The 199,441-nt window shown below is 71.0% G+C and carries 164 protein-coding genes, 5 tRNA genes, 5 pseudogenes and 1 riboswitch (1 of these 175 running past the window's edge); of the genes and pseudogenes, 72 read left to right on the forward strand and 102 right to left on the reverse strand.

Annotated elements, in window-relative coordinates; translation table 11 throughout:
• The 3 genes in view from NP777_RS14370 to NP777_RS14380 are tightly spaced (at most 34 nt apart) and all read right to left on the reverse strand, a layout consistent with a single transcriptional unit that may run on beyond the window.
• Positions 1 to 734: the 5' portion of a D-alanine--D-alanine ligase family protein gene (locus tag NP777_RS14370; protein ID WP_256650534.1), read on the reverse strand. Its footprint begins 439 nt before the window's first position; 734 of the gene's 1,173 nt are visible here — the first part of the coding sequence; the start codon lies at positions 732 to 734; the stop codon falls past the left edge of the window.
• 34 nt (positions 735 to 768) lie between these two features.
• On the reverse strand, positions 769 to 1,770 hold the full coding sequence (locus NP777_RS14375) for an NAD(P)H-dependent glycerol-3-phosphate dehydrogenase (protein ID WP_256650535.1): 1,002 nt from the start codon (positions 1,768 to 1,770) through the stop codon (positions 769 to 771).
• Entirely contained in the window at positions 1,767 to 2,525 is a 759-nt protein-coding gene (locus tag NP777_RS14380; RefSeq protein WP_256650536.1) for a lysophospholipid acyltransferase family protein, read from the reverse strand. Before NP777_RS14380 ends, NP777_RS14375 begins: the two co-directional genes overlap by 4 nt.
• Before the next feature lie 171 nt (positions 2,526 to 2,696).
• Between NP777_RS14380 and cofC the strand changes: the two are divergent.
• Positions 2,697 to 3,311 (forward strand): annotated as a pseudogene (gene cofC, locus NP777_RS14385) (2-phospho-L-lactate guanylyltransferase); the annotation flags it as partial.
• 408 nt (positions 3,312 to 3,719) lie between these two features.
• Here the strand turns inward: cofC and NP777_RS14390 are convergent.
• The 4 genes from NP777_RS14390 to leuC all read right to left on the reverse strand — a co-directional run bounded on the left by NP777_RS14390 (position 3,720) and on the right by leuC (position 6,817).
• Positions 3,720 to 4,292, reverse strand: coding sequence for an HU family DNA-binding protein (locus NP777_RS14390; RefSeq protein WP_256650537.1), 573 nt, complete (start codon positions 4,290 to 4,292; stop codon positions 3,720 to 3,722).
• Between the two features lie 125 nt (positions 4,293 to 4,417).
• The gene (locus tag NP777_RS14395; RefSeq protein ID WP_256650538.1) at positions 4,418 to 4,663 is read right to left on the reverse strand and encodes an SCO5555 family protein; all 246 of its coding nucleotides are present in this window, start codon (positions 4,661 to 4,663) and stop codon (positions 4,418 to 4,420) included.
• A gap of 123 nt (positions 4,664 to 4,786) precedes the next feature.
• The gene (leuD, locus tag NP777_RS14400; protein WP_256650539.1) at positions 4,787 to 5,380 is read right to left on the reverse strand and encodes a 3-isopropylmalate dehydratase small subunit; all 594 of its coding nucleotides are present in this window, start codon (positions 5,378 to 5,380) and stop codon (positions 4,787 to 4,789) included.
• A 6-nt stretch (positions 5,381 to 5,386) separates the two neighbouring features.
• Positions 5,387 to 6,817, reverse strand: coding sequence for a 3-isopropylmalate dehydratase large subunit (leuC, locus tag NP777_RS14405; protein ID WP_037948540.1), 1,431 nt, complete (start codon positions 6,815 to 6,817; stop codon positions 5,387 to 5,389).
• A 143-nt stretch (positions 6,818 to 6,960) separates the two neighbouring features.
• On the opposite strand from leuC, the gene ndgR reads away from it, so the two are divergent.
• On the forward strand, positions 6,961 to 7,677 hold the full coding sequence (ndgR, locus tag NP777_RS14410; RefSeq protein WP_030834082.1) for an IclR family transcriptional regulator NdgR: 717 nt from the start codon (positions 6,961 to 6,963) through the stop codon (positions 7,675 to 7,677).
• A 30-nt stretch (positions 7,678 to 7,707) separates the two neighbouring features.
• Here the strand turns inward: ndgR and NP777_RS14415 are convergent, their stop codons facing one another.
• Positions 7,708 to 8,199 carry a DUF4188 domain-containing protein gene (locus NP777_RS14415; RefSeq protein ID WP_256650540.1) on the reverse strand — a complete coding sequence of 164 codons (492 nt, stop codon included), beginning with the start codon at positions 8,197 to 8,199 and terminating at the stop codon, positions 7,708 to 7,710.
• Between the two features lie 96 nt (positions 8,200 to 8,295).
• Here NP777_RS14415 and NP777_RS14420 point away from each other — a divergent pair, with 96 nt between their 5' ends.
• Positions 8,296 to 8,937 (forward strand): MerR family transcriptional regulator, encoded by a 642-nt coding sequence (locus tag NP777_RS14420; protein ID WP_256650541.1) that lies wholly within the window; start codon positions 8,296 to 8,298, stop codon positions 8,935 to 8,937.
• Between the two features lie 53 nt (positions 8,938 to 8,990).
• Here NP777_RS14420 and NP777_RS14425 read toward each other — a convergent pair.
• The 8 genes from NP777_RS14425 to NP777_RS14460 all read right to left on the reverse strand — a co-directional run bounded on the left by NP777_RS14425 (position 8,991) and on the right by NP777_RS14460 (position 12,249).
• Positions 8,991 to 9,066, reverse strand: a tRNA-Glu gene (locus NP777_RS14425).
• 22 nt (positions 9,067 to 9,088) lie between these two features.
• Positions 9,089 to 9,160 (reverse strand) — tRNA-Gln (locus tag NP777_RS14430).
• A gap of 13 nt (positions 9,161 to 9,173) precedes the next feature.
• Positions 9,174 to 9,246, reverse strand: a tRNA-Glu gene (locus NP777_RS14435).
• A 31-nt stretch (positions 9,247 to 9,277) separates the two neighbouring features.
• Positions 9,278 to 9,350, reverse strand: a tRNA-Glu gene (locus NP777_RS14440).
• Between the two features lie 50 nt (positions 9,351 to 9,400).
• A tRNA-Gln gene (locus NP777_RS14445) sits at positions 9,401 to 9,472 on the reverse strand.
• Positions 9,473 to 9,639: 167 nt separating this feature from the next.
• Complete coding sequence (gene gltX / locus NP777_RS14450) at positions 9,640 to 11,130, reverse strand: glutamate--tRNA ligase (protein WP_256650542.1); 1,491 nt, start codon at positions 11,128 to 11,130, stop codon at positions 9,640 to 9,642.
• Positions 11,123 to 11,914 (reverse strand): fumarylacetoacetate hydrolase family protein, encoded by a 792-nt coding sequence (locus NP777_RS14455; RefSeq protein ID WP_256650543.1) that lies wholly within the window; start codon positions 11,912 to 11,914, stop codon positions 11,123 to 11,125. The genes gltX and NP777_RS14455 overlap by 8 nt, the downstream gene beginning before the upstream one ends.
• A 119-nt stretch (positions 11,915 to 12,033) precedes the next feature.
• Positions 12,034 to 12,249 (reverse strand): hypothetical protein, encoded by a 216-nt coding sequence (locus NP777_RS14460; protein WP_256650544.1) that lies wholly within the window; start codon positions 12,247 to 12,249, stop codon positions 12,034 to 12,036.
• A 592-nt stretch (positions 12,250 to 12,841) separates the two neighbouring features.
• Here NP777_RS14460 and NP777_RS14465 point away from each other — a divergent pair.
• From NP777_RS14465 to NP777_RS14500, 8 genes are all read left to right on the forward strand, one after another.
• Entirely contained in the window at positions 12,842 to 16,663 is a 3,822-nt protein-coding gene (locus NP777_RS14465) for a nitrate- and nitrite sensing domain-containing protein (protein WP_256650545.1), read from the forward strand.
• Between the two features lie 9 nt (positions 16,664 to 16,672).
• Positions 16,673 to 17,086: a roadblock/LC7 domain-containing protein gene (locus NP777_RS14470; protein ID WP_020868201.1), complete on the forward strand. Its 414-nt coding sequence runs from the start codon at positions 16,673 to 16,675 to the stop codon at positions 17,084 to 17,086.
• A gap of 106 nt (positions 17,087 to 17,192) precedes the next feature.
• A complete protein-coding gene (locus NP777_RS14475; protein ID WP_256650546.1) occupies positions 17,193 to 17,603 on the forward strand; it encodes a DUF742 domain-containing protein in 411 nt (136 codons plus the stop codon).
• The gene (locus tag NP777_RS14480; RefSeq protein WP_256650547.1) at positions 17,584 to 18,168 is read left to right on the forward strand and encodes a GTP-binding protein; all 585 of its coding nucleotides are present in this window, start codon (positions 17,584 to 17,586) and stop codon (positions 18,166 to 18,168) included. Before NP777_RS14475 ends, NP777_RS14480 begins: the two co-directional genes overlap by 20 nt.
• A 335-nt stretch (positions 18,169 to 18,503) precedes the next feature.
• Complete coding sequence (locus NP777_RS14485) at positions 18,504 to 21,542, forward strand: nitrate- and nitrite sensing domain-containing protein (RefSeq protein ID WP_256650548.1); 3,039 nt, start codon at positions 18,504 to 18,506, stop codon at positions 21,540 to 21,542.
• A gap of 10 nt (positions 21,543 to 21,552) precedes the next feature.
• Positions 21,553 to 21,966 carry a roadblock/LC7 domain-containing protein gene (locus NP777_RS14490; protein ID WP_020868201.1) on the forward strand — a complete coding sequence of 138 codons (414 nt, stop codon included), beginning with the start codon at positions 21,553 to 21,555 and terminating at the stop codon, positions 21,964 to 21,966.
• A gap of 82 nt (positions 21,967 to 22,048) precedes the next feature.
• A complete protein-coding gene (locus NP777_RS14495) occupies positions 22,049 to 22,711 on the forward strand; it encodes a DUF742 domain-containing protein (protein ID WP_121824878.1) in 663 nt (220 codons plus the stop codon).
• Entirely contained in the window at positions 22,692 to 23,270 is a 579-nt protein-coding gene (locus NP777_RS14500) for a GTP-binding protein (protein ID WP_075200410.1), read from the forward strand. Before NP777_RS14495 ends, NP777_RS14500 begins: the two co-directional genes overlap by 20 nt.
• Before the next feature lie 127 nt (positions 23,271 to 23,397).
• Here NP777_RS14500 and NP777_RS14505 read toward each other — a convergent pair whose 3' ends face one another.
• The 5 genes from NP777_RS14505 to NP777_RS14525 all read right to left on the reverse strand — a co-directional run bounded on the left by NP777_RS14505 (position 23,398) and on the right by NP777_RS14525 (position 29,892).
• Entirely contained in the window at positions 23,398 to 23,637 is a 240-nt protein-coding gene (locus NP777_RS14505) for an acyl-CoA carboxylase subunit epsilon (protein ID WP_078559055.1), read from the reverse strand.
• Positions 23,638 to 23,692: 55 nt separating this feature from the next.
• On the reverse strand, positions 23,693 to 25,276 hold the full coding sequence (locus NP777_RS14510) for an acyl-CoA carboxylase subunit beta (protein ID WP_037948515.1): 1,584 nt from the start codon (positions 25,274 to 25,276) through the stop codon (positions 23,693 to 23,695).
• 331 nt (positions 25,277 to 25,607) lie between these two features.
• A complete protein-coding gene (gene cimA, locus NP777_RS14515) occupies positions 25,608 to 27,206 on the reverse strand; it encodes a citramalate synthase (RefSeq protein WP_256650549.1) in 1,599 nt (532 codons plus the stop codon).
• A 353-nt stretch (positions 27,207 to 27,559) separates the two neighbouring features.
• Positions 27,560 to 28,645, reverse strand: a complete 1,086-nt coding sequence (locus NP777_RS14520; protein ID WP_256650550.1) for a branched-chain amino acid aminotransferase — start codon at positions 28,643 to 28,645, stop codon at positions 27,560 to 27,562.
• A 203-nt stretch (positions 28,646 to 28,848) separates the two neighbouring features.
• The gene (locus NP777_RS14525; protein ID WP_256650551.1) at positions 28,849 to 29,892 is read right to left on the reverse strand and encodes a 3-isopropylmalate dehydrogenase; all 1,044 of its coding nucleotides are present in this window, start codon (positions 29,890 to 29,892) and stop codon (positions 28,849 to 28,851) included.
• A gap of 128 nt (positions 29,893 to 30,020) precedes the next feature.
• Between NP777_RS14525 and NP777_RS14530 the strand changes: the two genes are divergently transcribed.
• Positions 30,021 to 31,604 carry a purple acid phosphatase family protein gene (locus tag NP777_RS14530; protein ID WP_256650552.1) on the forward strand — a complete coding sequence of 528 codons (1,584 nt, stop codon included), beginning with the start codon at positions 30,021 to 30,023 and terminating at the stop codon, positions 31,602 to 31,604.
• On the opposite strand, the gene NP777_RS14535 is transcribed toward NP777_RS14530, so the two are convergent.
• From NP777_RS14535 to NP777_RS14545, 3 genes are all read right to left on the reverse strand, one after another.
• Entirely contained in the window at positions 31,598 to 31,720 is a 123-nt protein-coding gene (locus NP777_RS14535; RefSeq protein WP_020868213.1) for a hypothetical protein, read from the reverse strand. The two genes, NP777_RS14530 and NP777_RS14535, sit on opposite strands and share 7 nt — an antisense overlap.
• Positions 31,721 to 32,244: 524 nt before the next feature.
• Positions 32,245 to 33,876 (reverse strand): L-glutamate gamma-semialdehyde dehydrogenase, encoded by a 1,632-nt coding sequence (gene pruA, locus NP777_RS14540; RefSeq protein WP_256650553.1) that lies wholly within the window; start codon positions 33,874 to 33,876, stop codon positions 32,245 to 32,247.
• Positions 33,877 to 33,944: 68 nt separating this feature from the next.
• Entirely contained in the window at positions 33,945 to 34,871 is a 927-nt protein-coding gene (locus tag NP777_RS14545) for a proline dehydrogenase family protein (protein WP_256650554.1), read from the reverse strand.
• Positions 34,872 to 35,035: 164 nt separating this feature from the next.
• On the opposite strand from NP777_RS14545, the gene NP777_RS14550 reads away from it, so the two are divergent.
• Positions 35,036 to 36,331: a helix-turn-helix domain-containing protein gene (locus NP777_RS14550; RefSeq protein ID WP_256650555.1), complete on the forward strand. Its 1,296-nt coding sequence runs from the start codon at positions 35,036 to 35,038 to the stop codon at positions 36,329 to 36,331.
• A gap of 8 nt (positions 36,332 to 36,339) precedes the next feature.
• On the opposite strand, the gene NP777_RS14555 is transcribed toward NP777_RS14550, so the two are convergent.
• Positions 36,340 to 36,981: a TetR/AcrR family transcriptional regulator gene (locus NP777_RS14555; RefSeq protein WP_256650556.1), complete on the reverse strand. Its 642-nt coding sequence runs from the start codon at positions 36,979 to 36,981 to the stop codon at positions 36,340 to 36,342.
• Between the two features lie 148 nt (positions 36,982 to 37,129).
• Between NP777_RS14555 and NP777_RS14560 the strand changes: the two genes are divergently transcribed.
• Positions 37,130 to 38,719, forward strand: coding sequence for an MFS transporter (locus NP777_RS14560; RefSeq protein WP_256650557.1), 1,590 nt, complete (start codon positions 37,130 to 37,132; stop codon positions 38,717 to 38,719).
• A 201-nt stretch (positions 38,720 to 38,920) separates the two neighbouring features.
• Positions 38,921 to 39,877, forward strand: a complete 957-nt coding sequence (locus NP777_RS14565) for a glycoside hydrolase family 6 protein (RefSeq protein WP_256650558.1) — start codon at positions 38,921 to 38,923, stop codon at positions 39,875 to 39,877.
• A gap of 83 nt (positions 39,878 to 39,960) precedes the next feature.
• On the opposite strand, the gene NP777_RS14570 is transcribed toward NP777_RS14565, so the two are convergent.
• The 8 genes from NP777_RS14570 to NP777_RS14605 all read right to left on the reverse strand — a co-directional run bounded on the left by NP777_RS14570 (position 39,961) and on the right by NP777_RS14605 (position 52,409).
• Positions 39,961 to 41,454 (reverse strand): MFS transporter, encoded by a 1,494-nt coding sequence (locus NP777_RS14570; RefSeq protein ID WP_256650559.1) that lies wholly within the window; start codon positions 41,452 to 41,454, stop codon positions 39,961 to 39,963.
• 44 nt (positions 41,455 to 41,498) lie between these two features.
• Positions 41,499 to 42,284 (reverse strand): TetR/AcrR family transcriptional regulator, encoded by a 786-nt coding sequence (locus NP777_RS14575; RefSeq protein WP_256650560.1) that lies wholly within the window; start codon positions 42,282 to 42,284, stop codon positions 41,499 to 41,501.
• 218 nt (positions 42,285 to 42,502) lie between these two features.
• Positions 42,503 to 44,104 carry a phosphoglycerate dehydrogenase gene (gene serA, locus NP777_RS14580; protein ID WP_256650561.1) on the reverse strand — a complete coding sequence of 534 codons (1,602 nt, stop codon included), beginning with the start codon at positions 44,102 to 44,104 and terminating at the stop codon, positions 42,503 to 42,505.
• Positions 44,105 to 44,376: 272 nt separating this feature from the next.
• Positions 44,377 to 45,375 (reverse strand): ketol-acid reductoisomerase, encoded by a 999-nt coding sequence (gene ilvC, locus NP777_RS14585; protein WP_256650562.1) that lies wholly within the window; start codon positions 45,373 to 45,375, stop codon positions 44,377 to 44,379.
• A 137-nt stretch (positions 45,376 to 45,512) separates the two neighbouring features.
• Positions 45,513 to 46,037, reverse strand: a complete 525-nt coding sequence (gene ilvN / locus NP777_RS14590; protein WP_191065556.1) for an acetolactate synthase small subunit — start codon at positions 46,035 to 46,037, stop codon at positions 45,513 to 45,515.
• A 33-nt stretch (positions 46,038 to 46,070) separates the two neighbouring features.
• Positions 46,071 to 47,921 carry an acetolactate synthase large subunit gene (locus NP777_RS14595; protein WP_256650563.1) on the reverse strand — a complete coding sequence of 617 codons (1,851 nt, stop codon included), beginning with the start codon at positions 47,919 to 47,921 and terminating at the stop codon, positions 46,071 to 46,073.
• 227 nt (positions 47,922 to 48,148) lie between these two features.
• Positions 48,149 to 51,064 carry a putative bifunctional diguanylate cyclase/phosphodiesterase gene (locus tag NP777_RS14600; protein WP_256650564.1) on the reverse strand — a complete coding sequence of 972 codons (2,916 nt, stop codon included), beginning with the start codon at positions 51,062 to 51,064 and terminating at the stop codon, positions 48,149 to 48,151.
• Positions 51,065 to 51,410: 346 nt separating this feature from the next.
• A complete protein-coding gene (locus tag NP777_RS14605) occupies positions 51,411 to 52,409 on the reverse strand; it encodes a 2-hydroxyacid dehydrogenase (RefSeq protein WP_256650565.1) in 999 nt (332 codons plus the stop codon).
• A gap of 75 nt (positions 52,410 to 52,484) precedes the next feature.
• Between NP777_RS14605 and NP777_RS14610 the strand changes: the two genes are divergently transcribed.
• From NP777_RS14610 to NP777_RS14620, 3 genes are all read left to right on the forward strand, one after another.
• Positions 52,485 to 53,483: an aldo/keto reductase gene (locus tag NP777_RS14610; protein WP_256650566.1), complete on the forward strand. Its 999-nt coding sequence runs from the start codon at positions 52,485 to 52,487 to the stop codon at positions 53,481 to 53,483.
• A 232-nt stretch (positions 53,484 to 53,715) separates the two neighbouring features.
• Positions 53,716 to 54,891, forward strand: a complete 1,176-nt coding sequence (locus NP777_RS14615) for a PQQ-dependent sugar dehydrogenase (protein WP_256650567.1) — start codon at positions 53,716 to 53,718, stop codon at positions 54,889 to 54,891.
• Between the two features lie 141 nt (positions 54,892 to 55,032).
• Complete coding sequence (locus tag NP777_RS14620; protein WP_165556279.1) at positions 55,033 to 55,200, forward strand: DUF6191 domain-containing protein; 168 nt, start codon at positions 55,033 to 55,035, stop codon at positions 55,198 to 55,200.
• A 139-nt stretch (positions 55,201 to 55,339) separates the two neighbouring features.
• On the opposite strand, the gene NP777_RS14625 is transcribed toward NP777_RS14620, so the two are convergent.
• From NP777_RS14625 to NP777_RS14635, 3 genes are all read right to left on the reverse strand, one after another.
• Complete coding sequence (locus tag NP777_RS14625; protein WP_256650676.1) at positions 55,340 to 58,624, reverse strand: helix-turn-helix transcriptional regulator; 3,285 nt, start codon at positions 58,622 to 58,624, stop codon at positions 55,340 to 55,342.
• 216 nt (positions 58,625 to 58,840) lie between these two features.
• Entirely contained in the window at positions 58,841 to 59,032 is a 192-nt protein-coding gene (locus tag NP777_RS14630) for a hypothetical protein (protein WP_256650568.1), read from the reverse strand.
• Between the two features lie 150 nt (positions 59,033 to 59,182).
• A complete protein-coding gene (locus NP777_RS14635) occupies positions 59,183 to 61,654 on the reverse strand; it encodes an MMPL family transporter (protein WP_256650569.1) in 2,472 nt (823 codons plus the stop codon).
• Between the two features lie 128 nt (positions 61,655 to 61,782).
• Here NP777_RS14635 and NP777_RS14640 point away from each other — a divergent pair, with 128 nt between their 5' ends.
• Positions 61,783 to 63,273: a M81 family metallopeptidase gene (locus NP777_RS14640; RefSeq protein WP_256650570.1), complete on the forward strand. Its 1,491-nt coding sequence runs from the start codon at positions 61,783 to 61,785 to the stop codon at positions 63,271 to 63,273.
• A 392-nt stretch (positions 63,274 to 63,665) separates the two neighbouring features.
• Here the strand turns inward: NP777_RS14640 and gatB are convergent, their stop codons facing one another.
• The 9 genes from gatB to NP777_RS14685 form a co-directional block, all read right to left on the reverse strand.
• Entirely contained in the window at positions 63,666 to 65,171 is a 1,506-nt protein-coding gene (gene gatB / locus NP777_RS14645; protein ID WP_256650571.1) for an Asp-tRNA(Asn)/Glu-tRNA(Gln) amidotransferase subunit GatB, read from the reverse strand.
• Between the two features lie 15 nt (positions 65,172 to 65,186).
• A complete protein-coding gene (locus NP777_RS14650) occupies positions 65,187 to 65,426 on the reverse strand; it encodes a hypothetical protein (protein WP_020868240.1) in 240 nt (79 codons plus the stop codon).
• On the reverse strand, positions 65,423 to 66,916 hold the full coding sequence (gene gatA / locus NP777_RS14655) for an Asp-tRNA(Asn)/Glu-tRNA(Gln) amidotransferase subunit GatA (protein ID WP_256650572.1): 1,494 nt from the start codon (positions 66,914 to 66,916) through the stop codon (positions 65,423 to 65,425). Before gatA ends, NP777_RS14650 begins: the two co-directional genes overlap by 4 nt.
• A 5-nt stretch (positions 66,917 to 66,921) precedes the next feature.
• Positions 66,922 to 67,218, reverse strand: a complete 297-nt coding sequence (gatC, locus tag NP777_RS14660; RefSeq protein ID WP_020868242.1) for an Asp-tRNA(Asn)/Glu-tRNA(Gln) amidotransferase subunit GatC — start codon at positions 67,216 to 67,218, stop codon at positions 66,922 to 66,924.
• Between the two features lie 184 nt (positions 67,219 to 67,402).
• Positions 67,403 to 69,514, reverse strand: a complete 2,112-nt coding sequence (locus NP777_RS14665) for a putative bifunctional diguanylate cyclase/phosphodiesterase (RefSeq protein WP_256650573.1) — start codon at positions 69,512 to 69,514, stop codon at positions 67,403 to 67,405.
• A 303-nt stretch (positions 69,515 to 69,817) separates the two neighbouring features.
• A complete protein-coding gene (gene ligA, locus NP777_RS14670; RefSeq protein ID WP_256650574.1) occupies positions 69,818 to 72,028 on the reverse strand; it encodes an NAD-dependent DNA ligase LigA in 2,211 nt (736 codons plus the stop codon).
• Positions 72,029 to 72,043: 15 nt separating this feature from the next.
• Entirely contained in the window at positions 72,044 to 72,997 is a 954-nt protein-coding gene (locus tag NP777_RS14675) for a methionine synthase (protein WP_256650677.1), read from the reverse strand.
• Between the two features lie 203 nt (positions 72,998 to 73,200).
• A complete protein-coding gene (locus tag NP777_RS14680; RefSeq protein WP_198278311.1) occupies positions 73,201 to 73,890 on the reverse strand; it encodes an SDR family oxidoreductase in 690 nt (229 codons plus the stop codon).
• A gap of 120 nt (positions 73,891 to 74,010) precedes the next feature.
• A complete protein-coding gene (locus NP777_RS14685; protein WP_256650575.1) occupies positions 74,011 to 74,487 on the reverse strand; it encodes an ATP-binding protein in 477 nt (158 codons plus the stop codon).
• A 292-nt stretch (positions 74,488 to 74,779) separates the two neighbouring features.
• Between NP777_RS14685 and NP777_RS14690 the strand changes: the two genes are divergently transcribed.
• Entirely contained in the window at positions 74,780 to 75,634 is an 855-nt protein-coding gene (locus NP777_RS14690) for a helix-turn-helix domain-containing protein (RefSeq protein ID WP_256650576.1), read from the forward strand.
• Between the two features lie 12 nt (positions 75,635 to 75,646).
• Entirely contained in the window at positions 75,647 to 75,844 is a 198-nt protein-coding gene (locus NP777_RS14695) for a DUF397 domain-containing protein (protein WP_256650577.1), read from the forward strand.
• A 177-nt stretch (positions 75,845 to 76,021) separates the two neighbouring features.
• Here NP777_RS14695 and NP777_RS14700 read toward each other — a convergent pair whose 3' ends face one another.
• Entirely contained in the window at positions 76,022 to 76,549 is a 528-nt protein-coding gene (locus tag NP777_RS14700) for an LOG family protein (protein WP_198270836.1), read from the reverse strand.
• Positions 76,550 to 76,956: 407 nt separating this feature from the next.
• Entirely contained in the window at positions 76,957 to 78,195 is a 1,239-nt protein-coding gene (locus NP777_RS14705; RefSeq protein ID WP_256650578.1) for a glycosyltransferase, read from the reverse strand.
• A 99-nt stretch (positions 78,196 to 78,294) separates the two neighbouring features.
• Here NP777_RS14705 and NP777_RS14710 point away from each other — a divergent pair, with 99 nt between their 5' ends.
• Complete coding sequence (locus tag NP777_RS14710) at positions 78,295 to 79,248, forward strand: helix-turn-helix domain-containing protein (RefSeq protein ID WP_256650579.1); 954 nt, start codon at positions 78,295 to 78,297, stop codon at positions 79,246 to 79,248.
• A 91-nt stretch (positions 79,249 to 79,339) separates the two neighbouring features.
• Here the strand turns inward: NP777_RS14710 and NP777_RS14715 are convergent, their stop codons facing one another.
• The 3 genes from NP777_RS14715 to NP777_RS14725 all read right to left on the reverse strand — a co-directional run bounded on the left by NP777_RS14715 (position 79,340) and on the right by NP777_RS14725 (position 83,439).
• Positions 79,340 to 81,094 carry a glycine/sarcosine N-methyltransferase gene (locus NP777_RS14715; protein WP_256650580.1) on the reverse strand — a complete coding sequence of 585 codons (1,755 nt, stop codon included), beginning with the start codon at positions 81,092 to 81,094 and terminating at the stop codon, positions 79,340 to 79,342.
• 219 nt (positions 81,095 to 81,313) lie between these two features.
• Positions 81,314 to 82,465, reverse strand: coding sequence for a tRNA 2-thiouridine(34) synthase MnmA (gene mnmA / locus NP777_RS14720; RefSeq protein ID WP_256650581.1), 1,152 nt, complete (start codon positions 82,463 to 82,465; stop codon positions 81,314 to 81,316).
• Positions 82,466 to 82,527: 62 nt separating this feature from the next.
• Complete coding sequence (locus NP777_RS14725) at positions 82,528 to 83,439, reverse strand: TIGR03619 family F420-dependent LLM class oxidoreductase (RefSeq protein WP_256650582.1); 912 nt, start codon at positions 83,437 to 83,439, stop codon at positions 82,528 to 82,530.
• 287 nt (positions 83,440 to 83,726) lie between these two features.
• On the opposite strand from NP777_RS14725, the gene NP777_RS14730 reads away from it, so the two are divergent.
• Positions 83,727 to 84,401: an N-acetylmuramoyl-L-alanine amidase gene (locus NP777_RS14730; protein ID WP_256650583.1), complete on the forward strand. Its 675-nt coding sequence runs from the start codon at positions 83,727 to 83,729 to the stop codon at positions 84,399 to 84,401.
• A gap of 10 nt (positions 84,402 to 84,411) precedes the next feature.
• Here NP777_RS14730 and NP777_RS14735 read toward each other — a convergent pair whose 3' ends face one another.
• Entirely contained in the window at positions 84,412 to 85,851 is a 1,440-nt protein-coding gene (locus tag NP777_RS14735; RefSeq protein WP_256650584.1) for a PQQ-binding-like beta-propeller repeat protein, read from the reverse strand.
• A 206-nt stretch (positions 85,852 to 86,057) separates the two neighbouring features.
• Positions 86,058 to 87,227, reverse strand: coding sequence for a cysteine desulfurase family protein (locus NP777_RS14740; RefSeq protein WP_256650585.1), 1,170 nt, complete (start codon positions 87,225 to 87,227; stop codon positions 86,058 to 86,060).
• Between the two features lie 204 nt (positions 87,228 to 87,431).
• Between NP777_RS14740 and NP777_RS14745 the strand changes: the two genes are divergently transcribed.
• A complete protein-coding gene (locus tag NP777_RS14745; protein ID WP_256650586.1) occupies positions 87,432 to 88,274 on the forward strand; it encodes an alpha/beta fold hydrolase in 843 nt (280 codons plus the stop codon).
• Between the two features lie 145 nt (positions 88,275 to 88,419).
• Here NP777_RS14745 and NP777_RS14750 read toward each other — a convergent pair whose 3' ends face one another.
• The 11 genes from NP777_RS14750 to NP777_RS14800 form a co-directional block, all read right to left on the reverse strand.
• Positions 88,420 to 89,301 (reverse strand): SRPBCC family protein, encoded by an 882-nt coding sequence (locus tag NP777_RS14750; protein ID WP_256650587.1) that lies wholly within the window; start codon positions 89,299 to 89,301, stop codon positions 88,420 to 88,422.
• A complete protein-coding gene (locus NP777_RS14755; RefSeq protein ID WP_256650588.1) occupies positions 89,298 to 89,684 on the reverse strand; it encodes an ArsR/SmtB family transcription factor in 387 nt (128 codons plus the stop codon). The genes NP777_RS14750 and NP777_RS14755 overlap by 4 nt, the downstream gene beginning before the upstream one ends.
• 65 nt (positions 89,685 to 89,749) lie before the next feature.
• Entirely contained in the window at positions 89,750 to 90,409 is a 660-nt protein-coding gene (locus NP777_RS14760; RefSeq protein WP_256650589.1) for a trimeric intracellular cation channel family protein, read from the reverse strand.
• Positions 90,410 to 90,462: 53 nt separating this feature from the next.
• Positions 90,463 to 91,539 (reverse strand): ABC transporter ATP-binding protein, encoded by a 1,077-nt coding sequence (locus tag NP777_RS14765; protein ID WP_256650590.1) that lies wholly within the window; start codon positions 91,537 to 91,539, stop codon positions 90,463 to 90,465.
• Positions 91,540 to 91,559: 20 nt separating this feature from the next.
• Positions 91,560 to 92,702 carry an ABC transporter ATP-binding protein gene (locus NP777_RS14770; RefSeq protein WP_256650591.1) on the reverse strand — a complete coding sequence of 381 codons (1,143 nt, stop codon included), beginning with the start codon at positions 92,700 to 92,702 and terminating at the stop codon, positions 91,560 to 91,562.
• Complete coding sequence (locus NP777_RS14775; RefSeq protein WP_391858509.1) at positions 92,699 to 93,673, reverse strand: ABC transporter permease; 975 nt, start codon at positions 93,671 to 93,673, stop codon at positions 92,699 to 92,701. Before NP777_RS14775 ends, NP777_RS14770 begins: the two co-directional genes overlap by 4 nt.
• A 160-nt stretch (positions 93,674 to 93,833) precedes the next feature.
• Positions 93,834 to 95,594: an ABC transporter substrate-binding protein gene (locus NP777_RS14780; RefSeq protein ID WP_256650593.1), complete on the reverse strand. Its 1,761-nt coding sequence runs from the start codon at positions 95,592 to 95,594 to the stop codon at positions 93,834 to 93,836.
• Between the two features lie 130 nt (positions 95,595 to 95,724).
• The gene (locus tag NP777_RS14785; RefSeq protein ID WP_256650594.1) at positions 95,725 to 96,729 is read right to left on the reverse strand and encodes an ABC transporter permease; all 1,005 of its coding nucleotides are present in this window, start codon (positions 96,727 to 96,729) and stop codon (positions 95,725 to 95,727) included.
• 509 nt (positions 96,730 to 97,238) lie between these two features.
• Positions 97,239 to 98,036, reverse strand: a complete 798-nt coding sequence (locus NP777_RS14790) for an enhanced serine sensitivity protein SseB C-terminal domain-containing protein (RefSeq protein WP_256650595.1) — start codon at positions 98,034 to 98,036, stop codon at positions 97,239 to 97,241.
• A 111-nt stretch (positions 98,037 to 98,147) separates the two neighbouring features.
• Positions 98,148 to 98,954 carry an enhanced serine sensitivity protein SseB gene (locus NP777_RS14795; RefSeq protein ID WP_391858510.1) on the reverse strand — a complete coding sequence of 269 codons (807 nt, stop codon included), beginning with the start codon at positions 98,952 to 98,954 and terminating at the stop codon, positions 98,148 to 98,150.
• A gap of 253 nt (positions 98,955 to 99,207) precedes the next feature.
• The gene (locus tag NP777_RS14800) at positions 99,208 to 99,906 is read right to left on the reverse strand and encodes an AAA family ATPase (RefSeq protein WP_256650596.1); all 699 of its coding nucleotides are present in this window, start codon (positions 99,904 to 99,906) and stop codon (positions 99,208 to 99,210) included.
• A gap of 170 nt (positions 99,907 to 100,076) precedes the next feature.
• Positions 100,077 to 100,187, forward strand: a riboswitch (glycine riboswitch).
• A 170-nt stretch (positions 100,188 to 100,357) separates the two neighbouring features.
• Between NP777_RS14800 and gcvT the strand changes: the two genes are divergently transcribed.
• The 5 genes from gcvT to NP777_RS14825 all read left to right on the forward strand — a co-directional run bounded on the left by gcvT (position 100,358) and on the right by NP777_RS14825 (position 106,773).
• A complete protein-coding gene (gene gcvT, locus NP777_RS14805) occupies positions 100,358 to 101,485 on the forward strand; it encodes a glycine cleavage system aminomethyltransferase GcvT (protein WP_256650597.1) in 1,128 nt (375 codons plus the stop codon).
• A gap of 181 nt (positions 101,486 to 101,666) precedes the next feature.
• Entirely contained in the window at positions 101,667 to 102,047 is a 381-nt protein-coding gene (gene gcvH / locus NP777_RS14810) for a glycine cleavage system protein GcvH (RefSeq protein ID WP_256650598.1), read from the forward strand.
• Positions 102,048 to 102,073: 26 nt separating this feature from the next.
• Positions 102,074 to 103,339 (forward strand): serine hydroxymethyltransferase, encoded by a 1,266-nt coding sequence (glyA, locus tag NP777_RS14815; protein ID WP_256650599.1) that lies wholly within the window; start codon positions 102,074 to 102,076, stop codon positions 103,337 to 103,339.
• A gap of 197 nt (positions 103,340 to 103,536) precedes the next feature.
• Positions 103,537 to 104,919 carry an L-serine ammonia-lyase gene (locus NP777_RS14820; protein WP_256650600.1) on the forward strand — a complete coding sequence of 461 codons (1,383 nt, stop codon included), beginning with the start codon at positions 103,537 to 103,539 and terminating at the stop codon, positions 104,917 to 104,919.
• Between the two features lie 531 nt (positions 104,920 to 105,450).
• The gene (locus tag NP777_RS14825) at positions 105,451 to 106,773 is read left to right on the forward strand and encodes a hypothetical protein (protein WP_256650601.1); all 1,323 of its coding nucleotides are present in this window, start codon (positions 105,451 to 105,453) and stop codon (positions 106,771 to 106,773) included.
• Here NP777_RS14825 and NP777_RS14830 read toward each other — a convergent pair.
• From NP777_RS14830 to NP777_RS14840, 3 genes are all read right to left on the reverse strand, one after another.
• On the reverse strand, positions 106,691 to 108,823 hold the full coding sequence (locus NP777_RS14830) for an ATP-binding protein (protein WP_256650602.1): 2,133 nt from the start codon (positions 108,821 to 108,823) through the stop codon (positions 106,691 to 106,693). The two genes, NP777_RS14825 and NP777_RS14830, sit on opposite strands and share 83 nt — an antisense overlap.
• Positions 108,824 to 109,111: 288 nt before the next feature.
• Positions 109,112 to 109,342, reverse strand: a complete 231-nt coding sequence (locus NP777_RS14835; protein ID WP_256650603.1) for a DUF397 domain-containing protein — start codon at positions 109,340 to 109,342, stop codon at positions 109,112 to 109,114.
• Positions 109,339 to 109,632 (reverse strand): Scr1 family TA system antitoxin-like transcriptional regulator, encoded by a 294-nt coding sequence (locus NP777_RS14840; RefSeq protein ID WP_256650604.1) that lies wholly within the window; start codon positions 109,630 to 109,632, stop codon positions 109,339 to 109,341. The genes NP777_RS14835 and NP777_RS14840 overlap by 4 nt, the downstream gene beginning before the upstream one ends.
• A gap of 74 nt (positions 109,633 to 109,706) precedes the next feature.
• On the opposite strand from NP777_RS14840, the pseudogene NP777_RS48505 reads away from it, so the two are divergent.
• The 3 genes and pseudogenes from NP777_RS48505 to NP777_RS14850 form a co-directional block, all read left to right on the forward strand.
• Positions 109,707 to 109,781, forward strand: a pseudogene (locus NP777_RS48505) (YgjP-like metallopeptidase domain-containing protein); the annotation flags it as partial.
• Positions 109,782 to 109,914: 133 nt separating this feature from the next.
• Entirely contained in the window at positions 109,915 to 110,472 is a 558-nt protein-coding gene (locus tag NP777_RS14845) for a carboxymuconolactone decarboxylase family protein (protein ID WP_256650605.1), read from the forward strand.
• Complete coding sequence (locus tag NP777_RS14850) at positions 110,469 to 111,326, forward strand: RNA polymerase sigma-70 factor (protein ID WP_256650606.1); 858 nt, start codon at positions 110,469 to 110,471, stop codon at positions 111,324 to 111,326. The genes NP777_RS14845 and NP777_RS14850 overlap by 4 nt, the downstream gene beginning before the upstream one ends.
• Here NP777_RS14850 and NP777_RS14855 read toward each other — a convergent pair.
• Entirely contained in the window at positions 111,283 to 111,672 is a 390-nt protein-coding gene (locus NP777_RS14855) for a hypothetical protein (RefSeq protein WP_256650607.1), read from the reverse strand. The genes NP777_RS14850 and NP777_RS14855 overlap by 44 nt on opposite strands.
• A gap of 6 nt (positions 111,673 to 111,678) precedes the next feature.
• Here NP777_RS14855 and NP777_RS14860 point away from each other — a divergent pair, with 6 nt between their 5' ends.
• Positions 111,679 to 112,146, forward strand: coding sequence for a hypothetical protein (locus NP777_RS14860; protein WP_256650608.1), 468 nt, complete (start codon positions 111,679 to 111,681; stop codon positions 112,144 to 112,146).
• 4 nt (positions 112,147 to 112,150) lie between these two features.
• Here the strand turns inward: NP777_RS14860 and NP777_RS14865 are convergent, their stop codons facing one another.
• On the reverse strand, positions 112,151 to 112,717 hold the full coding sequence (locus NP777_RS14865) for a Uma2 family endonuclease (RefSeq protein WP_256650609.1): 567 nt from the start codon (positions 112,715 to 112,717) through the stop codon (positions 112,151 to 112,153).
• 121 nt (positions 112,718 to 112,838) lie between these two features.
• The gene (locus NP777_RS14870; protein WP_256650610.1) at positions 112,839 to 113,417 is read right to left on the reverse strand and encodes a MarR family winged helix-turn-helix transcriptional regulator; all 579 of its coding nucleotides are present in this window, start codon (positions 113,415 to 113,417) and stop codon (positions 112,839 to 112,841) included.
• Between the two features lie 88 nt (positions 113,418 to 113,505).
• On the opposite strand from NP777_RS14870, the gene NP777_RS14875 reads away from it, so the two are divergent.
• The 3 genes from NP777_RS14875 (at position 113,506) to NP777_RS14885 (ending at position 119,811) form a co-directional block, all read left to right on the forward strand.
• Positions 113,506 to 114,240, forward strand: coding sequence for a DUF4386 domain-containing protein (locus tag NP777_RS14875; protein ID WP_256650611.1), 735 nt, complete (start codon positions 113,506 to 113,508; stop codon positions 114,238 to 114,240).
• 173 nt (positions 114,241 to 114,413) lie between these two features.
• Positions 114,414 to 119,561: a DUF6531 domain-containing protein gene (locus NP777_RS14880; protein WP_256650612.1), complete on the forward strand. Its 5,148-nt coding sequence runs from the start codon at positions 114,414 to 114,416 to the stop codon at positions 119,559 to 119,561.
• A gap of 7 nt (positions 119,562 to 119,568) precedes the next feature.
• The gene (locus NP777_RS14885) at positions 119,569 to 119,811 is read left to right on the forward strand and encodes a DNA-binding protein (RefSeq protein ID WP_256650613.1); all 243 of its coding nucleotides are present in this window, start codon (positions 119,569 to 119,571) and stop codon (positions 119,809 to 119,811) included.
• Here the strand turns inward: NP777_RS14885 and NP777_RS14890 are convergent.
• The 3 genes and pseudogenes from NP777_RS14890 to NP777_RS14900 all read right to left on the reverse strand — a co-directional run.
• Positions 119,798 to 119,962: a DUF397 domain-containing protein gene (locus NP777_RS14890; RefSeq protein WP_391858511.1), complete on the reverse strand. Its 165-nt coding sequence runs from the start codon at positions 119,960 to 119,962 to the stop codon at positions 119,798 to 119,800. The two genes, NP777_RS14885 and NP777_RS14890, sit on opposite strands and share 14 nt — an antisense overlap.
• Positions 119,941 to 120,261: a Scr1 family TA system antitoxin-like transcriptional regulator gene (locus tag NP777_RS14895; protein ID WP_256650679.1), complete on the reverse strand. Its 321-nt coding sequence runs from the start codon at positions 120,259 to 120,261 to the stop codon at positions 119,941 to 119,943. Before NP777_RS14895 ends, NP777_RS14890 begins: the two co-directional genes overlap by 22 nt.
• Positions 120,262 to 120,279: 18 nt before the next feature.
• A pseudogene (locus tag NP777_RS14900) lies at positions 120,280 to 121,596 on the reverse strand (diacylglycerol/lipid kinase family protein); the annotation flags it as partial.
• A gap of 187 nt (positions 121,597 to 121,783) precedes the next feature.
• On the opposite strand from NP777_RS14900, the gene NP777_RS14905 reads away from it, so the two are divergent.
• The 5 genes from NP777_RS14905 (at position 121,784) to NP777_RS14925 (ending at position 126,338) form a co-directional block, all read left to right on the forward strand.
• The gene (locus tag NP777_RS14905) at positions 121,784 to 123,109 is read left to right on the forward strand and encodes a hypothetical protein (RefSeq protein ID WP_256650614.1); all 1,326 of its coding nucleotides are present in this window, start codon (positions 121,784 to 121,786) and stop codon (positions 123,107 to 123,109) included.
• Positions 123,110 to 123,126: 17 nt separating this feature from the next.
• On the forward strand, positions 123,127 to 123,963 hold the full coding sequence (locus NP777_RS14910) for a YhjD/YihY/BrkB family envelope integrity protein (RefSeq protein ID WP_256650615.1): 837 nt from the start codon (positions 123,127 to 123,129) through the stop codon (positions 123,961 to 123,963).
• 56 nt (positions 123,964 to 124,019) lie between these two features.
• On the forward strand, positions 124,020 to 124,751 hold the full coding sequence (locus NP777_RS14915) for a DUF7873 family protein (RefSeq protein ID WP_256650616.1): 732 nt from the start codon (positions 124,020 to 124,022) through the stop codon (positions 124,749 to 124,751).
• A 574-nt stretch (positions 124,752 to 125,325) separates the two neighbouring features.
• Positions 125,326 to 125,976, forward strand: coding sequence for a glycoside hydrolase family 25 protein (locus tag NP777_RS14920; RefSeq protein ID WP_256650617.1), 651 nt, complete (start codon positions 125,326 to 125,328; stop codon positions 125,974 to 125,976).
• A gap of 53 nt (positions 125,977 to 126,029) precedes the next feature.
• Complete coding sequence (locus tag NP777_RS14925; RefSeq protein WP_020868286.1) at positions 126,030 to 126,338, forward strand: hypothetical protein; 309 nt, start codon at positions 126,030 to 126,032, stop codon at positions 126,336 to 126,338.
• A 58-nt stretch (positions 126,339 to 126,396) separates the two neighbouring features.
• Here the strand turns inward: NP777_RS14925 and NP777_RS14930 are convergent, their stop codons facing one another.
• The 5 genes from NP777_RS14930 to NP777_RS14950 all read right to left on the reverse strand — a co-directional run bounded on the left by NP777_RS14930 (position 126,397) and on the right by NP777_RS14950 (position 130,770).
• A complete protein-coding gene (locus tag NP777_RS14930) occupies positions 126,397 to 126,627 on the reverse strand; it encodes an EF-hand domain-containing protein (RefSeq protein WP_256650618.1) in 231 nt (76 codons plus the stop codon).
• 171 nt (positions 126,628 to 126,798) lie between these two features.
• Positions 126,799 to 127,449, reverse strand: coding sequence for an N-acetylmuramoyl-L-alanine amidase (locus NP777_RS14935; RefSeq protein ID WP_256650619.1), 651 nt, complete (start codon positions 127,447 to 127,449; stop codon positions 126,799 to 126,801).
• 468 nt (positions 127,450 to 127,917) lie between these two features.
• Positions 127,918 to 128,421 (reverse strand): ATP-binding protein, encoded by a 504-nt coding sequence (locus NP777_RS14940; RefSeq protein ID WP_256650620.1) that lies wholly within the window; start codon positions 128,419 to 128,421, stop codon positions 127,918 to 127,920.
• A 302-nt stretch (positions 128,422 to 128,723) separates the two neighbouring features.
• Entirely contained in the window at positions 128,724 to 129,491 is a 768-nt protein-coding gene (locus NP777_RS14945; RefSeq protein ID WP_256650621.1) for an enoyl-CoA hydratase/isomerase family protein, read from the reverse strand.
• 61 nt (positions 129,492 to 129,552) lie between these two features.
• A complete protein-coding gene (locus tag NP777_RS14950; protein WP_391858512.1) occupies positions 129,553 to 130,770 on the reverse strand; it encodes a L,D-transpeptidase in 1,218 nt (405 codons plus the stop codon).
• Between the two features lie 709 nt (positions 130,771 to 131,479).
• Here NP777_RS14950 and glgX point away from each other — a divergent pair.
• From glgX to NP777_RS14965, 3 genes are read left to right on the forward strand one after another with little or no spacing between them, the layout of a single operon-like run.
• Positions 131,480 to 133,744 carry a glycogen debranching protein GlgX gene (glgX, locus tag NP777_RS14955; protein ID WP_391858516.1) on the forward strand — a complete coding sequence of 755 codons (2,265 nt, stop codon included), beginning with the start codon at positions 131,480 to 131,482 and terminating at the stop codon, positions 133,742 to 133,744.
• A gap of 34 nt (positions 133,745 to 133,778) precedes the next feature.
• Entirely contained in the window at positions 133,779 to 135,638 is a 1,860-nt protein-coding gene (locus NP777_RS14960) for an ABC transporter ATP-binding protein (protein ID WP_256650623.1), read from the forward strand.
• The gene (locus tag NP777_RS14965; protein ID WP_256650624.1) at positions 135,635 to 137,506 is read left to right on the forward strand and encodes an ABC transporter ATP-binding protein; all 1,872 of its coding nucleotides are present in this window, start codon (positions 135,635 to 135,637) and stop codon (positions 137,504 to 137,506) included. The genes NP777_RS14960 and NP777_RS14965 overlap by 4 nt, the downstream gene beginning before the upstream one ends.
• 151 nt (positions 137,507 to 137,657) lie before the next feature.
• Here the strand turns inward: NP777_RS14965 and NP777_RS14970 are convergent, their stop codons facing one another.
• The 4 genes from NP777_RS14970 to NP777_RS14985 all read right to left on the reverse strand — a co-directional run bounded on the left by NP777_RS14970 (position 137,658) and on the right by NP777_RS14985 (position 142,134).
• Positions 137,658 to 138,326, reverse strand: a complete 669-nt coding sequence (locus NP777_RS14970) for an aspartate/glutamate racemase family protein (protein ID WP_256650625.1) — start codon at positions 138,324 to 138,326, stop codon at positions 137,658 to 137,660.
• A gap of 244 nt (positions 138,327 to 138,570) precedes the next feature.
• The gene (locus NP777_RS14975; RefSeq protein ID WP_308405126.1) at positions 138,571 to 139,383 is read right to left on the reverse strand and encodes an AroM family protein; all 813 of its coding nucleotides are present in this window, start codon (positions 139,381 to 139,383) and stop codon (positions 138,571 to 138,573) included.
• 44 nt (positions 139,384 to 139,427) lie between these two features.
• The gene (locus NP777_RS14980; RefSeq protein ID WP_256650626.1) at positions 139,428 to 141,116 is read right to left on the reverse strand and encodes an OPT family oligopeptide transporter; all 1,689 of its coding nucleotides are present in this window, start codon (positions 141,114 to 141,116) and stop codon (positions 139,428 to 139,430) included.
• A gap of 55 nt (positions 141,117 to 141,171) precedes the next feature.
• Positions 141,172 to 142,134: a DUF1177 domain-containing protein gene (locus NP777_RS14985; RefSeq protein WP_256650627.1), complete on the reverse strand. Its 963-nt coding sequence runs from the start codon at positions 142,132 to 142,134 to the stop codon at positions 141,172 to 141,174.
• A 211-nt stretch (positions 142,135 to 142,345) separates the two neighbouring features.
• Here NP777_RS14985 and NP777_RS14990 point away from each other — a divergent pair, with 211 nt between their 5' ends.
• The 5 genes from NP777_RS14990 (at position 142,346) to NP777_RS15010 (ending at position 150,592) form a co-directional block, all read left to right on the forward strand.
• Positions 142,346 to 143,158 (forward strand): IclR family transcriptional regulator, encoded by an 813-nt coding sequence (locus tag NP777_RS14990; RefSeq protein ID WP_256650628.1) that lies wholly within the window; start codon positions 142,346 to 142,348, stop codon positions 143,156 to 143,158.
• Between the two features lie 51 nt (positions 143,159 to 143,209).
• Positions 143,210 to 143,941: a dipeptidase PepE gene (gene pepE, locus NP777_RS14995; RefSeq protein WP_256650629.1), complete on the forward strand. Its 732-nt coding sequence runs from the start codon at positions 143,210 to 143,212 to the stop codon at positions 143,939 to 143,941.
• A gap of 614 nt (positions 143,942 to 144,555) precedes the next feature.
• Complete coding sequence (locus tag NP777_RS15000) at positions 144,556 to 146,802, forward strand: M4 family metallopeptidase (RefSeq protein WP_256650682.1); 2,247 nt, start codon at positions 144,556 to 144,558, stop codon at positions 146,800 to 146,802.
• A 333-nt stretch (positions 146,803 to 147,135) separates the two neighbouring features.
• Positions 147,136 to 148,767 carry a M4 family metallopeptidase gene (locus NP777_RS15005; RefSeq protein WP_256650683.1) on the forward strand — a complete coding sequence of 544 codons (1,632 nt, stop codon included), beginning with the start codon at positions 147,136 to 147,138 and terminating at the stop codon, positions 148,765 to 148,767.
• Positions 148,768 to 148,912: 145 nt separating this feature from the next.
• Positions 148,913 to 150,592, forward strand: a complete 1,680-nt coding sequence (locus tag NP777_RS15010; protein ID WP_256650630.1) for a M4 family metallopeptidase — start codon at positions 148,913 to 148,915, stop codon at positions 150,590 to 150,592.
• Between the two features lie 90 nt (positions 150,593 to 150,682).
• Here the strand turns inward: NP777_RS15010 and NP777_RS15015 are convergent, their stop codons facing one another.
• Entirely contained in the window at positions 150,683 to 152,236 is a 1,554-nt protein-coding gene (locus tag NP777_RS15015) for a phosphate ABC transporter substrate-binding protein (protein WP_256650631.1), read from the reverse strand.
• Between the two features lie 188 nt (positions 152,237 to 152,424).
• A complete protein-coding gene (locus tag NP777_RS15020; RefSeq protein ID WP_256650632.1) occupies positions 152,425 to 152,637 on the reverse strand; it encodes a hypothetical protein in 213 nt (70 codons plus the stop codon).
• A 188-nt stretch (positions 152,638 to 152,825) separates the two neighbouring features.
• Between NP777_RS15020 and NP777_RS15025 the strand changes: the two genes are divergently transcribed.
• Together NP777_RS15025 and NP777_RS15030 are read left to right on the forward strand one after the other, a co-directional pair.
• A complete protein-coding gene (locus NP777_RS15025) occupies positions 152,826 to 153,365 on the forward strand; it encodes a DUF6879 family protein (RefSeq protein ID WP_256650633.1) in 540 nt (179 codons plus the stop codon).
• 111 nt (positions 153,366 to 153,476) lie between these two features.
• Positions 153,477 to 154,007, forward strand: a complete 531-nt coding sequence (locus NP777_RS15030; protein WP_256650634.1) for a hypothetical protein — start codon at positions 153,477 to 153,479, stop codon at positions 154,005 to 154,007.
• A 725-nt stretch (positions 154,008 to 154,732) separates the two neighbouring features.
• Here the strand turns inward: NP777_RS15030 and NP777_RS15035 are convergent.
• The 7 genes and pseudogenes from NP777_RS15035 to NP777_RS15060 all read right to left on the reverse strand — a co-directional run bounded on the left by NP777_RS15035 (position 154,733) and on the right by NP777_RS15060 (position 157,931).
• Entirely contained in the window at positions 154,733 to 155,044 is a 312-nt protein-coding gene (locus NP777_RS15035; RefSeq protein ID WP_256650635.1) for a hypothetical protein, read from the reverse strand.
• An 88-nt stretch (positions 155,045 to 155,132) separates the two neighbouring features.
• Positions 155,133 to 155,660, reverse strand: coding sequence for a DUF5753 domain-containing protein (locus NP777_RS48075; protein ID WP_308405130.1), 528 nt, complete (start codon positions 155,658 to 155,660; stop codon positions 155,133 to 155,135).
• A gap of 108 nt (positions 155,661 to 155,768) precedes the next feature.
• Positions 155,769 to 156,026: pseudogene (locus NP777_RS48080) on the reverse strand (helix-turn-helix domain-containing protein); the annotation flags it as partial.
• Positions 156,007 to 156,522 (reverse strand): DUF6879 family protein, encoded by a 516-nt coding sequence (locus NP777_RS15045; protein WP_256650637.1) that lies wholly within the window; start codon positions 156,520 to 156,522, stop codon positions 156,007 to 156,009. The gene NP777_RS15045 and the pseudogene NP777_RS48080, both read right to left, overlap by 20 nt.
• Entirely contained in the window at positions 156,494 to 156,736 is a 243-nt protein-coding gene (locus NP777_RS15050; protein ID WP_256650638.1) for a hypothetical protein, read from the reverse strand. The genes NP777_RS15045 and NP777_RS15050 overlap by 29 nt, the downstream gene beginning before the upstream one ends.
• Positions 156,737 to 156,865: 129 nt before the next feature.
• Positions 156,866 to 157,102, reverse strand: coding sequence for a DUF397 domain-containing protein (locus tag NP777_RS15055; protein ID WP_308405131.1), 237 nt, complete (start codon positions 157,100 to 157,102; stop codon positions 156,866 to 156,868).
• Positions 157,080 to 157,931 (reverse strand): helix-turn-helix domain-containing protein, encoded by an 852-nt coding sequence (locus tag NP777_RS15060; RefSeq protein WP_256650640.1) that lies wholly within the window; start codon positions 157,929 to 157,931, stop codon positions 157,080 to 157,082. The genes NP777_RS15055 and NP777_RS15060 overlap by 23 nt, the downstream gene beginning before the upstream one ends.
• A 197-nt stretch (positions 157,932 to 158,128) precedes the next feature.
• On the opposite strand from NP777_RS15060, the gene NP777_RS15065 reads away from it, so the two are divergent.
• Complete coding sequence (locus NP777_RS15065; RefSeq protein ID WP_256650641.1) at positions 158,129 to 158,458, forward strand: hypothetical protein; 330 nt, start codon at positions 158,129 to 158,131, stop codon at positions 158,456 to 158,458.
• A gap of 39 nt (positions 158,459 to 158,497) precedes the next feature.
• On the opposite strand, the gene NP777_RS15070 is transcribed toward NP777_RS15065, so the two are convergent.
• Positions 158,498 to 159,595: a hypothetical protein gene (locus NP777_RS15070; RefSeq protein ID WP_256650642.1), complete on the reverse strand. Its 1,098-nt coding sequence runs from the start codon at positions 159,593 to 159,595 to the stop codon at positions 158,498 to 158,500.
• A 143-nt stretch (positions 159,596 to 159,738) separates the two neighbouring features.
• A complete protein-coding gene (locus NP777_RS15075; protein ID WP_256650643.1) occupies positions 159,739 to 160,041 on the reverse strand; it encodes a helix-turn-helix domain-containing protein in 303 nt (100 codons plus the stop codon).
• A gap of 67 nt (positions 160,042 to 160,108) precedes the next feature.
• Here NP777_RS15075 and map point away from each other — a divergent pair, with 67 nt between their 5' ends.
• A complete protein-coding gene (gene map / locus NP777_RS15080) occupies positions 160,109 to 160,891 on the forward strand; it encodes a type I methionyl aminopeptidase (RefSeq protein WP_256650644.1) in 783 nt (260 codons plus the stop codon).
• A gap of 80 nt (positions 160,892 to 160,971) precedes the next feature.
• Here the strand turns inward: map and glgP are convergent, their stop codons facing one another.
• Positions 160,972 to 163,659: an alpha-glucan family phosphorylase gene (gene glgP, locus NP777_RS15085; RefSeq protein WP_256650645.1), complete on the reverse strand. Its 2,688-nt coding sequence runs from the start codon at positions 163,657 to 163,659 to the stop codon at positions 160,972 to 160,974.
• A gap of 138 nt (positions 163,660 to 163,797) precedes the next feature.
• Between glgP and NP777_RS15090 the strand changes: the two genes are divergently transcribed.
• From NP777_RS15090 to glgB, 8 genes are all read left to right on the forward strand, one after another.
• Positions 163,798 to 165,726 carry a rhamnogalacturonan lyase gene (locus NP777_RS15090; protein ID WP_391858513.1) on the forward strand — a complete coding sequence of 643 codons (1,929 nt, stop codon included), beginning with the start codon at positions 163,798 to 163,800 and terminating at the stop codon, positions 165,724 to 165,726.
• Positions 165,727 to 165,752: 26 nt separating this feature from the next.
• Positions 165,753 to 166,547 (forward strand): pectate lyase, encoded by a 795-nt coding sequence (locus tag NP777_RS15095; RefSeq protein ID WP_256650647.1) that lies wholly within the window; start codon positions 165,753 to 165,755, stop codon positions 166,545 to 166,547.
• Between the two features lie 77 nt (positions 166,548 to 166,624).
• Entirely contained in the window at positions 166,625 to 167,488 is an 864-nt protein-coding gene (locus NP777_RS15100; RefSeq protein WP_256650648.1) for a helix-turn-helix transcriptional regulator, read from the forward strand.
• Positions 167,489 to 167,594: 106 nt separating this feature from the next.
• Positions 167,595 to 168,827 carry a S8 family peptidase gene (locus tag NP777_RS15105; RefSeq protein ID WP_256650649.1) on the forward strand — a complete coding sequence of 411 codons (1,233 nt, stop codon included), beginning with the start codon at positions 167,595 to 167,597 and terminating at the stop codon, positions 168,825 to 168,827.
• A 279-nt stretch (positions 168,828 to 169,106) separates the two neighbouring features.
• Positions 169,107 to 171,101, forward strand: a complete 1,995-nt coding sequence (locus tag NP777_RS15110; RefSeq protein ID WP_256650650.1) for an alpha-1,4-glucan--maltose-1-phosphate maltosyltransferase — start codon at positions 169,107 to 169,109, stop codon at positions 171,099 to 171,101.
• Positions 171,098 to 172,834: a maltose alpha-D-glucosyltransferase gene (gene treS, locus NP777_RS15115; protein WP_256650651.1), complete on the forward strand. Its 1,737-nt coding sequence runs from the start codon at positions 171,098 to 171,100 to the stop codon at positions 172,832 to 172,834. The genes NP777_RS15110 and treS overlap by 4 nt, the downstream gene beginning before the upstream one ends.
• Positions 172,835 to 173,212: 378 nt before the next feature.
• Entirely contained in the window at positions 173,213 to 174,745 is a 1,533-nt protein-coding gene (locus NP777_RS15120) for a maltokinase N-terminal cap-like domain-containing protein (RefSeq protein ID WP_256650652.1), read from the forward strand.
• Between the two features lie 373 nt (positions 174,746 to 175,118).
• The gene (glgB, locus tag NP777_RS15125) at positions 175,119 to 177,329 is read left to right on the forward strand and encodes a 1,4-alpha-glucan branching enzyme (RefSeq protein WP_391858517.1); all 2,211 of its coding nucleotides are present in this window, start codon (positions 175,119 to 175,121) and stop codon (positions 177,327 to 177,329) included.
• A gap of 43 nt (positions 177,330 to 177,372) precedes the next feature.
• Here the strand turns inward: glgB and NP777_RS15130 are convergent, their stop codons facing one another.
• Positions 177,373 to 180,519 carry an AfsR/SARP family transcriptional regulator gene (locus tag NP777_RS15130; RefSeq protein ID WP_256650653.1) on the reverse strand — a complete coding sequence of 1,049 codons (3,147 nt, stop codon included), beginning with the start codon at positions 180,517 to 180,519 and terminating at the stop codon, positions 177,373 to 177,375.
• Positions 180,520 to 180,773: 254 nt separating this feature from the next.
• Here NP777_RS15130 and NP777_RS15135 point away from each other — a divergent pair, with 254 nt between their 5' ends.
• A complete protein-coding gene (locus NP777_RS15135) occupies positions 180,774 to 180,968 on the forward strand; it encodes a hypothetical protein (protein WP_020868332.1) in 195 nt (64 codons plus the stop codon).
• Positions 180,969 to 181,228: 260 nt separating this feature from the next.
• Here NP777_RS15135 and NP777_RS15140 read toward each other — a convergent pair whose 3' ends face one another.
• Positions 181,229 to 182,668: a cation:dicarboxylate symporter family transporter gene (locus tag NP777_RS15140; protein ID WP_256650654.1), complete on the reverse strand. Its 1,440-nt coding sequence runs from the start codon at positions 182,666 to 182,668 to the stop codon at positions 181,229 to 181,231.
• 163 nt (positions 182,669 to 182,831) lie between these two features.
• Between NP777_RS15140 and NP777_RS15145 the strand changes: the two genes are divergently transcribed.
• Both NP777_RS15145 and NP777_RS15150 read left to right on the forward strand, forming a co-directional pair.
• On the forward strand, positions 182,832 to 184,454 hold the full coding sequence (locus NP777_RS15145; protein WP_256650655.1) for a sensor histidine kinase: 1,623 nt from the start codon (positions 182,832 to 182,834) through the stop codon (positions 184,452 to 184,454).
• A 444-nt stretch (positions 184,455 to 184,898) separates the two neighbouring features.
• Positions 184,899 to 185,609 carry a response regulator gene (locus NP777_RS15150; protein WP_256650656.1) on the forward strand — a complete coding sequence of 237 codons (711 nt, stop codon included), beginning with the start codon at positions 184,899 to 184,901 and terminating at the stop codon, positions 185,607 to 185,609.
• A 172-nt stretch (positions 185,610 to 185,781) separates the two neighbouring features.
• On the opposite strand, the gene NP777_RS15155 is transcribed toward NP777_RS15150, so the two are convergent.
• A complete protein-coding gene (locus NP777_RS15155) occupies positions 185,782 to 186,375 on the reverse strand; it encodes a TetR family transcriptional regulator (RefSeq protein WP_256650657.1) in 594 nt (197 codons plus the stop codon).
• A 90-nt stretch (positions 186,376 to 186,465) separates the two neighbouring features.
• On the opposite strand from NP777_RS15155, the gene NP777_RS15160 reads away from it, so the two are divergent.
• From NP777_RS15160 to NP777_RS15175, 4 genes are all read left to right on the forward strand, one after another.
• The gene (locus NP777_RS15160; protein ID WP_256650658.1) at positions 186,466 to 187,383 is read left to right on the forward strand and encodes an NADP-dependent oxidoreductase; all 918 of its coding nucleotides are present in this window, start codon (positions 186,466 to 186,468) and stop codon (positions 187,381 to 187,383) included.
• A 224-nt stretch (positions 187,384 to 187,607) separates the two neighbouring features.
• Positions 187,608 to 188,624: a chitinase gene (locus NP777_RS15165; protein ID WP_256650659.1), complete on the forward strand. Its 1,017-nt coding sequence runs from the start codon at positions 187,608 to 187,610 to the stop codon at positions 188,622 to 188,624.
• A 144-nt stretch (positions 188,625 to 188,768) separates the two neighbouring features.
• Complete coding sequence (locus NP777_RS15170; protein WP_256650660.1) at positions 188,769 to 190,145, forward strand: ABC transporter substrate-binding protein; 1,377 nt, start codon at positions 188,769 to 188,771, stop codon at positions 190,143 to 190,145.
• Positions 190,146 to 190,157: 12 nt separating this feature from the next.
• A complete protein-coding gene (locus NP777_RS15175; RefSeq protein WP_256650661.1) occupies positions 190,158 to 191,075 on the forward strand; it encodes a carbohydrate ABC transporter permease in 918 nt (305 codons plus the stop codon).
• 39 nt (positions 191,076 to 191,114) lie between these two features.
• Here NP777_RS15175 and NP777_RS15180 read toward each other — a convergent pair whose 3' ends face one another.
• The 3 genes from NP777_RS15180 to NP777_RS15190 all read right to left on the reverse strand — a co-directional run bounded on the left by NP777_RS15180 (position 191,115) and on the right by NP777_RS15190 (position 193,949).
• The gene (locus NP777_RS15180; protein ID WP_256650662.1) at positions 191,115 to 191,864 is read right to left on the reverse strand and encodes a sulfite exporter TauE/SafE family protein; all 750 of its coding nucleotides are present in this window, start codon (positions 191,862 to 191,864) and stop codon (positions 191,115 to 191,117) included.
• A 1-nt stretch (position 191,865) separates the two neighbouring features.
• Positions 191,866 to 193,242: an MBL fold metallo-hydrolase gene (locus NP777_RS15185; RefSeq protein ID WP_256650663.1), complete on the reverse strand. Its 1,377-nt coding sequence runs from the start codon at positions 193,240 to 193,242 to the stop codon at positions 191,866 to 191,868.
• A 62-nt stretch (positions 193,243 to 193,304) separates the two neighbouring features.
• Complete coding sequence (locus tag NP777_RS15190) at positions 193,305 to 193,949, reverse strand: rhodanese-like domain-containing protein (protein ID WP_256650664.1); 645 nt, start codon at positions 193,947 to 193,949, stop codon at positions 193,305 to 193,307.
• A 250-nt stretch (positions 193,950 to 194,199) separates the two neighbouring features.
• Here NP777_RS15190 and pip point away from each other — a divergent pair, with 250 nt between their 5' ends.
• Positions 194,200 to 195,183, forward strand: a complete 984-nt coding sequence (gene pip, locus NP777_RS15195; protein WP_256650665.1) for a prolyl aminopeptidase — start codon at positions 194,200 to 194,202, stop codon at positions 195,181 to 195,183.
• On the opposite strand, the gene NP777_RS15200 is transcribed toward pip, so the two are convergent.
• Positions 195,158 to 196,084, reverse strand: coding sequence for a LysR family transcriptional regulator (locus NP777_RS15200; protein ID WP_256650666.1), 927 nt, complete (start codon positions 196,082 to 196,084; stop codon positions 195,158 to 195,160). The genes pip and NP777_RS15200 overlap by 26 nt on opposite strands.
• Before the next feature lie 118 nt (positions 196,085 to 196,202).
• Here NP777_RS15200 and NP777_RS15205 point away from each other — a divergent pair, with 118 nt between their 5' ends.
• Both NP777_RS15205 and NP777_RS15210 read left to right on the forward strand, forming a co-directional pair.
• The gene (locus tag NP777_RS15205; RefSeq protein ID WP_256650667.1) at positions 196,203 to 197,222 is read left to right on the forward strand and encodes an alpha/beta fold hydrolase; all 1,020 of its coding nucleotides are present in this window, start codon (positions 196,203 to 196,205) and stop codon (positions 197,220 to 197,222) included.
• Positions 197,223 to 197,254: 32 nt separating this feature from the next.
• A complete protein-coding gene (locus NP777_RS15210; protein ID WP_256650668.1) occupies positions 197,255 to 197,998 on the forward strand; it encodes an SDR family oxidoreductase in 744 nt (247 codons plus the stop codon).
• Here NP777_RS15210 and NP777_RS15215 read toward each other — a convergent pair.
• Both NP777_RS15215 and NP777_RS15220 read right to left on the reverse strand, forming a co-directional pair.
• Positions 197,979 to 198,164 (reverse strand): DUF397 domain-containing protein, encoded by a 186-nt coding sequence (locus NP777_RS15215; RefSeq protein WP_256650669.1) that lies wholly within the window; start codon positions 198,162 to 198,164, stop codon positions 197,979 to 197,981. The genes NP777_RS15210 and NP777_RS15215 overlap by 20 nt on opposite strands.
• Before the next feature lie 3 nt (positions 198,165 to 198,167).
• Entirely contained in the window at positions 198,168 to 199,049 is an 882-nt protein-coding gene (locus NP777_RS15220) for a helix-turn-helix domain-containing protein (protein WP_256650670.1), read from the reverse strand.
• A gap of 193 nt (positions 199,050 to 199,242) precedes the next feature.
• On the opposite strand from NP777_RS15220, the pseudogene NP777_RS15225 reads away from it, so the two are divergent.
• Positions 199,243 to 199,441, forward strand: a pseudogene (locus tag NP777_RS15225) (ATP-binding protein); the annotation flags it as partial.

Consider the following 199,441-nt stretch of genomic DNA (forward strand, 5'->3'; position numbering starts at 1 on the left):
TGGCGCCTGGCCTCCTCGATGGCCGCGTCCAGGTCCGCCGGGCCCTCGACCTTGCTGATGCCGAAGGACGAGCCGGCACGCGCGGGCTTCACGAAGAGCGGCCAGCCGTGCTCCTCGGCGAACTCCACGATCCTCTGACGGGCGGCGGAAGGTTCCTGCTCCCAGGCCCGGGGGCGGATCACCTCGTACGGGCCGACGGGCAGCCCGAAGGAGACGAACACCCGCTTCATGTACTCCTTGTCCATGCCCACCGCGGAGGCGAGCACCCCGGCGCCCACGTACGGCACCCCGGACAGCTCCAGCAGCCCCTGGAGGGTGCCGTCCTCGCCGTACGGGCCATGCAGCATGGGGAAGACGACGTCGACGTCGCCCAGCGCCTTGGGCACCGACCCCGGCTCGCTGTAGACGACCTCGCGGTTCCCCGGGTCGACCGGGAGGACGACCGAGCCCTCGCTGGACTCGGCGAGCCGTTCGACGCTGGGCAGCTCGCGGTTGGCGATGGCCATCCGCTCGGGCTCGTCGGCGGTCAGCGCCCAACGGCCGTCCGTGGTGATGCCGATCGGCAGCACGTCGTACTTCTCGCGGTCGATGGCGCGCAGCACGGCGCCCGCGGTGACCACCGAGATGGCGTGCTCGGAGCTGCGGCCGCCGAAGACGACGGCGACGCGCGGCTTCCGCCGCTCGCCTCCGGAGGAAGCCGGGACAGGGCCTGGGGAAGGGGTCTGGCTGCTCATATCGCGTTGAGGTTACCTTGCGGTCCGCGCGGCGTCAGTGCCGCTCGGCCTTGGCGCTGCGGGACATCAGCTCTTTGAGTGCGACAAGGGGCTGTTTGCCGTCGTGCACGATCTCGACGACGGTCTCGGTGATGGGCATGTCGACGTCGTGGCGGCGGGCGAGATCCAGCACCGACTCGCACGACTTGACACCCTCCGCGGTCTGCTTGGTGACCGCGATGGTCTCCTCCAGCGTCATCCCGCGGCCCAGGTTGGTGCCGAAGGTGTGGTTGCGGGAGAGCGGGGAGGAGCAGGTGGCGACGAGGTCGCCCATGCCGGCCAGGCCCGCGAAGGTGTGCGCGTCGGCGCCCATCGCCAGGCCCAGCCGGGTCGTTTCGGCGAGGCCGCGGGTGATGAGCGACGCCTTGGTGTTGTCGCCGAGCCCCATGCCGTCGGCGATGCCCACGGCCAGCGCGATGACGTTCTTCACCGCGCCGCCCAGCTCGCAGCCGACCACGTCGGTGTTGGTGTACGGGCGGAAGTACGCGGTGTGGCAGGCGGTCTGGAGGCGGCGGGCCACGCTCTCGTCGGAGCAGGCCACCACGGAGGCGGCGGGCTGCCGGGCGGCGATCTCCTTGGCGAGGTTGGGCCCGGTGAGCACCGCGACGCGCTCCGCGGGCGCCTTGGCGACCTCCTGGACGACCTCGCTCATCCGCTTGGCGGTGCCGAGTTCGACGCCCTTCATCAGGGAGACCAGCACGGTGTCGGCGGCCAGCAGCGGCGCCCAGTCGGAGAGGTTGCCGCGCAGCGTCTGGGAGGGCACGGAGAAGACGGTGAACTCCGCGCCGGCCGCGGCCTCGGCCGGGTCGGTGGTGGCCCGCACACCGTCGGGCAGCCGCACCCCGGGGAAGTAGTCGGGATTGCCGCGGCCGGTGTTGATGGCCTCGACCACACCGGGCCGCCGCCCCCACAACGTCACCTCGCACCCCGCGTCGGCGAGCACCATCGCGAAGGCGGTGCCCCAGGAGCCGGTGCCGAAGACGGCGCAGCGCGTCACTTGCTCTCCTCATCGGCCAGCGGAAGCGGCGGGCCGTCGGTGCCGGACCGGGTGGGCCGGTCGTACCTCTGAACGGGCGCCGGCTCGCCGCGCACCTCGGAGAGGAGTTCGGTGATGGCGTCCATGATGGTGTCGGTGGCCGCCCTGAGAACCTCGGCGGTGGGCTCCTGGCCGTAGAACTCGGACAGGTCCACCGGCGGGCCGGCGTGCACCTTGAGCGTCTTGCGGGGGAAGAGGCGGACCCGCTTCTCCTTGGCGTACGGCGGCACGGCCTCGTTGGCGCCCCACTGGGCGACGGGGATGACCGGGGCCTTGGTGAGCAGCGCGACCCGCGCGGCGCCGGTCTTCCCGCGCATGGGCCACATGTCCGGGTCGCGGGTGAGGGTGCCCTCGGGGTAGAAGGCCACGCACTCCCCCTTGTTGATGGCGTCCACGGCGGACCGGAACGCGTTGGCGGCGTCGGTGGACTCGCGGTAGACCGGGATCTGGCCGGTGCCGCGGAGCATGGTGCCCACGAAGCCGCCTCTGAAGAGGGCGGCCTTGGCGAGGAAGCGCGGCACCCTTCCGGTGTTGTACTGGAAGTGCGCGTAGGAGAGCGGGTCGAGATACGAGTTGTGATTGATCGCGGTGATAAATCCACCGTCGGCGGGAATGTGCTCCATTCCGTGCCAGTCCCGCTTGAACAGAACCACCAGCGGCGGTTTGCACAAGACCGCTGCCATGCGGTACCAGAAGCCGATTCTGCGGCCGGACACTCGGAACATCCTCTCTTGGGCCCTGCTGACCTGCTGGCTTGCTGTCGTCCCCGGCAGCCGCACAAGTGTCGCTCCAGGCACCCCGTCTGTCGAGGACACCGTAACCCCGCACGTCTTCGGCGAGCCGGGCAGCAGGTCAGAATGAGGCCCGTGGGAAGAAACGGAACCCCTCTGACCTGGACCCTCGTGGTGCCGCTGAAGCCCCTGGCACGGGCCAAGACCAGGCTCTCCGACGCCGCGGGGGACGGTCCCCGGGCGTCGCTCGCCCTCGCGTTCGCCCAGGACACGGTGGGCGCGGCGCTGGCCAGCCGATGGGTGCGGGAGGTGACGGTCGTCACCGACGATCCGCTCGCCGGACGTGAGCTGTCGGCCCTCGGCGCCCGGATCCTGCCCGACTCCCCGGGGCGCGGGCTGAACGCGGCGCTGGCGCACGGCGCGCTGGCGGTCCGCGGGGAGCGCCCGGAGGCCGCCGTGGCGGCGCTGAACGCCGATCTCCCGGCGCTGCGGACCGTGGAACTCGACCTGGTGCTCGAGGCCGCCGCCGGCTTCTCACGCGCCTTCCTGGCGGACGCCGCGGGGGTGGGCACCACGCTGCTCTCGGCGGCCCCGGGCGCCGAGCTGGCGCCCGCCTTCGGGGGCCCGTCGCGGGACCGGCACCGGGCGTCGGGGGCGCGGGAGATCGAGCTGACGGGGGTGGACTCGGTGCGGCGCGACGTGGACACGGCCGGGGATCTGCGCGCGGCGGTGGCCCTGGGCGTGGGCGCCCACACCAGGGCTAGGCTGGCGGACATGCAGGGAACCGCCTATACGTACGACCCCGAGACCCGCGCCGGCAGCGTGCTGCTGGACGACGGCACCCCGCTGCCGTTCGACACCGCGGCCTTCGACGCCGGGGGGCTGCGGATGCTGCGCCCGGGGCAGCGGGTGCGGATCGAGGTGGAGGGCGAGGGCGAGCGGCGCCGGGTCGTCTTCGTCACGCTGCAGACGTTCTGAGCGCCGTAAGGCCCTTGCCCGGTGGATGAACCCGAGCCCCGTGGAGGAACCCGAGTCTCGCGGACGAACCCGCCCCCGAGCCTCGACGCGGAGGCCCTGCGCGCGAACGCCTGAGAGACGGGCGCCGACAGCACCGCGGGCCGGGCTCCCTAGGGGAGCCCGGCCCGGCGCGGATGCGGTGGGGCGCCTGAGCGCCGTCGGCTAGCGCTTCCTGGCGGTGGTCTTCTTCGCGGTGGTCTTGCGGGCACTCGTCTTGCGCGCCGGGGCCTTCTTCGCCGTGGCCTTGGCGGGCGCCTTCTTGGCGGTGACCTTCTTGGCGGGGGCCTTCTTCGCCGCGGTCTTGGCCGGGGCCTTCTTGGCCGTCGCCTTCTTGGCCGCGGCCTTCTTGGCGGGAGCCTTCTTGGCGGTCGCCTTCTTGGCCGCGGCCTTCTTCGCCGCCACCTGGAGGCTGCCCTTGGGGGCCTTCTTCACGGAGACCTCACCGCCGCGCGGGAGCTTCTTGGAGCCGCTCACCAGATCCTTGAACCCCTGGCCGGGGCGGAAGCGGGGCACCGAGGTCTTCTTGACCCGCACGCGCTCCCCGGTCTGCGGGTTACGGGCGTACCGGGCGGGCCGCTCCACCTTCTCGAACGAACCGAAACCAGTGACCGAAACTCGCTCCCCGGCGACGACCGCCCGGACGATGGCGTCCAGGACGGCGTCTACGGCATCGGCGGCCTGCTGACGGCCGCCGACCTTGTCGGCAATCGCTTCTACGAGCTGCGCCTTGTTCACGTCTTCCCCTTCGGAGACATTGCCGGAATCAATGTGTTCAAGCCTTTTCGCACGTTAGGCAGATATATACCGCAAATCAAACACGAAACGGGCTAATCACCCTTGTGCCGCAACGCACTCGATCGTCACGGACTTCCGTCGGTGTCGGGATCTTCGGGGAAACGCCCCTCGTCGAGGTCGTTCATCAACCGCTCCAGACGCTTTGCCGCATCTGCGAGATCGTGTTTCGCCGCTGAGGTGATGACCAGCAGCTTCCGGGACAGCGCCATCCGTACGCCCTCCGGGACTTGCAGTGCGCGCACCCTTGCGTGCGCTTCCTTGAGCCGGTCGGCGACGATGCCGTAGAGCTCGAGTTGGCCGTCGCGTTCCATGCGCTGATTGTGCCATCTGAGGCGAGTTGTCGCTTCACGGGGCCTCAACATGCCGATGCGCCGCCGGTCCGAGGACCGGCGGCGCATCTTGCCAAACCCGCTCTGTACAGGGAGAACCGGGGGTCAGGCCGCCACGGTGCTGGGCTTGTAGGAGGGGCGACGCGCCTCGTACGAGGCGATCGATTCCTCCTCCCTGAGAGTGAGGCTGATGTCGTCCAGCCCCTCCAGGAGTCGCCACCGGGCATTCTCGTCAAGCTCAAAATCAGCCGTGATGCCCTCGGCTCGCACCTGGCGCTCGACGAGGTCCACGGTGACCTCCGCGGCGGGGTCCGCCTCGACCAGCTTCCACAGCCGGTCCACGGTCTCCTGCGGCAGGACGACGGTCAGCAGCCCGTTCTTGAGGGAGTTGCCACGGAAGATGTCGGCGAAGCGGGCGGAGATGACGGCCTTGAAGCCGTAGTTCTGCAGCGCCCACACCGCGTGCTCACGCGAGGAGCCGGTGCCGAAGTCGGGACCGGCCACCAGAACCGTTCCGCCCTTGTGCTCGGCCTTGTTGAGCACGAACTCCGGGTCCTTGCGCCACGCCTCGAAGAGGCCGTCCTCGAAGCCGTCGCGGGTCACCTTCTTGAGCCAGTGCGCCGGGATGATCTGGTCCGTGTCCACATTGCTGCGGCGCAGCGGGACGGCCCGGCCGGTGTGCGTGGTGAATGCTTCCATGACTGCTCAGGCCCCCACGGGAGTCGATACGGCGGCGTCGGACAGGTCGGCGGGCGAGGCCAGATGGCCCAGCACCGCGGTGGCGGCGGCGACCTGCGGCGAGACCAGGTGGGTCCGGCCGCCCTTGCCCTGCCGGCCCTCGAAGTTGCGGTTGGACGTGGACGCCGACCGCTCACCGGGGGCGAGCTGGTCGGGGTTCATGCCCAGGCACATCGAGCAACCCGCGTGCCGCCATTCGGCCCCCGCGGCGGTGAACACCTTGTCCAGCCCCTCCTCGACGGCCTGGAGGGCGACCCGCACCGAGCCGGGTACCACCAACATCCGTACGCCGTCGGCCACCGCACGGCCGGACAGCACCGAGGCGGCGGAGCGCAGGTCCTCGATGCGGCCGTTGGTGCAGGAGCCGACGAAGACCGTGTCCACCTTGATGTCGCGCAGCGGCTGACCGGCCGTCAGGCCCATGTACTCCAGGGCCTTCTCGGCGGCGTAGCTCTCGCTGGCGTCCTCGAAGGAGGCCGGGTCCGGGACCGACTCCGACAGCGGCGCGCCCTGGCCGGGGTTGGTGCCCCAGGTGACGAACGGGGCGAGCGCGGAGGCGTCGATGACGACCTCACGGTCGAAGACCGCGTCGTCGTCGCCGCGCAGGGTGCGCCAGTACGCGACGGCCGCGTCCCAGTCGGCGCCCTGGGGGGCGTGCGGGCGGCCCTCCAGATAGGCGAAGGTGGTCTCGTCCGGGGCGATCATGCCCGCGCGGGCACCCGCCTCGATGGACATGTTGCACACGGTCATCCGGGCCTCCATCGAGAGCTTCTCGATGGCGGGGCCGCGGTACTCGATCACATAGCCCTGGCCGCCGCCGGTGCCGATCTTCGCGATGATCGCCAGGATCAGGTCCTTGGCGGTGACGCTCTCGGGCAGCTCGCCCTCGACGGTGATCGCCATGGTCTTGAACGGCGCGAGCGGCAGCGTCTGGGTGGCCAGCACATGCTCGACCTGGCTGGTGCCGATGCCGAACGCGAGCGCGCCGAAGGCACCGTGGGTCGAGGTGTGGCTGTCACCGCAGACCACGGTCGTCCCGGGCTGGGTCAGTCCCAGCTGCGGTCCCACCACGTGGACGACGCCCTGCTCGACATCGCCGAGCGGGTGCAGCCGGACACCGAACTCCGCGCAGTTCTTGCGCAGCGTCTCCAACTGGGCGCGCGAGACGGGGTCCGCGATCGGCTTGTCGATGTCGAGGGTGGGGGTGTTGTGGTCCTCGGTCGCGAGGGTGAGATCGGTACGACGGACCGTGCGACCGGCCTTGCGCAGGCCGTCGAACGCCTGCGGGCTGGTCACCTCGTGCAGCAGATGCAGATCGATGAAGAGCAGGTCAGGCTCGCCTTCGGCGCGCCGGACGACATGGTCGTCCCAGACCTTTTCCGCAAGTGTCCGTCCCATCGCTTTCCCTCCGGCCGGCGCCAGTGCCGGCCCAAACTCGATTCGAGTGCGTGCCCTGGTCCGCGGGCCCGCCATTTACAGGGTGGCGGCTATCCCCGGAAAATGAACTTGCGTTTCACACTGTGAGACGCGAGTATCGTTTCATGGACAACACTAGCGGTGTCGGCGTTCTCGACAAGGCTGCTCTGGTTCTGAGCGCCCTGGAGTCCGGTCCGGCCACCCTCGCCGGGCTGGTCGGGGCGACCGGCCTCGCCCGCCCCACGGCGCACCGGCTCGCGGTGGCTCTCGAGCACCACCGGATGGTGGCACGTGACATGCAGGGGCGCTTCATCCTGGGCCCCCGCCTGGCCGAGCTGGCGGCGGCCGCGGGCGAGGACCGGCTGCTCGCCACGGCCGGCCCCGTGCTCACCCACCTCCGGGACGTGACCGGCGAGAGCGCGCAGCTCTACCGGCGCCAGGGAGACATGCGCATCTGCGTCGCCGCGGCCGAGCGGCTGTCCGGACTGCGGGACACCGTGCCGGTCGGCTCGACGCTCCCCATGAAGGCCGGCTCGGCCGCCCAGGTACTGATGGCCTGGGAGGAGCCCGAGCGGCTGCACCGCGGGCTCCAGGGGGCCCGCTTCACCGCCACCGCCCTGTCGGGCGTACGGCGGCGGGGCTGGGCGCAGTCGATCGGCGAGCGGGAGCCCGGCGTGGCGTCCGTCTCCGCGCCCGTGCGCGGCCCGTCCAACCGCGTGGTCGCCGCCGTCTCGGTCTCCGGACCGATCGAGCGGCTGACCCGCCACCCGGGCCGCATGCACGCCCAGGCGGTCATCGACGCGGCGGCCCGTCTGACGGACGCCCTCCGCCGGGGCAACTGATGAGCGCCTTACGGCGCCCATGGCGCCCTGTTACGCCTTGTTCAGGTTCAGCCGGTCGGCCGCCCGGTCCCCGCGGCGGCCGACCGGGACGACTCCGGTGGCCTTGCCCAGGCCGAACGCCGGCATGTTGATGTAGACCGCCTCGTGCGCCCCGGCCGGTACGACATAGGTCTCGTGCCAGAAGCCGACCTTGCCCTTGCCCTCCCGCAGCCGGCGGTTGAACGCCGCCCAGGCGGGCCGGTGCTCCTTGTCCTGGGCCACCGAATACTCCAGCAGCCGCTCGTGCGAGGCCCAGTACTGGACCACGTAGAGCACCCGCGGCGAGCCGAACAGCACCTGATGGCCCAGCATCCCGCTCCCCTCGTCCCGCGACAGCTCGCTGAGCATCCGCGGCATCGCCCGGAAGACCGGCAGCCAGCTCCGCAGCGCGCGGAAGCGGTTGATGCGCATGCCGATCAGGAAGACGGTGACCTCCCCCTCGACCTCGGCGGTCATCCGACCGGCGAGCAGCTCGGCACCCATGGTGATCCCCTCGTTCCCCACGCCCGGGATAGACTTGGATAGCGGCGCTATCCAGCACTTAGATAGTGCCACTCTCCAACGGAAGGTGCAACAGGGATGCGACTGGCGGAGCTCAGCGAGCGCAGCGGAGTGCCCACCGCGACGATCAAGTACTACCTGCGCGAGCGGCTGCTGCCGCCGGGCGAGCGGATCACCGCCACCCAGGCCGAGTACGGCGAGGAGCATCTGCGCAGACTCCGGCTGGTGCGCTCGCTGATCCAGGTCGGCCGGATGCCGGTGGCCACGGCGCGCGAGGTGCTGGCCGCCGCCGAGGACGAGTCGCTCAGCCAGAACACCCGGATGGGCGCCGCGGTCTGGGCGCTGCCGCACGGTCCCGAACCCGACGAGGACGATCCGCACGCGGAGCGCGCCCGCGAGCAGGTGGACACCGTGCTGCGGCGGATGGGCTGGTCCTACGGCCAGGAGCTGGGCGACACCTCCCCCGCCTACCGGATGCTGGTGGCGGCCGTCGCCTCCCTGGACCGCCTGGGATACCCCCATGACACCGAGCATCTGCTGGTGCACGCCCGGCTGGCGGGCGAACTGGCGGTCGCCGACCTGGACCTGGTGGAGACCTACGACACCCCGCCCGAGCAGGTCGAGGCGGTGGTGGCACTGACGGTGCTCTACGAACCGGTGCTGCTCAGCCTGCGGCGGCTCGCACAAACCGAGGAATCCGGCCGCCGCTTCAAGGAGTGACCGGCGGGCCGAGGGCACGAAAAAGCCCCCCGCTGTCGCGGAGGGCTTTTCGCTGGTACCCCCGACCGGATTCGAACCGGCGCTACCGCCTTGAGAGGGCGGCGTGCTAGGCCGCTACACAACGGGGGCCTGAATCAGCACAAGTGCTGCGCTGGGCTACCAGGACTCGAACCTAGACTAAATGAACCAGAATCACTCGTGCTGCCAATTACACCATAGCCCATGGTATAGACCAGTACCCCCGACCGGATTCGAACCGGCGCTACCGCCTTGAGAGGGCGGCGTGCTAGGCCGCTACACAACGGGGGCTCTAGCGATCTCCGTCTTGCGAAGAGATCCGTACCCCCGACCGGATTCGAACCGGCGCTACTGCCTTGAGAGGGCAGCGTGCTAGGCCGCTACACAACGGGGGCTTGGTCCTGCTTTGATCAAGAGACTCACCGGACATCCGGGAAATCTCCTGCTGGGGTACCAGGACTCGAACCTAGACTAAGTGAACCAGAATCACTCGTGCTGCCAATTACACCATACCCCACCAAAACGCCACCCCCGTAAGGGGTTTTGTTTGGTTTACGCCTCCGGTCCGGCCTCTCGGCGGCCCGTCCGGCGCAGGAAGAACATTACCCGATGGTGGACGGCCCACCAAAACGAGTATCACCGCGAGTGGCGCCGCCTCGCGGGCGCGGGCGGCGCCCCATGTGCCTACCCCGCCAGCTTGGCCAGCGCCGCGTCGACCCGGGCCAGGGTGCGCTCGCGGCCCAGGACCTCCAGGGACTCGAACAGCGGCAGCCCGACCGTGCGCCCGGTGACCGCGACGCGCAGCGGCGCCTGGGCCTTGCCCAGCTTCAGGCCGTGCTCCTCACCTGCCGCGAGGACCGCGGCCTTCAGGGTCTCGGCGTCCCAGTCCGCCTCGGCGAGCCGGGTGCGGACCGAGGCCAGGAGCGCGTCCGCGCCAGGCTTCATCGCCTTGGTCCAGGACGCCTCGTCGGCCACCGGCTCGCCGAGGAAGAGGAAGTCCACGTTCGCGGTGATGTCGGACAGGACCGTCAGCCGGGTCTGGGCCAGCGGGGCCAGCGCCTCGAAGGCGGCCGCGTCGAAGGCCTCCGGGGCCCACGGCGCGTGCGGGGCCTTCAGCCAGGGCTCGCACGCCTCGATGAACGCCTTCACGTCCAGCAGCCGGATGTGGTCCGCGTTGATCGCCTCGGCCTTCTTGAGGTCGAAGCGCGCCGGGTTGGCGTTCACCGCCGAGATGTCGAACGCCTCGACCATCTCCTCCAGCGAGAAGACGTCCCGGTCGGCGGAGAGCGACCAGCCCAGCAGGGAGAGGTAGTTGAGCAGCCCCTCGGGGAGGAAGCCGCGCTCGCGGTAGAGGTTCAGCGAGGCCTGCGGATCACGCTTGGAGAGCTTCTTGTTGCCCTCGCCCATGACATACGGGAGGTGACCGAAGACGGGCACCGTGCCCCCGCCCACACCGATCTCGGCGAGCGCGCGGTAGAGCGCGATCTGCCGCGGGGTGGAGGAGAGCAGGTCCTCGCCGCGCAGTACGTGCGTGATCTCCATCAGCGCGTCGTCGACGGGGTTGACGAGCGTGTAGAGGGGCGCGCCGTTGGCCCGCACGATCCCGTAGTCCGTGACGTTCTCGGGGGCGAAGGTCAGCTCACCGCGCACCAGGTCGGTGAAGGTGATCGGCTCGTCCGGCATCCGGAAGCGCACGATCGAGGCGCGCCCCTCGGCCTCGTACGCCGCGATCTGCTCGGCGGTCAGGGTGCGGCACTTCCCGTCGTAGCCGGAGGGCCGGCCGGCCTTGCGGGCCGCCTCGCGGCGCTCCTCCAGTTCCTCGGCGGTGCAGTAGCAGCGGTAGGCGCGGCCCGCCTCCAGCAGCTTCTCCGCGACCTCGCGGTAGAGGTCCATCCGCTGCGACTGGCGGTAGGGCGCGTGCGGACCGCCGACCTCGGGGCCCTCGTCCCAGTCGAAGCCCAGCCAGCGCATGGCGTCCAGCAGCTGGGTGTAGGACTCCTCGGAGTCGCGCGCGGCGTCGGTGTCCTCGATGCGGAACACCAGGGTGCCGCCGTGGTGGCGGGCGAAGGCCCAGTTGAACAGGGCCGTGCGGACCAGGCCGACATGGGGGTTGCCGGTCGGCGAGGGACAGAAACGAACCCGCACGGGGGCGGAGGAGGAGGATGCGCTAGCCACGCTTGATCACCTTGTTGGTGAGAGTGCCGATGCCTTCGATGGTGACGGCGACCTCGTCGCCGACGGAGAGCGGGCCGACGCCCGCCGGGGTGCCGGTGAGCACGACGTCGCCGGGGAGCAGCGTCATCGCCTCGGTGATGTGCACGATCAGGTCCTCGATCGGGCGCACCATCTCGCTCGTACGGCCGAGCTGACGCTGTTCACCGTTGACGGTGCACATGATGCCGAGGTCGCCGGCGCGCGTCAGGTCGATATCGGTCTCCACCCAGGGGCCCAGCGGGCAGGAGGTGTCGAAGCCCTTGGCCCGCGCCCACTGCTTCTCGCGCCGCTGGGCGTCGCGGGCCGTGATGTCGTTGCCGCAGGTGTAGCCGAGGATGACGTCCTGGACGCGGTCGCGCGGCACCTCACGGCACATCCGTCCGATGACCACGGCCAGCTCGGCCTCGTAGTGCACCTCGGAGGAGAAGGAGGGGTACGCGACGGGGTCGCCGGGGCCGACCACGGAGGTGGACGGCTTGAAGAAGACGACCGGGACGTCGGGGACCTCGTTGCCCAGCTCCGCCGCGTGCTCGGCGTAGTTGCGCCCGATTCCGACGACCTTGTTCGGCAGGACGGGCGGCAGCAGCCGGACCTTGCTCAGGGGGACCTTCTGGCCCGAGCGCTCGAATTCGGCGAAGGGGTGGCCCTTGATGATGTCGAGGACGGGGCCGTCCGGATCGGACGGTTCGCCCTCCACCACGCCGAAGGCGACGTTGCCGTCGATGGAGAATCTGGCGATGCGCACGGGAAGCCTTGGCTCCTGACTGAACTCGCTGGAGACTGACGCCCCAGGCTATCGCTCCGCGTCCCGCGCGCCGCCGTCCCGCCCGCCGCCGGTGGTGGCGCCCACCACGCCCCCGGGGGTCAGTTGCCCGGGGCCTCGGTCAGCACGGTGCGCTTGGGGTTCGCGGTCCGGTTGGGCAGATCGACGCGGTGCTCCGGCCGCTCCTCGGGCGCGCCGGTGTCCTCGACCTCCTCGGCGATGCCCTGGGCGTCCTTGAGCTCTTGGACGTCCTTGACATGGGCCAGGGTGGTGCGCCGCGGGTTGGCTATGGAGCGGAACATCATCGTCGTCTTCACTGGGGTGTACGCCTCGCTCTTGTCGTTCGTTCCGGCTGTGTAAAGCGTCAGGCTAGAGGCGGCCTTGCCCATCGATTCGCAGGAAAAGTCGCCGCCAGCATGTGATATTGCTCACGAGCGATCAGGCAAATGCGACATAGAAGACAGTTACCTAATCGCGCTAAACGGACATCACGTACCTGAACCTGACGTTCCGCTCTTGATCATCGCTAGCCGGACACTCGATTGCGGGCTTCGATTCGTACGCGAAAGTCCGTTATCGCCGACATGACTTTCTACGTCCCGTAATAAAGTCCGTACTGAGCGTCACGCGCATCACAGCCTTACCCATTGCCCTTGTTGCAGCATCCGGCACTGTGCTGGAATTCCCGGGACCGCCGCGGGAATCACCGGCGCGCACGGGGGCGCAACTGAGAGGCGCCGAGCGGCGGGGGGCTCCTCTTGTCGACACGAAAGGATGCGCGCCGGTCACTCACGACCGACAGGGGGGATCGCGGTCCCCCATGACTCGACACCGCTCCGCCGCTCCGCCGGTGGGGCGCCTGGTCCAGAGGTTGCGACGCTAGTGCAGGGACGTTTCAAGAGGGATGGTATGGGGGCTCCCCAGGCCCGCCAGGGCCGAGGGGAAGCTTCGGCGGACCCGGAGCCGCGCGGCGCGACCGACCGCGGCGCCTCGCCCCAGCGCGCCCAGGGCGGCAACGGCAGGACGCTGACCGATCAGGGCCCCGAGGCCGGTACGCAGAGCGCCACCCGGGTCAGCGCGCCCAGCGGCGGTGGTGGCGGCGGAGACGCCACGGAGCCGCCGGCCAAGGCGAAGCCCTCCGGCCCCACCGGGCCCGGCAATCGCATGGCCCTGCGCAACTGGCGCATCAGTACCCGACTGGTCTCGCTGCTCGCGCTCCCGGTGGTCGCCGCGACCACGCTGGGGGCGCTGCGCATCGAGGGCTCGCTGGACAACATCAAGCAGCTGGACCAGATGAAGCTGCTCACCGAGATGACGCAGCAGGCCACCCAGCTGGCCAGCGCGCTCCAGGAGGAGCGCGACAAGTCGGCCGGTCCGCTGGCGGGCAAGGGCAACGACAAGGACGACCGGGTCGTATCCACCCGCGAGGACACCAACCGCGCGATCGCGGCGTTCCGCGAGGCCACCCACCAGGTCGACCCCGGTGACCAGTCGCTGGCCGGTGTGCAGTCCACGCTGGTCAACATCGACCGTCAGCTCGGCAAGATCAACGAGGTCCGGGACACGGCCTACGACAACAGCCAGTACTACTCGCTGACGGTCCAGAACTACAACGAGCTGATCAACTCGTTGCTGTCGCTCTCCCAGGACATGGCGCAGGCGACCAGCAACCGCGCGATGATCAACAACACCCGCGCGCTCGCGACCTTCTCCTCCGCGAAGGAGTACGCCTCCATCCAGCGTGCGCTCATCAGCGCCGCCCTCGCCGACCCCAAGGGCGCCGACTTCTCCGCCAACGACCGCCGCTTCGCCAGGACCGCGGTGGACAAGGAGAACGAGGCGCTCGGCCGCTTCAAGCAGATCCGCCAGGGCAACTCCGAGGACCTGCTCGAACCGCTGGACAGCCGCCCCGACATCAAGGCGGCGACCATGTACGCCGACCGCGCGGTGCGCGACCCCGAGGGGCTCAAGGCGGAGAAGCGGACCGATCTCGACTGGTACGACCAGGACAGTATCAAGATCGAAGAGATGGGCAAGATCGAGGAGACGCTGCTCAGCGAGATGCAGCAGAAGGCTCGTGAGCTCCGCGACTCCGCCCAGCAGGACGCGATCCTCAACGGTGCGCTGATCCTGCTGGTCCTCGGCGTCTCCCTGGTCGGTGCCTTCGTCGTCGCCCGCTCCATGGTCCGCTCGCTGCGCCGCCTGCAGGACACCGCGCAGGAGGTCTCCCAGAAGCGGCTGCCCGAACTGGTCAAGCATCTCTCCGAGTCCGACCCGCAGGATGTGGACACCTCCGTCGAGTCCGTCGGCGTGCACAGCCGGGACGAGATCGGAAAGGTGGCCGCGGCCTTCGACGACGTGCACCGCGAGGCGGTCCGGCTGGCCGCCGAACAGGCGCTGCTGCGGGGCAACGTCAACGCGATGTTCACCAACCTCTCGCGCCGCAGCCAGGGCCTCATCCAGCGCCAGCTCTCGCTCATCTCCGAGCTGGAGAGCCGCGAGGCCGACCCGGACCAGCTCTCCTCGCTGTTCAAGCTGGACCACCTCGCCACCCGCATGCGCCGTAACGGCGAGAACCTCCTGGTCCTCGCGGGCGAGGAGCCGGGCCGCCGGTGGACCCGCCCGGTGCCGCTGGTGGACGTGCTCCGCGCGGCCGCATCCGAGGTGGAGCAGTACGAGCGCATCGAGCTCAGCTCGGTCCCGGCGACCGAGGTCGCCGGCCGGGTCGTCAACGACCTCGTGCACCTGCTCGCCGAGCTGCTGGAGAACGCCACCTCCTTCTCCTCGCCGCAGACCAAGGTCAAGGTCACCGGTCACGCGCTGCCCGACGGGCGGGTGCTGGTCGAGATCCACGACACCGGTATCGGGCTCTCGCCCGAGGACCTGGCCGCGATCAACGAGCGGCTGGCCTCCCCGCCCACGGTCGATGTGTCGGTCTCCCGGCGCATGGGTCTGTTCGTGGTCGGCCGTCTCTCGCTGCGCCACGGCATCCGCATCCAGCTCAGGCCGTCCGACTCGGGCGGTACGACGGCGCTGGTCATGCTGCCGGTCGACGTCGCCCAGGGCGGCCGGAAGCCGGCGCCGCAGGCCGCCGGCGGCAAGGCGGGCCAGGGCGCACCGGGTGCCGGCGACGGCGGTGCCCAGGGCGGCGCGGGGCTGCTCGGCTCCGCGCCCTCGCGGCGCCAGGTCCCGGGGTCCGGTTCGCGCGCCGCGCTGCCGGGCAACGGCGGCGGCAGCGGACTGCCGACCCGGCCGGTCGGCGCGGGTGCGGGCCCCTCGGGCGGCGCCCCGTCCGGCTCCACCAACTTCTTCGAGGGCGGACGGCCTCCGGGCCCCCGGACCAACGCCCCCTCCGGCCCCGGCGGTCAGCAGGGCGGCCCCGGCGGTCAGGGCGGCCCCGGCGCCCCCTCCGGCCGTCCCCCGCTGCCGACGCGCGGCGAGAACCCGACCGTCGCCCCGCCGACCGGGGCCCCGCCCCGGGCCGACGGGGGCGACCAGGGCGGCCGCCCGCAGCTGCCCACCCGCGGCCCCGCGCCCGAGCTTCCGGCCCCCACGCAGCCCGGCACCAGCTGGGGTGCGCGCCGCGCGTCCGGCGAGGACGACTGGCCGGGCGCTCCGCGCGACGCCGGGGACACCCCGCGCGGTCACGACGAGTACGAGCCCACCGGCCAGTTCGCCCGTCCGGAGCTCGGCACCCCGCCGGAGCGGCGCGATCCGTTCGGCAACCGCGGCCCCGGCGACACCGGCGAACTGCCGCAGCTGACCGACGGCCCCAGCATGTTCGAGCCGCGCCGCGCGCCCGGCGGGCCGCAGGCCGGGCAGGGGCTGTCCGACACCGGCCAGTTCAACCGCCCCGACTACGGCCGCGGCCCCGGCGACACCGGCGAGTTCGCCCGTCCCGAGTACGGCCAGGGACCGGGCGACACCGGTGAGTACGCCCAGCCCCGGTTCGAGGACGCCGCCCCGCGCGGCGGCCGCGGCCCCGGCGACACCGGCGAATTCCCCCGCCCGAACATGAGCGGCCCCGGCGACACCGGCGAATTCCCCCGCCCGAACATGAGCGGCCCCGGCGAGTACGCGCTGCCCCAGGACTCCCGGGGTGAGTCCGGCCGGCGCCCGGACGACCCGCTGCCGCCCGCCGGTCCCGGCGACGGCCGTACGCCGATCTTCGACACCATCGAATCGACCTGGCAGCATCACCAGGTCCTGGACCCGGGCAACTCGCACCGGCAGGACGGGGGCCGGTCGTTCCCGTCCACGCCCTCCGCGCCCGAGCCCACCCCCGGCCGTCCCGCCTCGGCCGTACCGCCCCTCTCGCCCCGCGAGCCGCAGTCGGCCCAGGGCACGGGGGACTTCGCCGGATCGGGCGCCGCGGCGGGACCGGGCGGAGCCGGTCGGGGCGGCCGGAGCACGGGTTCCCACTGGCGTACGTCGCCCCACAACGACGAGCGCTGGCGGCGCGCCGAGCAGATCCGCGAACCCGCGGCCGGCGGTATCACGTCGTCCGGGTTGCCACGGCGGGTGCCGCGCGCAAACCTCGTGGAGGGCGCCGCACACCAGCAGCCGCAGCAGCCCGAAAGGACTGGGCCGCAGGTGTCTCGCGCGCCCGATGATGTACGCGGAAGGCTGACCAACCTCCGTCGTGGGATCCAGCAGGGTCGCCGGGCCGGCACCGGACTCGACGACAACCATGATCGCGGCATTGGCCCGACTTACCAGCAGGAGCGTTAGTTGAGCCCGATGAGCCAGGCGGCGCAGAATCTGAACTGGTTGATCACGAACTTCGTGGACAACACCCCCGGGGTGTCCCACACGGTGGTGGTCTCCGCCGACGGACTCCTTCTGGCGATGTCCGAAGGCTTCCCCCGTGACCGAGCCGATCAACTGGCGGCGGTGGCCTCCGGCCTGACCTCGCTCACCTCCGGAGCCTCCCGCATCTTCGAAGGCGGCGTGGTCAACCAGACCGTCGTCGAAATGGAACGAGGCTTCCTCTTCATCATGTCCATCTCCGACGGATCCTCCCTCGCCGTGCTCGCCCACCCCGAGTGCGACATCGGCCTCGTCGGCTACGAGATGGCCCTGCTGGTCGATCGCGCGGGCAACGTCCTCACCCCGGACCTGCGTGCCGAACTGCAGGGCAGCCTGCTGAACTGAACCAACGACCATCCGACGCCCGCCCGCCCGGCCACACGGCCGGGCGGCCCCCCACCGGCACCGACCGACGGCACCACCGTCACCTTGTTGTCCGACCGGAGGATCCATGACCCCGCCCCCCGCCTCGCCCGGCCCGTACGGCGGCCATCACCAATCGCCGTACGGGGGTGAAGGCGACCAGCCATTGGTGCGCCCCTATGCCATGACCGGTGGCCGGACCCGGCCCCGCTACCAGCTCGCCATCGAGGCGCTGGTCAGCACCACGGCCGACCCCATGCATCTGCAGGGGCTCCTTCCCGAGCACCAGCGGATCTGCCACCTGTGCCAGGAGGTCAAGTCGGTCGCCGAGGTCTCGGCGCTGCTGAACATCCCCCTGGGCGTGGCACGCATCCTGGTGGCGGACCTGGCGGAGGCCGGCATGGTGGCGATCCACCAGCCCGGGGGCGGTTCGGAAGCGGGCGGTACTCCGGACGTGACACTGCTCGAAAGGGTGCTCAGTGGACTTCGCAAGCTCTAGCGGCGCTCCCCCCGCCCGCGCGACCACCTCGGCGAAAATCGTGGTGGCGGGCGGCTTCGGCGTGGGCAAGACCACGTTCGTCGGCGCGGTCTCGGAGATCAATCCGCTGCGCACCGAAGCCGTGATGACCTCCGCCTCGGCGGGGATCGACGATCTGAGCCACGTCCAGGACAAGACCACGACGACCGTGGCGATGGACTTCGGCCGCATCACGCTCGACGACGACCTGATCCTGTACCTGTTCGGCACGCCCGGCCAGGACCGCTTCTGGTTCATGTGGGACGACCTGGTGCGCGGCGCGATCGGCGCCGTGGTCCTGGTGGACACCCGCCGGCTTTCCGACTGCTTCCCCGCCGTCGACTACTTCGAGAACTCCGGACTGCCCTTCGTCATCGCCCTCAACGGCTTCGACGGCCAGCAGCCCTACAACCCCGAAGAGGTCCGCGAGGCCCTGCAGATCGGCCCGGACACTCCCATCATCACCACCGACGCGCGCCATCGCAGCGAGGCGAAGAGCGCGCTCATCACGCTGGTCGAGCATGCGCTGATGGCCCGACTCAAGTAGCGGCCACTGTCCGGAAGTTGTCGGAAAACCGATGTAGGGCGGGCTGTGTCGAACGACACGGCCCGCTCGTCATTCATAACGTTTCGACAGAGATATGCACCGGCCGTCGATACGCAGCGCGATCGCACAGCTCCGGTGCGCACTCAAATAGTTCGGTATTCGACATGTCTTAGCCGTAACGCCCCTTTTTTCTCTGGTCCAGACAACGCACTGACCGCTTTGCGCACTGTTTGGAAAGCACCCGCGCGGCGTGCTGGAATTCGCTGAACTGGGCAGTCAGGGCCCAGCTGGGAACGGTACGAATCGGGTGCCGATGCCGAGAGGTTGTTGGTCGAGTGAGGCGAAGCAAGCCGGACCCCGCGCAAGATGCGCGAGGGAACTTCACCCCGCCGCCGCGTACAGGCACCGCGGCGTCCTCCGCCGAGGCAGCGGAGCCACCCACATCCAGTGGTGGCCGGATCTCCCCTCGGAACTGGCGGGTGCGCGGCCGGCTGTACGCGATCCTGCTCATCCCCGTGCTCGTCGCCCTGGTCTTCGGTGGCTTCCAGGTCGCCTCATCGGTCTCCACCTGGAACGAGGCGCGGGACGCCGAGCGCACCGCCCGGGTCGTCCGGGCCGCCACCACCTACGCCCACGCGCTGGTCAATGAGCGCGACTTGACCGCGGGCCCGCTGCTCAGCGGCACCAACGAGGCCACGGTGGCCAGGGCCCGCGCCGCCAGCGACGAGTCGAAGAAGGATTTCGACAAGGCCGTCGCCGACATGCCGCAGACGCCGACCCTGAAACGCCGCCTCAAAGCGTTCAGAGCCGCCGAACCGCAGCTGGCCGCCCTGCGCCGGAACGCCTACACCGACCGCCTCGGCGGGGTGAAGACCGAAGAGGGCTATGTCCTCGTCGAGCACGGGCTGACCGAGTTCGCCAATGAACTGGGCCTGGGCACCGGCAATATCACGTCATACGGACGTACCGTCTACGCGGTATCCCTGGCCAAGGGCGCGGAGTCGCTGCAGCGCTCGATCGGCACCCATCTGCTGGTGAAGCCCGGCCCGTCCGCGACCGACCGCAAGACCCAGCTCACCGCCTTCACCTCGTACGTCTACCTCGAGGGCATCGCGCTCGGGGAGTTCGAGGCCGCCGGCACCCCGCAGGACGTGACCCGGCTCGAGGACACCCTCACGTCGGCCGAGAAGCGTGCGCAGACGCAAATCGCCGAGGCGAAACGTAAGGCCGAGGCGGACGGCAAGAAGTTCGCGGCGCCGCCCGGCATGGACCAGATGATCAAGGCCGTGGGCAGCGGTGCGAGCCCCTCCGCGCTGGCCGCCCAGGGGATCACCCCGGACGCCTGGTTCAACGCCTCCACGATCAAGTTCAACGCCTACCGGGACGTCGAGCAGACCCTGGTGAACAAGGCCGTGGACGAGGCGGCGCAGATCTCCTCGGACGCCCGCCGCGATGCGATCGTGAACGGCGCGATCGTGGTGCTGGCGCTCCTCGCCGCCTTCTTCGTGGCCGCCCGGATGGCGCGCTCGATGAGCCATTCGATGCGGCAACTGCGCAACGCCGCCTTCGACGTCGCCGAGAAGCGGCTGCCGGCGGTGGTCGACCAGCTCTCCCGCACCGACCCCGGACGGGTGGACACCCGGGTCAGCCCGATACCGATCAACACCCGGGACGAGATCGGCGAGGTGGCCCGCGCCTTCGACCAGGTGCACCGCGAGGCGATCCGGCTCGCGGCCGAGCAGGCGATGCTGCGCGGCGGCGTCAACGCGATCTTCACAAACCTTTCCAGTCGCAACCAGGGACTGATCGAGCGGCAGCTGACCCTGATCTCCGAACTGGAGAACCGGGAGGCCGATCCGGACCAGCTGGAGCACCTCTTCCGGCTGGACCACCTGGCCACCCGCATGCGGCGCAACGGCGAGAACCTCCTGATCCTCGCGGGCGAGGAGCCCGGCCGCCGGTGGAACCAGCCGGTGCCGCTGATCGACGTGTTGCGGGCCGCCTCCTCCGAGGTGGAGTCCTACGAGCGGATCGAGCTGGCCGGGGTCTCCGAGAGCGAGATCCACGGCACCGCGGTGACCGACCTGGTGCACCTCCTGGCCGAGCTGCTGGAGAACGCCACGACCTTCTCCTCCCCGCACACCAAGGTGCGGGTCACCTCGACCCGGCTGCCCGACGGCCGGGTGGTGGTGGAGATCCACGACAAGGGCATCGGCCTCACCGCCGAGGACTTCGCCGACATCAACCACAAGCTGGCCAATCCGCCGACGGTGGACGCCTCGGTGTCCCAGCGCATGGGCCTGTTCGTGGTCGGCCGCCTCGCCGACCGGCACGGCATCCGGGTCCAGCTGCGCCCCTCCGGGGAACAGACGGGCACCACCTCGCTGGTGATGCTGCCCGAGGCGATCACCCACGGCGGTGGCGGCGAGGAGCTGCCCCAGGACGACTTCACGGTCTCCCGGATCGTCCCCGAGCCGCGGCCCGCGCCCGTCTACGAGGACGTCGGCGAGCTGTCCTCGCGCACCGCCGCCGAGCTGGGCTTCGACGACTCCGCCTACGACCGGGACCAGGGGCAGAACCAGTTCCAGGGTCAGTACAGCGGAATGGGGGCCACCCCGCCCGAGCAGGATCCGCGGCATGACCAGGCCGCCTCCAATCCGTTGGCGCAGTCCTCGTACCAGAATTCCGCCTTTACGCAACCGGAAGCGGATTACACAACTCAAACGGAATCCGAACAGCAGCCGTATATCGGCTACAACTCACCCTCTCAGCAGGGAGAGTGGGGCGATTCCGGATCTTTCGAGATGCCCTTCGCGTCGCAGTTCGGGACCGAAGCGGAATCAGGACCCAGCGCTCCCGAAGTTTCTCGGGACCGCGTAGAGTTCCACCGTCCGGGCCCTTCCCCGAGCGGAATCCACTCGATGACCGACGCCGGGCTTCCGCGTCGTGACAAGCAGTGGCAGCCGTCCGGGGAGACGGGGGCACAGGGGATGGTCGGGGACCCGGCGGCGCCCGCGGCGCCGGAGCGGCCCTATCAGGCTCCCCAGCAGCAGGAGGACGGTGCCCCGTGGCAGTCGGAGAACGACCAGCGCTGGCACCGTGCCGAGCGGCTGCGGGAGCCGACGGCCGGCGGAGTCACATCGTCCGGCCTGCCCCGCCGGGTGCCCAAGGCCAATCTGGTCGAGGGCGCCGCGGAGCCGACCGGACAGGGCGGCCCCCAGGTCTCCCGCGCCCCGGAGGACGTCCGCGGCAGGCTGAGCAACCTGCGCCGCGGCGTCCAGCGGGGGCGCGACGCGAGATCCGGGACCCCCGGGCGTGACCAGCATGACCAACAGGGCTTCGGCCCCGGCAGCACCTACGATCAGGAGCGTTAGTGTGAGCCCGATGAGCCAGGCGGCGCAGAACCTGAACTGGTTGATCACGAACTTCGTGGACAACACCCCCGGGGTGTCCCACACGGTGGTGGTCTCCGCCGACGGACTCCTTCTGGCGATGTCCGAAGGCTTCCCCCGTGACCGAGCCGATCAACTGGCGGCGGTGGCCTCCGGCCTGACCTCGCTCACCTCCGGAGCCTCCCGCATCTTCGAAGGCGGCGTGGTCAACCAGACCGTCGTCGAAATGGAACGAGGCTTCCTCTTCATCATGTCCATCTCCGACGGATCCTCCCTCGCCGTGCTCGCCCACCCCGAGTGCGACATCGGCCTCGTCGGCTACGAGATGGCCCTGCTGGTCGATCGCGCGGGCAACGTCCTCACCCCGGATCTCCGCGCGGAATTGCAGGGCAGTCTTCTCAACTAGCAAACATGGAGTGCGTTTCGCGCCACCGCGCCATAGGGTGCGGTGGCGCGACCGGCAAGACAGGCGAGTTGGAGGAGGACACGTGGCAACGCCCCCTAGCGGATATCCGTACGCCCACGGGCAGCCGTCCGAGCCGCGCGGAGAGGGCCCAGTGAAGCGCTACAACTTCCCCTCCGCACCCAGCCGCCAGGCCCGCTCTCCACAGCAGCCGGAGCCCCAGCGGGAGCAGCAGCCCCCGCGGCGGCAGCCGCAGCGGCCCCAGCAACAGCCGTACACGCCCTCCTACGCGCCTCCCGGACCGTCGGAGGGATCCTGGTACGACGCGCCGCCCGCGCCCCGTATCGAGCCCGTACAGCCGCCTGAGCGCCCCGCCCCGGAACCTTCCTCCCCCGCGGGCGGCACTCATAACCCTCTGGTGCGCCCGTACGCCATGACAGGGGGCCGGACCCGGCCCCGGTACCAGCTCGCCATCGAGGCGCTGGTGCACACCACGGCCGACCCCGCTCAGCTCCAGGGCCAACTGCCCGAGCACCAGCGGATCTGCCAACTGTGCCGCGAGATCAAGTCGGTCGCCGAGATCTCCGCACTGCTCACCATTCCTCTCGGCGTAGCCCGCATCCTCGTAGCCGACCTGGCCGAGGCGGGGCTCGTCGCGATCCATCAGCCCGGCGGCGACGAGTCCGCCGGCGGTCAGCCTGACGTGACACTGCTCGAAAGGGTGCTCAGTGGACTTCGCAAGCTCTAGCGGTGCAGCCCGCTCCACCACCTCCGCGAAAATCGTGGTGGCGGGCGGCTTCGGCGTGGGCAAGACCACGTTCGTCGGCGCGGTCTCGGAGATCAACCCGCTGCGCACCGAAGCCGTGATGACCTCCGCCTCGGCGGGGATCGACGATCTCACCCACGCGCCGGACAAGACCACCACCACGGTGGCCATGGACTTCGGCCGCATCACGCTGGACCAGGACCTGATCCTGTACCTGTTCGGCACGCCCGGCCAGGACCGCTTCTGGTTCATGTGGGACGACCTGGTCCGGGGTGCCATCGGCGCGGTCGTCCTGGTGGACACCCGCCGCCTCGCCGACTGCTTCCCGGCGGTCGACTACTTCGAGAACTCCGGGCTGCCGTTCGTCATCGCCCTCAACGGCTTCGACGGGCACCAGCCCTACAACCCCGAAGAGGTCCGCGAGGCCCTGCAGATCGGCCCCGACGCGCCGATCATCACCACCGATGCCCGCCACCGCAGCGAGGCCAAGAGCGCGCTGATCACCCTGGTCGAGCACGCGCTGATGGCCCGGCTGCGGTAGCCGAGGCCGCCCGCGGAAGCCAAAATCCCCTGCTCTCCGAAGGAGAACAGGGGATTTGTGCGTTTCCGCGGCTTGGGGCGTTTCCGCGGCGGCGCCGGTGGGCGCTCGGCCCCCGGCGCCGGTGGGCTCAGCCCTGCCAGCTGTGCGGCGCGCTGAACGCCGGGCGGCGCTCCAGCCGGCGCCAGCGGGCGGCGCTGCGGCTCGGGCGGGTGGAGCCGGCGGTCCGGTGGGTGCCGGCGGCCGCGCGGGCGAGCAGCACCGCGGTGACCGCGGCGAGTTCCTCGGCGTCGGCGTGACCCTTCTCGACCCGGACCAGGGTGGCCGCCGCCGCGGCGGCGGGATCGGCGATATCGCTGGGTGTGCTCACGGTGTTCTCTTCTCCCTTGTCGCGCGGGTCCCGCGCGAGGTCATGAACGTGAGGGTTACTGCGGCGGGTTGCCGTGCTTGCGGGACGGCAGGTCGGCGTGCTTGTCGCGCAGCATCGCCAGGGAGCGGATGAGGACCTCACGGGTTTCGGTCGGGTCGATCACATCGTCGACCAGCCCCCGCTCGGCCGCGTAGTACGGGTGCATCAGCTCGGACTTGTACTCCTTGACCATGCGGGCGCGCATGGCCTCGGGGTCGTCGGCGCCGGCGATCTGACGGCGGAAGATCACGTTGGCGGCGCCCTCGGCACCCATCACCGCGATCTCGTTGGTCGGCCAGGCGTAGGTCAGGTCGGCCCCGATGGACTGGGAGTCCATCACGATGTAGGCGCCGCCGTACGCCTTGCGCAGGATGACGGAGATCCGCGGCACGGTGGCGTTGCAGTACGCGTACAGCATCTTGGCGCCGTGCCGGATGATCCCGCCGTGCTCCTGGTCCACACCGGGCAGGAAGCCGGGCACGTCGAGGAAGGTGACCAGCGGGATGTTGAAGGCGTCGCACATCTGGATGAAGCGCGCGGACTTCTCCGACGCCTCGATGTCCAGCACCCCGGCCAGCGACTGCGGCTGGTTGGCGATGATGCCGACCACCTGGCCGTCGAGCCGGGTCAGCGCGCAGATGATGTTGGTCGCCCAGCGTTCGTGGACCTCGAGGTACTCACCGTCGTCGACGATCTCCTCGATGACCTTGCGCATGTCGTACGGCCGGTTGCCGTCGGCCGGGACGAGGTCCAGCAGCGAGTCGCCGCGCCGGGAGGCCGGGTCGTCGGACTCGACGGTCGGCGGGTTCTCGCGGTTGTTCTGCGGCAGCAGCGACAGGAGGTAGCGGACCTCCTCGAGGCAGGTCTCCTCGTCGTCGTAGGCGAAGTGACACACACCCGAGGTCTCGGCGTGCACATCCGCGCCGCCCAGTCCGTTCTGGCTGACCTTCTCGCCCGTCACCGCCTGGACCACATCGGGTCCGGTGATGAACATCTGCGAGGTCTCCCGGACCATGAAGACGAAGTCCGTCAGCGCCGGGGAGTACGCCGCGCCGCCCGCGCACGGGCCGAGCATCACGCTGATCTGGGGGATGACACCGGACGCCTTGGTGTTCCGCTGGAAGATGCCGCCGTAACCGGCGAGCGCCGAGACGCCCTCCTGGATACGGGCGCCGGCGCCGTCGTTGAGGGACACCAGCGGCGCCCCGGCCGAGATGGCCATGTCCATGATCTTGTGGATCTTGGTCGCGTGGGCCTCCCCCAGCGCCCCGCCGAAGATCCTGAAGTCGTGTGCGTAGACGAACACCGTCCGTCCGTGGACGGTCCCCCAGCCGGTGACGACACCGTCGGTGTAAGGCTTCTTGGCCTCGAGACCGAACCCGGTCGCACGATGCCGCCGCAGCGGCTCCACTTCGTTGAAGGACCCCTCGTCAAGCAGCAGATCGATCCGCTCGCGAGCCGTCAGCTTCCCCTTGGCCTTCTGAGCCTCGGTCGCCCGCTCGCTCGGGCCGCGCCGAGCCTGCTCGCGAATCGCGTGCAGCTCGGCGACGCGCCCGCGAACGTCACTCGCCTCAGCAGGCGCACCTTCGAGATTGGTCATGCAATGACGGTACGTTCCCGGACCCCCGGAAACGCATGTCAATTCCCTACAACGTCAGGGGCGTTTTGGTGGGCAGGCGGAACAGAACTGGACAGCGGCTTTCTCACTACCTGGTGTCCTAAAGGACTATCGCCCCTGTCGGCACCCCACAAACCTCCAGGCTGTGACGGTGCGGGGGGCGGGCGCGACCACCCGGATGGGCGCCGTCCGCCGGAGCGGCCGTGCGGCCGGATCGGGCAACGGAGCACGTCGGCCCGCGCTCCGCTCCCCGAACCCTACTCCGGCGGCCGCCGGAGCCGCATCATCCGCATATTCCGCAGTCCGGCCGGCGTCACTCCTGCGGGTCCACCCCGGCCCGCAGCAGCCCGTAGGCGTAGGCGTCGTCCAGGGCCTGCCAGGACGCGGCGATCACGTTCTCCCCGACGCCCACCGTCGACCACTCCCCCTGGCCGTCCGCGGTGGAGACCAGCACCCGGGTCGTGGACTCGGTGCCGTGCTTGCCTTCCAGGATGCGGACCTTGTAGTCCACCAGCTCCATCGTCGCCAGCTGCGGATAGATCCGCTCCAGCCCCACCCGCAGCGCCCGGTCCAGGGCGTTCACCGGGCCGTTGCCCTCCGCCGTGGCGACGATCCGCTCACCCTTGGCCCACAGCTTCACGGTGGCCTCGTTGGCGTGGGTGCCGTCCGGGCGGTCCTCGACGATCGCCCGCCAGGACTCGACGCGGAAGAAGCGGCGGGGACGGCCCTCGACCTCCTGGCGCAGCAGCAGCTCGAAGGAGGCGTCGGCGGCCTCGTAGGTGTAGCCCGCGAGCTCCCGCTCCTTGACCCGCTCCACGATCCGGCCCACCAGCGCCCGGTCGCCGCCGAGGTCGATGCCCAGCTCCTTGCCCTTGAGCTCGATCGAGGCCCGGCCGGCCATGTCGGAGACGAGCATCCGCATGGTGTTGCCGACCCGCTCGGGGTCGATGTGCTGGTACAGATCCGGGTCGACCTTGATCGCGGAGGCGTGCAGCCCGGCCTTGTGGGCGAAGGCGGAAACACCCACATAGGGCTGGTGAGTGGACGGCGTCAGATTGACGACCTCGGCGATCGCGTGCGAGATCCGGGTCATCTCCCCCAGGGCGCCCTCCGGCAGCACCCGGCGGCCGTACTTGAGCTCCAGGGCCGCGACGACCGGGAAGAGGTTGGCGTTGCCCACCCGCTCGCCGTAGCCGTTGGCCGTGCACTGGACGTGGGTGGCGCCCGCGTCCACGGCGGCGAGGGTGTTGGCGACCGCGCAGCCGGTGTCGTCCTGGGCGTGGATGCCCAGCCGCGCCCCGGTGTCGGCCAGCACGGTGCGGACCACCGCGTCGATCTGGCCGGGGAGCATGCCGCCGTTGGTGTCGCAGAGGATCACCACCTCGGCGCCCGCCTCGTGGGCGGCGGAGACGACCTGCTTGGCGTAGCCGGCGTTGGCGCGGTAGCCGTCGAAGAAGTGCTCGCAGTCGAGGAAGACCCGGCGGCCCTGGGACCGCAGATAGGCGACGGTCTCGCGGACCATCGCGAGGTTCTCCTCGAGCGTGGTGCGCAGGGCCAGCTCCACATGGCGGTCGTGGGACTTCGCCACCAGGGTGATCACCGGCGCCCCGGACTCCAGCAACGCCTTGACCTGGGCGTCGTCCTCGGCGCGCACCCCTGCCTTACGGGTGGCGCCGAACGCCACCAGCTGGGCGTGTTTGAAGTCGATCTCGGCGCGGGCCCGGGCGAAGAACTCCGTGTCGCGCGGGTTGGCGCCGGGCCAGCCGCCCTCGATGAAGCCCACGCCGAAGTCGTCCAGGTGACGGGCGATGGTCAGCTTGTCCGCGACCGTGAGGTTGATGCCCTCGCGCTGCGCTCCGTCGCGCAGGGTGGTGTCGAAGACGTGGAAGCCGTCGTCGGGCAGATCCTTCATGGTTGGTCTGGCTCCTGTCGGATGGATCTCGGTCTACCGGAATATCCGGTTCCGCGCCTTCCTATGATCCCTCACGCTTCGCGTCCGGCGGGATGGTCCGGAAAACGAAAAGACCCCTCGCGGGTGCGAGAGGTCTGCGCGCGGGTCTGGGGCACGGTGGCCGCCCCGTACCGGGTCGTACGGGCGGTCACTGCGGACCGGCGCGCCTGCTGCCAATAATCATGGCGAACGAGAGCACGGAGGCAGTCTGGCACATTCCGCCCCCGCCCTCTCATCCGTCTCAGCATGCGAACCCCCGGCGTCAACGAGGTGACGCCGGGGGGCGGCCCAGGCCCGAAGGGCAGCCCAGAAGGTCAGCCCAGGGGGTGCATCCAGCCATGCGGGTCCGGGGCGGCGCCGGTCTGGATGTCCAGCAGCGCCTTGCGCAGCCGCATGGTCACCTCGCCCGGCTCCCCGTCGGCCACCGTCCAGTTCGCTCGGGCGGACTTGACCGAGCCGACCGGGGTGATCACGGCCGCCGTACCGCAGGCGAAGACCTCGGTGAGGGTGCCGTCGGCGTTGCCCTCGCGCCAGTCGTCGACGGAGATCCGGCCCTCGGTGACCTCGTAGCCGAGGTCGGCGGCGATCTCCAGCAGCGAGGCGCGGGTGATCCCCGGCAGCAGCGAACCGGACAGCTCGGGGGTCACGATGCGGTCCCCGTACACGAAGTACAGGTTCATCCCGCCCATCTCCTCGATCCAGCGGCGCTCGATCGCGTCCAGCCAGACCACCTGGTCACAGCCCTGCTCGGCGGCCTGCGCCTGGGCGACCAGGGAGGCCGCGTAGTTGCCGCCCGTCTTGGCCGCGCCGGTGCCGCCGGGCGCCGCGCGGACGTACTCCTCCGAGAGCCAGACCGAGACCGGCCGCACACCGCCGGGGAAGTAGGCCCCGGCCGGGGAGGCGATCACCACGAAGAGGAATTCGTTCGAGGGCCGGACACCGAGCCCGACCTCGGTGGCGAACATGAAGGGCCGCAGGTACAGGGACTGCTCCCCGTGGCCCGGCACCCATGCCTTGTCCTGGGTGACCAACGCGTCACACGCCGCGATGAACGTGTCGACGGGGAGCTCCGGCATGCCCATGCGGCGCGCGGACGTCTGGAACCGCTCGGCGTTCTGGTCGGGGCGGAACGTGGCCACGGTGCCGTCGGGCCGGCGGTACGCCTTGAGCCCCTCGAAGATCGTCTGGGCGTAGTGCAGCGTCATGTTCGCCGGGTCGAGCGAGAGCGCGGCGTACGGCACGAGCTGGGCCTCGTGCCAACCACGACCCTCCGTCCACTTGACCGTCACCATGTGATCGGTGAAGTGGCGGCCGAATCCGGGGTTGGCCAGGATCTTCTCCCGCTCGGCGGCGGGCAGGGGGTGGGAGGAGGGCTTGAGCTCGATCGTGGGCGTCGTCATGGCAGGTAGTCCTTCACCTTTGGTTGTGGCGGACCGCGCTCACACCATCCTGCCCGCAAGCGGTACTAGGACGTCCAAGCTCTTCTTCACACAGCGGCCCCACCGGGGATTATCTCCTAGGTGAGGCCGAAGAAGTGAGCGTTGTGCAACGCGCGGCCCAAGGTCGATGGTCGCACCCAGCCGCGCGCTGGCACAGGCTGGGGTCAGCCGGATACTCGGGCGGCGAGCGCGTCGCCGATCTCGTCGGTGGTGCGCGGCGCGGCCGCGTCCCGCTCGGCGAGGTCGGAGGCGACGGCGGTCTCGATACGGGCCGCCTCGTCCCCGTAGCCGAGGTGCGACAGCAGCAGGGCCACCGACAGCACGGTCGCCGTCGGGTCGGCCTTGCCGGTGCCCGCGATGTCCGGCGCGGAGCCGTGGACCGGCTCGAACATCGACGGGAAGGCGCCGGAGGGGTTGATGTTGCCACTCGCGGCGAGCCCGATACCGCCGGTGACGGCGGCGGCGAGGTCGGTAAGGATGTCACCGAAGAGGTTGTCGGTGACGATCACGTCGAACCGCTCCGGCTGGGTGACGAAGAAGATCGTCGCGGCGTCGACATGCAGATAGTCGGTGGCGACCTCGGGGTACTCCTGGCCGACCCGGTCGAAGATGTTCTTCCACAGGTGGCCGGCGTGCACCAGGACGTTGTTCTTGTGCACGAGGGTCAGCTTCTTGCGCGGACGGGCGTTGGCCCGCTCGTAGGCGTCCCGGACCACCCGCTCGACCCCGTGGGCGGTGTTCAGGCTGACCTCGGTGGCGACCTCGTCCGGGGTGCCGGTACGCATCGAGCCGCCATTGCCCACGTACGGGCCCTCGGTGCCCTCGCGGACCACCACGAAGTCGATGTCGGGGCGGCCGGCCAGCGGGCTCGGAGTGTTCGGGAAGAGCTTCGACGGACGCAGGTTGACGTAGTGGTCGAAGGCGAAGCGCAGCTTGAGCAGCAGCCCGCGCTCGAGCACGCCCGACGGCACCGACGGGTCGCCGATGGCGCCGAGCAGGATCGCGTCGTGGTCCTTCAGCGACTCCAGGTCCGCGTCCGGCAGGGTGTCGCCGGTGGCGTGCCAGCGCCGGGCGCCGAGGTCGTAACTACGGGTCTCCAGCTTCACGTCCTGCGGAAGGGCGGCGGAGAGGACCTTCAGGCCCTGGGCCACGACTTCCTGGCCGATACCGTCACCGGGGATCACTGCGAGGCGAATGCTGCGAGACATACCCGGACCCTACCGCTCGTCCCATGGATTGACATAGGCATTCCACCATTCGGACGGCCACCCAGCGGCAATCATCCGTTCACCCCCGGTACGGGGCGCCGTTGACCGCTCGGGGGACATTCCGGTCCATGGACACACCACGGTTCGGCGTACCGGAGCGGCTCGCCCAGCGGATGACCATGGCGGAGCGGCACGAGTATCTGCGGGCCCGGCTCTCCCGCCGCCGGGTGCTGCGCGGGGGCGCCGCCACGGCGAGCACGGTCGCGGGCGCCGGGCTGCTGGGCGGCGCGGCGTGCGCCGCCGGCCCCAAGCCGGCGGCGGCCCCCGGCCCGGGGCCGGGGACCGCCACGGTGGACGGCGCGCTGGTCGCCCCGTTCGGCCGCCATCTGGCCTTCGGCGCCGATCCGCGGACCCAGATGCGGATCTCCTGGCAGGTGCCGTTCGCGGTGCGCAAGCCGTATGTGCGGATCGGCACCAGCCCGCTGGAGCTCACCCGCAAGGTCGAGGCCGAGGTGCGCCATCTGCACACCCCGTCGCTGAGCGACGAGCTGCCCGCGGTCGACCAGTTCTATCTGCACGCCGCGGTGGACGACCTGCGCCCGGGGGTCACCTACTACTACGGCGTCGGGCACGCGGACCGCGACCCGGCCGAGCCGCGCCACTTCGCCTCCGTGGGCACCTTCCGCACCGCGCCGGACCGGCCCGGGAAGTTCGTCTTCACCGCCTTCGGGGACCAGGGGGTGAGCTATGACGCGCTCGCCAACGACCAGTTGATCCTCGGCCAGAACCCGTCGTTCCATCTGCACGCCGGGGACCTGTGCTACGCGGACACCACCGGCCACGGAAAGAAGTCCGACCTCTACGACGCCCGGGTCTGGGACTCCTTCCTCGCCCAGACCGACTCGGTCGCGGCGAGCGTGCCATGGATGGTGACGACCGGGAACCACGACATGGAGGCGTGGTACTCCCCCGACGGCTACGGCGGCCAGCTGGCCCGCTGGTCGCTGCCGGAAAACGGCCCGGATCCGCGCAAGGCGCCCGGCGTCTACTCGTTCGTCTACGGGAACGTGGGCGTGGTCGCCCTGGACGCCAATGACGTGTCGTACGAGATGCCGGTTAACAAGGGGTACACGGACGGGGCGCAGACCCGCTGGCTGGACCGGAAGCTGGCGGAGCTGCGCAAGCGGCCCGGCATCGACTTCCTGGTGGTCTTCTTCCACCACTGCGCCTACTCCACCACCAGCGCCCACGCCTCGGACGGCGGGGTGCGCGACGCGTGGGTGCCGCTGTTCGACAAGCACCAGGTGGACCTGGTCATCAACGGCCACAACCACGTCTACGAGCGGACCGACGCCCTCCGGGGCGGCAAGGTCGCCCGCCGGGTCCCGGTGGAGGGCGGCGCCGACGCGGTACGCGACGGGATCGTCTATGTGACGGCGGGCGGGGCGGGCGCGAAGCTCTACGAGTTCCCGGTGCCCGACAGCTACGAGGGGCACGTCAAGGACCTCGACGAGGTGAAGACCTACCACTGGACGAAGGACGGCGAGAAGAACCGGGACAGTGCCGACTGGTCCCGGGTCCGCTACACCGGCTTCTCGTTCCTCGCGGTGGAGGTCGAGCCGGGCACCCGCCCCAGGCTCACGGTCACGGCCCTGGCGGAGTCGGGCGAGCGGGTCGACCGCTTCGAGGTCACCCGGCCCCGGCGTCAGTGACCGGTCGCGCCGCCGTTGTCCCGGCGGTCGAGGGCGCGCTGGAGCGCTGCGGCCGCCTTCTTGCGGTCGGTGTTGTCGGTCTTGCGGCGGATCCTGCGGACAGTCGTCTCGGCCATGATCACATCTCCTCTGCTGAACCCCCGGAGGACGCCCGGGAGGAAGGAAAGCTCCCCGAGAAGGTGGCTGCCGGAAGGGCGGGGGCCTGGGTGCGGCAGGGGTCGCCTGCGCGATGTGCACCGGCCGCGGCCGCCATCGCTGGATGCAGCGAGACGTTCGGCTTCCACAAAAGTAAGGCAGCGGAGCGTCAGTGTCTGCACAATTAGTCGGACGTCCTACTATCTGAGACGCGAACAGCATGACATCGGCCACTGACCCAGGGTGATCTTCTGTCGGCGCCGCGCCGGTGATCGAGGCCGACCCCCGTCCGGCCTCGACCAACGGCGGCCGATCGCAAGTCCGTGGGCGTTCCCGCGCCTGGTTACCCACGTAAACTGCGGTAAATAGTGCCTACTTGACTGGTTGACGCTAGCACCGCCGCGTATCGGGCGTCCACAGATTTCCCCCGACGCGCCCCCGCACACCACCGCGCCCCCGGACCACTTCAGCGTGGTCCGGGGGCGCGGTCGCCGGGGCTCGAGGGTCAGCCCATGTGCGGGTAGCGGTACTCGGTCGGCGGCACCAGGGTCTCCTTGATGGAGCGGGTGGAGGTCCAGCGCATCAGGTTCTGCTTGGCGCCCGCCTTGTCGTTGGTGCCGGACGCGCGGCCGCCGCCGAAGGGCTGCTGGCCGACGACGGCACCGGTCGGCTTGTCGTTGATGTAGAAGTTGCCGGCCGCGAAGCGCAGCGCCTCACAGGCGGCGGCCGCCGCCGCGCGGTCCTGGGCGATGACGGCGCCGGTCAGCCCGTACGGGGCGGCCGACTCCATCTGCCGCAGCATCGCGTCGTACTCCGCGTCCTCGTAGACGTGCACCCCGAGGATCGGGCCGAAGTACTCGTCCTTGAAGATCTCGTTCTCCGGGTCGGTGGAGACCAGCACGGTCGGGCGGACGAACCAGCCCTCGCTGTCGTCGTAGGAGCCGCCCGCGACGACCTCGACCGTGGGGTCGGACTTCGCCCGGTCGATCGCCGCCTTGTTCTTGGCGAAGGCGCGCTCGTCGATGACCGCGCCCATGAAGTTGCCGAGGTCGGCCACATCGCCCATGGTCAGCCCGTTGACCTCGGTGGCGAACTCCTCCTTGAGGCCGTTCTCCCACAGGGAGCGCGGCACATAGGCACGGGAGGCCGCGGAGCACTTCTGGCCCTGGAACTCGAAGGCGCCGCGGGTCATCGCCGTCTTCAGCACCGCCGGGTCGGCCGACGGGTGGGCGACGATGAAGTCCTTGCCGCCGGTCTCGCCGACCAGCCGCGGATAGGTCTTGTAGTTCTCGATGTTGTTGCCGACCGTCTTCCACAGGTACTGGAAGGTACGGGTCGAACCGGTGAAGTGGATGCCCGCGAGGTCCGGGTGGGCCAGCGCCACCTCGGAGACCTCCTTGCCGTCGCCCGTGACCAGGTTGATCACGCCCTTGGGCAGTCCGGCCTCCTCCAGCAGCTCCATCAGCAGCACGGCCGCGTGCGTCTGGGTCGGGGACGGCTTCCAGACCACCACATTGCCCATCAGGGCGGGGGCGGTCGGGAGGTTGCCCGCGATGGCCGAGAAGTTGAAGGGGGTGATCGCGTAGACGAACCCCTCCAGCGGCCGGTGGTCGGTGCGGTTCCAGACCCCGGGCGAGTTGGTCACCGGCTGCTCGGCCAGGATCTGGCGGGCGAAGTGGACGTTGAAGCGCCAGAAGTCGATCAGCTCACACGGGGTGTCGATCTCCGCCTGCTGCGCGGTCTTCGACTGGCCCAGCATGGTGGACGCGGCGAGCGTCTCCCGCCAGGGGCCGGAGAGCAGATCGGCTGCCTTGAGGATGACCGCGGCGCGGTCGTCGAAGCTGAGCGCACGCCACGCCGGGGCCGCGGCCAGGGCGGCGTCGATCGCGTCCTGCGCGTCCGCTCGAGTGGCGTTGGCGTAGGTGCCCAGGCGGGCGGCGTGCTTGTGCGGCTGGACGACGTCGAAGCGCTCCCCCGCTCCCATCCGCTTCTGGCCGCCGATGGTCATCGGCAGATCGATGGGGTTCTCGCCGAGCTCCTTGAGCTTGGTCTCGAGGCGGGCGCGCTCCGGGGTGCCGGGGGCGTAGGTGTGCACCGGCTCGTTCACCGGCACGGGGACCTGGGTGACGGCGTCCATGATGGCCGTTGTCTCCTTCGATCGTCGGGGGCGTCGGGGGTTTACGAGGTCTGCGATCCCGGGAGCGGTCAGCGGCGGCCGACCAGCGAGCGCAGGAAGAATGTGAGGTTGGCGGGACGCTCCGCGAGGCGGCGCATGAAGTACCCATACCAGTCTGTGCCATACGGGACGTAAACCCGCATACGGTGACCTTCCGCCACCAGCCGCTCCTGCTCGGCCACGCGGATCCCGTACAGCATCTGGAACTCGTACTCGTCCAGCTTGCGCCCGAGGCGGTGCGCCAGATCCTGGGCGATGGCGACCATGCGCGGATCGTGCGAGCCGATCATGGGGTAGCCCTCACCGGCCATCAGGATCTTCAGACAGCGCACATATGAGCGGTCCACCTCGCGCTTGTCCTGGTGGGCGACGCTCGCCGGCTCGTTGTACGCGCCCTTCACCAGCCGCACCCGCGAGCCTTCCCCGGCCAGCGCCCGGCAGTCGTCCTCGGTCCGGAAGAGATAGGACTGGAGGACCGCCCCGGTCTGCGGGAAGCGGGTGCGCAGCTCGCCGAGGATGGCGAGGGTGGAGTCCACCGTGGTGTGGTCCTCCATGTCGAGGGTGACCGTCGTGCCCGCCGCGGCGGCGGCCTCCACGACCGGGGTCACATTGGCCAGCGCCAGATCGTGGCCCCCGGGCAGCGCCTGGCCGAAGGCGGAGAGCTTCACGGACATCTCCGCGCGCCCGGCGAGCCCCTCGGCGGCCAGCGCCTCGGTCAGCGCCAGATAGGCGTCACGGCTGCGCAGCGCCTCGGACCGGTCGGTCACGTCCTCGCCCAGATGGTCCAGGGTGACGTCCAGGCCACGGGCGGCCAGCGACCGCACCGCCTCCAGGGACTCGGCCAGCCGTTCCCCGGCGATGAAGCGGTCCACCATCGGGCGGGTGACCGGCGCGGCCGAGACGATACGGCGGATGGCGGCACTGCGCGAAGCGGCGAGCAGCACGGGTCCCAGCACGGGGCACCTCCACGATGACGGCCGACGAACGGCATCGACAACTCACCGTGAAACTTAAGGATGGCGCGGATCCGGGACCATCGACAGCTGTCACGCATCCGTGGCCGGGATCTCAGACATCTGTATGAGAATGTGGGAGGCGAAAGCGGGAAGAGGCGGGACCCATGCGCGACGACTACCAGCAGCTGGTGGACGAGATCACGGCGGTGCTCCGGGCACCCGCGACCCTGGAGAACCGCGACTTCGCACTGATCGCCTTCGGCGCCCAGGACAGCGAGGACAGCGATGACACGGCGGAGCCCGCGCTGGACCCGGTGCGCACCCGCTCGATCCTCCAGCGCCGCTCGACGGCGGCGGTGCGGGCCTGGTTCGAGGCGTTCGGGATCGCCCGAGCGCAGGCGCCGCTGCGGATCCCGCCCGACCCGGCGGCCGGGGTGTTCATGGGCCGCATCTGTCTGCCCGTCCGGCACCGCGGGGTGGTGCACGGCTATGTCTGGCTGCTGGACGACGGCCATCTCGCCGATCTCGAGCTGGGCGGCCCGGCGGGCGCGCGGGACCCCCGGCTGGCCCGCGCGATGGAGACCGCGGATCGCATCGGGGCGCTGCTGGCGGCCGAGGCGCGGGCCGGGGAGGAGCTCGGTGGGCTGCTGCGGGATGCGCTGACCGGGCCGCCGGCCGGGCGGGACGCCGCCCGCTCCGGGCTGCGGGCCGCGCTGCGCGGAGCGGCCGACGGGCCGCTGGCGCTGGTGGCGGTGGTGCCGTGGACGCCGGGGACCGGTGAGGACGCCGACCATCCGGGCCTGCCTCATCTGCCGGGCATCGTGGCCGCGTGCGCGCTGCCGGGGGACGCGGCGGCGGGGTCGTCAGGGGCGCCCGGGGTGGCCCGGACGGCCGGAGCGGCCGGGGCGGGGCTGGCGGCGCTGGTCCGGCTGCGTGCGGCCGCGGCCCTGGACCCGGCCCGCGCGACGGCCGAGCAACTGCTGCGCTCGCCCCGGGCCACGGCGGGGGGCAGGGGCCCGGGGAGCCTGGTGCCGCCCAGGGCCGCCGCCGGGGTCAGCGCGCCCCGGCGCGGTCTCGAGGATCTGCCCGCCGCCTGGCAGGAGGCGCTGGCCGCCGCGCGGGCGGCGCACGCCGACAGCCACCTGGGCCCGGTCGCGGAGTGGTCCGCCATCGGCCCGTACCGACTGCTGGCCGCGCTGCCCGCGCTGCCGCCCGACGCCGCCGTACGGCCGCTGCTCGAGCCCGCGCACGCCGAACTCGCCCGCACCGCCGAGACCTTCCTCGACTGCGCGGGCCAGGCCGGGCGCACCGCCCAGCGGCTGGGCATCCACCGGCAGACGCTGTACTACCGGCTCTCGCGGGTGCGGCAGCTGACCGGTCTCGACCTGGACGCGGGCGAGGACCGGCTGCTGCTCCATATGACGCTGAAGGCGGCACGGCTGGGGCCGCCGGGGGGCTGAGCCCTGGATCAGCCTTCGGGGGCATCCGGGGCGTTCGGGGCATCATGGGCATCCGGGGCGTCCGGGGCGTCGCCGACGATCCGGCGCATCGCCTCGACGAGGTCATGGGCGCTGGGCATGAGGCCGGGGTCGATGGCCATCTGGACGACCATCCCGCTCACCAGCGTCATATAGAACGAGCCCATGACCCGGGAGGTCTCCTCGTCCACATCGCGCTCGTCGATGCCGTGGATCAGCCCCACCAGCCCCTGGCGCCCCTCCGGTTGGGCCCGGCCGAAGGCGGCGCGCAGCTCGGGGTCGTGTCGAACCTGGAGGATGGCCTCCAACTGCGAGCGCCACACCGCCTGGTGCTTGTCGAACAGCTCGAGCACCCGGGTCCAGCGGGCCTCGAACCGCTCCCGCAGCCCGGTGTCCGGGCCCTCGCCCGCCGGGGCGTCCGCCTCGAAGGACCGCTCGACATCATCGGCCCAGTCACCCATGGAGGCGAAGAGCGCCTCCCGCATCAGGGCGTCCTTGGAGCCGTAGTGGTAGCCGATGGAGGCCAGATTGGCACCCGAGGCGGCCACGATGTCCCGCGCCGTCGTACGGGACCAGCCCTTCTCCTCAAGACAGCGCTTGGCCCCGGCCAGCAGATCCTCTCGATGTCCCATGGCGCCAGGGTATCCCGATCCCATACGACCGTCCTAGACGGATGTACTAGACGGACGTACTAGACGGACGTACTAGACGAATGTCTCACACGCATGTTTTACACGGTCGTACTAGACGCTTGTTTAAGACGCTCGTATAGTCCTCGCCATGACCTCGACTTCCACCGGCCCGCGCGCCGGACGCAGGGAATGGACCGCCTTCGTGGTCCTGATGCTTCCGCTCCTCCTGGTCTCCATGGATGTGTCGGTGCTGTACTTCGCGGTGCCGGCCATCAGCCGGGAACTGCACCCCAGTTCCACCCAGCAGCTGTGGATCTTCGACATCTACGCCTTCGCCCTCGCCGGGCTGCTCATCACCATGGGAGCGCTGGGCGACCGCTTCGGACGGCGGAAGCTGCTGCTGTTCGGGGCCGCGGCCTTCGGCGCCGCGTCCGTCGCGGCGGCGTACGCGCAGAGCGCCGAGATGCTCATCGCCGCACGGGCGGTGCTCGGGATCGGCGGCGCCACGCTGATGCCCTCGACGATGGCGCTGGTCCGCAACCTCTTCCTGGACGAGAAGCAGCGGGCCAAGGCGATCGCGATCTGGTCGTCGGCCATGGCGGGCGGTGTCGCGCTGGGCTCGGTGCTGAGCGGAGTGATGATCGAGCACTTCTGGTGGGGCTCGGTCTTCCTGATCAACGTCCCGGCGATGGTCCTGCTGCTGGCGCTGGTGCCGCTCCTGGTGCCGGAGTTCAAGGACCCCGCGCCCGGGGCGTTCGATCTGCCGAGCGTGCCGCTGTCGATGGCCGCGGTGCTGCCGGTGATCTACGGCCTGAAGAAGATCGCCGCGGACAACGGCGTCGGCCTGATCCCGGTGCTGTCCATCGTGGCCGGTCTCGCGATCGGCGCCGTCTTCGTACGGCGCCAGCGCACCCGGCGCGACGCGATGATCAGCCCGGAGCTGTTCCACCACCGCGGCTTCGGCCCGTCGATCGCGCTCAACGCGCTGGCCACCTTCGCCATGATGGGCTCGGCCTACTTCACCACCCAGTATCTGCAGTCGGTGCTCGGCAAGGGCGCGCTGGAGGCGGCGCTGTGGAGCCTGGCCCCGTCCGTCTGCGTCGCCATCGCCGGGCCGGCGGCGGCCGCGGCGGTCCAGCGCGGCGCCAACCGGGCGTATGTGATCGGCGCGGGCTTCGCGACCGCGGCCATCGGCTACGGGGTTCTGGCCCTGGCAGGTACGGACGCGCTGTGGACCGTGCTGATCGGCGCCGCCGTCCTGGCCAGCGGGATCGTCGCGGTGATGTCGCTGGTCACCGACCTGGCGATCGGCACCGTCCCGCCGAAGCGGGCGGGTTCGGCGGCCGCGCTGCTGGAGACGGGCCAGGAGTTCGGCGGGGCGATGGGCATGGCGGTGCTCGGCAGCGTCGGCACCGCCGTCTACCGAAGCGATGTCAAGGACTCGCTGGGCGCCGGGCTGCCCGCCGACGCGTTCGACCAGGTGCGCGAGACGCTGGGCGCGGCCGCCGCGGTGGCGGGTTCGCTGAAGGGGCGGGCCGGGGAGCAGCTGCTGGAGGCGGCGCGGGAGGCGTTCACCCACGGGATGCGGATCGCGTGCGGGGCGGGGGCGGTGGTGCTGGTGGCGGGCGCGATCCTGGCCCTGGTGACGCTGCGCCGGGTCGGTGCGGAGAACGCCGGGCCGCCGACCGTCGAGGACGCGGCCTCGGCCGGCGCGGACGCGGCGGTGCCCGGTCGCTGAGCCGGGACGTAACGCCTGTTGGGGACCCCATCGCGGTGGGGTCCCCAACAGGCGTTGCGTCTCGGGCGAGTTGACCGCACCGTACGCGTTTCCTCGAACACCGCGGCAACCATTCCCCGCCCGGCGGCAACCAGAGGACGGCGGCCGGACACGGCGGCCAGAGGGCTGAGCAGCCACCCCACGCGAGAGGAGTGACGCACCGTGCGCATCACCAGAGCGTTAGCGGCGGCCGGGCTCGCCGCCGCCTTCCTGATCGGCGCGGCCTACGCACCGCAGGCCGTCGCCGGCGAACTGCCGGGCGACACCAGGTTCTTCAACCACCCGGACTCGCTCGTCAACAAGTGGGTCGCCGCCAATCCGGGCGACTCCCGGCAGCCGCGCATCGCCTCGCGGATCGCCAGTCAGCCCCAGGCCGTGTGGTTCTCCCGGTACTCCCCCGCGACCGTCACCGAGGACGTCCGCAAGGTCACCTCCGCCGCCTCCGCCAAGGGCCAGACCCCGGTTCTGGTGACGTATGAGATCCCCAATCGCGACTGCGGCGGGGCCTCCGCGGGCGGCGCGCCCGACCTCGCGAGCTATGACGCATGGGTGCGCGGCTTCGCCGCCGGGCTGGGCAGCGGGCCCGCCGTCATCATCCTCGAACCCGACTCGATCGCGCTCATCAGCTGCCTCTCGGCCACCGAGCTGAGCGGCCGCTACGCCGCACTGGCCCGCGCCGCCACCGCCATCCACGGCGCGAACCCCAACGCCCGGGTGTACTTCGACGCCGGTCACTCCGCCTGGAACAGCGCCGCCGTCCAAGCGACGCGGCTCCGCTCGGCCGGGGTGCTGACCAGCGGCGACGGCATCTACAGCAATGTCTCCAACTTCCGCCGCACCGCCGATGAGGTGGCCTTCGCCAAGAGCGTGCTCGCCCAGTTCGGCACCTCCTCCGGGCTCACCGCCGTCATCGACACCAGCCGCAACGGCAACGGCCCCGCCCCCGACAACGCCTGGTGCGACCCGCACGGCCGCAAGGTCGGCGAGAACCCCACGGCGAACACGGGCGACCCGGCCATCGACGCCTACCTCTGGGTCAAGCCCCCGGGCGAAGTCGACGGCTGCGCGGGTCCTGCGGGCACCTTCGCACCGGACTACGCCTACGAGCTGGCGGGCTGAGAGCACACGACCAGGACCGGGCCGCGCCCGGAGGCCCTCCGCTCCGGCCGTGGAGCGGGGGGCCTCCGGGGCGCGGGGCGATATCAGCCCAGGTGGGCGGGGAGCGGGGTGGCGTCTTTGGTGCCGGGGTCGCGTACCGGGCGTGGGGTGTTCATCAGCAGGGCCACGACCACCGCGGCGCCCACGAGGATCGAGGACGAGACGACGAAGGCGTGTGAGAAGCCCTCGACCAGACCGGCCTTGGCGGTCCGGGGTGTCATCCGCCGGGCGTGTGAGGCCATGTAGTCGGAGGTCGCGCTGGTGGCGATGGTGTTGAGCATCGCCGTGCCGATCGAACCGCCGATCTGCTGGGCGGTGTTGACGGTGGCGGAGGCGACGCCCGCGTCCCCCGCCCCCACGCCATGGGTCGCGTAGTTCATCGAGGGCGCCATCACCAGGCCCATGCCGAAGCCGACCAGGAGCTCGGCGGGCAGCACCCCCGCCGCGTACGAGCTGTCGACGTCCAGGGGCACCAGCAGGACGACCCCGATGGCCGCGATCAGCAGACCGGGGGCCACCAGCACCCGCGGCGGCACCTTGGGGATGAGGCGGGAGGCGACGCCGCCCGCGCCGATCAGCACCGCCCCGGTCATCGGCAGGAACGCCACCCCGGTGAGCAGCGCCGAGTACCCCTTGACGATCTGCATGTAGTACGTGAGGAAGAGGAACATCGCGAACATGCCGACCACCGAGAGGCCGACCGCCAGATAGGCGCTGCCACGGGTGCGGTCCGCCACCACGCGCGGCGGCAGCAGTGGCCGCGCCACGCTCCGCTCCACCATGACGAAGGCGAGGAGCAGCACCGCGCCCAGGATGAGCAGCCCGGTCACCAGCCGGGAGTCCCAGCCCTCGGACTCGGCCTCGCTGCATCCGTAGACCACGGCCACCAGCCCGCACACCGCCAGCACCACACCGGGGATGTCGAAGCGGGCACGGCCCTCGACGCGGGTGTCGGTGGGCAGCACGGACCAGCTGACGGCGGCGGCGGCGACGGCGATCGGCACATTGACGTACAGGCACCAGCGCCAGTCGAGGTACTCGGTCAGCAGCCCGCCGACGACCAGTCCGATCGCACCGCCGCCCGCCGCGATCGCGCCGAAGATGCCGAACGCCTTGGCGCGCTCACGGGGCTCGGTGAAGTTCACCGCGAGCAGCGACAGCGCCGAGGGGGCGAGCAGCGCGGCGAACGCTCCCTGCAGAGCGCGGGCCGCGAGCAGCACCTCGAAACCGGAGGCGGCGCCGCCGAGCGCGGAGGCCCCGGCGAACCCCAGCAGGCCGATGAGGAAGGTGCGCTTACGGCCGGTGTAGTCCGCGATCCGGCCGCCGAGCAGCAGCAGACTGCCGAACGCCAGGGTGTAGGCGGTGATGACCCACTGCCGGTCGCCGTCGGAGATGCCGAGGTCCTTCTGGGCCGACGGCAGGGCGATGTTCACGATGGTGATGTCGAGGACGATCATCAGCTGGGCCAGGCCGATGAAGACGAGGGCGAGCCAGCGCCGGGGGTTGGCTTGTGGCGGCGCGTCTGAGGGCTGGGACATGACGATGCCTTTCTGGTCTTGCGACAAGGCGAGCGGAGAGGAGGTCAGGCGGGGTCTGTGCCGGGGTCGGCGTCGGCTTCCCGGACGTCGTGGACGTCGTGGACGTCGGCTTCCCGGACGTCGTGGACGTCGTGGACGTCGTCGATCACTCGCTCCCGGATGCGCCTGAACGCCTCCGCGTCGACGGCCGGGCCGCCGAGCGGGGTGGTGGGGCGCGGGGAGCCGGTGGGGCGCAACCCGTCGACGTAGACATCCAGTTGGCGATGGGCGAGGGCGTCATCGGGGGCGAACCGGCCGCCGCCGGGCAGCGGCCGGGTCAGCCGGATGATCATCAGCGTGATGTCGCCGAAGACGACATCACTCCGGACCAGCCCCTGCGCCTGGGCGCGCAGGAGCATCGCGTCGATCGAGTCGACGGCGTCGCCGGGGACGCTGTCGAGGATCTCGTCCACGGTGAACCCGCCCAGCAGTGCGGGCATCACCGAGCCGATCTTGAGATCGAGGGCGGCGTGCATGAAGCGGCGCAGCGCGAGACAGGGGTCGCCCTCCTCGGCGGCGGCCCGGCTCGCGGCCTCGACCAGCGCGGTCAGCACCTCGATGGCGACCCCTCGGTGCAGGTCGGCACGGTGCGGAAAGCGCCGGTAGAGGGTCGCGATGCCGACCCCGGCGCGCCGGGCTATCTCATCCAGCGGCGCATCCGGCCCCTGATCGGCGAAGACCTCGCGGGCGGCGCGCAGGATCTGATCCCGGTTGCGCCGCGCGTCGGCGCGCATGGGGGGCGACGGGACGCCGGCAAGGGCGTCGGCGTCGGTCTCAGCCTCTGCGGACACGGGACTCTCCTGACAGCACGGCACATACCTACAGCTATGTGGAGAAATTTTCTCCACATAGCTGTGAGCGTAGCGAGCCCACCGCCATTATTCAACACACGATGAAAAAGATCCGGAACCCCTCCGACATGCCCCGCTGCCATGGATGCACAAAGACCTGGGCCCGGCCCCCGCCGAAGCGGGGACCGGGCCCAGGTGGGTGATTTCGCCTACGCGGCTCAGACCAGATTGACCGAGCGGGCCGAGCCGGCGCCGATCTCCTCGGCGATCTCGGTGAGCACGGGCTGCGGAATGGTGTCGTCCACCGTGAGCGCCACCAGCGCGGCACCGCCCGCCGTGGCCCGGGAGACCTGCATCCCCGCGATGTTGATCCCGGCCTCGCCCAGGATGCGGCCGAGCGTGCCGACCACACCCGGGCGGTCGGTGTAGCGGAGGAAGGCCATGTGATCGGCGAGCGCCAGATCCACGTCGTACTCCCCCACCGCGACGATCTTCTGCTGGTGCTTGGGGCCGGCCAGCGTGCCGGAGATCGAGACCTCCTCGCCGTCCGACAGGGTGCCGCGCACGGTCACCACATTGCGGTGCTCGCTCGACTCCGAGCTGGTGGTCAGCCGCACCTCGACGCCGCGCTCCTGCGCGAACAGCGGTGCGTTCACATACGAGACGGTCTCGTCGACGATGTCCTCGAAGACGCCCTTGAGCGCCGACAGCTCCAGCACCTTGACGTCGTGCTGGGTGATCTCGCCGTACACCTCGACATCGAGGCGGACCGCGACCTCGCCCGCCAGCGCGGTGAAGATCCGCCCCAGCTTCTCGGCCAGCGGCAGCCCGGGCCGTACGTCCTCGGCGATGACCCCGCCCTGCACGTTCACCGCGTCCGGGACCAGCTCGCCGGCCAGCGCCAGCCGCACCGAGCGGGCGACCGCGATGCCCGCCTTCTCCTGGGCCTCACCGGTGGAGGCGCCCAGATGCGGGGTGACCACCACATTGTCGAACTCGAACAGCGGGGACTCGGTGCACGGCTCCTGGGAGAAGACGTCAAGACCGGCCCCGGCCACCCGGCCCTCCTTGAGGGCGGCGGCCAGCGCCACCTCGTCCACGATCCCGCCGCGTGCGGCGTTCACGATCCGGACCTCGGGCTTGACCTTGTGCAGCGCCTCGTCGCCGATCAGACCGGCGGTCTCGGGGGTCTTGGGGAGGTGGACCGTGATGAAGTCGGAGACCTCGAGCAGCTCGTCCAGCGAGAGCAGCTTCACACCCATCTGCGCGGCCCGCGCGGGCTGCACATACGGGTCGTACGCGACGACCTTCATGCCGAAGGCGGACATCCGCTGGGCCACCAGGACGCCGATGCGGCCGAGACCGACCACGCCGAGGGTCTTCTCGCTCAGCTCCACACCGGTGTACTTGCTGCGCTTCCACTCGCCGTTCTTCAGCGCGGCATTGGCCTGCGGGATGTTCCGGGCCGTGGCCACCAGCAGACCGCAGGCGAGCTCGGCGGCGGTGACGATGTTGGACGTCGGCGCGTTGACGACCATGACGCCCGCCTTGGTGGCGGACGAGACATCCACATTGTCCAGGCCGACGCCCGCGCGGGCGACCACCTTCAGCTTCTTCGCGGCGGCGATGGCCTCGGCGTCGACCTTGGTGGCGCTGCGGACGAGGATCGCGTCCACATCGGCGATGGCGGGAAGGAGCTCGGCTCGGTCCGCCCCGTTGCAGTTCCGGATCTCGAAGTCCGGGCCCAGGGCGTCGACCGTCGCCGGAGAGAGCTCTTCGGCGATGAGTACGACGGGCTTACCAGTGGAAGCAGTGCTCACGTGGTCTTCAGTCCTCACTAGTCCTCAGCGGACGGCCGTCCCGACGGCCGCTGGCGGTGAAGGGGTCAGCCGCGTGGGAGACGCACGACGCTGTGAGCCTGACGCGCTTGCTGCTGATGAGTGTAGTGGCGGTCGGGCCTTCGTCATGTGCCGTTGCGGCAGGATCACCCGCACGTGGTGGTGCACGATGGACAAAGCGCGAACCGGGTGTGACGGGGGTCCGTCGGACTCCCGTCACACCCGGGGCACGGCCTCCGCGCCACCAGGCGCGGTTACGCCTCCTCGTCGACCCAGCTCATGAGCTTGCGCAGCTCCTTGCCGGTGGTCTCCAGCAGGTGGTTCTCGTCGGCCTTCTTCAGCTCGTTGTACTTCGGCAGGCCGGCGTTGTACTCCGCCATCCAGTTCTTGGCGAAGGTGCCGTCCTGGATCTCACCGAGGATCTTCTTCATCTCGGCCTTGGTGGACTCGTTGATGATCCGCGGACCGGAGACGTAGTCGCCCCACTCGGCGGTCTCGGAGATCGACCAGCGCATCTTCTCCAGGCCGCCCTCGTACATCAGGTCCACGATCAGCTTGAGCTCGTGGAGGCACTCGAAGTACGCGATCTCCGGCTGGTAACCGGCCTCGACCAGGGTCTCGAACCCGGCCTTGACCAGCGCCGAGGTGCCGCCGCACAGCACCGCCTGCTCACCGAAGAGGTCGGTCTCGGTCTCCTCGGTGAAGGTGGTCTTGATGACGCCGGCGCGGGTGCCGCCGATGCCCTTGGCGTAGGACAGGGCCAGCTCGAAGCCGCTCCCGGTGGCGTCCTGCTCGACGGCCACGATGCAGGGCACGCCGCGGCCCTCCTCGTACTGGCGGCGGACCAGGTGGCCCGGGCCCTTGGGGGCGACCATGCAGACGTCCACATTGGCCGGGGGCTTGATGAAGTCGAACCGGATGTTGAGGCCGTGCCCGAAGAACAGCGCGTCGCCGTCCTTCAGGTTCTCCTTCACGGACTCCTCGTAGACCTTGGCCTGGATCGGGTCCGGGACCAGGATCATGATCACGTCGGCCTCGGCGGACGCCTCGGCCGGGGTGACCACGCGCAGCCCCTGCTCCTCGGCCTTGGCCTTGGACTTCGAGCCCTCGTGCAGGCCGACCCGGACATCGACGCCCGAGTCGCGCAGCGACAGCGCGTGGGCGTGGCCCTGGCTGCCGTAGCCGAGGATTGCGACCTTGCGGCCCTGGATGATGGACAGGTCGGCGTCGTCGTCGTAGAACAGCTCGGCCACTTCGGGAATCTCCTAGCGTGTGGGTTGTGCTTCCCACCGTATGACGGGCGGGCGGGTGAAGGTTTCGGGGTCTCGCCATACGGTCCGGCGCGCGGGTGGCGCCGGACCATGGTCCCGCTGGTCGGGCGGGGCCGGGATCAGGCGGACCGGTCGAGCGCGCGTAGGCTCCGGTCGGTGATGGAGCGGGCGCCGCGCCCTATGGCGATGGTGCCGGACTGGACCAGCTCCTTGATGCCGTACGGTTCCAGCATCTTGAGCATGGCCTCGAGCTTGTCGCTGCTGCCGGTGGCCTCGATGGTCACGGCCTCCGGGGAGACGTCCACGGTCTTGGCGCGGAACAGCTGGACGATCTCGACGATCTGGGAGCGGGTCTCGTTGTCGGCGCGGACCTTGACCAGGACCAGCTCCCGCTGGATCGCCTGGCCGTCCTCCAGCTCGACGATCTTCAACACGTTGACCAGCTTGTTGAGCTGCTTGGTGACCTGCTCCAGCGGCAGCTCCTCGACATTGACCACGATGGTGATCCGGGAGATGTCGGGGTGCTCGGTGACGCCGACGGCCAGCGAGTCGATGTTGAAGCCGCGGCGGGAGAACAGGGCGGCGATCCGGGCCAGGATGCCGGGGGTGTTCTCCACCAGGACGGAGAGGGTGTGCTTGGACATGGGCTCGGTCTCTTCTCTCTCTCGGTCCTGGCCTCAGTCGTCTTCGCCGTCGCCGAAGTCCGGGCGGGTGTCGCGCGCCGCCAGGATCTCGTCGTTGGAGGTGCCGGCCGCGACCATCGGCCAGACCATGGCGTCCTCATGGACGATGAAGTCCACGACCACCGGGCGGTCGTTGATCGAGTTGGCCTTCTCGATCACGGCGTCGAGGTCGGCCGGGTCCTCGCAGCGCAGCCCGACGCAGCCCATGGCCTCGGAGAGCTTCACGAAGTCGGGGACGCGGGTGCCCAGGTTCGCTTGCGCGGGGGCGTCGGGGCCGGAGTGCAGGACCGTGTTGGAGTAGCGCTGGTTGTAGAAGAGGGTCTGCCACTGGCGGACCATGCCCAGCGCGCCGTTGTTGATGATCGCGACCTTGATCGGGATGTTGTTCAGCGCGCAGGTGACCAGCTCCTGGTTGGTCATCTGGAAGCAGCCGTCACCGTCGATCGCCCAGACCGTACGGCCCTCGGCGCCGGCCTTGGCCCCCATGGCGGCCGGGACGGCGTAGCCCATGGTGCCGGCGCCGCCCGAGTTCAGCCAGGTGGCGGGGGTCTCGTAGTCGATGAAGTGGGCCGCCCACATCTGGTGCTGGCCCACGCCCGCGGCGAAGATCGTGTCCTCCGGGGCCAGCTGCCCGATCCGCTGGATGACCTGCTGCGGGGAGAGGCTGCCGTCGGTGGGCTGGTCGTAGCCGAGCGGGTAGGTCTCCCGCCACCGGTTCAGGTCCTCCCACCAGCCGGTGTAGTCACCGGTGCGGCCCGCGTCGTGCTCGGCCTGGACGGCGACGACCAGGTCCGCGATGACCTCGCGGGCGTCCCCGACGATGGGCACGTCGGCGACGCGGTTCTTACCGATCTCGGCCGGGTCGATGTCCGCGTGGACGATCTTGGCGTAGGGGGCAAAGGAGTCCAGCTTGCCGGTGACGCGGTCGTCGAAGCGGGCGCCGAGCGCCACGATCAGGTCGGCCTTCTGCAGGGCGGTCACGGCGGCGACGGTGCCGTGCATACCCGGCATGCCCAGATGGAGGTGGTGGCTGTCGGGGAAGGCGCCGAGCGCCATCAGGGTGGTGGTGACCGGCGCGCCGGTCAGCTCGGCCAGCACCTTCAGCTCGGCGGTGGCCTGGGCCTTGATCACGCCGCCGCCGACGTACAGCACCGGGCGCTCGGCCTGGGTGATCAGGCGGGCGGCCTCGCGGATCTGCTTGGCGTGCGGCTTGGTGACCGGGCGGTAGCCGGGCAGATCGATCTGCGGCGGCCAGGAGAAGGTGGTCTGCGCCTGGAGCACGTCCTTGGGGATGTCGACCAGCACCGGGCCGGGGCGGCCGGTGGAGGCGATGTGGAACGCCTCGGCGATCGTGCGGGGGATGTCCTCGGCCTTGGTGACCAGGAAGTTGTGCTTGGTGATCGGCATGGTGATGCCGCAGATGTCCGCCTCCTGGAAGGCGTCCGTGCCGATGGCCTTGGAGGCCACCTGGCCGGTGATCGCGACGATCGGGACCGAGTCCATATGGGCGTCGCCGATGGGGGTGACCAGGTTGGTGGCGCCGGGGCCCGAGGTCGCCATGCAGACGCCGACCTTGCCGGTGGCCTGGGCGTAGCCGGTGGCGGCGTGGCCCGCGCCCTGCTCATGGCGGACGAGTACATGCCGGACCTTCGAGGAGTCCATCATCGGGTCGTAGGCGGGGAGGATCGTGCCGCCGGGGATGCCGAAGACGGTGTCGGCACCCACTTCCTCGAGGGAGCGGATGAGGGACTGCGCGCCCGTGACGTGCTCGACGGGGGCGGACTGCGGTCCGCCGCTACGGGGCCGAGGCTGGGGGTGATGGGACCCGGAGGCCTGCTCGGTCATCGGCATTCTCTTCTCGAAGATGAGGTTTGGTGCGGGAGGGAGGGGGCGGGGCGGTGCACCGGCCCTGCCGGTGCAACAAAAAACCCCTCGTGCCGTAAGGCAAGCGAGGGGAGCGCGCCGGTGAGGGTCCGCAGGGCTTCGATGAGCCCTGCTCAGCCGACGCGCTGTCCAAGTACGAGAATTCGGGTGCGCATGGCTCCGACCCTCCCCCCGGCGCACATCGGGTGTCAAGTGGGTGGGACGGGCGTCTCAGTATTTGAGCGGGTCGGCGGGTGGGTGTGCGGCTCCGTACGGCGCGGGCCGTGGGAGCCGCCGTGCCCGACATGACCGCCGTGCCGGATCGGCAGGGCGCCGCCGACCAGCAGCGGGGGCTCCGGGCGCGGCACCGGATAGCCGCCGCGCAGCAGCGCCCGGCGCAGCCGGTGCTCGTCCAGCGGCCCGCTGAAGGCCGCCCCTTGGGCGTGGGTGCATCCCATACCGCGCAGGGTGACAATCTGCTCGGGCAACTCCACCCCCTCTGCGATGGACTGCATTCCGAGATCGCCGGCGATCCTCAGCAGCCCCGCGGTGATCTTGTGCAGCCGTGAGGACTCGACCACTCCCTCGACCAGTCCTGGGTCCAGTTTCAGCACATCGATGGGAAGCCTGCGCAGCGCCCTGATCGCGGCATAGCCGCTGCCGAAGCCGTCGAGGGCGATCCGCACCCCCAGGCGGCGCAGCGCGCCGAGGCGGTGCTCGAGCTCGTCCAGCGGCACCCGTGGATCGCTGTCGGTCAGCTCCAGGATCAGCGCGCCGGACGGCAGCCCATGGCGGGCCAGGAGGGTCTCCACGGCCTTGGGCGGCATCGACTTGTCCACCAGCCGGCTCGCGGGGAGCCGTACGCAGACCGGAACCGGATGGCCGTCGCGGCGCCGCTGGGCGGCCTGCTCCACGGCCGCCTCCAGCATCCAGCGGGACAGCTCGGCGGTGCGGGCGGTGTCCTCGCCGCTCCCCCGGCCGTTGTCGGCGACCCGGAGGAACTCGGCGGGGGTGAACAGGATGCCCTGGGCCGAGCGCCAGCGGGCCTGCGCCGCGACCGCGGTGATCCGGCCACTGGTCAGCTCCACGACGGGCTGGTGCAGCAGCACGAACTCCCCGTCGTGCAGGGCGGCGCGCAGTCTGGTGGCGACCTCGGCGCGCCGCGCCACCTCGGCCTGCATCTGCGGTGCGTACAGCTCGACGCGGTTCTTGCCCGCGGCCTTGGCGCGGTACATCGCCAGGTCGGCGTTGCGCATCAGGGCGCCGGGGCTGGTGCCGGGCTCGGCGAAGGCGACGCCGATGCTGGCGGCCACCCGGACCTCGGTGCCGCTCTCGACCCGGTAGGGCTGGGAGAGCCGGAGCCGCAGCCGGTCGGCGATCTCCATGATGCGCTGCTCGCGGGTGGCCGCGTCCCCCTCGCCGTTGCCGACGATGAGGGCGGCGAACTCGTCGCCCCCGAGCCGGGCCGCGCAGTCGCCGGATCCGGACCGCACGGACTCCTGGAGCCGGCGGGCGGCCTGGACGAGCAGCTCGTCCCCGGCGTGGTGGCCGACGGTGTCGTTGACCGCCTTGAAGCCGTCGAGGTCGATGAAGAGCACGGCGGTGCCGGCGTCCGTACGGCGGCGGCCTGCGACGGCGTGCGCGACCCGCCGGGTGAACAGGGCGCGGTTGGGCAGATCGGTGAGCGGGTCGTGCTCGGCGTTGTGCTGGAGCTGGGCCTGGAGCCGGACCCGCTCGGTGACATCGCGGCTGTTGAAGATCAGCCCGCCGTGGTGGCGGTTGATCGTGGACTCCACGTTGAGCCAGTCGCCGGAGCCGGAGCGGAAGCGGCATTCGATGCGCGTGGTGGGCTCCTCGCCCGGTGAGGCGGCCAGGAACCGGCGGACCTCGTGGACCACCGAGCCGAGGTCCTCGGGGTGGATCAGGGAGGCCAGCTCGGAGCCCTCCAGCTCCTCCGCGTCACGGCCGTAGACCCCGGAGGCGGCCGGGCTGACATAGCGCAGGATCCCGGTGGGCGCGGCGATCATGATCACATCGCTGGAGCTCTGCACCAGGGAGCGGAAGTGGCTCTCCTTCTGGGCGAGTTCCTGGGTGAGCCTGATGTTGTCCATCAGCATGATCGCTTGTCGGACGACGAGCGCGAGCACGACCGCGCAGGCGGTGAAGAGCACCACCCCGTCGATCGGCCGGCCGTCCATCACGTTGAACAGGACCCCCAAGGTGCAGACGGCGGCGGCGAGATAGGGCGCGAGTGCGGCGAGCGAGCCCGCGATGGGGACGCTCTGCTGCGCGGGGCGGCGCGCCGGCGGCGGGTTCTGGGCGGCCTCGCGGCGGGCCACCCATGGTGCGTACGCCAGCAGCGCGGAACCGGCGAACCACCCGGCGTCGAGTATCTGCCCGGAGCGGTAGTGCTCCCGCAGCAGCGGCGAGGTGAACAGCGCGTCGCACAGCACGGTGAGCGCGAAGGCGGCGATCGCGGTGTTGGTGGCGGAGCGGTTGCCCGAGGAGCGCCGGAAGTGGAGCACGATCACCATGCTGACCAGCACGATGTCCAGTAGCGGATAGGCGAGCGACAGGGCGCCGCGGGCCACGGAGGCGCCGTCCGCGCCGAACTCCCCGGTGTGGGCGAGCGCGAGGCTCCAGGAGAGCGTGATCAGCGATCCGGCGATCAGCCAGGCGTCCAGCCCCAGACAGATCCACCGGGCCCGGCTCGTGGGGCGCTTGGCGAGCACCAGCATCCCGACGATGGCGGGCGGGGCGAAGAGCAGGAAGCAGAAGTCGGCGGCCGAGGGGGTCGGCACGGGGCGGCCGAGCACCACCTCGTACCAGCCCCATACGGCGTTCCCCAGCCCGGCCATGGCCGAGGAGGCGGCGAACAGCAGCCAGGCGGGGCTCAGCCGACCGGCGTGCCGGCGGGCCTGCCACAGACAGGAGGCCGCGGCGGCGAACGCGGCGGCGCTCAGCCCGAAGTCACCCATGACGAGGGCCAGTTGGGACGATCCCCAGCCGACGATCGCCCCCGCCGCGTAACCGCCGCAGACCAGGGCGAGGACCACTTGCGGCAACAGCCCGGCCCCGCCGCCGGAGACCGACGGCCGGGCGAGCACCGCTCCCGTGGCGCTCACTGGACTGCCATCCACTGCGTGGCGGACCACTGGCGCCTCGGGGCCCCGGGAAGCGGTATCCCCGCGGGCCTCGTCGAGTTGGAGCACCGCGCGGCTGCGCGGAAGTGTCGCGGTCGACGCCTGAGCTGCGTCGGGTTGTCGGTCCATCGGCCATACATCGCCCGTCGCCCCCCTCGAGTTCCGGTCCATCGCTGACGCCGTCAGGTCAGTGGCGCAGCCCCCGCTCGGGACGATACACCAGACTGGTCACTCAGGGACATAGGCCATCTACGGACCGTAACCGACTACGGCGTTGTATATACGGAGGGGAGTCAATCGGTGCCTGTATGTGGTGCCAGAGGCATGTCTACCCCGTCGTGGCGACGAGATGTGCCAGCGACTCGCCGCGCGCGTAACGAAGCAGCTGATCCCTCAACAGCCGCTTGGCGCGCGGGAGGAAGGCCGACGTGGGGCCGCCCACATGCGGGGAGATGAGCACCCCTGGAGCGTGCCACAGCGGATGCCCGGCGGGCAGTGGTTCGGGGTCGGTCACATCGAGCGCCGCCCGCAGCCGGCCCGACTCCAACTCCGTGAGCAGGGCCTTGGTGTCCACGACCCCACCACGGGATACGTTCACCAGCAGCGCCCCGTCCTTCATCCGGGACAGGAATTCCGCCCCCGCCAGACCCCGGGTGGCCTCGGTGAGCGGGGTCACCAGCACCACCACATCGGCTTCCGGAAGCAGTCGGGGCAATTCGTCGATCGGATGCACCGGGCCGCGCTCGGTCGTGCGCGGGGAGCGCGCGACGCGCGCCACCCGCTCGCACTCGAAGGGCACGAGCCGATCCTCGATCGCGCTGCCGATGGCCCCGTAGCCCACGATCAGTACGGACTTGTCGGCGAGCGCGGGACGGAAGCCGGAGCGCCACTCCTCGGCGTCCTGGCCCCGGACGAAGTCGGGGATACCGCGCAGCGAGGCCAGGATGAGGGTCAGGGCGAGCTCGGCGGTGCTCGCGTCGTGCACCCCGCGCGCGTTGTACAGCCGCACCCCGGGCGGGAGATCGGCCAGCGCGGGCTTGATGTGGTCTATTCCGGCGGTCAGGGTCTGCACCACCCGCAGGTTGGCCATCGCGGGCAGCGGGCGGGTGCACACCTGCGGCGGCTTCATGTAGGGGACGCAGTAGAACGCGCAGCGCGCCGGGTCGGTGGGGAACTCCTCGCCGCCGTCCCAGTGGGCGTAGTCGAGGGTGTCGGGAAGGCCGTCGATCTCCTCGGGCGGGATGGGCAGCCACACCAGGTCGCGCGCTTCGGATGAACCGTGAGTCGAATCGTGGTGGCGGAACGTATCGCTGTGATCTGCACTCATGCCAGGAGGCTATGCGATCACCGGCCGTTGGCAGAGGTTAGTTTGGGGTCCGAGGAACGGGAGGGGTCAGGCCAGGTGGAGCGCAGGAGAATCGGAGCGGCGGCGCTCGAAGTGGGGGCCATCGGCCTTGGATGCATGCCGATGAACTGGGCGTACACCGCTTCACAGCGCAGTGGCGAGCACTCGGTGCGCACCGTGCACACCGCGCTCGACTCGGGGGCGAGCCTGCTCGACACCGCCGACATGTACGGCCCCTTCACCAATGAGCTGCTGGTGGGGCGGGTGCTCAAGGAGCGGCGGGCGGACGCCTTCGTGTCCACCAAATGCGGACTGCTGGTGGGCGACCAGCACATCGTGGCCAACGGGCGGCCCGGCTATGTGAAGCGGGCCTGCGACGCCTCGCTGCGCCGGCTGCAGACCGATGTGATCGACCTCTACCAGCTGCACCGGGCCGACCCGGAGGTCCCCATAGAGGAGACCTGGGGCGCGATGGCGGAGCTGGTCGCGGCCGGGAAGGTACGGGCGCTCGGGCTGTGCGCCGTCGGGGCGCGGGCCGCGCGGAGGGCGGGCGCCGGGATGCACGACGCCACGGTGCGCCAGCTGGAGCGGGTCCAGCAGGTCTTTCCGGTCAGCTGTGTGCAGGCGGAGCTGTCGGTGTGGTCGCCCGACGCGCTGGAGGCGCTGGTGCCGTGGTGTGCCTCGCGCGGGGTGGGATTCCTGGCGGCGATGCCGCTGGGCAACGGCTTCCTCAGCGGGACGCTCACCCCGGGGCAGGGCTTCGAACCGGACGACATGCGGGCCCGGCATCCGCGGTTCACGGCGGAGATGATGGCCGCGAACCAGCCGATCGTGGCCGGTCTGCGACGGGTCGCCCAGCGACACGGGGACGGGGTGACCCCGGCGCAGGTGGCCCTGGCCTGGCTGCTGGCGCAGGGGCCGCATGTGGTGCCGGTGCCGGGGACGAAGCGGGAGCGGTGGGCGGCGGAGAACTGCGCGGCGGCCGGTCTGCCGCTTTCCCCCGAGGACCTCGCGGAGATCGCGGGGCTGCCGCCGGCGCGGGGGTCGTGGGACTGAGCGGGGGGCGTCCGGCTGCCGCCGACGCGGGGCTCGTGGGGCTGAGTGGGGGGCGTCCGGCTGGGCGCGTAGAGCCCGGCCGTCCGGCGCGCACGGTCGCCCGGCGTGGGGCGCCGTGTGCGGTCGGCCCTGGTCCGGGCCCGATTCGGGGATGGGAACCCGGCGCGGGCCTGCGGTGTATAAGAATCAGTGCCGTGCCGCGGCACACGTGCCCATGGAGAGGAACCCGACCGTGCGACGTCCTCGCGTCACCTCTGTTCTCGCCGCCGCTGCCGCCGTGGTGCTCGTGGCGGGCTGCTCGTCCGACGGCGACAGCATCACCAGACCGGGTGGCCGCTCCTCCGCGCCCACGGAGCCGGGCGGCGGTGGCTCCTCCTCGGGCGCGCCCTCGCCGACGGAGTCCGCGGCGCCCGCGAAGGGCTCGGTGAAGGTGGAGCGCACGCTCACCACGAAGCTGGACTCCCCCTGGGGGCTCGCGCCGCTGCCCGGCGGGGATCTGCTGGTCTCCTCGCGGGACACCGGGAAGATCTTCAAGGTCTCGGCGGACTCGGGGAAGAAGACCGAGCTGGGGTCCGTCCCGGGCGTCTCCGCCGCCGGTGAGGGCGGGCTGCTGGGGCTGGCGGTCTCCTCCGACTTCGGCACGGACCATATGGTCTATGGGTACTTCACCACCGATTCGGACAACCGCATCGTCCGGATGGTGTACGACGACAAGCGCCCCGCCGGCAATCAGCTCGGCGCCCCGGACACGATCTTCAAGGGCATCCCCAAGGGCACGATCCACAACGGGGGCCGCATCGCCTTCGGTCCGGACAAGATGCTCTACGCGGGCACGGGAGAGAGCGGTGACCGCGGGCTCGCCCAGGACATGGACTCCTTCGGCGGCAAGATCCTGCGGATGACCCCGGACGGCGAGCCCGCGCCCCGCAATCCGGATGCCCAGTCGGTCGTCTACTCCCCGGGTCACCGCAATGTGCAGGGCCTGGCCTGGGATGCGGACAAGCGGTTGTGGGCCTCCGAGTTCGGCCAGGACACCTGGGACGAGCTCAATCTGATCGAGCCGGGCAAGAACTACGGCTGGCCGGAGGCGGAGGGCAAGGCCGGGAAGAAGGGCTTCGCCGATCCGCTCGAGCAGTGGAAGCCCAAGGACGCCTCGCCGAGCGGAATCGCCTTCGCCAAGGGCTCGATCTGGATGGCGGGGCTGCGCGGTGAGCGGCTGTGGCGCATCCCGCTGAAGGGCGACAAGGCGGCGGCGAAGCCTCAGTCGTTCCTGGACGGGAAGTACGGACGGCTGCGCACCGTGGTGGCGGCGGACGACGGGGGGCTGTGGCTGACCACGAGCAATACGGACGGGCGCAGTAAGCCGGGCCGGGAGGACGACCGGATTCTGCGGCTGGAGGTCCGCTGAGGGGAGATCCGCGAGGAGATCCGCTGAAGGGAGGTCGAATCGGCCGGTTGGGGCGTTGAGTTCGGCCGACATGGTGCGGAGTGCCCGTTCTGTGACGGGTCTGCCTACACTGGCAGCAGTCGCACGCCTACGGGGGTCGTCATGTTCAACCTCATCGAGGAACTGTTCGCGCCCGGCCGCAAGCACACCGAGGAAGAGCGCAACCGGCTGGAGTACACGCTCGACGAGACGCGCAGCAGCGACCCGGGGAAGGGTCCGATAGACCTCGACTCCGGGCGAGTGGTGATCCGGCCCCGCGAAGGGGACTGATCCGGCAGGGGGACTGCCCTGGAGGGGGGCTGGCCTGGAAAGGGACTGGCCCGGCAGGCGGTCGGCGCACCGCGCGTCTTGTCGCCCCCGGCGTCCCGTCAGCGCTCCCGCGTCCCGTCGGCACGCACCGCGCACACCGTCAGCGTGCCGCCGCGCCGTCGGCCAGGCCGTCCACCAGGCGTAGTCGATGGGCCACGGCCGCTGCCTCGGTCCGCCCCGAGACGCCCAGCTTGGCCAGGATGTTGGAGACATGGACGCTGGCCGTCTTGGGCGAGATGAAGAGCTCCTCGGCGATCTGGCGATTGCTGCGCCCGTCGGCGACCAGCCGCAGCACATCCCGTTCGCGGGGCGTCAGCCCCAGTTCCTCGGCCGGATCGACGGGTTCGGCAGGTTTGGCGGGCTCGGCGGCCGGGGCCGGAGAGCCCGGGGCCGGGGGCAGCGCGGGGGCTCGGTGCCGGGACGCGTCGAGCGCTGCGCGGGTCGCGGCGGACGGCAGGGGCAGCCGGGCGCGGCGGGCCAGCAGTTCGATCTCCTCACGCAGCGGACGGGCGCCCAGCCGGTCGGCCACGACATGCGCCTGGGCGAGCAGTTCAGCGGCGTGGTCGCGATCGGCCTGGGCCGGGGCGCCTTGGCCATGGGCACCATGGCCGGAGACGCCCTGACCGGGAACGCCCTGACCGGAGGTGATCCCGCCGGGGGCACCCTGGCCGGAGGCGCCATGGCCGGGGGTGATCCGGCTGTGGCCATCCCGGGCGGGGGCACCCTGGCCGGAGGTGATCCGGGCGGGGGTGAGCAGTGCTTCCGCCCAGCGGTGGCGGGCGCGGGCCAGCGGATACGGGCGGTCCAGCGCGGCGAAGGCGGCCGTGGCCTCGGCCCAGAGGTCGGGCCGGTTCCGGCCCTCGGCCCGCGCCAGTTCGGCCTGGACCATCGCCGCGTGGGCCCGCCACACCGGCACGGGCTGCGACAGCCGTTTCACCGCCGCCCGGAGGCGGGCCAGGGCCTCGCCCCGGCCCGGCTCGGCCGTGGGCAGTCCGCGCGCGGCCGACTCGGCCGCGGTGGCCGTGTACAGCAACCGCCAGGCGTAGCGCTGCATCCCGGGCGGGAAACCGGCCGTCACGGCCTGGTCCAGCAGGGTCCGGACCTCCAGGATCCGGCCACGCGCCGCCGCGAGTTCGATGGCGTGCCCCATGATCTGGAGGGAGTACTGCGGTGCGGTGTTGCGGGCGCCGTAGTGCTCACGGGCGGCGGCCAGCTCGCGCTCCGCCGTGTCCCACTCCCCGCGGGACAGCGCCAGCTGGGCGAGCCGGTTGGCGGCGGTGCCGCGCGGCTTGGTGCCGAGGGCGAGCCGCCGGGTCTTCAGGGCCGCCGCCTCCGCCTCGTCCCAGCGGCCCAGGGAGAACAGCGACTCGGCCAGATTCCCGTACACCCAAGCCCGGGAGTCCACCAGGCCGACCCGGTCCAGGATCCGGGCGCCCTCCTCGGCGGTCTCCACCGCGTCGGCCGACCGGCCGACCCCCTCCAGCGCCGAGGCCAGATTGACATAGCAGCGCCCCAGGACGCTGATGTCGCCGAGGGCCAGGGCCCGCTCGCAGACCTCGCGCATCTCGGCCAGCCCGCGCTCGATGTCGCCGGAGTCACCGGTGAAGTAGCCCAGCGTCAGGCGGGCGTTCAGCTCCGTGCTCTCGGCGCCGACCAGCCGGGCCAGCTCCACCGCCCGTTCGGCGGCGGCCAGGCCCTCGGCACCCGGCCGGTGGGTCATCGTCCAGCCCGCCACCTGCGCCATGACCTCGGCGTGCACGGGGGACGGCGGCAGCCCGCGCACCAGCTCCTGGGCGCGGCTCAGCTCCTCCCAGCCGTCGCCGCGGGCCAGGCCCTCCATCAGTTTGCTCTGCTGGGTCCAGAACCAGGCGGCCCGCAGCGGGTCGTCACCGTCGCGGTCCAGCGTCCGCAGGGCCCGCTTGCTGACGGTCAGCGCCCGCTCCCGCTGCCCGGACATATGCGCGGCCACCACCACTTCGGCGAGCAGATCGAGATGGCGCAGCGGCTGGTCCGTACAGCCGCAGGCGGGGTACGCCTCCGCGTAGTCCATCGGCCGCTGGGCCCGCCGTATCTCCTTGGGGGCGTCCTCCCACAGCTCCATGGCCCGCTCCAGCAGCCGCAGCTGCTCCGCGTGGGCGTACCGCCGCCGCGCCTCGACGGACGCCTGGAGCACGGCGGGCAGGGCCTTGGCGGGGTCGTGTGCGTGGTACCAGTAGCTGGCCAGCCGGGCGGCCCGCTCATCGGCCCGTACCAACGCGGGCTCGGCCTCCAGGGCCTCCGCGAAGCGCCGGTTGAGCCGGGACCGCTCCCCGGGCAGCAGATCGTCCCGCACGGCCTCGCGCACCAGCGAATGCCGGAAGCGGTAGCCGCTGTCGTCGGCGGTGGGGCGCAGGATGTTCGCCCCGACGGCGGCCCGCAAGGCGTCGATCAGCTCGTCCTCGCCCAGCCGGGCGACCGCGCGCAGCAGTTCGTACTCCACCGAGGAGCCGCCCTCGGCGAGGATCCGCGCCACCCCCTGGGCCTCCTCGGACAGCGCCTCGACCCGCACCAGCAGCAGATCGCGCAGGGATTCGCTGAGCCCGGTGGCGCAGCCCTCGTTGAGGGAGCGGGCGATCTCCTCCACGAAGAAGGCGTTGCCGTCGCTGCGCTTGAAGATCCGGTCGACCAGCTCGCGCTCCGGCTCGGCCCCGTTGATCCCGGTGAGCTGGGCGTGCACCTCGCCGCGGGTGAAGCGGGACAGCTCGATGCGCCGCACCTCGCGCATCCGGTCCACCTCGGCGAGGAACGGGCGCAGCGGATGGCGGCGGTGGATGTCGTCGGAGCGGTAGGTGGCCACGACCAGCAGCCGGGCGCTGAGCAGCGAGCGGAAGAGATAGCCGAGCAGCTCGCGGGTGGAGCGGTCGGCCCAGTGCAGATCCTCGATGGCGACGACGAGGGTGCGCTCCGCGGCCAGCCGCTCCAGCAGCCGGACGGTGAGCTCGAACAGCCGGGCCCGGCCGTCCTCGTCGTGGGACGCGCGGGAGGTCTCGCCCAGCTCGGGCAGCAGCCGGGCCAGCTCGCCCTCCTGCCCCGCGGCGGCCCCGTCCAGCTCGGTGCCCAGCTTGCGGCGCAGTGAGCGCAGCACGGTGGACACGGGCGCGAACGGCAGCCCGTCGGCGCCGATTTCCACACAGCCGCCGACCGCCGCGACCGCCCCGGCGGCCACGGCCGAGGCCAGGAACTCGTCGATGAGCCGGGTCTTGCCGACCCCCGCCTCTCCGCCCACCAGCAGCACCTGCGGCTCGCCCGCGGTGGCGCGGGCGAGCGCGTCCTCGAGAGTGGCCAACTCCTGGGCGCGGCCGATGAACACCGGGCTGACGGACGTGGTGTGCACGTCGTCGAGCATCGCACAGGGGACCGACACCACGGCACCGACTTTTCCGGCGCCCACCGCTCCGGCTGCCATCACTTCGGCGCCCACCGTTCCGGCCGCCATCACTTCGGCGCCCACCGTTCCGGTACCCACCGTTCCGGCGCTCCCGCATCCGGACCCCACCGCTCGGGCGCCCCTCACTCCGGCTCCCCTCCCGGCCCCCATGGCGAGCGGCACGCCCCGCCGCCGTCAGGCCGCCGTGCCGTACGACCGTGGTGAGCGGTCGCCGCGCCACCGCCGGACCGGCCTCAGCCGCCCTCCCCTCTCCCGCCCGGCAGACCGGCCGCCGGGTCCCTCCGCCGCCTCCCGGGCCAGCCGGTGGGCGGCGGCCTCCCGCCGCAGCTCGGCCTCGCGGATCCGGTGCAACTCATGGTGCAGCATGGCGTTCTCCCTGGTGACGAGTGGTTTCGAGGAACGCGTCCACTCTCGCCGCCCAGGAGGGCCCGGCACATCGGGAGGCTGCCCGATCTTCGCTCGGACCAGGGCCTTAGACGCCCCGCCCGTACGGCTGAGGAAGTCCGGGAAGGGTCCTTAGAGCACCGGCGACCGCGCCGTACCGGCCCGCGCCGCGCCCTCCGTGGGCTGTCCCGGAAGCGGCGCGGCCACCGCCCCCGGCCCGGACGCCGAACCCTCGCCATCGCCCTTGCCCTCGCCATCGCCCTTGCCCTCGCCATCGCCCTTGCCCTCGGCGCCGACCTCGGCGTCGCCCGCGCCCTCGCCCGCGCCCTCGCCCTCGCCCTCGCCCTCGCCCTCCGCCTCGATGCTGATCCTCGGCAGCAGCCGCTCCAGCCAGCCCGGCAGCCACCAGTTGGCGCCCCCGAGCAGATGCATCAGCGCGGGCACCAGGAGCGTACGGAGGACGAAGGCGTCCAGGGCGACCGCGGCCGCCAGTCCGATGCCGAACATCCCGATGATCCGGTCGCCGCTGAGCACGAAGGCCGAGAAGACCGCGATCATGATGACGGCCGCGGAGTTGATGACCCGGCTGGTCTCGGCGAGCCCCACCCGGACCGCGGTGCGGTTGTCGCGGGTGCGCCGCCACTCCTCGTACATCCGGCTGACCAGGAAGACCTGGTAGTCCATGGAGAGCCCGAAGAGCACCGAGACCATGATCACCGGAAGGAAGGGCTCGATCGGGCCCGCCCTGCCCAGCCCCAGCAGTTCGCTCCCCCAGCCCCATTGGAAGATCGCGACCACCACGCCGAAGGACGACGCGACGGCGGCCACATTCATGACCGCCGCCTTGATCGGGATGCCGATGCTGCGGAACGCGAGCAGCAACAGCACACATCCCAGCGCCACCACCACCCCCACGAACAGCGGCAGCTTGCTCACGATCACCGCGGCGAAGTCGTCGTAGCCCGCGGTCAGCCCGCCCACGTAGACCCGCAGCGAGCTGCCCTCCTCGGCCCGGGGCAGCACCTCGGCGCGCAGCCGTTCGACGAGGTCGGAGGTGTCCTGTGACTGCGGTGCCGTCGTGGGGACGACCGTGATGACGCCGGTGTCGCCGCCTCCGCCCAGGTCCGCGGCGGTCACCGAGGCCACCCCGTGGATGGTGCGCAGGGTCTCGGGCAGTCGGGTGAAGGCCATACGGTCGTCGGCCCCGTCCATGCTGCCTATGAGCGTCAACGGGCCGTTGAAACCTGGGCCGAACCCCTCGGCCAGTAGGTCGTACGCCCGTCGCGTGGTCGAGGACGCGGAGCCGTTGCCCTGATCCGAGGTGCCCAGGTGGAGCGAGAACGTGGGGAGGGCGAGCACCGCGATGAGGGCGGCCGCGACCGCCCCGAGCAGTTTGGGGCGGCGCTCGACGCAGAGCGCCCAGCGTGCGCACAGGCCCTGGGACGCCGCGGCTTCCGGCCCCCGCTCGGCCAGCCGTCTGCGCTCCCTGCGGCTCAGGGCCCGCATCCCGATCAGGCCGAGCAGCGCGGGCAGCAGGGTGAGCGAGGCGGCGACCGTAAGGGCGACGGTGAGCGCCGCCGCGACCGCCACCCCGTTGAGGAAGGACAGCCGCAGGACGAGCATGCCGAGCAGCGCGAGACAGACGGTCGCGCCCGCGAAGACCACCGCGCGCCCCGAGGTGGCCACCGCGCGCTGGGCGGCCTGTTCGACCGACAGCCCCCGCCGCAGCCCCTTGCGGTGCCGGGTGACGATGAACAGCGCGTAGTCGATCCCCACGCCGAGGCCGATCAGCATGCCGAGCATGGGCGCGAAGTCGGCGATGGTCATGGCGTGGCCGAGCAGCCCGATGGCCGCGTACGCGGTGCCGACGCCGATGAGCGCGGTGGCGATCGGCAGCAGCGTCGCCGCGAGCGAGCCGAAGGCGAGGAAGAGCACCACGGCGGCCACGCCGACCCCGATGGCCTCGCTCAGATGGGCGGGTCCGGTCCGCTCGGTGAGCCCGGCGCCCGCACCGCCCATCTCGACCTGAAGGCCCTTGGCCCCGGAGGCGGCGGAGCGCACCGTGTCGAGCACCCGGCGCACCTCCGCCTCGCCCAGGTCGGCGGCGGGTTCGCGGAAGACGACGGTGGCGTAGGCGGTGTGCCCGTCGGCGCTGATCCGGCCGTTGTCACCGGCCTCGCCGAGCCCGCCGGATCCGCCCAACCGGGCGGTGTCACCGGCGCCGTACGGACCGGTCCCGGAGACGGCGCCGGACGGACCGGTCGCCGGGACGGCGCCGTACGGGCCCGTCACGGAGGCGACGCCGGGCAGGTCCGCGACCTGCCGCAGCGCCGCCGTCATCCGCCGCTCGACCTCTGGGGCGCGTACGGTGCCCGCGCCGTCCGCGGTGTGCCAGACGATGGTGTCGCTGTCCCCCGCCCGTTCCGGCAGCCGCCGCTCCACCAGGGCGGAGACCTTGGAGGAGTCGGTGCCCGGGATGTCGTAGTCGTCGGAGTACGCCGAGCCCGTCACGGCCGCCGCCGCGGCGACCCCGGCGAAGGCGGCCAGCCACAGCACGATGACGATGGCGCGGCGCCTGAGACACCAGCGGGCGAGTGCGGCCATGGCTGCTTTCCGGGTCGTGCGCCGAGGGGCGCCGTGATGTGCTTGTGACCTGGCACTCTGCCAGGCGAAAGAGATCCTTTGTCCCCTTTGTGGGCTTCACCACATGAGCGAGGGGGAAGTCGGAGAGCATGAATCCTGCCCCGTCCGGAGGCCGTCGCCCGCGTATCGGCATCGGCGGTATGCACATCGAGTCCAGCACCTTCAGCCCGCACCGCGCGGCCTACGACGACTTCCGCGTCACCCGCGGCGCCGAGCTGCTGGACCGCTACGCCTGGACCCGGCCGGACGGCGAACTGGCCGGGCGCGCCGAGTGGGTGCCGCTGCTCCACGCCGTCTCGCTCCCCGGCGGCCCGGTCGAGCGCGAGACCTACGACCGGATCAAGGGCGAGCTGATCGAGCGGCTGCGGCGGGCCGGTCCGCTCGACGGGCTGGTCTACGACATCCACGGCGCGATGAGCGTGGTGGGTCTGGAGGACGCCGAGGGCGATCTGACCGAGGCCGTACGGGAGGCGATCGGGCCCGACGCGCTGATCTCCGCCGCCATGGACCTCCACGGCAATGTCTCCCGCCGCTTCGCCGGCCGGCTCGATCTGATCACCGCCCACCGGCTCGCCCCGCACGAGGACGCCTGGGAGACCCGCGAGCGCGCCGCCCGCAAGCTGGTGGAGCGCCTGGCCTCCGGCCGGGGCCGCCCGCACCTGGCCTGGGTGCAGATCCCGGTACTGCTGCCCGGTGAGCGCACCAGCACCCGTCTGGAGCCCGCCAAGTCGCTGTACGGGCGGCTGGCCGCCGTGGAGGCGATGGACGGCGTCGTGGACGCGGCGATCTGGGTGGGCTACGCCTGGGCCGACGAGCCGCGCTGCCGGGCGGCCGTGGTGGTGACCGGTGACGACCCCGTGCTCGCCGTCGAGCAGACCCGCTCCCTGGCCCGCGAGTACTGGGAGATGCGCCGCGACTTCGCCTTCGTCGGCCCCACCGGCGGCGCCGACGAGTGCATCGCCGAGGCCGTCGCCTCCTCCGCCCGCCCCTTCCTGATCAGCGACTCCGGCGACAATCCCACGGCCGGGGGCGCCGGGGACCTCGCCTATATGCTCGGGCGGCTGCTGGCCAACGAGGACCTGGCCGCCGGCCGCGCCACCGCACTGCACCCCGGGATCACCGATCCGGCGGCGGTCGCGGAGTGCTTCGCCGCCGGGCCGGGCGCGACGGTCCGGCTGTCCGTCGGCGGCGGGATCAGCCGGGGGACGGCGGACCACGCCGCGCCCTGCGAGCTGACCGGCGAGGTGGTCGCGCTGCGCCGGGACGACCCGGTCGGCGGGGACCTCGCGGCGGTGCGGCACGGGGGCGTCACGGCGATCCTGGTCAGCCGCCGCAAGCCGTTCCACACCCTGGCCGACTTCGGCGAGCTGGACCCGCGCGGCTATGACCTCGTGGTCGTCAAGATCGGCTATCTGGAGCCCGAGCTGTACGCCCTGGCGGCGGACTGGCGGCTCGCGCTCACCCCCGGCGGGGTCGACCAGGACCTGGCGCGCCTGGGCCATCGGCGCCTCGTGCGGCCGCTGTACCCCTTCGACGACGAGGGGTTCGAGGTGCCGCATCTGGAGCCGCTGCTGCTCTAGCGCTCCGCGGGAAGTGGCGCGAGGTGCGGTCGTTCATCCGCGGCTGCGTCGTGGCTGGTCGCGCCCACGCGGCGGAGCCGCACATCGACACAGCCCCGCGCCCCTTCGGGGCGCAATCGAACCGCACCGGACTTCAGTGAGGCCGCTTAGGGCTCTCGGGGGTGTCCGGCGGTCCTGACACCTGCGGCGGGCTGCTCCCCTCCCCTTCCCACAACTGGGGCTCCGCCCCGGACCCCGGCCGGACATCCCGGATGTGCGAGTGCGTCCGGCGGTCATCCGAGGGGAACGAGCCACCGGGCATCCCGGAGCAGCGCGGAAGGGCGCATACGACGCCGGCGGGGCGCGCCCTCGCGCACCCCGCCGCCGTCACGCAGGGACGAATCCCGGGCCGGTCAGCCCTCGACGCCCAGCTTCTCCAGGATCAGCTCGCGCACCCGCGCCGCGTCCGCCTGGCCGCGCGTGGCCTTCATGACCGCGCCGACCAGCGCGCCCGCCGCCGCGACCTTGCCGCCGCGGATCTTGTCGGCGATGGCCGCGTTGGCCGCGATCGCCTCGTCCACGGCGGTGCCCAGCGCACCCTCGTCCGAGACGACCTTCAGGCCGCGCTTGGTGACGACCTCGTCCGGGTCGCCCTCACCCGCGAGGACGCCCTCGATGGTCTGGCGGGCCAGCTTGTCGTTGAGCGAACCCTCCTTGACCAGCGCGCACACCCGCGCCACCTGCGCCGGGGTGATCGACAGCTCCGCGAGCTCCACCCCGTCCTCGTTGGCGCGGCGGGCCAGCTCGCCCATCCACCACTTACGGGCCTGGTCGGCCGGGGCACCCTCGTCCATCGTGGCCGTGATCAGGTCGATCGCGCCCGCGTTGAGCACCGACTGCATCTCGTGCCGGGACAGGCCCCACTCCTCGCGCAGCCGGTTGCGGCGCACCCGCGGCAGCTCCGGAAGGCCGCCGCGCAGCTCCTCCACCCACGTCCGGGCGGGGGCGACCGGCACCAGGTCGGGCTCGGGGAAGTAGCGGTAGTCCTCCGCCTCCTCCTTGACCCGGCCGGAGGTCGTGGAGCCGTCCTCCTCGTGGAAGTGGCGGGTCTCCTGGATGATCGTGCCGCCGTCGTTCAGCACCGCGGCATGGCGCTGGACCTCGAAGCGGACCGCGCGCTCGACCGACCGCAGCGAGTTGACGTTCTTGGTCTCGGAGCGGGTGCCGAACTTCTCGGTGCCCTGCGGGCGCAGCGACAGGTTCACATCGCAGCGCATCTGGCCCATCTCCATGCGCGCCTCGGAGACCCCGAGCGACTTGATGAGCTCGCGCAGCTCGGTCACATACGCCTTGGCGACCTCCGGGGCCTTCTCCCCGGCGCCGACGATCGGCTTGGTGACGATCTCGATCAGCGGGATCCCGGCCCGGTTGTAGTCCAGGAGGGAGTGCTGGGCGCCGTGGATGCGGCCGGTCGCGCCACCCACATGGGTGGACTTGCCGGTGTCCTCCTCCATATGGGCGCGCTCGATCTCGACGCGGAAGACCTCACCGTCGACGTCGACGTCCAGATAGCCGTTGAAGGCGATCGGCTCGTCGTACTGCGACGTCTGGAAGTTCTTCGGCATGTCCGGATAGAAGTAGTTCTTCCGGGCGAAGCGGCACCATTCGGCGATCTCGCAGTTGAGCGCGAGCCCGATCTTGATGGCGGACTCGACGCCGGTCGCGTTGACCACCGGGAGCGAGCCGGGCAGGCCGAGGCAGGTGGGGCAGGTCTGCGTGTTGGGCTCGGCGCCGAGCGCCGTGGCGCACCCGCAGAACATCTTGGTCTTGGTGCCGAGCTCGACGTGCACCTCGAGCCCCATCACGGGGTCGTAGGTGGCGAGGGCGTCCTCGTACGACACCAGTTCAGTGACGGTCACGGAAAAACTAACCTCTCAGTCCGCGAGGACGTCGTCGTCGCCCATGCGCTTGAGCTCGCGGATGAGCAGGGCGACGCCGGTGACGATGGCGGCGGCCGAGACCACCGCGTCGGCCAGCTGCAGCTTGTCGTTCTCGAATCGGGCCTTCTTGGCCTGCTTCGCCACACTGACCGCGCCGAACAGCGAGGTCGCGATGGACAGGTAGGTGCCGGGCCTGGACTTCTTGAAGCCCTTCGCCTTCTTGATCGCACTCATAGGGACGGTGCCTCCTCGATCAGCGGGTGGCCCCACTTGTCGATGAGCGCGGCCTCGACCGCGGCACCGACCTTGTAGAGCCGGTCGTCGGCCATGGCGGGGGCGATGATCTGCAGTCCGACCGGCAGACCGTCCTCCGGTGCCAGACCGCAGGGCAGTGACATGGCCGCGTTCCCCGCGAGGTTGGTGGGAATCGTGCAGAGGTCGGCCAGATACATCGCCATCGGGTCGTCGGCGCGCTCGCCGATCGGGAAGGCGGTGGTCGGGGTGGTCGGCGAGATCAGCACGTCGACCCGCTCGAACGCCTTCTCGAAGTCGCGCTTGATCAGCGTACGGACCTTCTGCGCGGAGCCGTAGTACGCGTCGTAGTAGCCGGAGCTGAGCGCGTAGGTGCCGAGCATGATCCGGCGCTTGACCTCGGCGCCGAAGCCCTCCGCGCGGGTGAGCGCGGTGACGTCCTCGGCGGACTTGGTGCCGTCGTCACCCACCCGCAGGCCGTAGCGCATGGCGTCGAAGCGGGCCAGGTTGGACGAGCACTCGGACGGCGCGATCAGGTAGTACGCGGCCAGCGCCTTGTCGAAGGACGGGCAGGAGATCTCCTCGATCTCGGCGCCCAGCTCGCGCAGCAGCTCCACCGACTCGTTGAAGCGCTGCATGACGCCGGCCTGGTAGCCCTCGCCCGCGAACTCCTTGACGACGCCGATCCGCATGCCCCGCACGCTTCCGTTGCGGGCGGCCTCGGCGACGGCCGGGACCGGCTCGTCGATGGAGGTCGAGTCCATCGGGTCGTGCCCGGCGATGACCTCGTGCAGCAGCGCCGCGTCCAGCACGGTGCGGGCGCAGGGGCCGCCCTGGTCGAGCGAGGACGAGAACGCCACCATGCCGTAGCGGGAGACCCCGCCGTACGTCGGCTTGACCCCGACCGTGCCGGTGACGGCGGCGGGCTGGCGGATCGAGCCGCCGGTGTCGGTGCCGATGGCGAGCGGCGCCTGGAAGGAGGCCAGCGAGGCGGACGAGCCGCCGCCGGAGCCGCCGGGGACCCGGGTGAGGTCCCAGGGGTTGCCGGTGTGGCCGAAGGCGCTGTTCTCGGTCGAGGACCCCATGGCGAACTCGTCCATGTTGGTCTTGCCGAGGACGATCACGTCCGCGTCCCGCAGCCGCTGGGTGACGGTCGCGTCGTACGGCGGGATCCAGCCCTCGAGGATCTTGGAGCCGACCGTGGTCGGGATCCCCTTGGTGGTGAAGATGTCCTTGAGCGCGAGCGGAACGCCGGCCAGCGGTCCCAGCTTCTCGCCGCGCTCCCGCTTCGCGTCGACGGCGCGTGCCTGGGCGAGCGCCCCCTCGCGGTCCACGTGCAGGAAGGCGTGCACCTTCTCGTCCACGGCCTCGATACGGGCCAGGTGCGCCTCGGTCACCTCGACGGCGGTAACCGCGCCGGAGGCGATCCTGGCGGCGATCTCGGCCGCGGTGAGCCTGGTCAGGTCGGTCACGGTGGTCACTCCTCCCCCAGGATCTGCGGCACCTTGAAACGCTGCTGCTCCTGGGCCGGGGCGCAGGCCAGCGCCTGCTGCGGGGTCAGGGACGGACGGACCTCGTCCGGGCGCATGACGTTGGTCAGCGGCAGCGGGTGAGAGGTCGGCGGAACGTCTTGGTCGGCGACCTCGGAGACGCGGGCGACCGCGCCGATGATGTCGTCGAGCTGTCCGGCGAAGTGGTCGAGCTCTTCGGCCTTCAGCTCCAGACGCGCCAGCCGGGCGAGGTGGGCGACCTCCTCGCGCGTGATGCCAGGCATGCAGCGAATCCTCATGGGTGAGTGCGGAGTGTTTCCGGCCCAATCCTATGGCTCCCGCCGCACCGGGCGCGAAAGGCTTTGGCGCACCGGGGTTGTGCCCCCCCTAAAGTCTCGTCGCCGGGTGCGGCCCGGTGGCCGGTTGTGCCCACCCGTTCCGCCCCGCGGAACGACTGCCCACAACCGGTTACGTCACCGGCTGATCCGCGTCCTCGTCCGCCTCCGCGGTGGCGTCTTCGCTCGACGGCTCCGCCGTCTCGCGGTGCCAGCCGCCCTCACCCCGCGCCCGCAGCCACGCCGTCATCTCCTCCGGCGGCATCGCCGCGGCCACCAGCCAGCCCTGGACCGCGTCGCAGCCCAGATCCCGCAGCCGCTCCCAGGTCTCGTCGTCCTCGACGCCCTCCGCGACCACGAGCAGGCCCAGCGAATGGGCGAGGTCGACCGTACAGCGGACGATCTCCGCGTCCTCGTTGTCCACCGCCAGCCGGGCCACGAAGGAACGGTCGATCTTGAGCTCGCTCACCGGCAGCCGCCGCAGATGGACCAGCGACGAATAGCCCGTCCCGAAGTCGTCCAGCGACATCTTCACCCCATGACCGGTGAGCCCGGCCAGGGTGTCCGCGGCCCGCTGCGGGTCCTCCAGCAGGACGTGCTCGGTTATCTCCAGCTGCAGGGCGCCCGCCGGGACGCCGTGCCGGGCCAGCCGCCCGGCGACCGCGCCCGCGAAGCCGGGGGTGTGGACATCGCGCGGCGAGACGTTGACCGCGACGGGCACCTCGAGGCCGTCGGCGCGCCACCGCGCGACCTGGCCCAGGGCCGTCTCCAGGACGTACTCGGTCAGCCGGGGCATCAGCCCGGAGCTCTCGGCCATGGAGATGAACTCGTCCGGCGGCACCTTGCCCCGGTCCGGGTGCACCCAGCGCACCAGGGCCTCCAGGCCCGCCACATGGCCGTCGAAGCCGACCTTGGGCTGGTAGTGCAGCTCGACGTCGCCCGCGTCCAGGGCGCGCCGCAGATCGCCGAGCAGGCCGAGCCGGTCGGGGGTGTTGCCGTCCCGCCGCGCCTCGTACAGCTCGACTCCGCTGCGGTCCCGCTTGGCCTGGTACATCGCGACGTCGGCGCGGCGCAGCAGCCCCTCGGCGTCCAGGGCGTGGTCGGGGTAGACGGCGACGCCCGCGCTGGCCTCGAGCACCAGGGTCAGCCCGTCCAGGTCGAGCGGGGAGCCGAGGTCGCCGACGAGGACGCGGGCGCTGCGCTGGGCGCTGGTGAGCGAGTCGGTGGTGGGCAGCAGCACCGCGAACTCGTCGCCGCCGAGCCGGGCCACCTCCGCCCCGCGCGGCAGGGCGAGCCGCAGCCGCTCGGCGATCTGGAGCAGCAGCCGGTCACCGGCCAGATGGCCCAGGGTGTCGTTGACCGAGCGGAAGCGGTCGAGGTCCAGCAGCACCAGCGCGGTCCGGGTGCCGGCCCGCTCGGCCTCGTCCAGCGCGGTCCAGGTGCGCTCCAGCAGCCACTGGCGGTTCGGCAGCCCGGTGAGCGGGTCGCGCAGCTGCTCCTCGGCGCGGACCCGGGCGATCCACAGCGTGGAGTCCAGGGCGACCAGCGGCACCGCGAACAGCGGGAGCAGCAGCGGAGTGTCCCCTGCGACGACCACGATGAGGGGGGCGATGCCGAGGAGCGCGAGGCCGACGAGGGCCTGCCGGAAGAGGGCGGTGCGGGCGACGGTGGGCAGTCCGGCGCCGGGCGGGGCGAGGGAGCACCACAGCAGGGCGCGGGTCACCCCGAGATAGACGAAGGCGGCCAGGGCCGTCTGGGGGATGGCGGACACATCCCAGGTGTCGGTGCGCCAAGGGTGTTCGACGGAGGGGGTGGTGCCGAAGGCGGCGAGGGTGAGGGCGGCCGCGCCCACCCCGAGGATGTCGACCGCGCCGTGCAGGGCGGCCTGCCGCCATCGGTGCCGGCGGGCGGCGCCGACCAGGACGACCACGGCGAGGCTGACCAGCACGGCCGGAATCCAGCCGTAGAGCAGCAGGGCCGCCAGGGTTAACGCGGCCCCGGAGCCGGTGCCGCCCCACCAGCGGTCGCGGCCTAGGGCGACCAGATGGCCGACGATGATTCCGGTGAGCACGGCGAGCGACCAGCCCACGGTTCCGTCGGGAAAGAGCGCATTGCCCGCGTCGAGCACTCGGAACACTCCGATACCGAGTGCGAAAGCCGCCATGGCGACCGCGGCGGCCGGCAGCGCGGGCAGCACGGCCCGGCGCAGCCGCGACGCCGGGGCGGCGCTTTCGGTCGGTTTCATACCCGTCCCTCTCACAGCCGGCGGTGCCAGCGCCACGGCGGGCGCACACCTCAACAGTAGGCGGCAGAAGGGGAAGACGGGCGGCGATCGGCGACGGTTCCCCGAATGCCGCCCGACGATCCATGACCTTCTGCTATGCGCTGTAAGGGTGATGCCCTCCGGCTGCACCCGGGAAGTGCTCCCAGTCGTAATCCGGCCAGGTTTGGACCCATTGAGCGGACAAGATGGCCGGAGCGCTGCGCCGGATGGGTGGAGCGGCTACTCCAGGGGCTACTCCAACCGCCGCTCCACCGGCCGTCCGTGCTACTCCGCGGACTCTTCCCCGGACTCTTCCGGGGGCGTCATCGCGACCTCTCTCGCCGCGTCGGGGCCCTGTTCGAGCAGGACGCCAAAACCGTCCTCATCGAGCACGGGAACCTTCAGCTGCATGGCCTTGTCATACTTCGAGCCCGGATTGTCGCCGACTACTACGAAATCGGTCTTTTTCGAAACCGATCCGGTGACTTTGGCACCACGGCTCTGCAGCGCCTCCTTGGCCCCATCCCGGGTGTACGACTGCAGCGTTCCGGTGACGACGACGGTGAGACCCTCCAGCGGACGGGGGCCTTCGTCCTCGCCTCCCGCCTCCTCCAGCCGGACCCCGGCGCGCCGCCATTTCTCGACGATCTCGCGGTGCCAGTCGACCGCGAACCACTCCTTGAGCGAGGCGGCGATGGTCGGCCCGACCCCCTCCACGGCCGCCAGTTCCTCCTCGTCGGCCGTGGCGATCCGGTCCAGCGAGCGGAATTCCCGGGCCAGCGCGGTGGCGGCGACCGGCCCGACATGACGGATCGAAAGGCCGGTGATGATCCGCGCCAGCGGGCGCTCCTTGGCCGCCTCGATATTGGCCAGCATCGCCAGGGCGTTCTTCTTCGCCTCGCCCTTCTGGGTGGCGAAGAAGGTGACGACCTTCTCCTCACCGGTCTCCGGATCACGCTTGGGCAGTCCGCTGTCCGGGTCCAGTACATACGACCGAATGGGCAGCAGTTGTTCGATCTTCAGGTCGAACAGATCGCCCTCGTCCTTCAACGGCGGTTCGGCGGGTTCCAGCGGCTGGGTGAGAGCGGCCGCGGCGACATAGCCGAGGTTCTCGATGTCCAGGGATTTCCGCCCGGCGAGATAGAAAATCCGCTCGCGCAGCTGCGCCGGGCAGGACCGGCCGTTGGGACACCGCAGATCGACATCGCCCTCCTTGGCGGGCTGCAGCGGCGTATCGCACTCGGGACAGGTGGCCGGCATCACGAATTCCCGCTCGCTGCCGTCCCGCAGATCGACGACCGGGCCCAGGATTTCCGGAATGACATCGCCCGCTTTGCGCAGCACCACGGTGTCACCGATCAGCACGCCTTTGGCCTTGACCACATCCTGGTTGTGCAGCGTCGCGAATTCGACCTCCGAGCCCGCGACCGTGATCGGCTCGACCACCGCATAAGGCGTCACCCGCCCGGTGCGCCCCACGCCCACCCGGATGTCCACCAGCTTGGTGTTGACCTCCTCGGGCGGGAACTTCCAGGCGATCGCCCAGCGCGGCGCCCGCGACGTGGAGCCGAGCCGCCCCTGCAGCGGGATCTCGTCCAACTTGACGACCGCGCCGTCGATCTCGTGCTCCACCGAGTGCCGGTGGTCGCTCTCGCCGTAGTACGCGATGTACTCGCGCACGCCCTCGATCGTGTCCACCACCGAGAAGTGGGCGGCGGTGGGCAGCCCCCACTCGTGCAGCAGCTCGTACGCCTGCGACAGCCGGTCGATGTCGAAGCCCTCGCGCGCCCCGATGCCGTGCACCACCATGTCCAGCGGCCGGGACGCGGTGACCTTCGGGTCCTTCTGGCGCAGCGAACCCGCCGCCGCGTTCCGGGGGTTGGCGAACGGCGGCTTGCCCGCCTCCACCAGCCCGGCGTTCAGCTCCTCGAACCGCTCGCGGGGCAGGAAGACCTCGCCGCGCACCTCCACCAGCGCCGGGACGCGGTCACCCTTCAGCCGGTTGGGGATCTTGGCGATCGTCCGCACATTGGGCGTGATGTCCTCGCCGGTGCGGCCGTCGCCACGGGTGGCGGCGCGGGTCAGCCGCCCCTGCTCATAGGTGAGGTTGACCGCGAGGCCGTCCACCTTCAGCTCGCACAGGAAGTGGTACGAACCGCTGCCCAGCTCCTTGGCGACGCGGTCCGCCCAGCCGGCCAGCTCCTCGTCGTCGAAGGCGTTGTCCAGGCTGAGCATCCGCTCGCGGTGCGCGACCTCGGTGAACTCCGTCTCGTACGCCCCCGCGACCTTCTGGGTCGGCGAGTCCGGCGTGCGGAGCGTGGGGTGCTCCTCCTCCAGCGCCTCCAGCTCGCGCAAGAGCTTGTCGAACTCGGCGTCACTGACGACCGGCGCGTCCTTCACGTAGTACCGGAAGCGGTGCTCCTCGATCTGCTCAGCGAGCCTGGCGTGCCTCTCCCGCACCTCGGCGGGGACCTTTGACTGCTGTTCGCCGGCCACCGTGTCGTCCTCCCGTTACTCAGGGTTGTCCGCGAGCGATCTCGCCGCCCGGACGCAGTGGGCCAGCGCGGCGCGGGCGTACCCGGGCGAGGCGCCCGCGAGCCCGCACGACGGGGTGACCACCACCGACTCAGCGAGAGTCGCCGGTGCCAGCCCCAGCCTGCGCCACAGCGTCCTGACACCCCCGACGCTACCGGCAGGGTCCGACAATGGGGTGTCCGTGCCGGGTACCGCGCCGATGAGGAGTGCCGTACCGCCTTCCACGGCTTCCCCGATCGCCTCCTCCTCACCCTCCGTGAGCAGCGACAGATCGAAGGAGATCCCCGCGACGCCCGCGCGCCGCAGCAGCCCGAACGGCACGGCCGGTGCGCACGAGTGCACCACCACCGGTCCGTCGGCCGCCTCCACCAGGGTCCGCAGCGCGCCCTCGACCACGCCCCGGTCCACGGCCGCGTGGGTGCGGTAGCCGCTGGCCGTACGGACGCTCCCGCGCAGCACCGACGTCAGCGACGGCTCGTCGAGCTGCAGCACCACCTCGGCGCCCGGCACCCGGCGGCGCACCTCCGCCAGATGGGCGCGCACGCCCTCGGCGAGCGAGGCCGTGAGGTCCCGGCAGGCGCCCGGGTCGCTCAGCGCGGCCTCGCCGCCGCGCAGTTCGAGGGCGGCGGCCAGGGTCCAGGGCCCGACGGCCGACACCTTGAGCGCGCCCCGGTGCCCCTGGGTGAACTCCTCCAGCGCGTCCAGGTCCTCGCCCAGCCAGGAGCGGGCCCGCCGGGTGTCCCGGCCCGGCCGGTCGCTGATCCGCCAGCCGCTGGGCTCGACATGCGCGTACAGCTCGACCAGCATTCCGGCGGTGCGTCCGATCATGTCCGCGCCGGGCCCGCGGGCGGGCAGCTCCGGAAGGTACGGCAGGGCCTCCAGCGAGCCGGTGACGGTCTTCGCGGCCTCCCGCGCGTCGCCGCCCGGCATCGATCCGACGCCGCTTGCCGCTCCGCGGGGCCATGGGTGGTGGGGTGTGGTCTTCTCGCTCACGTAAGCGCTCCGCTGAAAGCGTTGATGTGCCGTCGGTCGTCTGCGGCAACGTTGTGGCTGGTCGCGCAGTTCCCCGCGCCCCTTCGGGGCGCCTCTCGGGGCGCCTCCGAACCTCAGCCGACCTCCGCCGCCGAGATGGCTCAGCCGCGTGGCCGCACCTGGAGGTCGGTGATCTCGGCGTCGTGCGGCAGGTCGAGCGCGGTCAGGATGGTCGTCGCCACGGTCTCGGGCGCGATCCAGCGCTCCGCGTCGTACTCCTTGCCCTCCTGCTGGTGCACCTTCACCTGCATCGGGGTGGCCGTGCGCCCCGGGTAGACCGTGGTCACCCGTACGCCGTTGCCGCTCTCCTCCCAGCGCAGCGCGTCGGCCAGCGCCTTGAGCCCGTGCTTACTGGCGGCGTACGCGGCCCACTGGGCGTTGGCGCGCAGCCCGGCGCCGGAGTTGACGAAGACGACATGCCCCTGGGCGAGCCGCAGCTGCGGCAGCAGCAGCCGGGTCAGCTCGGCGGGCGCCACGAGGTTGGCGGCGAGCTGGCGGTTCCACGCCTTCGGGGTCAGCTCCCCGACCTCGCCCAGATCGACCACTCCGGCGATGTGCAGCAGCGAGTCCAGCCGGTCGGGCAGCGTCTGATGGCCCAGCGCCCAGGACAGCCGGTCCGGGTCGGCCAGGTCGCCGACGACCGTCCGCACCCCCGGGAACCGCTCCGCCAGCTCCTTCGCCCGCCCTGCGTCCCGCGCGAGCAGCCACAGCTCGTCGCCGCGCTCGGCCAGCCGCTCGGTGACCGCCGCGCCGATGCCCGAGCCTGCCCCAGTGATCAGATGCGTTCCCATGGTCCCCAGCTTGCCTCACCGACGGGCCCGCCCCGACGACGGTCCCGGCTTGGCGCGATCCCATACCCGAAACCCGCGCGGACTTCCCGCCGGGCGCTTCCATCCTGTATCGGGCAGGCTTCAGGCCGCGAGGGCCGGAATCGGTGCCGGCGGCGGCCCGCCCCAGGACAACTCGAACCACAGCGTCTTGCCGCCGAAGCCGAACGGCTCCTCTCCGATGGCACAGCCGCCCCAGCGGTCGGCGAGGACGTCAAGGATGAACAGGCCGCGCCCGTTCTCCAGCTCGGTCGACGCCGACTCCGCCGACGGCTTCAGTGGCTCGGGCAGTTCGGGGTTGGTGTCCGTGACGCTGATCCGGAGGACGGGGTGCAGCCAGAGCAGGCGTACGGAGGCCCAGTTGTCGGAGTAGCGGACGGAGTTGGTGGTCAGCTCGGACGTCAACAGCGCGGCCCGCTCGACGAGTTCGCGCAGCCCATGCGCGGTCAGCACGGCTCGAAGGGTGGCCCGGACGATCCCCGGGCCGCGCGGGTCACGGGGGAAGCGGAGCTCGTATTCCCAGGGCTCGGTGAACAGCAGCGGCGGCGGAAACGGGGTCACGCGGCACCTCCGGTGTCGGGGTTTTCGTTCGCGGTACGTGGGTGTGTTCGCTGGCGCCGACGCTCGTTGGGTCGAGTGGCGCAACGGCGTCAGTGCCGTTCGCCCTCCGGGCAGGGGCGAACGTTGCGCTTCCGTTGCGGGGCGACGGCGCGGGCGAGTGGTTCGCATCACAAGCTAGAGCACGTTCCTTCACACGTGATGTCATCTCCACTATCGAGTGAATAATTGGCGCCTCACTCGACGGCTGCGAACCCCGCTGTCAAACTCAGCCTTCAGCGCAGAGAGAGGACCAATGGCATCAAGACCTGCCCCTACGGCCCGCCAGCGTCGTTTGGCCACGGAACTTCGTCGCATGCGCGAACAGGCTGATATTTCGGTCCAGCAGGCTGCGGCCATGCTCGGAGCGGACCGAACGATGGTCGCTCACATCGAGGCTGCCCGGACCGGGGTTAGCGAGGAACGTGTTCGCCAGCTCGCGTGCAACTACGCATGCCCCGATGAAGCTCTCATCGAAGCCCTCGCAGCCATGGCCGGTACTCGCGGAGACCAGCCCTGGTGGGAGGAGTATCGCGGCAAGCTCCCGGACGGCTTCCTGGACATTTCCGAGATCGAGCACCACGCCACGCGGATCCGCACCGCTCAGACGGTGCACCTCCCGGGTCTGCTGCAGACCGAGGAGCACGCCCGCGCAATCTTCGATCTTTCCGTCCCGGCACTGCGACGCCTGGACGTAGAGCTGCGCGTCGCCCACCGAATGGGCCGTCAGAGCATCTTCGATCGAGAAAGCCCCACGCCTTACGTCGGCATCATTCACGAGGCGGCGCTACGGATGCAGTTCGGCGGACCTGCTGTGGCCCGACCGCAGCTTGAGTTCCTGGCTGACGCTGCCGACCACGAGCACATCACGCTACTGGTCATCCCGTTCAGCGCGGGAAGCTTCTATGGTGCCGGGCAGTCCATCCTCTACGCAGAGGGACCAGTACCCCAGCTCGACACCGTGCAGTTGGATACGGCGTACGGAGCCCACTTCGCCGACTCCCCTACCCCGCTGGCCAACTACCGTTCACTTCTGGACCTGATGGAAGACTCCGCGCTCCCGCCCGACGAGTCGCAGAAGCTCATTCGGTCCATCATCCGTGAGATGTGAGAGGAGCCATCCGTGCACCAGCACACCTGGCAGCGGTCATCGTTCTGCAGCGGCGGCGGCAACAACTGCATAGAGGTCGCCGCCGACGACAGCGGCATAGCCATACGGGAGAGTTCGGAACCCAGCGCCGTTCTCAACACCGACAAGGTCGCGCTCCGCACGTTCATCTTCGGTGTTAAGCGCGGGCACTTTGACCGGTTGCTGAACTGACACGCTTTTGTCGGAGTGTGCGACGGTCAGACGGGGAGATGCCACCTCGGGCCCTCCGGTGAGCCGATCCATCAGCTATCTAGCGAGGGGACCCGCTTGGTCCCAGAGGTGGAGTGGCCCGTGCTGGTGCACGGTCCACCCCTCACCCTCGGCTTCCGTCCATGCCGGCACCCCCCGTCAGACGGACTCCAGATACGTCATGGCCTCCACCCCGTTCTCCGCGAAGAAGACCAGCTCGCTCAGCGGCCGGGGCAGGAACCCCTCCTCCTCCATTCGCTGGAACTGCTGCTTCAGGCCGTCGTAGAACCCCGCCGCGTTGAGCAGCACCACCGGCTTGATGTGCAGCCCGTGCTTCTTGAGCTCCAGGATCTCGGTGGCCTCGTCCAGCGTCCCGGTGCCGCCGACCATGATCACGACGGCGTCGGCGCGGGCGAGCAGCTGCGCCTTGCGCTCGGCGAGGTCCTTGGCGATCACCATCTCGTCGGCGTTCTCCCGGGCCTTGGCGGCGAGGAACTCCACCGAGATCCCGACCAGCCGCCCCCCGTGCTCCTGCACCCCGTCCGCCATCACCTTCATCAGCCCGACGTCGGACCCGCCCCAGACCAGCGTGTGCCCGCCCTTGCCGATCAGCTCGGCGAACTCGCGGGCGGGGGCGGTGTAACGGTCGTCGAGGTCGGCGGCGGAACAGAAGACGCAGATATTCATGCGCGCCACTCTACGAGCCGGGTCGGACACCCCGCCGCCCCGCGCCACGGGTCGCGCCGTGCGGCGGATCTTCCCCTCCCCGCCCCTTCCCGACACCTGACGATATGCGGCTCCGCCGCGTGGGGGGCTCCGCCCCTGGACCCCGTGGCCCGGGGGCCAAGCCCCTGCCACGCGGCGCAGCCGCATACCGATGCGGCGGGAAGGGGCGGAGCCCGGATTCCGGGGTCTGGGGCAAGGCCCGTTTCGGAGTCTGGGGCAGAACCCGTTTCGGGGCTCGGGGCAGAGCCCCGCCCCGGTTTCGGGGTCTGGGGCAGGGCCCCAGTTTCGGGGAGGGGCGGGGGGGAGCAGCTCGCCGCCGGCGTCAAGACCCGCCGGGCCCCCTGGACGCCCTGTCGCCGCGCCCGGCCTTACCCCCTGCCCGCCACGCCGATGTGGGTCAGCACCGCCGCGGCGCCGTCCTCCGCGCCGATCGCGCCGGCGAGTTCCGCCGCCCGCTGTCGGAGAGCGGGGGCAGTCAGGCAAATCGTGATTGCCGTGGCCAGGGATTCGGCGGTGAGTTCGTCGAGCGGCAGCGGCCGGGGGGCGACTCCGAGTCGGTGCAGTCGCGCCGACCAGAACGGCTGGTCCGCCATGGCGGGCACCGGCACCGCCGGGACCCCGGCGCGCAGCCCGGCCGCGGTGGTGCCCGCTCCGGCGTGGTGGACGAGGGCGGCCGTGCGCGAGAACAGCCAGTCATGCGGGAGGTCGCCGACCGTAAGGATGTCGTCGCCTACCGTAAGGGCGTCATCACCTGCCGTGGTCAGCCCGGCCCACCCCGCCTGCACCACCGCGCGCACCCCCGCCCTGGCCACCGCCGCCGTCACCAGTTCACCAAGCCGCTCCCCCTCGCCCGGCGCCATGCTGCCGAACCCGATGAACACCGGTGGCGGACCGGCCTGGAGGAAGTCGACCAGGTCGGCCGGGGGCCGCCAGTCCCGGGGCCGGGCGGGCCACCAGTAGCCCGCGACCTCGACCCCGGACGGCCAGTCCGCCGGACGCGGTACGACCAGCGGGCTGAAGCCGTGGAAGACCGGCCGGAGGTCCGCCCCCGTCGTCCGCGAGGTGGCGGGCGGCAGCCCGAGCCGGGTGCGCAGCCCCGCCACGGCGCCCGCCTGGAGCGCTCCGGCGTCCGCCAGCAGCCGCTGCCCCGCCGCCAGGTTGCCGTCCGGCCCGAGGTCCTCGGCGTCCGTGGCACCGGCCAGGGGGAACTCCCGCGTGGCGCACGCCGGTGCGAGAAAGGCGCCGATGACGGGGACGCCGGACGCCTCACCGGCCACCCGGCTGAGCGCCGCCGGGCCGAACGCGGTGAGCACCAGGTCCGCCCCGTCCGCCACCGCCGCCGCCACCCCGTCGGCGAGCCGGTCCAGGAACGCCGCCATCGCCGCCCGCGCCTCCTCCCACGAGGCCGCCCGCGCCCTGGCGCGGATCAACTCCCGTGGATCGCCCGGCAGCGGCCGGTGGTCCAGGCCGCATCCCTCGACGAGCCCGGCGAAGGGCGGATGCGCGGCCACGGTCACCTCGTGACCGGCCGCCAGCAGACGCCGCCCCAGGCCCGTGTACGGGGCGACGTCCCCGCGCGAACCGGCGGTCACGATCAGAATTCGCATGTGATGGTCCTCCTCGGCGAGTGCCGCCCGGCGCATACTCGGACGACGGCGTTCGCCACGGACGCTAAGGGCTCCCGCACGGTGGAGGTTCAAGCAACTGTGACGGACGGCACCCAGGACGGTGGCACGGTGGGCATCGGCGAGCTGGCCGCGCGCACCGGACTGCCGGTGAAGACGATCCGCTACTACTCGGACATCGGGCTACTGCCCGAGAGCGGACGCAGCTCGGGCGGCCACCGCAGATACGCCGCGGACGCGTTGCCCCGGCTCCGGCTGATCCAGCGCCTCCGCGCGCTCGGCACCCCCATCGCCGCGATCGACGCGGTCATGGCGGGGAAACGCTCGCTGGGCGAACTCGTCACCCGCGAACTGGACGCGGTCCAGGAGCAGGTGCGCGAGGCGACCTGGCGCCGGGAGGTGCTCCGCGCGCTGGACGGCTGCCCCGCGCCGGAACGGCTGCGCCGCCTCGCCGTGCTCGCCGGGGTGGGCAGCCCGGACGACGCCCACGACCGGCTGGTGCGGTACTGGCACTGGGCGCTCCCGGCCGATCTGCCGCGCCGCCTGGCCCAGACGGTCATCGAGGGCGCGGTGCCCGCGCCGCCGGCCGCCCCGACCACCGCGACCGTCCTGGCCTACGCCGAACTCCACGCCCTGGCCACCGCGGCCGACCGGCGCCGCCAACCGCAGCGCCATCAGGTGGGCGACGTCGCGTCGTTCTACGCCGGTCTCCTGGACGCCTGCGCACTGGCCGGCGAGGCCCTGGTCTCCGGCTGCCCGGAGCGGCGCGCCGAAGCGCTCGGCCACTACGTGCGCACCTACGCCCGCGTCGACGGCCACGACGACACACCGGCGTTCCGCGCGCGGCTGCGCGCCCGGTTCCGCCGTGGGCCGCGCGCCGGTTCGTTCTCGCTGCGCTACTGGCGACAGGCCCTCGCCGTCACCGGCGAGACCCCGCCGCCCTCCGCGACCTCCGGCCAGGGACACCTCGCGGCGCCGCTCGCCGCCCTGCATCATCAGGTCGCGGGCCTCCCCCTGACCGCGAACGCCCGGTGAGCGTCCCAGGTGGCCGACAGCGGGTCCGGAACCCGCCACCGGCCACCCGACCGGGTCAGAGGTCAGAGGTCAGGGGCCAGACGGCCCCGGGTCAGCGGGTGAAGTGGAAGATGCCCCAGGTCACATGGCGGTTTCTGCCGCCCTCGACCCAGTTGCTCAGCCCCTTCTTCATATGGGTGAGGTAGTCGGCGCTGACCTGCTCCGTCAGGCCGTCCGCCTCCTGGCGCCGGGTTTCCTCCAGGACCCGGGCGTAGTGGGTGATCAGCTGCTCGCGGTGTTCCTGGAAGCCGCCGCCGACCTCGATGAAGCCGAGCCGCGCCAGTTCATGGCGGTAGAACTCGGGCGACCCCATGGTCTCCAGGTGGATGCGGTCCAGGATGGGCCGGAGGGTTTCGGCGGGGCAGCCGTCGGCCGCCATGGGGTCGGTGAAGATGAGGTGACCGCCGGGGCGCAGCACGCGGGCGGCCTCCTCCAGGGGACGGGCGCGGTTGCCGCTGTGCAGGAACGCGTCCTGCGACCAGACGACGTCGACGCTGTCGTCCGGCAGCGGGATGGACTCGAAGGAGCCGTCCATCACCTCGATGGCCTCGGTCAGCCCGCGCTCGGCGTTCAGCGCGCGGTGCCGCTCGTTCTCCACCTCACTGAGGTTGAGCGCCACGACGCGGCAGCCGTACGTCTCGGCCAGATAGCGCGCCGAGCCGCCGAACCCCGCTCCGAGGTCGAGGACGACGGAGGACTCGGTCAGGTCAAGCTGCCCGGCCATACGGGCCACGGTGCGCCTGCTGGCCTCGGCGATCGGCTCGTCGGGCCGGTCGTAGATGCCGATGTGGATGTCCTCGCCGCCCCAGACGCTCCAGTAGAACGCGTCGGCGTCCGCGGAGTTGTAGTAGTCGCGGGCGGTGCCCACGGCTCCCGCATAGTCCCCGTTCGCCGTGACCGAACCGATCGACCCGACCGGCTCCTCCGTCGTGCGGTATTCCTTCTCCGCGACGTGAATGAAGAAGTCGGGCCGCTCCTCCCGGTAGGTGTGCTGGAAGTCGCCGTAGGTCTCGATCCGCTGGAAGCCGACCTCCTCCATCAGCCTGCGCGTGTAGTCCTTGCGCAGCGGAAACATGTTGAGGTGGTAGACGGATTCGTCGGGGAAGCTGTAGCGCATGCGCACCAGCCCCTCGTCCACGTACTCCGGTTCGACGGCGACGTCTTCTCCGCAGTAGTAGTACACATGCTTGCTGCTGTACCCGCGATCGAGGATCGCGTCGTAGTTGCGGTGATCCAGGATCAGGATTCCGTCATGCTTGAGCATGGCGTAGAACTCCGCCAGCGCCTTGCGCCGGTCGCGCTCGGAGAACAGATGCGTGAAGGAGTTCCCGAGACAGACGATGGCGTCGTACTCGCCGTGGGCGTCGCGGTTGAGCCAGCGCCAGTCGGCCTGGACGACGCGGAGGATGTGGTCACCGTGCTTGAGGCCGTTGGAGAAGGCCTGAGCGAGCATCTCGGCGCTGCCATCGGCGCTCACGGTCTCGAATCCGGCCTCGAGCAGCCGGACTGAATGGAAGCCGGTCCCGGTGGCCACGTCCAGGACCTTCTTGACGCCGCGCTCACGCAGCAGGTCGATGAAGAACGTACCCTCGCTCTCCGACCTCCGATCCCAGTCGATCAGCGAGTCCCACTTTTCGACGAAGCTGGGTACGTACTCCTCTGTGTAGTGATCAGTGTCCCTGACATCAACTGGATTGTCGCCAAATTTCTGTACAGGTTGCGCAGAAATAACGGAACCTCCGGTGCTGAGACAGCGGACCACGGCACCCGTGTCCGCGGGGCGCATTCCCAGATTCACGAGACGCATGCCACCGGAATGGCCGGACGCACGTTAATTTCAGAGAAACTGATCGCGCCAAACGGAGATCAACCACCCAATCCTGACTTTCGGCTTCTTTATCACCAAAAGCGGATATCACCCTGGAATTCTCCGCGGCCTCACAGCGTCCTCCGGGGGCTTCCGGGGGCTTTCAGAGCCGAGCCCCGGGAGGAGCCGCCGCCGCCTTCCGGGCCGACGGCACCGCCGCTACGAGGCGACCGCCTGGGCCCGCTCGGTCGCGGCGATGGTCGCGGAGCCGACGACCCGGGTGCCGTCGTAGAGCACGATCGCCTGCCCGGGCGCCACGCCCCGCACCGGCTCGGCGAAGGTCACCCGCAGCTCGGTTTCCCCGATTCGCTCGGCCATCACCTCGGTTTCGCCGCCATGTGCGCGCAACTGGGCGGTGTAGGTGCCCGGACCGACCGGAGGCGCCCCGCACCAGCGCGGCTTGATGGCGGTGAGGGCTGACACGTCCAGGGCCTCGACGGGGCCGACCGTGACCGTGTTGTTCACCGGCGAGATGTCCAGGACGTAGCGCGGCTTGCCGTCGGGCGCCGGATGGCCGATCCGCAGCCCCTTGCGCTGGCCGATGGTGAAGCCGTACGCGCCCTCGTGAGTGCCCAGCCTGTGCCCGTCCTCGTCGACGATGTCGCCCTCGGCCGTACCGAGGTGCTTGGCCAGGAAGCCCTGGGTGTCGCCGTCGGCGATGAAGCAGATGTCATGGCTGTCGGGCTTCTTGGCCACGGCCAGGCCCCGCCGCTCCGCCTCCGCGCGGATCTCGTCCTTGGTGGTCAGGGTGTCGCCCAGAGGGAACATCGCGTGGGCGAGCTGGCGCTCGTCGAGCACGCCGAGGACATAGGACTGGTCCTTGGCCATGTCGCTGGCGCGGTGCAGCTCGCGCGAGCCGTCCTCGCGCTCCACGACCGTGGCGTAGTGCCCGGTGCAGACGGCGTCGAAGCCGAGGGCGAGCGCCTTGTCCAGCAGCGCGGCGAACTTGATCTTCTCGTTGCAGCGCAGACACGGATTGGGGGTGCGGCCCGCCTCGTACTCGGCGATGAAGTCCTCGACCACGTCCTCACGGAAGCGCTCGGCGAGGTCCCACACATAGAAGGGGATGCCGATCACATCGGCGGCCCGCCGGGCGTCCCGCGAGTCCTCGATGGTGCAACAGCCACGGGCGCCGGTGCGGAACGACTGCGGGTTGGCGGAGAGCGCGAGATGGACGCCGGTCACATCGTGGCCCGCCTCGGCCGCCCGCGCGGCGGCGACCGCGGAGTCCACACCGCCGGACATGGCGGCGAGGACGCGCAGCCGACGGCCGTCGCGGGGACCTGTGGGCGCACCGGGGAAGTCAGTCATAACCCGGCCAGCATAAGTCGCCCCATGTGCCACGGCTAAATGGGTATGGCGCCCCGCCCCGCTCAGCTCGCCCGCGTCCGCTCCAGCACCCGCCGGACGAGGTCCAGGGCCTGGTCGGCGTCCTTGCCGAGGTAGATCAGATCGACGAAGGCGTGCTGGATGCCCGCCTCCCGCTCGGCCCGGACCAGGGCCGTCGCGATGTCGTCCACGGAGGCGTCGGCGCTCGGGTTGACGCGCAGGATCGCGTCGAACGCCGCCGGGTCCCGGCCCTCCCGCTCGACCGCTTCCCGCACCCCGGGCAGCCGCTCGGCGAGGTCGGCGACCGGGTCGGGCGCTCCGGATTTGGCGGGGACGACCGCGATGGGCAGCCAGCCGTCGGCGCGCCGGGCCACCCGGCGCATGGCCGCGGGCGCGAAGGCGGCGAGGTAGACGGGCGGGCGGGGGCGCGAGGCCGGTTTGAGGTCGACGTGGGAGGCGGGCACGGTCCAGTGGTCCCCGCGGTACTCCACCGGGTTACGGGTCCACCAGGCGTCCAGGGCGTCCAGGCATTCGTCCAGGCGCCGGCCGCGCTCGGCCATGGGGACGTCCACCGCCTCGTACTCCTCGGGCGACCAGCCGGTGCCGAGCCCGACCAGCAGCCGCCCCGCGCTCAGCAGATCGATGGTGGTGAGGGTGCGGGCGAGCAGCGCGGGCGGATACCAGGGGGCGTTGATGACATCGGTGCCGAGCTCGACCCGCTCGGTGGCCGCGGCGGCGGTGGCCAGCACGGCGAAGGGGTCGAGCGCGGCGCGGAATTCGGGCGGGATCACATCGGTGCCCGCGTAGCCGACGATCGGGTCGACCGGGGCCAGCAGGCGGTCCCCGACCCACAGGCTGTCCGCGCCGAGCTCCTCGGCCTGGCGCGCGAACCGCGCGATGTCCTCGGGGTGGTGGGCGAGCGGACCGAACTGGGGAAGGGCGAATCCGATGCGCATACCGTCAGCTCCTCGTCGAGCGGATGGACACATTCCGGCGTACACGTTTCCGGCGTACACGTTTCCGGCGGATACGTTTCCTGCGGATAGGTTTCCGGGGGATACGTTCCGGCGGACGCACTCCACGGTACGGAGAGATACCGAAAAGTACGGGAGGCACGGGGCCCCGGAGACAGTTCAACGTTCATCTACCCGGACGGCTAGAGGGCCACCGCCCGGAACGATGGGTTCCCGCCATGATCCCGGCGGCCGGAACCCGACGCCCTCCCCCGCGCGTTGAGCGTTCCGTGAGCGAGACCACGACCGGCGGTGGACGCCGCGTCAACAGGCGCACCCTCCTGATCGGCGGCTCGGCGGCCGGTCTCGGCGCGGGTGGCGCGGCCTATGCCGCGCGGGACGAGCTGGCCCGGATGTGGTGGCGGCTGCCCGGAGTCGACAAGCCCCGTAAGGCGGGCGCGGTCGACCAGCCGGGCGCGGAGTGGATCGCGGCCTCGGGTGCGAACTGGCGGTGGGCGGACCGCCCGGCCGACTACGTCATCGACCGGGTGGTGATCCATGTGGTCCAGGGCAGCTTCGACGACGCGGTGCGGGTCTTCCGCGACCCCGGACACCGCGCCGCGGCGCACTATGTGGTGCGCCGCGACGGGCATATCGCGCAGATGGTCCGGGAGCTGGATGTGGCGTTCCACGCGGGCAACCGCTCGTACAACGAGCGCAGTATCGGCATCGAGCACGAGGGGTTCGTGAGCGAGCCGAGCTCCTTCACGGACGCGATGTACCGCGCCTCCGCGCGGCTGACCGCGTCGATCTGCGAGCGGTACGACATCCCCCGGGACCGTGAGCACATCGTCGGCCATGTGGAGGTGCCGGGCACCGATCACACCGACCCCGGCCGCCACTGGGACTGGGACCGCTACATACGGCTGGTGCGAGCGGTGCGCGTGACACGGACGGCGAAGTGACGGACCTGACTCAGGAGCCGTAGACGATGGCCAGCGGACGGCCCGCGCCGTCACCGCTGGTGGGCCTGGTCGCCTTGCTGTCGCCGATGTAGAGCTTCTTGCCGGTGTAGATCATGGTGCAGTCCCCGTAGATGTCCATGCCGGACTCCGCGTCCTTCATGTCGTCCGGGTGGGTCTGGAGCGTGTCCATCGCGAAGTCCTTGGCATCGACGCGCACGACCCCGCCCGCCTCGCTGTACGTGGAGCCCAGGTAGGCCAGGAGCGAGCCGTCGTCATCGGTCCGGATGGGGATCAGCGACCGGTTCTCCGCCATCTTCGTCTTCCCGGTCTCCTTACCGGTCTTCAGGTTCAGGCCGGTGATCCGGTCCCCCGGGCCGCCCTGGTCCACGTCCACCTCCGAGGAGAGGTAGAGGGTGCTGCTCGCCTTGTCGAGGGCGAGTTCGGTGCAGCCCTCCACGCTCGTGGCCGGGCAGTTGGGCTGGTACCCCTTGGCCAGCACGTCGATGGTGCTGAGCAGCTTGCCCTGCTCGGCGCTGTCGTCGATGGTCAGGATGTCCGTGGTGCCGGTCCCGGCGTCCGAGTCGCCGGTGTCGACGGCCACGACGAGCGGCGCGGTGGAGATCACATGCGCGTACTCCACCTTCTCGTCCAGCTTGTAGGACGACTTCACATCGCGGGTCCTGGGGTCGACCGTCTGGACCTCCAGCCGCTTGGTGCTGGAGTCCCTGGTGTCGCAGCCCCGGATCGCGACGATCTTGTCATCGCCGCCCGCGTAGCCGTCGTCGTCGCAGTCCGCGAGGTACGCGGGCTTCCACAGCGGCTTGCCGTCGAGCGACCAGGCTCCCCCGCCGCCGGTGCCGCCCGCGGCGACGGTGCCCCCGCCGATGGTGACCTCGTCGAACCGCACCCCGGCGTTGCCCTCGCTGTCCGACTCCTCCTTCTGCCAGACCAGCTCGCCCTTCTTCAGGTCGACAAGGCCGACCTTGGTGCACAGCGCGTCCTCGCCCGCGCCGTCCCGGAACAGGATCGCGGTCAGACCGTCCTTGGTCATATGCGGGGAGGCCCAGCAGAGCTGTCCGCCGAGCGGAATCCGCCACTTGGCCTTGGCGCCGTCGAGCGAGTAGCCGACGAGCTTGTTGACGTCGCCCTTCACAAAGGCCGAATCCGTCACCCAGGTGCCCATGGTGTTGGCCTCCTTGCCGACCTTCGGCATGGCGACCTTGCCCAGCGTCTTCGCCTGGGCGCCCTTGGACGACGAGCCTCCGTTACCGCCGTCGTCATCGTCTCCGGACCCGCAGCCGGTCACCAGGGTGGCCGCGAGGACCCCGCCCGCGATCAGTTTCAGAGCGGGTTTGGAGCGCCACCCCCGCGACGGCGCCCGCAGCACCCCCCGCGGCTGTGGAGGCCGGTGCGACGGCTGGTGGTGCGGCGGCAGCGAAGGCTGCGACATCGATGAACTCCTGGATTTCCCCGTGAAGAAAACCTGCGCGCGTATCCGGCATGACAGGTTCCGTTGACGGGTAAATCCTTTCCCACGGCTCTCCGCCATTTCAAGCGGAGATTAGTGTTCCGTAGGTTATGTGAAATGGCCGCCGGAACAATTCGAATTCCGTGGTTATGATGAGCGGGCTCGGACGGAGACCGTCGGCGGGGCCGTCAGCTGAGCCCCGCCCCGCGCGCCCGTTCCACCGCCGGGCCGATCGCCTCCGCGACGGCCTCCACATCGGCCTTGGTCGAGGTGTGGCCGAACGAGAAGCGCAGGGTGCCCCTGGCCAGCCCGGGGTCGCTGCCGGTGGCCAGGACCACATGGCTGGGCTGGGCGACACCGGCCGTGCAGGCCGAGCCCGTCGAGCATTCGATGCCCTGCGCGTCCAGCAGCAGAAGCAGTGAATCGCCCTCGCAGCCGGGAAAGGAGAAGTGGGCATTGGCGGGGAGCCGGCCCGCCGGATCGGGGTCGCCGCCGAGGACCGCGTCGGGCACGGCCGTACGGACGACGGTGATCAGCGCGTCGCGCAGGGCGCCGATCTCGCGGGCGAACTCCTCACGGTGCCCGGTGGCATGCGCACCGGCCACGGCGAAGGCGGCGATGGCCGGGGTGTCGAGCGTCCCGGAGCGCACCTGGCGCTCCTGGCCGCCGCCGTGCAGTACGGGCACGGGGGTGTGCTCACGGCCGAGCAGCAGCGCGCCGATGCCGTAGGGACCGCCTATCTTGTGGCCGCTGACGGTCATCGCGGCCAGCCCCGAGGCGGCGAAGTCGACCTCGACCTGACCGAACGCCTGGACCGCGTCGGCATGCAGCGGAACGCCGAATTCGGCGGCGGTGGCGGCGAGTTCGCGGACCGGCTGGATGGTGCCGATCTCGTTGTTGGCCCACATGACGGTGGCGAGGGCGACGTCCGAGGGGTCGCGGGCGATCGCCTCGCGCAGCGCCTCGGGGTGGACCCGGCCGAGGGAGTCGACCGGCAGCCAGTCGACCCGCGCGCCCTCGTGCTCGGCGAGCCAGTCGACCGCGTCGAGCACGGCGTGGTGCTCCACGGGGCTGGCGAGCAGCCGGACGCGGGCCGGGTCGGCGTCCCTGCGGGACCAGTAGAGCCCCTTGACCGCGAGGTTGTCGGCCTCGGTCCCTCCGGCGGTGAAGACGACCTCGCTCGGGCGGGCGCCCAGCGAGGCGGCCAGGGATTCGCGCGACTCCTCGACGGTACGGCGGGCACGCCGGCCGGCGGCGTGCAGCGAGGAGGCGTTGCCCGTGACGGCGAGCTGGGCGGTCATCGCCTGCACCGCCTCCGGGAGCATCGGGGTGGTGGCGGCGTGGTCGAGGTAAACCATGGTGGCCTCGATTCTACGAGGCGTTGTGGGGGTGCGTGGCTGCGCGGCGTTGTTGGGGTGCGTGGCTACGCGGCGTTGTTGGGGTGCGCACCGGATGCGCGGCCGAGCGCGCGGGGGTGGCCTTCTCCCGCGCGGGGGCGGCTTTCTCATGGGTTCGCGCGGCCCCCTCGACAGGGCCGGTAAGGAGTGTCTACGGTTTTACTCATGACGGGCACTGACTGGAAACTGGACCATACCTTCCACAGCTCCTCCGGCGAGGTCCGCTGGGCCGCGCTGGGCGCGCCGGACGCGCCGCCGGTCGTGCTGCTGCACGGGACACCGTTCTCGTCGTACGTGTGGCGGGGCGTCGCCCGTGCGCTGGCCGACCGGTACCGGGTGTTCGTCTGGGACATGCCGGGCTTTGGGGCCTCCGAGAAGCGGGCCGGCCAGGACGTCTCGCTGGCCGCCCAGGGCCGGGTCTTCGGTGAGCTGCTGGCGGAGTGGGGGCTGACCGGGGAGGGGGCGGAACCGGCCGTCGTCGCCCATGACTTCGGCGGCTGCGTCGCGCTGCGTGCGCATCTGCTGCACGGTGCGCGGTACCGCCGGCTGGCGCTGGCGAACGTGGTCGCCCTCGCGCCCTGGGGCTCCCCCTCGTATCGGTTGCTCGGGGAGCAAGCGGAGGTTTTCGGTCGGCTGCCGGGGGCTTTGCACCGGGGGCTGGTGCGGGAGTACATCGCCTCCTGCAGCGCGGCGGGACTGCACCCCGCGGTGCTGGAGCGGCTGGTGGAGCCGTGGTGCGGGGCGGAGGGGCAGCCCGCGTTCTATCGGCAGATCGCACAGAACGATCAGCGGTTCACGGATGAGATCGAGGGGCGGTACGGGGAGATCTCGCTGCCGGTGCTGGTGTGCTGGGGTACGGCGGACTCCTGGATTCCTGTCGAGCGGGGGCATGCCCTGGCCGACCGCATTCCGGGGGCGCGGCTGCGGTTGATCGAGGGGGCCGCGCATCTGGTGCAGGAGGATGCGCCCGCGGAGCTGAGCGTTGTGCTCAGTGGGTTCCTCGGCTGAGGTCTCGTTGGCGGCCGGTGCGGGCCGGTGGCCGGTTGTTCCCCACCCCGCCCCTTCCCGTAACTGGGGCTCCGCCCCAGACCCCGGTCCTCAAACGCCGGACGGGCTGGATTGGGGCCTTGAACGCCGGACGGGCTGGATGGGTTCAGGCGCTCATCCGGAGAAGTTCGGCCGCCAAGCGGGCGATGTGGTGGCGCCAGGCTTTTTGGGCTTCGGCGCGTTCCGCTTCGGCGTCCGACGGACCCGTCTGGGTGAGGATGAGGCGGGCGCCGTGGCCGGTGCCCTTGGTGAGTTCCCAGCGGACCGTTCCGGCGGGGCGGCCGTCGCGCTCCCAGTCGTAGACGAGCACCCGGGGCGGCTGTGCCTCGGTGATCGGGCCCGCCGGGACCGCGTCCGTGCGGAAGCCCGCGGGGACCGGTGCCCCGGCCTCCGGTTCGGCGGTGGCGCCGGTGGCCGGGCCGGTCAGCGCCCGCCAGGCCGTCTCGGCGGGGCGGACCAGCTGGCGCTCGAAGCGCAGCCGCCAGCCGCCGTCCTCGGTGGTCTCCACCGTGCCCTCGGCGAGCCCGAACGCCTCGACGTACTGCTCGTGGAGCTCGGCCATGTCGCCATACGCGACCTCGTCGCCGCCGAGCAGGGCGGCGAGCCCCGTGATGCAGGCGTGCCAGCCGGAGGCGAAGCTGGCCGCGCCGAAGCGGTCGCCGAAGGTGTGGGTGAGGGTCAGCACACAGCCCTCGCCCTCGGGGCGCAGCTCCCAGCGGAGCTCGTCCTCGCCCCAGGTGAAGGCGAAGACATGGGGCGGGTCGAGTTCGGTGACGACGCCGTCCATGTCCGGGCCCTCGCGCCCGGGGAAGACGAAGCCCATCCTGCCCCCGACCTCGAGCTCGACCTGGACCTCGGAGGGGAACCAGTGGGCGAGCTGACCGGGCTCGGTGAGCGCCCGCCAGACCTTCTCCGGGGGATGGGCGAGCCGGCGCTCGATGCGCAGGGCCGAGCGGCCGCCGTCGGACTGGGCGAGGGTGTCTTTCATGGCGCTTCTCCGTCGGGTGCGTCGGTGGGTGCGTCGCGTGCGTCGGGGGGCTCGGGTTCGCCGGTCTCGTCGGGGAGCTCCGGCATCGTGTCCAGGTGTCGTTCGAGCGCGTCGAGACGGTCGGTCCACAGCCGACGGTACGGCGCCAGCCAGGCGTCCACCTCGGCGAGCGGCTCCGGGCAGAGCTCGTACCAACGGCGCTGGGCGTCCCGGCGGACCCGCACCAGACCGGCCTCGCGCAGCACCCGCAGGTGCTTGGAGGTGCCCGGCTGGGTGAGCCCCAGGTGCTCGGTCAGCTCCCCGACCAGGCGGGGCCGCTCCAGCAGAAGGTCCAGGATCTGCCGTCGACTCGGCTCCGCGAGCACATCGAACGGTATGGCCATGGCTCCAACATAACGGCTCGGCTATATAACCACAAGGGAATGCAACCTGTCGGCCGACTGCCTCATCAGGGCTCCTCCGTCGCCGTACTGCGCCGGTTCCACGCCCTTGGGGCCCGCCAGCCGAACCGCATCGCCGCCAGCCGCACCACAAACGCGACGGCGGCCGCGAGCGCACTCGTGGCCGCCGTAAGGGCGTCGAAATGGAGCAGCAGCGCCGCTATCGAGGAGCCGACGAGGGCCGGGACGGCGTACAGGTCCCGGTCCCAGCGCAGCAGCGAGGGCGCCTCATGGGCGAGGAGGTCGCGGAGCACACCGCCGCCGACCGCCGTGGCCATGCCGAGGGTGACGGACGAGGTGAGGCCGAGCCCGAAGTCATGCGCCTTCATCGTGCCCTCGACGCAGAACAGCCCCAGCCCGGCCGCGTCGAAGACCCCCACCGCCGCCGTGATCCGCTCGACCTCGGGGTGGAGGAAGAAGACCAGGGCGGTGGCCACGAGCGGGGTGAAGAAGTAGCCGAGGTCGGTGAAGGCGATGGGCGGCACCGCGCCGATCACCAGATCACGGAAGACCCCGCCGCCCAGCGCGGTGACCTCGGCGAGCACCGCCATGCCGAAGACATCGAAGTTCTTCCGCACGGCGAGCAGCGCGCCGGATATCGCGAAGACGAAGATCCCGGCGACTTCCAGGGCGTGCTGGACGGACGGGGTGAACAGTTCGGTGGGCACCCGCCATTGTTATCCGCGAGCGCCCACGGCCCCGTCCGGACCCCCGTCCCGTCTCAGCTGTCGGTCTTCTTCGTCACCTTCTGTGCCGACCCGGCACCGGGCTTCTCCTCCGGTACCTGGTCGGATGCGTTCTCCGGATGGTGACAGGCCACCTGGTGACCGGTGGCCAGCGACACCAGCGGCGGCTCCTGCTGCTTGCACACCTCGGTCGCCTTCCAGCACCGGGTGTGGAAGCGGCAGCCGGACGGCGGGGCGATCGGCGAGGGCACATCGCCCTTGAGCAGGATCCGCTCCCGCTTGGCGCGCCGCCTGGGGTCCGGCACCGGCACCGCGGACAGCAGCGCCTTGGTGTACGGGTGCATGGGGCGCTCGTAGAGGTCCTTGCGGTCCGCCAGCTCGACGATCTTCCCCAGGTACATCACCGCGATCCGGTCCGACACATGGCGGATGACCGACAGGTCGTGCGCGATGATCACATACGTCAGGCCCAGCTCGTCCTGGAGGTCGTCCAGCAGGTTGACCACCTGCGCCTGGATCGACACATCCAGCGCCGAGACCGGTTCGTCGGCCACGACCAGCTTGGGCTTGAGGGCCAGCGCCCGAGCGATGCCGATGCGCTGCCGCTGACCGCCGGAGAACTCGTGCGGATAGCGGTTGTAGTGCTCGGGGTTGAGCCCGACCAGTGCCAGCAGCCGCTGGACCTCCGCCTTGATCCCGCCCTCGGGGGTGACGCCCTGGAGCCGGAAGGGCGCGCTGACGATCGCGCCGACGGTGTGCCGGGGGTTCAGCGAGGAGTACGGGTCCTGGAAGATCATCTGGACGTCACGCCGCATCGGCCGCATCTGGGCGGTGTTGAGATGCGTGATGTCCTTGCCCTCGAACTCGATCTTGCCCGAGGTGGGTTCGAGCAGCCGGGTGACCAGCCGCCCCATGGTGGACTTGCCGCAGCCCGACTCGCCCACCACGCCCAGGGTCTCCCCCGGCCGGACGTCGAAGTCGAGCCCGTCGACCGCCTGGACCGCACCGGACTGCCGCTGGAGCAGCCCCTTCTTGAGCGGGAAGTGCTTGACCAGACCCGACACCTTGAGCAGGGGCTCGGGCGACGTCGTCGCCTTCTCCGGGACCGTCATCTTCGGATCCTTCGTGTCGGTCACAGCTTCGGCGCAATCTCTTCGGTCCAGATCCGGGTGCGCTCCTCCTGCGTCATATGGCACGCGGAGAAGTGCCCGCCGCCCCCGGCCTCGGTCAGCTCCGGCCGCTCGGTGCGGGTGAGGTTGTCCTTCGGCACATCGGCGTACGGGCAGCGCGGGTGGAAGGCGCAGCCGGACGGCACGTTGATGAGGCTGGGCGGGGAGCCCTTGACCGGGATGAGCCGCTCGGTCTGGTCGCGGTCGATTCGGGGCATCGAGCCCAGCAGCCCCCAGGTGTACGGATGCTGGGGCTCGTAGAAGACCTTCTCGGCCGGCCCGCGCTCGACACAGCGGCCGCCGTACATCACCAGCAGATCGTCGGCGAGCTCGGCGACCACGCCCAGGTCGTGGGTGATGACGATGACCGCGGAGCCGAACTCCTTCTGCAGATCCCGGATGAGGTCGAGGATCTGCGCCTGGACGGTGACGTCCAGGGCGGTGGTCGGCTCGTCGGCGATCAGCAGCTCGGGGTTGTTGACCAGCGCCATCGCGATCATGGCGCGCTGGCGCATCCCGCCGGAGAACTCGTGCGGATAGCTGTCCACCCGCTTGTCGGGCTGCGGGATGCCGACGCGGTCCAGCAGCTCGATCGCGCGCTTGCGGGCCACCTCCTTGGTGACCTCGTGGTGCACCCGGTACGCCTCGATGATCTGGCGGCCGATGGTGTAGTACGGGTGCAGCGCGGACAGCGGATCCTGGAAGATCATCGACATCTCGCGGCCGCGCAGCTTGCGCACCTCGTCGGGGTCGGCGCCCAGCAGCTCCTGGCCGTTGAGCCAGATCTCACCGGAGATCCGCGCCTTGCGGCGGCCGTACTGGCCCGCGGTGTGCAGCCCCATGATGCCGAGCGAGGTGACGGACTTGCCGGAGCCGGACTCGCCGACGATGCCGAGCGTCTTGCCCTTCTCCAGCCGGAAGCTGAGCCCGTCCACGGACTTCACCAGACCGTCGTCGGTCGGGAAGTGGACGTGCAGATCGCGCACCTCGAGGAAGGCGGTGGGGGCGGGCGAGCCCGCCGCGGCCACCTCGCCCACGGCGGCGGTGCCGGTGGTCGGCAGCTCGCCGTCCCCGGGCTGTCCGGAGGGCTTGGTCAGGTCGCTCATCCGAGCCTCACTCGCGGGTCGATGACGGCGTACAGGAGGTCCACGACGAGGTTGGCGACCACGATGAAGACGGCCGCGATCAGGGTGACGCCGAGGATGACCGGCAGGTCCTTCTCGGTGATCGCGTTCACCGCGAGCCGCCCGAGGCCGGGCAGGTTGTAGGTGGTCTCGGTGAGGACCGCGCCGCCCAGCAGCGCGCCCAGGTCGAGGCCGAGCAGGGTGAGGACCGGGGTCCAGGTCGAGCGCATCGCGTGCCGGCCGATGACCACCCGCTCCCGCAGACCCTTGGCGCGGGCGGTACGGATGTAGTCCTCGCCCATGATCTCCAGCATGGTGGCCCGGGTGAGCCGGGCGTACATCGCCGCGTAGAGGAAGGCGAGCGTGATCCACGGGAGGATCAGGCTCTCGAACCACATCGCCGGATCGTCAGCGAACCCCTTGTAGTCCACGTTGACCCACTTCAGCGAGTAGCTGAAGATCGCCAGCGAGAGCAGACCGGTGAAGTAGATCGGCAGCGAGACACCGGCCAGCGCGACCGTCATCGCCGAGCGGTCCCACAGGGTGCCCCGGCGCAGCGCCGAGACGACACCGGTGGTGATGCCGCCCACCAGCCACAGCAGACAGGCGCCCGCGGCGAGCGAGAGGGTGACCGGCATGGCGTCGGTGAGCTGCGGCCACACCGCCTGCTCGGTGCGGAAGGAGTAGCCGAAGCAGGGTGCCGGGCAGTGGGTGACGTCCGTGCCGTTGGCGTAGTCCCGGCCGGCGAAGAGGCCCTGGACGAAGTGCCAGAACTGCACCAGGACCGGATCACCGAGGCTGAGCTTCTGCCGGATGCCCTCGATGGCCGCGGGGTCGGCCTGCTTGCCGACGAACAGCAGCGCGGGATCGGCACCGGCCCACTTCGGGATCACGAAGAAGATGGCGAAGGTCGTAAGGGTGACGACCAACAGCATCACGACGACGGCGAACAAGCGCCGGATGAGATAAGCAAGCACTGTGCGCGGCCCGGGGGTGGCCCGTGATACCCCGGTCTGGGGGGATCACGGGCCACCGCCCGCGGCCATCACCTGCCCTTCGGGCCTATCGGGTGCGGCGATGGTTAACGTGTGCGGCGGATCGGGTGACCGGCCGTCACTTGACGACGCCCAGCTGGGAGTAGTCGTAGCGGCCGTTGTAGGCCGCCGACGAGAAGGCGTTCGTCAGCCGCGAGCTGCGCCAGGTGATGTTCTTCTCGTAGATGAACGGCATCTGCACCGCCAGGTCGCTGACCTTGTGGTTCATCTTCTGGTAGATCGCCCCGGCCTTGCTGGGGTCGGTCTCCTTGAGCGCGTCGTCGAAATACTTGTTGATCTCCGAGTCATTGGTCTCGGAGACGTTGTAGTTACCGGTCTGCTCGATGAAGCGGCCGTCGATCAGCGGCTGGGAGAAGCCCTGGCCGGTGGGGAAGTCCGGGCCCCAGCCGGTCATGGACAGGCCGTAGCCGCGCTTCTTCATCACCGCCGGCGAACCGGTGATGCTGGCGGAGGTGCTGCCCTGGATCGGCTCCACGTTGAGGCTGATGCCGACCTTCTTCAGCGACGCCTGGAGCGCCTCGGCGGCATCGACCTCGGCGGGCTGGTCGTTGCGGGCCACGATGCTGGTGGAGAAGCCGCCCGGCTTGCCGCACTGCTTGAGCTCGTCCTTGGCCTTGGCCTCGTCCGCCTTGCCGCCGCGCTTGAGGATGCCGTACGGGTCGTAGTCGTCCGAGCCCTTGACGCTCTTGGGGAGCATGTTGGTGGCGATGTCACCACCGGCCTGCGGGCCACCGCGGGTGGTCTGGAGCGACTTGTAGTCGGTGCCGTAGATGACCGCCTTGCGGCAGTGGATGTTGTCGAACGGCTTGACCTTGGTGGTGAAGTCGACGTACCGGACGAAGCTGGTGGTGATGTTGTCGACGTTGCCCTTGTGCTGCTTGAGGGCTTCGTTACGGCCCGAGGGAGTCATACCGGTGGCGCTGAGGAAGACGTCGTAGTCCCCCTTGATCATCAGCCGGTCGATCGCCTCGAGGTTGGAGTTGAAGGTGACCGAGACCTTGTCCGGCAGGGCCGGGCGGATCGGGTCGGACGCCTTCTTCCAGTTGGTGTTGCGGACCAGCGACAGGCTCTTGCCCGGGGTGTACGACTGGACCTTGTACGGACCGGAGGAGAACGGCCGGTTGGTGTACTTGGCGCCGGTGTCCTTGTCCGCCTTCACCGGGGAGCCGGTCGGCATCGCGAGCATCTGCTCGAAGTCACCGTTGGGCTTGGCGAGGTTGAAGACGACCGTCTTGTCGTTCGGCGTCTCGATCGCCTTCAGACCCAGCTTGTCCTTGGACTTGTCCTTGTACGGGCCCTTGTACTCGCCCTTGGGGTCCAGGACCTGGCGCAGATAGCCGGGGCCGCCGGAGACGACGTCCTTGGCCCAGATGCGCTCGATGCCGTACTTGACGTCCTTGGACGTGATCGGGGAGCCGTCCTCCCAGGTGATCCCGTCGCGCAGGGTGTAGGTGTAGGTCTTGCCACCGTTGGTGATCTTGCCGGTGGAGGTGGCGAGGTCCGGGGTCAGCTCATTCGCCGCGTTGCCCGGCTTCGGCGTGTAGGAGATCAGTTGGCGCGCGTAGAAGCGGGAGAAGTCCCAGGCGAACCCGTAGTACTGACGCTGCGGGTCGAGGGAGTCGAACTCCTGCTTGTTGATGAACTTGAGGGTGCCGCCCTTCTTGGCGGACTTGGCGGCGACACCCTTCACCGCGGCGTTGAACCCGGCGCCCGAGCCCTCGTCGTCGGAACTGCCCCCACCGCAAGCGGCGGTGGCCAGCAGAGCGCCGACGACAGCCGCCGCTCCGGCGATCCGCCTGCTTCTCGACGAACGTTTCATAGTTGCTGCAACCTCCGGGTTAGAGCGGTCCTAGGCGTGGCGCCGCGGAATACCTTGGAGAGCCGTCTGCCGGATGCGGCAGGGGCTGCTGATGCGTTGGAGTACGACCGGGCGGCCGTGTGCCGCACCGTCATCGGGTGCCCTTCGGATCCAGTGCGTCGCGGACGCCGTCACCGAAAAGGTTGAAGGCCAGCACCGTGACGAAGATCGCCACACCCGGGATGATCATGAACATCGGATCGTCCTCGTAGGTGCCGACCGCCTTGGAGAGCATCTGCCCCCAGGAGGCGGTGGGCGGCTTCACACCCGCGCCGAGGAAGCTGAGCGCGGCCTCCGTGAGGATGTTGGTGGGGATCATCAGCGTCGCGTAGACGGTGATCGGCGCCACCAGGTTGGGCAGCAGCTCACGGAAGAGGATGTAGCGCCGGCCGGCGCCCAGGCTCCGCGCGGCCTCGATGTACTCCTTCTCGCGCAGCGACAGCGTCTGGCCGCGCACGATGCGGCCGACGTACGGCCAGCCGAAGAAGCCGATGACCGCGACCAGGATGGCGATGCGCACTCCGCTGCCGGTCAGTCCCATCAGGTCGTTGGGGAGCACCGAGACCAGGGAGATGATGAAGAGCAGCTGCGGGAAGGCCAGCAGCATGTCCATCACCCGGCTGATCAGCGAGTCCACCCAGCCGCCGAAGTACCCGGCGATGATGCCGAAAATGGTGCCGAGGACCACCGCGACCACCGCCGCGAGGAAGGCCACGAGCAGCGAGATCCGGGCGCCGTAGATGACCCGGCTGAAGACATCGCGGCCGTTGGACGGCTCCACGCCGAAGAGGAAGTCCGAGCTGATACCGCCCAGGGATCCCTTCGGGGTGCCGAACAGCGGGTCGATCTCCTCCTGGTGGAACTCATTGGGCGGATGCCCGAGCAGACTCACGATCAGCGGAGCGAAGATCGCCACCAGTACGAGGAAGACGACAACGATGCCACCCGCCAGTGCGAGCTTGTCCCGCTTCAGGCGTGACCAGGCGATCTGCCGCAGCGATCTGCCTTCGACGGACGCTTTGACCACATCCGCCGCTACATCGGCAGTCGCGACCGGATCGCTGTCCGTGCTCGTGCCGTGCAATGGTGCCGTCATCGTGGTGGAGACCCCTCTCGACCGGTGGTGACCGGCCCACGACTCGCCGCTGTGGCGGCTTTGTTCACAACCTGGGTGAAAGTCGCGTTCTGGTACGGAACCTTTCTGGAAGGGGTCGTACGCAGGAACCGCACCCCTTGGAGCGGGAGTCTTCAACGCGTTTGTGATCACCCGCCAGTACTCCCGGGCAATGGATGCCTAACCGTGATGTGAGGAGTACCGCTCCGCTATACGGACGGTCGCGACACGAGAACGCAGCAGTAACCTCACGCCCGTAATGGGGTGTTCGGCCGGATAGGGGCGGAAGGCCGGTCGGGCAATCCCGTCAATCGGTGCCCGGGGTCATCGGGCACGCGGGGTCGCCGGGCACGCGGAGTCCTGGGCGCGCGGGGTCGTCGGGCCCGCGGAGTCCTGGGCGCGCGAACTCACGGGCGCGCGGGTGAGTACGCGCCGGGGCGCGGTGGCTCCGTACGCGGAAGGCAGTGACTCAGTACGCGGGGCGCGGCGGCTCAGTACGCGGGGCGCGGCGGCGGATAGCCGTAGCCGTACGACGGCGGCGCGGCGGGCGCGGCGCCATAGGCGTCACGGTCGAAGAACGGGCGGGCGTTGGCCCGCATCCACATGGCGACGGGGTCGTACTCGTCCGAGAGCGCGACCGTGGAGACCGGCAGCCCGTCCGGCACGGCGGTGATCGACTGCTCCATCATCACCCGCACCGACTGCACCGCCGCCGCCCCGGTGTCGTACAGATCCAGGCCGATCGCCAGGTACGGGGCGCCCAGCGCGGGTTGCACCCAGGCGCGCCGCAGCGAGCGCACCGCCACGGTGCGATGCGCGTTCTGCCCCAACAGGGCGTAGAACTGCGGGATGTCGATGGCGGGGTCGGACAGCCGCAGCGGTCCGGCGGGCAGCCGGTCCAGACCGCCCGCGATCCGGCGCAGATCCGGCCAGGGGATGCCCACTCCGCCGCCGTGGGCGTGGGGATTGAGCCAGAGGCCGTAGCGGTCGCGGTAGAGCGAGTCGGCGATGAGGCGTCCGTCGACCACCTCATGCGCGCGGTTCCAGCCACTGGCGGCCAGTTCCTGCGCGGAGGTCACACACGGGGCGTAACCGAGGCCCTCCACGTCCATGTTCCCGTACTGGGCGTCGGGCGAGCCGGGCGCGCCGTGCCACAGCAGCATCCAGACCTGGCCCTCGCCGATGGCGTGCAGCAGCGCCTCGTAGGCGTCGTACCGGCCGGGAGCGACCTGCTGCAACGCTCGCTCAACCTGGCCGGCCGCCGCCCCCCAATCCGCGCCCGCGCTCACCTGGGTCCGCCCCTTCTCATCGCCTTGCCCACACCTCACCGGGGAGCGTGCTCGCACCCCTTCTGGTCATCAAACCAGCTTACGGGCCCCGGCAGCGGACCCAGGGGTGAGTCAGAGGTCACGGTCGTAGAACGGCCGCACCCGTCCCAGCATCCAGTCGGCCACCGGATCCCCCTGCGCCACGTCCAGCAGCACCAGCTGAACCTTCCATGGCACCGGCACCGAACCGAGGGCGAGGCCCAGCGCCTCCACCGCACGCGCCTGCCCCTCGGGGCTCGGCTCGTCGAGCTGCACCCCGACGAAGAGCGCCGGTTCGTCGCCCTCGACGCTGGCCAGGGCGCGCCGGGCGGTCCGCACCCCGGTGCCCTTGGCGAACTCGATCCCGGCGGCGGCCAGGAAGTCCACCGGCTCGTCCTGCCAGTCCGGTTCGAAGAGCCGCACCCGGCCGCCGTTGGCCGGACCGTCGAGCTCGGTACGCCCGGCGCGGCACAACTCCCGGACGGCGGGCGGAGGCAGCGGTACGACCACCGCGCCACCGGGGTTCACCGCGATGCCGAGCTGGGGCGGCAGTCCGCGGGCGAACTCCACGGCCGGGGCGATGGTGAAGGACATATGGGAGCCGACGAGCTGCAGGAACTGCTGCTCGGAGCTGAACACCGGGACATACGCGCCGCCGTCGATCTCCATCGTGGGCAGATCGAGGCTCGGGCTGCCCGGACCCCCGCCGTTGGGCAGCGGAATCCAGAGGTGGCTGCGGGAGAGCGTCTCGACGATGCGCGCTCCGGCGCCGGGGACGTCGACGGAGGCGGCCATCACCTCTTCGAGCTCATTGCCGGGAAACGCCGGATGCGCGGCATGTCCGCCGTCCGGGAATCCTCCGTGCGCCGGGGCCACTCCGTACTGCTCCGGGAAGCTCATCTTCGTCCAACCGCCATCTCGTCCGACCTGCCCGAAGCACCCTAACCGCTGGGCGGCCCGGGGCCGGAGGGGGCGGCGGCGATCTCCACAGCACTTCCCCACCTCGTCCGGGCGCGCCCTCGTCACGCTGTGTACTGCCGATGGCCGATTTCCGGCCACTCGACGGAGAGAGCGGAGAGACATGATCACTCGCGCGGGAGCGGCGCGATCACTCGCGGGGAGCGGCGTGATCACTCGCGCGGGACCGGCGTGATCACTCGAAGGAGATGCAGCGCAGCGCGCTCGCGGTCGGCCGGTCCAGCAGCACCGCCGACGCGCATCCCCGCGGCGGCCGCCCCTCCTCCACCCCGGCGATCAGCCGCCGCATCCCGCGCAGATGCCGCCCGAAGGCATACGCCGAGACCCCACGGCCCCGGGCGGCCTGGCCCTCCAGCGCCTCCGTGGCGCCCACGTCCAGCAGCACCATATGGAGGCTGCGGCCCCGGCGCCGCACATCCCGGGCCAGCCAGCGGCGGACCCACGGCAGCGCGCCGCAGTCGTGCACCACGACGCTCCCGCCCGAGCGCAGCGCCCGGCGCAGCCCGGCGTAGTGGGCGTACCGGACCAGCGGGCGGTAGAGCGCGTACGGCAGCCAGCCGGGCAGCCTGCGCTCCCACACCTCCCGGGTGTTCTGCGAGTCCACCCTGATCACGACCGCGCCCGCCTCATCCAGGAGCGGCACCGTCCGGTTGATCAGCGTGCTCTTGCCGCTGCCCGGCAGCCCGGAGGCGACCAGCACATCCCCTGCCGGAAAGCGCAGCTCACGCGGGTCCGCGCCGCCGTCCCCCACCCCGGCGCGCAGATCGTGCACCGCGCTTCTCCGGCCGGGACGGGTCGTCGACCCGGAGGGGGTGCGGCCACGCCGCGCCGGCAGGAGCCTCTGTGTCGTCGCGTACGTTTCCTGCCCATGCACCGTGATCGTCCTCCCAGGTCGGTCAACGCTGCTCGTACCCGCAGAGTGTCAAGAAAAGGTAATGTCGGGCAAGACTGCCCCCTGGCCGGGCGGCCGGGCCCCGGTCGGATCGGGGCTTCCCTTCTCGGCCATACATGCGATGATGTCCGCGCAACTCCATACCGGCCGCTTGAATCCGCGCGGGAGAGTCCTTGGTCATCGGCATCCGTGCCGGATGTCCAGGGCGCCGAAGGAGCAAGTCCTCCCTTGAATCTCTCAGGCCCCGATACCGCGCGGACGAGGCAGATCTGAAAAGCGGGCCGCGCGGGCGCGGCTCCACCCAAGGTGCAAGCCGGGCCCCTTACGGGCGTCACGGCGAACCTCTCAGGTTCCGATGACAGATGGGGAGGACGCACGCGTCCTTGTCGTCCGTCCTCGCCGTCGCGCGACCCCGACCTCTGGAGCCTGAATCGTGACCGACGCCCCGCCCACCCCACGCCGTACCGCGCTGGACGCGCGGCACCGCGCGCTCGGCGCCACCATGACCGACTTCGCCGGCTGGGACATGCCGCTGCGCTACGGCAGCGAGCGCGACGAGCACACCGCGGTGCGCACCCGTGCCGGGCTCTTCGACCTCTCCCACATGGGTGAGATCTCTCTCATCGGTCCGCAGGCCGGGGACGCCCTGGACCACGCGCTGGTCGGCCGGCTGTCCGCGCTCGCCGTGGGCCGCGCCCGCTACACCATGATCTGCGACCACGAGGGCGGCATCCTGGACGACCTGATCGTCTACCGCCTCGGCGACGAGGAGTTCCTGGTCGTGGCCAACGCCGCCAACGCCCAGGTGGTGCTGGACGCGCTGACCGAGCGGGCCGACGGCTTCGAGGCGACCGTAAGGGACGACCGCGACGCCTACGCGCTGCTCGCCGTCCAGGGGCCCGAGTCCCCCGGGATCCTGAAGCGCCTGACCGACGCCGACCTGGACGGGCTGAAGTACTACGCCGGGCTGCCCGGCACCGTCGCGGGCGTCTCCGCCCTGATCGCCCGCACCGGCTACACGGGCGAGGACGGCTTCGAGCTGTTCCTGGCGCCGGACGACGCCGAGCGGGTCTGGGAGGCGCTGACCGAGGCCGGGGCCCCGGTCGGCCTGGTGCCCTGCGGTCTCTCCTGCCGGGACACCCTGCGCCTCGAGGCCGGGATGCCGCTGTACGGGCATGAGCTGACCACCGACACCACCCCCTTCGACGCGGGCCTCGGCCGGGTGGTGAAGTTCGAGAAGCCGGGCGACTTCGTCGGCCGCGAGGCCCTGGAGGCCGCGTCCCGCCAGGCGGACACCGTCACCCCGCGCACCCTGGTCGGCCTGATCGCTTCAGGCCGCCGGGTGCCGCGCGCCGGATACGCCGTGGTGGCCGCCGACGGCTCGGCGATCGGCCAGGTCACCTCGGGCGCGCCCGCCCCGACGCTGGGCAAGCCGATCGCGATGGCGTACGTGGACCCGGAGTACGCGAAGCCCGGCACCGAGGGGGTCTTCGTGGACATCCGCGGCGCCCGGGAGCCGTACGAGGTCGTGGCGCTCCCCTTCTACAAGCGCGAGCGCTGAGCTACTCCGGGCGCGAGCGGTGCCCCGGCCCGTCGCCGAGCCCCTCCGGGCGCGAGCGGGGCCCCGGCTCAGCACGTCCCCCCGGCGCCACATCCCCTCGGCGCCACATCCCCTCGGCGCCACATCCCACCAGCTAAGACCCGTTTCCCAAGCACTCCCCCGTATCCAGGAGAATCGGACCATGAGCAACCCCCAGCAGCTGCGGTACAGCAAGGAGCACGAGTGGCTGTCGGCCGCCGGCGAGGACGGCGTGTCGACGATCGGCATCACCGAATTCGCGGCCAACGCGCTCGGCGATGTCGTCTATGTCCAGCTCCCGGACGTCGGCTCCACGGTCTCCGCCGGTGACACCTGCGGTGAGCTGGAGTCCACCAAGTCGGTCAGCGATCTGTACACCCCGGTCTCCGGTGAGGTCACCGAGATCAACGAGGACGTGGTGAACGATCCGGCGCTGGTGAATTCCGCCCCCTTCGAGGGCGGCTGGCTGTTCAAGGTGAGGGTGACGAGCGAGCCGGCGGACCTGCTCTCCGCCGACGAGTACACCGCCTTCGCCGAAAACTGACCCTCCTTATTCGATCGGGACCCTCGATGTCGCTTCTCAACAGCTCCCTGCACGAGCTCGACCCGGACGTCGCCGCTGCTGTCGACGCCGAACTCCACCGCCAGCAGTCCACCCTGGAGATGATCGCCTCGGAGAACTTCGCCCCGGCGGCGGTCATGGAGGCCCAGGGCTCGGTCCTGACCAACAAGTACGCCGAGGGCTACCCCGGCCGCCGCTACTACGGCGGCTGTGAGCACGTCGATGTGGTCGAGCAGATCGCCATCGACCGGGTGAAGGAGCTCTTCGGCGCCGAGGCCGCCAATGTGCAGCCGCACTCGGGCGCCCAGGCCAACGCGGCCGCGATGTTCGCCCTGCTCTCCCCCGGCGACACCATCCTGGGGCTGAACCTGGCGCACGGCGGCCATCTGACCCACGGCATGAAGATCAACTTCTCCGGCAAGCTCTACAACGTGGTGCCCTACCACGTGGACGCCGAGACCGGTCTGGTCGACATGGACGAGGTCGAGCGGCTGGCCAAGGAGCACCGCCCCAAGCTGGTGATCGCGGGCTGGTCGGCGTACCCGCGCCAGCTGGACTTCGCCGCCTTCCGCCGGATCGCGGACGAGGTCGGCGCGTACCTGATGGTCGACATGGCCCACTTCGCGGGTCTGGTGGCGGCCGGGCTGCACCCCTCGCCCGTACCGCACGCCCATGTGGTGACCACCACCACCCACAAGACGCTGGGCGGTCCGCGCGGTGGCGTGATCCTCTCCACCGCCGACCTGGCCAAGAAGATCAACTCCGCGGTCTTCCCGGGCCAGCAGGGCGGTCCGCTGGAGCATGTGGTCGCGGCGAAGGCGGTGTCCTTCAAGGTGGCGGCGAGCTCGGCGTTCAAGGAGCGCCAGGAGCGCACGCTGGAGGGCGCCAGGATCCTCGCCGAGCGCCTGACCCAGGACGATGTGCGGGAGGTGGGCGTCGCCGTCCTCTCCGGCGGCACCGATGTCCATCTGGTCCTGGTCGATCTGCGCGACTCCGAACTGGACGGGCGGCAGGCCGAGGACCGGCTGCACGAGGTCGGCATCACGGTCAACCGCAACGCGATCCCGAACGACCCGCGGCCCCCGATGGTCACCTCGGGTCTGCGGATCGGCACCCCGGCGCTGGCCACGCGCGGCTTCACCGCGGAGGACTTCCGCGAGGTCGCCGACGTGATCGCGGAGACGCTCAAGCCGTCGTACGACGCGGAGGCGCTGAAGGCCCGGGTCACCGCCCTGGCCGACAAGCACCCGCTGTACGCGCATCTGTCCGAGTAAGCGGTAACCCCGAGTAACACGGACCCGGGGGCGCGTCCGCCCTGGCGCGCCCCCGCCGCACCCACCGACCCGCACCAACCACTCCGGCCCACACCGGCCCACACCGGCCCGAACCACCCGCACCACCCCATGCACGGCCCGCGCGCTTCCCCGGCGGGCACACGCTTCCCCCGGCGTGCAGACGAAGGAGTCCCCCGGTGGCCATTTCCGTATTCGACCTCTTCTCGATCGGCATCGGCCCGTCCAGTTCGCACACTGTCGGCCCGATGCGGGCCGCGCGGATGTTCGTCCGCCGGCTGAAGAACGAGGGCCTGCTGGCCCACACCGCGTCCGTCCGCGCCGAGCTCTTCGGCTCGCTGGGCGCCACCGGCCATGGCCACGGCACCCCGAAGGCCGTGCTGCTGGGCCTGGAGGGCCACTCCCCGCGCACCGTGGACGTCGCATCGGCCGACGGCGAGGTGGAGCGCATCCGCACCACCAAGCGGCTGCGGCTGCTCGGCGCCGAGATCGGCCCCGGCCACGAGATCGACTTCGACGACTCCTCCCAGTTGATCCTGCACCGCCGCCGCTCGCTGCCGTACCACGCCAACGGCATGACGCTGTGCGCGTACGACGCCGAGGGCCATCCGCTGCTGGAGAAGACGTACTACTCGGTCGGCGGCGGCTTCGTGGTGGACGAGGACGCGGTCAGCGAGGACCGCATAAAGCTGGACGACACCGTCCTCACCCACCCCTTCCGCACCGGCGACGAACTGCTGCGGCTCTCCCAGGAGACGGGCCTGTCGATCTCGGCCCTGATGCTGGAGAACGAGAAGGCGTGGCGTACGGAGCAGGAGATCCGGGCCGGGCTGCTGGAGATCTGGCAGGTCATGGAGGCGTGCGTGGCCCGCGGCATGTCCCAGGAGGGCATCCTGCCCGGCGGCCTCAAGGTCCGCCGCCGCGCCGCCACCGCCGCCCGCGCGCTGCGCTCCGAGGGCGACCCGACCGCCCGCGCCATGGAGTGGATCACCCTCTACGCCATGGCGGTCAACGAGGAGAACGCGGCGGGCGGCCGTGTGGTCACCGCCCCCACCAACGGCGCGGCGGGCATCATCCCGGCCGTTCTGCACTACTACACCCGTTTCGTCCCGGGCGCCGACGAGGAGGGCGTCATCCGCTTCCTCCTCGCCGCGGGCGCCATCGGCATGCTCTTCAAGGAGAACGCCTCGATCTCCGGCGCCGAGGTCGGCTGCCAGGGCGAGGTCGGCTCCGCCTGCTCGATGGCGGCCGGCGGCCTCGCCGAGGTGCTCGGCGGCTCCCCCGAGCAGGTGGAGAACGCCGCCGAGATCGGCATGGAGCACAATCTCGGCCTCACCTGCGACCCCGTCGGCGGCCTGGTCCAGATCCCCTGCATCGAGCGCAACGGCATGGCCTCGGTCAAGGCCGTCACCGCCGCGAGGATGGCCCTGCGCGGCGACGGCCGTCACCATGTCTCGCTCGACAAGGTCATCAAGACGATGAAGCAGACGGGCGCGGACATGAAGGTCAAGTACAAGGAGACGGCGCGGGGCGGGCTCGCGGTGAACGTCATCGAGTGCTGACGAAGGGAACGGCGAGTGGGATTGGCTGATGCCCCAGCGATACGGGTGCCGGTCGGGGAAGGCTCGGAACGCTGGGCCAGCCGAGCGACGAGCCGACGCGTACTGCTCGTGGTACACAACGTCACTTCCGCGGGCCGCCTGCTGGATGTGCTGCCGCTGTTCCACGACGACTTCCGGGTACAACTCCTGGTCACCTCGACCGAGTCATCCGCGTTTCAGGCAGGAATCGGCGACTTGTTCGCGGAGTTGGGCCTGCCCGTGCTGCCCTGGGAGCAGGCATTGGCGACACCGGTGGCGCTGGCGATCTCCGCGAGCTTCGGCGGTCAACTCCACAAGATAAAAGGCAAATTGGCTGTCTTGTCACATGGCGTCGGATACACTAAGAAACTGGGCGAGTCAAGAGTCAAGAGTCAAGAGTCAAGAGTCAAGAGTCAAGAGTCAAGAGTCACGAGTCACGAGTCACGAGACACGAGACACGAGCCGACCTTCGGCCTGTCGCCGGAGTGGCTACTGGCAGGCGGGGAGCCGTTCGTGGACGGCCTCGTCCTCTCCCACCCGGAGCAGCTGGAGCGGTTGCGGCGGGTGTGTCCGGAAGCCGAAAGCGCATCCGTACTCGCCGGCGACCCCTGCTTCGACCGTATGCTGGCCGGATGTCCCCACCGGGAGCGGTTCCGCCGCGCCCTGGGCGTACGCCGAGGTCAGCGGCTCGTCGTACTGAACTCCACCTGGAATCCCGAGGGTTTCTTCGGAAACGGCGGCGACCAGGACATCCTGCCGAGCCTGCTTCCCCGGCTCGCCTCCGAGCTGCCGGCTGACGACTACCGGCTGGCGGCCGTACTGCATCCGAACATCTGGTACGGACACGGGCCGGGGCAGATACGCGTCTGGCTGGACCGGGCCCGCCGCAGCGGACTGGCCTTGGTCGATCCCGTGCACGCGTGGCGACAGGCCCTGCTGGCGGCGGATGTCGTGCTGGGGGATTTCGGAGCCGTGTCCTACTACGCCGCGGCGTTGGACATCCCCGTCCTGCTCGCGTCCGCCACGCCGGACCGACTGGCCCCGGATGCGCCCCTCACGGCGTTCGTCCGGGAGGCCCCTCGGCTCGACCCGCACGGCCCGCTGCGGGGTCAACTGGAGGATGTGCTGACGCGGCATCACCCGGTGGCCGGTCCGGCGGAGTTCATCAGCTCGGCCCCTGGCGCGTCGGCGGCGCTGCTGCGAAGGCTCTTCTACACGCTGATGGATCTGCCGGAGCCCGGGGCTCCCGCCCTGCTGGAGCCCCTGCCGCTGCCCCCGCACAACCCTCCACGGCGTACGGCTCCGCTGGACGTCCGTACGCGCGTCCGAGAAGCGGACGTCAGGATCGAGCGCTCCACGGGGCACCCGTACGACGCGGTCGGCGAGAGGCACCTCGCCGTACATGAGGACACCCGGGACCCCGGCAGCCTGGCGCTGGCTGATGTGATCATCCGTGAGGGGCAGCCGGACGACCCCCGCCTGGGCGGTCCGGAGGAGTGGACCGCCGAAGTGCTGCGCCGCTATCCGGACTGCTCGCTCGCCGTATATGTGACCGGTCCGCACAGCTGCACCGTGCGCGCCCGGGAGCACGGTGTGTTCCAGCTGTCGGCGGGCCCGGGAGCGGACGCCGATCCGGCGGCCTACGCCTCTGCGCTGTACGCGTGGCTGGTGGGCGGCGGTGCGGTGGCGCCGAGCGGGACGACCCTCCGGGTGCACGCGGCCGGCCGCGTGCACCCGGTGGCGGTGACTCCCGCTACTCCGCCCGCTCGGCCGCCTCGCAGCGCAGCCGCAGACGGGAGAGATAGCCCAGGTGCGGAGTGGCACTTTCCGGCCTGAGCAGGCGCTCGGCCTCAGCGATCTTCGCCAGGGCTTCGGTGTTCTCACCGGCGTCGTGCAGCGTCTCGGCGAGATCCGTGAGGGTGCGGGCCTGGTTGTACGCCTCTCCCCGCTCCGCGAAGAAGTCCCGCGCGGCCTCCAGGCGACGGCGGGACTCCGCCAGTTGCCCCAGGCCGCGCAGGGCACGTCCCTGGTGACGCCCGATCAAGGCGAGGGCACGCGGCAGGTCCTGCGCGCCCTCCTGGCCGGGGGTGATCCGCCGGTAGACGCCCTCCGCCTCGACGAACCGCTCGTACGCCGCTTCGTACCGCCATTGGTTCAAGCACAGCAGACCCAGGAACTCCACGGACGACGCCTCGCCCCGTAAGTGGCCGGCGGCGCGCTCGCACGCGACGGCGGCGCGCACCGCGGGTTCGGCCTCTTCCCACCGTCCCATCTCGCCCAGACAGTGGCCCAGTTGGAAGTTCAGCGCGCCCGCCATGCGGGAACGCGGCTGCTGCTCGTCGGCGCACCGGGCCGCGATCCGCAGGGCGGGCAGCACCTCGTCCCAGTGTCCGGCCTTCAGCTGAAGTGGCCACAGCGCGCGGGCCACTCGCAGCGCCGTGTCGATGTGCTGGTACTCGTCCGCCACGGAGACCGCCCGCACCAGGTTCCCGGCCTCGGCCAGCAGGACCGCCATGCCCTCGGCCTCGTCACCGTACGGAGTGCCCCGCTCGGGTGCGGGCTCGGTCCGCCAGCTCTGCGGCAGGGCGGCGTGGGCGGCGTGCAGCGCCCGGTTCAGCAGTCCGTCGAGCACCCGTGACACCGCCGCGAAGCACTCCGGGATCCCGTGCTCAGGGCCTGCGGCGTCGGCCAGATGGCGGCGCACCTCGGGCCGGAAGCGGTAGCGTCCGTCCCCCACCGACTCCACCAACTGCGCGTCCGCCGCCGCGGTGAGCATCCGGGCGGCCTCCTCCTCGGTGACGGCGGCGGCGTCCGAGGCCAGCCGGGCATCGATCGCGGGCCAGCCGCCCAGCGCGGTCAGCCGGCACAGCCGCGCCGTCTCGGGCCCGAGACGGCGACACGCGTCCTGCGTCATGGTGTGCACCGGATGGTGCCCCGCGGGCTCGTCGGGCGGATCCGGGAAGGGCGGTTCCTCGGTCAGCAGGCGCATCGCCGCCGCCTTCAGGGCGAAGGCGTTGCCCGCGCAGGTGTCCAGCAGGACGGGCAGCCGCGGCTTGGCTCGCGCGACCCGCTCGGGCCCGGCCACCTTCCTCAGCATCCTCAAACCGTCCCGCTCGCTCAGCGGCGGGACAGCGATGCGCTCCGCCTCCAGCGCGAACGGCGGACCCGACGCCACCACCAGCAAGAACACCTCCGGCGTAGCCGGAACGAGATTGCGGACCTGCGCGACCGAGGACGCGTGGTCGATCACCACCAGCGCCCTGCGGCCTGCCGTCAACCGCCGATAAAGCTGTTCACGTCCCGTCTCGGTCGGTGGAATCCGCTCGGGCTCGACGCCCATCTGCCGCAGCAGGCTCAGCAGGACGGCGGCCGGTTCCGGTCCATGGTCTCCGGCGGCGTCGCGAAGGTCGGCATAGAACTGCCCGTCGGGGTACCGCGCGATCTGGGCGGCGCCCCAGTGCAGGGCCACCGCGCTGGTGCCGATGCCGGGTGGACCGTGCAGCAGCGCGACCCGTGGCCGCCCGTCGGCGGCGCGGGTCGCCTCCCGCTTCAGCTGCTTGAGGACGGCCTCACGGTCGGTGAAGTCCCGCGTGGCGGGCGGCAGTCCCGCCGCGGGGCGCAGCGCCACCGCCGCGTCCGGCAGGCTCCGCAGCAGAAGGGCCCACTCGCCGGACCGTGGGCCATCCTCACTCAGGCGCGGATGCATCTGGCGCGCCAGTGCCTCCCACCCCTCCGCGGTGGCGGGCAGCGGCGTCTCCCGGCCCAGGGTCCGTCTCACCAGCGCACCCGTCGACAGGAGCACCTGCTTGCCGACTTCTCCGGCCGCGCCGTTCCCCGCCGCCGCGAGGAATGCGGTGAGCGCGCTCACCGTGACGATCTCGATCACACCGGCCCCTCCCCTGGTCCCGGTCCGGTCCCTGGCGGGACTGTATCCCCGCACTGCCCGCCCGGGAAAACCATTCGGCCTCGGCGGCCTCGTCCACGGCAGGCGGTGGAGATCCTGACGACAGCGGACCTGTCGCAGCTGCCGGTGCTGTCGCCGGGCCTGGACAGTCAGCGGGCGCTGGGGGCGCCCTTGACGAGATCAACACACAGCTACGGACGCACAAGGAGCTGAGCCGGCGACTGGGCCCGCTCAGCCTCACGACACGAGTGCGGCAGGCGCTGCGAACCGCTACATCCCCGGGGCTGAGAACTGTCCGCTGCGCATAGCCCCCGTGAACGAGCCCCATGCCTCCGCAGAGAAGACAAGTGCCGGACCCGCCGGGTGCTTGCTGTCCCGGACCGGGACGACGCCGGCGGTGGCGGCTATGCCGGGAGCGAACTCCACGCACTGGCCTCCGTTGCCATTGCTGTAACTGGACTTGCCCCATTCAGCGCGGGACAGGTCGAGGCTGGTCCTCATCGGGTGTGTTCCTCCATCAATTTACGGATCATGGATAGCGACTGCTCGGGATGCAGAGCGGCGGCACGCAGCCGGTCATAGGTTGCGGTAGCGGTCGCCACCGCTTCGGCCGAGTCGATCAGGTGGCCCGCCATCGCGGTATCCACATAGGCGACGTTCGGCCCTTCATCGAACGTCAGAAGGGTGAAACTCTCCGGCGCCGGGGGTGCCCCCACCGCGAACGGTAGTACCTGAAGCGTGACGTGCGGAGACTCCGCTTCCTTCACGAGGTGGGCGAGTTGCACGCGCATAACATCGGGGCTACCCACCATGCGCATTAGGCAGGACTCGTCAAGGAAGCGGACGGGGCACCCACCGGCCCGGCCGGATCGCACTCCACTGGGCCACCTTCCAGCTCCCCTTCCACCTGGTCGACTACGTGATCGCGCACGAGCTGGCACATGTCCGGGTCTCGGGTTCTCACCCGCGACGGCAGGATCCGGCGCCCGCCGGATGTCACACTCCGGCGGGCTGCTCTGTCGTACCTGCGCAAGCCATTGCCACCGCAGGTACGACACGATGGGGAGCCCGCCATGGCCCGTATCCCGCTCACCCCGCCCAGCACCCTGCTCAACCGCGTCGGCGCCTGGTACTCCCGGCGCGCCTACGGCAAGGTGCTCGACCCCGGTCTGGCCGTCGGCCACAACTCGCGGGTGCTGCTCAGCTACGTACGGCAGGAGCGCGGCGCCGCCAAGTGGAACCGCCTCGACCCGGGCCTCAAGCACCTCGCGGTCATGGCCGCGGCGGCGAGGATCAACTGCTCGTGGTGCCTGGACTTCGGCCACTGGGAGGCCGGCAACCTCGGGCTCCCGATGGACAAGATCTCCAGGGTGCCGCGGTGGCGCGACCACCAGGACGCCTTCACCGATCTTGAGCTGCTCGTCCTGGACTACGCCGAGGCGATGACCGAGACCGAGCCCCGGGTGACCGACGAGCTGGCGGCCGCGCTGATCGAGCGGCTCGGTGAGGCGGCGTTCGTCGAACTTACCGCCATGGTCGCCCTGGAGAACTACCGCTCGCGCGTCAACAGCGCCTTCGGCCTGACCAGCCAGGGCTTCTCGGACGCCTGCCAGGTACCGTCGCGGGCGTGATCGACACGACCACCTTCGAAGAGCACCGGCGGATGCTGTTCGGTATCGCCTACCGCATGCTCGGCTCCGTCGCCGATGCCGAGGACGTGGTGCAGGACGCCTGGCTGCGCTGCAGTCAGGCGTCCACGCCGGTGGACAACCCGGCGGGCTATCTGACCCGTACGGTCACCAACCTCGCCCTCAACCGGCTCACCTCGGCCGCCGCCACCCGCGAGCGGTACGTCGGCCCCTGGCTGCCCGAGCCGCTGGTCACCCTGCCGGACGTCGGCGAGGAGGTGGAGCTGGCCGAGTCGGTCTCGCTCGCCATGCTCGTCGTCCTGGAGAGTCTCTCGCCGCTGGAGCGGGCGGTCTTCGTGCTCAAGGAGGTGTTCGGCTTCTCCTTCCGGGAGATCGCCGGAATGCTGGACCGCGGCGAGGCGGCCGTACGGCAGGTGGGCAGCCGGGCCAGGGCCCATGTCCAGGCCCGCCGGCCGCGTTACGACGCCCCGGCGGAGGTGCGGCGGCAGGTCACCGAGGAGTTCCTGGCCGCGTGTCTCGGCGGCGACCTGAACCGGATGATGGAGCTGCTCGCCCCCGATGTGACGGCGTGGAGCGACGGCGGCGGCAAGGTGAAGGCCGCCCTCCGCCCGCAGCGGGGCGCGGACAAGGTCGCCCGCTTCCTCGCCGCCGTCATCGCCCAGCCGATGGACGACCCCCGGGTGCACGCGGTGGACGTCAACGGCCGGCCGGGACTGCTGATCACGGTCGCGGGCCGCCCGGACACGGTCGCGTGTGCGGAGGTCGAGGACGGGCGGATCACCGAGATCCGCGTCATCCGCAACCCGGAGAAGCTGCGGCACCTGCCGCCGTCGTAGTCCGCTGGGGGCGCTGGGGGCGCCGCACACCGGCGAACAGATCGTCCTCGGGCGTCGCGACATCGGCGTCGACATCGACATCGACATCGACGTGGGACCGGGCCAGGTGGTAGTCCTCAGTGGGCCAGACCTCGCGCTCGACGTCACGGTCATGAACCATGAACCCGGTGTTGGGGTCGATCTGCGTGGCATGCGCGAGCAGCGCCCGGTCCCTGGTCGCGAAGTACTCCGCGCACGGCACCCGCGTGGTGATCTCCAGCCCCGCCGCGGACCCGGAGCCGGACCCCGCCGCGGGCAGTTCGGCCAGCACCTCCCGCATGCCCGAGTCCATGCCGCGCGCGGTCATCGCGTCGTGTATGGCCTGGAACCACCCCTCGACTACCACGAGACCATCGCCACCGCCCTGGCCCGAACGGTCGCGGACCGCCCGACCGGCGAATCCGCGCTGACGGCACTACGCCACGCATACCTGGCCGCGGTCGAGCGTCAGGACCCCGTCGTCGGCTTCTCCAGCCCGGAGTTCGCCCACATGCTCGCCGAGAGCCCCACCCTGACGGCGAGACTCCGCGAACTCCACGACCAACGCGAGGAAGCCCTGGCGGACGTGCTCACCACCGAAACCGCCACCACCCCCGACGACCCCACCCCCCGCGCCGCCGCCGCGCTCCTCACCGCCGCCCACCGCACCCTGTTCCACCACGTCCAGACCCTCACCCGCGCAGCCCGCCCCCACGAGGAAATCGCCACGGCGGCCACCCGCTCAGCCGAGCGGGTCTTCGACCTGCTGGAGCCGTCGTTGGGCGACTACGCGGTGCGCTGAACCCTCAGAGCCGACCGAGATCGACCCGCACCGGGAACGGAGCCGCGACCTTCACCACACCGGTGCACACGTCTCCCTCCCGGTAGGTCTTGGTCGCGGGATCGAGGACATAGGTGTAGACGAGCGGGACGCCGGTGGCCGCCTGCTCGATCCGCCAGTAGAAGGCGATGCCCGCCTTGGCGTACTGGTCCACCTTCACAACGCGGTCGGTGGTCTCCGAACCGGGCGACACCACCTCGGCGACGAGCAGCACATGCTCGGGACGGGTGGGCGTGACGTCGATCGTCTCCGCCCGATACACGACCACGTCCGGACGACGATTGGTGAGGGGAACGTCCTGTAGCCGGACGTCGAAGTCCGTATCGGCGTTCCAGGCAGGGCCCGCGGCGTCCTCCAGGGCGTTGGCGAGGATCCGAGCCAGGCGGTTGTGCCGCTTCGACGCGCTGGGGCTCACCACGACCATCCCGTCCACGATCTCAATGCCCTCGCACTGCTCCTCGGACCAGGAGTCGTACTGCTCAGCCGTGATCTGCTCATGCATCCACGCCGGAGCGACCATCTCGGCGGCCATGACTCACCTCCCTGAACCTGCGCGACGGGTGTGCTGCTGGGCTCAGCGTACCGGGGCGGGCGCCCCTGCTCCGGGCTCATGGTCCCAGCGCAGGGGCCCTCCGGCCCGCACCCCCGTCCCGTCACGGTTCACGGGTGAAGATCTCCACGTCTTCGGGTGCGTCGGCGGACGCCCCCTTCCGGCGGCCCGCCCGGCGGCCGGTGCGTTCGGCGCGCACCGAGCGGAAGCCGGGGTGGACGCCGGGGCTGAGGCCCTGGCGGTCCGCCAGCCGTCGCAGGAGCCCGGCCAGTTGATCCCGCTCCTGCTCCGAGAGGCCGTCGGTCAGCCGGCGCTCGTGCTCCGCGCCCACCTTCCGCAGTCCTTCCAGCAACGTCCCGCCCTCGTCGGTCAGATGCACCGCGTACAGGCGCCGGTCGGCAGGGTTCCTGCGGCGCTCGATCAACCCGCGCTCCTCCAACTCGTCGGCGAACGCGACGAATCGGCTCGGCGGCATGCCCAGGTCGTCGGCGAGCTCACGCTGGCTGCGGCCCGGCGAGTCGGCCAGCAGCCGGAGCAGACCGCCCTGCGGCGGGGTCAGGTCCAGCTCGGCGAGGCGCTCGGCGAACAGCTCGGCGGCGTGGGCGCCGAGCTGGGCGAGCAGGAAGGCGGCACCGGTCGGGGGCGGACCCGGTGGCCGTTCACCTTCGTTGGTCATTCCCATGCGGGCATCATACTCGCTTGACAATCGTTTCAGATTGTAATCATTATCCTTCGTATCGGCTGCCTGGCCGACCAACGGAGGAGAAGCCATGCCCAGCACGACCCCCAAGACGTCCCCCGAGACGTCCCCCACCCCGTCCACCCGGACCGCCCCCGGCGAGCACGCCCCCGGCCGTCGCCCGCAGGGCGGGCCTCCGCTGCCGGCGCCCGTGCTCGCGTTCGCCGTCCTGACCATCGGCTATGTCGTCGTCAACAGCTCGACCCCACGCCCCGACGCCTCCGGCAAGGAGGTCCTGCGGTACGCGCGGGACAACGGCACCACCATCGAGCTGGGCTCGCTCCTGCTCCTCGCCTCGGCCACGCCACTGGCGCTGCTTGCGGCGGTGCTCTACCGGCGGCTGCGAGCGCTGGGCATCACCGCACCGGGCTCGGCGATCACGCTGGTGGGCGGGGTGCTGGCGGCCGTGGCGCTGAGCGGCAGCGCGCTGTTCGGCTGGGCCGGCGGCCGCCTGCCCATGGACGCCGATCCGGCCCTGGCCCGCGCACTGGCCGACCTGTCGTTCCTGTCCGGCGGCGTCGTCTACTCGGTGACGTTCGCGTTGCTCGTCTCCGGCATCTCGGTGACCGGGCTGATGACCCGGCTGCTGCCCCGCCCGCTGACCTGGACCGGGCTGGCGCTGGCCGCCGTGGGCATGGTCTCCCTGCTCTCGCTGATCGCCGACCCGTTCAGCTACCTGCTGCCGGTCGTCCGCTTCGGCGGGCTCATCTGGCTGGTCGTCACCGCGTTCCTGCTGCCCCGTACCCGTCCGTCCCGGCACCAGTGAGCGCCGGACGCGCCGACACGCCGAGGACACCCACAGAGCGCACGCCCGTTATCCACAGGACCATGAAGTCCCTTGTACGTGACCGCTGTTCGACTTAGCGTGACGGATCACTGGCAACGTTGAGGGGGGCACGGGGCGTGGCGTTCTGGATGGCTGCGACATCGATATGGGCTGTGCTGCAGCTGTTGTTGCTGTCCTGGCCGGTGCGGACGGTGCGGTGGCCGACGGTGCTGCTCGCCTTCGGGGTGGGGGCGTACGGCTGCGGTGTGCTCTCGATGGCGCTGGAGCTGGTGGTGGCGCGGCAGTTGGCGACCGCGAGGGGGACCTCGCTGTCGGCCGTCATGGATGTGGTGTCGTGGACGACGGCTCCGGTGGTGGAGGAGCTGATCAAGATCGCACCGCTCCTGATCGCGGGGTGGGCGCTGCGCGGGCGGACGCAGTGGGGTCTGGCGGACTTCGTGGTGCTGGGCGGGGCCACCGGGGCAGGATTCAGCCTGCTGGAAAACCTTCTGATGTACGCCGAGTCCGCGGGCAAGGCCACTCCCTCGGACGAGGGCGGCTGGGTGATCGCGAAGGGGCTGGTCGACCACCCGTACATCCCCGGCCCCGGGCAGATCGTCGGTAGCTGGTTTCCCTCACCGACCGGCACTCTGGAAGTCGTCGAAGGGCCGGTACTCCCCTACGAGGCGCACATCTTCACCAGTGCGCTGGCCGGGCTGGGGGTGGGCCTGCTGTGGTGTGGTGCCCGCGTGGTGACCCGGGTCGCGGCGCTGGTGCCGGTGGCCGGGGCGGTGGCCATCCACTGGGTGACCAACTACGCCGCGGCCTTCCAGGGCGACGACACGGCGATGGAGTGGCGGGAGCGGCTGGCCGGGGAGTGGGGGCTGTGGATCATCCTGGGGTGCCTCGCCGCCGCGTGGATCTGGGATCTGCGCCGGTCCGGTCTGGGCCGGCGCCGCGCGCCTGACGTCGCGCTGGCGGCCGAACGCCAGGGCCGGACCGCCCTCGGAGCGCTCTCCGGATACGCCCTGCTGCGCCTTCCGGTCACCTGGATCATCGCCCTGGGCTACGCCCGGCAGCGCCGGGCCCTGCTGTACGCCACGGCCCACCCCCGTACCCGCGCGGAGAAGCTGGAGCCGCTGCGCGAGTCGGTCGTCCAGCAGACCCACCGTATGGACGCCACCCACAGCCGGGAGGCATGGCGTGGCGTGACCTTACGGCAGCTGTGGCACCGGGCCCGGGAGCGGCGCCCCCGCCGACCGCGCCACGAGAAAGTCCTCCTGGTGCTCAGCCTGTTGCTGGCCGTCCCCTCCCTGCTGTATCTGGCGGTGGGCTCCTTCCCGTCCACGAAGGATCTGCAGGAGTACTTCACCGGGGGCACCGGGCTGCGGGTTCTGGTCGGCGTCGGCCTGGCCGGGCTGGCCCTGACCCTGTGGCGCCTGTTCTCCGCCGTACGCGGCTACCGGGCCGCGGGCGCGTCCCCGCTGGGCGAGGCCGTCGCCGTGGTCCAGTTCCGGATCGCCGTCTGCGCGGGCTCGCTCGTCGTCGGCGTCCTGCTGCTGTCCCGCTGGTCCGCGATCGCCGACGGCGAGGCTCCCCTGACGGGCTACCGCATCCTGGGCACCGACCGCTTCCTCCTGGAAAAGCTCCTCGAGGTCGGCCTTCCTCTCCTGCTCACCCTGGCCATGTTCGCCATGCCCTACGCGCTGCCGCTGGAGCTCGCCATGGGCGGAGGACTGGCGGAGACCCTGCTGATGGGCCTCGCTCCGCGCGCACTTGCCCCGATCGCCTCACGCGTCGGAGCCAGGCTGGCGGCGCGCGAGGCGACGCGATGGGCGCGCGGCGCGCTCCGGAGCCGTGGCCGGGGGGTGTTCTCCCGCACCTGGGACCGGGTGCGGCACGGCCGTACGGATCCGGTGGATCTGGCGACCGGGCGGATGTTCCTGCCGCAGACGGATGTGGAGCTGCCGGGTGTGCTGCCGCTGGTGTTCTCCCGCCGGGTGGACTCCGGCTACCGCGCCGGACGGTGGTTCGGCCCGACCTGGGCATCGACGGCGGACCAGCGGCTGGAGTCCGACGAGGAGGGCGTGGTCCTCTTCACCGAGGACGGTCTGCTGCTGGCCTATCCGCATCCGGTGCCGGGCGGCGCCGCGGTCCTGCCCGCGGAGGGTCCGCGGTGGCCGCTGGCCCGGACGGCGGACGGGGTCACGTACACCGTCACCGACCCGGACGCCGGGCTCGTACGCGCCTTCACCCCGCACGGCGACGGGGCGGTGGCGCTCCTGCGGGAGATCGCCGACCGCAACGGCAACCGCGTCACCTTCGCCTACGACGCTTCCGGCACGCCGCTCGAGATCCTCCACAGCGGCGGCTACCGGCTGCGGCTGACATCCGAGAACGAGCGGATCACCGGCCTGTGGGTGGGGGACGTACGGGTGATGGGCTACGGCTACACCGACGGCCATCTCACCGAGGTCACGGGCTCCTCGGGCCTGCCGCTGCGCTTCGCCTACGACCGGGCCGGGCGGGTCACGTCCTGGACCGACACCAACAACCGCTGGTACTCCTACGCCTACGACGAGCAGGACCGGGTCGTCGCCGAGGGCGGCGAGGGCGGCCACTACACCCTCCGGATCGGCTACGACGGGGTGGACCCGGAGTTCCCGGGCCTGAAGGTCACGACCCTGACCTCACCGGACGGTGCGGTCACCCGCTATCTGATCGACGACGCCCACCAGGTCGTCGGGGAGATCGACGCGGCCGGCGCGGTCAGCCGCACGATGTACGACCAGGCGGGCCGTACGGTCGCCGAAACCGACCCGCTGGGCCGCACCACCGGCTTCCGCCACGACGAACACGGGCACCTTACGGCCGTGATCCGCCCGGACGGCAGCGAGATCGGCGCGGCGCTCGACGCACAGGGCAACCCTGTCCGGATCACCGACCCGGGCGGCGCGGTGTGGCGGCAGACCTTCGACGCGGCGGGCAACCGCACCACCCTCACCGACCCACTCGCCGCCACCACCCGCTACCTCTACGACCCGCGCGGGGGTCTGCTCGCCGTCACCGATCCGCTGGGCGCGACGACCCGGGTGCGCTGCGACGGGGCCGGGCTCCCGGTCGAGATCACCGACCCGCTGGGAGCCACGACCCGCTACCAGCGGGACGCGTTCGGCCGCGTGGTGGCCGAGACGGACCCGCTGGGCGCGGTGACCCGCTACGACTGGAGCCCGGAGGGCAGGCTCCTGCGCCGCACCGGGCCGGACGGTTCGGCGGAGTCCTGGACGTACGACGGCGAGGGAAACCGCACCACCCACACCGACCCCGTCGGCGGCACGACGGTGTACGAGTACACCCACTTCGACTTGCTGGCGGCCCGCACGGGACCGGACGGCGTTCGCTACGAGTTCGAGCACGACGCGGCGCTGCGGCTGACGAAGGTCACCAACCCCCAGGGGCTGACGTGGGATTACGTCTATGACCTGGCGGGCCGCCTGGTGACGGAGACGGACTTCGACGACCGAATCGTTCGATACGCCTACGACCCGGCAGGCCATCTCACCGCCCGGACCGATCCATTGGGCCGGACCATCACGTACGAGTACGACGTGCTCGGCCGGCTGACGCGCAAGGCGTCCGACGACCGCACCACAACCTTCACCTACGACCCCGCGGGGCTCCTGGCCTCGGCCGCCGACCCGGACGGGGAGGTCGTCTACCAACGTGACCTCCTGGGCCGGGTGACGTCCGAAATGGTGAACGGCCGCGTCCTGACACACACCTACGACCCCCTGGGCCGTCGCACCCGCCGCACCACACCCACGGGTGCCGTCACGACGTACGCCTATGACACGGCGGGTAACCGCACCGCCCTGACCGCCGGGAACCACATCCTCGCCTCCGCACACGACGCGGCGGGCCGCGAGACCACGCGCCGTATCGGCGACGCCCTCACCCTCAGCCATACTTGGGACCCGCTCGGCCGCCTGATCACCCAATCGCTGACCGGCACATCCGGCGGCGTCCACCACCGGACGTACGACTATCGAGCCGACGACCACCTCATCGCGGTGGACGACAATCTGTCGGGCCGACGCACCTTCGAGCTCGACGTCGTGGGCCGGGTCACCGCCGTCCACGCCCACGACTGGACCGAGACCTACGCCTACGACGCGGCGGGCAACCAAACACACGCGACCTGGCCGAACACGCAACCCGCCCAGGAGGCGACAGGCCCTCGCACCTACACCGGCACGCGCATCACCGGCGCGGGCTCGGTCCGCTATGAACACGACGCGGCGGGCCGCCTCACCCTCCGCCAGAAGACCCGCCTGTCCCGCAAGCCGGATACCTGGCGCTACACCTGGGACGCCGAAGACCGCCTGGTATCGGTCACCACCCCCGACGGCACGGTCTGGCGCTACCTCTACGACCCCTTCGGCCGCCGCACCGCCAAACAACGCCTCGCGGCCGACGGCGAAACCGTCCTGGAGCAGACCGATTTCACCTGGGACGGCCCCACCCTGGTGGAACAGACCACCACCACCGTGGACTTCCCCCACCCGGTCACCCTCACCTGGGACCACGAGGGCCTTCACCCCATAGCCCAAACCGAGCGCGTCACCGAAGCCACCACCCAACGCGAGATCGACGCCCGCTTCTTCGCGATCGTCACCGACCTGGTCGGCACCCCCACCGAACTCATCGACGATTCGGGCACCATCGCCTGGCGCACCCGCTCCACGCTCTGGGGCACCACGACCTGGGCCGCCGACAGCACGGCGTACACCCCGCTCCGTTTCCCCGGCCAATACTTCGACCCGGAAACCGGCCTCCACTACAATTTCCACCGCTATTACGACCCTGATTCCGCCCGCTACCTAACCCCCGACCCCCTGGGCCTCACGCCGGACCCCAACCCCACGACCTACGTCCAAAACCCCCACACCTGGCTTGACCCCCTAGGGCTGTCCCCATGTCCAGGCGGCAATCACAATTGGGCTGGCAACCCCGCTGAACACGCTCGACTCAAGCGCTTCTATGAACAAGCCCAAAAATACGGGAAGGCCGGTTACAGGGAACTAGAAAACGGAAGATTCCGATTCTACGGAAAGATAACACCAGCGACGAAGGAAGGCGAAATAATGGGACGCCGACTCGTCCGAGAGTGGGATCCCGCAACTGACTCCACTCGCATTTGGCACGAATCACTGGACCACAACGGAAGGGTGCGCATCACAAGACCCGATGTAAAATTTACGGGCGGGAAAAAGGTGCATTACATGTTCGACGGCAGCGGAAATCTCACGGGAACATTTTAAGGATTCCATGAATCTGAGGAATGAAATCATCGAAAGACTCACGGCACTAACAGAAGGCGCCAGCCCCCCGGAGGACGTCTCCGAATGGGCGACTTCCACAATGCAGGGCGACGCCCCGGACCTACTGGACGCCGATGTCTGGCAAGCGCTCGACCGCTTGAGCGGGGCAGACCTCAAGTCTGACCCGACAACCTACCTGCACAGCACAGAAGACTACCTGGAGTGGCTGCGCGAGTTCAGGGAACAATAAAAGAGAAGCGTGGGAATTCTCCGATTCGCAGAGCGGTCGTGAACGTGTCCCACCCCTCCACGGGGAAGACGAGGGCGGGGCCTGCCGGGTGCTTGCTGTCCCGGACGGGGACGACACCGGCGGTGGTGGCTATGGAGGGCGCGAACTCCACGCGGCGGCCTTCGTTCCCGTTGCTGCGTCCGGCGACAAAGCCGAAGCCCTGATTCGGTCGTACCTGGTAGTCGCGAGTTCCACTTCTGCCGGTGAATCGATCATCTGGCCTGCCATGGCTGTATCTGCGTACACAGTGCACGGTCCATCGTCGAACGTCAGAAGGGTGAAGCTATTGCTGCCCGTAGGTTCCTCCGGCCGGAGCGGGGCGGGGTCGAGGGCTGGGCCGGGGGTGGGCGGGCGGCGCCGGGGGGCTCCGGTTCCCGGGGGACGGGGAGGGCTGCGCGCGGCAACCCGCACGTGCCGTAATCGTGATCGGTGCGGTCCGCGCCCCGCCGCCGTCCTGACGGTGGTCAGCGCCAGCCGCCGCACCCTGTGCCAGTCCATGGCCGGTCTGCCGGCCGGCACCCCCGGGCGGTGTCTCGGGACCCGTACCCGCAGGGCGCCCGGTGCGATGTGGCAGTGGAGCGGGGTCCGCAGGGTGAGGGGTTCGCCGTCCACGCCGACCGGGACGGTCGGCTCCCGTGTGTCGACGGCCACGTCCCCGGCGGTCGCGGAGACCAGTCCGGGCGCGTTGCGGCCGCGCAGCAGTCCGGCCGCCTGTGCGGCCGAGTCGACCGTGACGGCCAGCACGCCGAGGACACCGGCGTCCAGCCGCTCGCGCCGCCCCAGGCCCGCCGGGTCGCCCGCGCGGTACGGGTTGTTGCTCACCAGGACGGCCTGCGGCCGGTCCATGACGAGCGCACCCGCCCTCGCCACGAGCTCCGGCCCCGACTCGTGGGTCAGCAGGTCGGGGAGGAGCTGAAGGGTGGTGCGGACCTTGTCGTCGCGGTAGGCGGGGCTCTGGACGACGGCCGCGTAGGCACCGAACGAGGCGTTGTTCACGAACACGCGGTCGCCGATGAAGCCCAGGTCCACGCGGAGCTCGACACCGTCGGTGAGCGCGTCCAGGCAGGCCGACGGATCGTCCCGGTCCAGCCCGAGGTCCAGGGCGAAGTGGTTGCGGGTCCCGGCGGGGATCACCGCGAAGGGGACACCGTGCTCGGCCGCCACGCCCGCCACCAGCGCCTGCGTGCCGTCGCCGCCCGCCACGCCCAGCAGATCCGCGCCCTCCTCGACGGCGCGGCGGGCGAGCCCGGCCACGTCGACGGGGTGATCCGGGTCCAGGACGGCCACCCGTGCGCCCAGCGCCTCCGCCTTCTCCGGCAGGCCGAAGCGGCCGACCTTCCCGCCGCCGGAGCGCGGATTCATGATCAGGAACGGCCGTCGCGGCGGGGCGACCCGGCGTTCCGCCGAGCGCCGGGGCCCGATCTCCTCCGCCAGCGCCAACCGCCCCGAGGCGACCGCCAGCGCCCAGAGCGCGAGGGAGACCAGCACCACCCACAACAGCCCGGCCAGCGCGTACAGGGCCAGGACGGCGACCGGCGCCGCCACCGCCAGCACGGCGGCCAGCACCCTGACCGGCCCTCTGTGGGCCAGCGTCCACCACACGCCCGCCAGCGCGACCGCCGTCCCGCCCACCCCCAGCGCGACCAGCACCACGCTCCGCGCCCCGGCGAACAGGAGCAGGACCACCACCGCCATGGCTCCCGCGACCAGGGCCAGGCGCGCCGTCCAGGGTGCCGCCGACGTCATGTGACCTCCCGGGGGCCACGGGTACCCCGCGCCGGGCTCGCCACCGCGCCACCGCGCCACCCCGCCACCAGATCGGCTCCCGGCCGCGAATCGAAACGGCCCGTCGCCGCGTTTCCAGAACCTCGGACCGCGGATCGAGGAGATGCGTCCGGTGGCGCTTCCCTCCGTCCCGCGCGAGGGAGGACCCATGGATTCGTCCGCCGACGCCTCCGGCCCCGCCGAGCCCCACCCGCTGAGCGGGGGCGAGCGAAGGGAGTACGAGCGGCTGCGCGGGGCGGCGGCCGTACGCCACCGGCGGCTTCGCCACGCGGGCGCGTGTGTGCTGCTCGTCCTGGCGATCCTGCTCTCCCCGCTCGCCGTCGTCGCCACCTGGCTGCAGGAAGAGATCACCGACCCTCACCGGTATGTCCAGACCGTCGCCCCGATCGCCAGGAACCCCGGTGTCCAGTCCGCCGTCACCAACCGGCTCACCAAACGCGTGGTCGACCGGGTCGATGTGCCCGCCATCACCGCTCACCTCGCCAAGAACCTGAACAAGACCGGAGCCCCGTCCGTCGTCGTGAACGGCACCCGGATGCTCGGCGGGCCGCTGGAGAGCGCCCTCACCAACGCCGTGCACCACGTGGTCCACAAGGCGATCACCAGCGAGCAGTTCCCGTTGGTGTGGGACGCGGCCAACCGCCGCGCCCACGCCGCCGTCGTCAAGGTCCTCACCGGTGAGGGAAACAGCGCGGTCCAGGCCCGCGGGAACGCGATCGTCCTGGACATCGGCACCCTTGTCGACAACGTCAAACAGCGCCTCGTCCGGGCTGGCTACGAGAAGGCCGCCAAGTTCCCGCACATCGACCGGCAGTTCACGCTGGTGCGAACGGACAAGCTGGACAAGGCACAAGGCGCGATGCGTCTCCTCGACGTCCTCGGCACCTGGCTGCCCGCCGTGACGATCGTGCTCGCCGCGCTCGCCGTGTGGGTCTCCCCCGCGCATCGGCTCACGCTGCTGGCCGCCGGGATCGGCACGGCGGTGATGATGATCGCGCTGCTGGTCGGCCTGGCCGTGGTGCGCGGCGTCTACCTGGACTCCGTCCCGCCCGCGACCCTGCCCCGGGACCCGGCGGCCTTCATCTTCGACACGCTCGTACGCTTCCTGCGCGAAAGCACCCGCACCCTTCTCGTCGTCGCGATCGTCACCGCGGTCGCCGCGTATCTGTACGGCCCCGGGCGCGGGGCCCGCGCCGTGCGCTCGGCCGCGGCGCGCGGCACCGGCGCCATCGGCCGGGGCCTGGCCCGCGTCGGAGCCCGCACCGGGGGGTTCGGCCGCTGGCTGGACACCCATCGGGCCTGGACCACCGGCGTCGCGATCACGGGCGGCGCGCTGGCCCTGGTGCTGTGGAACCACCCCACTCCGGCGTCCGTCGGGCTCGTCCTCGGCATCGTCGTGGGGGTCCTGGCGCTGCTCGGCATCCTCGCCGGGGCGGCCGGTCCAGCCGCGAGCGGCCGCCCCGGGCACCCCTGACGGCCGGGCGGTATGCCATGAGGGCGCCGCGGACGCTGTGGGAACGCGTCACGACCGCGATCGGCGGCGGCCCGGCCGCCCGGTTCCTGGAGCGGCTGGTGGCCGTGAACGTGCTGGAAGCCGCCACCCGGCTGGCGGCCCAGGCGTTCCTCACCGCACTCCCCCTGCTGATGGCGGTGGCGGCCTTCGTCCCCGACACGTTGCAGCACCTCCTGGCCGACTCCCTGCGCTCGGTGGTGGGCGTGCGCGGTGACGTCCTCGACGAGGTACGCCGTACGTTCACCACCCGGGGAACGGCCAAGAACACCTCGGGGGTCGTCGGACTGCTGGTCGCCCTGGTGTCCGCGACGGCGTTCAGCCGGGCGCTCCAGGCGATCTGCGAACGGTGCTGGGAGCTGCCCAGAGCGAAGGTGCGCGTCACGGCGTGGCGCTGGCTGCTGTGGCTGCTCGTCTGGCTCGCGGTGCTCCTCGTCCAGGCGCCGGTGCGCAAGGGGTTCGGTACGGGCATCGTCTCCGGGCTGGCGCTGTCCCTGCTGTCGGCCGTTCTGCTGTGGTGGTGGACCCAGCATCTCCTGCTGAGCGGCCGCGTGACCTGGACACATCTGCTGCCGGGCGCCGCGTTCGCCGGTGTGGGGACCGTCCTGCTGGGGTACCTCTCCCGGCTGATCATGCCCGTGGCCATGGCCCGCAGCCTCGCCGACTTCGGCCCGCTCGGGCCCGTCTTCACCCTTCTGACCTGGCTGATCGTCGTCTTTCTGATCGCCGTGGCCGGTCTCGCGGCCGGGCCGACGGTGGCCTCGTCGGAACGGTACGCGCGGGCCATCCGCCCGCCGCGGGGACGGGAACGCCCCTGAAGGTCGCCTCGAATATCGTTCGAGAGGGGGCGTTCGGCACTGCTAGCGTCCCTCACGTGGCGAAACTCAATCAGATCATCGCGGTGGAGAAGGGCGTCAAGTCCAAGACGCAGGCGGACCTGACGGCGTCCCAGCGCCGGCTGGACAAGCCGGTGCTGCTGGCGGGTATTTCCCGGACGTATCAGCCGAAGGACGAGGAGGGCGAGCAGTTGCCGCCCGAGTCGACGCGGGTGCAGGTGAAGGCGGAGGACATCCTCCGGGATACCGCGACCACGCTGACCCGGCTGTTCGACGTGACCGCCACCAAGGACTGGACGAACTGCGAGGCCCGTGCGGACATCGAGGTCGAGGGGCGCACGCTGCTGCGCGAGGTACCGGTCTCGTATCTGCTGTTCCTGGAGAAGCAGCTGACGGACATCGCCACCCTCATCCGCCGGCTGCCGACCCTGGACGCCGCCGAGTCGTGGTCGCTCGACCCGTCGACGGACTGCTGGAAGACCGAGGCCGTGCGGACCGTCCGTACGAAGAAGGTGCCCAGGAACCACGTGAAGGCGGAGGCCACGGAGAAGCACCCGGCGCAGGTCGAGGTGTACTACGAGGACATCCCGGTCGGCTACTGGACGACCGTGAAGTTCTCCGGCGCCCTCCCGGCGCGGCGCGTCAACGAGGTGCTCGACCGGGTGGAGAAGCTCCAGCAGGCGGTCAAGTTCGCCCGCGAGGAGGCCAACGGCGTCGAGGTCACCGATCAGCGCATGGGTGAGGTGGTCTTCGGCTACCTGTTCGGGTAGCGTCATGGACTCCCCGGCCGCCGGGTCAAGCGGCGGTGCGGGGTGCGCGAGGAGCGCAAGCTGATACTGAAGCTCGTCGTGATGCACGCGGCTGTGTTGGGAGGTTTTGACCACCTCTCCGAGCACTTGGTCACGAGAGGGGACGGTCCGTCCCAGGAGGTAGCCGGGTTCAGCCCCCGGTCTTCGAGCGGACCGTGCGCCCGTGGCACGCGTTCAATCTCAGATTCTCGCTCCAGCCTCAGCATTCGCCGCCGATCGCCGCACCGACCGGGCACGGGCTCGGTCGTCGGATGCCGGTTCGAATCCGGCCCGCCCCGCTTCGTGGAGCGGTAGTTCAACGGAAGAACACGACGACATCAGACTGACCCGTTCCCATCCGGTGGGCGTGCGCAGTTGGGCGGCATCACAGGGCCCGGGGGATGGCCAAACCCTCGGGTCCGCTTCTCTTCGAGTCCAGCTCCCTCAGTCTGCGACCGAACGGCTGCGGACCGAGATCCCGTCCCAGTAGGGTCCTGCCTACGAGAGGGGGAATAACACCCGTGTATTCACCCGTTCTTGACCCGAGGTAGGCGCCATGCTGCACGGCATCGACGTGAGTTCGCACCAGTCCACGTTCGACACAAACGGGCTGGCCTTCGTCTTCATCAAGGCCACCGAAGGCCGGTCGTACATCAACCCGAAACAGGCCTCGCAGGCGTCTCGGGCGCGCAAGGCGGGATGCGTGGTCGGCTTCTACCACTTCCTGTGGCCGGGCAACATCTCGGCCCAGGCGAGCTACTTCGTCGAGAAGTGCGCGTCCCAGAAGCACGATCTGCTCGCCGTGGACTGGGAGACCACCGGTTCCGGCACCCGCGCCAGCAACGCCGAGAAGGACCGGTTCATCCGGGAAGTGAAGAAGCTGCGGCCCACCCACCGGGTGATGCTCTACTGCAACCGGAACTTCTGGCTCAACTACGACACCACGTCGTACGCGGGCGACGGCCTGTGGATAGCGGACTACGTGACGGCGGGCAAGCCGCGCATCAAGGCGAAGTGGCGGATCCACCAGTACGCCGACCGCCCGCTGGACAAGGACGTGGCGAACTTCTCCAGCAAGTCCGCGCTCCAGGCATGGGCCGCCCCCAGCCGGGCGGCGCTCACCGCCGATGAGGAGACGGAGGACGTCGCGGACGCGGCGGACGCCCGCACGGCGGAGGGTGCGGAGAGCGTGGAGGACGGGGCCTGACCCGCCCCGGGCCCCTCGGGGCGTTGTCGGTGGGGGCGCCTACGCTGCCCGGTATGAGTTACGCAGACCTGCGCGAACTCCGCAGCGCGCTCACCACCGCGTCGGACATCGCCTTCTCGCTGGACGCCGCACCCTCCGGGCCGGAGACCGAGCTGCTCACCGACGCCCTGCGCCGGGCGCTCGCCGCGGCGGGCTCGCTGACCGCCGAGCACGGTTCCACGGGCTGCCCCGAGCATCCGCGCGGGGCCGTCGATCCGCTGTACGGGGATCCCGACGACCCGCTGCCGCCCGGCTACGGCCGCTGTCTGCTGTGCAACGACCGCAGACGGCGGGCCGGCGCACAGCGGCGCGGCTGGCGCTGAACGCGCCGGCCGCGCCGCCGTCCGTAGGCCCGTTCGGGCGGTCCGCCCGCGGCCTGTTTCAGCCGGTCTTCTCGCCGTCCTTGTTCTGGGCCGCCCAGAACTCGTCGAAGGTGAGCAGCCCGTCACCGTTGGAGTCGTGGGCGTTGATGACGGCCTGGGCGACGGGCTCCGTGACATACGGGTCCCCCAGCTGCGCCATCACGCTCTTGTACTCGGCCGCGGTGATCTGACCGTCACCGTTGAGGTCATACCGCTCGAACGCCCTGCGCGCCGCCTCGATGTCCGCCACCTGTTCCGCCCCTTCCGTGCGTTTCCTGACCCGCACAGATTAGCGGTCGGGGGTGGCCGGTTCGCCTCGGCCGTGTCACGGCGCGCTCGGCGTTCGGTCGCGGCGTACGAGCCGCACGCGGCGTACCAGGCATACGCCGCGGTTCGGCCTCGGACTCGGCGGTTCGCGGCCTCAGACTCCGCGGCGTACCCGGCTCCCTCCGTTGACCAGCCTCATATAGCGGTCCCAGTCCCACAGCGGGCCGGGGTCGGTGTGGTCGGCGCCGGGGACCTCCACATGGCCGATGATGTGGTCGCGGTTCTTGGGGATGCCGTAGCGGTCGCAGACGGCCGCGGTCAGGGCGGCGGACGAGGCGTACATCGCGTCCGTGAACCACTTGGCGTCGTCCACCCAGCCCTCGTGCTCGATGCCGATGCTGCGGTTGTTGTAGTCCTTGTTGCCCGCGTGCCAGGCCACGTCCTTCTCCCGGACGAACTGCCCGATGTAGCCGTCGGCCGAGGCGACCATGTAGTGGGCGGACACCTGCTTGGCCGGGTCCTGGAAGATCTTCATCGCGTCCGGGAAGGTCTCCTGCGTCACATGGATGACGATGAAGTCGATCGGATACGAGGTCGGGCGGCTGGAGACGCGGTAGTTGGAGGTGGAGGCCGGGATCCAGTGGGTGGGGGGATAGGCGGCGGCCGCGCGGCGGCGGCGTCTGTCGTCGGCGTGGGCGGTGGTGGCGGTCGCGGCCGTGGCGGCGAGTCCGGTGGCGGCGGTGGCGAGGTAGGCGCCCGAGCGGAGCAGGGCGCGCCGGGTGGGGGTGCGGCCGTGCGCTTCCATGGGGGTCTCCCGAATGTCGTAGCGGGGACAAAGGGGGTGACGCGTGGGGGTGTGACGCGCGTAGCGCGGTTCCATGGTGAGTCCTCGGCAGGGCCATGCCAAGAACCGCCGCGCAATGAAAGATTTCGTGTCACGGTCTGGACCACTGGAGTTTCACAAGAATCAAGTCGACAACAAAGGAAATTTGCCGCTCTACCCGCCATTAACAAGGCAAGTGTTGCACCTCACCTTGGATTGGCTTGGAACTGATCTACCGTCTCTGCGATAGTCGGGGCCGCGACCCCCATTGACCTGAGCGAGGTCGCTTCCCCCGAATGCCAGGGCGAACACCCCTTTCGCGCCATGGCCGGGGACGGAAGGGGCCCCCGTGCCGTCGGCGCGCGACGACACGGGGCCCCTTCCTCGCTCTCTCACTGCCCTGCACGCTCTTTCACGCTCCACACGAGGCCCGTACGGGCGTACGTACGATCAGTTTTCGGCCACTCGCATCTCGAACCAGGTCGTCTTGCCGCACGGCAGCAGATCGACCCCCCACCGCTGGGAGAGCTGGTCGACCAGCATCAGCCCGCGCCCGCTGGTGTCGAGCTCCCCCACCGGCATCAGACACGGCAGCCCCCGGGACGGGTCGCGGACCTCGACCCGGATCCAGCCGCGCCGCCGCAGCATCCGCAGCCCGAAGGTACGGGCGCCGGTGTGCCGTACGGCGTTGCCGACGAGTTCGGAGACCAGCAGCACCGTGTGCTCGGCGAGCTGAAGGCCCAGCCCCCAGTCGCGCGCCACCACGAATTCGGCCATCCGGCGGGCGGTCCCCGCGGACTCGGGCCGGGAGGGCAGCCGCACCTCCTCGCACGCGGGGTTCCCGAAGAGGTCAAGCGCCCTGCGGGCCAGGTCGTCCTCGACGGATGGCACCCCCCGCACCGCAGCCGTACCAGTGCGCTGCTGCGGCTGCTCCATTCCCTCCAAGCCCGCCATGCCCCCCATCATGGCCGCCCAAAAGGCCATCCGGGGCGGAACCATGGGATTCCGAACACCGGAGCCCCAGGCTCCATAAATCCGATCCGGCATATGCCAAAGGCAGTTGGGGAACCGCAACACCCCACCTGACCAGCGATGTCACCGCGCGTACGCGTGATCACCCAGCGTACCGGACCAGGTCAGCCGAGGGCCGATCGTTGGCGAAGAAAATTCGCTCGCACGGGGGCATACGCGGCCCCGCGGACCCGGCCGGGGTGACGTGGTACGCCCCGGCCGAGGCGATCGGAACCGGTCGGGTGTCAGCGGAACGTGGCCTTGCCCGGCCCGTCCTCGACAAAGCTGCGCATCCCGATCTCCCGGTCCTCGGTGGCGAACAGTCCGGCGAACCAGTTCCGTTCGATGGCGAGACCGCTGTCGAGGTCCGTCTCCAGCCCCCGGTCCACCGACTCCTTGGCCGCGCGCAGCGCGATCGCCGGGCCCTTGGCCAGCTTCGCCGCCCAGGCATGGGCCTGCTCATAGACCTCCTCGGCGGGCACGACCCGGTCCACCAGGCCGATGGCGAGCGCCTCGTCGGCCTTGACCTGACGGCCCGTGAAGATGAGGTCCTTGGCCTTGGCCGGGCCGACCAGCCGGGCCAGCCGCTGGGTGCCGCCCGCGCCCGGGATCAGACCGAGCAGGATCTCGGGCTGGCCGAGCTTGGCGTTCTCCGCGGCGATCCGGAAGTCGGCGCACAGCGCCAGCTCGCAGCCGCCGCCGAGGGCGTAGCCGGTGACGGCGGCGACTACGGGCTTGGGGATCCGGGCCACGGCGGTGAAGGACTCCTGCAAGTCACCGGAGCGGGCCACCATCGCGGCGTGGTCCATCTCCCGCATCTCCTTGATGTCCGCGCCGGCCGCGAACACCTTCTCACCACCCCAGATGACCACCGCGCGCACATCGTCGCGGCGGGTCACCTCGGCCGCGAGCTGCCGCAGCCGGTCCTGGGTGGCGATGTCGAGCGCGTTCATCGGGGGGCGGTCAAGGCGGAAGGTGGCAACGCCGTCGGCGACCTCGAGGTTCACAGTCATGAGCGCAGGTTAGCGCCCGCTAACACGGAAGCGGAGGGGTGGGGCGGGTGTCCGGGCGAGGTCACGCCTTCCACTTCTCCCAGGACATGTTCCAGCCGTTGAGCCCGTTGTCCGGCTGGACGGTCTGGTCATGGGAGTTCTTCACGATGACCACATCGCCGATGATCGACTTCCGGAAGAACCAGGAAGCCGGGGTGGCGGAGTCCCCTCCGCCGCGCTGGTCGAACAGGCCCACACAGCCGTGGCTGACATTGGACGAACCGAACGTGGGCCGCCCCGCCCAGTAGTTGCCGTGGATGAAGGTGCCGGAGGTCGAAAGCCGCATCGCGTGCGGCACGTCCTTGATGTCGTACTCCCCGTCGAAGCCGACCGTGGCGCCGTTCATCCGGGTCACCGGATGCTTCTCGCTGATCACCATCTTGCCGTTGTAGGTCTCGTGGCCGGGCGCGCCCGAGGTGATGGGGATGGTCTTGATGGTCTTGCCGTCCCGCTTGACCGTCATCTTCTTGGACTTGGCGTCGACAACGGAGATCTGGCTGCGGCCGATGGTGAACGTCACGGACTTCCGCTGCTCGCCGTAGACCCCCGGCCTGCCCTCGATCCCGTCAAGGTCCATCCGGAGCGTCACCTTGGTGCCGGGCTTCCAGTACTCCTGGGGCCGGAAGTCCAGCCGGTCGTTGCCGAACCAGTGGCCCTCGATCGGCACCGGCGGCGAGGCGCTGACCTTTATCCCCTTCTCCACGTCCGCCGGGTGGGTGATACCGCGGGTGAAGTGGAGCGAGACCGGCATGCCGACGCCGACCGTGGAGCCGTCCTCCGGGGTGTAGACGCCCACGAAGGTGTTCTTGGGACGGAGGGTGGTGAAGGTGGTGTGCTTGGTCGCGGTCAGACCGTGGGCGTCCTTGGCGACCGCGTCCACGGTGTAGGTGGTGTCCGAGCGGAGGTGGGTGTCGGGCCGCCAGCTCTTCCCGCCCTGGGCGATCTCCCCCTCGACCGCGGTGCCCTTCGCGTCCTTGACCTTGACCGAGGACAGGGTGCCCTGCGCCGAGGTGACCTTCAGGGCGCCGCTGGTGTCCACGCCCTTGGCACCGTCCCTGGGCGCGATGGTCACCACGGCCCGGGAGGTCTTGGGCCGGTCGCCCTTGCCGTCCTCGCCCTTCTTACCGTCGCCGTCGGAGCCGCCGCACGCGGCCACCGCCATCAGCGACACCCCGAGCAGCAGCGCGAGAAGCCCCTTGCGGCCGCTCCGCGCCGCCCCCGGTATCCGCCGCGTCGTCACAACAGGTCTCCCCTCCCCCGGGCCGCGCCCCCGCGGCAACCCCGATCACGCGCAGGCGCGCCTTTCGATAGGTAATCACACGCCGCCGACAGTGGACTCCCCCCGATGGTCACGTTTCAGTCGCAGGCCGGAGGGGCGCCACGGTGATCGGCGGGTGGCGGTACCGGCCGGGCGCCATAGCGCCCCGGGGTCTGGGGTCTTCCGGCCGGGGGCACCTCCCAGCGGTAGCTGGGGGCGAGCCGAAGGGGCGCGTCGCTGTCGAAAGGGAGTCGCGCGCAGGGAGCGAGGGCTCCGATCGATATGCGGCTCCGCCGCGTGGGCGACCGAGCACGTCGACCGTCGGCAGGCGGGCACCTCACAGCGGTAGCTGGGGGAGGCATAAGCGCCCCGGCGGGGGCACCTCCCAGCGGTAGCTGGGGGAGAACCGAGCCTTATAGAAGGGGGATTACGGGCAGAACAGGTGGGAGGGCGCGGGCCGGGCCGTGCGGAACGGGACACCGCGGGCCCACCGGCCCGCCATGACGTGCTGCCCGCCTCCCTCCCCCGGGGCGGAGGCGGTTGGCCGCGAGCCGCGGAGGCCGATGTGTCCAGCGCAGCCGAGCAGGAGACGCGCGCAGCCCAGCGGGAGACGCCCGGAGCCCGGCGGGAGACGCCTGCAGACCAGCGGAAGCCGCGCGGTGACGCCCCCGGGCGCCCCTCGGCGACGGCGGTGGGGCGCCCCGCGGGCCACCGCACCACCGCCGTCGCGCCGCGCCGCGACCGGACCAGCGCCCCCGCGGCGGGCCCGGCCGTGCTGCCGGGCAGCCCGGAGCCGCTCGGCGCCCGCCCCTGCCGGGGGCCTGACGGGGCGTGGGGGACCAACTTCGCGCTGTGGGCGGGCGGCGCCGAGGCCGTCGACCTCTGCCTGTTCGACGACGACGGCCACGAGCTCCGCTGTCCGCTCACCGAGCTCACCCACGAGGTCTGGCACGGCTTCGTCCCCGGAGTGCTGCCCGGCCGCCGCTACGGCTACCGCGTGCACGGCCGCTGGGACCCCTGGACCGGCGCCCGCTGGAATCCGGCGAAGCTGCTGCTGGATCCGTACGCCCGCGCCGTGGACGGGGACTTCGCGCTGCCCGCGGAGGTCTACGGCCATGTGCGGGACTGGCCGCAGCAGCATGTGGCGGACACCGTACGGGACGATCGCGACTCCGCCCCGTACGTCCCCAAGGGCGTGGTCGTCGGCGACGACGCGGCGGCCGGCGCGCCCGACGAGTGGACCGAGGACCGGCGGCCCAAGACGCCCTGGGCCGAGTCGGTGATCTACGAACTCCATGTGCGCGGCTTCACCATGCGCCACCCCGGGGTGGCGCCCGAGCTGCGCGGCACCTACGCGGGGCTGGCGCATCCGGCCGCGATCGAGCATCTGACCCGGCTCGGGGTCACGGCGGTGGAGTTGCTGCCGGTGCATCAGTTCGCCCATGAGGACCATCTGCTGCGCCGGGGCTTGCGCAACTACTGGGGCTACAACTCCATCGGCTACTTCGCGCCGCACGCCGGATACGCGGCCGGCGGCACCCGGGGTCAGCAGGTCGGGGAGTTCCGGCGGATGGTGCGGGCGCTGCACGCCGCCGGGATCGAGGTGATCCTCGACGTGGTCTACAACCACACCGCCGAGGCCAATGAGCTGGGCCCCACCCTCTCGCTGCGCGGTGTGGACAACCGCGGCTACTACCGGCTGCAGCAGGACCCGCGCCGCTACGCCGACTTCACCGGCTGCGGCAACACCCTCAACGTCGTCCAGCCCCAGGTGCTCCGCCTGATCACCGACTCGCTGCGCTACTGGGTCACCGAGATGGGCGTGGACGGCTTCCGCTTCGACCTGGCCAGCGCGCTCGCCCGCGCCGCGCACGGCGTGGACATGCTCTCCCCCTTCCTGGCCGTGATCGCCCAGGATCCGGTGCTGCGCCGGGTCAAGCTGATCGCGGAGCCGTGGGACGTGGGCTCCGGCGGCTACCAGGTGGGCGCCTTCCCGCCGCTGTGGGCGGAGTGGAACGACCGCTACCGCGACGCGGTGCGGGACTTCTGGCGCGGGACGCTGCCCGACGCCCGCGAGCTGGGCTACCGGCTCTCCGGCTCCAGCGATCTGTACGAGCGCGGCGGCCGCCGCCCGTACGCCTCGGTCAACTTCATCACCGCGCACGACGGGTTCACCCTGCGCGACCTGGTCTCGTACGAGCGCAAGCACAACGAGGCCAACGGGGAGGGCAACCGCGACGGCTCCCCGGACAACCGCTCCTCGAACTGTGGCGCCGAGGGCGAGACCGACGACCCCGGCGTCCGCGCGCTGCGCCGCCGCCAACTGCGCAATCTGCTGGCCACCCTGTTGCTCTCCACCGGGGTGCCGATGCTGGTCGCGGGCGATGAGCTGGGCCGCACCCAGGGCGGCAACAACAACGCGTACTGCCAGGACAACGAGACCGGCTGGCTGGACTGGTCGCTGCTGGAGGACCCCGGCTGGCGCGCCCTCACCGAGCTCACCGCCCGGCTGATACGGCTGCGCCGGGCCCATCCGGTGCTGCGCCGCCCGGCCTTCTTCTCCGGTGTGGCCCGCCCTCCGGAGGGGCTGCGCGACCTGGCGTGGTTCACCCCGTACGGCACCGAGATGACCGAATCCGACTGGTACGCGCCGACGACCGCCCTCGGGGCCTATCTGTCGGGCCGTGAACTGCCGCAGCGCGATGCGCACGGCGCCCCGGTCTCCGACGACAGCTTCCTGGCGCTGCTGCACGCGGGCCCGCGGCCGGTCTCCTTCACCCTCCCCGGGCCGCCCTGGGCCCGCGGGTACGAGCTCCTGCTGGACACCGCCCGCGAGGAGCAGCACGCGCCCCCGGGCACACTCCTCGCGGCGGGCGCGCCCATCGAGCTTCCGGAACGCTCGGTCCTGCTGCTGCGCGCCCTCACCTCCGTGGACCTACGCCAAAAAACCGAGTGAGCACTGTCAGTGGCGGACCGTAGTCTCCCCACTGATGGCTGTGACGAGTGAACCCCGCGCCCAGGAAGGCGGTGCCGCCCCGCGGCACCGCTCCGCCACGCGTTCCCTCCTGCGGCTGTGGCCATATGTGCGCCCGGTGCGGGTGCGGCTGTTCGGCGCGGCCGGGGCGGCGGTCGTCGCCTCCTGTATGGGGCTGGTCATCCCGCTGGTCCTCAAGTGGATGGTGGACGGGCCGGTGGCCCATCGGGACCCGGGCGGGGTCTGGCTGGGCGGTGCGCTGCTGCTCGCCCTCGGCACGGCCGAGGCCGCGCTGTTCGGGCTGCGGCGCTGGCTGGTGGGGCGGCCGCTGGCGTCCGTCGAGGCCGCGATGCGCGCCGATCTCTACCGCCATCTGCAGCGGCTGCCGGTCTCCTTCCACGACCGCTGGGCCTCGGGCCAGCTGCTGTCGCGGGCCACGACCGATCTGATGCTGCTGCGGATGTTCCTGGCCTTCCCGCTCACCTTCCTGGTGGTCAACGGGGTCACCATCCTGGCCGGGTTCGCCATTCTGCTGTCCCAGGAGTGGACCCTGGGCCTGGTCCTGGTGATCCCGGCGGTGCCGCTGGTGATCCTGTGCTCACTGTTCGAGACGCGGTACGCGGCGGTGGCCCGTACCGTGCAGGACCAGACCGGCGATCTGACGACGGTCGTGGAGGAGGGCGTGCTGGGCGTCCGGATCGTCAAGGGCTTCGGCCGCCACCGCAGCCAGGCCCGCGCCTTCCGCGCCCTGTCCGAGCAGGTCCGCTCCACCGAGCTGCACAAGGCGCGGCTGCTGGCCACGCTCTGGGCGCTGATCATGACCCTGCCGGAGCTGGCGATCGGCGCGGCGCTGGTGCTGGGCACGGTGCGGGTGGCCGACGGGGATCTGTCGGCGGGCACGCTGGTCGCCTTCCTCTCCACCGCCCTGACGCTGCGCTGGCCGGTGGAGTCCCTGGGTTTCCTCCTCGCGATGAGCCAGGACGCGGCCACGGCCACCGACCGCTATTTCGACGTCATGGACGCGGAACCGGCCACGGCCGCCGACCGGCTTCGGGCCGAGGCTTCGCGGGAGCCCGGCCAAGAGCGGTCTTCGCGGGAGCCCGGCCAAGAGCGGGAGGGCGAGGGCGGGCTGCGGTTCGAGGGGGTGGAGTTCGCCTACCCGGACGCGCCACCGGAGGAGCCACCCGTGCTGCACGGGGTCGATCTCCACATCCGGCCCGGCGAGACCATGGCGCTGGTCGGGGCGACCGGCTCCGGGAAGACCACCCTCACCGCGCTCGTCCCCCGGCTCCATGAGGTCACGCGCGGGCGGATCACCCTCGACGGCCGGGACATCACCGCACTCACCCGGGATGAGCTGCGCGCCCTGGTGGCCGTGGCGTTCGAGGAGCCCACGCTGTTCTCCGCCACCGCCGGGGAGAACGTCCTCATGGGCGCCGCCGACGCGGGGACGGAGGAGCTGCTGCGGGCCCTGAAGGTGGCGCAGGCCGACTTCGTGCACGCGCTGCCGGAGGGCACCGACACGGAGGTCGGCGAGCAGGGGCTGAGCCTGTCCGGCGGTCAGCGGCAGCGGCTCGCGCTGGCGCGGGCCGTCGTGGGCGGCCCCCGGTTCCTGGTGCTCGACGATCCGCTGTCCGCCCTCGACGTACACACCGAAGCGCTGGTGGAGGCGGCGCTGCGGCGGGTGCTGGCGTCCACGACCGCGCTGATCGTCGCCCACCGGCCGTCCACCGTGCTGCTCGCCGACCGGGTCGCGCTGCTGTCGGGGGGCCGGATCACCGCCGTCGGCACCCATCAGCGGCTGCTGCGGGACAGCGCGGAGTACCGCTCGCTGATGTCCGGGCAGGAAGCCGAGGAGGGGGAGAGAAGCCCATGACCACGGTCGAGGAGGATCGGGAGAGCACGGACGACTGGGACGACCGGGATACGGACGGGGGCCGGGCGGCGGCATCCGACGACCCGTTCGACCGCGATGTGCTGCCCGTGCCCAAGGGCGCGTCGCCGGCCCTGCTGCGCTCGCTGCTCTCCCCGCGCCGGCGGCGGGTGTGGCTGGCGGCCGTTCTGCTGCTGCTCCAGCAGGCCGCCGTGCAGGCGGGGCCGCTGCTCGTGGCGTACGCCATCGACCGCGCCGTGCCCGCCTTCCGGGGCGGCGGCCACGGCCCGCTGATCGCCGTCGGCGCGGGCTATCTGGGCTGTGCGCTCGCCTCCGGGGCGCTGCAGTACGCGTTCATCCGCGCCTCCGCCCGGATCAGCCAGGACGTGCTGCTGGATCTGCGCGGCCGGATCTTCCGCCACGCCCAGGCGCTGAGCGTGGACTTCCATGAGCGGTACACCTCCGGGCGGCTGATCTCCCGCGCCACGACGGACGTCGAGTCGCTGCGCGAGCTGCTCATCGAGGGCCTGGAGGAGCTGCTCGGGGTCGCGCTGTCGGTGGTCTACATCTCCATCACGCTGCTGTACCTGGACTGGGGGCTCGGCGCGGCGGCCGTGCTCTCCTTCTGGCCGCTGTATCTGCTGATCCGCTCCTTCCAGCGCCGCTCCATGCGGGTGTACCGCAAGCGGTCGACGGCCATCGCGGCGGTGATCGTGACGTTCACCGAGACCATGAACGGCATCCGCCCCGTGCAGGCGTTCCGCCGCGAGCGCGCCAACGACGCGCGCTTCGGCGAGCAGAACCACCGCCATGAGCGCGCCAACGGGGACGCGATCCTGGAGATGGCCCGCTATGTGGTCAGCTCCCGGCTGGTGGCCAACGCGGCGGTGGCCGCCCTGGTGCTCTGGGGCGCCTACCGGGTGGCCTCCGGTTCGCTGGCGCTCGGGGTGCTCGCGGCGGCCGCGCTGTATCTGCGCAGGCTGTACGACCCGATCGACCGGCTGGGGATGTTCCTCAACTCGTACCAGTCGGCGGCCGCCTCGCTGGAGAAGATCGCGGGCCTGCTGGCCCAGCGCCCCTCCGTGCCCGAGCCCGCCGACCCCAAGCCGCTGCCGCCGCGCCCGACGAAGGCCCCCGGCCGGGAGGTGGTCTTCGACGGGGTGCGCTTCGCCTATCGCACCGGCGGCGAGGTGCTGCCCCGCTTCGATCTCACGCTGCCCGCCGGGCAGACGGTCGCGGTGGTCGGGGCTACCGGCGCGGGCAAGTCCACCCTCGCCAAGCTGCTGGCCCGCTTCTACGACCCCAGCGACGGCCGGGTGCTGCTCGACGGGGTGGATCTGCGCGATCTGGCCATGCTCGAACTGCGGCGCGGTGTGGTCATGGTGACGCAGGAGGCGTTCCTGTTCTCCGGCACGGTCGCCGACAACATCACCATCGGCCGCCCCGACGCCACCCGCGCCGAGGTCGAGCAGGCGGCCAAGGCGATCGGCGCGCATGACTTCATCGCCGCGCTGCCCGACGGCTACGACACGGACGTGCGCAAGCGCGGCGGCCGGATCTCCGCCGGTCAGCGCCAACTGGTCGCGTTCGCCCGCGCGTTGCTCGCCGATCCGTCCGTCCTCATCCTCGACGAGGCCACCTCCTCGCTCGACATCCCGGGCGAGCGGGCGGTGCAGCGCGCCATGGACACGGTGCTGCGCGGCCGTACGGCGGTCGTCATCGCCCACCGGCTGTCGACGGTCGAGACGGCCGACCGGGTGCTGGTCATGGCCGACGGCCGGATCGTGGAGGACGGTCCGCCGGACCGGCTGATCGCGGGCGAGGGCCGGTTCGCGGCACTGCACCAGGCATGGCGGGACAGCTTGGTGTGAGGCGGGGGCCGGATCTGGTGCGCGGCGGGCGCCGGGTGTACGGCGGGGGCCGGACCTGGTGCGCGGCGGGCGCCGGGTGTACGGCGGGGGCCGGACCTGGTACGCGGCGGGCGCCGGATGTACGGCCCGGCGATCCGTTGACGGCCGCCGCTCAGGCCCCGTACGCGTACGAGGCCAGCAGCCCGGCGGCGAGCACCGGGTCCACGACCGGAACGCCCAGCCGCCGCTCCAGCAGCGGCCGGACGCCGATGGTGTTCAGGCCCGTACAGGCGAGGAGCAGCGTGTCCGCGCCCGACGCGACGAGCCCGGCGGCGGCCTCCAGCACCGCCTCCGGCCCCTCCGGGGCGAGCAGGTCGGTGGTGCGGTGGACGCCGTGGGGCCGGGCGGAGGCGATGAAACGGTCGCCGAGCAGGGCGCGTACGGCTGGCGGTGCCTCGTCCCGGATGCCCAGCACCCCGACCCGGCGGCCCAGGCCCAGGGCCACGGCGGCGGCCGCCGACCCCGCGCCGATGACGGGGACGCCTACGGCGTGCCGGGTCTTGTCGAGCGCCGGATCGGCGGCGCAGCTGATGATCAGCGCCTGCGCCCCGGCATCGGCCAGCTCCCGGGCGAGCGCCACGATCTTGGGTTCGGCGCGGGCCTCGGACTCGTCGTCATGGATGCCGTGCGGCTGGCCGGGGATGCACCGCGAGACGGTCGGCAGACCGTAGCGCTCCTCGATGGCCGTGCCATGGGTGGCGACGGCGGCGGCGTCCTCGCTGGTGAGGACCCGGATCACCCCGATGGGCCGGGCCGGGGCTTCGGACGGGGGGACGGACATGGTGGACCTCCGGTGGTGAGGCACTGGCGATGGGGCGGGCGGAGGGTGCGCGTAGGCGCCGCGCACCGGTCACCGCCGAGAGTGCGAGTGGAGTAGGCGGAGGCGCCGCGCGCCCGTCACCCCGAGGGTGCGACTGGAGCACGCGGAGGCACCGCGTCCCGTCGCGCCGAGAGTGTGCGTGGGGAACGCGGCAGGTGCCGCGCGCCCTCCGCGCCGAGCGTGCGGGTGGAGTGCCGCGCATCCCTCACGCCGAGGCCGCCACCACCTCCGCCGCCATCCGGACGGCGATCGCGCGGGCCAGCAGGACGGGGCGGTTCGCGGCCCGCAGGGCGGCGGTGCGCATCCGCTCGGTGTAGCCGATGCAGTCCAGGACGAGCCAGGAGCTGCCGCGCTCGGCCAGGCCGCGCGCGGCGGCGGCCACGTCGTCCAGGACGCGCTCGGCGGGACCGTACGGATCGGCGGCCGCGGCCTCCACCCGGCCGGGCAGCAGCTCCGCCCAGCGCCGGGAGACGTCCTCCGCCTGGGCCGGGTGCGGGCAGACGATGCCCACGGGGTCGGTGCCCACGGCCGCGGCCACGGCCTGCTGCACCAGCGGTTCGGCGAACAGCAGCGGCCGCCGGGCCCGTACCGCGGGGAAGCGGCCGGTGCACAGCAGCAGTGTCGCGGCGGCGCCGTCCCGCTCCGCGCGGGCGACCGCGTCCGCGATGCGCGGGACGATCGCCCCATGCCCGAGCAGCACCGAACGGCCGTCGCGCAGCCGGGAGACCAGCGGAGCCTCCCCGTGTTCGGGGGCCAGCAGTCGGCGGGTCGCGGCCTCGGCGTCACCGTCGAACCGGTCGGCGTCGAGCGCGCCGTGCTCGACCAGGCGCACCCCGGGCAGCAGCGGTTCGGCGTCCGGGCGGAGGTCGGCGCGCGGGGCCTGGCCGATGGTGACCAGGCCGAGGGCCGGGCCACCCGCCGGATGGTCGCGGTCCACGGCGTCCATAGTCTCCGTGGCCTCCGTGGTGTCCACCGTCTCCGTGGTGTCCACCGTCTCCGTGATGTCCACAGCGTGCATGTCCTTCCTCACAGGGCCGTCGACGGGGCCTGCCACGGGCTCGTTCACAGCGCCTTGGTGAGCTGGCCGACGTCGTTGAGGGAGCTTCCGGCGACGAGTCCCGCGCCGACCAGCGACAGATCGTTCTCGGCCTGCTCGTCGGACTCCTTGCGTGCCCGCGCGTCGGCGATCCCGCGCCGCCGCCACACGGTGTAGAGCTGGCGGACGACCAGGGCGCCGAGGACCATCCAGCCGGCCTGGGGCGTGGCCACCAGAAGGCCGGTGGCCAGCAGGACGCCCATCTGCCGGGAGGGCCCGCCGATGAGCTGGACCAGCGCGCCGGGGATCGCCCACAGCAGCATGGTGGTCATGGTGCCGGGCTCGAGGCCGGTCTTGATGGTGGTGACGTAGACCTCCGCGACCGGCGGCACCTTGCCGTCGGAGAAGAAGGCCTTCCAGGCGACGGCGACGACCACCAGCGCCACTCCGAAGCCGACGAGCTGGGCGAGGTACTGCTGGCGCCGCCCCTCGATCTCGAAGGGCCGCCAGGGTGCGGCGTCCCGGCGCAGCAGCCAGCCCGCCTTGAAGTCGTAGCCGAGGTCGGCGAAGGCCGGGCCGGTGGAGGCCGTGTAGCCGACCAGCAGGGCGAGCGGCACGGTCGGGATGTGCAGCACCAGACCGATGATCAGGAAGATCAGGGTGACGGCGAAGGCCGGGAACCAGCCGGAGTGCATCGCCGCCAGCCCCACGATCAGCTGGTGGACGATGGCGGCGACACCGGCCAGCAGCACCCAGCCGACCAGCGCGGGCAGCGAGAGCCCGCCGACCACGCCGCCCGCGATCGCGACCACGACCGCGCCGCAGACGAAGAGGCCCATGCCCTCCAGCAGTCCCCGCCGCAGCTGGGGGGCCTGGACCGTACGGCCACCGTCGGCGCCATCGGCGTCCGCGCCGCCGTCGGCGCTCTCCGCCTGATCAGCCCCATCGCTCCCGCCCTTCCGCGTCCGCATCAGCAGCAGCGCCTGGACCAGGGCGACCAGCCCGGCGCCGATCATCAGCCCGTGCGGCACGTGGTTCGCGCCCAGGTCGAAGCCGAAGTCGGGGGCGTACTGCCCCACGGTCAGCCCGATGCCGAACATGGCGAGCGCCCAGATGTTGCCCAGGAAGCCCACACCCGCGGCGCTGGTGGGCAGCTTGAACAGCGCGCCGACGAAGCCGACCAGGGCGCCCGCGCCCAGGATCGCGGCCTTGCGCCCACCGGTGTCCCCGGCCTTGATCGTCTCGGCCGCCGCGATACCGGCCGGCCAGGAGCCGGTGGCGGGCAGCAGCTTGGAGTCGAACACCCGGTACAGCACCCAGCTGTCGACCGCGAGCCCGATGACGGCCCCGCCGAGCATCGGCCACACCAGGTCGTTACGTCCCAGCGCGAAGGGCACCGCGATCGGGGTGAGCAGGGAGTTGGCCGCGGCGAAGGTGGAACCGGAGATCGCCGACTGCACCAGGTTCTGCCGGTGCTTCGAGCGCATCCGGGTCAGCACGCCCAGCGGGATACGGCCGATGAGCATCGCCACCAGGGCGCCGATCACCGCCGTATTGGGCGACACCCCGAGTGTGGTGATCAGCACGATGCCGATCAGCGCGCCGAGGACCGACAGCACGATGGTCAGGACGAGGGTGACCGGTTCGAAGGCTCTGGGGTGCGACCGCGGTGGGGCGTCCGCGGCCGCGGCGGTGGCCTGGGGGTTCGGGTTCATGGGGACTCCTGCGGGGTCCGGGGCGGGGACGGGTCGGTCGCCCCGGACGGGTCGGTCACCCCTCCGGGGTGAGGGCCTGGAGGTGGGTCATGGGTCCGTACAGCTCGACCAGGCGCGCGAACTCCTCGGCGTCCAGGAAGCGGGCGACGCCGCGACCGAACTCCTTGGCGGTCTCGACGGCGAACCGGGCCGCGACGGCGATGTCGGTCTCGTGGCTGGCGCCGGTGGCGCATCCGGCCACCGCCGAGCCCGCCGTGATCGCGAGGCCGACGACGGGGGCGGTGGTGGCCACGGCGGGCTGGAGGATGGAGTTGAGGTGGTGCACTCCGTTGCCGTACGGAGTGATGTCCTGCGTGGTGATCGGCAGGATCCGCGCCGACTCGCCGGTCACGCTCTCCAGGACGGACACCAGATCCTCGCTCACCCGCAGGATCCAGCCCTGGCAGACCGTGGGCGACAGGGCGACGCCCCGGTGGTTGAGCAGCCGGTTGCCCTTGGTGGTGTCGATGGAGACGACCGCGTCCATCGCGGGCGAGATCTCCTCGCGGTTGCACACCAGGGTGTCCACCGGGGAGTCCATGAAGGGCACGGGGTCGTGCGGCTGGGTGGGGGCCCAGCCGGAGACGTGGGTGGAGAGCGTGACATCGCCGTCCAGGACGTCGCCCCGGGCGTGCATGTCCAGCAGCTTGGCCGCGGCGGACAGCGCCGCCACCGCCCCGTCGGCGTCCGAGACCAGCCCGATCCGCTCCGGGCGGGCGCCGACTCCGCCGAGCCGGCCGAGGATGCCCAGGGTCGGGGCGGCGCCGCCGGACAGCTTGCCGCGGCGGCCGGGGACGGTGACGGAGACGAAGTCCGTGCTGCCCTTGTCGCCCTCGACGGTGCGTACCTCGATCGCGGGCGCCGTCTGCGGGTCGGCTCCGGCCGCGGCCTGGACCGCGCGCAGATGGTCGGCGAGGAGGGCCCCGCTGGTCTGCGGACGGTCGAGGAGTTCGATGATGTCAAGGACGTGTTTGAGCACGGCTGGCCTCTCACGGCGGGTGAAGCGGTGTCGGGATGACGCGGTCGGTCGGGGTGATGCGGTCGGTGACGGCGATGGCCCGACCGGGCATGAGCGGGGAAGCGGTGCGCGGGGCGGGCACTGCCACCGGGCACCGGCCTGGCCAGGGTCCGCCCGGCGTCGCGCAGTGCGCAATGTTTTCTCTATATCCGAGAATGTTTACCCTTTCGTCATGGCCGAACAGACGCCCGTAACCGGCGCCCCACCCCTCCAGACCGCGGACCGCGTACTGAATGTGCTGCTGTCCTTCGACCGGGAGCGCCCGGAGTGGGGCGTCACCGAGATCGCCGAGGAGTTCGGGCTGGACAAGTCGGTGGCCCAGCGGCTGCTGGCCGCGCTCGCCTACCGGGGCTTCCTGGTCTCCGACAAGCGCTCACGCCGCTACCGGCTGGGCCCGGCGGTGTGGCATCTGTCCTGGGTGTGGGAGCGGGGCGGCGGCATGGCCAGCCTGGCCCGGCCCACCCTGGAGGCGCTGGCCGGGGCGGTCGGGGTGAACGCGCTGTTCGCGGTCCCGGACGGAGTGCATATGCGCTGCGTCGCGGCGGTGGACGGGGCCACCGGCCCGCTGCGCTACTACGTGCTGGCGGGCGAGCTGTACCCGGCGCACGCCGGGGCCACCTCCCGCGCCTACTTCGGTATGCTCCCGCCCGGTGACCGGGCCGTACTGCTGTACGGCCGCCCGATGGCGCGCTTCAGCGAGCACACCCTGACCGATCCGGTGCGGCTCGAGGAGCGCTTCTCCGAGGTGCGGCGCGAGGGCTACGCCTACTCCGAGGGCGAGTACGATCCGGACACCGCGGCGCTCGCCGCGCCGGTTCTGGTGGGCAGACGTCCGGTGGGCACCCTGACCCTGGCCGCCACCCCCGAGGTGCTGCGCCCGCGCCGGGAGCAGCTGGTGGCACCGCTGCTGCAGGGCGCCGCCGACCTGGGCCGGGCACTGACGCCCGCCCGGCTCCGGCGCGCCCCGCACCGCGAGCGGCGCTGAGCCGCCAGGCGTCCCGCCGCCCCTTGTGACCCCTCTCGGAAAGGCCCCCTCATGCAGTTGCTGCTGCTGTCGAACTCCGCCGCGCCCGGCCGCGGCTATCTGGAACACGCGCGGGAGGAGATCGCCTCGGCGCTGAACGGTGCGCGCCGGCTCGTCTTCGTGCCGTACGCGCTGGCCGACCACGATGGCTACACCGCCCAGGTGGCCTCGGCCCTGGAGCCGCTGGGCGTGGAGGTCACCGGTGCGCACACCGCCGACGACCCGGCCGGTCTCGTGCGCGGGGCACAGGCGGTGTTCGTCGGCGGCGGCAACAGCTTCCGGCTGCTCAAGGCGTTGCACGAGCGCGATCTGGTCCGGGCGATCCGGGAGCGGGTGGCCGCGGGCGCGCTCTACATGGGCTCCAGCGCGGGCACCAACATGGCCTGCCCGACCCTGCGCACCACCAACGACATGCCCATCGTCCAGCCGCCCACCTTCGAGGCGCTGGGCCTGCTGCCGTTCCAGATCAACCCGCACTACCTCGACGCCAAGCCGGACACCGCCCACATGGGCGAGACCCGGGCCCAGCGGCTCGAGCAGTTCCTCGAGGAGAACGACGTCCCCGTGCTCGGCCTGCGCGAGGGCACCTGGCTGCGCCGGGACGCGGACCGGCTGACCCTGGGCGGCATCGACGCCGGGGCGATCCTCTTCCGCCGTGGCGAGGATCCGGCGGAGCTGCGCCCCGGCGCCGATCTGAGCGCCCTGCTGCGCGAGGAGCCGCGCTTCGACTCCGCCGTGCGCTGACGGCGGGGACCGGGTTACGGCGGGTTCGGGAGGGGTGGGACACAGGGGGTGGGACATGGCGGGTCATAGGGAGGGTGGGACATGACGGGTCATGGGGAGGGTGGGACATGGCGGGTCATGCTGGGATACGCCGCCGACATCACCCCTTACCGAAATTGACCGTAAATCACCGTCATATGAACACGGCACACCTGTCAACGGACACTTTCCAGACAAGTTCTTGTCGCGATCCTGACAGGTCGAGTCCATTGATGGCACTCTTCCCTCGGCCGAGGCGCGGCGCTTCCCACAGCCCGTAGCCGCGCCCGAAGCCGCAGCCACAGCCACGTCACGCCACAGCCACCCTCCACACCACCCGGTCGCACCGCGGCCGCGCCCAGTCGTTCGTCTGCGGCCGGGCGCACCCGGTAACGCCAGGGTGCGCACGCGTTCTGCCCTGCCCGGACGGCGACCCAGCCGCCCGGTCGTCCCGGCCGTGCCACCGCGCGGCCAGCGCAGAAGGAGTCAGCGTGAGATCCCTCCCCCAACGGCACCTCAGACCCAGTGGCCGCAGATCCGGTCGCACCCCGGGCAACCGGGCCATCGCGACCGGCGCCCTGGTCGTCGCGGCGGCGATGATCGGCGTCGGCTTCCAGAGCGGCACGGCCGCCGCCCGCCCGGACGACTCCACGAACTCCGCGAACGTGGCCGACCGCCCCGCCGCCCGCACCATCTCCGGCGCCCCCGACCGCGGCGCTCTCCCCGTCAAGCTGTCCCCCGCCCAGCGCGCCGAGCTGATCCGCGAGGCGGACGCCGCGAAGGGCGAGGCCGCTCAGGACCTCAAGCTCGGGGCCAAGGAGAAGCTGGTCGTCAAGGACGTCATCAAGGACGCCGACGGCACGACGCACACCCGCTACGAGCGCACCTACGCCGGACTCCCCGTCCTCGGCGGTGACTTGGTCGTCGACCGGGCGAAGAGCGGCGCGCCGCTGACCGTCGCCAAGGCCACCAAGGCCCGGCTGACCGTCCCGACCACCAGCGCCGCCGTCGCGCCCGCCGCCGCCGAGAAGGCCGCCGTGCGGGCGGCGAACGCGCAGGGCTCGCGGAAGACCGCGGCCGACCGGGCGCCGCGCAAGGTGATCTGGGCCGCGAAGGGCACGCCGGCCCTCGCGTACGAGACGGTCGTCGGCGGCCTCCAGGAGGACGGCACCCCGAACGAGCTGCACGTCATCTCCGACGCGGCCACCGGCAAGAAGCTGTTCGAGTTCCAGGGCGTCAAGAAGGGCACCGGGAACAGCCAGTACAGCGGCCAGGTGGCCCTCGGCACCTCGGGCAGCTCGGGCTCGTACAACCTCACCGACTCCGGCCGCGGCAACCACAAGACGTACAACCTCAACCGCGGCACCTCGGGCACCGGCACCCTCTTCACCGACACCGACGACGTCTGGGGCAACGGCACCACCTCCGACGCCGCGACCGCCGGGGTGGACGCGCACTACGGCGCCGCCGAGACCTGGGACTACTACAAGAACGTCCACGGCCGCACCGGCATCCGGGGCGACGGCGTCGGGGCGTACTCCCGGGTCCACTACAGCAGCGGTTACGTGAACGCCTTCTGGCAGGACGCCTGCTTCTGCATGACCTACGGCGACGGCTCGGGCAACGCCAAGCCGCTGACCTCCATCGATGTCGCCGCGCACGAGATGAGCCACGGTGTCACCGCGGCCACCGCCAACCTCACCTACAGCGGTGAGTCCGGCGGGCTCAACGAGGGCACCTCCGACATCTTCGCCGCCGCCGTCGAGTTCTACGCGAACAACGCGAGCGACCCCGGCGACTACCTCGTCGGCGAGAAGATCGACATCAATGGCAACGGCACCCCGCTGCGCTACATGGACAAGCCCAGCAAGGACGGGACCTCCAAGGACAGCTGGTACTCCGGTGTCGGCAACGTGGACGTCCACTACTCGTCCGGCATCGCCAACCACTTCTTCTACCTGCTCTCCGAGGGCAGCGGCGCCAAGGTCATCAACGGCGTGAGCTACAACAGCCCGACGTACGACAACCTCCCGGTCACCGGCATCGGGCGGGACAACGCGGAGAAGATCTGGTTCAAGGCGCTGAGCCAGCGGATGACCTCCAACACCAACTACGCGGGTGCGCGCGACGCCACGCTGTGGGCGGCGGGCGAGCTGTTCGGCCAGGCCAGCCCGCAGTACAACGCGGTGGCCAACGCCTGGGCCGGGGTCAACGTCGGCACCCGGATCGCGGACGGCGTCACCGTCACCCCGCCCGGCGACCAGACCAGCATCGTCAACCAGGCCACCAGCCTCCAGATCACCGCGACCAGCTCCAACCCGGGCGCGCTGAGCTACGCGGCCGGCGGGCTCCCCGCGGGCCTGGCCATCGACTCCTCCAGCGGTCTGGTCTCCGGCACCCCGACCACGGTCGGGTCCAGCCCGGTGACCGTCACGGTGACCGACTCGGCCGGCAAGACCGGTACGGCGTCCTTCACCTGGACGGTCAACACCAGCGGCGGCAATGTCTTCGAGAACACCGCGGACATCGCGATCCCGGACGCGGGTGAGCCCGTCACCTCGCCGATCTCGGTGAGCCGGGCCGGCAACGCGCCCAGCAACCTCCAGGTGGGCGTGGACATCGTGCACACCTACCGCGGCGACCTGGTGATCGACCTGGTGGCCCCGGACGGTACGGCCTACCGGCTGAAGGATGCCAGCCTCTTCGACTCGGCGGACGACGTACGGACCACGTACACCGTGGACGCGTCCTCCGAGACCGCGGTCGGCACCTGGAAGCTGCGGGTGCAGGACATGTACGCCCAGGACACCGGCTACATCAACAGCTGGAAGCTGACGTTCTGAAGGCTGTGACGCACTGACGTTCTGACGGAGCCCCGAGGCCGGGGCTCACCCAGGACAGGCGCCGCCAGGGGTCGACCCGACTCCCCCTGGCGGCGCCTCTTTTCCTTCAGGACTCTTACGCCCGCCCGTCCGGAATCCGAAGGTTGATCAGCATTCAACGAACATTTTCCCTTCGACCTGTCGTGAAACCCGTGACATGTCCCGGACTTGTGTGACAGTCTGCCCAACGCATTACGCATCAGTACCTCTTGTTCAGCACCGGGCCGCACTTCCCCGCAGCCCGGCGCTGACCCCCCACAGCAACGAGGAGATCGCGTGCGCAAGACCTTCAGCATGCCCATATCCCCTGCCGGTAAGCGGCGTTCGGCCATCGCGGCCGGTACCGCGGTCGCCGCGGCGGCCCTGCTCGCCTCCGGGCTGAGCACCGGCACCGCGGGTGCCGCCCCGGCCAAGTCCGGCGCCCAGCCCGCGGCGCTCACCGCCTCGGCCCGAGCCGAGCTGCTTCGCGAGGCCAATGCGACCAAGGCGGACACCGCCTCGTCGCTGGGCCTCGGCGCCAAGGAGAAGCTGGTCGTCAAGGACGTCATCAAGGACGCCGACGGCACCACCCACACCCGCTACGACCGCACCTACGACGGCCTGCCCGTCCTCGGTGGCGATCTGATCGTCCACCGCGCCAAGGGCGGTGACGTCCGCAGCGTCACCAAGGCCACCAAGGCCACCGTCAAGGTCGCCTCCACCACGGCCGGGATCGCCCCGAGCACCGCGGCGAAGTCGGCCGTCAAGCTGGCCAAGGCCGACGACACCGCCAAGGCGGCGGCCGACCAGGCCCCGCGCAAGGTGATCTGGGCCGCCGACGGCAAGCCCACCCTCGCGTACGAGACCGTCGTCGGCGGGGTGCAGAAGGACGGCACCCCGAACCAGCTGCACGTCATCACCGACGCCGCCACCGGCAAGAAGCTCTACGAGTACCAGGGCATCGAGACCGGCAAGGGCGAGAGCGAGTACAGCGGCTCGGTCGAGCTCGGCACCAGCAAGGAAGGCAGCGGTTACACCCTGACCGACGCCGACCGCGGCGGCCACAAGACCACCAACCTGGAGAACAAGGAGGACGGCGAGGGCAAGGCGTTCACCGACGACGACGACAACTGGGGCACCGGCAAGCCGGACGACCCCCAGACCGCCGCCGTCGACGCCCACTACGGCGCCGCCGCCACCTGGGACTACTACAAGAACGTGCACGGCCGCGACGGCATCGCGGGCGACGGCAAGGGCGCCTACTCCCGCGTACACTACGGCGACAGCTATGTGAACGCCTTCTGGGACGACAGCTGCTTCTGCATGACCTACGGCGACGGCCAGGGCAACAAGGCCCCGCTGACCGCACTCGACGTCGCGGGCCACGAGATGAGCCACGGCGTCACCTCCAAGACCGCGGGCCTGGAGTACAGCGGCGAGTCGGGCGGCCTCAACGAGGCCACCTCCGACATCTTCGGCACGGCCGTGGAGTTCAGCACCAAGAACACCACCGACGTCGGTGACTACCTCATCGGCGAGGCGATCGACATCAACGGCGACGGCACCCCGCTGCGCTACATGGACAAGCCGAGCAAGGACGGCCAGTCCGCGGACAACTGGTCCGACGGCGTGGGCGACCAGGACGTGCACTACTCCTCCGGTGTCGCCAACCACTTCTTCTACCTGCTGTCCGAGGGCAGCGGCGCGAAGGAGATCAACGGTGTGAAGTACGACAGCCCCACCGCCGACGGCTCCAAGGTCGAGGGCATCGGGCGGGACAAGGCCGAGAAGATCTGGTACAAGGCCCTGACCACGTACATGACCTCCAACACCGACTACCACGCCGCCCGTGAGGCCACCCAGAAGGCCGCCACGGACCTCTACGGCGCCGACAGCGCCGAGGCCAAGGGCGTGGACGCCGCCTGGGCCGGAGTAAACGTCAAGTAAAACCACCTGAGTTACCGCGCGACACTCTGCCGGTGCCCGGGGCCCGAGGCCCCGGGCACCGGTATGTTTTATCCACGGCAAAGCGACATCTTTGTCGCGTTGGGTGGAAGCTTCGCCCAACTCCCCATCACAACTGGAGATACGCGTGGATTCACGTTCGACGTCAGCCATATCCGGCATATCCCGTCTCAGACGCTCGCGTACCGCCCTCGCCGCCGGAGCGGCGACCCTGGCCGCCTCCCTGCTCGCCGCCGGCGCCACCGCCGGAACCGCGAACGCGGCCGCTTCTTCGGCCCCTTCGGCCACCCGCTCGGGCGCCACCGCCGTCTCGCTCTCCCCCTCGGTCCGCGCCGAGCTGCTGCGGGAGGCGGGCTCCACCGCGGTCTCCACCGCGAAGTCGCTGGGGCTCGGGGCCAAGGAGAAGCTGGTCGTCAAGGACGTCGTCAAGGACGCCGACGGCACCACCCACACCCGCTACGAGCGCACCTACGCCGGGCTGCCGGTCCTCGGCGGCGATCTGATCGTCCATGAGTCCGCGAGCGGCGCCTCCCAGGGTGCCGACAAGGCGACCGACGCCGACATCAAGGTCCGCGACACCAGCGCCGCCATCGCCCCCTCCGGCGCCGAGCGGTCCGCGCTGAGCGCCGCGCGGGCCGCGGGCGACAAGAAGTCGGGCGCCGAGACCGCGCGCAAGGTGATCTGGGCCGCCACCGGCAAGCCCACCCTCGCGTACGAGACGGTCGTCAAGGGGGTGCAGAAGGACGGTACGCCCAGCAAGCTGCACGTCATCACCGACGCCGACTCCGGCCGGAAGCTCTACGAGTACCAGGCCGTCGAGAACGGCACCGGAACCGGCCAGCACAACGGCAAGGTCACCGTCGGCTCGGTCAAGAGCGGCAGCCAGTGGCTGCTGAAGGACACCGCGCGCGGCGGCCACCAGACGTACAACCTCAAGCACTCGTGGGACGAGACCAAGAAGGGGTCGGCCTTCTACGACGCCGACAACGTCTGGGGCAACGGCAAGCCCACCATCGCGCAGACCGCCGCCGTGGACGCCCACTACGGCGCCGCGATGACCTGGGACTACTACAAGAAGGTCCTCGGCCGGAACGGCATCAAGGGCAACGGCAAGGCCGCGTACTCCCGCGTCCACTTCGGCGACGCGTACGAGAACGCCTTCTGGGACGACGACTGCTTCTGCATGACCTACGGCGACGGCGCGGGCAACAAGAAGCCGCTGACCTCGCTCGACGTCGCGGGCCACGAGATGAGCCACGGGCTCACCTCGGCCACCGCCAACCTGGAGTACAGCGGCGAGTCCGGCGGGCTCAACGAGGCCACCTCCGACATCTTCGGCACCGCCGTGGAGTGGTACGCCAAGAACGCCAAGGACCCCGGTGACTACCTCATCGGCGAGAAGATCGACATCAATGGCGACGGCACCCCGCTGCGCTACATGGACAAGCCCAGCAAGGACGGCCTGTCCTACGACTACTGGAAGAGCGGTGTGGGCAACGACGACCCGCACTTCACCTCCGGTATCGCCAACCACTTCTTCTACCTGCTGGCCGAGGGCAGCGGCCGCAAGGTCATCGGCGGGGTGACCTACAACAGCCCGACCAAGGACGGCCGCACCGTCAAGGGCATCGGCCGCGCCAAGGCCGAGAAGATCTGGTACAAGGCCCTGACCACGTACATGACCTCGACCACCAACTACGCCAAGGCCCGCACCGCGACCCTCAAGGCCGCGAAGGCGCTGTACGGCGCGACCAGCGCCGAGTACAAGGCGGTCGACAACGCCTGGGGCGGCGTCAACGTGAAGTGACCCCCGCCGGTCGGCCGGGCTTCCGGGCCCGGCCGACCGGTTGTCCCGCCGGTTGTCCCGCCGGTTGTCCCGCCGGCTCCTGCCGTCCGCCTACCGTCCGCCGGTCGCCAGCTGGCACGCCCGTTGGTTCTCCGCGGCGGCGCAGGGCAGATGGCCATGGGTCTCGATGAGGTTCCGCCCGGTGTCCCCGGCCAGATAGTCGAGGAACTTCGAGGTCAGGGAGTTCGCGGGCGGCGCGGTGTAGGTGTACGCGTACTCCGGCTCCCAGAAGGGGTAGGTCCGCTCCCGCACCGCGTCGATGGAAGGCTTGCGGTGAGCGAGGGCCACCAGATGGAGATTCCCCTTCTGGGCGCTCTCCTCGGCGGAATGCAATTCGGCGTAGCCGATCGCGCCGGGGATGTTCGCCACCGTCTTCAACACCTCGCCGGTGCTGTCGAGTTCACAGCGGACGACGGTGTCCCCGGTGAATTTCGGGGTCTTGCAGTTGTCGGACGTTCGCGAGATCTCGTTACGTCCCAGCACCCGGCTCTCGAACACCCCGCGGGTCCCCGATTTCGCGTCCCGGCTCACCAGCCGCACCGGCAGATCGGGCCCGCCGGGCAACTGGTTCCAGTTGGTGATCCGGCCGGAATAGAGCCTGCGGAGATCGTCGAGCGAGAGATCGGATATCCGCACGTCCTTGTTCACCACCACGCTGAACACGGACAGCGCCACCAGATGCTGCTTGAGCTGGGGATTCCCATCCCCGTCCGGGCCGTCGGAGAAGGCCAGATACGACGGGAATCCGCCCTTCGCCGCCTCCCCGGCATCGATCAGCGTCTTCGTACCGCGCCCACTGCCCTGCGCCTGCACGGTGACATGGGCGTCCCGGCAGTCGCTCTGATACGCCTCGCCCGCGTCCTGCGCCACCGGCTTGAACGCGGTCGAGCCGACGATCGTCAGATTCCCCTCGGCACATCCGCGCGGCAGCGGATCGTCCCGCCACAGCTGCACACCGAACGACTGGAGCATCAGCATCGCCAGCAGACTGCCGATGAGCCCGAGCATCCGGTTGCTGGGCCGCCGGAACTTCTCATTGTTCCGGATCCTGCCCTCTTTGATCCGCCCGCCCACATGCGGCGGCTTATCGGTCCCGGCACCCGTCAGCAGCACCAGCAGCTTGAAATGATCCCCCTTGTTCAGCGGCACCCGGGGCAGCGAGATCTCATTGCCCGCACAGACCAGCCCGGGATTCTCCGGAGTCCCGCGCTGCGGCAGATGCCGCAGCAGATCCGGATGACTGGGCTCGGTGACCGCCACATCCCGCACGGTGCGATTGGGAAAGGTCGCGGTGAGCCCACGGTGGTTCGTCGCCGGCGCCGTGATGTAGTCGTCGGCGTCAATGCTCCGGAACCCGTCGTTCTCAATCCGCAACAGGACGAGCGAGGCCCCGGCCAGATCCGGAGTGTTCTCCAGCATCCGCAACCGCTGATGAATCGGCCCGTCCTGGGTGCTGTCATCTATCAACGTGTCCATCTGCACGCGATAGCCGATACGCTTCCGCCCGGGAATCAGCCGCTCATACGACAGCCCCCCGACCGTCACCACGACACCGAGCAGCGCCAGCAGATTCTCGGGCGCCGTCAACTGTTCCAGCCACTTCATGATTGCCCCCCGTGCATGCAATGGCTTCAGGGGGGCGAATGTACGCTCCGGGCACGCACATGTGGCCGATGTGGCCCAGCTCTCATCCAATGTTCGTCCCGCGTTCAACCACGACCTTCGCAGGGGCGCGGGCGGCACGACGCCACCGTGCAGCAAACGCATCTGCCGCACGGCGGCCCCATGCGCGATCAGAGGTCTTCCGGCATGCGGATGGGACGGTCGAAGGGACGCTTCTGGAAACCAGTGCGCAGATTGCGGCAACCGGGCGCCTTGCACATGAAGAACTCCTCGACCGTCTTCCGCCCCGTGCGGTTCTTGAGCCAAGCCTTCTCCTTGGCAGTGAGCCGACGGTGCATCTCATCTGTTCCACAGGTGTAGCAGTACATCTTCTGGTCTCGCACAACACCTCCTGAAACGGGCGGACAGCCAACCCGCGAGCCTATAAGGCCCGTTGAACGACGGACAGCACCGAACCGGACAACTCGGACTCCTCGTTCGGCACCATTTGCATCGAAGGCCACATGCGTCGAGCGCGTCGGCACATACTTGACCAGAGAGCTATAGACCCCCTTCATGACAAAGGAGCGAGATGCCGGATCTGGTGCCGTTCGATGACATTGCACACCTCTTCGAGCACTTCGAACACACTGCCTGGCGACTGGAGACGCAGAGCGGTTACGCGTCCGATCGCAGTGGGGCGAAATGGCAGCGCTGGAAGGCAGGCGAAAACATCGGGCGCTATGAACCCGAACAACCCTGGCATGCCGGTGTCCGGGCGCAGACAGATGCCGGAAAGCGCTTCGAACGGGTGCGACTCGTCGATGACCCACCCTCCGAGGGGCAGCGCTTCCTGCTCGCCTCCGGTCTCGGGAACGTCGAGGCAGGGGAGGACATCCGGAACATGTACAGGTCGGACGCGCAGCGCATCGGCCTGCCGGACTATGACTTCTGGCTCTTCGACTCACAGATCGTCGTGAGGTTCGTTTTCGGCGACGACGGCGCCACCCTGGGCGTGCACGTGGCCGAGGACGCCGAGACAGTGGTTCGGGCTTGCCAGGTGCGTGACGCGGCTTGGCACTACGCGACGCCCACGACGGAGTTTCAACAACGGGTGCGTCCCACCGTGTGAGCGGCGACCACCGCACAGCTCCCGGGAGGGGTCCCGAGCACCTGCGCAACCATCCTGGCTGATGGCCGGGACGTCCCGGTCCCAGACGGCCCACGGCGGGAACGGGATGACATGCGCGACGAGAACACCCATCGGCATCGGCCCCGCCGAGCACGCGCCCCCTTGCGGACGAGCGGGCTCGGCGCGGCCACGCTGGTCGCTGTGGCCGCCCTGGGCAGTTGCTCGTCGTCGCCTCCCGGGCTGGTCGAGAGTGCCGACAAGAAGTGCGACACCATCACCGACCGGTTCACCGGGGACCTGGCCTACGGCAAGACGCTCGGCTCGGATGACCTGACGAAGATCCGCAAGCGGAACACTCTGATCAGGGACCTGCGGAAGGACGTCAAAGAGCTGCCCCAACCCGATTCCACGGCCGACCGAGCCGCGTTGAACGCCTGGCTGGGCAAGCTGGACGCGTACGCGAAAGAGCTGTACACGATGCACAGCACCATTCCGAACCTCAAGCCCGGCATGGAACTGCTGCTCGCCATGACCGCCAACGTCGTCAAGGACAGCGCGGAGGAGGCCGGGGCGGCAGCCAAGAAGGCCGGTTTGCACAGCTGTGCACACGTCAAGCGGTGGGAGTACCTGGTACCGGATTGATCCCTTCAGCAGTGCCAACGGGGCAGGGAATCTCCGGGCGCAGACGGTGCGGACTGCACGCGATCAGGCACACGGACAGGAATCTCTGCCCCGTGAGATACCAGCCGCCGACCACGTCCTCACCGCTCGCCACTCGTTGGCCGGCGCGGGCGACTGTCTCTGCGATCCGAATGGCGTCACGGTCGCGCTTCGAGACGAACGCCACCGTGGAAGCCCGCACTTGCCGACCGAACCACGCGGCCGCCTGCCGCGAATCGGTCCAGGTCCCCTGGACGAATGAGGCGGGCTTGAGCAGCCAGTGAGCGCATTCCAAGGGAACGACCTTGCTGGATCTGAACTCCGGGTGGAGGGAACGCCGGGGGCCGTCCTTGAGTAATTCGTGGGCGGAGCCGAGCCAGGTGTAGCCGTGATGGTGCATGTACTCGCTCTCTCGGTGAGAGCGGCCCCCAAAGAGGTGAGGGCCGCCCGCTTACATCACGCGACTACTGCCGACCGCAGCCGTCACCGTCACCACATCCGCCTTGCTGTCCGCCCTCTGTCGGCCCGTCGTCCTCGGGGTCTTGGCGGACAATGGCCTTGAATCCGCGTAAGCGCATCGAGATGATTCCCTTCGGTGCTGTCGACGCGGGGACTCTCCTCGCGCCGTCGTGCACATGCACCCGTTCCGCGCTGGGCTCGACCTGCCAGGGCTCCGGTCCAGCCGGGACGGGGTCTTTAGAGACGGCTCACCGAGTGATGGCCTTCTTGGTGTGCTCCTCCAGCGCCGCACGCACGAGGATTTCCGCGAGCCGGTTCGCACTGTCGAGCGGGATACGGCCGAGGGCGACCATGGGATGACCCGAGACCGTCACCTCTCCCCGCAGGACCGGCCAGAACAGGCGTTCGTCCTTTTCGCCGTGGGGCATGGCCACGTCCGGAGTAAAGCCGAGACGGCCCAATGCCTCTCGGAGCAGTTCAGCGACCGCTCTCGCGTCTTCTCCGGCCGAGCGGTGACGCTCGGAACGCATGGCGTCGATGGCCTCTTCAGTGATTTTCATTTGGCTGCACTCCCGCAGGTGTTCAGTGCGGGAGACGTTACGGCGGGTGCGCGGACGGCAACAACGAGATTGCGGATAATTGCGGCGGCTACCCGAGAGAGTCAAGAGCCTCAGCAATGAGCGCTCTGGCGTTCGAACCGTAGACAGCCATCGAAGCGAGCTCGCTGAACGCTCGTCCGTACATGGCGATTTCACTTGGTTGCGTGACGTTCACCTGAGCGGTCAGCAGCTCCACTTCAACCTGAACATCATCAAACATGCTAAACGTTTCCAAGGGCCACATGAGACGGGGAGCGGTACGCGGGATAACTCCGAGAGACACGGAGGGAAGAGCCATCACAGCTAGAAGGTAAGCAAGCTGCTCGACCATCTCAGACGGCGTGCCGAATCGGTAATAGAGCACGTCCTCCTCGACCAGCAGGGCAAAACGGTGATCACCCTCATGGATAATGCGAGAGCGATCCAAACGAGCCTGCACGGCGTCAGACACGTCGTTGGGCGCCTGCCGGAAGTCCGCAATTATCGTCAGAAGTGCAGTCGCGTACTCCTCCGTCTGGATAAAACCGGGCACCACTCGGGAGCAATAGATGCGGAACCTGTGCGTGCGCTCAAACAAGGGTACATAGGATTCTTGGAGGCGGCGGAGTCCCGTACGGTGCAGCCGCCTCCATGCGACGTACATCTGATCGGCTGTACGGGAGGCCGCTATGAGATCGAGGGCTTGATCATCTGCTCCACAGGCAGTACACCAAACCCGAATATCCGCATCGGAGACAGCTGCTTTCCCGTTCTCGATACGAGAATTCTTCGCTGGATGCCAGCCGCATAACGCAGCCAACTCACGCCCTGTCAGGCCAGCTTCCTGACGGATCTCACGCAGGCGAGCTGCAACGGCTGCGCGTGCTCTTTGAGCGCTTGAGGACGGAGACGCGGGCATGAGTTGGTCGACTCGCGTATGCAGTTCAGACCTTGAACTCCCCATGCGGAGTAGCACGTTGCCACACCGACTCGAAAGCAGCGGAGCAAAGCTTCACGACATCCGGGTCATCACTGAGCGACGGACCGGCAGAGGCCCCATCGCCAGTGAAATGATTGAACTCAACCAACTGGTCATCGAACACCCAGAAGTCATTTCCGGGCAGAGCTAGATCCGAAGCCTGCCTTCGAGGCAACCAACGCACCAGCTCGCCTGCCTCGATGTTGTGGATCGTGCCCGAGTACTCGAATCGGATGTATTCACTCACCGGCTCCGAAATAATCCGAGCCCGTCGCATGATCACACCCCGCCCGACTGCCTCGGATACGAGCTCCTTCCACGGCTTCCAGTATTCGAGGTTGTCCCACTTTCCGGTTTCCCGCCACCTGCGGAAGTCTCCGGATTCGTAGTCGACCGCGTACGTGTCGCGCATCTCCAGGTGTACGGCTGACTTACGGCAGTCGGCCAGCAAGTCAGCGAATGATGGTACCTTCTGCGACATCGCATGCCTCCCTTAATGCCTGCACCATCCGCGCAGGAATACGAATCACCGCCTCATGCTCCGGAATCGACCCTGTTTCCAAGCACTCGGCGACGGTCACGTCGTCGACCGTCCACCCCTGCAGCACCAAGTCCGCGTTCTGATCGTCCACCCAGACAGTGGGCGACTCATTGGTTCCCGTGTTCGGGTCTTTCGCGATGAACCGCAGCGCCATCACTGCCTCCTGTGCCGAGCATAGTCACGGACAGTGGGCGACTCTTCACCTGTGTGGTCGCTCGGTCAAGAGCGCACGCACCCCGAAGGGGAGCGCGAAAAGGCGCTCGCCGTGAGCCCACCACCGAGATCAAAATTCGGCGACTTGATCGAACTGACCGGCCTTGGCGGCGCGTATGAAGGTTCTCAGGCGCGTCCGGGTGGTCGTGAGTACGACTTCTGGCTGCTCGCTCTCGCGGAGCATTATCGCGTCGTGCTCCCCTTCGGCGACGTTCACGCAGGAGGCTGATTCCTGGCAGTACGACGACTGCCGCCAAGAAACCGGGGTCATGTGCTGCTCCTTGTCACAGTTCCTGGATAAGGCCATGGATGAAGTCACGGGACTCCTCCGGCTCCAGAGCGATGGCCTCCATCTTGCCGATCACCAACCGATACTTCTCCAACTGGGCTTCCGCGTCGAGCAGGAGGGAGCCGTGCGCCTGCTCCAGCAGAACCGTGTCGAGTTGAGGAACGGGGCCGGCGAAGTAGTTGATCGACTGACCGGACCCGGCGAACGTGCCGCTACGGAACGGGATCACCCGGATAGTGATGTGGTCCCGTTCGCTCATGTCGATCAAGTGCTTGAGCTGCACGCGGGATGTTTGCCGCCCGCCGAAGGGCATGCGGAGGGCGGCCTCGTGGATCACCGCCTTGCATAGGGTGGGACTGTCGGCGCAGAGAACGCGCTGTCGCTTGATGCGGTACGAAACGCGGTCTTCCACGTCAGGTGGAGGGAGCGTCGGCACCCCTTCGGCGAAGACAGCGCGTGCGTGGTCGAGCGTCTGGAGCAGTCCCGGGATGTGGAGCACGGTGGCCAACACGAGTTCCGTTGCGTGGTGTTCGAGCTCGGCGATGTCGAGTTGCCCTGGGGGCAGCACGTCCCGGTACTCCTCCCACCAGCCACGTTGCTGTTTGCCCGTCATGGCGATGAGAGCGGCGAGGAGGGCATCGTCGCCACACGCGTAGTTCCCGGCCAGCGTGCGGATGCTGCGTTCACTGAGCCCGAAGCGCCCCGTCTCGATGTTGCTGATGCGAGCCTGCTGGGCTCCGATCAGTTCAGCTGCCTCCCTCGTGTTCAGGCCCGCACGTTCGCGGAGCTTACGCAGCTCGACGCCCAGACGTAGCTGACGTGCGGTCGGAACTGTCCTTGGCGGCATACGGCCCTCCACAGTCGCACAAGTGATGCAGCGGTCACCGGAAGAGGTTCAAAGTTAGATGCTTCCAGGTTTTCCGTAGAAGCAATTCAACCCCTCACCCTACTCTGTGATCCAGGCCACTCCAGGCGGCAACCCCACGATTGCTCTGTGGCTGGCCCCCATCCGTCCCAACTCCGCCTTCCAGCAAGGAGACACGCATGGCCACCGTATCCCCCGAGCAACCTGCGTCCGAGCCCTTCGACCTCGGCAAAGAACTCCGCGCACTCGTCCTCGCCACCGCGCCCCGCCTCTTCGCCGTAGCCCGGATCCACCCGTACGAGGACACCGGAGAATCAGACGTGGAGATCGCGGCATGGGGCATGGCCAATGAGGACGGACGTACCGAAGTGGTCGGACCGGGGCAGCGGTTGGCCCTCGCATCGCCCGAGCGGGTGGCCGCGTGGTTCTCCCGGGGCGAGGTCACCGCACAGCTCGTATGGCTCGCCCCGGCCACCGCCGCCACGCTCGGTCCCGACCTGGCCGCCTAGCGGAGGAAGCCCATAGTGGCCGCGACGGCCTGGCCGTAGTCAACGGACCCTGTCGGTTGGGCGGCTGACCGTCGAAGGGCTCACCGCTCCAGCGCCCCGCTCCGCCTCCTCACGGGCGCGCAGATCGCCGTGGAGACGGGCGAACACCGCGCACACCACCGGCATGACCACCGGGGGCAGCAGGAGGAGGGCCACGGCCGTGGGGAGGATCATCACCAGCACGCCGGTGATCCACACGTTGTCGTCGCTGAGCCACAGCATGCCGAGTCCGGCGGGGTGGGCGAGGGGAGCGGCCGCGTAGCGGGCCGGCCAGAAGACGAGCACGGCGGCCGCGGCGACCAGGGTGCCCAGGCCGAGGGTGCGCCATCGTGCGCGGCGGGTCAGCACCCAGGAGCGGTACAACGCCACGAACGGGGAACGGCGTTCCAGCACCGTCTCGGCGGTGGCCAGCGACAGGCGGGAGTACAGCAGCGGGCCGAGACACCAGATGGCGATCGGCAACACCCACCCCACCAGCGTGTACTGCCAGGACGCGGTTTCGCCCAGCGGCGTGGTCTCCACACCGGGCACCTTGTTGCCGTCCACGAGGCTGAACAGCACCAGGCCCGCCATCACCACGGCGCCCACGGCCAGCCCGGTCAGCGCGTTGACCATGAGGGCGGCGGGGAGGCGCCGGCGGGTGCGCCGCCAGAGCTCGCGGGTGGTGAGCGGTCCGCCGTCGCGCGTGGCATGGGAGTCGCCGATGGCGTACGCGGTGTGCAGGACGGAGACGACGAGGAGTCCCAGTACGAGCAACAGCAGCGACACCACGAAACCGACCCTCACCAACGGGGGCAGGCCCCCGTCGGCGTAGGCCACGTAGGAGTCCTCGTTGGCGATGTTGCGGTCCGCGTAGTCCCGGACGCCCTCGAAGGTGTCCCATGCCGCCGCGAATCCGCCGGCCACGATCGCGCAGCCGAGCACGGCTGTCAGGGCGGACACGTGGAGGGTGAAGCCGTACAGCGCGCCGCGGTAGCGCCTGACGACGCCCAGCGACGACCGGAGCGCCCCGCCGATGCCGCCGCCCGGCCGCTCGGGGGGATCACCGCCGATGCCGTCGGCCGCCCGGTCGGTCGACTGGGTTCCCTCGTGCGCCATGACCTGTTCCGACCTCCGTGCGGCTACGTGGTGACGGCAGCCAAGACGTCATGCCGGGCGCGTGGGTTCCCCGGGACCCGGTTCGCTCCGGCAGGTCCAGGCTTCAGCCGATGCGGTCGGCGAGGCCGACTGGGACAACTCCCCTACGAGGCCAACTGCTCATGTGCGGCGTGACCGGACCCGGTCGGCGCGACGCCGCCTTCGGGTTGGTTGATCTCGGCCCACACCGCGTCGAGGGAGAGGCCGAGGACATCGGCGATCGCCGCGATGGTGGGAAAGGCGGGGGTGGCCACGCGGCCCGACTCGATCTTCCGGAGGGTCTCCGGTGAGACATGTGCGTCAAGCGCGGTTTCGAGCATCGAGCGCTCTCCCCTGGCTCGACGTAGGAGGGCGCCGAGGCGCTGTCCGCGTTCGACCTCTGCGGGAGTGAGGGGCAACCTGACCATGCCCACGATTCTAGTACCGGTATAGTATGGCCGGTATAGTTATTGGTTCGCATGAGAAGGGCGCCACGTGATCGAGATCCTGAACGACACCAGACTGGCCCGGGCAAAAGACACGGGTGCCCTGGTCGCTCACATCCTGCAGACGTTGAAGAGCCGTAGCACGGTCGGCACGAACCTCCTGGACATCGACCGGTGGGCCAAGGCCATGATCGTCGAAGCGGGAGCGCAGTCCTGCTACGTGGACTACGAGCCGTCCTTCGGACGCGGCCCGTTCGGCCACTACATCTGCACGGCCGTCAACGACGCCGTGCTTCACGGACGGCCGTACGACTACACGCTTGCCGACGGCGATCTGCTGACCCTCGACCTCGCCGTCTCCACAGGCGGAGTCGCCGCGGACGCCGCCATCAGCTTCATCGTGGGCGACGCGAAGCCCCCGGAGAGCGTCGCGTTGATCGGTGCGACCGAACGCGCGCTGGCCGCGGGGATCGCCGCTGCCGGGCCCGGGGCTCGCATCGGCGACATCTCCCATGCCATCGGCACGGTCCTCAGCGAGGCGGGGTACCCGATCAACACCGAGTTCGGAGGTCATGGCATCGGATCGACGATGCACCAGGACCCGCATGTCGCGAACACCGGACGGCCCGGCCGGGGATACAAGCTGCGCCCCGGGCTGCTGCTGGCTCTGGAGCCGTGGGTCATGGCGGACACCGCTGTACTCGTCACCGATGCCGACGGGTGGACGCTCCGAAGCGCGACAGGCTGCCGGACGGCTCACAGCGAGCACACGATCGCCATCACCGGCGACGGAGCCGAGATCCTCACCTTGCCGAAGCAGGCGCAGCCGTAAGGCCGGGTGGTCTCGGCCCCGGATCGCTCGTCCCACTCCCCCGTGCCGGACGGTCCGTCGTCCGTTCAGCCGCCGGAGGCTCAGCGCATCAGGACTCCCGCCGCCTCGGACGCGGCCTCCGAGGGGAGGGCGATGAGGCCCGGTTCCGCGGGGTGGGAGAGGAGGGGGTGGGTGGGGAGGACGCGGATGGTGTAGCCGAAGGGGCCGGTGCGGTTGAGGGCCAGGGGGGCTTCATAGCGGCGGCTGCCTTCGAGGTCGGGGCCCGCGGTGGGTTTGAGGGGAACGTGGGTGGCGTCGGTGATGCGGTCGGTGTCGTCCACACGGCCGGCCACGGCCTGGACCTCGACGTCCGCCGGGTCCAGGGCGCCGAGGCGCACCCGGACGCGGAGGGAGAGCGTCGAGCCGAGTTCGGCGGCGCCGCCCGGGGCGGGTGGGGTGAGGTGGGCCTCTACGTGGTCGACGGCGACGTCCGGCCAGGCGGCGCGGATCCGGGTCTTCCAGGCGGCCAGTTCGGCGGCCGCCTCGAGGTTCAGGGCGCGGTGGGAGCGGGCGGCCGGGGCGTAGAGGCGCTCGACATATTCGCGGACCATGCGGCCCGCGAGCACCTTGGGGCCGAGGGTGGTGAGGGTGCGCCGGACCATGGCGATCCAGCGGCCGGGGAGGCCGTCCAGGCCGCGGTCGTAGAAGCGCGGGGCGACCCGCTGCTCCAGCAGGTCGTAGAGGGCGGCGGCCTCCAGGTCGTCGCGGCGGGTCTCGTCGATGGCGTCGCCGTCGGCGGTGGGGATGGCCCAGCCGAAGTCCGGCTCGTACCACTCGTCCCACCAGCCGTCGAGGACGGAGAGGTTGAGACAGCCGTTCAGGGCCGCCTTCATACCGCTGGTGCCGCATGCCTCCAGCGGGCGCAGCGGGTTGTTGAGCCAGACGTCGCAGCCGGGGTAGAGGTTCTGGGCCATGCCCATGCCGTAGTCGGGCAGGAAGACCAGGCGGTGGCGGACCCGGGGGTCGTCGGCGAAGCGGACGAGTTCCTGGACGAGGCGCTTGCCGCCGTCGTCGGCCGGGTGGGCCTTGCCCGCGACGACGATCTGGACCGGCCGCTCGGGGTGGAGCAGCAGCTCCATCAGCCGGTCCTGGTCGCGCAGCATCAGGGTGAGCCGCTTGTAGGAGGGGACGCGGCGGGCGAAGCCGATGGTGAGGACGTCGGGGTCGAGCGCCCCGTCGATCCAGCCGAGCTCGGCGGTGCCCGCGCCGCGCTGCCGCCAGGAGGCGTACAGCCGCTGCCGGGCCTCGGCGACCAGCCGCTTGCGCAGGGTGCGGCGCAGCTCCCACAGCTCGGAGTCGCCGAGGTGGCCGAACTGGCGGGCGCCCAGCCGGGTGACCTCGGGGGCCGTCCAGGTGGGTGCGTGCACCCCGTTGGTGACGGAGGTGATGGGCACCTCCTCGGGGTCGAAGCCCGGCCAGAGCCCGGCGAACATCTCCCGGCTGACGCGGCCGTGCAGGGTGGACACCCCGTTGGCGCGCTGGGCCAGCCGCAGCCCCATCACGGCCATGTTGAAGAGGTTGGGTTCCCCGCCGGGGTACGTCTCCATGCCGAGCGCGAGGATCCGCTCGACCTCGATCCCGGGCAGCTCGGCGTCGTCCCCGAAGTGGCGGGCGACCAGCTCGCGGTCGAAGCGGTCGATCCCGGCGGGCACGGGGGTGTGGGTGGTGAAGACGGTCCCGGCCCGCACCGCCTCAAGGGCGGCGTCGAAGCCGGCCCCGTCGGCGATCAGTTCGCGGATGCGCTCCAGGCCCTGGAATCCGGCGTGGCCCTCGTTGGTGTGGAACACCTCGGGCTCGGGGTGGCCGGTGAGCCCGCAGTACGCGCGCAGGGCGCGGACGCCGCCGATGCCCAGCAGCATCTCCTGGAGCAGCCGGTGCTCGCTGCCGCCGCCGTAGAGCCGGTCGGTGACCTCGCGCTCGCCGTGGCCGTTCTCCTCCACGTCGGAGTCGAGCAGCAGCAGGGGCACCCTGCCCACCTGGGCCTGCCAGACGCGGGCGTGGAGCGGTCGGCCGCCGGGCAGGGTGAGCGGGATCCGGACGGGCCGGCCGTCCGCCTCGCACAGCTGGGTGAGCGGGAGCTCGTCGGGGTCGAGGACCGGATACTGCTCCTGCTGCCAGCCGTCGCGGGAGAGCGACTGCCGGAAGTAGCCGTGGCGGTAGAGCAGTCCGACGCCCATCAGGGGGACGCCGAGGTCGCTGGCGGCCTTGAGGTGGTCTCCGGCGAGGATGCCGAGGCCGCCGGAGTATTGGGGCAGGGCGGCGGTGATCCCGAATTCCGGCGAGAAGTAGGCGATGGCGGTGGGGAGCCCGGACGGGGCGGGCGCGTCTGGGGGTACGGACGCGTCTGGGGGTACGGGCGCGTCCGGGGGTACGGGCGCCACGGGAGCCGCGGACTCGACGGGGATCGGCCCGGCTCTGTCCTCGGCGGCGACCCGCCCCTGATACCACCGGGGCCCGGTCAGATAGTCGTGCAGATCATCCGCGGCCGCCGTGAGACGGCGCAGGAAGGAGCGGTCCTCGGCGAGGTCCGCGAGGCGGGAGAGGGGCACGGCGCCCAGCAGCCGCACCGGGTCGCCGCCTGACTCCCGCCATCCCTCGGGGTCCACGGACTCGAAGAGCTCGCGGGTCTCGGGGTGCCAGGACCAGCGCAGATTGCGCGCCAGCCGGTTGAGCGGTCGCAGGGGCTCCGGAAGGACGGGGCGCACGCTGAATCGACGAATGGCCTTCACCCTTCGACGGTAGCGGCCGACGAGTCCCTGTTTCGGCTGTTTCGCCCCGCTCCCGAGAAGTCGGCCCGAAGGCGGCAACCTTTCCGGCCAAGGGGACGACTAGGGGTCACACCTTCCCCCCATGCCTTGGAGGACCACGTGCGCTCTCGGGACAGTTCGCACACTCCGCCCCCCGCTGATCCGCCCAGACCCACCCCGCGCAGGGGCCGGACGGGGCTACCCCGTGTCCGGACGCTGGCCGCCGTCTGCGCGGCGGGCGCGCTGACCGTCACCTCGCTGGTGAGCGTCTCGGAGGCCGCCGAGGGCAAGGGGCCCACACCGAGGGCGGCCGCCACGGCCCAGCTGGAGAAGCTGGACCGGGGGCTGGTGAGCGTGCACACCGGCAATGACAACCTGGTCAGCTGGCGCTGGCTGGCCACCGACCCGGACGGTGTGACGTTCAACCTCTACCGGGGCGGCGTCAAGGTCAACTCCTCCCCCATCACCACGGCCAACTACCTCCATAAGGACGCCCCGAACAGCGCGGACTACACCGTGCGGGCCATCGTGGGCGGGGCGGAGCAGCCCGCCTCGCCGAGCGCGATCCAGTTCCGCCCCGGGTACTACGATGTGCCGATCTCACCCCCGGCGGGCGGCTCGGACTACACCTATGAGGCCAATGACGCCTCGGTGGGCGACCTCGACGGCGACGGCGACCTGGACTTCGTCCTGAAGTGGCAGCCGACCAACGCCAAGGACAACTCCCAGTCGGGCGTCACCGGCGACACCATCGTGGACGGCTATACCCTCCAGGGGCAGCGGCTGTGGCGGATCGACCTGGGCCGGAACATCCGCTCCGGCGCCCACTACACCCAGTTCCAGGTGTACGACTACGACGGCGACGGCCAGGCCGAGATCGCGATGAAGACCGCGGACGGCACGGTCGACGGCGCCGGTAAGACCATCGGCAGCGCCTCCGCCGACTACCGCAACTCCAGCGGCTATGTGCTCGGCGGACCCGAATATCTGACGATGTTCAACGGCCGTACGGGCGCCGCGATGAGCACGGTGGACTACGTCCCGCCGCGCGGCACGGTCTCCTCCTGGGGCGACTCCTACGGCAACCGCGTGGACCGCTTCCTGGCCGGGACGGCGTATCTCAACGGCTCCACCCCCTCGCTGATCGAGGCGCGCGGCTACTACACCCGCACTGTGATCTCCGCCTGGAGGTTCAGCGGAGGCCAGCTCACCCGGCAGTGGACGTTCGACACCAACAGCTCCACCAACACCGGCAAGGGCTACGACGGCCAGGGCAACCACGCGCTGGCCACCGGGGACGTGGACGGCGACGGCAGGGACGAGATCGTCTACGGCTCGATGGCCGTGGACGACAACGGCTCGGGGCTGTGGACGAACAGGAACGGCCACGGCGACGCCGCCCACCTCGGCGACCTCGACCCCTCCCGGGCGGGTCTGGAGTACTTCAAGGTGGACGAGGACTCCGCCAAGCCGGGTTCGTACTTCGCCGACGCCCGCACCGGCCAGGTGCTGTGGTCCACCGCGTCCGGCGGCGACAACGGGCGCGGCGTGGCCGATGACATCTGGGCGGGCAACGACGGCGCCGAGATGTGGTCCGCGCGGGACGACCAGATCCGCGACGAGGGCGGCGGCGCCAAGGGCCGCAAGCCCTCCTCGGTCAACTTCCTGGCCTGGTGGGACGGCGATCCGGTGCGCGAGCTGCTGGACGGCACCCACATCGACAAGTACGGCACCTCCGGTGACACCCGGCTGCTCACCGGCTCCGGGGTGCACTCCAACAACGGCACCAAGGCCACCCCGTCGCTGTCCGGCGACATCCTCGGCGACTGGCGCGAGGAGGTGGTCTGGCCGACCAGCGACAACAAGGCGCTGCGGATCTACTCCACGCCGTACGAGACCGATCGGAAGATCACCACGCTGCTCCACGACCGGCAGTACCGCGAGGCGCTGGCCTGGCAGAACACCGCCTACAACCAGCCCCCGCACCCCAGTTTCTTCATCGGCAACAAGATGGCGACCCCGCCGCGGCCGGCCATCACCACTCCGTGAAACCCCCACCAAGAAGGAGATCCGACATGGCTGAACAACGCACCAGGCACCGGGCGCTGGCCGGGGCCCTCGGCGCCATCGCGCTCACCGCGGGCGCGATCACCACCGGTCTGACCCTGCCCACGGCCTCCGCCGCCACCTGGCCCACGCCCAGCGGCAGCCCGCAGGCGGTCACCAAGACCATCCCCGTCAGCGGGTCCATGGACGGCGGGATGAAGCGCTACTACGGCTCCGGCGACCTCGGCACCGGCGGCCAGGACGAGGACCAGGACCCGCTGTTCGAGCTGGCGGACGGCGCCACCCTGAAGAACGTCATCCTCGGCGCCCCGGCCGCCGACGGCGTCCACTGCAAGGGCAGCTGCACGATCCAGAACGTGTGGTGGGAGGACGTCGGCGAGGACGCCGCCACCTTCCGGGGCACCGGCAAGACGTACAACGTGATCGGCGGCGGCGCCCGCAAGGCGTCGGACAAGGTGTTCCAGTTCAACGGCGGCGGCACGCTCAACATCTCGAACTTCGCCGTCCAGGACTTCGGCAAGCTGGTCCGCTCGTGCGGCAACTGCTCCTCGCAGTACAAGCGCACCATCAATGTGAGCAACACCGAGGTCACCGCCCCGGGCAAGGCCATCGGCGGGATCAACACCAACTACGGCGACTCGCTGACCCTGCGCGGAATCACCGTCATCGGGGACAGCAGCAAGAAGATCGTCCCGTGCCAGAAGTACATCGGGAACAACACGGGCAAGGAGCCGACCGAGAACGGCAGCGGTCCGGACGGCACCTACTGCAAGTACAGCTCGTCCGACATCACCTACCGGTGATGTGCGGCTGACCGCGCGCCGTGCCTGACCCTCACAGGGACAGGCACGGCGCGTGCCCATGCCGGACACTGGTGGGTATGGACACACCTGCCGAGCTGGGAAGTTTTCTGCGCACCCGCCGCGCCGGGCTGCGTCCCGAGGACGTCGGCCTGGTCGCGTACGGGACCCGGCGCCGGGTCCCGGGGCTGCGCCGCGAGGAGCTGGCGCAGCTGGCCGGGGTGAGCGCGGCGTACTACACCCGGCTGGAGCAGGGCCAGTCCACCGGCGCCTCGGACGGGGTGCTGGACGCGATCGCCCGCGCGCTCCGGCTGAGCCAGGACGAGCGGGCGCACCTCGGCAACCTGGCCCGTCCGCCGCGCGCCGGGCGCCGCCCCGCGCGGCGCGCCGAGTCCGCGCGCCCGGCGACCCGGCGGCTGCTCGCCGCGATGGACGGCGTACCGGCCGTGGTCCTCGGTCCGCGCTTCGACGTCCTGGCGTGGAATCCGCTGGGGCACGCGCTGATCGCCGGGCATCTGCCCGCCGACGCGCCCGAGCGCCCCGGCGACCGGCCCAACACCCAGCGGATGCTGTTCCTCGACCCCCACACCCGTGAGCTGTATCCGGACTGGAAGGGCGAGGCGCGGCGCGCGGTCTCCTCGCTGCGGGTGGTGGCGGGGGCGCACCCCGACGACCGTCGGCTGGCCGAGCTGATCGGCGAACTGTCCATGAAGAGCGGGGAGTTCGCGGCGCTGTGGTCGCGCCACCCGGTGCGCCGGTGCGCCTTCGGCACCAAGTCCTTCCACCATCCGCTGGTGGGGCCGCTGGAGCTGGACTTCGAGATGACCCGGCTGCCGGACTCGGGGGGCCAGGCCCTGCTGATGTACGGGGCGGAGCCGGGGTCGCCGTCGGAGGCGGCGCTGCGGCTGCTGTCGAGGGAGGCGGTCGCGTTTTACGCCCCCTGATGCGCCCTTGTCGGGATCTTTCGTCCCACGCGACGCTAGGGCCCTTCTGACGGATCTCCGCGGAAGAAGGACCCAAGCGCCGTCGAGTTGGGGAGGGGATCGTTCCATGGCATGCGCAGCTGCGGGCCCCCGGCGGAGGGTGGCGGCGCCGGCCGCCGTCGTCGCGGTGGTCCTGGTGGTCTTGTCGCCCGCTCAGACCGTTCCCGCGCAGGGGGTCCAGACCATGGGCGCGGCGGGGACCCACGGCTATATCGTCGCCCTGAAGCGGGGCGCGGGAGCGCCCGCGGCGGCGTCCGGCGCGGGCCGGGCGCTGGTCGAGCGGTACGGGGCGCGGGTGCGCCAGGTCTACCGCAGCGCGCTCAACGGCTATGCGGTACGGGCGAACGCGGCACAGGCCGGGCGGCTGGCGGCCGATCCGCGCATCGCCTCGGTGACCCGGGACGGGCGGGTGTCCCTGCGCTGGTCCCGGGCGCGGTTACCGTCCCCGCCACGCGGCCGGGCGCGGCCGCCCTGGGGCCTGGACCGGATCGACCAGCGGGACCGGCGGCTGGACGGGGTGTACACCGCGCCCCGCGGCGGCGGGCGCGGCACCACGATCTATGTGATCGACTCCGGGGTCCGCACCTCCCATGAGGACTTCGGCGGCCGGGCCCGCTCGGGCTGGGACTTCGTGGACGACGATCCGGTGGCCGAGGACGGCAACGGCCATGGCACCCATGTGGCCGCCACGGCGGCGGGCACCCGCTACGGCGTGGCGAAGGAGGCCGCGATCGTGGCCGTCCGGGTGCTGGACGACCGGGGCGAGGGCACCATCGCGCAGGTGCTGGCCGGAATGGACTGGGTGCTGCGACACGCCAGGCGGCCCGCGGTGGTCAATTTGAGCCTGGGTTCGGCGTCCGCCACCCCGCTGCCCCAGTGGGACGCGGCGGTGCGGGCCGGGATCGCCGCCGGTCTGGTCTTCACCGTGGCGGCGGGCAACCAGGACCGGCCCGCCGCCTCGTTCTCACCGGGCCGGGTGCCGGGGGCGCTCACGGTGGGCGCGACCGACCGCGCCGACCGGCGCTCGGGATTCTCCAACTGGGGCCCGGGAGTCGACCTGTTCGCGCCCGGCGACCGGATCGTCTCGGCGTCCGACGCGAGCGACACGGCGGTCAGGACGCTCTCGGGCACCTCGATGGCCGCCCCGCATGTCGCGGGCGCGGCCGCGCTCTATCTCGCCGGCCATCGCTTCGCGACTCCGGCCCAGGTCGGGGCGGCGCTGACGGCCGGGGCGAGCAAGGGCCGGGTGCGCGGCGCGGGTCCGGGCTCGCCGAACCGTCTGCTGCGGGTGGCCAACTGACGTAACGGCAGAACGCGTCGAGTGGACGGCCCCGCCTACGGGCGGGGCCGATTCATGTACCCGGCGTTACGAACCGGTAGTTCACGGGAACTCGGATTGTCTCCCCATTCCGCAGGGGAAGGCTTTCCACGCGCGCCCCCCATGGCCGACCCCATCCGCCCACCAGAGTGAACGCGGACAGGAGCTGTCATGCCCGCAACCCAACGCCCGGCGGCAAAACCGATACAAAGGACAAAAGCCGCCTCCGCGCCTCCATCCGCACTGCCGTCAGGTGATCCTATGATCGGTCGCATTCCCATTCTGGATATCCGCCCGCTGATCGACTGCGGCCGCCGCCCCGCCAAGGCGGTGGTGGACGAGACCTTCGAGGTCAGTGCCACCGTGTTCCGGGAGGGCCATGACGCGGTCAACGCCAATGTGGTCCTCCGGGATCCGTCCGGACGCTCCGGCCCCTGGACCCCGATGCGTGAACTCGCCCCCGGCACCGACCGCTGGGGCGCCGAGGTCACCCCCGGCGCGCCCGGCCGCTGGACGTACACGGTCGAGGCGTGGAGCGATCCCATCGCCACCTGGCGCCGGCACGCCCGTATCAAGATCCCGGCCGGGATCGACACCGATCTGGTCCTGGCGGAGGGCGCCCTGCTGTACGAGCGGGCCGCGGCCGGAGTGCCCAAGAACGACGGCCGGGAGGCGGTGCTGGCGGCCGTCGACGGGCTGCGCGACGAGCGCCGCCCGGTGGCCGACCGGCTCGCCGCCGCCCTCGCGCCCGATGTGACCGCGGCCCTCGACCGCCACCCGCTGCGGGAGTTGGTCACCACCTCGCGCCCGATGCCGCTCCAGGTGGACCGGGAGCGTGCGCTGTTCGGCTCCTGGTACGAGCTCTTCCCACGCTCGGAGGGCGCCAAGGTGACCGAGGGCCGGCGGCCGGTCAGCGGCACCCTGCGCACCGCCGCCGAGCGGCTGCCCGCGATCGCCGCCGCGGGCTTCGACGTGGTCTATCTGCCGCCGGTCCACCCCATCGGCACCGCCTTCCGCAAGGGCCCCAACAACACGCTCTCCGCGGGCCCCTTCGACGTGGGCTCGCCCTGGGCCATCGGCTCGGCCGACGGCGGCCATGACGCGATCCACCCCGACCTCGGCACCGTCGAGGACTTCGACCACTTCGTGGCGCGTGCCCGGGAGCTGCGCATGGAGGTGGCGCTGGACTTCGCGCTCCAGTGCTCCCCGGACCACCCCTGGGTCTCCCAGCACCCCGAGTGGTTCCACCAGCGCGCCGACGGCACCATCGCCTACGCCGAGAACCCGCCCAAGAAGTACCAGGACATCTATCCGCTCGCCTTCGACCGGGACTTCCACGGCCTGGTCCGGGAGACCGAGCGGGTGCTGCGCTTCTGGATGGCGCACGGGGTGCGGATCTTCCGGGTGGACAATCCGCACACCAAGCCGGTGGTCTTCTGGGAGAAGGTGCTCGGCGACATCCACCGCTCCGACCCCGATGTCCTCTTCCTCTCCGAGGCGTTCACCCGCCCCGCGATGCTGAACGCCCTCGGCGCGGTCGGCTTCCACCAGTCGTACACCTACTTCACCTGGCGGAACACCAAGCAGGAGCTCACCGACTACCTCACCGAGCTGTCCGGGGATGCGGCCGCCTGGATGCGGCCCAACTTCTTCGTCAACACCCCCGACATCCTGCACGCCTACCTTCAGGAGGGCGGCCGCCCCGCCTTCGCGGTGCGGGCCGTGCTCGCCGCCACCCTCTCCCCCACCTGGGGCGTCTACGCGGGCTACGAACTGTGCGAGGGCACCCCGGCGCGGCCGGGTGGCGAGGAGTACCTGGACTCGGAGAAGTACCAGCTGCGGCCGCGCGACTGGGCGGCGGCGGAGCGCGAGGGAAGAACGATCACCCCGCTGCTGGCCCGGCTGAACCGGGTGCGCCGCCGCCATCCCGCCCTGCGCCGGCTGCGCAACCTCAGATTCCACCACGCCGACAACGATTCCGTCATCGTCTACTCCAAGCGCGCGGGCGACTCGTGTGTGGTCACGGTCGTCAACCTCGACCCTCACCACACCCAGGAGGCGACGGTCTCGTTGAACATGCCGGAACTCGGCCTCGAGTGGCATGAGTCCGTCCCGGTGCGCGACGAGCTCACCGGCGAGACCTATCACTGGGGCAGGGACAACTATGTGCGCCTGGAGCCGGGGCGGGAGATGGCTCCGGCGCATGTGCTGTCCCTGCGACCGTCCTCACCGATCGGAGGGTCACCCACAACATGATCGTCAACGAGCCCGTACCGGACACATTCGAGGACACGCCCGCGGGCGACCGCGATCCCGACTGGTTCAAGCGCGCGGTCTTCTACGAGGTCCTGGTCCGCTCCTTCCAGGACAGCAACGGCGACGGCGTCGGCGACCTCAAGGGCCTGACGGCCAAGCTGGACTATCTGCAGTGGCTGGGCGTGGACTGCCTGTGGCTGCCCCCGTTCTTCGCCTCCCCGCTGCGCGACGGCGGCTACGACGTCTCGGACTACACCGCCGTGCTGCCGGAGTTCGGGGACCTCGCGGACTTCGTGGAGTTCGTCGACGCCGCTCATCAGCGCGGGATGCGCGTGATCATTGACTTTGTCATGAACCACACGAGTGATCAGCATCCGTGGTTCCAGGAGTCCCGCGGCGACCCGGACGGACCGTACGGCGACTACTACGTCTGGGCCGACGACGACAAGCAGTACCAGGACGCGCGGATCATCTTCGTCGACACCGAGACGTCCAACTGGACCTTTGATCCGGTACGTAAGCAGTACTACTGGCACCGCTTCTTCTCGCACCAGCCGGACCTCAACTTCGAGAACCCCGCCGTCCAGGAGGAGGTACTGGCCGCCCTGCGCTTCTGGCTGGACCTGGGCATCGACGGATTCCGGCTCGACGCCGTCCCATATCTGTATGCCGAGGAGGGCACCGACTGCGAGAACCTGCCCCGGACACATGAGATGCTCAGGCGCGTCCGGGCCGAGATCGACGCCCACTATCCGGACACCGTGCTGCTGGCCGAGGCCAACCAGTGGCCGGAGGACGTCGTCGACTACTTCGGCGACTTCTCGGCGGGCGGCGACGAATGCCATATGGCCTTCCACTTCCCGGTGATGCCGCGCATCTTCATGGCCGTGCGGCGCGAGTCCCGCTACCCGGTCTCGGAGATCCTCGCCAAGACCCCCGCCATCCCCTCCGGCTGTCAGTGGGGCATCTTCCTGCGCAACCACGACGAGCTGACGCTGGAGATGGTCACCGACGAAGAGCGCGACTACATGTACGCGGAGTACGCCAAGGATCCGAGAATGCGGGCCAACATCGGCATCCGCAGACGGCTGGCGCCGCTGCTGGACAACGACCGCAACCAGATCGAGCTGTTCACCGCGCTGCTGCTGTCCCTGCCCGGCTCGCCGATCCTCTACTACGGCGACGAGATCGGCATGGGCGACAACATCTGGCTCGGCGACCGCGACGCCGTGCGCACCCCCATGCAGTGGACCCCCGACCGGAACGCGGGCTTCTCCTCCTGCGATCCGGGACGGCTGTTCCTGCCGACCATCATGGACCCGGTCTACGGCTATCAGGTCACCAATGTCGAGGCGGCCATGAGCAGCCCGTCCTCGCTGCTGCACTGGACCCGCCGGATGATCGAGATCCGTAAGCAGAACCCCGCCTTCGGGCTCGGCTCCTTCACCGAGCTGCCGTCCTCCAACCCGGCCGTCCTCGCCTTCCTGCGCGAGGCCCCGACGGGCCGGGACGGCGAGGACGACCTGGTGCTGTGCGTGAACAACTTCTCGCGCTTCGCCCAGCCGACCGAGCTGGACCTGCAGTCCTTCGCCGGCCGCCATCCGGTGGAGCTGATCGGCGGGGTCCGCTTCCCGGCCATCGGCGAGCTGCCGTATCTGCTCACCCTGGCCGGGCACGGCTTCTACTGGTTCCGGCTGCGCCGCGCCGAAGCGGCGGGGCACTGGGCGGGCTGAAATCAGCCCCTCCAGGGGGCACCTCCCAGCGGTAGCTGGGGGAGCTTGAGGAGCGGGGTCTGGGGCGGAGCCCCAGTTGAGGGAAGGGGCGGGGAGGGGAACAGCCCGCCGCAGGCGCCAGGCTCCGCCGTGTGGTTTCGGCCGGGGCACGGCCTTCGCTCGTCCGTACGCGTCCACCTCGGGCGCGTACGGGCGTTTTCGACCCCCCGTCATGGGCACTCTGTACTCACATCGTCACCGACGGGCCCGATCGCGTTCACCGGGCTCACCGTACGGACGATCCTCGCCCGACACGTCCCGCACCGTCGCACAGTCAATGCCGCAATCCGGGACACTTTGCCCTGATCTGTCGTGTGCCCGGGGAAAGGACGCGACGCCATGCCGGAAGCTCCGCTCTCCCGGGGGGCACACCACCCGCCGACCGCCGTACCGCGGGAGCAGCCCCCGCCGACCGCCACCCGCACCACCGCGGCCGCGGGCCCGCCCGGTCTGCTCACCTCGCTCGCGCCGCTGCTCGCCGAGTGGCTGCCCCGGCAGCGCTGGTTCGCGGGCAAGGGCCGCCCCGTCACCGGCTTCGCGCTGGTCTCCGCGACCGAGCTGCTGCCGTGGCGGGCGAGCGGCGGCACGCCCGGTCTGCTCCATCTGCTGGTCCGCGCCCAGCAGCCGGAGCCACCGGGCCACCGGCACGGCTTCGGCTGCGGCCACCGGCGCGGGGCGGCGGCCAGCGACTGCTACCAACTGCTGCTCGGGGCGCGCCCCGCCCTGCCGCCGCCGCTCGCCCCCGCGCTCATCGGCCGGCCCAGCGGCGGTCCGCTGGACGGGCAGACGGTGTACGAGGCGCTGGCCGACCCCCGGCTCACCACGCTGCTGCTCGAGCGGCTGCGGACGCCCGGACGGCTCGGCCCGCTGCGCTTCGTACGGGAGCCGTCCAGCGCGATCCCGTCCGCGCTCGCGCCCCGGGTGATGACCGCCGAGCAGTCCAACTCCTCGGTGGTTTACGGCGATACGTTTATTCTCAAGCTCTTCCGGCGGGTCAGCCCCGGCACCAACCCGGACCTGGAGCTCCCCCTCGCGCTCGCCCGCACCAGCTGCGCCCGGGTGCCCGCGCCCGCCGCCTGGTTCGAGGCCGAGCCCCCGGCCGAGGGCGCCGGGCCGCGGCCGGAGCCGTTCACCCTGGGGCTGCTCCAGCCCTTCCTGGCCGGTTCCCGGGACGGCTGGCAGCTCGCGCTGGACGCCCTGGCCGCCGGGGGCGGCTTCACCGACGCCGCCCGCGCGCTGGGGCACGCGACCGCCGAGGTCCATCTGGCGATGGCCCGCGCGCTGCCCATCTCCGTGCTGCGCCGCCCGCAGATCGAGCACCTCGCCGCCGCGATGAGCGAACGGCTCGACTCGGCCGCCGCCGCGGTGCCCGCCCTCCAGCCGTACCGCACCGCGCTGCACGGCGCGTACGAGGACCTGGCCGCGCTGGGGCGCGCGGGCCGCACCTGGGCGGCCCAGCGCATCCACGGCGATCTGCACCTGGGGCAGGCGCTGCTCACGGGCGGCGGCGGAGGCGGAGGCGGCCAGTGGTCGCTCATCGACTTCGAGGGCGAGCCGTCCCGTCCACTGGCCGAGCGGCGCCGCCCGCAGCCGCCGGTGCGCGATATCGCGGGCATGCTGCGGTCCTTCGACTACGCGGCGGCCGTGGGGCGCCCTGCGCACCCGCAGGAGTGGGCGGACCGCACCCGCGCCGCGTACTGCGCGGGCTACGCGGAGGCGTCCGGCACCGATCCGCGCGACGAGCCTGAGCTGCTGCGCGCCCATGAGACCGACAAGGCCGTCTACGAGGTGCTCTACGAGGCGCGGCACCGCCCCGACTGGCTGTCCGTCCCGATGACCGCGATCCACCGCCTGGCCGCCACCCGCGGCTGACCCCGGGCCGGGGCGGCCCGGCCCCGGCCCCCTTGCCCGCCGTTCCCTCCGACACCCCCGACACCCCCGGGAGGACCACCCCGTGACCGCACGACCGCCGTCCGGCCAGTACCCGTCCGACGAGGGACCGGGCCACGCGCCCGCCGCCACCGGCGCCACAACCGGCCCGGCGGTCCCGGCGACGTTCCGCTCCGGCCACCCCCATCCGCCCGCGCACCCGGGCTCCGGGGCCCGGGTCTCCTACGGCTCACCACCCGTGCCCCGGGCGCCCCGCCCCGACGAGGAGCGGCACGCGGAGGACGGCGGCGTGGGCGGGCCGTCGCGGGTGGCCGGGCGGCCCGTGGCCGGGGCCGGCGCGGGCCCCGGCGACGTGGTGGCGGACGAGCGGGGGGTGCGGGCCGCGCCCGCGCTGGGCGACGCGGACCTGCGGCGGCTGCTGGCCGGGGCGCATCACGATCCGCATGCGGTGCTCGGCGCCCATCCCGTGCCCGGCGGGGTGCTGTTCCGTGCCCTGCGCCCGTACGCCCGGTCGGTGACCGTCGCCGCCGAGGGGTTGCGCGCACGGCTGCGGGCCGAGGGGGACGGGCTGTTCTCCGGGGTGCTGCCGCTGCGGGAGATCCCGGACTACCGGCTGCTGGTGGCGTACGAGGACGCCGAGCTCGAGCTGCACGACCCGTACCGCTTCCTGCCCGCCCTCGGCGAACTCGATCTGCACCTCATCGGCGAGGGCCGCCACGAGGAGCTGTGGCGGGCGCTCGGCGCGCGGCCGATGACCCACCAGGGCGTGGCCGGCACCCGCTTCACCGTCTGGGCGCCCAATGCCCTCGGGGTGCGGCTGACCGGCGACTTCACCTACTGGGACGGCACCGCGCTGCCGATGCGCTCGCTCGGCGGCAGCGGCGTGTGGGAGCTGTTCCTGCCGGGCGTCGGCGAGGGCGCGCTCTACAAGTTCGAGATCGCCCGGCCCGACGGCGGCCATTCCCTGCGCGCCGACCCGATGGCGCTGCGCACCGAGTGCCCGCCCGCCACCGCCTCCGTCGTCCACGCCTCGCACCACGACTGGGGCGATGACGCGTGGATGGCGGGCCGGGCCGGCGGGCGCGTCCATGAGCTGCCGTTCTCCGTCTACGAGGTGCATCTGCCGTCCTGGCGCCCGGGGCTGACCTACCGCCGGCTCGCCGAGCAGCTCCCGGCGTACGTCAAGGACCTGGGCTTCACCCACGTCGAGCTGATGCCGGTGGCCGAGCACCCCTTCGGCGGCTCCTGGGGCTACCAGGTCACCGGCTTCTACGCGCCCACGGCCCGGCTCGGCACCCCCGACGACTTCAAGTACCTGGTGGACGCGCTGCACCGGGCGGGCATCGGGGTCATCGTGGACTGGGTGCCCGCGCACTTCCCCAAGGACGCCTGGGCGCTGGCGGAGTTCGACGGCCGTCCGCTGTACGAGCCCGCCGACCCGCTGCGCGCCGCGCACCCCGACTGGGGCACGCTGGAGTTCGACTACGGGCGCACGGAGGTGCGCAACTTCCTGGTGGCGAACGCGGTCTACTGGTGCGAGGAGTTCCATGTCGACGGCCTGCGGGTGGACGCCGTCGCCTCGATGCTCTACCTCGACTACTCCCGCGAGCCCGGCCAGTGGACGCCCAACGCGCACGGCGGCCGGGAGAACCTGGACGCGGTCGCCTTCCTCCAGGAGATGAACGCGACCGTCTACCGCCGCTGCCCGGGGGTGGTCACCATCGCCGAGGAGTCGACCGCGTGGGACGGGGTCACCCGGGCCACCCACCATGTGGGCCCCAGCGGCTTCGGCGGCCTCGGCTTCGGGCTGAAGTGGAACATGGGGTGGATGCACGACTCGCTGTCCTATCTCGCGCACGAGCCGGTGCACCGCGCCTATCACCACCACGAGATGACGTTCTCGATGGTGTACGCGTACAGCGAGAACTACGTGCTGCCGATCTCGCACGACGAGGTGGTGCACGGCAAGCGGGCCCTGGTGTCGAAGATGCCCGGCGACTGGTGGCAGCAGCGCGCGACCCACCGCGCGTACCTCGGCTTCATGTGGGCCCATCCGGGCAAGCAACTGCTGTTCATGGGCCAGGAGTTCGCGCAGGGCGCCGAGTGGTCCGAGGCGCACGGGCCCGACTGGTGGCTGCTGGACCCGTCGTACTCCGCCGAGCCCGACCACCGGGGCGTCCGCGATCTGGTCCGCGACCTGAACCAGACGTACGCGGCCACGCCCGCGCTCTGGCAACGGGACACCGATCCCGAGGGCTTCTCCTGGATCGAGGGCGATGCCCGCGAGGACAATGTCTTCGCCTTCCTCCGCCACGACGCCGAGGGCTCCCCGCTGCTGGCCATCAGCAACTTCTCCCCGGTGGTCCGGCGTGAGTACCGCGTCGGGACGCCGGAGGCGGTGCCGGTGTGGCGCGAGGTGCTGAACACCGACGACCGGCGCTACGGCGGCGGTGGCGTGGTCAACGCCGAGCCGCTGAAGGCCGAGCCCACCGGGTGGCACGGCCGTCCGGCCTCCATCCTGCCGGTGCTGCCGCCGCTGGGCACGATCTGGCTGCGGCCCGCCTGAGCCGTACGCATCCGAGCCGTACGCACCCGATCCGTACGCCTCGTCAGCCGTCGGACCCGCCGAGCCCCGTGAGGCCGTCCCGGACCCGGTGGGCGTCGGGGTGGCCGAGGGAGTCGAACCGGGTCAGGGCCCGCTGCCAACTGCGGCGGGCCCCGGCCCGGTCCCCGGCGGCGAGCTGGGCGCTGCCGAGCCGGTGCAGCGACTCGGCCTCCCGGACCCGCTCGCCCCGGCCGCGCCGCAGATCCACCGCGTGCCGGTAGCAGCTGATGGCCTGCTGGTGGTCGCCGACGTGCTGATGGGCGTAGCCGAGGCTGTCCCAGGCGGCGGACTCCCCGCGCCTGTCCCCCGCCTGCCGCAGCATGGTCAGCGCCTTCTCGCAGTGGACGAGGGTCTGCTGGAAGTCGCCCAGCATGGCGTACGCCCAGCCGACATTGTTCAGGGCGTACGCCTCACCGCTGCGGTGGCCGGCCGCCCGGTACAGCTTCAGGGCGCGCAGCGCGTGGTGCAGCCCCTCGTCAAGGCGCCCCTCCCGCTCGCTGGCGAGGTTGAGCGCGCCATGGGCCAGGGCCTGCCCGATGGCGTTGCCGGTCTCGCGGTGCAGGTTCAGGGCGCGCACCAGATGGCCGCGGGCCCGGTCGTAGCGCCCCATCCGAAGATCGGCCAGGCCCAGGGCGTAGCAGGAGTGGGCCTGACCGGTGAGGTCGCGGATGCGGTGGGCCGAGCCCAGGGCGATCCGGTGGACGGTGCGCTGGTCGTGCCAGTGGCCGCGCTGGTCCAGGAACTCGGTCAGCGACCAGGCGAGTTGCCAGGCGTGGGTCTCGAATCCGGCCTCCGCGGCCTCGTGCAGGGCCGCCATCAGCGCCGGATAGGTGACGATGAACCAGAGCAGCGCCTCGCCGTGCCCCGCGAACTCACCGGCGTTGACGCCCGGCCGGACCGGCTCGACCGCGATCGGCTCCCGGTGCGGGGTGAAGGCCCTCCCGGCGGCCACGGCGGTGTGCAGATAGTGGTCGAGCACCCGGTGCAGCGCGGCGCGGCGCTCCTCCCGCGCGTCGTACGCCTGGGTGAGCTCCATGGCGTAGGCGCGCAGCAGATCGTGGAAGCCGTACTGGCCGGGGGCGCGCTCGGTGATCAGATGCGCCCGGGTCAGCTGGATCAGCAGCCGGCGGGCCTGCGGCACCGGGATACCCACCAGGCTGGCGGCCGCGGGGGCCGCGATGTCGGGGCCCGGGTGGACGCCCAGCAGCCGGAACAGCCGGGCGGCGTCGGCGCCCAGGGCGTGGTACGACCAGGAGAAGACGGCCCGGACATCGGTGGTGGCGTCCCCGCCCTCGAACGCGTCGAGGCTGCCGCGGGCGTCGCGCAGCTCCCCGGCGAGCGCCTCCAGGCCGAAGCGGGGGTGGGTGGCGGCGCGGGCGGCCACGATGGCGAGCGCGAGCGGCAGCCCGGCGCACACCGTGATGACCTCCTCGACGGCCTCGGGTTCGGCGGCCACCCGCTCGGCGCCCACCCGGCTGACCAGCAGTTCGCGCGCCTCGTCGCGGTCGAGCAGATCCAGCGGCAGCGGCTGGGCCTGCTCGGCGACGACCAGGCTGGTGAGTTCGTTACGGCTGGTCAGCACCACCAGACAGCCGGGGGAACCGGGCAGCAGGGGCCGCACCTGCTCCGCGTCCCGGGCGTTGTCGAGCAGGATCAGCATCCGGCGGTCGGCCAGCAGGCTCCGGTACAGCGCGGTCTGCGCCTCGAGGGTCGCGGGGATCCGGTGGGCGGGCACCTGGAAGGCGTCCAGGAAGCCCCGTACGGCCTCGGCGGCGGTCATGGCCGAGTCGGTGGGTCCGAAGCCGCGCAGATTCACATAGAGCTGGCCGTCGGGGAACCGGTCGCGGACGCGGTGGGCCCAGTGCACGGCGAGGGTGGTCTTGCCGAGGCCGCCGCTGCCCGCGATCACGGTGATCCTCGCGGCGGTGGGCGCCCGTCCCCTGCCCTCGCCCGTACTCGCGCCCGCGCTCGCGCCCGCGCCCGCGGGCAGCAGGGCGTCCAGCCCGGCCAGTTCGCGCTCACGGCCGGTGAAGTGGGCCACGTCGGAGGGGAGTTGCTGGGGTACGGCGGTGACGACGGTGATCTGCTCGGGGGCGGTGGCGGTGGCGGGCATGCCCGAGGACCCGGCGGCGGGTTCGGCGGCGGGCTCGGGGGGCTCGTCGGCGGGCGGAGTGCCCTCCGGGGCGGGAGCGGTTGCCGGGGCGGGGGTCGCGTCGGGCTGCGCCGGTGGCGCCGCGGGAGCGCTCCCGTGCGCGCCGGAGGCCCCGGAGGGGTCCCCGGCCCGGCTGTCCCGGCTGTCCCGGCTGTCCCGGCTGTCCCGGCTGTCCCGGCTGTCCCGGCCATCGTGGCCGTCCCGGCCGTCCCTGCCCTCCCGGCTGTCCTCGAGCGCCTGCCGGTGGAGCCGTTGCAGCTCGTCGCCGGGCTCGATGCCCAGCTCCTCCACGTACCTCCGGCGGGTGGACCGGAACAGCGCGAGGGCGTCGGCCCGCCTGCCGCAGCGCCGTAGCGCCTCCATGAGCAGCGCCACCGAGCGTTCCCGCAGGGGGTGTTCGGCCACCAGGACGGACAGCTCGGCGGCGGCCTCGTGGTGGCGTCCGGAGCGCAGATCGATCGCGGCGCACTCCTCGACCGCCGCGCGCCGCTCCTCCTCCAGACCGGCGCCCAGGGTCTCCGGCAGCCAGCCGCCCGCGACGTCCGCCAGCGCGGGCCCGCGCCACAACTGGAGCGCGGCGCGCAGCAGTTCCCCGGCCCGTTCCCCGGCGGCCACGGCGGCCTCGGGCTCCCCGGTGGCCCCGGCGTCCTTGGGAGCCTCCCGCGCGGCCCGCACCAGATCGCGGAACCGGTGCAGATCGACCTGCTCACGCGCGACGGTCAGCGAATAGCCCTTCGCCGATGTCGTCAACTCGGCCCCGGGCAAGGCGGACAGGATCCGCCGCAGCTTGGAAATCTGCACCTGTACGGCGTTTCGCGCGGACCCCGGTGGGTCCTCGCCCCATACTGCCAACACCAGCCTGTCGACGGACACCACGCGGCCGGAGGCCATCAGCAGCATCGCCAGAACGGACCGCTGCTGTGCGGCGGTCGGCCCCTGCGGACGCTCGCCCTGCCATATTCCGACCGGTCCCAACAGGCGAAACTCGGTCCCATCCACACACTGCCCCCGTTGGTACCAGAGATTTCACTGTGACCACTTGGAAGCCTACCCACGGGTTCGGGTCAGCGAGGCATCAGCGGTATATCAGCGGCTCGTAGCACCCTACGAGTGTTCGAGGGCCCCACGGGCACCAGAAGCTCTCCCCGGCCACCGCCGACGGCGGCGGCCGGACCGGAACTCTCCGGTCTCCGGGCCCTCTTCCGACGATGAACGGGGGACGGTATGGCAGTGAGGTGCCGAGGAGGCGGCTCATGACCACCGCAGGAGGAACACGGAGCACACCACGGATCGGCGAGCTCGTCTACGACCTCGAACGCGAGGCCATGGGCCGGGTCGCCTACGTGGACACCGGCGGGAACATCGCCTGGGTCAAGCCACTGCGCGAGGGCCCCGAGTGGACGGCCCTCCCGGAACAGCTGCGCCGCGCGCCTGACGGCGAGCGCTGAGGCGCCTTCGGCGCCGAAAGGCCGCCAAGGGGCAGCGGCGGCGTGGCCAATGGCGGCGTCTCGCGTCTTCCAACGGGGGGAAGACGCGGGGCGCCATTCGCCGTGTCCGCCACGCGGTGTGCCCCGGGCCGCGTGCCCCGGCCGTATGCCCCCGGCCGCGTCCACCACGTCGTGTGCCCCGGGCCGTGCGCCCCGGGCCCGTGAAACGCGCACGGCCCTGCCCCGATTCAGGAGGGCAGGGCCGCGTTGCGCGTGGGGTGTCAGGCGGGCACGTGCTCCTTCGCCGTGTCACCGTCACGCCGCTCGGGGAGGGACTTGCCCTCGGCCGCCTCGGAGTCGTCCGCGGCCGGGCCGTGGCCGCCACCGTTGCGGGCGAAGCCCTCCGCGTCGAACGGCAGCCGTCCGGCGAGGACTTCGTTCATCCGCTCCTTGTCGATCTCCTTGGTCCAGGTGCCGACCAGGACGGTCGCGACCGCGTTGCCCGCGAAGTTGGTGAGGGCGCGGGCCTCGCTCATGAAGCGGTCGATGCCGACGATCAGGCCGACGCCGTCGACGAGTTCGGGCCGGTGCGACTGGAGACCGCCCGCCAGCGTCGCCATGCCCGCGCCGGTCACACCGGCGGCGCCCTTCGACGCGACGATCATGAAGACGAGGAGGGATATCTGCTGGCCTATGGAGAGCGGGTCGCCCATGGCCTCGGCGATGAAGAGCGAGGCCATCGTCAGGTAGATGGCGGTGCCGTCCAGGTTGAAGGAGTAGCCCGTGGGCACGGTGATACCGGCGACCGGCTTGCTGACGCCCGCGTGCTCCATCTTCGCGATCAGCAGCGGCAGCGCCGACTCCGAGGAGGACGTCGACAGGATCAGCAGGAACTCCCGCGCCAGGTACTTCAGCAGCAGGAAGATGTTGACGCCCGCGACCAGCCGCAGAATCGTCCCGAGGACGATGAACACGAAGAGCGCGCAGGTCACATAGAAGCCGATCATGATGACCGCGAGCGCCTTGAGCGCGTCCAGACCGGTCTCGCCGACCACGGCGGCGATCGCGCCGAAGGCGCCGACCGGGGCGGCCCACATGACCATCGACAGCAGCTTGAAGACGAGCTGCTGTATGTGGCCTATGCCGCGCAGCACCGGCTCGCCCGCCTTGCCCATCGCCTGCAGGGCGAAGCCCGCGAGGAGGGCCACGAACAGGGTCTGCAGCACCTCGCCCGCGGTGAAGGCGGAGACCAGCGTCTTCGGGATGATCCCGAGCAGGAAGTCCGCCGTCGACTCGGAGGCGCCGTCGGCCTGGCTCTGTCCGGCCTGGGCCGCCTCATGGCTCATGTGCAGGCCGCTGCCGGGCTCGAGGAAGTTGCCGACGACCAGGCCGATGGCGAGGGCCACGGTCGACATCACCATGAAGTAGCCGAGCGCCAGACCGCCGACCGCGCCGACCTTCGCCGCCTTGCGCACCGAACCGACGCCGAGCACGATCGTGCAGAAGATGATCGGCGAGATCAGCATCTTGATGAGGTTGACGAAGCCTTCGCCGATCGGCTTGAGCTCCACCGCCGTATCGGGGGCCACGAAGCCCACGAGGATGCCGAGCGCCACCGCGCCGATGACGGCGAGGTAGAGGTAGTGAATCCTTTCCTTCTTCGGCTTCGTCCCATCCGGTGCCGTACGCCCGGATGCGGGCGGCGTGGTGTCCGCAGCCACGGTGCTGCCTCCTTCTGTTCTGCCGTCCAACTGTCCCGGCGCTGTACCGTGTGCGGCTCGCACACCGCCTTGAACGGTCCCGGCGACTATGCCCCAGCCTGTGACGGGGGTCACCCTTCCGTTCATTTCGTTCACACAAAGATGCGTGTGCAGACTGATGGCCATGCGCATCCCCCACCCCCGGAGCCTGGCGGGCCAGCTGTTCGCGATGCAGGTCGTGCTGGTCGCCGCCCTGGTGGCCGGGTGCGCTGTCTTCGCCTACGTCACCGACCGCGAGCAGGCGGTGGCGGCCGCGCGGCAGCGGGCGACCGCCGTCGCGGTGGCCGTCGCCGACTCCCCGTCGGTCGCCGAGGCCGCGCGGTCGAAGGACCCCACGGCCCGGCTCCAGCCGTACGCGGAGAAGGTGCGCCGGGACACCGGCGTCACCTTCGTCACGATCATGGATACCCACGGGGTGCGCTGGGCGCACCCCGATCCGCGCCAGATCGGCGCCACCTATCTCGGCCACATCAAGCCCGCGCTGCGCGGGCGGATCTTCGCCGAGACCTACACCGGCACGCTCGGCTCCTCCGTCCGCGTGGTCGCCCCGGTGCGCGACACCCGCGCCGGCGGCCGGATCACCGCACTGGTCAGCGCGGGGATAACCGTGGACACCATCAGCGCCCAGGTGCGCCGGCAACTGCTCGCGCTGCTCGGTGTGGCGGCCGCGGCGCTCGCGGTCGGCGGCCTGTGCGCGTATGTGATCAACGCCCGGCTGCGCCGCCATACGCACGGGATGAACGCGGCCGAGCTGAGCCGGATGCACGACTACCACGAGGCCGCGCTGCACGCCGTGCGCGAGGGGCTGCTGATGCTCGACGGCCGACGGCGGATCGCGCTGATCAACGACGGCGGGCGGGAGCTGCTCGGCCTGCCCGAGGACTCCGTCGGCCGCTACGTCTCCGACCTGGGCCTGCCGCCCGCGCTGACCGGCGCCCTGCTGGCCGCCGAGCCGCGGGTGGACGAGCTGCATCTGACCGCGGAGCGGGTCGTGGTCGTCAACACCTCCCCGGTGAGCAGCGGTGAGCAGCGCGGCACGGTCGTCACGCTGCGCGACCACACCGAGCTCCAGGCGCTCTCGGGCGAGCTGGACTCGCTGCGCGGCTTCGCGGAGGCGCTGCGCTCCCAGGCCCATGAGGCCGCGAATCGACTGCATGCCGTCGTCTCGCTGATCGAACTGGGCCGGGAGGACGAGGCGGTCGACTTCGCCACCGCCGAGCTGGAACTGGCCCAGGCGCTGACCGACCAGGTGGTGGCGGCCGTCGCCGAACCCGTCCTGGCCGCCCTGCTGCTGGGCAAGGCGGCCCAGGCCAGCGAGCGCGGCGTCGAGCTGGTCCTGGCCCCCGACAGCCGTATCGACGACGGCGTCCTCCCGCCCGGCCTGCCCGCCCGCGACCTGGTGACCATCCTCGGCAACCTCATCGACAACGCCACGGACGCGGCCGCCGAGGGCGTCGGCAACGAGTCGGCCCCGCGCAGCGCCCGCGTCACGGTCACCGCCCGCGCGGACGCCGGCGAGCTGACCCTGCGCGTATCGGACACCGGCGCCGGGCTCGACCCGGCGGCGGCCGAGGAGATCTTCCGCCGCGGCTGGAGCACGAAGTCCCCCGGCCGCGGCCTGGGCCTGGCCCTGGTCCAGCAGGCCGCCCGCCGCAACGCGGGCACGGTGGAAGTGACGACCTCCCCCGACGGCGGCGCCGAATTCACCGCCCGCCTACCACTGACGACCCCGGCCACCACGCCTTGACCCCCACGTCGCGTAGAGGCGCCCCCCCACGGGCCCCTGCAGCACCCGGCAGCCGCCGGGCGGGGGCCGGCGCCGGGCGCGCACCGGGCCCAGGCGGCGGCTCCCCCGGGAAGCCGCCACCTTCACATCAGCCCGGCCGCCGGGCGGCGAAGCCCAGCCGCGCGGGCGATGCTCAGGGCGGGCGGGCCCCGCATCGGGGTGTCTCCCGGGCTCCGCAGGGCCCGAGGCGGCGGCCGCCGGGGGCGGGGCGCCGTTCCATCCCGCTGCCGGGCGGCCAAATCCGGCCGCCCCGGGGCGGGGGGCCGGGGGCGGAGGCCCTGGGAGACGGGGTGCAGGGGAATCGTCACCGTAGGGATCTGGCCACTTGCGGTTACCCTCCGTAAATTGGAGCCCTGAGCTTCCGTGTACACCGCGTTTCGACCGCGTTTCGAGAGGAATCCGTTCATGAGCCCGCCGCAGGCGAGACCGGGGGATCCGGCGCCGATCCGGGTTCTCGTCGTCGAGGACGACCCCGTCGCGGCGGACGCGCACCGGATGTACGTCGAGCGCGTTCCCGGCTTCGCCGTCGTCGGGGCGGCGCGGAGTGGCGGGGACGCGCAGCGGCTGCTGGAGCGGACGCCCGCCGATCTGCTGCTGCTGGACCTCTACCTCCCCGACGGGCACGGCCTCCAGCTCGTACGGGCGCTGCGCGCCGCCGGAAACGGCGCGGACGTGATCGCGGTCACCTCGGCCCGTGACCTCGCGGTGGTCCGCGACGGCGTCTCCCTCGGGGTCGTGCAGTACGTGCTGAAACCGTTCACCTTCTCCACCCTCCGGGACCGCCTCCTCCGGTACGCCGAGTTCCGGTCGACCGCGGGCGAGGCCAGCGGGCAGGACGAGGTGGACCGGGCGCTGGCCGCGCTACGGGCGCCGCAGCCCGCCGCGATGCCCAAGGGGCTGACCCAGGCCACCCTGCACGCCGTCACCGAGGCGCTGCGCGGTGCGGCGGAGGAGGGCATCTCGGCCGCGGCGACCGCCGAGACCGTGGGGATCTCCCGGATCACCGCCCGCCGCTATCTGGAGCACCTGGTGGAGGCCGGGCGGGCCGCCCGCGCCCCGCACTACGGGCAGATCGGACGGCCCGAGCTGCTGTACCGCTGGCTCAGCGAGCTCTAGGGGCGTCGGGCGGCTCGTGACGCCTGCGGCCCGCCCATTGCCTCACCTGGGGCTCCGCCCCCGACCCCGGGGTCCAGGGGCCGGGCCACTGGTTCGGGAAGGGCGGGAGGGGAGGGGAAAGACCACCGGACACCCGTAGGCGCTGCGCGCACCACCGCCGCCCGGCCCCCGCTCAGCCGCCACCCCTCGCGCCCACCATCCCCCGCGCCAGCGCCCGGTCGAGCTCCGCCGCCGCGTCCACCATGCAGCCCTCGAACGTCCTATCGGTCCCGGGGTCGATCCACCGCGCGAAGGCCTGCTCGTACACGGTCTGCGCGAGCCGCACCAGGTACACCGCCTGCCGCTCCGGGATGCCCCGCTTCACCAGGAGCGAGGTGAGCAGGTCGTGGAGCGTCGCCATCTTGAGGACTTCCCGCTCGCGCAGCTCGGGGTTGGCCGCGATGACGCTCTGCCGCCTGTGCGCGACGGCCCGGTCCGCCGGGAAGAACCGCCCGGAGCTGGTGAGCGCGGCGATGAGCACCCGCCACGGCGGGGTGTCGGCGGGCGCCTCCTCCACCTCCTGCCGCAGATGCGCGACCAGCCTCTCCGTGCCGCCGCCGAAGAGCGCTTCCCGCTTGTCCGGGAAGTATCGGAAGAACGAGCGCTTCATCAACCCGGCCCGTTCCGCGATGTCCGCGACGGTCGTGCCGTCGTAGCCGCGCTCGGCGAACAGTTCAAGAGCTGCCGTCTCCAGGCGCAGCTGCGCATCCGGCTCCCACCTAGGCATGCCCTCAGAATATCCAAGCCCCTCGCGATGACACTTGGTGTTATCGTGGCGACGACAAACGACAACACCAAGTGTCATCAGGAGGCGGCAATGAGAGCTGTCCAGATCGACGAGTTCGGCGGTCCGGAGGTGCTCCGCTTCGTGGAGACCGACGCACCCGCCCCCGGCCCCGGGCAGATCCAGGTCGAGGTGCGCGCATGCGGCACCAACCCCGCCGACTGGGTCGTGCGCGAGGGCGCCCTCGGCGGTCGACTGCCCCAGGGAACCGGCTTCGAGATAGCGGGGGTCGTGTCGGCGCTCGGCGAGGGCGTCGAGGGCACCGCCGTCGGGGACCGGGTCTTCGGGAACCTGCTCTTCGGCGGCACCACCTCCGGCGCGGCCGAGTTCGCCGCGCTCGGGCACTGGGGCGCCATCCCGGACGGGATGGCGTTCGAACAGGCGGCGGCGATCCCGATGGTGGCCGAGACCGCGGTCCGCGTCCTGGACGAAGTGGGCGTGGCCAAGGGACACACCGTGTTCCTCAACGGGGGAAGCGGCGCCGTCGGGCAGCTCGCCACCCAGATCGCCGTACGCCGCGGGGCGCGCGTCATCGTGACGTCAGGCGAGGCGAAGGAAGCCCTCATGCGCGGGCTCGGGGCGGAGGTCACGCGCTACGGCGAGGGCCTCGAGGAGCGCGTGCGCGAACTCGCCCCGCACGGCGTGGACCGCGTCGTGGACATGGGCCGGGGCGGCGTGCTCCCCGCGCTGATCGCGCTCGCCGGGGACCCCTCCCGCGTGGTGACGATCACCGACTTCGAGCAGGCCGCCGAGTTCGGGGTCCGGGCGAGCGGCCGCGAGGGCACCGACTTCCGCCTGGACGCCCCCCAGTGGGTGGCCGACGCCATCGCCGCCGGAACCCTGAGCCTTCCGGTGTGGCGTGTCGAGCCCTGGGAGAAGATCGCCGAGGTCCAGGAGGACATCAAGTCCGGTTCGGCGAGGGGGAAGACGGTCCTCCGCGTCAGCGCGTAAACGCGTACCCGCGTCGGCGCGTAAGCGCGTACCCGCGTCGGCGCGTAAGCGCGTAGCCGCGTCGGCGCGTAAACGCGTACCCGCGTCGGCGCGTAAACACCTGAGCGCGTCGGTACATGAATAGGAAAGTTTCCTATCCGACATCTTGTCGCGGCCATGCCGCCTCGCTAGGTTCAGCCTCGCTCGACTTCCTCCCACCCCCCACCCAGGAGGCTCCGTCAGCCATGCCTTCACCCCTGTCCGGCCCGGCGCGCCGCAGACTCGCCCTCGCCGCCGCCATCGGTCTGCTCGCCGCGGGCGCCACCACGGCGGCCACCGCCCAGGCGGCGCCGCGGGCGGAGCACACCGCCGCCGCGCCCAGCGGGCTCAACGGCCCCTACCTGTACCTGGGTTGGGGTTCCCCGCCCAAGGCCACGGACGTCATGTCGGCCACCGGCATCCAGCAGTTCACGATGGCCTTCATGCTGTCCGACGGCGGCTGCAACCCCAAGTGGGACGGCTCCCGCGCGCTCACCGGCGGCAACGACCAGTCGACGATCAACTCCATCCGCTCGGCGGGCGGCGATGTCACCGTCTCGTTCGGCGGCTGGAGCGGTAACAAGCTGGGCGAGAAGTGCTCCTCCGCGTCCGCGCTCGCCGGCGCGTACCAGAAGGTCATCGACGCCTACAAGCTCAAGTCGATCGACATCGACATCGAGTCGACCGAGTTCGAGAACGCGACGGTCCGCCAGCGCGTGATCGACGCGCTCAAGACGGTCAAGCAGAAGAACAGCGGCATCAAGGTGTACATCACCTTCGGCACCACCACGAGCGGCCCGGATTCCAACGGCAAGGACCTGGTCAAGCGCGGTGCCACGGCCGGGCTCGACGTGGACGGCTGGGCGGTCATGCCGTTCGACTTCGGCCAGGGCTCGATCGACATGGCGGGGGCCACCAAGTCCGCGGTGGACGGTCTGAAGAACACCGTGGCGAGCGCGTACGGCCTCTCCTCCGACGCCGCCTACCGCAAGGTCGGCTTCTCCTCGATGAACGGCAAGACCGACGTCGCGGGCGAGACCATATCCCTGAACAACTTCAAGGACATGGTCTCCTACGCCAAGAGCCACCACCTGGCCCGCGTCAGCTTCTGGTCGCTCAACCGCGACCGCAAATGCGGCTCGGGCACGGACGGGGACGCGTGCAGCGGTATCGACCAGGGCACGTACGACTTCACCAAGGCGCTCGCGGGCTACAACGGCTGACACCGAGCCGAGCCGAACCCGCCCGCCCCGCGAGGTGGCGGCGCTCGATCAAGTGACCATCCAGGTCACGGGGATTGACCTTCCGTTGAAGCCGACCTTACGGTCAGCCCGCAGCCCACAGAGGCCAGCAAGGAGGTCGTGCCCGTGCGCCCCACCGCCCCACTGATCCTCGCCGCCACCCTCGCCGCCACCGCCGGACTCACATCCTGCGGTGGCGGTTCGGGCAGCGACCCGGACACCGTCAAGGTCGCCTACAACCGCTCCACCGACAACAAGATCCGCTTCAAGGACAACCATCTCGCCGAGGTCAAGAAGCAGTTCGAGAAGGCCAACCCCGGCAAGAAGGTCAAGCTGATCCCGATCCAGGCGCAGGACAACGACTACGCCACCAAGGTCCAGCAGATGATGCGGTCCCCGAAGACCGCCCCGGACCTGGTCTACGAGGACACCTTCCGGATCAACTCCGACATCAAGGCGGGCTATCTGCGCCCCCTCGACGGCTATCTGGCGAAGTGGAAGACCTGGGACCAGTTCGTCGACACCGCGAAGGCCGCGGCCAAGGCCGAGGACGGCAAGACGTACGGCGTCCCGGACGGCACCGACACCCGCGGCCTGTGGTTCAACAAGGAGATCTTCGCCAAGGCCGGGCTGCCCGCCGACTGGTCGCCCAAGAACTGGGACGAGATCCTCGAGGCGGCGCGCACGATCAAGAAGAAGGTCCCCGGCGTCACCCCGCTCAACGTCTACACCGGCAAGGCCCCGGGCGAGACCTCCGTGATGCAGGGCTTCGAGATGCTGCTGTACGGCACGGGCGAGGGGGGCGGGAACCCGCTCTACGACCCCGGCGCCAAGAAGTGGGTCACCGGCGGCAAGGGGTTCAGCGACGCCCTCGGCTTCCTCAAGACCCTCTACTCCGAGAAGCTGGGCCCGGACATCTCCGACGCCCTCGACCCCAATGTCGGCACCACCGTCTTCAGCGAATGGCTGCCCCAGGGCAAGCTCGCCATCGCGCTCGACGGCTCCTGGCTCGGCCAGAACTGGCTGAAGACCGGCGGCAAGCCGTGGCCCGAGTGGTCCAAGACCCTCGGCCAGGCCCCGATGCCCACGCAGCACGGCCAGGCGCCCGGCAAGGTCAGCATGTCCGGCGGCTGGACGTGGGCGATCACCGCGAAGTCCAAGAACCCCGATCTGGCCTGGAAGTTCATCCAGCAGCTCCAGACCAGGGACAACGCGGTCACCTGGGACGTCGTCGACGCGCAGATCGCGGTCCGCAAGGACGTCGCGCAGGACCCGAAGTACACCTCGTCCATGCCCGGGATCACCTTCTTCACGGGCCTGGTGAAGTACACCCACTACCGCCCCACCACCCCCGTCTATCCGCAGGTCTCCACGGCGATCGGCGAAGCGATGGAGGCGGCGACCACGGGTGACGCCTCACCGGAGAAGGCCGCGAAGTCCTACGACGACCAGCTGAAGTCCATCGCCGACGGCGCCACGGTGGCGGCGGGCGGCCAGGGCTGAGGGCCGGCCCCGATGGCAACCGCGACCAAGGTGGCGGCGGCCCCGACGGAGACCCCGGCCCGGCCGGGCCCCCGTCGCGGCCGCCCCCTGCGCTGGCTTCCGCTCGCCCCCGCCACCGTCATGCTGCTGCTCTTCCTCGGTGGCCCGATCGCCTACTGCGTCTATATCGCCTTCACGAACATGCAGCTCACGGGCGCGTCCTCGACGGACTTCGTGGGCCTGGACAACTTCCGGCGCGCCTTCGGGGACGACGACTTCCGCAACGCGGTCGTCCTCACCCTCGTCTTCACCCTGCTCTCCTCCCTCGTCGGCCAGAACACCCTGGGCCTGGCCCTGGCCGCCCTGATGCAGCGCGCCTCCCGGCCGGTGCGCACGCTGACCGGCTCGATCGTCATCGCGGCCTGGGTCGTCCCCGAGATCGTGGCGGGCTTCCTGCTGTACGCGTTCTTCCGCCGCGAGGGCACGCTCAACGCGCTGCTGGACTGGCTTGGCCTGCCGTCCCAGAACTGGCTCTACACCCTGCCCATCCTCGCCGTCTCCTTCGCCAACGTCTGGCGCGGCACGGCCTTCTCGATGCTCGTCTACTCCGCCGCGCTGTCCGAGATCCCCAAGGAGATCACCGAGGCGGCGGAGGTCGACGGCGCGGGCGGCCTCGGCCGCTTCTGGCACATCACCCTGCCGATGATCCGCCGCTCCATCGGCACGAATCTGATGCTGAACACGTTGCAGACGCTGTCGGTGTTCGGCCTCATCTGGGCCATGACCCGGGGCGGCCCGGGAAACCGCAGCCAGACGCTGCCGGTCTTCATGTACGACCAGGCGTTCAACAAGTCCCTGATCGGCTACGGCACGGCGGTGGCCCTGCTGTTGCTGCTGGTGGGGGCGGCGTTCTCGGTGGTGTATCTGCGGCTGATGAAGGAAGAGGTCTGAAACGGGCCGTGGGCCGCCGTGTTCAAGTGCGAGCTGCCATCACGTCACGGCGTCGGCGAGCATGAAGACGGCCACGGCGAGCAGGACCACCGCGAAAACGCGCTGCAGACGGGGCCCGGAGACCTTCGCGGCCATGCGCTTGCCGTCCCAGGCGCCCAGGATCGCGGTTCCGATGAACGGGCCGATCACCGCCCAGTCGAGCGAGGCGCCGGTGCCGGAGCGAGTGACCAGGGAAGCCAGTGAGTTGGCCGTGATGATCAGCAGACTGGTGCCGACCGCGGCCTCCATCTCGAAGGCCAGGACGGTGACCAGGGCGGGGACGGCGAGAAAGCCGCCGCCCACACCGAGTAGCCCGGTCAGCGCGCCCAGGCCGGCACCGGCCCCGGCCGCCCTGCCCGGCCGTACGTCGCCGCTTCCGGGCCGGGCGGTGGCGGCGGGCCGGAGCATGGTGCCGGCGGAGAGGATGGCTATGGCGGCGAAGGCGATGGTGAGGACGGCTTGGGGCAGGTGGGTGGCGGCGGCTCCAGCGGCGGCCGCAGGAAGAATCCCGGCGGCCGCGAACGCCGCTCCGGCCCGCCACCGCACCCGCCCGGCCCGTGCGTGCGCGTACAGGGCGGTCAGGGATGTGGCGCTGACGATGATCAGGCCGGCGGTGGTGGCCTGGGCGGGGGTGAAGCCGAGCAGGTAGATCAGCGCCGGCACCGCCAGGACGCTGCCACCGCCGCCGAGGGCGCCAAGCACCAGGCCGACGACGGCGCCCGCGATCAGGGCCAGGATCAGGGCGGTCACGCTATTCGCCCGCTGGGGGCCGGGTGACACTCAGGCCCGCGTCGGCGGCGGCCTCGAAGCCGTTATCAACGGCGACGACCTTCCGTCCGATCGCGTCCAGGAGGGAAGCGGCGATCGCCGCGCGCATCCCGCCGGCGCAGTGCACCCACACCGTGCCGTCCGGCACCTCGCCGACCCGGCCGTGCAGCTCGTGGAGCGGAATGTGCACGGAGCCCTCGATGAAGCCGTTCGCCACTTCGGAATCCCGGCGCACATCCAGTACCACCACGTCCTCACCGCGCTCGTGTGCGTCGGCGAGGTCGGCGAAGCGGGCGCGGGGGAAGGAGGCGAGCCGCTCCCCCGCACGGACCCAGGTGGCCGGATCTCCGGTGGCGGCGGCGGCCGGGCGGTCGATGCCGACCCGGGTCAGCTCCCGCTGCGCGTCGGCGATCCGCTCCGGGGTGTCGCCGAGCAGGGTGACCGGCCTGCCCCACGGGATCAGCCAGGCCAGATAGGTGGCCGGCCGGCCGGTGCCCTCGAAGTTGACCGATCCGGCCACATGGCCGTCGGCGAAGGCGACCCGGTTGCGCAGGTCCACCACCCACTCACCGGCCGCCAGCCGTTCGGCGATCTGTGCGGCGTCGGCGGGCTCGGGCGGAGTCAGGTCGACGGGCGCGGGACCGGCGGCGTTGACCGGGCCCATGTGCGTGTAATACGCGGGCACGTCGTCCAGCCCGGCCAGGACCCGCTTCACGAAGGTGTCCACATCCAGGGTGAAGGCGTCATTGTTGGCGCGTTCGTCGCCGATCGTGGTCGCGTCGCCCTCGGCCTGGGAGGAGGAGCAGAAGCTGCCGAAGCCGTGCGTGGGCAGCACGGGCACCTCGTCGTCGAGCGTTGCCGCCAGCCGGTGGACGGAGGCGTGCTGGGCGCGGGCCAGGTGCTCGGTCAGCCGCGGGTCCACCAGGTCCGGACGCCCCACGGAGCCGATCAGCAGCGAGCCGCCGGTGAAGACCGCCACCGCACGGCCGTCCTCCTCCAGCGCGTACGAGGTGTGGTGCGGGGTGTGGCCCGGGGTGGCTATCGCACGCAACATCAGGTGCTCGTCCACCTCGGCCATGTCGCCGTCCCCGACGGGGGTGCGGGAGAAGGAGACATTGGCGTCGGCCGGGACCAGGTAGCGGGCGCCGGTGAGGCGGGCCAGTTCCAGCCCGCCGGTGACGTAGTCGTTGTGCACATGCGTCTCCGCCACGTAGGCGATGCGCACCCCTCGCCGGGCGGCGGTGGCGATCACCTGGTCGACGTCCCGCGGCGGATCGACCACGACCGCCGCTTTCGGACCGCCGGCCAGGTAACTGCGATTGCCCAGCCCCTCGAATTCCAGGGTGTCGACAAAAAACATGGTGCTGCGCCTTTCTGGGATGGTGCACCCGGGAATTTCCCGTCTCGGGAAACCGCCGTCATTCAATTTCGGGCCGCGTCCTCGCGGTCGGGGAGGGTGACCGGCAGCCCTGCCGCTTTCCATGCCTCAAGACCGCCCGCCACGCTGTAGACGGAGGACCGGCCCGCGCGAATCGCCTGGGCGCCGCCCCGCACGCTGCGTGCGCCCGTACGGCATACGAAGGCCAGTGGACCGGCGGGCACATCCGACAGCGAGGCGGGCAGCGTGCCGAGCGCGGCGTGGACGGCACCGGCCGGGTGCCCCGCCGCCCATTCATCGTCCTCGCGGACATCGACCAGCGTGAGTTCCCCGTCCACGACGCGGCGACGCGCCTCGGCCGGAGACAGGTCAGCGGGCGTGTGACCGTCGCCGGAGCCCGGGTCCCGCTCCGTGCCGGGCAGGACCGTCCGGATCGCCTCGTAGTTCGAGGCGTGGACGACGGCTATCTGCTGCCCCATCATCGGGCAGACGTTCATCGCCTCTTCCCAGTGAGCGGTGGACTCCCATTCCGCCACGTTGACGAGAGAGAATTTGCTCCCCGGGACGATGGTGCGGAACATATACGTCCGAATGAAACCGGGCTGGGCCGCCATCACGTCCGCGGCGTCCTGCCAGGCGTCGAGATAAGAGCTTTCCTTGTCCTCGTCGATCTCAATCGGAATGATCACGACATGGCGATTTTCCATCTGACGCCTCCGCTGTCCTGGTTCCGGCTCCGGGTGGTGAACCGGCACTTTCCGAACGCAGCCTGCGCGCACTTGTCCATGAGCGGAAAATGGCCTTGCCGAACCGGCAAACGGTCGGCGTGGTCGCACGACAAATCAGGGGACGCCGGCCCGGCTGTCGACTAGCCTCGCGAGGTTGTTCTTCGCGCTTTCAGTTCGCGCTCTCAGTTCGCGCCTTCAGGAGGAGACCGCCATGGCCGCCGAGCCCTTCCCGCCCGTCGAGCCGTACGCGCACGGCCTCCTCGAGGTCGGCGACGGAAACCGGATCTACTGGGAGACCAGCGGGAATCCGCAGGGGAAGGCGGCCTTGTGGGTGCACGGCGGTCCGGGCAGCGGAGGGCGCCGCGGCGTTCGCGGGATGTTCGATCCCGAGGTCTTCCGGATCGTCCTGTTCGACCAGCGTGGCTGCGGTGAGAGCCTGCCGCACGCCTCCGACCCGTCCGTCAGCCTCGATCACAACACCACCGACCACCTCATCGCCGATATGGAGCGGCTGCGCGAGCACCTGGGCATCGACCGCTGGCTCCTCTACGGCGGCTCCTGGGGCTCGACGCTGATCCTCGCCTACGCCGAGCGTCACCCCGAGCGGGTCTCCGAGATCGTCATCGCGGGCGTCACCATGACCAGGCCGGACGAGACCGACTGGCTCTACCGCGGTGTCGGACGCCTGTTGCCCGGCGCCTGGGAGACGTTCCGCGACGCGGTGCCGGAGGCGGAGCGGGGCGGCGGTCTCGTCGCGGCGTACAACCGGCTGGTGAACAGTCCGGACGAGGCGGTCAGGGTCAAGGCGGCGCGGGACTGGTGCGCCTGGGAGGACGCCGTCATCGCCCACGAGGCGCTTGGCAGTCCGGGCTACTACAGCGACAAGACGGACGACGCGCTGATGGCCTTCGTGCGGATCTGCGCCCACTACTTCGCCCATGACGCGTGGCTCGAGGACGGTCAGCTCCTCCGTGACGCGCACCGGCTGGCCGGTATCCCGGCGGTGCTGATCCACGGGCGGCTCGACCTGGGCAGTCCGTTGCAGAGCGCGTGGGAGCTGTCCAAGGCCTGGCCGGACGCGGAACTGCGGGTGATCGACGACTCGGGGCACACGGGCAGTCCCACGATGCACGCCGCGGTCCTGGAAGCGATTGCCCGCTTCGGCCGGGTCACACCGGGTCGTGAACCTGAGTGAGGGCACCCCGGAGTGGTGAGGGATGTCGTTCGCCGAGCAGGTCCAGGAACGCCTCGGTGGCCGCGCCGGGGCGCCGGGTCGAGGCGGTGGCGACGGTGAGCTGCCAGCGCAGTTCGTGATCCGCGACCCGCACCGCGTCGAGGCCCGTCCGGTCACGGACCAGGAAATGGCCGAGAAAGCCGATTCCCAGCCCTGCCCGGATGAAGTCGACGGCGGTGCCGATGTCCGCGACCTCGACGGACACCTCCCGCCGCAGCCCCGCGGCGGCGAACGCCTGGTCGACCACGGCGCGGTTGCCGAAGCCCGGCGGGGAGTCGATGAACGGGAACTCGGCCAGTCGCGCGAGTGGCACCCGGCCCGCCCCGGCCAGCGGATGTGACTCGGCCACGTACACGGCCATGGGGACGGTGGCCAGCGGCCGGGTGGTGAGGTCGGCCGGCGGCGGTCCGGGCAGGGAGAGGAAGGCGACGTCGAGTCGACCGTCGCGCAACTGCTCCGCCAGACCCGCCGACCCCGCCATGGCCGCCCGGAGCCGCACCGTGACACCGGGATGCCGGGCGCGCAGCGCGGCCAGGAGTCCGGGCAGGTCGACGAGGTCGATCGAGGTCTGGGTGCCGACCGTGACCGTGCCGTGCAAGGCGCCCTGCGTCCGGTGCACGGCGTCCTTGGCGGCGCGTGCGGCGTCGAGGGTCTCCCGAGCCCGGGGCAGGAAGGCACGTCCGGCCGCCGTCAAGGTGACTTCCTGCGGGCTTCGGGTGAACAGGGCCGATCCCAGCTCCCGTTCCAGTGCCCTGACCGTCGCCGACACGCCTGACTGGACGACGTGCAGCGTCTTCGCGGCGCGGGTGAAGCTGCCGGTGTCGGCGACCGCGAGGAAGTATTCGAGATGGCGCAGTTCCACGCCGTCCATTATCACCAACCGTGCTGGCCCCCAGCAGCAGACATCGTTGGACGTGATGGGCGCACCCGCGTGAGGGTGAGAAGACCGGCCCGAACCAAGCCCTCCGTAGGAGACGTCGATGGACCATGAGTGGCGCTACACCGAGCTGCCCGTGCGGGCACGGCAGGCCATCGAGGGCTTCGTGCCGCCCGACGCCCTCGTGGCCCGGCACCTTGAGCGCTACGCCGATGTGCGGCCCCGCCCCACGGATCACGACGGGGACACCGAGGAGCTCGACGGGGCCGTGTTCACCCACCACTTCGAGGATGTCCCGGGCGACCACGAAACGGTCCGGTGGCACTACGTGGAGACCGGGACGGGGGCCGGGGAGCCCGTGGTCTTCCTGCACGGGATGCCCGACTCATGGTTCCTCTGGCACCACCAGATGGCCGCGCTGTCGGACTCGTACCGCTGCGTCGCGATCGACCTCAAAGGCTATGGGCAGTCGGAGAAGGGACGAGGCGACTACCGGCGCTCCGGCGCGGCCGGGCAACTCGTCGCGCTGCTCGACGCGATCGGGGTGGATCGGTTCACCCTGGTCACCCACGACCGGGGCACCGTGCAGGGCGACCACATCGCCGCCGCCCATCCCGGACGAGTCCGCCACTATGTGCGCGGCGAGCAGCACCTCCACCACTTCCACCCCGACCTCGCCCCGCAGGACGACCTCCTCGCCGAGACACCGTGGAGCGGGCTGATGGAGGACCCGAAACGGTTCGTCGTCTGGGCGTACGCCTTCGTCGGGAATCTGCCGGTGGCCGACGAGGACATGCGCCGCGTCATCCAGGAGTACTCGTATCCCGGGATCACCCGCGCCGTCCCGCGCTACAACATGGCCTCCACCTTCCGGAAGGAGTGGATCGAGCGGCGCAGCGACCTGATCCCGCGCTGGCGCGCTCCGGTGACCCTGATGCAGGGCCGGGACTCGCGCAGCCAGCCCCGCGAGTTCTACGCCGACGCCACCGAGCACATTCCCCATGCGGCCGGCGTCGAGGTCCGCTACGTCACCGGGGGGCACTTCTGGCCCCTGGAGAGCCCCGAGGAGACCAGCGCCATCCTGCGCGAGGTACTCCGCGTCCGACGATCACCGGCGTGCTGATACTCGCCCCTGACTCGCATGGAAGGACAACCATGGATCTCATGCTCAACGGCCGGACCGCGATCGTCTGCGGCGCCTCGTCCGGGCTGGGGCTGGCCATCGCGGAACGCCTGTCCGGCGAGGGCGCCAACGTCGTCGCGGTGGCCCGGCGCCGGGAGAGCCTGGAGTGGGAGGCGACGCGTATCGGCGCCGTTCCCCTGGTCGCCGACCTCTCCGAGGAGGGTGCGGCGGAACGGGTCGTCGAGCACACCGTCAGCCGCTTCGGCGGTGTCGACATCCTGGTGTGGAACACGGGAGGGCCGCGTCCGGGCAGCGCACTGCGGATCGACGAGCACGCCGCGCACGACGCCTTCCGCACCCTGCTGCTGCCCCTGGTCCGTATGGTCGGCGCCGCCGTACCCCACCTGCGGAACAGCCCGTACGGCCGGATCGTCGCGGTGACGACGACCACGGTGAAGGAGCCGTCGTCACTGGTCGCGCTGTCCAACCTGATCCGGCCCGGGGTGACCGGATACCTCAAGACGCTGGCCAACGAACTGGCGCCGGACGGCATCGCGGTCAACTGCGTGGCGCCCGGCCGGATTCTGACGTCCCGAGTGCACGACCTCTACCCGGACGGTGTGCCTGCCGACGCCACGGACGACATCCCCATTGGGCGGTTCGGCACACCGGACGAACTCGCGGCCGTCGTCTGCTTCCTCGCCACGCCGTTGGCTTCGTACGTCACGGGCACCACGATCGCCGTGGACGGCGGCCTCACCCGTTCGATGCTCTGAGGACACGCTGGAAGGCCGCCCAGGCGGCGGGGGTGACCCGGAGTATGCGACCCTCCGGGTCCTTGGAATCGCGTACGGCCACAGCGCCGGGCACGTTCGTGGCCACCTCCACGCACTCTTCTTTGCCGTTGCTGTAGCTCGACTTGCGGAAGACGAAGGTTGTCACAGCTCACAGTCCCTTGATGAGTGTCCCGATGAAGGTGCGGGACTCGGCCTCGGGGAGCGCGCCCCGCGCAGTCTCCTCGAACAGTCTTACGTGCTGTGCCGCACCTTCGCCACCCTCGACCCACGCTGTGGAGAACGCCAATTCCAGGTACACGACGTCCATGGCGCCGGGCTCGGCGAACGAGAGGACGTTGAAGGAGCCCGCGAGCGCCGGTGTCATCCCGACGTCAAAGGGGAGCACCTGAATCGTGACATTGGGGCGCTCGCTCCAATCGAGGAGGCTCACCAACTGCTTGCGCAGCATCTCGGGCTCGGCCACGGGGACACGCAGCGCCGCCTCCGAGATGACGGCCCAAAGGGAGAGCGACTCGTCCCCGGAAAGCCTCTGCTGACGAGCAGCTCTGGAGGTGACAAACGCCTCGACCTGATCAGGCTGATCTTCAGGGACCCACTTACGCCGCAACGACCGCATGTAGTCCGGAGTCTGGAGCAGGCCGGGAATGAACGACACCTGCCACGCCTTGACAGCCGTGGCCGCGTTCTCAAGCGGCACGTACTCCCTCATCGTCCTCGTAAGGGCGACGTCATTCCACCAGCCCTTCGCCTTGCGGCGTTCGCGGTCGATGCGCGCCAACTCCAAGAGGGCACCGACAGTCGACGGGTCGTTGGCGCCGTACAACGCGCACAGGGCGCGGATGTCCGGGTCCCGGATGGGAACCCAACCGCCTTCCATCTTCGCGACCTTGCCCGTCGAAGCGCTGAGCGCCTTCGCCGCGTGCGTCTGCGTCAGGCCCGCCTTGGTCCGGAGGCTCGTCAGCTCGGCGCCCAGTCTCCTCCCCAAGACGCTGGATGTGCTGTTCCCCTGGGTTGACTGACCCTCTGTCACCGCGTACCTCTCCTCCGTGATGTGACGCCAGTCTGGAGCGTAGCGGGGCGCCTCGCAAGCGAGATCGGTTGAATTTTCCTCAGCAGAGTTGAACCGATCACCATTGCGGCGCTACGGTCCGTAATGAACCGCTCGCACAGGGACGTCAGCTGGCGGACGGACTCCGCCCTGCCCTGCCCACTGGAGGTACGCGATGGCATTCGCGCCCCAAGACCCCCGGATCCCGGACCCCAGCGACCCCGTCATCAACGAGGGCCGCGTCGACTACGTCCCGACACCGATAAGCGTGACCAGGGCCCGCCGGCACGCCACACGACTCATCGCCGACTGGGGACACCCCGCACTCGCCGACGACACGGCACTCATCGTGTCCGAGCTGGCCACCAACGCCT

The sequence above is a fragment of the Streptomyces rugosispiralis genome, assembly GCF_024505145.1.
GTDB classification, from domain to species: Bacteria; Actinomycetota; Actinomycetes; order Streptomycetales; family Streptomycetaceae; genus Streptomyces; species Streptomyces rugosispiralis.

What these genes read in the sequence shown, in the direction of transcription:
- NP777_RS14690 (WP_256650576.1), top strand. Translation starts at nt 74,780, where the DNA reads ATGGCATCAAGACCTGCCCCTACGGCCCGCCAGCGTCGTTTGGCCACG.
- gcvH (WP_256650598.1), top strand. Translation starts at nt 101,667, where the DNA reads ATGAGCAACCCCCAGCAGCTGCGGTACAGCAAGGAGCACGAGTGGCTG.
- NP777_RS14635 (WP_256650569.1), bottom strand. Translation starts at nt 61,654, where the DNA reads ATGGCCGCACTCGCCCGCTGGTGTCTCAGGCGCCGCGCCATCGTCATC.
- NP777_RS14465 (WP_256650545.1), top strand. Translation starts at nt 12,842, where the DNA reads ATGGGGGCTCCCCAGGCCCGCCAGGGCCGAGGGGAAGCTTCGGCGGAC.
- NP777_RS14755 (WP_256650588.1), bottom strand. Translation starts at nt 89,684, where the DNA reads ATGGCCATACCGTTCGATGTGCTCGCGGAGCCGAGTCGACGGCAGATC.
- NP777_RS14625 (WP_256650676.1), bottom strand. Translation starts at nt 58,624, where the DNA reads ATGCTCGACGACGTGCACACCACGTCCGTCAGCCCGGTGTTCATCGGC.
- NP777_RS15175 (WP_256650661.1), top strand. Translation starts at nt 190,158, where the DNA reads ATGGCAACCGCGACCAAGGTGGCGGCGGCCCCGACGGAGACCCCGGCC.
- NP777_RS14940 (WP_256650620.1), bottom strand. Translation starts at nt 128,421, where the DNA reads ATGGCGGGCTTGGAGGGAATGGAGCAGCCGCAGCAGCGCACTGGTACG.
- glyA (WP_256650599.1), top strand. Translation starts at nt 102,074, where the DNA reads ATGTCGCTTCTCAACAGCTCCCTGCACGAGCTCGACCCGGACGTCGCC.
- NP777_RS15145 (WP_256650655.1), top strand. Translation starts at nt 182,832, where the DNA reads ATGCGCATCCCCCACCCCCGGAGCCTGGCGGGCCAGCTGTTCGCGATG.
- NP777_RS14965 (WP_256650624.1), top strand. Translation starts at nt 135,635, where the DNA reads ATGACCACGGTCGAGGAGGATCGGGAGAGCACGGACGACTGGGACGAC.
- NP777_RS15030 (WP_256650634.1), top strand. Translation starts at nt 153,477, where the DNA reads ATGCGCGACGAGAACACCCATCGGCATCGGCCCCGCCGAGCACGCGCC.
- mnmA (WP_256650581.1), bottom strand. Translation starts at nt 82,465, where the DNA reads ATGACTGACTTCCCCGGTGCGCCCACAGGTCCCCGCGACGGCCGTCGG.
- NP777_RS14650 (WP_020868240.1), bottom strand. Translation starts at nt 65,426, where the DNA reads ATGAGTGCGATCAAGAAGGCGAAGGGCTTCAAGAAGTCCAGGCCCGGC.
- NP777_RS15135 (WP_020868332.1), top strand. Translation starts at nt 180,774, where the DNA reads ATGACCACCGCAGGAGGAACACGGAGCACACCACGGATCGGCGAGCTC.
- NP777_RS14510 (WP_037948515.1), bottom strand. Translation starts at nt 25,276, where the DNA reads ATGACCAATCTCGAAGGTGCGCCTGCTGAGGCGAGTGACGTTCGCGGG.
- NP777_RS14630 (WP_256650568.1), bottom strand. Translation starts at nt 59,032, where the DNA reads ATGCTGCACCATGAGTTGCACCGGATCCGCGAGGCCGAGCTGCGGCGG.
- NP777_RS14865 (WP_256650609.1), bottom strand. Translation starts at nt 112,717, where the DNA reads ATGGCCGCCGAGATGGTCGCTCCGGCGTGGATGCATGAGCAGATCACG.
- ilvN (WP_191065556.1), bottom strand. Translation starts at nt 46,037, where the DNA reads ATGTCCAAGCACACCCTCTCCGTCCTGGTGGAGAACACCCCCGGCATC.
- NP777_RS14920 (WP_256650617.1), top strand. Translation starts at nt 125,326, where the DNA reads ATGCTGCACGGCATCGACGTGAGTTCGCACCAGTCCACGTTCGACACA.
- NP777_RS14475 (WP_256650546.1), top strand. Translation starts at nt 17,193, where the DNA reads ATGACCCCGCCCCCCGCCTCGCCCGGCCCGTACGGCGGCCATCACCAA.
- NP777_RS14855 (WP_256650607.1), bottom strand. Translation starts at nt 111,672, where the DNA reads ATGACCGCGCGCGGCATGGACTCGGGCATGCGGGAGGTGCTGGCCGAA.
- NP777_RS15185 (WP_256650663.1), bottom strand. Translation starts at nt 193,242, where the DNA reads ATGTTTTTTGTCGACACCCTGGAATTCGAGGGGCTGGGCAATCGCAGT.
- NP777_RS14715 (WP_256650580.1), bottom strand. Translation starts at nt 81,094, where the DNA reads ATGCGTCTCGTGAATCTGGGAATGCGCCCCGCGGACACGGGTGCCGTG.
- NP777_RS15065 (WP_256650641.1), top strand. Translation starts at nt 158,129, where the DNA reads ATGGCCACCGTATCCCCCGAGCAACCTGCGTCCGAGCCCTTCGACCTC.
- NP777_RS14945 (WP_256650621.1), bottom strand. Translation starts at nt 129,491, where the DNA reads ATGACTGTGAACCTCGAGGTCGCCGACGGCGTTGCCACCTTCCGCCTT.
- NP777_RS14935 (WP_256650619.1), bottom strand. Translation starts at nt 127,449, where the DNA reads ATGGAAGCGCACGGCCGCACCCCCACCCGGCGCGCCCTGCTCCGCTCG.
- NP777_RS14750 (WP_256650587.1), bottom strand. Translation starts at nt 89,301, where the DNA reads ATGAAAGACACCCTCGCCCAGTCCGACGGCGGCCGCTCGGCCCTGCGC.
- NP777_RS14640 (WP_256650570.1), top strand. Translation starts at nt 61,783, where the DNA reads ATGAATCCTGCCCCGTCCGGAGGCCGTCGCCCGCGTATCGGCATCGGC.
- NP777_RS14420 (WP_256650541.1), top strand. Translation starts at nt 8,296, where the DNA reads ATGCGACTGGCGGAGCTCAGCGAGCGCAGCGGAGTGCCCACCGCGACG.
- NP777_RS14725 (WP_256650582.1), bottom strand. Translation starts at nt 83,439, where the DNA reads ATGCGCATCGGATTCGCCCTTCCCCAGTTCGGTCCGCTCGCCCACCAC.
- NP777_RS15045 (WP_256650637.1), bottom strand. Translation starts at nt 156,522, where the DNA reads ATGTCGCAGAAGGTACCATCATTCGCTGACTTGCTGGCCGACTGCCGT.
- NP777_RS14870 (WP_256650610.1), bottom strand. Translation starts at nt 113,417, where the DNA reads ATGGGAATGACCAACGAAGGTGAACGGCCACCGGGTCCGCCCCCGACC.
- NP777_RS14620 (WP_165556279.1), top strand. Translation starts at nt 55,033, where the DNA reads ATGTTCAACCTCATCGAGGAACTGTTCGCGCCCGGCCGCAAGCACACC.
- NP777_RS14970 (WP_256650625.1), bottom strand. Translation starts at nt 138,326, where the DNA reads ATGTCCGTCCCCCCGTCCGAAGCCCCGGCCCGGCCCATCGGGGTGATC.
- NP777_RS15110 (WP_256650650.1), top strand. Translation starts at nt 169,107, where the DNA reads ATGATCGGTCGCATTCCCATTCTGGATATCCGCCCGCTGATCGACTGC.
- NP777_RS14740 (WP_256650585.1), bottom strand. Translation starts at nt 87,227, where the DNA reads ATGGTTTACCTCGACCACGCCGCCACCACCCCGATGCTCCCGGAGGCG.
- NP777_RS14520 (WP_256650550.1), bottom strand. Translation starts at nt 28,645, where the DNA reads ATGACGACGCCCACGATCGAGCTCAAGCCCTCCTCCCACCCCCTGCCC.
- NP777_RS15100 (WP_256650648.1), top strand. Translation starts at nt 166,625, where the DNA reads ATGGACACACCTGCCGAGCTGGGAAGTTTTCTGCGCACCCGCCGCGCC.
- NP777_RS14490 (WP_020868201.1), top strand. Translation starts at nt 21,553, where the DNA reads ATGAGCCAGGCGGCGCAGAACCTGAACTGGTTGATCACGAACTTCGTG.
- NP777_RS15210 (WP_256650668.1), top strand. Translation starts at nt 197,255, where the DNA reads ATGGATCTCATGCTCAACGGCCGGACCGCGATCGTCTGCGGCGCCTCG.
- NP777_RS14700 (WP_198270836.1), bottom strand. Translation starts at nt 76,549, where the DNA reads ATGAATATCTGCGTCTTCTGTTCCGCCGCCGACCTCGACGACCGTTAC.
- gatC (WP_020868242.1), bottom strand. Translation starts at nt 67,218, where the DNA reads ATGCCTGGCATCACGCGCGAGGAGGTCGCCCACCTCGCCCGGCTGGCG.
- NP777_RS15035 (WP_256650635.1), bottom strand. Translation starts at nt 155,044, where the DNA reads ATGAAAATCACTGAAGAGGCCATCGACGCCATGCGTTCCGAGCGTCAC.
- NP777_RS14680 (WP_198278311.1), bottom strand. Translation starts at nt 73,890, where the DNA reads ATGGGAACGCATCTGATCACTGGGGCAGGCTCGGGCATCGGCGCGGCG.
- NP777_RS14840 (WP_256650604.1), bottom strand. Translation starts at nt 109,632, where the DNA reads ATGCGCGTGCAACTCGCCCACCTCGTGAAGGAAGCGGAGTCTCCGCAC.
- NP777_RS14595 (WP_256650563.1), bottom strand. Translation starts at nt 47,921, where the DNA reads ATGACCGAGCAGGCCTCCGGGTCCCATCACCCCCAGCCTCGGCCCCGT.
- pip (WP_256650665.1), top strand. Translation starts at nt 194,200, where the DNA reads ATGGCCGCCGAGCCCTTCCCGCCCGTCGAGCCGTACGCGCACGGCCTC.
- NP777_RS14885 (WP_256650613.1), top strand. Translation starts at nt 119,569, where the DNA reads ATGAATCTGAGGAATGAAATCATCGAAAGACTCACGGCACTAACAGAA.
- NP777_RS14905 (WP_256650614.1), top strand. Translation starts at nt 121,784, where the DNA reads ATGGATTCGTCCGCCGACGCCTCCGGCCCCGCCGAGCCCCACCCGCTG.
- NP777_RS14705 (WP_256650578.1), bottom strand. Translation starts at nt 78,195, where the DNA reads ATGCGAATTCTGATCGTGACCGCCGGTTCGCGCGGGGACGTCGCCCCG.
- NP777_RS14990 (WP_256650628.1), top strand. Translation starts at nt 142,346, where the DNA reads ATGGCCGAACAGACGCCCGTAACCGGCGCCCCACCCCTCCAGACCGCG.
- NP777_RS14875 (WP_256650611.1), top strand. Translation starts at nt 113,506, where the DNA reads ATGCCCAGCACGACCCCCAAGACGTCCCCCGAGACGTCCCCCACCCCG.
- NP777_RS14605 (WP_256650565.1), bottom strand. Translation starts at nt 52,409, where the DNA reads ATGAGTGCAGATCACAGCGATACGTTCCGCCACCACGATTCGACTCAC.
- leuD (WP_256650539.1), bottom strand. Translation starts at nt 5,380, where the DNA reads ATGGAAGCATTCACCACGCACACCGGCCGGGCCGTCCCGCTGCGCCGC.
- NP777_RS15060 (WP_256650640.1), bottom strand. Translation starts at nt 157,931, where the DNA reads ATGCCGCCAAGGACAGTTCCGACCGCACGTCAGCTACGTCTGGGCGTC.
- NP777_RS14675 (WP_256650677.1), bottom strand. Translation starts at nt 72,997, where the DNA reads ATGCCGGGCGGCGACGCGCGGGAGGCCGCGAAGACCGTCACCGGCTCG.
- NP777_RS15025 (WP_256650633.1), top strand. Translation starts at nt 152,826, where the DNA reads ATGCCGGATCTGGTGCCGTTCGATGACATTGCACACCTCTTCGAGCAC.
- NP777_RS15095 (WP_256650647.1), top strand. Translation starts at nt 165,753, where the DNA reads ATGGCTGAACAACGCACCAGGCACCGGGCGCTGGCCGGGGCCCTCGGC.
- NP777_RS14745 (WP_256650586.1), top strand. Translation starts at nt 87,432, where the DNA reads ATGACGGGCACTGACTGGAAACTGGACCATACCTTCCACAGCTCCTCC.
- NP777_RS15000 (WP_256650682.1), top strand. Translation starts at nt 144,556, where the DNA reads ATGATCGGCGTCGGCTTCCAGAGCGGCACGGCCGCCGCCCGCCCGGAC.
- NP777_RS14550 (WP_256650555.1), top strand. Translation starts at nt 35,036, where the DNA reads ATGCGCGACGACTACCAGCAGCTGGTGGACGAGATCACGGCGGTGCTC.
- NP777_RS15075 (WP_256650643.1), bottom strand. Translation starts at nt 160,041, where the DNA reads ATGGTCAGGTTGCCCCTCACTCCCGCAGAGGTCGAACGCGGACAGCGC.
- NP777_RS14785 (WP_256650594.1), bottom strand. Translation starts at nt 96,729, where the DNA reads ATGACGGCACCATTGCACGGCACGAGCACGGACAGCGATCCGGTCGCG.
- NP777_RS14835 (WP_256650603.1), bottom strand. Translation starts at nt 109,342, where the DNA reads ATGAGGACCAGCCTCGACCTGTCCCGCGCTGAATGGGGCAAGTCCAGT.
- NP777_RS14665 (WP_256650573.1), bottom strand. Translation starts at nt 69,514, where the DNA reads ATGAAACCGACCGAAAGCGCCGCCCCGGCGTCGCGGCTGCGCCGGGCC.
- NP777_RS15005 (WP_256650683.1), top strand. Translation starts at nt 147,136, where the DNA reads ATGCCCATATCCCCTGCCGGTAAGCGGCGTTCGGCCATCGCGGCCGGT.
- leuC (WP_037948540.1), bottom strand. Translation starts at nt 6,817, where the DNA reads ATGGGACGGACACTTGCGGAAAAGGTCTGGGACGACCATGTCGTCCGG.
- NP777_RS14845 (WP_256650605.1), top strand. Translation starts at nt 109,915, where the DNA reads ATGGCCCGTATCCCGCTCACCCCGCCCAGCACCCTGCTCAACCGCGTC.
- cimA (WP_256650549.1), bottom strand. Translation starts at nt 27,206, where the DNA reads ATGAAGGATCTGCCCGACGACGGCTTCCACGTCTTCGACACCACCCTG.
- NP777_RS14770 (WP_256650591.1), bottom strand. Translation starts at nt 92,702, where the DNA reads ATGAGCGACCTGACCAAGCCCTCCGGACAGCCCGGGGACGGCGAGCTG.
- ndgR (WP_030834082.1), top strand. Translation starts at nt 6,961, where the DNA reads ATGGACAACACTAGCGGTGTCGGCGTTCTCGACAAGGCTGCTCTGGTT.
- NP777_RS14765 (WP_256650590.1), bottom strand. Translation starts at nt 91,539, where the DNA reads ATGACGGTCCCGGAGAAGGCGACGACGTCGCCCGAGCCCCTGCTCAAG.
- NP777_RS14470 (WP_020868201.1), top strand. Translation starts at nt 16,673, where the DNA reads ATGAGCCAGGCGGCGCAGAATCTGAACTGGTTGATCACGAACTTCGTG.
- NP777_RS14910 (WP_256650615.1), top strand. Translation starts at nt 123,127, where the DNA reads ATGAGGGCGCCGCGGACGCTGTGGGAACGCGTCACGACCGCGATCGGC.
- NP777_RS14525 (WP_256650551.1), bottom strand. Translation starts at nt 29,892, where the DNA reads ATGTCTCGCAGCATTCGCCTCGCAGTGATCCCCGGTGACGGTATCGGC.
- NP777_RS14395 (WP_256650538.1), bottom strand. Translation starts at nt 4,663, where the DNA reads ATGGAACGCGACGGCCAACTCGAGCTCTACGGCATCGTCGCCGACCGG.
- NP777_RS14960 (WP_256650623.1), top strand. Translation starts at nt 133,779, where the DNA reads ATGGCTGTGACGAGTGAACCCCGCGCCCAGGAAGGCGGTGCCGCCCCG.
- NP777_RS15070 (WP_256650642.1), bottom strand. Translation starts at nt 159,595, where the DNA reads ATGGCGCACGAGGGAACCCAGTCGACCGACCGGGCGGCCGACGGCATC.
- pruA (WP_256650553.1), bottom strand. Translation starts at nt 33,876, where the DNA reads ATGGACGCCGTCACCCAGGTCCCCGTGCCGGTGAACGAGCCGGTGCAC.
- NP777_RS14795 (WP_391858510.1), bottom strand. Translation starts at nt 98,954, where the DNA reads ATGAGCTTCCCGGAGCAGTACGGAGTGGCCCCGGCGCACGGAGGATTC.
- NP777_RS14560 (WP_256650557.1), top strand. Translation starts at nt 37,130, where the DNA reads ATGACCTCGACTTCCACCGGCCCGCGCGCCGGACGCAGGGAATGGACC.
- NP777_RS14980 (WP_256650626.1), bottom strand. Translation starts at nt 141,116, where the DNA reads ATGAACCCGAACCCCCAGGCCACCGCCGCGGCCGCGGACGCCCCACCG.
- NP777_RS15015 (WP_256650631.1), bottom strand. Translation starts at nt 152,236, where the DNA reads ATGAAGTGGCTGGAACAGTTGACGGCGCCCGAGAATCTGCTGGCGCTG.
- NP777_RS14975 (WP_308405126.1), bottom strand. Translation starts at nt 139,383, where the DNA reads ATGCACGCTGTGGACATCACGGAGACGGTGGACACCACGGAGACGGTG.
- NP777_RS15165 (WP_256650659.1), top strand. Translation starts at nt 187,608, where the DNA reads ATGCCTTCACCCCTGTCCGGCCCGGCGCGCCGCAGACTCGCCCTCGCC.
- NP777_RS15050 (WP_256650638.1), bottom strand. Translation starts at nt 156,736, where the DNA reads ATGGCGCTGCGGTTCATCGCGAAAGACCCGAACACGGGAACCAATGAG.
- NP777_RS14530 (WP_256650552.1), top strand. Translation starts at nt 30,021, where the DNA reads ATGGACACACCACGGTTCGGCGTACCGGAGCGGCTCGCCCAGCGGATG.
- NP777_RS14415 (WP_256650540.1), bottom strand. Translation starts at nt 8,199, where the DNA reads ATGGGTGCCGAGCTGCTCGCCGGTCGGATGACCGCCGAGGTCGAGGGG.
- treS (WP_256650651.1), top strand. Translation starts at nt 171,098, where the DNA reads ATGATCGTCAACGAGCCCGTACCGGACACATTCGAGGACACGCCCGCG.
- pepE (WP_256650629.1), top strand. Translation starts at nt 143,210, where the DNA reads ATGCAGTTGCTGCTGCTGTCGAACTCCGCCGCGCCCGGCCGCGGCTAT.
- NP777_RS14555 (WP_256650556.1), bottom strand. Translation starts at nt 36,981, where the DNA reads ATGGGACATCGAGAGGATCTGCTGGCCGGGGCCAAGCGCTGTCTTGAG.
- NP777_RS15055 (WP_308405131.1), bottom strand. Translation starts at nt 157,102, where the DNA reads ATGGCCTTATCCAGGAACTGTGACAAGGAGCAGCACATGACCCCGGTT.
- NP777_RS15205 (WP_256650667.1), top strand. Translation starts at nt 196,203, where the DNA reads ATGGACCATGAGTGGCGCTACACCGAGCTGCCCGTGCGGGCACGGCAG.
- NP777_RS14735 (WP_256650584.1), bottom strand. Translation starts at nt 85,851, where the DNA reads ATGTCGCAGCCTTCGCTGCCGCCGCACCACCAGCCGTCGCACCGGCCT.
- NP777_RS15155 (WP_256650657.1), bottom strand. Translation starts at nt 186,375, where the DNA reads ATGCCTAGGTGGGAGCCGGATGCGCAGCTGCGCCTGGAGACGGCAGCT.
- NP777_RS14925 (WP_020868286.1), top strand. Translation starts at nt 126,030, where the DNA reads ATGAGTTACGCAGACCTGCGCGAACTCCGCAGCGCGCTCACCACCGCG.
- NP777_RS14570 (WP_256650559.1), bottom strand. Translation starts at nt 41,454, where the DNA reads ATGTCCCAGCCCTCAGACGCGCCGCCACAAGCCAACCCCCGGCGCTGG.
- NP777_RS15150 (WP_256650656.1), top strand. Translation starts at nt 184,899, where the DNA reads ATGAGCCCGCCGCAGGCGAGACCGGGGGATCCGGCGCCGATCCGGGTT.
- NP777_RS15160 (WP_256650658.1), top strand. Translation starts at nt 186,466, where the DNA reads ATGAGAGCTGTCCAGATCGACGAGTTCGGCGGTCCGGAGGTGCTCCGC.
- NP777_RS15120 (WP_256650652.1), top strand. Translation starts at nt 173,213, where the DNA reads ATGCCGGAAGCTCCGCTCTCCCGGGGGGCACACCACCCGCCGACCGCC.
- NP777_RS14535 (WP_020868213.1), bottom strand. Translation starts at nt 31,720, where the DNA reads ATGGCCGAGACGACTGTCCGCAGGATCCGCCGCAAGACCGACAACACC.
- NP777_RS15105 (WP_256650649.1), top strand. Translation starts at nt 167,595, where the DNA reads ATGGCATGCGCAGCTGCGGGCCCCCGGCGGAGGGTGGCGGCGCCGGCC.
- NP777_RS14780 (WP_256650593.1), bottom strand. Translation starts at nt 95,594, where the DNA reads ATGAAACGTTCGTCGAGAAGCAGGCGGATCGCCGGAGCGGCGGCTGTC.